The sequence below is a fragment of the Duganella radicis genome (genome assembly GCF_009720825.1).
In the GTDB taxonomy this organism is placed as follows: domain Bacteria; phylum Pseudomonadota; class Gammaproteobacteria; order Burkholderiales; family Burkholderiaceae_D; genus Rugamonas; species Rugamonas radicis.
The window spans coordinates 286624-517309 of the sequence record NZ_WNKY01000001.1 but is presented as its reverse complement, the minus strand read 5'-3'; the positions used below and the strand labels follow the sequence as shown (position 1 = coordinate 517309).

At 63.3% G+C, this 230686-nt stretch carries 177 protein-coding genes and 4 pseudogenes (2 of these 181 running past the window's edge); 92 read left to right on the top strand and 89 right to left on the bottom strand.

Going from position 1 to position 230686, the window contains the following annotated elements; translation table 11 throughout:
* The 16 genes from GM676_RS02065 to phbB all read left to right on the top strand — a co-directional run.
* A protein-coding gene (locus GM676_RS02065) for a DUF6603 domain-containing protein (RefSeq protein WP_155461705.1) crosses the window boundary here: on the top strand, nt 1–454 show its final stretch. Its footprint begins 3002 nt before the window's first position; the window shows 454 of its 3456 coding nt (coding positions 3003–3456); its start codon lies off the left edge, out of view; it ends in the stop codon at nt 452–454.
* Nucleotides 455–467: 13 nt separating this feature from the next.
* Nucleotides 468–3653, top strand: coding sequence for a hypothetical protein (locus GM676_RS02060; RefSeq protein WP_155461704.1), 3186 nt, complete (start codon nt 468–470; stop codon nt 3651–3653).
* Nucleotides 3654–3665: 12 nt separating this feature from the next.
* Nucleotides 3666–8879, top strand: coding sequence for a hypothetical protein (locus GM676_RS02055; protein WP_155461703.1), 5214 nt, complete (start codon nt 3666–3668; stop codon nt 8877–8879).
* Nucleotides 8876–10708 carry a hypothetical protein gene (locus tag GM676_RS02050; protein ID WP_155461702.1) on the top strand — a complete coding sequence of 611 codons (1833 nt, stop codon included), beginning with the start codon at nt 8876–8878 and terminating at the stop codon, nt 10706–10708. The genes GM676_RS02055 and GM676_RS02050 overlap by 4 nt, the downstream gene beginning before the upstream one ends.
* Before the next feature lie 168 nt (nt 10709–10876).
* Complete coding sequence (locus GM676_RS02045; RefSeq protein WP_155461701.1) at nt 10877–13021, top strand: EAL domain-containing protein; 2145 nt, start codon at nt 10877–10879, stop codon at nt 13019–13021.
* A 33-nt stretch (nt 13022–13054) separates the two neighbouring features.
* Nucleotides 13055–13702, top strand: a complete 648-nt coding sequence (locus GM676_RS02040; RefSeq protein ID WP_155461700.1) for an FxDxF family PEP-CTERM protein — start codon at nt 13055–13057, stop codon at nt 13700–13702.
* A 133-nt stretch (nt 13703–13835) separates the two neighbouring features.
* Nucleotides 13836–16760 carry a ligand-binding sensor domain-containing diguanylate cyclase gene (locus tag GM676_RS02035; protein ID WP_155461699.1) on the top strand — a complete coding sequence of 975 codons (2925 nt, stop codon included), beginning with the start codon at nt 13836–13838 and terminating at the stop codon, nt 16758–16760.
* On the top strand, nt 16757–18886 hold the full coding sequence (locus tag GM676_RS02030; RefSeq protein WP_155461698.1) for an EAL domain-containing protein: 2130 nt from the start codon (nt 16757–16759) through the stop codon (nt 18884–18886). The genes GM676_RS02035 and GM676_RS02030 overlap by 4 nt, the downstream gene beginning before the upstream one ends.
* Nucleotides 18887–18926: 40 nt before the next feature.
* Entirely contained in the window at nt 18927–20492 is a 1566-nt protein-coding gene (locus tag GM676_RS02025; protein WP_155461697.1) for a methyl-accepting chemotaxis protein, read from the top strand.
* 81 nt (nt 20493–20573) lie between these two features.
* Nucleotides 20574–21887 (top strand): glycosyl hydrolase, encoded by a 1314-nt coding sequence (locus tag GM676_RS02020; protein ID WP_155461696.1) that lies wholly within the window; start codon nt 20574–20576, stop codon nt 21885–21887.
* A 157-nt stretch (nt 21888–22044) separates the two neighbouring features.
* Nucleotides 22045–23112 carry a sensor histidine kinase gene (locus GM676_RS02015; RefSeq protein ID WP_155461695.1) on the top strand — a complete coding sequence of 356 codons (1068 nt, stop codon included), beginning with the start codon at nt 22045–22047 and terminating at the stop codon, nt 23110–23112.
* A complete protein-coding gene (locus GM676_RS02010) occupies nt 23102–23743 on the top strand; it encodes a response regulator (protein WP_155461694.1) in 642 nt (213 codons plus the stop codon). Before GM676_RS02015 ends, GM676_RS02010 begins: the two co-directional genes overlap by 11 nt.
* A 124-nt stretch (nt 23744–23867) precedes the next feature.
* Nucleotides 23868–24629 (top strand): fumarate/nitrate reduction transcriptional regulator Fnr, encoded by a 762-nt coding sequence (gene fnr, locus GM676_RS02005; protein WP_155461693.1) that lies wholly within the window; start codon nt 23868–23870, stop codon nt 24627–24629.
* 6 nt (nt 24630–24635) lie between these two features.
* Nucleotides 24636–24881, top strand: a complete 246-nt coding sequence (locus GM676_RS02000; RefSeq protein WP_155461692.1) for a TraR/DksA family transcriptional regulator — start codon at nt 24636–24638, stop codon at nt 24879–24881.
* A gap of 14 nt (nt 24882–24895) precedes the next feature.
* Entirely contained in the window at nt 24896–25555 is a 660-nt protein-coding gene (locus GM676_RS01995) for a SagB/ThcOx family dehydrogenase (RefSeq protein ID WP_229262479.1), read from the top strand.
* Between the two features lie 127 nt (nt 25556–25682).
* Nucleotides 25683–26408, top strand: a complete 726-nt coding sequence (gene phbB, locus GM676_RS01990; RefSeq protein WP_155461690.1) for an acetoacetyl-CoA reductase — start codon at nt 25683–25685, stop codon at nt 26406–26408.
* Between the two features lie 12 nt (nt 26409–26420).
* Here phbB and GM676_RS01985 read toward each other — a convergent pair whose 3' ends face one another.
* Together GM676_RS01985 and GM676_RS01980 are read right to left on the bottom strand one after the other, a co-directional pair.
* Complete coding sequence (locus GM676_RS01985; RefSeq protein ID WP_155461689.1) at nt 26421–27476, bottom strand: NAD(P)-dependent alcohol dehydrogenase; 1056 nt, start codon at nt 27474–27476, stop codon at nt 26421–26423.
* A gap of 120 nt (nt 27477–27596) precedes the next feature.
* Nucleotides 27597–28436 (bottom strand): universal stress protein, encoded by an 840-nt coding sequence (locus GM676_RS01980; protein ID WP_155461688.1) that lies wholly within the window; start codon nt 28434–28436, stop codon nt 27597–27599.
* Nucleotides 28437–28654: 218 nt separating this feature from the next.
* Between GM676_RS01980 and GM676_RS01975 the strand changes: the two genes are divergently transcribed.
* Nucleotides 28655–30031: an efflux transporter outer membrane subunit gene (locus GM676_RS01975; RefSeq protein WP_155461687.1), complete on the top strand. Its 1377-nt coding sequence runs from the start codon at nt 28655–28657 to the stop codon at nt 30029–30031.
* Nucleotides 30032–30043: 12 nt separating this feature from the next.
* Here the strand turns inward: GM676_RS01975 and GM676_RS01970 are convergent, their stop codons facing one another.
* The gene (locus GM676_RS01970; protein WP_155461686.1) at nt 30044–31306 is read right to left on the bottom strand and encodes a putative glycoside hydrolase; all 1263 of its coding nucleotides are present in this window, start codon (nt 31304–31306) and stop codon (nt 30044–30046) included.
* A gap of 189 nt (nt 31307–31495) precedes the next feature.
* Between GM676_RS01970 and GM676_RS01965 the strand changes: the two genes are divergently transcribed.
* The 7 genes from GM676_RS01965 (at nt 31496) to GM676_RS01935 (ending at nt 38287) form a co-directional block, all read left to right on the top strand.
* Nucleotides 31496–32857 (top strand): MBL fold metallo-hydrolase RNA specificity domain-containing protein, encoded by a 1362-nt coding sequence (locus GM676_RS01965; protein WP_155461685.1) that lies wholly within the window; start codon nt 31496–31498, stop codon nt 32855–32857.
* Nucleotides 32854–34371 carry a thymidine phosphorylase family protein gene (locus GM676_RS01960; RefSeq protein WP_155461684.1) on the top strand — a complete coding sequence of 506 codons (1518 nt, stop codon included), beginning with the start codon at nt 32854–32856 and terminating at the stop codon, nt 34369–34371. Before GM676_RS01965 ends, GM676_RS01960 begins: the two co-directional genes overlap by 4 nt.
* A 378-nt stretch (nt 34372–34749) precedes the next feature.
* Nucleotides 34750–35166, top strand: a complete 417-nt coding sequence (locus GM676_RS01955; protein ID WP_155461683.1) for a bacteriohemerythrin — start codon at nt 34750–34752, stop codon at nt 35164–35166.
* 81 nt (nt 35167–35247) lie between these two features.
* Nucleotides 35248–36636, top strand: a complete 1389-nt coding sequence (locus GM676_RS01950) for an HAD-IC family P-type ATPase (protein ID WP_155461682.1) — start codon at nt 35248–35250, stop codon at nt 36634–36636.
* Nucleotides 36542–36949, top strand: a complete 408-nt coding sequence (locus GM676_RS32535; protein WP_170304193.1) for an HAD family hydrolase — start codon at nt 36542–36544, stop codon at nt 36947–36949. The genes GM676_RS01950 and GM676_RS32535 overlap by 95 nt, the downstream gene beginning before the upstream one ends.
* Nucleotides 36910–37731, top strand: a complete 822-nt coding sequence (locus GM676_RS31980; protein ID WP_371866069.1) for an HAD-IC family P-type ATPase — start codon at nt 36910–36912, stop codon at nt 37729–37731. The genes GM676_RS32535 and GM676_RS31980 overlap by 40 nt, the downstream gene beginning before the upstream one ends.
* 109 nt (nt 37732–37840) lie before the next feature.
* Nucleotides 37841–38287 (top strand): Hsp20/alpha crystallin family protein, encoded by a 447-nt coding sequence (locus GM676_RS01935; RefSeq protein ID WP_155461679.1) that lies wholly within the window; start codon nt 37841–37843, stop codon nt 38285–38287.
* Nucleotides 38288–38328: 41 nt separating this feature from the next.
* Here GM676_RS01935 and GM676_RS01930 read toward each other — a convergent pair whose 3' ends face one another.
* Together GM676_RS01930 and GM676_RS01925 are read right to left on the bottom strand one after the other, a co-directional pair.
* The gene (locus GM676_RS01930; RefSeq protein WP_155461678.1) at nt 38329–38670 is read right to left on the bottom strand and encodes a hypothetical protein; all 342 of its coding nucleotides are present in this window, start codon (nt 38668–38670) and stop codon (nt 38329–38331) included.
* Nucleotides 38671–38678: 8 nt separating this feature from the next.
* The gene (locus GM676_RS01925; RefSeq protein WP_170304192.1) at nt 38679–39515 is read right to left on the bottom strand and encodes a universal stress protein; all 837 of its coding nucleotides are present in this window, start codon (nt 39513–39515) and stop codon (nt 38679–38681) included.
* Between the two features lie 202 nt (nt 39516–39717).
* Between GM676_RS01925 and GM676_RS01920 the strand changes: the two genes are divergently transcribed.
* The gene (locus tag GM676_RS01920; protein WP_170304191.1) at nt 39718–40911 is read left to right on the top strand and encodes a hypothetical protein; all 1194 of its coding nucleotides are present in this window, start codon (nt 39718–39720) and stop codon (nt 40909–40911) included.
* 25 nt (nt 40912–40936) lie between these two features.
* Here the strand turns inward: GM676_RS01920 and GM676_RS01915 are convergent, their stop codons facing one another.
* Genes GM676_RS01915 through GM676_RS01905 form a run of 3 tightly spaced genes read right to left on the bottom strand, consistent with a single transcriptional unit; the run spans nt 40937 to nt 45253 of the window.
* Nucleotides 40937–43522: an EAL domain-containing protein gene (locus GM676_RS01915; protein WP_170304190.1), complete on the bottom strand. Its 2586-nt coding sequence runs from the start codon at nt 43520–43522 to the stop codon at nt 40937–40939.
* 15 nt (nt 43523–43537) lie between these two features.
* Nucleotides 43538–44386: a universal stress protein gene (locus GM676_RS01910; RefSeq protein ID WP_155461674.1), complete on the bottom strand. Its 849-nt coding sequence runs from the start codon at nt 44384–44386 to the stop codon at nt 43538–43540.
* 24 nt (nt 44387–44410) lie between these two features.
* On the bottom strand, nt 44411–45253 hold the full coding sequence (locus tag GM676_RS01905; protein ID WP_155461673.1) for a universal stress protein: 843 nt from the start codon (nt 45251–45253) through the stop codon (nt 44411–44413).
* Nucleotides 45254–45369: 116 nt separating this feature from the next.
* Here GM676_RS01905 and GM676_RS01900 point away from each other — a divergent pair, with 116 nt between their 5' ends.
* Together GM676_RS01900 and GM676_RS01895 are read left to right on the top strand one after the other, a co-directional pair.
* Nucleotides 45370–47226, top strand: coding sequence for a PHA/PHB synthase family protein (locus GM676_RS01900; protein ID WP_155461672.1), 1857 nt, complete (start codon nt 45370–45372; stop codon nt 47224–47226).
* A gap of 36 nt (nt 47227–47262) precedes the next feature.
* On the top strand, nt 47263–47700 hold the full coding sequence (locus GM676_RS01895; RefSeq protein ID WP_155461671.1) for a universal stress protein: 438 nt from the start codon (nt 47263–47265) through the stop codon (nt 47698–47700).
* 563 nt (nt 47701–48263) lie between these two features.
* Here the strand turns inward: GM676_RS01895 and GM676_RS01890 are convergent.
* Both GM676_RS01890 and GM676_RS01885 read right to left on the bottom strand, forming a co-directional pair.
* Nucleotides 48264–49227, bottom strand: a pseudogene (locus GM676_RS01890) (IS481 family transposase).
* Between the two features lie 305 nt (nt 49228–49532).
* Nucleotides 49533–50252: a cation:proton antiporter domain-containing protein gene (locus GM676_RS01885; protein ID WP_155461670.1), complete on the bottom strand. Its 720-nt coding sequence runs from the start codon at nt 50250–50252 to the stop codon at nt 49533–49535.
* A 20-nt stretch (nt 50253–50272) separates the two neighbouring features.
* On the opposite strand from GM676_RS01885, the gene GM676_RS01880 reads away from it, so the two are divergent.
* Nucleotides 50273–50734 (top strand): glycosyl hydrolase, encoded by a 462-nt coding sequence (locus tag GM676_RS01880; RefSeq protein WP_371866068.1) that lies wholly within the window; start codon nt 50273–50275, stop codon nt 50732–50734.
* A 173-nt stretch (nt 50735–50907) separates the two neighbouring features.
* Nucleotides 50908–51726, top strand: coding sequence for a hypothetical protein (locus tag GM676_RS01875; RefSeq protein WP_155461669.1), 819 nt, complete (start codon nt 50908–50910; stop codon nt 51724–51726).
* An 85-nt stretch (nt 51727–51811) separates the two neighbouring features.
* Here the strand turns inward: GM676_RS01875 and GM676_RS01870 are convergent, their stop codons facing one another.
* Nucleotides 51812–53266: an avidin/streptavidin family protein gene (locus tag GM676_RS01870; protein ID WP_155461668.1), complete on the bottom strand. Its 1455-nt coding sequence runs from the start codon at nt 53264–53266 to the stop codon at nt 51812–51814.
* A 34-nt stretch (nt 53267–53300) separates the two neighbouring features.
* Complete coding sequence (locus tag GM676_RS01865) at nt 53301–55895, bottom strand: ATP-binding protein (protein WP_170304189.1); 2595 nt, start codon at nt 55893–55895, stop codon at nt 53301–53303.
* A 208-nt stretch (nt 55896–56103) separates the two neighbouring features.
* On the opposite strand from GM676_RS01865, the gene GM676_RS01860 reads away from it, so the two are divergent.
* The 19 genes from GM676_RS01860 to GM676_RS01770 all read left to right on the top strand — a co-directional run bounded on the left by GM676_RS01860 (nt 56104) and on the right by GM676_RS01770 (nt 83630).
* Entirely contained in the window at nt 56104–56679 is a 576-nt protein-coding gene (locus GM676_RS01860) for a Pvc16 family protein (protein WP_155461666.1), read from the top strand.
* Between the two features lie 7 nt (nt 56680–56686).
* Nucleotides 56687–57442, top strand: a complete 756-nt coding sequence (locus GM676_RS01855) for a hypothetical protein (protein ID WP_155461665.1) — start codon at nt 56687–56689, stop codon at nt 57440–57442.
* A 17-nt stretch (nt 57443–57459) separates the two neighbouring features.
* Complete coding sequence (locus tag GM676_RS01850; protein WP_155461664.1) at nt 57460–58983, top strand: phage tail sheath family protein; 1524 nt, start codon at nt 57460–57462, stop codon at nt 58981–58983.
* Between the two features lie 37 nt (nt 58984–59020).
* Nucleotides 59021–59479, top strand: a complete 459-nt coding sequence (locus GM676_RS01845) for a phage tail protein (RefSeq protein ID WP_155461663.1) — start codon at nt 59021–59023, stop codon at nt 59477–59479.
* Nucleotides 59480–59489: 10 nt separating this feature from the next.
* Complete coding sequence (locus GM676_RS01840) at nt 59490–59984, top strand: phage tail protein (RefSeq protein ID WP_155461662.1); 495 nt, start codon at nt 59490–59492, stop codon at nt 59982–59984.
* 13 nt (nt 59985–59997) lie between these two features.
* Nucleotides 59998–60162 carry a DUF5908 family protein gene (locus GM676_RS01835; protein WP_155461661.1) on the top strand — a complete coding sequence of 55 codons (165 nt, stop codon included), beginning with the start codon at nt 59998–60000 and terminating at the stop codon, nt 60160–60162.
* A 2-nt stretch (nt 60163–60164) separates the two neighbouring features.
* Entirely contained in the window at nt 60165–60842 is a 678-nt protein-coding gene (locus GM676_RS01830; protein WP_155461660.1) for a CIS tube protein, read from the top strand.
* 33 nt (nt 60843–60875) lie between these two features.
* Nucleotides 60876–62666: a type VI secretion system tip protein VgrG gene (vgrG, locus tag GM676_RS01825; RefSeq protein ID WP_155461659.1), complete on the top strand. Its 1791-nt coding sequence runs from the start codon at nt 60876–60878 to the stop codon at nt 62664–62666.
* A gap of 15 nt (nt 62667–62681) precedes the next feature.
* Entirely contained in the window at nt 62682–62981 is a 300-nt protein-coding gene (locus tag GM676_RS01820; RefSeq protein WP_155461658.1) for a PAAR domain-containing protein, read from the top strand.
* A gap of 1 nt (nt 62982) precedes the next feature.
* Nucleotides 62983–63411: a GPW/gp25 family protein gene (locus tag GM676_RS01815; RefSeq protein ID WP_229262478.1), complete on the top strand. Its 429-nt coding sequence runs from the start codon at nt 62983–62985 to the stop codon at nt 63409–63411.
* A 12-nt stretch (nt 63412–63423) separates the two neighbouring features.
* Nucleotides 63424–67281, top strand: coding sequence for a baseplate J/gp47 family protein (locus GM676_RS01810; protein ID WP_155461657.1), 3858 nt, complete (start codon nt 63424–63426; stop codon nt 67279–67281).
* Nucleotides 67278–68096 carry a hypothetical protein gene (locus GM676_RS01805; RefSeq protein WP_155461656.1) on the top strand — a complete coding sequence of 273 codons (819 nt, stop codon included), beginning with the start codon at nt 67278–67280 and terminating at the stop codon, nt 68094–68096. Before GM676_RS01810 ends, GM676_RS01805 begins: the two co-directional genes overlap by 4 nt.
* Nucleotides 68097–68100: 4 nt before the next feature.
* A complete protein-coding gene (locus tag GM676_RS01800; RefSeq protein WP_155461655.1) occupies nt 68101–68376 on the top strand; it encodes a hypothetical protein in 276 nt (91 codons plus the stop codon).
* Between the two features lie 7 nt (nt 68377–68383).
* Nucleotides 68384–70888 (top strand): hypothetical protein, encoded by a 2505-nt coding sequence (locus GM676_RS01795; protein WP_155461654.1) that lies wholly within the window; start codon nt 68384–68386, stop codon nt 70886–70888.
* Between the two features lie 2 nt (nt 70889–70890).
* Nucleotides 70891–76626, top strand: a complete 5736-nt coding sequence (locus GM676_RS01790; RefSeq protein WP_155461653.1) for a contractile injection system tape measure protein — start codon at nt 70891–70893, stop codon at nt 76624–76626.
* Between the two features lie 22 nt (nt 76627–76648).
* Entirely contained in the window at nt 76649–77992 is a 1344-nt protein-coding gene (locus GM676_RS01785) for an ATP-binding protein (protein ID WP_155461652.1), read from the top strand.
* On the top strand, nt 77989–81315 hold the full coding sequence (locus GM676_RS01780) for a hypothetical protein (protein WP_155461651.1): 3327 nt from the start codon (nt 77989–77991) through the stop codon (nt 81313–81315). The genes GM676_RS01785 and GM676_RS01780 overlap by 4 nt, the downstream gene beginning before the upstream one ends.
* Before the next feature lie 52 nt (nt 81316–81367).
* On the top strand, nt 81368–82372 hold the full coding sequence (locus GM676_RS01775) for an eCIS core domain-containing protein (RefSeq protein WP_371866066.1): 1005 nt from the start codon (nt 81368–81370) through the stop codon (nt 82370–82372).
* A 70-nt stretch (nt 82373–82442) separates the two neighbouring features.
* Nucleotides 82443–83630, top strand: a complete 1188-nt coding sequence (locus GM676_RS01770; protein WP_155461650.1) for a GNAT family N-acetyltransferase — start codon at nt 82443–82445, stop codon at nt 83628–83630.
* Between the two features lie 185 nt (nt 83631–83815).
* On the opposite strand, the gene GM676_RS01765 is transcribed toward GM676_RS01770, so the two are convergent.
* The 3 genes and pseudogenes from GM676_RS01765 to GM676_RS31975 all read right to left on the bottom strand — a co-directional run.
* Nucleotides 83816–84316 carry a hypothetical protein gene (locus GM676_RS01765; RefSeq protein WP_155461649.1) on the bottom strand — a complete coding sequence of 167 codons (501 nt, stop codon included), beginning with the start codon at nt 84314–84316 and terminating at the stop codon, nt 83816–83818.
* A complete protein-coding gene (locus GM676_RS01760) occupies nt 84313–87609 on the bottom strand; it encodes an nSTAND1 domain-containing NTPase (protein WP_155461648.1) in 3297 nt (1098 codons plus the stop codon). The genes GM676_RS01765 and GM676_RS01760 overlap by 4 nt, the downstream gene beginning before the upstream one ends.
* Nucleotides 87610–88018: 409 nt before the next feature.
* Nucleotides 88019–88258 (bottom strand): annotated as a pseudogene (locus GM676_RS31975) (IS21 family transposase); the annotation flags it as partial.
* 248 nt (nt 88259–88506) lie between these two features.
* Between GM676_RS31975 and GM676_RS01755 the strand changes: the two are divergent.
* From GM676_RS01755 to GM676_RS01720, 8 genes are all read left to right on the top strand, one after another.
* On the top strand, nt 88507–89565 hold the full coding sequence (locus tag GM676_RS01755) for a sensor histidine kinase (RefSeq protein ID WP_229262477.1): 1059 nt from the start codon (nt 88507–88509) through the stop codon (nt 89563–89565).
* A gap of 14 nt (nt 89566–89579) precedes the next feature.
* Entirely contained in the window at nt 89580–90320 is a 741-nt protein-coding gene (locus GM676_RS01750) for a LytR/AlgR family response regulator transcription factor (protein WP_155461647.1), read from the top strand.
* Between the two features lie 170 nt (nt 90321–90490).
* A complete protein-coding gene (locus GM676_RS01745) occupies nt 90491–90829 on the top strand; it encodes a hypothetical protein (RefSeq protein ID WP_155461646.1) in 339 nt (112 codons plus the stop codon).
* 113 nt (nt 90830–90942) lie between these two features.
* Nucleotides 90943–91635 carry a TetR/AcrR family transcriptional regulator gene (locus tag GM676_RS01740; RefSeq protein WP_155461645.1) on the top strand — a complete coding sequence of 231 codons (693 nt, stop codon included), beginning with the start codon at nt 90943–90945 and terminating at the stop codon, nt 91633–91635.
* 195 nt (nt 91636–91830) lie between these two features.
* Nucleotides 91831–94182: a glycoside hydrolase family 3 N-terminal domain-containing protein gene (locus GM676_RS01735; protein WP_155461644.1), complete on the top strand. Its 2352-nt coding sequence runs from the start codon at nt 91831–91833 to the stop codon at nt 94180–94182.
* Between the two features lie 79 nt (nt 94183–94261).
* The gene (locus tag GM676_RS01730) at nt 94262–95359 is read left to right on the top strand and encodes a helix-turn-helix transcriptional regulator (protein WP_155461643.1); all 1098 of its coding nucleotides are present in this window, start codon (nt 94262–94264) and stop codon (nt 95357–95359) included.
* Between the two features lie 40 nt (nt 95360–95399).
* Complete coding sequence (locus tag GM676_RS01725) at nt 95400–97079, top strand: GH35 family beta-galactosidase (RefSeq protein ID WP_155461642.1); 1680 nt, start codon at nt 95400–95402, stop codon at nt 97077–97079.
* A gap of 93 nt (nt 97080–97172) precedes the next feature.
* A complete protein-coding gene (locus GM676_RS01720) occupies nt 97173–98171 on the top strand; it encodes a flavin reductase (protein WP_155461641.1) in 999 nt (332 codons plus the stop codon).
* Between the two features lie 37 nt (nt 98172–98208).
* Here the strand turns inward: GM676_RS01720 and GM676_RS01715 are convergent, their stop codons facing one another.
* The 4 genes from GM676_RS01715 to bglX (GM676_RS01700) are packed head-to-tail and all read right to left on the bottom strand — an operon-like array spanning nt 98209 to nt 104562.
* Nucleotides 98209–99618 carry an efflux transporter outer membrane subunit gene (locus GM676_RS01715; protein WP_155461640.1) on the bottom strand — a complete coding sequence of 470 codons (1410 nt, stop codon included), beginning with the start codon at nt 99616–99618 and terminating at the stop codon, nt 98209–98211.
* A 10-nt stretch (nt 99619–99628) separates the two neighbouring features.
* Nucleotides 99629–101164 (bottom strand): DHA2 family efflux MFS transporter permease subunit, encoded by a 1536-nt coding sequence (locus tag GM676_RS01710; RefSeq protein ID WP_371866063.1) that lies wholly within the window; start codon nt 101162–101164, stop codon nt 99629–99631.
* Nucleotides 101161–102267 carry an HlyD family secretion protein gene (locus GM676_RS01705; protein WP_155461638.1) on the bottom strand — a complete coding sequence of 369 codons (1107 nt, stop codon included), beginning with the start codon at nt 102265–102267 and terminating at the stop codon, nt 101161–101163. The genes GM676_RS01710 and GM676_RS01705 overlap by 4 nt, the downstream gene beginning before the upstream one ends.
* Before the next feature lie 24 nt (nt 102268–102291).
* Nucleotides 102292–104562, bottom strand: coding sequence for a beta-glucosidase BglX (bglX, locus tag GM676_RS01700; protein ID WP_155461637.1), 2271 nt, complete (start codon nt 104560–104562; stop codon nt 102292–102294).
* Nucleotides 104563–104914: 352 nt separating this feature from the next.
* On the opposite strand from bglX (GM676_RS01700), the gene GM676_RS01695 reads away from it, so the two are divergent.
* Nucleotides 104915–106621: a family 43 glycosylhydrolase gene (locus tag GM676_RS01695; RefSeq protein WP_155461636.1), complete on the top strand. Its 1707-nt coding sequence runs from the start codon at nt 104915–104917 to the stop codon at nt 106619–106621.
* A gap of 31 nt (nt 106622–106652) precedes the next feature.
* Here the strand turns inward: GM676_RS01695 and GM676_RS01690 are convergent, their stop codons facing one another.
* Nucleotides 106653–109526, bottom strand: coding sequence for a glycosyl hydrolase (locus GM676_RS01690; protein WP_155461635.1), 2874 nt, complete (start codon nt 109524–109526; stop codon nt 106653–106655).
* A gap of 129 nt (nt 109527–109655) precedes the next feature.
* The gene (locus GM676_RS01685; RefSeq protein WP_211923128.1) at nt 109656–110510 is read right to left on the bottom strand and encodes a sugar phosphate isomerase/epimerase family protein; all 855 of its coding nucleotides are present in this window, start codon (nt 110508–110510) and stop codon (nt 109656–109658) included.
* A 142-nt stretch (nt 110511–110652) separates the two neighbouring features.
* On the opposite strand from GM676_RS01685, the gene GM676_RS01680 reads away from it, so the two are divergent.
* The 3 genes from GM676_RS01680 to GM676_RS01670 all read left to right on the top strand — a co-directional run bounded on the left by GM676_RS01680 (nt 110653) and on the right by GM676_RS01670 (nt 117668).
* Nucleotides 110653–112875: a beta-glucosidase family protein gene (locus tag GM676_RS01680; RefSeq protein ID WP_155461634.1), complete on the top strand. Its 2223-nt coding sequence runs from the start codon at nt 110653–110655 to the stop codon at nt 112873–112875.
* 8 nt (nt 112876–112883) lie between these two features.
* The gene (gene bglX, locus GM676_RS01675; protein WP_211923127.1) at nt 112884–115175 is read left to right on the top strand and encodes a beta-glucosidase BglX; all 2292 of its coding nucleotides are present in this window, start codon (nt 112884–112886) and stop codon (nt 115173–115175) included.
* A 168-nt stretch (nt 115176–115343) separates the two neighbouring features.
* A complete protein-coding gene (locus GM676_RS01670) occupies nt 115344–117668 on the top strand; it encodes a TonB-dependent receptor (protein ID WP_155461633.1) in 2325 nt (774 codons plus the stop codon).
* A gap of 96 nt (nt 117669–117764) precedes the next feature.
* Here the strand turns inward: GM676_RS01670 and GM676_RS01665 are convergent, their stop codons facing one another.
* A complete protein-coding gene (locus GM676_RS01665) occupies nt 117765–119450 on the bottom strand; it encodes a DUF5597 domain-containing protein (protein ID WP_155461632.1) in 1686 nt (561 codons plus the stop codon).
* A 359-nt stretch (nt 119451–119809) separates the two neighbouring features.
* Between GM676_RS01665 and GM676_RS01660 the strand changes: the two genes are divergently transcribed.
* Entirely contained in the window at nt 119810–120181 is a 372-nt protein-coding gene (locus GM676_RS01660; protein ID WP_155461631.1) for a hypothetical protein, read from the top strand.
* 118 nt (nt 120182–120299) lie between these two features.
* Here GM676_RS01660 and GM676_RS01655 read toward each other — a convergent pair whose 3' ends face one another.
* The 19 genes from GM676_RS01655 to GM676_RS01570 form a co-directional block, all read right to left on the bottom strand.
* Entirely contained in the window at nt 120300–120455 is a 156-nt protein-coding gene (locus GM676_RS01655) for a hypothetical protein (protein WP_155461630.1), read from the bottom strand.
* Nucleotides 120455–120628: a hypothetical protein gene (locus GM676_RS31505; protein ID WP_170304177.1), complete on the bottom strand. Its 174-nt coding sequence runs from the start codon at nt 120626–120628 to the stop codon at nt 120455–120457. The genes GM676_RS01655 and GM676_RS31505 overlap by 1 nt, the downstream gene beginning before the upstream one ends.
* A gap of 15 nt (nt 120629–120643) precedes the next feature.
* Entirely contained in the window at nt 120644–120823 is a 180-nt protein-coding gene (locus GM676_RS01650) for a hypothetical protein (protein ID WP_155461629.1), read from the bottom strand.
* Nucleotides 120823–121170, bottom strand: coding sequence for a hypothetical protein (locus GM676_RS01645; RefSeq protein WP_155461628.1), 348 nt, complete (start codon nt 121168–121170; stop codon nt 120823–120825). The genes GM676_RS01650 and GM676_RS01645 overlap by 1 nt, the downstream gene beginning before the upstream one ends.
* Nucleotides 121167–121613 carry a hypothetical protein gene (locus GM676_RS01640; protein WP_155461627.1) on the bottom strand — a complete coding sequence of 149 codons (447 nt, stop codon included), beginning with the start codon at nt 121611–121613 and terminating at the stop codon, nt 121167–121169. The genes GM676_RS01645 and GM676_RS01640 overlap by 4 nt, the downstream gene beginning before the upstream one ends.
* Nucleotides 121610–122191: a lytic transglycosylase domain-containing protein gene (locus GM676_RS01635; protein WP_155461626.1), complete on the bottom strand. Its 582-nt coding sequence runs from the start codon at nt 122189–122191 to the stop codon at nt 121610–121612. The genes GM676_RS01640 and GM676_RS01635 overlap by 4 nt, the downstream gene beginning before the upstream one ends.
* Nucleotides 122191–122916 carry a hypothetical protein gene (locus GM676_RS01630; protein WP_155461625.1) on the bottom strand — a complete coding sequence of 242 codons (726 nt, stop codon included), beginning with the start codon at nt 122914–122916 and terminating at the stop codon, nt 122191–122193. The genes GM676_RS01635 and GM676_RS01630 overlap by 1 nt, the downstream gene beginning before the upstream one ends.
* 9 nt (nt 122917–122925) lie before the next feature.
* Complete coding sequence (locus GM676_RS01625; protein WP_155461624.1) at nt 122926–123561, bottom strand: hypothetical protein; 636 nt, start codon at nt 123559–123561, stop codon at nt 122926–122928.
* A gap of 12 nt (nt 123562–123573) precedes the next feature.
* Entirely contained in the window at nt 123574–123864 is a 291-nt protein-coding gene (locus GM676_RS01620; RefSeq protein WP_155461623.1) for a hypothetical protein, read from the bottom strand.
* Nucleotides 123864–124124, bottom strand: coding sequence for a hypothetical protein (locus tag GM676_RS01615; protein ID WP_155461622.1), 261 nt, complete (start codon nt 124122–124124; stop codon nt 123864–123866). The genes GM676_RS01620 and GM676_RS01615 overlap by 1 nt, the downstream gene beginning before the upstream one ends.
* A gap of 12 nt (nt 124125–124136) precedes the next feature.
* On the bottom strand, nt 124137–124961 hold the full coding sequence (locus tag GM676_RS01610; protein ID WP_155461621.1) for a major capsid protein P2: 825 nt from the start codon (nt 124959–124961) through the stop codon (nt 124137–124139).
* Between the two features lie 9 nt (nt 124962–124970).
* Nucleotides 124971–125129, bottom strand: a complete 159-nt coding sequence (locus GM676_RS01605) for a hypothetical protein (protein ID WP_155461620.1) — start codon at nt 125127–125129, stop codon at nt 124971–124973.
* 99 nt (nt 125130–125228) lie between these two features.
* Nucleotides 125229–125849 carry a hypothetical protein gene (locus GM676_RS01600; RefSeq protein WP_155461619.1) on the bottom strand — a complete coding sequence of 207 codons (621 nt, stop codon included), beginning with the start codon at nt 125847–125849 and terminating at the stop codon, nt 125229–125231.
* Complete coding sequence (locus GM676_RS01595; protein WP_155461618.1) at nt 125846–126376, bottom strand: hypothetical protein; 531 nt, start codon at nt 126374–126376, stop codon at nt 125846–125848. Before GM676_RS01595 ends, GM676_RS01600 begins: the two co-directional genes overlap by 4 nt.
* On the bottom strand, nt 126373–126696 hold the full coding sequence (locus tag GM676_RS01590; protein WP_155461617.1) for a hypothetical protein: 324 nt from the start codon (nt 126694–126696) through the stop codon (nt 126373–126375). Before GM676_RS01590 ends, GM676_RS01595 begins: the two co-directional genes overlap by 4 nt.
* Before the next feature lie 4 nt (nt 126697–126700).
* Entirely contained in the window at nt 126701–126880 is a 180-nt protein-coding gene (locus GM676_RS01585) for a hypothetical protein (protein ID WP_155461616.1), read from the bottom strand.
* 6 nt (nt 126881–126886) lie between these two features.
* The gene (locus GM676_RS01580) at nt 126887–127048 is read right to left on the bottom strand and encodes a hypothetical protein (protein ID WP_155461615.1); all 162 of its coding nucleotides are present in this window, start codon (nt 127046–127048) and stop codon (nt 126887–126889) included.
* 2 nt (nt 127049–127050) lie between these two features.
* Nucleotides 127051–128814 carry a replication endonuclease gene (locus GM676_RS01575; RefSeq protein WP_155461614.1) on the bottom strand — a complete coding sequence of 588 codons (1764 nt, stop codon included), beginning with the start codon at nt 128812–128814 and terminating at the stop codon, nt 127051–127053.
* Nucleotides 128814–129062 carry a hypothetical protein gene (locus tag GM676_RS01570; RefSeq protein ID WP_155461613.1) on the bottom strand — a complete coding sequence of 83 codons (249 nt, stop codon included), beginning with the start codon at nt 129060–129062 and terminating at the stop codon, nt 128814–128816. Before GM676_RS01570 ends, GM676_RS01575 begins: the two co-directional genes overlap by 1 nt.
* Before the next feature lie 36 nt (nt 129063–129098).
* Between GM676_RS01570 and GM676_RS01565 the strand changes: the two genes are divergently transcribed.
* Complete coding sequence (locus GM676_RS01565; RefSeq protein ID WP_155461612.1) at nt 129099–129512, top strand: hypothetical protein; 414 nt, start codon at nt 129099–129101, stop codon at nt 129510–129512.
* A gap of 137 nt (nt 129513–129649) precedes the next feature.
* Here the strand turns inward: GM676_RS01565 and GM676_RS01560 are convergent, their stop codons facing one another.
* On the bottom strand, nt 129650–129904 hold the full coding sequence (locus GM676_RS01560) for a hypothetical protein (protein ID WP_155461611.1): 255 nt from the start codon (nt 129902–129904) through the stop codon (nt 129650–129652).
* A 97-nt stretch (nt 129905–130001) separates the two neighbouring features.
* Nucleotides 130002–130250 carry a hypothetical protein gene (locus GM676_RS01555; RefSeq protein WP_155461610.1) on the bottom strand — a complete coding sequence of 83 codons (249 nt, stop codon included), beginning with the start codon at nt 130248–130250 and terminating at the stop codon, nt 130002–130004.
* Between the two features lie 233 nt (nt 130251–130483).
* Here GM676_RS01555 and GM676_RS01550 point away from each other — a divergent pair, with 233 nt between their 5' ends.
* From GM676_RS01550 to GM676_RS32905, 3 genes are all read left to right on the top strand, one after another.
* Nucleotides 130484–130798, top strand: a complete 315-nt coding sequence (locus tag GM676_RS01550) for a helix-turn-helix domain-containing protein (RefSeq protein WP_155461609.1) — start codon at nt 130484–130486, stop codon at nt 130796–130798.
* 94 nt (nt 130799–130892) lie between these two features.
* A complete protein-coding gene (locus GM676_RS01545; protein WP_155461608.1) occupies nt 130893–131228 on the top strand; it encodes a helix-turn-helix domain-containing protein in 336 nt (111 codons plus the stop codon).
* A complete protein-coding gene (locus GM676_RS32905) occupies nt 131195–131488 on the top strand; it encodes a diguanylate cyclase domain-containing protein (RefSeq protein ID WP_371866060.1) in 294 nt (97 codons plus the stop codon). The genes GM676_RS01545 and GM676_RS32905 overlap by 34 nt, the downstream gene beginning before the upstream one ends.
* Here the strand turns inward: GM676_RS32905 and GM676_RS01535 are convergent.
* The 6 genes from GM676_RS01535 to GM676_RS01510 all read right to left on the bottom strand — a co-directional run bounded on the left by GM676_RS01535 (nt 131479) and on the right by GM676_RS01510 (nt 142262).
* A complete protein-coding gene (locus GM676_RS01535; protein ID WP_155461606.1) occupies nt 131479–134082 on the bottom strand; it encodes a glycoside hydrolase family 2 protein in 2604 nt (867 codons plus the stop codon). The two genes, GM676_RS32905 and GM676_RS01535, sit on opposite strands and share 10 nt — an antisense overlap.
* Before the next feature lie 23 nt (nt 134083–134105).
* Nucleotides 134106–136622, bottom strand: coding sequence for a glycosyl hydrolase 115 family protein (locus GM676_RS01530; RefSeq protein WP_155461605.1), 2517 nt, complete (start codon nt 136620–136622; stop codon nt 134106–134108).
* Nucleotides 136619–137206: a PEP-CTERM sorting domain-containing protein gene (locus GM676_RS01525; RefSeq protein ID WP_155461604.1), complete on the bottom strand. Its 588-nt coding sequence runs from the start codon at nt 137204–137206 to the stop codon at nt 136619–136621. The genes GM676_RS01530 and GM676_RS01525 overlap by 4 nt, the downstream gene beginning before the upstream one ends.
* 12 nt (nt 137207–137218) lie before the next feature.
* Nucleotides 137219–139705, bottom strand: coding sequence for a cellulose binding domain-containing protein (locus tag GM676_RS01520; RefSeq protein ID WP_155461603.1), 2487 nt, complete (start codon nt 139703–139705; stop codon nt 137219–137221).
* Between the two features lie 233 nt (nt 139706–139938).
* On the bottom strand, nt 139939–141486 hold the full coding sequence (locus GM676_RS01515) for an alpha-L-fucosidase (protein ID WP_155461602.1): 1548 nt from the start codon (nt 141484–141486) through the stop codon (nt 139939–139941).
* Nucleotides 141487–141626: 140 nt separating this feature from the next.
* Nucleotides 141627–142262: a TetR/AcrR family transcriptional regulator gene (locus GM676_RS01510; protein WP_371866058.1), complete on the bottom strand. Its 636-nt coding sequence runs from the start codon at nt 142260–142262 to the stop codon at nt 141627–141629.
* 122 nt (nt 142263–142384) lie between these two features.
* Between GM676_RS01510 and GM676_RS01505 the strand changes: the two genes are divergently transcribed.
* The 3 genes from GM676_RS01505 (at nt 142385) to GM676_RS01495 (ending at nt 145385) form a co-directional block, all read left to right on the top strand.
* Complete coding sequence (locus GM676_RS01505; protein WP_155461600.1) at nt 142385–143278, top strand: NAD(P)/FAD-dependent oxidoreductase; 894 nt, start codon at nt 142385–142387, stop codon at nt 143276–143278.
* A gap of 22 nt (nt 143279–143300) precedes the next feature.
* On the top strand, nt 143301–144164 hold the full coding sequence (locus GM676_RS01500; protein ID WP_155461599.1) for a class I SAM-dependent methyltransferase: 864 nt from the start codon (nt 143301–143303) through the stop codon (nt 144162–144164).
* Between the two features lie 87 nt (nt 144165–144251).
* Nucleotides 144252–145385 carry a GGDEF domain-containing protein gene (locus tag GM676_RS01495; RefSeq protein WP_155461598.1) on the top strand — a complete coding sequence of 378 codons (1134 nt, stop codon included), beginning with the start codon at nt 144252–144254 and terminating at the stop codon, nt 145383–145385.
* 16 nt (nt 145386–145401) lie between these two features.
* Here GM676_RS01495 and GM676_RS01490 read toward each other — a convergent pair whose 3' ends face one another.
* On the bottom strand, nt 145402–148374 hold the full coding sequence (locus GM676_RS01490) for a bifunctional diguanylate cyclase/phosphodiesterase (protein ID WP_155461597.1): 2973 nt from the start codon (nt 148372–148374) through the stop codon (nt 145402–145404).
* A gap of 231 nt (nt 148375–148605) precedes the next feature.
* Here GM676_RS01490 and GM676_RS01485 point away from each other — a divergent pair, with 231 nt between their 5' ends.
* The 3 genes from GM676_RS01485 to adhP are packed head-to-tail and all read left to right on the top strand — an operon-like array spanning nt 148606 to nt 150885.
* Nucleotides 148606–148827, top strand: a complete 222-nt coding sequence (locus tag GM676_RS01485; RefSeq protein ID WP_155461596.1) for a hypothetical protein — start codon at nt 148606–148608, stop codon at nt 148825–148827.
* Nucleotides 148828–148836: 9 nt separating this feature from the next.
* Nucleotides 148837–149835 carry a DUF6976 family protein gene (locus GM676_RS01480; RefSeq protein ID WP_155461595.1) on the top strand — a complete coding sequence of 333 codons (999 nt, stop codon included), beginning with the start codon at nt 148837–148839 and terminating at the stop codon, nt 149833–149835.
* Nucleotides 149836–149856: 21 nt separating this feature from the next.
* The gene (gene adhP / locus GM676_RS01475; protein ID WP_155461594.1) at nt 149857–150885 is read left to right on the top strand and encodes an alcohol dehydrogenase AdhP; all 1029 of its coding nucleotides are present in this window, start codon (nt 149857–149859) and stop codon (nt 150883–150885) included.
* Between the two features lie 14 nt (nt 150886–150899).
* On the opposite strand, the gene GM676_RS01470 is transcribed toward adhP, so the two are convergent.
* The 10 genes from GM676_RS01470 to GM676_RS01425 form a co-directional block, all read right to left on the bottom strand.
* On the bottom strand, nt 150900–153827 hold the full coding sequence (locus tag GM676_RS01470; protein ID WP_170304188.1) for a ligand-binding sensor domain-containing diguanylate cyclase: 2928 nt from the start codon (nt 153825–153827) through the stop codon (nt 150900–150902).
* 16 nt (nt 153828–153843) lie between these two features.
* Nucleotides 153844–156366 (bottom strand): ATP-binding protein, encoded by a 2523-nt coding sequence (locus GM676_RS01465; RefSeq protein WP_371866057.1) that lies wholly within the window; start codon nt 156364–156366, stop codon nt 153844–153846.
* 8 nt (nt 156367–156374) lie between these two features.
* The gene (locus tag GM676_RS01460; protein ID WP_155461592.1) at nt 156375–157394 is read right to left on the bottom strand and encodes an ABC transporter substrate-binding protein; all 1020 of its coding nucleotides are present in this window, start codon (nt 157392–157394) and stop codon (nt 156375–156377) included.
* On the bottom strand, nt 157375–158601 hold the full coding sequence (locus GM676_RS01455; protein WP_155461591.1) for a hybrid sensor histidine kinase/response regulator: 1227 nt from the start codon (nt 158599–158601) through the stop codon (nt 157375–157377). Before GM676_RS01455 ends, GM676_RS01460 begins: the two co-directional genes overlap by 20 nt.
* Nucleotides 158602–158676: 75 nt before the next feature.
* Entirely contained in the window at nt 158677–161109 is a 2433-nt protein-coding gene (locus GM676_RS01450; RefSeq protein WP_155461590.1) for an EAL domain-containing protein, read from the bottom strand.
* Nucleotides 161106–164276 carry a sensor histidine kinase, YfiR-like protein-associated gene (locus tag GM676_RS01445; protein ID WP_155461589.1) on the bottom strand — a complete coding sequence of 1057 codons (3171 nt, stop codon included), beginning with the start codon at nt 164274–164276 and terminating at the stop codon, nt 161106–161108. The genes GM676_RS01450 and GM676_RS01445 overlap by 4 nt, the downstream gene beginning before the upstream one ends.
* Nucleotides 164273–164872, bottom strand: a complete 600-nt coding sequence (locus tag GM676_RS01440) for a TOL_0243 family YfiR-like periplasmic protein (protein ID WP_155461588.1) — start codon at nt 164870–164872, stop codon at nt 164273–164275. The genes GM676_RS01445 and GM676_RS01440 overlap by 4 nt, the downstream gene beginning before the upstream one ends.
* Nucleotides 164860–166788, bottom strand: coding sequence for a TOL_0244 family TonB-dependent receptor (locus GM676_RS01435; RefSeq protein WP_155461587.1), 1929 nt, complete (start codon nt 166786–166788; stop codon nt 164860–164862). The genes GM676_RS01440 and GM676_RS01435 overlap by 13 nt, the downstream gene beginning before the upstream one ends.
* Nucleotides 166789–166984: 196 nt before the next feature.
* Nucleotides 166985–169906 (bottom strand): ligand-binding sensor domain-containing diguanylate cyclase, encoded by a 2922-nt coding sequence (locus tag GM676_RS01430; RefSeq protein ID WP_170304187.1) that lies wholly within the window; start codon nt 169904–169906, stop codon nt 166985–166987.
* 38 nt (nt 169907–169944) lie between these two features.
* Nucleotides 169945–170544: a DUF642 domain-containing protein gene (locus tag GM676_RS01425; protein ID WP_155461585.1), complete on the bottom strand. Its 600-nt coding sequence runs from the start codon at nt 170542–170544 to the stop codon at nt 169945–169947.
* A gap of 188 nt (nt 170545–170732) precedes the next feature.
* Between GM676_RS01425 and GM676_RS01420 the strand changes: the two genes are divergently transcribed.
* From GM676_RS01420 to GM676_RS01410, 3 genes are all read left to right on the top strand, one after another.
* Nucleotides 170733–172328 (top strand): methyl-accepting chemotaxis protein, encoded by a 1596-nt coding sequence (locus GM676_RS01420; protein WP_211923126.1) that lies wholly within the window; start codon nt 170733–170735, stop codon nt 172326–172328.
* Between the two features lie 58 nt (nt 172329–172386).
* Nucleotides 172387–174357 (top strand): peptidase U32 family protein, encoded by a 1971-nt coding sequence (locus GM676_RS01415; RefSeq protein WP_155461583.1) that lies wholly within the window; start codon nt 172387–172389, stop codon nt 174355–174357.
* A gap of 278 nt (nt 174358–174635) precedes the next feature.
* A complete protein-coding gene (locus GM676_RS01410; RefSeq protein ID WP_229262475.1) occupies nt 174636–177845 on the top strand; it encodes a di-heme oxidoredictase family protein in 3210 nt (1069 codons plus the stop codon).
* Here the strand turns inward: GM676_RS01410 and GM676_RS32720 are convergent.
* The 7 genes from GM676_RS32720 to GM676_RS01375 form a co-directional block, all read right to left on the bottom strand.
* The gene (locus tag GM676_RS32720; RefSeq protein WP_155461582.1) at nt 177745–179436 is read right to left on the bottom strand and encodes a methyl-accepting chemotaxis protein; all 1692 of its coding nucleotides are present in this window, start codon (nt 179434–179436) and stop codon (nt 177745–177747) included. The two genes, GM676_RS01410 and GM676_RS32720, sit on opposite strands and share 101 nt — an antisense overlap.
* 239 nt (nt 179437–179675) lie before the next feature.
* Nucleotides 179676–179990, bottom strand: a complete 315-nt coding sequence (locus tag GM676_RS01400; RefSeq protein WP_155461581.1) for a hypothetical protein — start codon at nt 179988–179990, stop codon at nt 179676–179678.
* Nucleotides 179991–180004: 14 nt separating this feature from the next.
* On the bottom strand, nt 180005–182317 hold the full coding sequence (locus tag GM676_RS01395; RefSeq protein WP_155461580.1) for an RHS repeat-associated core domain-containing protein: 2313 nt from the start codon (nt 182315–182317) through the stop codon (nt 180005–180007).
* On the bottom strand, nt 182314–184710 hold the full coding sequence (locus GM676_RS01390; RefSeq protein WP_155461579.1) for an RHS repeat domain-containing protein: 2397 nt from the start codon (nt 184708–184710) through the stop codon (nt 182314–182316). The genes GM676_RS01395 and GM676_RS01390 overlap by 4 nt, the downstream gene beginning before the upstream one ends.
* Before the next feature lie 244 nt (nt 184711–184954).
* Nucleotides 184955–185170, bottom strand: coding sequence for a pentapeptide MXKDX repeat protein (locus tag GM676_RS01385; RefSeq protein ID WP_155461578.1), 216 nt, complete (start codon nt 185168–185170; stop codon nt 184955–184957).
* Between the two features lie 29 nt (nt 185171–185199).
* On the bottom strand, nt 185200–185931 hold the full coding sequence (locus GM676_RS01380; protein WP_155461577.1) for a molybdopterin-dependent oxidoreductase: 732 nt from the start codon (nt 185929–185931) through the stop codon (nt 185200–185202).
* Between the two features lie 16 nt (nt 185932–185947).
* Complete coding sequence (locus GM676_RS01375) at nt 185948–186583, bottom strand: cytochrome b/b6 domain-containing protein (protein WP_155461576.1); 636 nt, start codon at nt 186581–186583, stop codon at nt 185948–185950.
* Nucleotides 186584–186686: 103 nt separating this feature from the next.
* Between GM676_RS01375 and GM676_RS01370 the strand changes: the two genes are divergently transcribed.
* Both GM676_RS01370 and GM676_RS01365 read left to right on the top strand, forming a co-directional pair.
* Complete coding sequence (locus tag GM676_RS01370; RefSeq protein ID WP_155461575.1) at nt 186687–187259, top strand: sigma-70 family RNA polymerase sigma factor; 573 nt, start codon at nt 186687–186689, stop codon at nt 187257–187259.
* Nucleotides 187256–187903, top strand: a complete 648-nt coding sequence (locus tag GM676_RS01365; RefSeq protein ID WP_155461574.1) for an NrsF family protein — start codon at nt 187256–187258, stop codon at nt 187901–187903. Before GM676_RS01370 ends, GM676_RS01365 begins: the two co-directional genes overlap by 4 nt.
* A gap of 2 nt (nt 187904–187905) precedes the next feature.
* Here the strand turns inward: GM676_RS01365 and GM676_RS31960 are convergent, their stop codons facing one another.
* Together GM676_RS31960 and GM676_RS01355 are read right to left on the bottom strand one after the other, a co-directional pair.
* Nucleotides 187906–189864, bottom strand: a complete 1959-nt coding sequence (locus GM676_RS31960; RefSeq protein WP_155461573.1) for a glycoside hydrolase family 5 protein — start codon at nt 189862–189864, stop codon at nt 187906–187908.
* 12 nt (nt 189865–189876) lie between these two features.
* Nucleotides 189877–192363, bottom strand: coding sequence for a cellulose binding domain-containing protein (locus GM676_RS01355; RefSeq protein ID WP_170304186.1), 2487 nt, complete (start codon nt 192361–192363; stop codon nt 189877–189879).
* 124 nt (nt 192364–192487) lie between these two features.
* Between GM676_RS01355 and GM676_RS01350 the strand changes: the two genes are divergently transcribed.
* Nucleotides 192488–193189: a glycine-rich domain-containing protein gene (locus GM676_RS01350; RefSeq protein WP_155461572.1), complete on the top strand. Its 702-nt coding sequence runs from the start codon at nt 192488–192490 to the stop codon at nt 193187–193189.
* Between the two features lie 129 nt (nt 193190–193318).
* Here the strand turns inward: GM676_RS01350 and GM676_RS01345 are convergent, their stop codons facing one another.
* Nucleotides 193319–193948: a 3-keto-disaccharide hydrolase gene (locus tag GM676_RS01345; RefSeq protein ID WP_170304185.1), complete on the bottom strand. Its 630-nt coding sequence runs from the start codon at nt 193946–193948 to the stop codon at nt 193319–193321.
* A 13-nt stretch (nt 193949–193961) separates the two neighbouring features.
* On the opposite strand from GM676_RS01345, the gene GM676_RS01340 reads away from it, so the two are divergent.
* Nucleotides 193962–194864: an alpha/beta hydrolase gene (locus GM676_RS01340; protein WP_155461570.1), complete on the top strand. Its 903-nt coding sequence runs from the start codon at nt 193962–193964 to the stop codon at nt 194862–194864.
* Here GM676_RS01340 and GM676_RS01335 read toward each other — a convergent pair.
* The 3 genes from GM676_RS01335 to GM676_RS01325 are packed head-to-tail and all read right to left on the bottom strand — an operon-like array spanning nt 194852 to nt 198556.
* Nucleotides 194852–195160: an L-rhamnose mutarotase gene (locus GM676_RS01335; protein WP_211923125.1), complete on the bottom strand. Its 309-nt coding sequence runs from the start codon at nt 195158–195160 to the stop codon at nt 194852–194854. The genes GM676_RS01340 and GM676_RS01335 overlap by 13 nt on opposite strands.
* A 2-nt stretch (nt 195161–195162) precedes the next feature.
* Nucleotides 195163–196458 (bottom strand): L-rhamnose catabolism isomerase, encoded by a 1296-nt coding sequence (gene rhaI, locus GM676_RS01330; RefSeq protein WP_371866055.1) that lies wholly within the window; start codon nt 196456–196458, stop codon nt 195163–195165.
* A gap of 19 nt (nt 196459–196477) precedes the next feature.
* Nucleotides 196478–198556: a bifunctional rhamnulose-1-phosphate aldolase/short-chain dehydrogenase gene (locus GM676_RS01325; protein ID WP_155461569.1), complete on the bottom strand. Its 2079-nt coding sequence runs from the start codon at nt 198554–198556 to the stop codon at nt 196478–196480.
* A 268-nt stretch (nt 198557–198824) separates the two neighbouring features.
* Between GM676_RS01325 and GM676_RS01320 the strand changes: the two genes are divergently transcribed.
* From GM676_RS01320 to GM676_RS01290, 7 genes are read left to right on the top strand one after another with little or no spacing between them, the layout of a single operon-like run.
* On the top strand, nt 198825–199691 hold the full coding sequence (locus tag GM676_RS01320; RefSeq protein WP_155461568.1) for a DeoR/GlpR family DNA-binding transcription regulator: 867 nt from the start codon (nt 198825–198827) through the stop codon (nt 199689–199691).
* A gap of 17 nt (nt 199692–199708) precedes the next feature.
* Nucleotides 199709–200695, top strand: a complete 987-nt coding sequence (gene rhaS / locus GM676_RS01315) for a rhamnose ABC transporter substrate-binding protein (RefSeq protein ID WP_229262474.1) — start codon at nt 199709–199711, stop codon at nt 200693–200695.
* A 12-nt stretch (nt 200696–200707) separates the two neighbouring features.
* Nucleotides 200708–202225, top strand: a complete 1518-nt coding sequence (locus GM676_RS01310) for a sugar ABC transporter ATP-binding protein (RefSeq protein ID WP_155461567.1) — start codon at nt 200708–200710, stop codon at nt 202223–202225.
* A complete protein-coding gene (locus tag GM676_RS01305; protein WP_155461566.1) occupies nt 202222–203205 on the top strand; it encodes an ABC transporter permease in 984 nt (327 codons plus the stop codon). Before GM676_RS01310 ends, GM676_RS01305 begins: the two co-directional genes overlap by 4 nt.
* Nucleotides 203202–204200 (top strand): ABC transporter permease, encoded by a 999-nt coding sequence (locus tag GM676_RS01300; RefSeq protein ID WP_155461565.1) that lies wholly within the window; start codon nt 203202–203204, stop codon nt 204198–204200. Before GM676_RS01305 ends, GM676_RS01300 begins: the two co-directional genes overlap by 4 nt.
* Nucleotides 204197–205558, top strand: coding sequence for an FGGY-family carbohydrate kinase (locus GM676_RS01295; protein ID WP_155461564.1), 1362 nt, complete (start codon nt 204197–204199; stop codon nt 205556–205558). Before GM676_RS01300 ends, GM676_RS01295 begins: the two co-directional genes overlap by 4 nt.
* Nucleotides 205559–205599: 41 nt before the next feature.
* Nucleotides 205600–207258: an FAD-dependent oxidoreductase gene (locus tag GM676_RS01290; RefSeq protein ID WP_155461563.1), complete on the top strand. Its 1659-nt coding sequence runs from the start codon at nt 205600–205602 to the stop codon at nt 207256–207258.
* Here the strand turns inward: GM676_RS01290 and GM676_RS01285 are convergent.
* The 10 genes and pseudogenes from GM676_RS01285 to GM676_RS01240 all read right to left on the bottom strand — a co-directional run bounded on the left by GM676_RS01285 (nt 207255) and on the right by GM676_RS01240 (nt 219219).
* Entirely contained in the window at nt 207255–207503 is a 249-nt protein-coding gene (locus GM676_RS01285; RefSeq protein WP_155461562.1) for an RNA-binding protein, read from the bottom strand. The two genes, GM676_RS01290 and GM676_RS01285, sit on opposite strands and share 4 nt — an antisense overlap.
* 12 nt (nt 207504–207515) lie before the next feature.
* Nucleotides 207516–208159, bottom strand: a pseudogene (locus GM676_RS01280) (SDR family oxidoreductase).
* Nucleotides 208156–209352 (bottom strand): acetate/propionate family kinase, encoded by a 1197-nt coding sequence (locus GM676_RS01275; protein ID WP_155461561.1) that lies wholly within the window; start codon nt 209350–209352, stop codon nt 208156–208158. Before GM676_RS01275 ends, GM676_RS01280 begins: the two are co-directional and overlap by 4 nt.
* A 4-nt stretch (nt 209353–209356) precedes the next feature.
* Nucleotides 209357–210277, bottom strand: a complete 921-nt coding sequence (locus GM676_RS01270; RefSeq protein ID WP_155461560.1) for a phosphate acetyltransferase — start codon at nt 210275–210277, stop codon at nt 209357–209359.
* A gap of 81 nt (nt 210278–210358) precedes the next feature.
* The gene (locus tag GM676_RS01265) at nt 210359–211297 is read right to left on the bottom strand and encodes a hypothetical protein (protein WP_155461559.1); all 939 of its coding nucleotides are present in this window, start codon (nt 211295–211297) and stop codon (nt 210359–210361) included.
* On the bottom strand, nt 211290–212891 hold the full coding sequence (locus GM676_RS01260) for an AAA family ATPase (RefSeq protein ID WP_155461558.1): 1602 nt from the start codon (nt 212889–212891) through the stop codon (nt 211290–211292). The genes GM676_RS01265 and GM676_RS01260 overlap by 8 nt, the downstream gene beginning before the upstream one ends.
* A gap of 131 nt (nt 212892–213022) precedes the next feature.
* The gene (locus tag GM676_RS01255; protein ID WP_155461557.1) at nt 213023–214396 is read right to left on the bottom strand and encodes a DUF2799 domain-containing protein; all 1374 of its coding nucleotides are present in this window, start codon (nt 214394–214396) and stop codon (nt 213023–213025) included.
* Nucleotides 214397–214426: 30 nt separating this feature from the next.
* Nucleotides 214427–216217, bottom strand: a complete 1791-nt coding sequence (locus GM676_RS01250; protein WP_155461556.1) for a sensor domain-containing phosphodiesterase — start codon at nt 216215–216217, stop codon at nt 214427–214429.
* A gap of 2 nt (nt 216218–216219) precedes the next feature.
* Entirely contained in the window at nt 216220–217899 is a 1680-nt protein-coding gene (locus tag GM676_RS01245) for a methyl-accepting chemotaxis protein (RefSeq protein WP_155461555.1), read from the bottom strand.
* Nucleotides 217900–217992: 93 nt separating this feature from the next.
* Complete coding sequence (locus tag GM676_RS01240; RefSeq protein ID WP_155461554.1) at nt 217993–219219, bottom strand: hypothetical protein; 1227 nt, start codon at nt 219217–219219, stop codon at nt 217993–217995.
* 61 nt (nt 219220–219280) lie between these two features.
* Here GM676_RS01240 and GM676_RS01235 point away from each other — a divergent pair, with 61 nt between their 5' ends.
* Nucleotides 219281–219760, top strand: a complete 480-nt coding sequence (locus GM676_RS01235; RefSeq protein ID WP_155461553.1) for a hypothetical protein — start codon at nt 219281–219283, stop codon at nt 219758–219760.
* An 87-nt stretch (nt 219761–219847) separates the two neighbouring features.
* Here GM676_RS01235 and GM676_RS31955 read toward each other — a convergent pair whose 3' ends face one another.
* Nucleotides 219848–220153 carry a hypothetical protein gene (locus GM676_RS31955; protein WP_229262473.1) on the bottom strand — a complete coding sequence of 102 codons (306 nt, stop codon included), beginning with the start codon at nt 220151–220153 and terminating at the stop codon, nt 219848–219850.
* Between the two features lie 111 nt (nt 220154–220264).
* Between GM676_RS31955 and GM676_RS31950 the strand changes: the two are divergent.
* Both GM676_RS31950 and GM676_RS01225 read left to right on the top strand, forming a co-directional pair.
* Nucleotides 220265–220387 (top strand): annotated as a pseudogene (locus GM676_RS31950) (PEPxxWA-CTERM sorting domain-containing protein); the annotation flags it as partial.
* Nucleotides 220387–221169 carry a sterol desaturase family protein gene (locus GM676_RS01225; RefSeq protein ID WP_155461552.1) on the top strand — a complete coding sequence of 261 codons (783 nt, stop codon included), beginning with the start codon at nt 220387–220389 and terminating at the stop codon, nt 221167–221169. The pseudogene GM676_RS31950 and the gene GM676_RS01225, both read left to right, overlap by 1 nt.
* On the opposite strand, the gene fusA is transcribed toward GM676_RS01225, so the two are convergent.
* Entirely contained in the window at nt 221139–223250 is a 2112-nt protein-coding gene (gene fusA, locus GM676_RS01220) for an elongation factor G (protein WP_155461551.1), read from the bottom strand. The genes GM676_RS01225 and fusA overlap by 31 nt on opposite strands.
* Nucleotides 223251–223373: 123 nt before the next feature.
* Here fusA and GM676_RS01215 point away from each other — a divergent pair, with 123 nt between their 5' ends.
* A complete protein-coding gene (locus GM676_RS01215; protein WP_155461550.1) occupies nt 223374–224426 on the top strand; it encodes a phospholipase A in 1053 nt (350 codons plus the stop codon).
* Here the strand turns inward: GM676_RS01215 and GM676_RS01210 are convergent.
* Nucleotides 224423–224620, bottom strand: coding sequence for a hypothetical protein (locus GM676_RS01210; protein ID WP_155461549.1), 198 nt, complete (start codon nt 224618–224620; stop codon nt 224423–224425). The two genes, GM676_RS01215 and GM676_RS01210, sit on opposite strands and share 4 nt — an antisense overlap.
* Nucleotides 224621–224752: 132 nt before the next feature.
* On the opposite strand from GM676_RS01210, the gene GM676_RS01205 reads away from it, so the two are divergent.
* Entirely contained in the window at nt 224753–226465 is a 1713-nt protein-coding gene (locus tag GM676_RS01205; protein WP_155461548.1) for a tetratricopeptide repeat protein, read from the top strand.
* On the opposite strand, the gene GM676_RS01200 is transcribed toward GM676_RS01205, so the two are convergent.
* The 3 genes from GM676_RS01200 to GM676_RS01190 form a co-directional block, all read right to left on the bottom strand.
* The gene (locus GM676_RS01200) at nt 226466–227389 is read right to left on the bottom strand and encodes a class I SAM-dependent methyltransferase (protein WP_155461547.1); all 924 of its coding nucleotides are present in this window, start codon (nt 227387–227389) and stop codon (nt 226466–226468) included. It lies immediately after the preceding gene.
* A 221-nt stretch (nt 227390–227610) separates the two neighbouring features.
* Nucleotides 227611–228294: an ankyrin repeat domain-containing protein gene (locus GM676_RS01195; RefSeq protein ID WP_229262472.1), complete on the bottom strand. Its 684-nt coding sequence runs from the start codon at nt 228292–228294 to the stop codon at nt 227611–227613.
* The gene (locus GM676_RS01190; protein WP_155461546.1) at nt 228291–229070 is read right to left on the bottom strand and encodes a TatD family hydrolase; all 780 of its coding nucleotides are present in this window, start codon (nt 229068–229070) and stop codon (nt 228291–228293) included. Before GM676_RS01190 ends, GM676_RS01195 begins: the two co-directional genes overlap by 4 nt.
* A 112-nt stretch (nt 229071–229182) precedes the next feature.
* Here GM676_RS01190 and GM676_RS01185 point away from each other — a divergent pair, with 112 nt between their 5' ends.
* Nucleotides 229183–230391, top strand: coding sequence for a cation:proton antiporter (locus tag GM676_RS01185; RefSeq protein ID WP_155461545.1), 1209 nt, complete (start codon nt 229183–229185; stop codon nt 230389–230391).
* A gap of 19 nt (nt 230392–230410) precedes the next feature.
* Nucleotides 230411–230686: the 5' portion of a DNA-binding protein gene (locus GM676_RS01180; RefSeq protein ID WP_155461544.1), read on the top strand. The gene runs 258 nt beyond the window's last position; only the first 276 of its 534 coding nucleotides appear in the window; its start codon is at nt 230411–230413; the stop codon falls past the right edge of the window.

The following is a 230686-nucleotide window of genomic DNA, read 5'->3' as shown; positions in this document are numbered from 1 at the left end:
CCTGTCGGACGCCGACCGCTTCGGCGCCCCGGCCTTCGAGCCGATGAACGGCGGCGTGGAGCTGACGCCGGTGGGCCAGACCTCGTTCTCGTCGACCGCCATCAAGCGTTCCAACCGCTACGAACTGCTGACCATCGACAGCACCGGGCCCAAACCGCTGCGCAAGCTGCGCGGCCTGCATCCGCTGCTGTCGCAGCGCCTGCTGTCGGGGGCGGCGGTGTCGCGCTCCACGCTGTCGGCCCACCAGCAGCGCGCGCTGACCCCGTTCAAGGAAAAAGTGGTGGCCAAGGGCGAGGGCTATGCCGTGGCCTCTGCCGCCAACAACGCCCGCCACGGCGCCGCCGAATTCGGCAGCGAAGCCGAGGCGCGCGCCCATCTGGCTGGCCTGTTGCAGGCCAACCCTGCGCTGCACGGCCAGTTGCAGGTGCTGCCATCGTTCGAGCTCGCCGCATGACGGATATCCAGCCATGACCAATGCTTGCTACAGCTTCCTGCCCTGGTACCGGCGCGGCCTCGGCGGCCTGGTGACCGGCGTGCCGCCCGCCGGCGCCCAGCGTCCGACGGTGCAGGTGACCGTGAATGTCGGCGCCGAGCCGGCCGGCGGTGGCGCCGTGCCGGATATGGCGGTGCCGCAAACCCTGTCGTTGTACGGTCCCGGCGACGTCACCGGCATCGATCCGCACGCCGTCATCCGTTGCGAGCCCGGCAAGGGCATCAGCAATGTCGAACCGAATTACCTGGCCAGCATCGAGTTCTACGATGAAGACCTGCCATGGCGCTATTCGCCGGAAGGTCCGACCAACAGCGGCTTGCGGCTGGCGCCCTGGCTGGCGCTGGTGGTGCTGGCCGAGGGCGAATGCAAGGATGGCCGCGACCTGCGCGGGCGGCCGCTACCGTTTGTGGAGGTGGCCGGCTTCGATCCCTTCCCGCCGCGCAGCGAGCTGTGGGCCTGGGCGCATGTGCACGTCAACGCCTCGCTGTCCGGCACCGATGCGGAATTCATTTCGGCCGACATGGCGCAAGTGCTGCCGAGGCTGGACGCCTTGCTGGCCAAGGATGCCGACGCCGCCTATTCGCGGCTGGTCTGCCCGCGCCGGCTGGAGCCCAACACAAGCTACACCGCGCTACTGATCCCGGCCTACGAAACGGGCCGCCTGGCCGGCCTGGGCCATCCGCCGACGACGGCGCCATCGGCCAGCGCCATCGCCTGGGACAGCTATCCCGGGCGGCTCGAAGCGCTGCTGGTACCGTATTACTACCGCTGGCAATTCCGTACCGCCGAGGTGGGCGATTTCGAAACCCTGGTGCGGCGCCTGAAAGCGCGCGTGGTCGACGCCAAGGTCGGCTACCGCGATATCGACGTGCAGCGGCCCGGCTTGCAGTTGCCTGGCATCGCCAGCGAGGAACTGGGCGGCATCCTCAAGCTGGGCGGCGCCTTGCGCGCGCCCGAATCCGCACTCGACCCGGCCCAACTGGCGCTGCGCAAGAAATACGAGGAATGGGATGTGCCGCCGCATGCCTTCCAGGCCGCGTTGGCCGGCCTGATCAATCTGGGCGATGACTACCTGCTCAAGCCGGCGCCGGACGCCCACGCCGCCAGCGGCGCCGAAGTCGGCACCCGCGCCGAGGACGGCACCGAGGAAGAGGTCTCGCCCGACCCGCTGGTGCTGCCGCCGCTGTACGGCCGCTGGCACGCCGCCGTCGACCGCCTGCTGACGCAAGCCGATGGCAGCGCCGTGCCGCATCCGCACAACTGGGTGCACAACCTCAACCTGGACCCGCGCCACCGCGCGGCCGCCGCCGCCGGCACCACCGTCATCCAGAAGGGGCAGGAAACCTATATGGATGCGGCCTGGGGACAGGTCGGCGACGTGCTCAAGGCCAACCGCAAGCTGCGCCACGCGCGCTATGCGATCGAGATTTCAGCCGTGTGGCATGAGCGCCGCTTCGGCAGCGCCGCCAAACGGCCCGAGCGCTACCTGCGGCTGACGCGGCCGGTGCACCGGCGCGTGCTCAGCGGCGCCGCCAGCGTGCGCGCCCAGCTGGAGCGCAGCCGCGTGCGGCCGGCGCTGCTGTCGTACACGGCCAGCCGCCTGCTGCGGCCGGGTGGACGCTTGCTGCGGCTGGCATCGCTCAAACAAGGACTGGACCGCGAGGCGCTGCTCAAGGCCGTCAACGACGGCAGCCTGCGCATCGCCAGCGTCAAGGCGGCGCCGCGCGGGCTGTACACCACGCTGGTGCTGGCCGAGAAATCGCTGCCGCGCGCCATCGAGCGCCAGCAGGTGCCGGCCGGGCGCGCCGACGCCGCGCTTGCCATGGCGCGGCTGCTGTCCGACCGCAAGGCCTCGGCCCAGGCCTTCGGCAAGATCAAGCTGGACGTCATCGGCATCATGGAACCGGGCCAGCGCGATCCGGGACGCGGCAAGAATCCGGAACAGGAAACCCACGACCTGGGCTTGGCCGCCAATGCCTGGTTCGACCTGGTGGGCGCCAGCTATGCGGCCGCCGAGCGCCCCGAGTTGCAAGCCATCGATATCGATGGCGTGGGCAAGGACTTGCACAGCGCCCTCGATCCACGCATCGCGCTGCGCAACCGCACATTGCGCGGGCTGGAGATTCCCCAACGGCTGCTGGACGCCATGCCGGAAGAATTCGACGAAATCTGGGCCCATCCGGTGATCGATACGCCGATGTACCAGCCGCTGCAAAAGGAATCGACCGAATTCCTGATGCCGGGCCTGCATCTGGTGGAGCCGGACAGCATTACCGCCGTCACCACCAACCAGGCCTTCATCGAAGCGTATATGGTCGGCCTGAACCACGAGTTCGCGCGCGAGCTGCTGTGGCGCGAATATCCGACCGACCAGCGCGGCTCGGTGTTCCGCCAGTTCTGGGACGTGCGCGGGCAGGTGGCGCCGCCCGGCGCCGATCCCGACGTGTTCCGCGACAGCCTGCGCGACATTCCCAAGATCCATCAATGGCCGCGCGCCTCCACGCTGGGCAAGCACGACAACCGCGAACCGCCGGGCGAGCAGAAGGAAAACGTGGTGCTGCTGATCCGTGGCGAGCTGCTGAAAAAATATCCCAACATGGTGATCTACGCGCAACGCGCCAAGTGGGGACTGAACGGCAGCAACCAGCCCGATGTGACGCGCGAACGCGAACTGATCGAGGTTGCGGAAGCCCAGATGGACAACCCGCCGCACGATCTGCTGCGCTTCCCGCTGTTTGAAGCCAAGGTCGAGCCCGACGTGTATTTCTTCGGCTTCGACCTCGACGAAGCCGAGGCCAAAGGCCGCGTCTCCGGGCCGCCGACCGCCGACAACGCCGGCTGGTTCTTCGTGCTGAAGGAGCGGCCGGGCGAGCCGCGCTTCGGCTTCGACACCAGCCGCGGCGGCGGGCCGCAAACCGTCAACGACATCATCTGGAGCGATCTGATACCGGCCGGTTCCACCCGCCAGTTCATCGATCCCGCCGTGCCGGCGCCGGTGCTGGCGCCTCTGGGCGGGTCGGACCACGAAAAAGACTTGCAACGCGCCGACGATGTGATCGTCCTGACCGCGCAGGTCTCGGCCGCGCGCTGGGCCTACCTGCTGTACCAGGCGCCGATGATGGTGGCCATCCACGCGGCCGAACTGCTCAAGCGAACCTGACAAGGAGAAGCCATGCCAGATCCCCATGCCGATCCACGCGAAGCGGTGCGCCTGTTGCCGGACCGCGATCCGCTGCTGCTGTTGCCGCTGCGTCTGGAAACCCGCTTCGTCCAGGGGCGGCAAGGCAAGGAATTGTTGGTGCGCGTGTATCCGGACAGCTGTCTGGTCGACAGCCACGACGAGCGCCTGAGCGAGGCCGAACTGGCGTCGGCCAAGCGCTACTGGGCCGAACGCTGGTGCGCGGCCGGGCAGCGCAACGCCCATCTGGCCGCGTGGCGCGAGCTGGTCAACCGCCATGGGGCGGGCCGCGCGCGCCACATCCTGCAAGCCTGGCAGCCGCTCAATCCGGCCGACGAGCCGGTGGTGGCCGGCGATGCCATCGTGCTGGTCATTCCGGTGGCGGCCTTGCCGGCCAAGGCGCAGGAAGTGGCCGACTACTGGAAAGCCGTGTGGCTGGCCGACGGCGCGCCAGCCGGCGTGCAGGCGGCCTACGATCAACTGGCGGCCGCACTGGGCGAGGAGCAGGCGGCGCAGGCCATCGCCGCCTATGTGCCATGGCGCTTCACCGAACGCGGCTCCGCCGGCGGCACCCGCACGCTGGCCGGCATCGCCTGGCTGCAACTGCCGCCCGATCCGGCAACACGGCCGGCCTCGTGGAGCGGTTCGGCGGTGGCCGATCCCATGCCGGGGCGCTTTGTGCTGGTGCTGTCGCGCGGCGCGGTGCGGCGCGAAGTGCTGGGCAATGAGGTGCGCCAGCCGCTGTATGTCAGCTTTGATCCGTCCGGCCTGCTGGGCGGCGGTCCTCCGGCCGCCGACGGCGCCAGCCTCAAGTTCCCGGACGAGACTCGGTGGCTGGCCGATTTCGAGGTGGCGCTCAAGTTCGGCATGGGCTTCCGCGTGCCGCTGGCGGCGGAAGAGGAAGAGGGCTTCGACCGCCTGTACGTGGTGGGCGTGATGATCGAACCCGAGGCCAAGCGCGGCCGGGGGCGGCTGGAAAACTTCCTGACCCACCGCCTGCACTCGCGCGCCGACCTTGAACTGGTGCCGCTGGGCACGCCCACCAACAACACCGAGGAAGAGGGCGCCGGCTTCACCGGCCGCCCCGATCCGGAACGTCTGTTCGATACGCTGATGGGCCCGGGCCTGTTCCAGCCGGCCGGCGATCCGCTCGACAAGAGCGACGGCCAGCGCCTGGCCGAGGCGCTGGGCATCGATCCGGCGCTGATGGCGCGCGTGTTCAATGCCGACGGCAGGGACCAGGCCATCGCCCACGCCATGCGCACCGCGCTGTGGCCCGGCACCATCGGCTATTTCCTGTCGGCGCTGCTGGAGCCGGCGCTGTCGCGCACCACGATTGCCAACACGCGGCGCCACTTTATCGACCAGGTGTGCGGCGGCGGACGGCTGCCGTCGATCCGCATTGGGCGCCAGCCTTACGGCATCCTGCCGGTGACGGCCTTCGACCGTATCGCCTGGCTCAAGCCACGCTCGCGCTGGGGGGCGCGCGAACCCTTGCTGGCCAAACTGCTGCCGCTGCTGCAAACCATGCGCGCGCGCTGGCGCGACTATGCTGACAACGTCAAGCAAGCCGGCGGCGACGGCGATGCCGGCGCGCAGCTGCTGGATGTGCTGGGCCTGAATCCGGTCTCGGCCGAATTCCACTTCCGCTATGCGCAGGGCGACAAGCACCTGCTCAATCTGTTCCGGCTGGTGAGCACCAAATGGGCCGACCTGCCCGAACCCAAGGTGGTGGAAAAACAGGTGATGGATTATCTGGCCGGTCTGGGCGTGGTGCCGGCCGAGGTGCCGCAGATCGCGCGCCTGCTGCTGCATCACCTGCAAGGCGTGCTGGATGGCGGCACGGTGGCGTCCGAGCCGCTGCAAGCCGGCTACCAGACCGAGCATCAGGCCTACATCGGCTGGCTGATCGAGGCGGCCCACAAATCGGTCAGCGCGCTGCGCTTGCAGCAGGGCTTGCCGGGCGGGCAGATTCCGCATGCGCTGCTGTACATCCTGCTGCGGCACGCACTGCTGCTCGCTTACAGCGACGCGGCCGTGGCCACCAAGCTGGCCACCCTGACGCCAGAGGACAAGCCGGAGGTCTGGACCCGCGCCTTGCAGCGCGAGGAGGGACTGCCGCACATTCAGGTCAAGCCCGGCCCGATCCAGGAAAGCCGCTGGGGCCTGCTGTTCAGCCAGTTGCCGGCACAGAGCGTCGCCATGGCCGACTACCTGACCGCCAATATCGGCAAGATCAAGGAAACCGCCGCGCTGGCGGAGCAACTGCGGGCGCTGAAGCTGCTCACGCAATCGAGCCGGACGCAGGCCGACCGCGCCTTGCGCCATCATCTGGATACCTGCTCGCACCGGCTGGACGCGTGGCTGCTGTCCATCCCCAACGCCCAGTTGGCGCGGATGGAACGTTCCGGCATTTATCTGGGCGCCTACGGCTGGCTGGAAAACATCCGTCCCAAGCACGCGGTGCTCAAGCCGGCCGACATCGACGACGCCGACCAGAAACGCCTCGATCCCGAACAGCAGTTGCCGCCGCTGATGACGGATTCCAGCAATGGCGGCCTGATACACGCGCCGTCGATGGACCAGGCGGTCACCGGCGCCATCCTGCGCAGCGCCTACCTGACCGCGCACAACGATGAGGAGCGCGGCGCGCTGGGCGTCAACCTGTCGTCCGAACGGGTGCGCAACGCGCTGGCCCTGATCGACGGCATGCGCAGCGGCCAGAGCCTGAACGCCTTGCTCGGCTACCGCATGGAACGCGGCCTGCACCAACGCTACGCCGAAGCCGAAACCGACGCCTGCATCCTCGACCTGCGCCTGGCCTTCCCGCTGGTGGCGGGCAACCTCAGCGAAACCGCGCCGACGGCCGGCGAGGAGGGGCTGGTGGCGGCCCGCAATGTGCTGGACGGCGTGCGGCTGGTGGCCCACATGCGCCGCACCGGCAAGCGCGAGTATCCGTTCGGACTGGCCCTGCCCAACGCATCGGCCCCGCAGATCAAGGTCATCAGCGAAGAAGCGCAACGGCTGGAGAACCTCAGCGACGCCGTCAGCGACCTCATCATGGCCGAGTCCGTGTACCAGTCGGTGCAGGGCAATTTCGACCGCGCCTCGGCCGCGCTGGATGCTTACGCCAAAGGCGAGCTGCCGCCAGTACCGGATGTGGTGCAGACGCCCAGCACCGGCATCGCCCTGACCAGCCGGGTGGCGGTGCACCTGCATGCCACGCTGGCGGCGGAAGACGGCGCCTCACCGCGTGCCCAGGCCGAGCCGGAACTGAATGCCTGGCTGGCCACCCTCCTGCCGCCGCTGGACCGCGTCGGCTGCCGCGTCGCATGGGACGATCCGGTCAGTGGCCAGCACGAAGACCATCCGCTCACGCTGGCGGCGCTCGGCCTGGCGCCGATCGACCTGGCCTGCCTGTGGCAATCGGCCCAGCCCGATGCGCCGTTCGCCGCCATCGCCAGCCTGGCGGCCGAATATGTGTGGGGCCAGCATGCAGCCGCGTTCCGCGCCGACGCCACGCTGTCGCTTTCCTTCGCCACGCCGCCCGCCGCCGATGCCCTGAGCCTGGTGGAGGCCGGGGCCTTGCTGCATCATGTGGCGGCCGTCGTCAAGCAAGCGCGGCCTTTGCGCCCGACCGATCTGGTGCTGGACCAAGCCGCCACGCTGGACATGACGCGCGGCGTCGACGGCGACGTCTCGGCGCTGAGCGCACCGCTGGCCCAGCTCGGCGTGCTGCGCGCGCAAGCCCAGACCCTCTCGGGTGTCTGCAACACCGCGCTGGCCGATCCGGCGCCGCGCAACGGCGGCGCGCTGGCCGCGCTGGATGGCGTGATCGTCCAGGCCGTGGCGCTGTACGCGCAGGCGGGGCGCTTCGGTATCGAACACAGCAGCCCCGATCGCTTCCGCGACATGCAGCGCCGCTTGCTGGCCACGGTGCAAGGCGACACCGCGCAGCTACGCGACGACTGGCTCCAGCGCCTCGCCCGCTGCGACAGCGCGCTGGCCCAGCTGGCCGGCGCCAGCGCGGACCAGCGCGCCACCATCCTCCGCGCGGCCGATCTGGAATTGCCGGCCAGTGTGCCGGCCGCCGGCGCCGACAGCGCCGCCCTCGAAACCGCCGTCCGCGCACGGCGCGACGCCTTTGCCGCGCTGGCCGCCAACCTGGATGCGCTGACCAAGGTGCGCGGCAGCGGCATCGCCGCCGCCGTGGCCGGGCTGGAAGCGGTGCTGGCCCATCCCGACTTCCGCACCGAACTGGTCGGCACCGACACCTTGCGCAACGAAATCGCCGCCGGCGTGGCGGAGCTGGCGAGCGGCGCGTTTGCGCTGGCGGGCGTGGCGGCGGCGCGCGAGCAGGCCGTCAACAAGGAGCTGGTCAAGCTGGCGGCCAGCGCCGATTCGGCCAAATACGCCGACCTGGCCACGGCCGCCGCGCAGGCCCTGTTTGGCGAGGGTTTCCTGCACCTGCCGCGCTTCCAGTTGGCGGCGCCGGTGCTCGACGCCTTCCAGAGAGCGCTGGCCGACGCCCAAAGCGGCGTGACGCTGAACTACCTCACACAGCAGGCCAAGATCCCGTTCCCGGTCGACGAATGGCTGCACGGCGTGGCGCGCGTGCGGGCGCCGGTGCAGTCGCTGGAAGGCGCCATGCTGTATGGCGAGGCGCTGGGCGTGGCCGAACTCAGCCTGCTGCCGCTGCAATTGCCCTACAAGGAAAACGACAGCTGGCTGGGACTGGAATTCCCCGACACTTACGACATCGACGGTGCGCGCCTGCTGCATACGCTGCACCTGGCGGCGCCGCCCGACGCCAACGGCTATTTCAAGGGTCTGGTGCTGGACGAATGGACCGAGGTGATACCGGGCGCGCGCCGCACCGAGCAGACCGCCGATGCCGACCTGCACAGCGCCAATACCGGCGTGGCCTTCCATTTCGACCGGCCGAACGCGGAAGCGCCGCAATCGTTCCTGCTGGTGACGCCGGCGACATGGGATGGCGCCTGGCATTGGGAAGACATCGTCGGCGCGCTCGATTCGACCTGGGAACTGATGCGCATCCGCGCGGTGGAGCCGGAGCATCTTGCCGACCCGGCCCTGGGCCAGATGCTGCCGGCCACCTACATGGCGGCGGCCTCGCGCGACATCACCATTTCCGCCGTGCTGGCGGCCAATATCCAGGTTGCCAAATACATGAAGGTAGCGCCATGAACGACCGCTTCGTCATCCCCAAGCTCGAAAGCGAGCTCACGCTGCGCAAGTTTCCCACCATGGTGGGCTGGAACCGGCTGGAGGGGCGGCCGCGCACCGACGATCTGAAGGACGCGCTGCGCGCCGAAGTGCACGACGCCCTGTTCATGTGCACGCGCCAATGGCAGATGGGCGAATACAAGGGCGACGACGCCGGCTCGCCGATCGCCGTGGCGTCGCTGGCGTCGGCTGCGCCGCTCACGCGTTATCAGTGCGGGCAGGCGGCGCCGGCCGATCTGCAAGGCGGCATGCCGCTGGAAGCGCGGGTGGAAGCGCGGCCGATTCCGTTCGAGGCGGCGGGGAGGGCGGTGGCGCTCGACTTGCGCTTGCAAATCGGCCGCTACTGGCTCAAGCTGGCGGCCGGGGTGGGCGACTTCGCGGCCGATTACATCCAGCTGTATCCGGTCGACGCGCGCGATCCCGCCGATCCGCGCGACGCCAGCGCCTGCGCCCATGCCGACGTGGTGCAAAGCTTTGCCGCCGCGGCCGGGCGCGCCATGGACGGCTGGAAGCTGCTGCGCCATCTGGACGGCGTTGGCGCCAGGGCCTCGGACGGCGTGAACGCGGCGGCGCAGGCCGACAAGGACCGGCTCGACGCGCTGGCCGAGGTGCTGCTGGCATGGTACGCGCGCCAGTACGTGGCGTCGGCCGCGCCGGAAGAGGACGCGTGGTCGCCGCAGCAACTGGAGTATCGTTTCAGCCTGTCGGGCGCGTCGCAGTCCGGCGAAAAAGTGCTGACCGCCGACAGCTACGCCAGCGGCCATCTGGACTGGTACAGCAGCGACATCGACCGTGACGCCGCCAGCCTGGGCGCACCGGCCGACGTGACGCAACTGGCCAGCGCCGGCGTGCCGGTGCCGATCCAGTTTCCCGGCATGCCCAACACGCGCTGGTGGGCGTTCGAGGACGGCCGCGTCAACCTCGGCGCGCTGGACGTGTCGACCACCGATCTGGGCCGCATGGCCTATCTGGAATTCGCGCTGCTGTATGCCAACGACTGGTATATGCTGCCCCTGACGCTGCCCAGCGGCAGCCTGGCGCAGGTGCGCGGCATCGCCGTCACCACCGTGTTCAACGAGCGCTACTGGGTGCGCCCGACCGGCAGCGGCATCGATGACGACTGGCGGCGCTGGACCCTGTTCACCAACAGCATCCGCGGCAGCGAGCGCGCAATCGCCGACACCGGGCTGCTGCTGGCGCCGGTCAGTCCCAAGATCCAGCAGGGCGCGCCGCTGGACGAAGTCCTGCTGACGCGCGACGAAATGGCCAATCTGGTGTGGGGCATAGAACGCAACGTGCCGCTGCCGGATGGCCGGGTGCGGCCGGGCGCCGAGGCGGCGCGCGAACTGCGGCGCTATTTCGAACAACTGGCCGGCGCCGTGCCACCGGCAGCGGTGATGCCGGCGGCGTCCTTGCGCTATCAGGTCATGTCATCGGTGGCCGAGCACTGGATACCGTTCCTGTCCGCGCGAAAGAAGGATTCCAATCGCGAAACGCTGCTGCAACGCGGCTCCATGCTGCGCCATATCGAAGGCGACGCCGCCAAGCCGCGCCGTATCACGCCCCGCACGCCGACCTTGCGCGAAGGACTCGACCAGCAACAGCCATACTTCATTGACGACGAAACCGTGCCGCGCGCCGGGGTCGTGGTCAAGCGGGCGTTCCGGCGCGCGCGCGGCCACTTCGGCAAGACCTATGTATGGCTGGGCATGCACAAGCAAAACGGGCGCGGCGAAGGACAAAGCGGTCTGGCGTACGATCAACTGCTGCCCCAGGAGTACCAGCGCTAAATATCAGGAAATCCCTACGGCGAGATCAGCATGGCCCGATGGTTGCCTGCCGGCCCCGGACTGATAATATAAAAATGCTACTTACATTGCAATTTTTATAAATCAGATGAGGGGAAAAATGCTTATCCGTGCACTGCTCTCTGGTGCTGGCCTGGCCTGCACGGGTTCATGATCGCCCCGGCTTTGCTCCGGCAGGCGGCGCACCGCCCCGCGCTGTGGGCCATCACCATCCGCGACAGCTTTATCGTCCTGCTGCCGATCACCTTCCTGGGCGTGACCGCGACCCTGCTCAACAATCTGCCGTTTCCGGCGGTGCGTGGTCTGCTGTCCGTGCTGCTCGGCGCCGGCTGGCCGCAGGCGATGCAAGGCGTGATCGACGCCAGCTACGGCGTATTCGGACTGGCGCTGGCGGTGGTGCTGAGCATCCGCCTGGCGCGCCGGCTGGCCAGCAAGGACAGCGCTGACGAATTGCCGCAGGCGTGGGTCGGCATCGCGGCGCTGGTCAACTTCATGCTGTGCGTGGCGATGGCCGGCACCCCCTCGCTTGCGGATCTGGGCCGCCACTCCATGCTGCTCGGCATCGTGATCGGCATCATCACGCCAGAACTGCTGCGACCGCTGGTGGCGATATTCCACGTGGTGCCCGACTACGACAGTGAAGCGACGTTTTACTACGCCGTGCGCATGACGCCGCCGCTGGTGGCGCTCAGCTTGCTCGTCATGCTGGGCGCCGGCGCCACCAGCATGCTACCGGCGCCGGGCGCGCGCTGGCTGGCCGCGTTGCCGGCCTGGCTGCCTGGCTGGGCGGACACCGACTGGCTGTTCAGCATCATCGCCTTGCTGATCAACCATGTGCTGTGGCTGCTGGGCATTCACGGCAACACCGTGCTGGATGAGCTGGCGCCGGTGCTGTTCGCGCCCAGCTTCAACCATCACCTGGCATTGCGCCCGCTGCTGGACGCCTTTGGCCTGCTGGGCGGCTCGGGCGCCACGCTGGGCTTGGCGCTGGCGCTGTTCATCGTGGCGCGCGAGGGGCCGATGCGGCGCCTGGCGCTGGTCGCGCTGCTGCCGTGCTGGTTCAACATCAACGAGCTGCTGATCTTCGGCCTGCCGATCGCGCTCAACCCGATTTTCGTGTGGCCGTTCCTGCTGGCGCCGCTGGCGTTGACCTTGCTGGCGCTGACGGCGGTGCACGCCGGCTGGCTGCCGCTGCACGACCTCGCCGTGCCGTGGAGCACGCCCGCGCTGCTGTCGGGCTATCTGGTCAGCGGTTCGTGGCGCGGGGTGGCCTTGCAGTTGCTGGGCCTGCTGATCAGCACGCTGATCTATCTGCCGTTTGTCCGCCGCGCCGAGGCGCGGAGGGTGCGCGCCCAGGGCGAGACGTTCGACGCCGCCATCAACGCCATCGCGACGCAGGGGCTGCCGTATATACGCACGGTGCCGCGCCACAGCAAGGCCGGGCTGGTGCTGCGCGGCTTGCTGGCCACGCTGGAGCGCGATATCGGCAGCGCCGCCATGACGCTGGTGTTCCAGCCCAAGCATGACCGTCACGGCGCCGCGGTGGGGGTCGAGGCGCTGCTGCGCTGGCGCCACGGCCGCCACGGGCCGATCCGCGCCGACGTCGCCGTCACGCTGGCCGAGGAGGGCGCGCTGATCGTCAGCCTGGGCGCGTGGGTGCTGGAACAGGCGTGCGCGCGCAAGGCGCACTGGAACACGCTGGGGCTGTCGCACATCACCATGGCCATCAACGTCTCGCCGCTGCAACTGGACGATCCGGAGTTGCCGGCGCTGCTCGAGCGCTGCCTGCGGCAGTACAAGCTGTCGCCGGGCGAGATCGAACTGGAGATCACGGAGAGCCAGGCGATCGCGGCGCATCCGGTGGTGGATCGCAACCTGACCCGGATTGTCGCCATGGGGGTGACGCTGGCGATGGACGACTTCGGCATGGGCTATTCCTCGCTGCTGCACATGCGCCGCTTCCCGGTGCACGCCATCAAGATCGACGGCTCGCTCACGCGCGACGTGCTGTCCAACCCCACCAGCCGCGACATTATCCACACCATCGCCGCGCTGGGGTGCTCGCGCCAGCTGGAGGTGGTGGCCGAGTTCGTGGAAAGCGCCGAGCAGCGCGACACGCTGGCCGCGCTGGGCTGCGACGTGTTCCAGGGCTATCTGTACAGCCAGCCCCTGCCGGCCGACAGCTGCGCCCGATACCTGCTGGGGCAAGCACCCTCCTTAGCGCCGGATCAGGAAATCCCTACGGGAAGATCATCCCCGGCTGACATTCCTCGCAGTCAACGATCATTAAAATAATGACATTAGTAACCACATAACAGGGAGAAAAGCATGAAACAAGCAATTTCCGCCATCGCGCTGGCAGCCGCCACGTTCACCTGCGCCCACGCCGCATCGATTGACGGCCTGGTCAACACCGGTATCGGCGCGGCCGGCACGCAGGACACGCACTACGCCCTGAGCGTCGTTTCGGGCAACACGGTATTGCCGAACGATCACGCCTATATCAGCGCGGACAACGTGTGGCCGGTCGCCAAGGCATGGACCGCCAACACCGACAGCTCCAAATGGATCACGCCGACCAGCAATGTCGGCGCCTGGCTCGACCCGGTGGTCGACGGCGTCTACGACTACCGCCTGAGTTTTGACCTGAGCGGCTACGATGCCTCGACCGCCGCCTTCACCGGCCGCTACGCGGCGGACAATTCGGTGGTCGTGCTGCTCAATGGCCAGCAAATCGCCAGCGGCCACAAGTTCGACACCTGGCTGAGCTTTGGCGCCAGCAGCGGCTTTGTCAGCGGCGTCAACACCCTCGATTTCGTGGTCACCAACGGCCATCAGACGGACAACAACCCAACCGGCCTGCGCGCTGAATTCCTGAGCTCGACCGTGGCGGCGGTGCCGGAACCGACCACCTACGCCATGCTGCTGGCCGGACTGGGTTTGCTGGCGTTCGCGGCGAAACGCCGCAAGGCCTGATGTTGTAGTGCCTTTGCCTCCTGCCTTTCCCGGGCAGGCAAGGGCGGCTCCGGCCGCCCTTTTTTTCGCAAGATCGCACCGATCGTCCAAGTGCCGGCCGCCCGTGGCCGCACCTCAGCCCTTTCCGTCTCCGATGAAAATCCCTCGTCCCGTGCTGGTGCTGCTCGTCGTGCTGCCGACCATCATCCGGCCAGAACACGCGCTGGCGCAACAGCTGCCGCTACGCTACCTGGGCCAGCAGGACGGACTGGCCAATCTGTCGGTCGGCGTGCTGGCCCAGGACCAGGAGGGTTACCTCTGGGTGGGAACGGACAATGGCCTGTTTCGCTACAACGGCGCCGAATTTCAGCGCTTTGGCAAGGACGAGGGCATGACGACGACGACCGTCACCGCCGTGTTGCCAGACCGTCGGCGGCGCTTGTGGGTGGGCACCGAAGATGGTTTTTATTTCCACGACGGCCACCGGCTGGTGGAACTGCTGTACCAGGGCCAGACCTTGCCGATTCCGGTTGACTCGCCGCTGGCGGCCATGCCGGAAGGCGGCGTCGCGTTGATCAGTCACCGGCAACTGTTTCACGCGCTTGTGGTCGAGGGCCAACTGGTGGTCCGCCCCTATTTCCCCGCTGATCTGGTCCAGCGTCAGCCGTTGCTGAAAGAACTCGGCGCCGTCATGGCGCAACCCGACGGGCAACTGTGGCTGGGCTGCGGCGCGTCGCTTTGCAGCAGCGCCCCGCACGGCCTGCAAGTGTGGGATGCCGGCGCCGGGGTTCCGGCCGATCAGTGGCGCAATTTGACGCGCGCCGCCGACGGTAGCTTGTGGGCGCGCGGCAAGCACCATGTGATCGTGCTTGAACCCGGCGGCAAACGCTTCATCGACCGCACGCCGCCCGGTGGGCTGATGCGCAAGGCCAACCCGGCCACGGCCATGGCGGAGGACGCCGATCACCGCATGCTGATCACGACCGACACCGGCGTGGCGCGCTGGGACGCCGGCCGCTGGCATTTCTTCGACGGCGCCAATGGACTGAAGCCGGGGGTGTTGGCGATTCTGGTCGACCGTGACCATGGCGTCTGGCTGGGCAGCGCCGGACGGGGCCTGATGCACTGGATCGGCTACGACCACTGGGAAAACTGGACGACGGCGCAAGGCCTGCCGGACGATCAGGTATTTGCTTTCCTGCGCGATGGCGCCGGCAACTTGCGGATCGGCACGCGTTCCGGGCTGGCCATGCTGGGGGCGGGCGCCCCGCGCCGGGCGATGCCGGTTCCGGGCTACCGGCCCGAGCAGTGGGGCACGATGGCGGTCGACCTTCGGGGGCATTTGTGGAACGCCAGCTACGTCGGCTCGCTAATGCGGGAAGAGCGCCGCGGCGGCGGCGTGACCCAGGTCGCCAAGTTGCCGATGATCTTCAAGCTGCTGGCGGACCGCCAGGGCCGGATGTGGATCAGCACCTGGGATGGCCTGTTTGTCATCGAACATCCCGAATCCGGCGCGGCGCCCCAGCGTCCCGGCGGCTTGCCGGCAGAAGCCGATTTGCTGTCGGCGACGACACGGCGCAGCTGTCAGAGCGCCGACGGCATCCTATGGTTTCTCACCGATGACACGCTATGGCGCCTGCGCGGCGACCGTTGGGACAGCTATGGCCTGCGGGCGCCACGCGATCCCGCGTTTGACATGATGGCTTGCGCGGCCGACGGTTCGCTGTGGCTGGGGCAGGGCGCTGGCGGGCTATGGCGCGCGCATGTGGCCGGGTCCGGGCTGGTCAAGCAGGCCCAGCAGATTCCGCTGCTGCGCGACAAGGCCGTGTTCACCATCCACGAAGATCGCCGCGGCTGGCTGTGGCTGGGCACCGATGCCGGGCTGCTGGTCTGGAACCGCGCTCAGTGGCGCCTGTTTGGCAGCGGCGACGGCCTGGTGTGGAATGACCTCAACGCCAGGCCCCTTTACGAGGAGGCTGACGGCTCGCTGTGGCTGCCCACCTCCAACGGCGCATCGCACGTGACCCGGCCCGAGCGCCTGTTCGCGCCGCACCGCCTGTCCGCCAGCGTGGAGGCGGTGGAGCGCGCCGGCGTTGCGCTCGGCGTGCGCGACGGCGAGGCATTGCCGTGGTCGGCCGACGCCTTGCTCGTCACCATCGCCAGTCTCCATTATGAGCACCGGGCCGCCCTGCGTTTTCGCTACCGGCTGCTCGGCCTGGAGCGGGACTGGTCAAGCACCAGCGTGCCGCGGCTGCGCTATGCGGCGCTGCCGCCCGGAGAGTATCGCCTGCAATATGCGGTGGTCAATCTGGCGACAGAGAGCGCGTCGCCGGCGCGCGAATGGCGTTTCACCATCTTGCCCCCGTGGTGGCGCAGCAACTGGTTCCTGCTGGTATGCGCCGTGGGCGCGCTGGCCCTGTTGCGCGGCTTGTACCGCTACCGGGTGCGCGGCCTGCACGCGCGTAACGCGCGGATGGAAGAGATGGTGCGCGCCCGCACGCGTGAACTCGAATTGTCTCAGGAAGCCTTGCGTGAACGGGCGCTGCGCGATGGCCTGACCAAGGCCTGGAACCGGGTCGCGCTGCTGGAGATGATGGAGCAGCGCATGCAGAAGTCGCGGCGCGATGGCGGCACGTTCCTGCTATGCCTGCTGGACCTTGACCATTTCAAGCGCATCAACGATACCCATGGCCATCTGGCCGGCGATGCCGTCCTGTGCGAACTGGTGCGCCGCCTGCACGCCTGCGTGCGGCCTTACGACCTGGTGGGACGCTATGGCGGCGAGGAGTTTCTGGTCCTGCTGGCCGATCTCAACCAGAGCGATGGCGCGCCGCGGCTCGAGGCCATGCGCCGCGCCATCGAGGCGGCGCCGTTCGGTATCGGCGACGGCCACACGCTGGCGGTGACCGCGAGTTTTGGCGTCGCCGCATTCAACCCGGCGGCCCCGGCGGCGGGACTGGAACTGGTGCGACAGGCCGACGTGGCCCTCTACCGGGCCAAGCAGCGTGGCCGCAACCGCATCGAATACGCCGCGCCGGACCATGGAGCAGGGGCGCTTCGCCCTGGCGAACCGGCATGAAGATAACAATGCTCAGGCCGCTGGCGTCGCGGCTGACGCTATGGGTCGTCACCATCCGCGACAGTTTCATCGTGCTGCTGCCGATCACCTTTCTCGGCATGACCGCAGTCCTGCTCAACAATCTGCCTTTTGCGGCCGTGCGTGATCTGCTGGGCGCGGTGCTGGGCAGCGGATGGCCGCAGGCAATACCGTACCTGATCGGCGCCAGCAATGGCGTGTTTGGCCTGGCGCTGGCGGTGGTGATCAGCATGCGCCTGGGACGCAGCCTGGCCGGGGCTGAATCGGCCGACGAGTTGCCGCATGCCTGGGTCGGCATCGCGGCGCTGGTCAACTTCATGTTGTGCGTGGGGGTGAGCGGCCATCCGGCGCTGGCGGACCTGGGGCGCGGCTCCATGCTGCTCGGCATCGTGATCGGCATCGTCACGCCGGAGTTGTTGCGGCCGCTGATGGCGATGCTTCCGGCGGTCCCGGATGACGACTGCGAACCCACTTTCTACTACGCCGTGCGCATGACGCCGCCGCTGGTGATACTTGGCATGGCGATCATGCTGGCGGCCATGGCCATCAGCGCGATCCCGCCGCCGGACATGCGCTGGCTGACGGCGCTGCCGGCCACATTGGCCAACCGCCTCGGCGCCAACTGGCTGTGCGGCACGGTCACGGTGTTGGTCAGCCACGCGCTGTGGCTGCTCGGCATCCATGGCAACGCGATACTGTACCTGCACGCGCAGGCGCTGTTCGGCACCGACTATCAGCAGGCGCTGGCGTTGCGACCACTGATCAATGCCTTTGGCCAGCTGGGCGGCTCGGGCGCCACGCTGGGGCTGGTGCTGGCGTTGTGGATCGAGGCGCGCAAGGGGCCGATGCGGCGCCTGGCCCTGGTCGCGGCTTTGCCATGCCTGTGCAACATCAACGAGCTGCTGATCTTCGGCCTGCCGATCGCGCTCAACCCGATTTTCGTGTGGCCGTTCCTGCTGGCGCCGCTGGCGTTGACCTTGCTGGCACTGGCGGCGCTGCACGCCGGCTGGTTGCCGCTGCACGACCTCGCCGTGCCGTGGACCACGCCGGTGCTGCTGTCGGGCTACCTGATCAGCGATTCCTGGCGCGGGGTGGCGCTACAGTTGCTGGGTCTGGTGATCAGCACGCTGATCTATCTGCCGTTTGTCCGCCGCGCCGAGGCGCGGCGGGTGCGCGCGCAGGGCGAGACGTTCGACGCCGCGATCGAAGCCATCGCGGCGCGGGGAACGCCCTACCTGCGCGCGTTGCCACGCGACAGCAGGCCGGGGCTGGTGGTGCGCGGCTTGCTGGCCACGCTCGAGCGCGATATCGGCAGCGCCGCCATGACGCTGGTGTTCCAGCCCAAGCATGACCGCCACGGCGCCGCGGTGGGAGTCGAGGCGCTGCTGCGCTGGCGCCACGGCCGTCACGGGCCGATCCGCGCCGACGTCGCCGTCACGCTGGCCGAGGAGGGCGCGCTGATCGCCAGCCTGGGCGCCTGGGTGCTGGAACAGGCCTGCGCGCGCAAGGCGCACTGGAACACGCTGGGGCTGTCGCACATCACCATGGCCATCAACGTCTCGCCGCTGCAACTGGACGATCCGCAACTGCCGGCGTTGCTGGAGCGCTGCCTGCGGCAGTACAAGCTGTCGCCGGGAGAGATCGAACTGGAGATCACCGAAAGCCAGGCGATCGCGGCGCATCCGGTGGTGGACCGCAACCTGACCCGGATCGTCGCCCTGGGGGTGACGCTGGCGATGGACGACTTCGGCATGGGCTATTCCTCGTTGCTGCACATGCGCCGCTTCCCGGTGCATGCCATCAAGATCGACGGCTCGCTCACGCGCGATGTGCTGTCCAACCCCACCAGCCGCGACATCATCCACACCATCGCCGCGCTGGGGGGCTCGCGCCAGCTGGCGGTGGTGGCCGAGTTCGTGGAAAGCGCCGAGCAGCGCGACGCGCTGGCCGCGCTGGGCTGCGACGTGTTCCAGGGCTATCTGTACAGCCAGCCCCTGCCGGCCGACAGCTGCGCCCGATACCTGCTGGGGCAAGCACGCTCTATAGCGTCGGATCAGGAAATCCTTACAACAAGATCATCCATGGATGACATTCCCCGTAGTCAATAGTCATTAAAATAATGTTATCCCCCTATCAACCAAAGCACCCATGTCATACAAGAATGTGAAAATTGGCTTTCGGCTGGCGTTGGCCTTCGGTGTGCTGGTAGGGCTGATGCTGCTGCTTGCGGCCCTGACCATCAGCCGCACCAGAGCGATCGCGGAGACCATCGTCCGTGAAAGCGAGATCCGCAAGCAAATGCTGGAACCGCTCTACATCGCGCGCGAGGCGTTGGACCAGACCGGCATCGCGGCCCGCAACGCATTTATTTATGAGGATGAGGCGGCGGCTCAGCGCGAACTGGACATCCTGCAAAAGCAAAAGCAGGTTTATCTGGACGCGCTTGCCAAGGGAAAGCCGTACTTGCAAGGCACGGCCGGCTTCGACAAGGTCAGTGACGGCCTGTTGGCGATGGCCCGGGAACTCGACCGTCCCGCCCAGTACCGCCAGCAACGGCAGATGGAGGGCTATGGCAAATTCCTGGTCGACGAATGCAGCCCGCTGCGGCGCCGCATCGTTGCCGACATCGCCGAGGTGCTGGTCAAGATCGAAGCGCAAATGGACCAGGCCACGGCCGAGGCGCAGGCCGTCGTCTCGCGTTCGACCACGATGATCGCCGCGATCGCGCTGGGCATTCTGCTGCTGAGCGTCGGCCTGGCAGTGCTGGTGACCAGAAGCATCGTGCGGCCGATGCGCCAGGCGGTCGCCTTCGCGCAGGCCGTGGCGACCGGCGACCTCACGCGCGAGGTGGCGATTGACACCAGGGACGAAACAGGGGACCTGATGAGATCGCTCCAGGAGATGCAGCACAGCTTCGCCGACATCGTCCGCCAGGTGCGCACCGGCGCCGAAACCATCTCCCTGGCTTCCGACGAGGTGAGTGCGGGCAACCGGCATTTATCGGTGCGCTCGGAGCAGGCGGCGGGCTCGCTTCAGGAGACGGCCACCTCCATGGATGAGCTGAGCGCCACCGTCCGTCAGAACGCCGAGAACGCCCGTGCCGCCACGGCGCTGGCCGGCACCGCCACCGATGTGGCCGCGCGCAGCGGCGCGACCATCAACAATGTGGTGGAGACCATGTCGGAAATTGACGCGGCGTCCAGGCAGATCACCGAGATCATCGCGGTGATCGACGGGATCGCGTTCCAGACCAACATCCTGGCGCTCAACGCGGCGGTGGAGGCGGCGCGCGCGGGCGAGCAGGGGCGGGGCTTCGCCGTGGTCGCCGCGGAGGTGCGCAGTCTGGCGCAACGCTCGGCGACCGCCGCGCGCGAAATCACCTCCCTGATCGCCTCCTCGGCCGACAAAGTCCAGCAGGGCTCGCAACTGGTCAACGCGGCCGGCGTTACCATGCGCGAGCTGGTCGAGCGGGTGCGGCAGGTCAGCGAGATCATCACCACCATCAGCGTGGCCAGTCAGGAGCAGGCCGGCGGTATCGCACTCGTGAATACGGCGATCAGCGAGGTCGACGCGCTGACCCAGCAGAACGCCGCCCTGGTGGAACAGGCCGGCGCGGCGGCGCAGTCGATGCAACAGGAAGCGGCCTCGCTGGCCAGGCAGGTCAATGTGTTCAAGATCCATCCCGCGACTAAACAAGGCTCGCAACACAGCTAAACTTGGCGGCATTTCAGCACGCCGCGCGAGCGTTGCGGTCCGCGCGGCTACACTTCGTCTCAAATAATGACAGGAGACGATATGAAAGTTCTTGCATGGACGCTGTTGCCGGCGCTGACTCTGCTGGCAGCCTGTGGCGGTGGTTCGGGAGCATCCGCGACGTCTGCACCGGCCACGGCCACCACCAGCACCGTGATCCCCACCGCGACGCCACCGGCGGAAACCTGCGAAGTCAACGGCAAAAGCTGGACGCTGTGCGCGACCGATGGCGGTGGCTGGGCCTTCGAGGGCGGCAATTATTGTGTTGCGCGCAGTTTCTGTCCGGCCAACCGCACCAGCCTGCCAACCATCGCCGGACGCGCCGCGCCGGTGGACCCGAACGCCGGCGCCCGCACCAGATCGCTCTACACCTATCTGCGCAGCATCTGGGGCAACAGCATCATCGCCGGCCAGAGCGACCTGACCTGGAAAGACTCGGTCGATATGGCCGAACGGGTCCACGCCGACACCGGCAAGTATCCAGCCCTGATGGGTTACGATTTCATGAACTACGGCATGACCGCCAGCTGGGCCGAGGGGCTGCATCAGACCGAGGAGGCCATCGCCTACGCGGCCAAGGGCGGCCTGGTGGAATTCAGCTGGCACTGGCGCGACCCGGCGCTGCTGAAAACCGCACAGGTCAACAATGCCAATTTTTACGCCCACGATAGCGATCCCGCCAACAACACCAGCTTCATGATTCCCGTCTCGAAAGGCGCGCTCGACAAAACCAGTCCGGCCTTTCAGCAAATCAATGACGGGATCGATCTGATCGCCGTCCAGCTCAAGCGCCTGTCCGACGCCGGCGTCACCGTGCTCTGGCGGCCGTTGCACGAAGCTTCGGGCTATAAAGGCGACGGCTGGTTCTGGTGGGGCCGCGCGCGCGGCGACGGCGTTCCGCAGGCCTACGCCAACATTCTGCTGTGGCGCCATCTGTACGACCGGCTGGTCAACGTTCATGGCATCCACAACCTGATCTGGGTATGGAACGGCCAGGACCCGGCGTGGTACCCGGGCGATGATGTGGTCGATGTCAGCAGCCTCGATATCTACGACAATGCCGACAACAAGACCTACCAGTCGCAACTGGCCAGCTACCAGCAGACGCAGCGGTCCAGCGCGGAAAAGAAACTGATCGCGCTCAGTGAAAACAGCTACATACCGGACCCCGACAAGATCACGGCCGACGGCGCGTGGTGGCTGTGGTTCATGACCTGGAGCGACGGCGGCGGGGCGGCCGGCGTCTCCGATCCCAACAATTTCTGGACCGGCGAGTATTACAACACCAACGCCCACAAGGTGAAGGTGTACAACCATCCGAAGGTGATCACACTGGATAAGTTGCCGAAGTTCTGAAGTACGCTGCGCTTGCGGCAGGGCGCTCGTCTCGAGCCACCTGAGTTGCCACTGCCTGACTGCTTTTGTATCGTTTTTGCACTTCAAGGTATTTGGGCTTGGACAAAACGGGATGCACTTGTATAAAATACATTGAAACATTCTTACTTCTGCGGCCATGCACCTTGAACCTGGCATAGACTGGTTATTGCGGTACGCGACCGATGCCATGATCATTGCGGATCAGGACGGCATCATCGTTCTCTCCAATCCTCCAGCCGAACGCATGTTTGGATTCCCCGCCGGGGAACTGACTGGGCACACAGTTGAGGAACTGATCCCGGATCGTTTGCGCGGTCCCCATGCCGGTTTGCGTCAGCAGTATGCCTGTCAGCCACGCGCACGCGGCATGGGTGAAGGCCGCGAGCTGTTCGGCAAGCGCCGCGGTGGCGATGAGTTTCCGGTCGAGGTCAGCCTGTCACCACTCCATACCAAAGCCGGCGTCCCGCACGTGATGGCGGTCATTCATGACATCACGCTGCGTGTGCGTGCAGAGCAGGCGTTGCTCCGCTCGCAGTCGGAGCTAAGGCAATTGTCTGCGCATCAGGATCAGGTCAAGGAGCAGGAACGTAAGCGCATCGCCCAGGAGATCCACGATGAACTGGGCGCACTGCTTACCGGTATCAAAGCACATATTTCGGTGTCGATGGAACGGCAGGCAAGGGCAGGTGGCCAGCCCGATCCGCTGCTGGCGGAGGCGATCTCCCTCAGCGACGCCGCGATCCAGACCGTGCGCAAGGTGATCACCGATTTGCGCCCCAGCGTGTTAGACCAGTTGGGCATCTGGGCAGCGCTGGAATGGTATGTCGGCCAGATCCGGGAGCGATCCGGACTGGTTTGCACCTGTACCATCACCCCTCAAGTGCAGGATGTGGTCCTGGACCCCCAGCGCAGCACCATGGTGTTCCGCGTCGTGCAGGAAGCGCTCACCAATGTCATACGCCATGCGCAGGCTGCACATATCGCGGTTTCGGCCCAACTGGCGGGCCAGGCGTTGCAAGTCTGCGTGCGGGACGACGGCAAGGGCATAGACACCGAACGCTTGTTGAACCGTGACAGCTGGGGGTTGCTGGGCATGTATGAGCGCAGCCGTTATTTCGGCGGAGACTTGCGCATCACCGGCACGCAGGGCAATGGCACCATGGTGATGCTGCTGCTGCCGCTGGAGGCCGGGCATGGCCAATAATCCGATCCGGGTTTTGCTGGTGGACGACCATGTTGTGGTGCGCAACGGCGTGCGTCTGATGCTGGGCTGCGAGGACGATATCCTCATCGCGGGTGAGGCGGCAAATAGCCAGGAGGCGCTGCGCCTGGTGCAGGCGCAGGAATTCGATGTCGCGCTGCTGGACGTCGCCATGCCAGGGCGGAATGGCTTGGAGCTACAGCGCCTGATACGTAATGTCAGCAAGCCGCCGGCCATTCTTTTTCTCAGCACTTATGCGGAGGAGGTCTATGCCATGCGTGCCCTCAAGCTGGGCGCGGCCGGCTACCTCACCAAAGACAGTCCTGCGCCGGTGCTGGTTGCCGCTGTGCGCAAGGCGGCATCGGGTGGCAAGTATCTGACGCCCGGATTGGCCGAGAAGATCGCCATTGCCATGGGCGGCAGCCATGGCGCTTCGCATGCGGCCTTGTCTGACCGTGAGCTGGAGGTCATGAAAATGATCGCCGATGGTAACAGCCTGGTGCACATCGCCGCCAACCTGCATCTGAGCCCGAATACGGTCACCACTTACCGTAGCCGGATTCTGCAGAAACTGGACTTGTCCAGCAACGCCGAGCTGACACGCTATGCAATGGAAAACGGCCTGTTACCTTGACCCGGCGTAGTCGATCCCCTATAGCTTCTTGTCCAGATTCATCTACCGGGTTTGACGCCATTCCCTGATGGCAGGCGCTCGTCGCCGCTGCGATACTGGTTCTGTCAGCGTAGGAGAAGCGGCCATGCACACAACGATAGCCATACAGCCGGTCACAGAGAACACCGCTCCAGTTTCGACGGCGGTGAATTGCGCCCGTTGCGGGATGCAGAAATTCTGCCTGCCGACCAATCTGAAGCCGGAGGACGTACAGCGTCTGGACCGCATCATCATGCGTCGTCGTCGCATAGAGCGCGGAACCAATCTGTACCGCATGAACGATGCCTTCAGCCGGATTTATGCGATACGCTTCGGGCACTTCAAGACTTACCAGGTGAACCCTCGCGGGGAACAGCAGATCAACGGTTTCCAGATGCCAGGTGAGCTGTTGGGGCTGGACGCAATCGGCGCGGAGCGGCATCAGTGCGGCGCGGTGGCGCTGGAAGACAGCGAGGTCTGCGAAATCCCGTTCGACAAGCTGGAAGGTCTGCTGGGTGATATTCCCGAGCTGCTGCGGCATTTTCATCGGTTGATCGGCCAGGAGATCACGCGCGAACAAAACGCCATGCTACTGCTGGCCACCATGCGGGCCGAACAGCGCGTGGCGATCTTCCTGACCAATCTCGGCGCCCGTCTTGCAGCGCGCGGCTACGCCGAGCACCGTTTTCAGCTGCGCATGATGCGGGAAGAGGTGGGAAATTACCTGGGGCTGACAGTTGAAAGCGTCAGCCGGCTGATATCGCGCTTTCGCCACAGCGGCCTGTTGCGGGTGGCGAATCGCGAAGTCGAGATACTCGATCCGGTGCGCATGCGGGAGATCGCGGCGGGCGTCAGGCTGGATGCCTGAAGATCCATGCAGGAGGCCCAGACATACGCTGCGCTGCTGCGCCGACGGCGGGACGACCTGCTGGATGAGCTGGCCGGCATCGAGGCCACCTTGCGCCGGCTGGAACAAGGACGTTTTGGCGTGTGCGAATGTTGTGGCCAAGCTATCAGCCGGGACCGTCTGATGCAGTTTCCCGCCACCAGCTGGTGCAGCGCCTGCAAGCGGGATTACGAACAGCGCCGCGGCATTCACCACACGGATGACGCGACATGATAGGAGCGATGGAGATGCCGAACGAGAATATGCCCACCTTGCAGCTGGTCGCCCCCCAAGCCTTGGCGCTGGACGCGGATTTTTCCCCGCTGAGTGTGGCGCTGCACAAGATTCTGCGGCGACGCCGCTCCAGCCGGGAGTTTGGCGCCGGCGATCTGTCACTCCACAGGCTGTCGCGCCTGTTGTGGGCGGCGTTTGGCATCAACCGTCCCGAGCAGGGATTGCGCACGGCGCCCTCGGCCGCCAACCAGCAGGAGATCGATATCTATCTGGCGCTGCGCACGGGATTGTATCGCTTCGATGCGAAACAACTGGCGTTGCACCCGGTCCGCGGCGCGGACCTGCGTGCCGCGACCGGCGGTCAGGATTACGTTGCCGAGGCTCCGCTCGATCTGATCTATGTGGCGACCTTTCATAACGACGGCGTTCCCGCTCGCACCGAACAACAGTTTTATGCCGCCCTGGACACGGGCTTTATCAGCCAGAATGTCTATCTGTTTTGCGCGGCCGAGGGCCTGGCCACGGTGGTGCGCGGCTGGGTGGACCGCGCCGCGCTCGCCGGGTTGATGGGCCTGGCGCCAAATCAGCAAGTGATCGCGGCGCAGTCGGTCGGACATGCGCCGGTATGGCCGCCAACCGACCCCGAGATCTGTCCACCCGAGGACATCGACTGAATGGCGCAGACCAGCGTCATGTCGAGTGTGCCGACAAACCCATGCCTGATCGGCTTGGCGGGCGCTTATGTGGTTATGCGCAGGAATGCCTGGCTGCGGAGCCGGGTGGCAACTTAAGGGGGGAATCATGGAACGTATCGCACTTGTCACCGGCGGCACGCGCGGTATCGGCGCCGCCATTGCGCGCCGGCTGGCGCGTGACGGCTACAAGGTGGCCGCGATCTATCACGGCAATGGCGCGGCGGCGGAGGCATTTCGACAGGAAACCGGGATCCGCGTTTATCGCTGGGACGTCTCGGACTTCGATGCCTGCGGCGCAGGCGCGGCGGCGGTGGCTCGCGATCTGGGCGGCGATATCGATATCCTTGTCAACAACGCCGGCATCACCCGCGATGTCATGCTGCATAAAATGTCACCGACCCAGTGGAACGAAGTGATCGCCAGCGATCTGACCTCGTGCTTCAACATGTGCCGTGCGGTTATCGCGGCGATGCGCGACAAGGGATATGGCAGGATTGTGAACATTTCCTCGGTCAACGGCCAGCGCGGGCAACTGGGGCAGACCAACTACGCCGCCGCCAAGGCGGGCATGCTGGGCCTGACCAAAGCGCTGGCGCTGGAGTCGGCGGCCAGGGGCATCACTGTGAATGCGGTGGCGCCAGGCTACATCGCCACCGATATGGTGGCGGCCATGCCGGACGAGGTGCTGCAGAAAATCAGGGCCCAGATTCCGGTCGCGCGCCTGGGCCGGCCGGATGAAGTGGCACGCATCGTCCAGTTCCTGGTGAGCGAGGAGGCCGGCTTCATCACGGGGTCTACCTTTAGCGCCAACGGCGGTCAGTACATGGGCTGACCGCCCGGTTCGCTATGGCGTGATGGCGACCTTCAGCACACCGTCACGCTGGTTGGCGAACAAATCGTAAGCCTGTTCGATTTCGTCCAGGCGGAAACGATGCGTCACCAGCGGTTCCAGATCGACGCGCTGTGAGGCGACGATGTTCAGTAGACGCCGCATTCTCTCCTTGCCGCCAGGGCACAGCGTGGTGACGATCCTATGGTCGCCCAGGCCGGCCGCGAGGGCGTCGATCGGCAATCCCAACTTGCCGGAATAGACGCCCAGACTGGATAACACCCCCCCTGGCTTGATCGAGCGCAGGCAGCTTTCAAAGGTCTGTTGTGTACCCAATGCCTCGATCGCGACGTCGGCGCCGCGGCCGCCGGTCAGCTCCAGAATCTCGGCTACCGGATCGACCTGTTGGTAGTCGAGGCTGATATCGGCGCCCAGCCGTTTGGCGGTGGCCAGCCGCTCCGGCACCGAGTCGACCACGATGATCTGGCTGGCCCCCTTGAGGCGCGCGCCGGCCGTGGCGCATAGCCCGATCGGCCCCTGGGCATAGACCACCACCGTGTCGCCGATGCGGATGTCGCCGGACTCGGCACCGCCGAAACCGGTGCTCATGATGTCGGGGCACATCAATACCTGTTCGTCGCTCAGGCCGTCCGGGATGGGCGCCAGGTTGGCCATGGCATGCGGCACGCGCAGGTACTCGGCCTGGCAACCGTCGATGGTATTGCCGAATTTCCAGCCGCCGGTGGCGTGCCCGCCGCACTGCGACTGGTGGCCATCGAGGCAGGAATGACATTGACCGCAGGGGGTGATGGCGCCCACGATCACGCGCTGGCCGATGGTGTAACCGGTCACGCCGGCGCCCAGCTCGGCGATCACGCCCACCGGTTCATGGCCGACGATGCGCCCCGGCTCAACCGGGTATTCGCCTTTGAGTATGTGGACATCGGTGCCGCAGATGGTGGTGGTGGTGATCTTGACCAGCGCCTCGCCGGCGCCGATGACGGGAACCGGCCGCTCGTCGAGGACGATTTTGCCGGGCCGGACAAATACCGCTGCTTTCATCATACGCATGGTGCACTCCTCTTGGGTTAGTCTAACGATTTCGGCCCGACCGGCCAGGGAAGGGCCGCGCCGGATGGCCAGGGTGTCGATGAGGGCCGCGCGCGCTTCCGGCGCGATCGCTCCAGCCGATCAGTGCGCCATCAGAACCGGAAGCGTCATGCCGCGCAATACATCGCGGGTGGCGCCGCCCAGCAGGATCTCGCGCAAGCGTGTATGCCCGTAGCAGCCCATCACCAGTAGGTCGGCATCGAGATCGCCGGCCAGCGCCATCAGTGCATGGCCAGCGCCGTCCGGTGTATCCTGCTGCCGCAGCTCGACCTTGATGCCGTGCCGCGCCAGGTACAAGGACATGTCGGCGCCGGCCAGCGCACCGTGCGCGCCATACACTTGGTCGCCATTGAACACCGCCAAGGTCACCAGTTCCGCGCGTCGCAGCAAGGGCAGGGCGGCGCTGAGGGCACGCGCCGCTTCCAGGCTGCCGTCCCAGGCCAGCAGCGGGCGCCGGCCGACTCGCCGGGCCTCGCCATCGCACGGCACCACCAGCACCGGTTTGCCGCAATGCAGGATCACATATTGCAGGGTGGTGTCCGGACCGGGCGACGGGCGCGCGCGGTCGACGGCCCGGGGCAGCACCAGCAAATCGGCATAGCGCGCGTGCATGATCAAGCCCAGGTCGGCAGCGCCGTCGATGCGGCGTGTTTCAAACGAGTTGACGCCGAGGCGCTCGACACGCTGCGCGAAGGTGGCGAGCGCCTGGTCGGCGCGGGCGGTCAGCGGCGTCAGGTCGGCAGGCAGCACCACCAGGCCCGGCGCGGCGGCATTGCACTGATAAATTACCTGGTCGACGCCACTCATGGCGACCCCGACGAGATGGGCTTGTTCGGCAATGGCGATCTGGGCCGCCACTTCGGTGGGGACGGGTTGGGCATCGCAACAGTCGGCCAGGACCAGAATGGTTTTGTAGGACATGACAGCTCCTTGAAGTGATCAGAAAGCCGTTCCATCGTAGGAGATAGCGCAAGGTTTTGCTTGATCCAAATCAAATTCCCGGCAAGTAGGCGCCGCGGCGGCAGAGCAAAATCCGGAAGCACAAATTTTACGGGGATTTTGATGCGGATCAAACCCGACCAGTGACAACAGCGGCGCTGCAACATATCGTGAACTGAGTTCAACTTCGGGAGAGTGACGTGAGGTCCAGACGTTATGGTGTGGTGCTGGGGGCGTTGCTGTCAGCTTGCCAATCCTGGGGCGTCCATCCGCTGGAAGGTTCGTTGATTCCGGTGCTGCCGGGCGTGCCGATTCCGGACCGCTGGTCGCGGACTGAGAACACGGCCGATCACGATCCAGGCAGTTTATCGGCGTGGTGGCAACACTTCGGTGACGCCACCCTGTCCGCGCTGATCGATCGTGCCGTCCGGGAAAGCACGGACATGGCGGTGGCCGAAGCCCATTTGCAGCAGGCGCGCGCGCTGCGCGATCTGGCTGGCGCCAATCTGTCCGGCTATGTCAACGCCGGCGTGGTGGCGCGGAGCGCAAGACCATCCTATGCGGCGACGCTCAACACTTATCAGGCCGGACTGGACGCCAGCTGGGAGCCGGACTTGTTCGGCGCGCGGCGTCAGGCCTGGTCGGCCGGCGAAGCCGAGCTGCTGGCGCGGACCTTGACCCTGGCCGACACACGGGTCAGTATCAGTGCCGAGGTGGCTTTGGCATATATCCAACTGCGCGGCGTCCAACAACGTCAGGCGGCGGCGCGCTCCAATCAGATGCGTTTGCACGTGCTGCGCGATCTGGCCGCTCCTGGCGCGGAGCTGGACCGCGAGCGGGTGCGCGCCGCCCTCGCGCTATCCGGCGCCGATCTGGCGGAGCTGACGCTGAGCCGCGCGCAACTGGAGCACAGCCTGGCGGCGCTGTGCGGCATGGCGCCGCAGGCGCTGGCATTGGAGTTGGCGTTCCATGTACCTGTCCCCCAGGCCGCGTACGGACTGGCCCTGAGCCTTCCCGCGGACACGTTGCGTCAGCGGCCGGATGTGCGCTCCGCCGCGGCGCGGGTCGAGGCTGCCGTGGCCAGGCTGGGAGAGGCCGACGCGGCCCGCAAGCCGCTGGTGCGCCTCGAGGGGTCAATCGGCTTGCACGGTATCGGTGTTGGCGGCGCGGGAGGTGTGTTGCGCGGACTGCTGGGCAGCGTCAGTGGTGTTGCGTTTGACGGCGGTGCGGCACGCGCCCAGGTCGCGGCGCAACAAGGCAGCGTGCTGGAAAGTTACGCCTATTATCGCGGCGCGGTGTTGTTGGCGCTACGCGAGGTTGAAGACGCGCTGGTGAGCGTGCAGGCGGCGCGTGATCGCCTGTCGGCCTTACGCGAAGCGGTTGACGCGGCGCAGAGCGCGGCCGGGCTGGCACGGCGCGATTATCAGAGCGGCGAAAGAGACATGGAACTCGCGCTGGCCACCCAGCAGGTGTTGTTCCACAGCGAGGATGAACTGGCCCGGGCCGCTGTGGCTGACAGCGCGGCGTATGTGCGGCTGTACAAGGCGCTGGGCGGTGGTTGGCAACCCGAGCATTGACTTCGCCGGCAATCAACGGGGGGATAGACCATCGGCGGTATAGATATTGCGTGGGTTCCATAGCATCCAGCCGTCGCTGCCGGCCTGTTCGGCTCCTCTGATCTGGGCGCGGATTTCATCGGCATCGAACAGGCGGCGATCAAAGGCATAATCGCGGAAGGCCTGCAGCCAAGGGCGCAGGCGGAGTGGCGAAATATGGGCACGTTCCAGCGCATGCCGCAATGTCAGGTAGACGATCTCGTAAGGATGCCGGATCGGATCGGCATAGCCGGGAATGCCGTATTTATACCCGGACGGATAGAGCAAGGGCGAGAGATAATCGACGGTCTCCACCAGTTGCAGAAGATCCTGTCCTATGCCGGTGTCGCTCTCGTTCCAGGCCACGTAGCCAAAGATGTCGGCGCCGATGAACACATTGTACGGAGCGAGCCGGGCCCGCGCCGCGGCCAGGAAGCCGGTAATGGCGGCGCTCCGGTTTGCGGCGGTGCCGGGGACGGAGAATTGCAAGCCCTGCGCGTCCGGGAAGCGGACATAGTCGAATTGTATTTCGTCGAATCCCAGCGCCGCCGCCTCGGCCGCCAGCGCCAGCGAGTAGCTCCAGGCCTCCCGGCGTGACGGGTCTATCCAGGCTTGTTGTTCACGGTCACGGAATAACTGGCCTTTTGTTACCTTAACCGCCCATTCCGGGTGACAGTTGGCCAGAGGATGGTCCTTGAAGACCACGATACGGCCGATCAAATAGATGCCATGGCTTTTCAGATACGCGATTACCGCGCTCATGTCGCGCACCGTGGTCTGGCTGCGGGCACCGCACGAGATCGCGCCCGCCACGCCTGAGGGGTACGGTATCAGCCCGCGGTCGCCCTTCACGTCGATCACCAGCGCATTCAATTCCGTGATATCGACCAGCTTGACGGCGGCATCGCGCAGGCCGGCGTCGCCGACGCCATACACCGACAGGTACAAGCCTTTGGGACGCAATGGCGATAAACGCAGCACCAGATGGGACAGGTCGTCTTGCGTCACCGCGGCGGCGCGGCCGTAGCCGATGGCGCGTGCGGCGACCTTTTGCGGCGCCGACGCGAACTGGAAACTGCCGTCTTCGGCGGCGACTGCGATTTGTGTGCCGCCCGCGACAGTCGCGGTAACGATGGCGCCGCGGACGGGTTGACCGTTGATCGCGTCCAGCACATGGCCGTCCAGTGCTTGCGCCGACCGGGCGCGGAACATCCCGGCCGCCAGGATTGATATCGATACCCAGATCAAGGTACGCATGCGCTTGCTCCTCGGTTGTGGCAGCAGTCATGCTACCGAGGAAGTAATGAAATTTGTTTGATTCAGGTCAATAAGGAACGATCTTGGCTGGATTAGGGCCAGTGCGATCAACTTGATCTAAATCAAGGGCAGCATTACCCGACCGCGACTAGCATGCACTTGAGTTCATCGCCAAGTGCCGAGGCTATCATGCAATTGCAATTCTTAGGAGCAACTGGAACGGTCACTGGTTCCAAATACCTGCTGAGCAGTGAGGGCGAGTGCATCCTGGTGGACTGCGGGTTATTTCAAGGTTACAAGCAGCTGCGTCTGCGCAACTGGGAGGAACTCCCGGTTGCGCCAGGCGATATCGGCGCAGTCGTGCTGACGCATGCCCACCTGGATCACAGCGGCTATTTGCCGGTACTGGTCAGGGATGGATTCCGCGGCAAGATACTTTGTAGTGAAGCCACCTATGATCTGTGCAGGATATTGTTGCCTGACAGCGGGCGATTGCTGGAAGAGGAAGCCATACACGCCAACCGCAAAGGCTATTCGAAACATGCGCCAGCGCTGCCGCTCTATACCGAAGCGGACGCGGTGCGGGCACTGGCCCATTTTTCACCGGTGCCGTACGACCAGCCGTTCAGCGTCCGCGGCAAACTGACCGGACAACTGGCGCTGGCCGGCCATATCCTCGGCGCCGCCATCGTTACCATCAATGACGGCAGCCGCAGCATCACTTTCTCCGGCGACCTGGGGCGGGAGCACGACGCGATTATGGTTGCCCCGCATCACATCAACAGCAGCGATTATCTGGTGGTGGAATCCACCTACGGCGACCGTCTGCACGGCCCGATCGATCCAGCGATTCAGTTGGGGGATACCATCCGCAGAACTGCCGCGCGTGGCGGCGTGACCGTGATCCCGGCGTTCGCGGTGGGGCGCGCCCAGTCGGTCCTGTACGCTATTCATCAGCTCAAGCAACAAGGGCAATTACCGCCCATACTGCCGGTTTATCTGAACAGTCCGATGGCGACCGATGCCACCGCCTTATATCGCAAGCATCGTTCATTGCACAGGCTGGACCAGCGCCAGTGCGAGGCCATGTGCCGCGCGGCGCATATCGTCAACAGCGTGGAGGAATCGATCGCGCTCAATCAGCGTCAAATGCCGATGGTGATCATTGCCGCCAGCGGCATGGCCACCGGCGGCAGGGTGCTGCACCACCTGAAGGCCTTCGCCGGCGACGCGCGCAATACCATCCAGTTTGTCGGATTCCAGGCTGGCGGTACGCGCGGCGCCGCGATGCTGGCCGGCGTGAGGGAAATAAAAGTCCATGGCGAATATGTGCCGCTGCGCGCCAGCGTCTGCCAGATCGACAATTTGTCGGCGCACGCGGACGCCAGGGAGATCATGCACTGGCTGGGGCATTTTGAGCGGCCTCCGCGGCGCACCTTCGTCACGCATGGTGAGCCGGCGGCGGCGGACGCCCTGCGTCATCGCATCCAGGAAGAGTTGCACTGGGATTGCCGCGTACCCGAATATCTGGAACTGCAGGAGCTGACATGACCGCCGCGCCCGGCCCCGCCGGGTTGTTGCTACGCCGGCTGGGGATCGACACCTATCAGGAGCCGGTGGCCTACCTGCGCAGCGACTGCCCGGTTTGCAAATCGGAGGGGTTCGAGTCGCGCTCTCGCATCGAGATATGGCGCGGCGACGCTCACATCGTCGCCACCCTGAATGTGGTCCATGATGAACTGATCGACAAGAACCAGCTCGGCCTGTCCGAGGCGGCATGGCGCGCGTTGGGCGGCGAGGAGGGGGCGGCGCTGCGCGTGGGGCACGCCCGCCCGCTGCTGTCGCTATCGTCGGTACGGGCCAAGATATACGGCAGGCCGCTCGGCGCGGAGGCCGCGGCCGCCATCATGCGCGACGTGGCCGAGGGCCGCTATTCCGACATCGAAATGGCTGCACTGATCACCGCTTGTTCGGGAGATCGGGTGGACCTCGCCGAAACCATTGCCCTGACCGAAGCCATGGTGGCCGTGGGACAACGTCTGGATTGGCCGCGCGATATGGTGCTCGACAAGCATTGCGTGGGCGGCTTGCCAGGCAACCGCACCAGCCTGCTGGTGGTGCCGATAGTGGCGGCCTGCGGACTCACCATTCCCAAAACGTCGTCGCGCGCGATCACCTCACCGGCCGGCACGGCCGATGCAATGGGGACGCTGGCGCCGGTGGAGCTGGACATTCCCGCCATGCGCCGTGTGGTGGAGCGCGAGGGCGGTTGCATCGTCTGGGGCGGCGCCGTCTCCTTGAGCCCGGCGGACGATTTGCTGATACGGGTGGAGCGCCCGCTCGGCCTGGACAGCGACGGTCTGCTGGTGGCGTCCGTTCTGTCAAAAAAAGTGGCGGCCGGTTCCAACCATGTGCTGATCGACATGCCGGTCGGCCGCACCGCCAAGGTACGGTCTGAGCAGGCCGCGCATGCGCTGACGCGGCGCTTTCGCGGCGTCGGCGAGGCACTCGGTATCGCCGTTGACGTCATGCTGAGCGATGGTTCGCAACCGGTGGGGCGCGGCATCGGGCCGGCGCTGGAGGCGCGTGACGCGCTGGCGGTGCTGCGAGGGGCCGCCGACGCGCCGGCCGATTTGCGCCAACGCGCGATACAGCTGGCAGCGCGCCTGCTGGAACTGGGCGGCAAGGCAGCGCCCGGGCATGGACTGTCGCTGGCCGCCAGTACGCTGGACAGTGGCGCGGCCTGGCGCAAGCTGCGAGCGATCTGCACGGCGCAAGGCGGCATGCGCGAACCGCCGCGTGCCGATTACACCCAGGTGGTGGCGGCCCTGCACGGCGGCCGGCTGATTGCCATCGACAACCGCCGGCTGGCGCGGCTGGCCAAACTGGCCGGCGCGCCGAAGGCGCCAGCCGCCGGACTGGAACTGCACCGGCCGCTTGGCAGTCAGCTGGAGGCGGGCGAGCCTTTGCTGACGCTGCACGCCGAATCGCCGGGGGAACTGGCGTATGCGGCGGCGTACGCGGCGGCGCAGGACACGCTGTTCACGATACAGGAGGCGGGATGAATCCACTGTCGCTGGCCTCGCCCGGCGGCGAAACCTGCGCAGCCGCGCGGGGCGCACGCCAAGGGACGGGCAATGGGCGAGCTGCCGCCGCGTCATGTTCCGGATGGGGAAAGCTGTCCGCGACTGTCGTCCTCCATCGCCGGTCGCGACGTGGTGCTGGTGGCCGGCCAGGACGTCAGCTCGCGAGAGCGAGCGCTGGGCGGCGCGCGTGGCGGCCGACGCCCCTTGCCCGTCTGCGGTGTCGCGGAAGGTGCGCCACGGCGACCGCGCGGCGGCGATCTCGCGCGATGGTGAAGATTTGATCTGGGTCAAATACCTGGCGGCTCGAAGTCCATCATAATCGGCTTGCTTTCGCATATCGACGAGTGGGGAGGGAAGATGGACGCGAGCGGATGGCGCGCCGACATGGCGTTGGACATACCACTGTTTGATGAGGCTCACCGGGCGTTAACGGAACAAGTCAGGCAACTGCTGGACGCGCCCGACAGCGAGTTCGAGGCGGGCATGGCGGCGTTGACCGCCGCCCTTGAGGAGGACTTCCGTCTGGAGGAATCGTTGATGGAAGCGATCGATTATCCGGCGCTCCGTTCGCACCGCGAACAGCACGCGCGGGTGCTCGCCACCTTGCACGGACTGCCACCCGGCGACCTCCGCGCCGGACGCACGGCGGCCAGCCTGATCATGCCCTGGTTCGAGTTGCATCTCGCCACCGCCGACACGGCGTTGGCGATCGCGCTGCGGGTCGCGGCTGAGAGGGGGCCGGGGCGCGCGCGCCCGCAGCCGCGTCGCGGCTAAAGCAGGGGGGCGCGTGGAGCCGTCTGCCGTCATCCCGCTGACCTGGTGGCAACAGGCTCATTCGCCCGCGGGAGCAGAGACATGTCCGATCTGAAAGGGCTATCCGGCGAAGAAGCCCGACGCCGGCTGGTGCTGGAGGGCGCCAACCGCGTCCCCCAGCCGCGCGGCCGCCTCGGCCAGATTGTTCTGCGCACCCTGAGCGAGCCGATGATCCTGTTATTGCTGATTGCCTGCGGCTTGTACCTGTCCATCGGTGAGCCGCACGAGGGCCTGGTTTTGGGTTTGATGGTGTGCGTGACGATAACTGTGACTCTGCGGCAGCAACAGAAATCCGAACATGCCCTGCGGGCGTTGCGTGACCTCAGCAGTCCGCGCGCGCTGGTGCTGCGGGACGGCAGACCGGTGCGGATCGATGGCGGCGAGGTCGTCCGCGGCGATGTACTGATGGTCGCGGAAGGCGAGCGCGTCGCCGCGGACGCGGTTCTGCTACGGGGCCAGAATCTCAAGGTCGATGAATCGCTGTTGACGGGCGAATCCTGGCCTGTCAACAAAGCCGTATCCGGCGGCGAGATTCCTGGCGCCGTGGCGCGAGGCGAAGCACTGCCTTTTCTCTGGTCCGGTACCCTGGTCGTGCAGGGCGAGGGAGTCGCCGAGGTGACGGCGACCGGTCGACAAACCGAGCTGGGCAAGCTTGGGGCCAGCCTGACCGAACTGGATGTCCAGGACACCCCGCTTCAGCGCGGCAATACCAGAACCATCCGCGTGTGGGCGCTGGTCGCGCTGGCCACCAGCCTGCTGGTGACGGTGCTGTATGGCGCGATGCACGGCGCGTGGCTGTCCGCGCTGTTGGCGGGCATTGCTGTTTCGATGGCGCTGCTGCCGGAGGAACTGCCGGTGATCATGACCATTTTTCCAGCCATCGGCGCCTGGCGCCTGGCGCGGACCAATGTACTGACGCGCCGCCTGGCCGCGATCGAAGCACTGGGCTGCGTATCGGTCCTATGCGTCGACAAGACCGGCACCTTGACCGAAAATCGCATGCGTGTCGAACAACTCCATGCTGCCGGCGTAACACTGCGTCTGGACCGGGAGGAAGCAGTGGCGGGCGCCCCGTTCGAGCAATTGATCCGCTTTGCCTCCCTGGCCAGCAAGCAGCGCGCTTACGATCCGATGGAAACCGCCTTGCACGCCATGGCCGGCGGCATACGGGAGGATGAACCGCTCAGGGAATACCCGCTGTCGGCCGAGCGCAGCGCGATGTCGCAGGTGTGGGCGGATGATGCCGGCGATGCGTCGGTGGTGGCCTGCAAAGGTGCGCCGGAAGCCGTCGCGGACTTGTGTCAAATGAGCGGACCGGCGCGGCATGCAATTGGCCATGGATGCGATGGCGGCGCAGGGCCTGCGCGTAATCGGCGTGGCGGGCGCCCGCCACGCCGGTCGCACGCTGCCCGATGCGCAGACAGGTTTTGATTTTCATTTCATCGGCCTCATCGCGCTGTCCGACCCGTTGCGTCCCGAGGTGCCGCAGGCCGTGCGGGAATGCCGGGAAGCGGGGATACGGCTGATCATGATCACGGGCGACTACCCGGCGACCGCGCTGAGCATCGCGGCGCAGGCCGGCCTGCCCGCGGTGGAAGTGCTGAACGGCGATGAAGTGGATCGGCTGGATGAGGCGGCTTGCGCCGCCGGCTCTCCGCGGTCAGCGTCTGTGCCCGCATACGTCCCGCGCAAAAGCTGCGTATCGTGCAGGCTCTCAAAGCCGATGCGCAAGTCGTGGGCATGACGGGGGATGGCGTGAATGACGCTCCGGCCCTGAAGGCGGCCGACGTCGGCATCGCCATGGGCAGGCGCGGCAGTGAAGTGGCGCGCGAGGCGGCCGCGTTGGTGCTGCTGGACGATCACTTTATTTCCATCGTCCAGGGCGTGCGGTTGGGGCGCCGCATATTCGCCAATATGCGGAGCGCGATGCGTTATGTCCTGGCGATGCACGTGCCGATCGCCGGCCTGGCGCTGCTGCCGGCCCTGCTGGACTGGCCGGTGCTGCTGTATCCCATGCATATCGCGTTCATTGAACTGATCATCGATCCGGCTTGTTCGCTGGCCTTCGAAAACCAGGCTTCCGGGCGCGATGCCATGCGCTTGCCGCCACGTCGTAGCGATGAGCGCCTGCTGGACCGGTCCACCATGATCAGCGCGCTGGCGCAGGGTACGCTGACGCTGCTGCTGACCGCTTTTGCTTATCGCTGGGCGTTGACCGCGCTGCCGGAAGCGGCCGCGCGGGCGGCAGGCTTTGTCATATTGGTGCTGGCCAATCTGGGCCTGATTTTTTCCAATCTGACACCTCGCCCCGGTGCCGCATCCGGATTCGGCGGCGGGAACCCCATTCCGCTGCTGATGAGCGCTTCGGTGCTGCTGCTGTTGGCGTTGGTGCTGTATGTGCCACCAGTGGCGCGGGCGTTCCGCTTCGCGGCGCTTACGGCGCCGGAGCTCGGCGTCGTGGCCGCAATCGGACTGTGCTGCGTGGCGGGAACGGCCGCCGTGAAAAGGCTGGTGGCCAGCCGATAAATCGACGGGGAATTTGACCTGGATCATGCAGAAATCCGAGCCAAATCAATACCATCAATACGCACATCCATCCGGATGCTGTCATTGACATTCAAAAGTGAGGTATACCATGGCTAATAATCTGACCCGTTTCGATCCATTCACGGACATCGCCCGTTTTGAGCCATTCAATGGGCTTGAGGACTGGTTCCGCGACTTCAACTTGCGCCCGGCCCTGCGGGACTGGAAGCTCGAGCCCCGCATCAAGATCGACGTTACGGAGGGCGATACGACGTATTCCGTCAAGGCCGAAATCCCCGGCGTGAAGAAAGAAGACATCAAGGTCGACGTCCAGGGCAATGAAGTGTCGATTTCTGCCGAGCTGAAACACGAGAGCGAAGAAAAGCTCGGCAAACAGTTGCGCAGCGAGTGCTTCCGTGGCGCCCAGCGTCGCAGCTTCACGCTGGCACACGATATCGACGACGCGAATGTCGTCGCGCGCTATGCCGACGGCGTTCTGTCGCTGACCTTGCCTAAAAAAGCTGGCAAGGCCGGCAGGCAAATCGCCATCAATTAAAGCACGGCATCGGCCCGGCTGGCGCCAGCGGCCGGGCCGTTTTAATCGATGAGAGCGGTCAGCATCGGGCTGCGATGCTTGAGATCGGCAAAATGGCGATCGCAGCGATGCACCGCCGCCATGGCCCGGACGACCAGATAACACGCGAGTATCAGCAGGCTCGCCGACAGTATCAGCAGAGGTAGCAAGATCGCCATCACTTCTTCGAAGCGGTAGTTGCGCGAGGTTGCGAGCAGCAGACTTAAAGCCGAGAGCGGCAAAGCAAACACGGCAATCCCGGTCCTGAGCAGCGACAGCGCGGTGCGCTTCTCGGCCAGCAGCAGCTCCAGCGCTTCCGGTAAGGCGGCATCCTCCTGGCTAACAGTCGGTATCGGGGAGCGCATGGTCGGACTCAATTCGCCATCAACAGGGGGACTTCGGCGCGGGCAATCAAGCCGCGGGTGGTGCTGCCCAAGACCAGGTCATGGATACGGCTATGGCCAAAGGCGCCGGCCACGATCAGGTGCACTCCCGCCTCGGCCGCCAGGGAGGTCAGCGCCAGGTCGGGGTCTTCATCGGTATCGCGCCGCAGCAGCTCGACATTGCGGTGCAGGCGCGACAGATACACCGCCAGATCCACCCCGGGATCGCCGCCCACGTCAATGCGTTCCTGTGTCGCGTTGCAAACCGCGACGTAGACTTTTGAGGCGCGGGCGATCAACGGCATCGCGAAGGCGATGGCGCGGCTGGCCGCCTGGCTGCCATTCCAGGCGAGCATGATCTTGTCGAAGCGCACATCGGCCGGCATGTTGGCGGGTACCAGCAATACCGGCCGTGCCGCCTTGGTCAGCAGCGTGTCGGGCAGCCTGGCTGGCAGCAGCATGCCATAGTCCAGCAGATCCGCTTTCCCGGCGACCAGCAAATCGCAGTAACGCGATTGCAGCAGCAGCGCGTCGGCCGCCGAGGTATCCATCAGGCGCGCCTCGAAAGAGGGCACACCATGCGCCTGACATTGCGCTTCAAACTGGCGCAGTTGCTGCTGCGCCTCCTGCCGCAGATCGTCGATGTCGGCCGCCGCCATCACCGCCATGGGCGCACCGGCCGCCATCAGGTAATTCAGCTCGACGACGCCGGTGGTGGCCGTGCCGATCAGATGGGCCTCCATCTGGCCGGCAAGCCTGGCGGCGACGCGCATGGTGGCGCAGACGCTTTCTCCACTGGCAAGATGAACAACAATGGTTTTGTACATGGTGAACTCCGTTTGTTTAGATCCCTGGAGGTATGCTATGCATCCAGGTCGCGCGTTTGTATGATCTAAATCAAACTTTCCCGACCCTTCCCTATTGTGCGGCTGACTTGTCGCAAGAACAGCGGATTTGATCTGGGTCATGGCCTGCGCGATCGCCCGGACGGTACATTCGGTAGCACAACAGTCAACGGGGGCGGCAGCCATGCAATCGGCACTACCAGGCTCGACGCTCGCCAACAGGGAGCGAGCGATAGCGGACAAATACCGCCACCTGCGGCCGGTCTATTTCCCCTATCCGGGGGTACACGCCTTCCGCAAGGATTTCGTCCCCGAGGGTGGGCCGGGAAACCAGGCGACGTGGCCGGGCCATGGCCTGCAATTTGCGGTGAGCATGCCGTGCGCGGTGAGCGGCCCGGATATCGGCCGCTATCATGCAGCCTTGTTGACTGAGATCGCGGACCAGGGGACGCGGTGGGGCGGGGGCGCGGCGGTCACGCAGTGGGACTTCGGTCGTACGCCACAGTTGTTGGGCGACGCCCAGGTGGCGGGCCTGGTCGATGGTCTGCGGCGACATTTCGACGTCCGCCCCGACTGCCGCGGTATGTACCGCCTGGCAGTGACCCGTCACTTCAGCGCCGGGCGGCTGCGCAACCTGCGCTGCATCGGTTTCAATGAGCTGTCCATCGAGAGCGGCACGCGGGAGGACCGCCGACGCGACGCGCAGTGGTTGGCCCGTGCGAGAGAGGCGGGCTACCGGACGGTGCAGTTGGCTATCCATCAGCCCGCCGCATATCGCAATGAATTCATACTGGCAAGACGCCTGCAGAATCTCGTACGGCTGGCGCCGGATCGCATCGCCCTGCGAGGCCGCTGGCTGCGCAAACTGCACCTCCAGGTGCTGGAGGACGGCGGCTACAGACATGCCGGTGTGGACTTGTTTGTACGCGACCAGAACACGGCAGACCTGACCCGTCTGCTGGTCAGCCAGCAGCGTTATCCGCAAGGCGATTGTCGTTTTGCCGGACCGAATCTGCTGGCTGTCGGGGCGGGGGCGATCAACGCCATCGGCGCCAGCCTCAGCCAGCACGCCAGGGCGGCGGCCGACTATTGCTGGCGCATCGAAACCCGGGCGTCGCCAATCGCCGGCGGCATAACGCTGAGCCGCGACCAGCTGTTGCGGCGGATGGCGATGCAGACGCTGCTGTGCGAGTTCGAGTTGCCCACCGCCATGATGGAGACGCTGTTCGGCATCGACTTCGCCGGGTACTTTGCCGCTCAGGCAAAGGTCTTGCGCAGCATGCGCGATGACGGCATGCTGGCGTGGGAAGATGGCTGGCTGTCCCTGCTGCCGGCGGGGTGGCCGCTGGCGCGCAGCATTTGCGGCGTGTTTGCCTAGCGGGCCGCGGCCGCGGTCGGGCAAACTACGCCGCGCCGATTTGCGCGCCGGTGACGAGTCCGTCCCTTAGCAGGCTGGCCAGCGCCGCCGCGTTCAAAGGCTGGCTGAAGTAGTAGCCCTGCGCATGGTCGCAATGCAGGCCGCGTAAAAACTCGCATTGCGCCAGTGTCTCCACGCCTTCGGCCACCACGCTCAATCCCATGCTGTGCGCCACGGCGACAACCGCCCCCGCGATGGCGGCGTCATCCGCGTCATAGGGAATGTCGCGCACAAACGAGCGGTCTATTTTCAATGCATGGATGGGGAAGCGCTTCAGGTAGGACAAGCTCGAATAGCCGGTGCCGAAGTCGTCGATCGCCAGTCTCACCCCCATGTCGCTCAGGCGCTGCAGCGCTTGCGCCGCGCTGTCTGGCCGCTCCATCAGCACGGTTTCGGTGATTTCCAGTTCCAGGCAGCCGGCGTGACAACCGGTGTCGGCCAGGACCCGGGATACCATGTCGTCCAGGCCGGGTTGGCGGAACTGACGCGCGGACAGGTTGACGGCGATGCGCACGTCAGGCAAACCGGCCTGACGCCACGCGACCAGTTGGGAGCACGCGGTCCGCAGCACCCACTCGCCGATGGGCACGATCAACCCGGTTTCCTCCGCAATCGGGATGAACACGTCGGGCATGACCAGCCGCTGTTGCTCCGGATGCCAGCGCAACAGCACCTCCACGCCGACGATGCGGCCGCTTACCAGCTCGACCTGCGGTTGATACGTCAGTTGCAGCTCGTCCCGCTCAACCGCGTGACGCAGACCGCTTTCCAGCGTCAGTCTATGCAGCGTGCTGGCATTCATTTCGCTATTGTAGAACTGGTAGTCGCCGCGGCCCATGGATTTGGCCTGATACATGGCGGCATCGGCATTCTTCAGCAGGGTCTTCGCGTCCTCCCCGTCCTTGGGATAGATGCTGATGCCGATGCTGCTGGCCGGCGCCAGTTCGTGACCGTGTATCAGCATCGGTTCAAACAGCACCGCCAGGATCTGTTGCGCCATGGTGGCGGCAATCCGCTCTTGCGGCAGATCGGCCAGCAGCACCACGAATTCATCTCCCCCCAGGCGTGCCACCGTATCCACGGCCCGTACCGCTTGCCGCAGGCGACGTCCCACCTCGACGATGACGCGGTCCCCGGCATCATGGCCCAAACTGTCGTTAATGGTTTTGAAGCGGTCCAGGTCCAGAAATAGCAGGGCGATATGGTGTTGGTGGCGCCGGGCCTGGGCTATCGCCTGGCCTATATGGTCCAGCAGCAACATCCGATTCGCCAGACCTGTGAGGGCGTCGTGGCTGGCGACGTGCATCAGTTCATCCTCGAATTGCTTGCGCTGGGAGATATCTTCGATTACCGCCACCAGGCTGGGCTGATCAGCACCGGGACGCATGGCCGACAGTGTGACCTTGACCCAGACGTCACTGCCGTCCTTGCATAGATAGCGTTTTTCCCGGCTAGAGCTCTGCAGATCGCCGGCAACTACGCCGCGCATCAGCGGCGCGTCGATTTCCCAGTCTTCCGGTGTGACCAGGTCGGACAAATTCAGTTGCAGCATTTCAGCTTCACTGTAGCCAACGATGTCGAGCAGCTTGCGATTGACCCGCAACCAGTTGCCATCGCAGGAGACCTGGGCCAGCCCGACCGCGGCCTGACCGAACGCGGCACGGAAGCGTGCTTCGCTGTCGCGCAGTTCGGCCCGCGCCTGCATGGGCTCGGTGATGTCCTCGGCGATCAGCAGCAACCGATGCTGGTTGTCGAGCAGGGTACGCGACAGGCAGCAGCGCAGATGGCGCAAAGGCTCCGGCAGGCCGACCGTCACCTTGCCGCGGTAAGTCCGCTGGCGCAGGCCCTCGGCAATGTGCTGGCGCAGCGTCGGATCGGCCACCAGCTCCCGGTAACAGATCTGCGCCGATCTGTCGCCCTGCACCCCCAACATCAGCAGCATGGACTGGTTGACGGTGCGCACGGTTTCATCATCGTCGATCACCATCACGCCGGATGGCATGCTGCTGATAATTTGCTCGGAATAGTTCTTCAGCCCCAGCAGCTCCTGGCGGCCGGCCTGGATATAGGTATCGAGCGCCAGACCCATGTCAAAGTTGACAATCTTGAACAGCGCGGCATAGGTGGGCAAAAAGTCCTGCGGGCGATCCCGCAACAGATCGCGCAGTAGCGGTCCGAGGTCGGCAAGATACTTGCGATAGGCGCCGATGTACCACACCGGCGCCAGTCCGATGCGTTGGTGCACCAATCCCACGCGCAGCCGGTTGCGCACGTATTCCTCGCCATAGTCGCCGGCGGTCAACTCATGGAAATAGGCGCTTTGCAAATGACGCAGGCGCGTGATCGCGCGGTCGTCGCCGAGCAGCTGCCGCAAGGCCGGCACATTCAGCAAGTGCTGATAAAACCCTTCGATCACTGATTGCATGCGTGATCGCAGCAGGGGATGAATCTGGCGCAGGAGCGCAAGGTCGGCCGGCCCGATTTCCAGGTATTGCATGCGCTGCCGCAGGTCGTCGGGGGCCGGCATCATATTGCGGGTGGCCTGGTCTATGTCGAAAAGGTTGATCGCCATCATATGCTGTGCTATTCAGTGTGAAATCAGTACCGGTAATCGCATGTTGTTGAGGATGGTTTGGGTAGCCCCGCCCAGCAGCACTTCGCGCGCGCGGCGGTGGCCATAGCCGCCCATGACCAGCAAATCACAATGCAATGCGGACGCCACGCACAACAAGGCGTCGCCGGTGTTGACACGGGTGTACTCGCACATCACCTCCACCCGCACGCCGTGGCGGGAGAGGAACAAGGCCATGTCGGCGCCCGGGGCCATTCCGTCGCATGCCGTCTGTACCTCGGGATTGAGCACCAGCAGCGTGACCATGCCGGCCTGCTTCAGCAGCGGCAGGGCGTCGCGTGCCGCGCGTGCGGCCGCGCGGCTGCCATCCCAGGCCAGCAGCGGATGGTGCAGGGGGGCGCATGACGGATTGTCCTCGCCGGCCTGATTGGGGACCAGCAGCAGCGGACGTCCACTATGCAGCAACAGATTCCCTGGCAAGTCACGGATCACGCCGGGAGCGGCCTGACGGGGCGTGCCCTGACTCAGAATCAGAAGATCGTGGCAGGGCGCCAGCAACATAAAGGCGTCTTCGGGATCGTCGGTGAGCAGCTTCATGTCGAAAGCTCGCAGCCCCGCTTTTGCGCTATATGACGCGAACGCGGTCAGACTGTCGTGCGCATACGTGCACCATAACCTTAGTTCGTCTTCGACCCGCGGCCACACGCGGTCCGGATCGCCCATTGCGGCGAAGCGGGACAAGCCGGTGCAGGCCAATGCGGTCAGATGCGCGTCGCATGTCAGCGCAAGCTGTATGGCAAAGGTCATGCGTGCGGGGGCGCCCGGCGATTGGTCGGCATGGACCAGAATTGTTTTATAGGACATTTTGACGGATCGGTCAGGGGGCGATCAATGCGACATCAGCACAGGCAAGGTCATTGATCGCAGCACATGGCGGGTGACGCCGCCCAGCAGGATTTCGCGCCAGCGCTGATGACCGTAAGCGCCCATCACCAGCAGATCGGCGCCGATGTCTGCCGCCAGTGATAGCAAGGCGCCGCCGACATCGTCGCCCGGCACCGTGGTCTGCCGCATGACTTCGACATTGACGCCGTGCCGCGTCAGATACAGCGCGATGTCGGCTCCGGGCTCGCCGCCGTGCAGGCTGTTGTGGCGATCCGAGTTGAATACCGCTACCGTGACTCGCGCGCTGCGCTGCAACAGCGGCAACGCATCGGTCAGGGCCCGGGTCGCGGCGCGGCTACCATCCCAGGCGATCAGGGCGTGGCGGTCCAGACGCGGGAAGGTGCCGGCGTAAGGCACAATCAACAGGGGCCGGCCACCATGCAAGGCGAGCATTTCCGGCAGTTGCGGGCCGCTGCCGAATCCGCTGGTTTCCGGCGCCGCCTGACTGAGGACAATCAGGTCCGCATAACGGGCTTGCAACGCCAGCCCGGTCCCCGCCTCATCGTCGCTATACCGCGCCTCATGGCTGATATCGAAGCCGCGTGCCTGCGCTTCGAAACGCTCCAGTGCTTGTTGGGTGCCTTGTTTCAGCTGATCCAGTTCGCGCTGCGACAACGGACCGCCATCGGCCACGCTGCGATTCCGATAATACGCCATGGTTATCCCGGTCAGCCCGGCGCCGATCAGATGCGCCTCCTGCGTGCGCGTCAGGCGAGCGGCCAATTCGATGCGTGCCGGGGCGAGCGGCGATTGGTCGACATGGACGAGGATGGTTTTGTAGGACATGGAAGCCTCCGGGTTCGTGGTCGCTATGCGGACCGGGATGAGGTTAGCAAACACAATCTCGAAATTTAATGATCCAGATCAAATCCGCGCTGGTTCGCTGACGTCGCATATTGCGCATGATCGCGAAGGGATTTGATCTGCATCAAATACCGGAACAGGGCAGGGTCACCATAATCGACGCAACGTTTATCCGGGAGTTCCATGTGAAAGCCGCACCATTATCCGCATCAGACGCCTCGCCCTCGTTCATCGCGCCGGCTCCGCCGCACAACCGGCAGGTGCTGGATATTTTCCTGCGGAGCCAGATTGCGCGGCTGACGCTGGGCATTTCGCCGGCGGCAATGTGGCTGGCCTTTCAGGACTGGTGGCAGCATCTGGCCGTATCTCCCGGAAAATGCACCGAGTTGGCGGGCGATGGTTACAGGAGCCTGTTCGACGCCACTCCGGCCACCGTGGTCGAAGCGGACGGGCGCTTTGCCGGCGCCGGCTGGCGCGGATGGCCGTTCTGCCATTATGTACAAGGGTTCAAGCGACTGGAACGCCTGTGGGAACAGGCCACCAGCGAGGTGGCCGGCGTCGCACCGCATCATGCCCAGGTGGTAGCCTTTACAGCGCGCCAGCTGCTCGATATGTGGGCGCCATCGAACTTCCTGTGGACCAATCCCGAGGTGCTGCGCGCGGCGGTCGAGAGCCATGGCGGCAGTCTGATCGACGGCATGCTGAATTGGCGTAACGACCTGTGTCGCCAGTGGGCACCGCCAGGCTCGGTACTGTCGGAACCGCCCGGGCAGCGTTATGTGCCGGGCATCGATGTGGCTTGCACGCCAGGGGAGGTGATCTACCGAAACGACTTGATCGAGTTGCTTCAGTATGCGCCGCAGACCGACAAGGTGTGCCGAGAGCCTGTGCTGATCGTGCCGTCATGGATTATGAAGTACTACATCCTCGATCTGTCTCGGCACAATTCTCTGGTGCAATACCTGGTGCGGCACGGGCATACCGTGCTGATGATTTCCTGGCGTAATCCGGGAGCCCAGGATCGCGCGCTGGGCATGGAGGATTATCTCTGGCACGGATTGTTTGCGGCGCTGGGGCAGGCCAGCCAAGTGAGCGGGGGCGCCCCCGTGCATGCCGCAGGCTACTGCTTGGGCGGTACGCTGTTATCGATCGCCGCCGCCGCCATCGCTTCGGGAGAATATCCGGCATGCGTCAAGCTGGCTTCGCTGACCTTGCTGGCGGCGCAAACCGATTTCAGCGAACCAGGCGAGCTGGGACTGTTTATCGACGACAGCGAGCTGGCTTTCCTCGACGCACTGATGTGGGATCAGGGCTACCTCGACGGCAAGCAAATGGCCGCCTCGTTTCAACTGCTGCATGCGCGCGACCTGGTGTGGTCCCGCATGATGCGCGAATACCTCCTCGGCGAACGCAGCGCGCCCAATGATCTGCTGGCCTGGAATGCGGACACCACCCGGCTGCCGTTCCGCATGCACAGCGAGTATCTGCACGGCCTGTTCCTGCGCAACGATCTGGCGGAAGGGCGCTATCTGGCAGGCGGCAAACCGGTGGCCTTATCGGATATCCGTACGCCGATGTTCGTGGTGGCGACCGAACGCGACCACGTCTCGCCATGGCAATCCGTCTACAAGATTAATCTGCTGTGTGGCGCGCCGATCGAATTTGTTCTGGCGTCGGGGGGGCACAACGCCGGCATCGTTTCCGAGCCCGGGCACGCGCACAGGAGTTATCGCAGCCTTCCGGCCAGGTCGCCCTCATCGGGGTATCGCAGTCCGCAGGAATGGCTCGATAGCGCCGAACGCAGTGACGGCTCCTGGTGGCGACACTGGCAACAATGGCTGTCGCGTCATTCGGAGCAGGTACTGATCGGACCGCCATCCATGGGACAAGGCCGGACATTGGGGCCGGCGCCAGGACTGTATGTGACGTCAGGCGGCGCCGACGTCCGGCATTGATCGCAAACGTCTTTTTCCAACAACAAGGAGGTCATCATGTTCAAGCATATCCTGTTTCCCACCGATGGCGAGGCGCCGTCGGTGGCTGCCATCGGCCCCTGTATCGCCTTTGCCAAAGACAGTGGCGCGCGGCTGAGCGTACTGCATGTGCGCATGCCATTCCATTTTCTGAGCGCGCATCCGGCCATGGTGTCCGACACCCCCAAGGAATACGCCCAGCATAGTCAGCAACGCGCCAGCGCCTGCCTGGAGCAGGTCGCGGCCGCCTGTCGCGCGCAAGGGGTCGCGTGTGACACGCTGTCGGTCGAACACGAACTGCCGAATCAGGCCATCATCGACGCCGTGCGCGAACACGGCTGTGATCTGGTGGCGATGGCCTCGCACGGACGCAAGGGTATGGAAGCCTTATTCCTGGGCAGCGAGACGCAAAAGGTACTCAGCCGCAGCCCGGTTCCAGTGCTGGTATTGCGCTAAATCGGGATCAACGCTTCCTTTCACGGGAAGCGTGCGAGCAAGTACATCGCCGTTCAGGAAATAGCGGTGCGCCAGACCGGCGACTGCACGCAGGCCCGCGAGGATCTGCAGCAGATTGGCCGCGCGGGGAGCGTCATGGGGAAACGCGTCTATGGTTTGCCCAAGGCACCACAGAGCATTAGCCGTGCCTCGACAACTGGGCGTTTTCGAAACGGATGGTTCTGACTGAGTGAATTCTGAATCGCTTGCGGCGTTTGGTAGCGCTCCAACATAAAGTCTATGGCATTCCTTGAGGAATTTAGCGGATGCGTACGACAGAAGCACTGCTCTTGCTGAAAATAAAGGGGACGACTTTACGTCGACGCGGAAAATGAATCGTTTTGGATTCGACGTAATTCGGTGTACACGGAGAATCGCCGATTTCGATCGACGAGATGCTATGACACGGGGAACAGCGACAAAAAAGAGGGGCGGCCGGGATTCGTATTTTTTACGCCAAAGTTAAGTTAAGTCGATGATTTATAGGGAGAAATCGACTTTATAATTTGTGCGATTCACAGACATCATTTCAATTTTCGCAGCTGCAGTTCGGCCCGGTAGTTCTGCTCCTGGATGCGCTCTTTTGAAGCATCAAATTTGGCGCTGACTTCCTCCCAGATCAGCGTCTTGTCCGAGAGTTCGGTGAGGCGCTCGACCGGCGTCTTGCCATCAAGGGAGCTGTGCGGCCTATCCCAGTTGTAGTATTGCTGCCATTCCGCCAGCAAGTCAGGAAGTGACGGGTCTTTGATGTCGACCGTGGAATAGAACTCGTCCAGGTCTGTCCTTTGAGACCGCTCTACTTTGCCGTTAAGGTGGGGCGATGCTGGCTTGATTGGCCGAAATTTGATTCCCCATTCCAGTAGGCGCTTCTGGAATTCCCTGGCGAAGAATTCACGACCATGATCGGTTTGAATTCGTTGGATAGCAAACGGCATTTCTTCAATCACTGCATCCAAAAAATCCATCGTGTTGCTCGCCGTCCTGCGGCGATAGAGACGTAGCACCTTGTAGCGAGAGCAGTCGTCAATGGCTGTGTACTGGTAAATGCCTGGTGCGATCTTGCAGACGTCCATCTGAACGCGGTCGCCGGGTATTGGCCGGCTGTACCTGTTGACCTTTTCCCTGTACGCGCGCTTGTGATTCAGTATCGGCTTGCCGAGGCGCTCGAGGACCTTATGGATCGTCGCAGTCGATAACGAGATCCCGTGCAGGCGCCGCAGCTCATTTTGAATCCGTCGATGCCCCAATTTGCGTTTGCGCAGGTCTGCAATCAGCCTCTCATGCTCTGGCAGCACTTTCTTGGCAGGTGAGGACTTGGGGGCGGCGGCTTTCCTCTTGTAGACCCGCCTCTCCATGTTCTTGATACCGTGACCACCACTTACGTAATGTCGGCCGGGAGATACCGCAACGCAGGCAAACAACGCCCGCGTTGCCGAGTTCTGCGTACAGCTGAACCCATCGTAGCCGCTTCCTGATATCCTCGTTCATGAGGCCATTTTAGTTGAAATGATCTCCGTGAATCACACACCTTAGCCCTTATAGTCAATTGAACAAGATTAAGCTTGACTGCATGATTTCACCTTGTCAACGGATAATTCATGTTGCGCTTTGTTCGCTGACAATCGTCGTAACCTGGTATAGAGTGCTGGCAGTTCCTTTTGCGCCTGCTGAGCTGCGGCACGGCCCATGATTTCCAACGTTGGAAATTGGCCTCTGCGCGTCGAGCACCGACCTTCTTCACAAGCCCCAAATGACAGACGATGAAACATCCCAGTCGGCATAACGCGAGACTATTATTCCGCCGCATTCCCGCCGGCCGATAGCTCTGCCCAATCCAATTCTTGAACAAGCACGCGAAAGGCCTGATCACCGATGATCTCCAACTTCCGAAGTTCTATGGCCTTATGCCGAGCCTGCGCCAGCGCGGATCTTATCAACGGCCCACCGGGAACCTCATTAAGCGGGTGAAAACGATCGCCACCGTCATTCAGATCAACGATCGCCTGATACTCCTTGCGCAATAGCTTCGCATGCAGAGAATCGTCGTCCTGGATGAAGTCAATCAGGGCCTGGTACATTTGCGCTCGACCAAGTCGTACTTCACTCACCACTGCGTCATCTTCATCCAGCTTCAACATGCGAATAATCGGCTTCATGGTGAGGCCCTGGATTACCAGCGTCCCAAATACGACCGAGAATGCGCTGAGCAATATCAAGTCCCGGCAGGGGAAGGCTGAGCCGTCTGGTAGGGTTTCCGGGATCGCGAAGGCGGCCGCCAAGGTGACGATGCCGCGCATCCCAGCCCATGACACGACAACACTACCGCCCCAGGTTCGCTTCGCTCGTTTGTCAGCTGGGCGCCCCGGTTCCTGACGCTTGGCAATTGCACTGTAGGTCATGACCCAAAGAAAGCGGGTCGCTATCACAACGACTAAAACGGATACTGCAACAGTGATAGATTCTACGCGCCCAGGGCCGTTATCAAGCCGCTCCCAGATCGGCCGCAGCTGCATGCCTATCAAGACAAAGGCCAGTGCCGCAGGCCTACGCCAACATTCTGCTGTGGCGCCATCTGTACGACCGGCTGGTCAACGTCCACCGCATCCACAACCTGATCTGGGTGTGGAACGGCCAGGACCCGGCGTGGTACCCGGGCGATGATGTGGTCGATGTCAGCAGCCTCGATATCTACGACAATGCCGACAACAAGACCTACAAGTCACAACTGGCCAGCTACCAGCAGACGCAGCAGTCCAGCGCGGAAAAGAAACTGATCGCGCTCAGCGAAAACAGCTATATACCGGACCCCGACAAGATCGCCGCCGACGGCGCGTGGTGGCTGTGGTTCATGACCTGGAGCGACGGCGGCGGAGCGGCCGGTGTCTCCGACCCCAACAATTTCTGGACCGGCGAGTATTACAACACCAACGCCCACAAGGTGAGGGTGTACAACCATCCGAAGGTGATCACGCTGGATAAGTTGCCGAAGTTCTGACATCGGCCAGGCACATGGACTGTGCTTGCAATAGCCGGCGTTGTTGGGAATTTAACTCAGCCAGAGAGATATTTTTCCCTTTGTTATCAATGGCTTGACTTCATGAACTGCCTCCGGAAGCTTACCGTAAGGTAAAGATTTTGTTGCCATAATAGAGTTCTCCTCACCAACGTTTGTCATTTGACAACCCAGAGGAGAACATCATTAATCATCCCGCCCTTTCATTGATACTGCGGCCGGAGACCGCGCCGTCGAGCGTGCCGCCATGCCCGGACGAGGCCGTCCGCGCCGCTTTGAAACTTGTCATTTGCAGCAAACAATTTGCCAAGGCACATCGTTGTAGCGCATTGTTGAGCTATCTGATCGAGCGTGCCCTGAACCGCGAAGACGGTACCTCGCCTCCGGAGCAGGAGATCGGTGTCGCCGTTTTCGGACGCGATCGTAATAGCTATTACCCCGGCGACGATCCCATCGTCCGCGTGCAAGCCGGGCGCCTGCGCCTGAGACTGGCGGCCTACTACGCGGACGAAGGCAGCGCCGATCCCCTGCGCATCACCGTCCCGCTCGGCAGCTACCTGGTGCGCATCGCCCTGGCCGAGGTCAAGCCGGACAGGCCGGCCGTCGAGGCGGCCCCCATCCTGATGTTCAGCCCGCTTACCTGCTTGAGCGGCGAGGTACCCGCCAGCAGCTTCACCGCGGGCTTGAATGATGAACTGGGATACCGGCTCTATCGCGACTTCGCTTCGTTTCGCCTGGCCGGCCAGGACAGCCTGGCGCGCGAGGCGGGCCGTCAGCCCACCGTCCACGTGCTCGAGGGGACAGTGCGGCAAGACGCGGCGCGGCTGCGGGTGTCGCTGCACTTGCGTCATGTCGAAGAGGGCACGGTGATGTGGTACGAGCAGTTCGACAATGCCGGCGACGGTTCGATCGCCAGCCAGGAACAGATGGCCGAGCGCTGCGTGCAGGCGCTGCGGCGGCACATGCTGGGCTGAGGCGCGCGGCGCGATCAGATAGGTGGGCCGGCAGTTGATTGACCACCGGGTCGTATTCGGCAGGTTTTTTGCATGGCAGAGCGCCTCAGCGCCGGGCCAGGCCTACTTGCATGCCCGCGTAATCGAAAATGCAATACAGCGTTTCGAGGAACATCGACCCGACCAACAGCATCCCATCGGGCATGCCGTCGAGCACCTCGATGCCCAATTCCCAGTATTCGTCGTTGAGCTTGAGGAAATACTGATCAGGATGCAAGTCATATGTTTGCTGGCCGAGCGACAGGGAGATCACCGGATAGTCAGCCAAGGCCTGTGCCGATGCCACATAGGTGGGAAGGCGACCATTGTTGGTGACGGCATTGCGCAGGGTGTCGATCAGCGCGGCTGGTCCCTTGAAATAGGACGAGCCGGTGTCCAGCGCGAACTGGGTGATGCCGGCCTGTACCGCTTTCCCATCGACCTTGAAAGCTTGAAGCGCGACCGACCACAGGTAGCCGAGGCCGGAGTCACCGGGGTTTTGCAGCGCCAGCCATTGCAGTGTCGCGCGCTGGTATTTGTCCGGATCGACCGCGCCAAAGACGCATTCGCCCACGCGGTCGTGCGGGTCGCACCAGAAAGCGGCCACGGGATAGGCGATCTTTTTGTCCTTGATTAATTGCAGCATCAGCGCTTCGGCCTGACTGGCGCTGCGATAGGGTGAGGGAATGGCAATGCCGCCGTCGCAATCGAGCTGTTGGAACGCACAGCCGGTGTAATGGATGGCCGCCTCGAAGTTCATGGGTTCGACGGTGAGCCCGGTACGGTATTGTTCGCCGTCGAAGTGCTTGAGCGTGAAGTTGTCGGCGCCCATCAGCACGGTCATCTTGCCCCAGGGGCCGAAGTTGACTTCTTTGGGCTGGGCATCGATTTCCCGGTAAGTCCCGGAGTTGCGCGGGTTGAAGCGCTGGTGGGCCAGGCAGGCATTCGAGGTGCATTGTATGGAGGTGACCCAGGTGTTCTGCGTACCCGAGTCGAGCATGAAGCGCAACGTCTGAGCCGGGGTGCCGATGCCGGTCCGCGCCGTCCACGGGGTGGCGCCATTGTTGGACAGGGCGCCGCGCGTGAGCGCGAACACAACGTGCGGCGCGCGCATGTCAGCCGGCACCTGCGGCGTGCGGGTGAAAGCAGTGACGGCGACCGCGGTGGCGCCCCAATCATCGGCAGGCATGGTATTCGATTGCAGCAGGTAAGTGGTGTTCATGACGAGCTGGCCTTCGATGATCTGCAACTGGCCGGCGAAAGCGGAGACCCAGTTCGCGTCTTTGGGACCGCCGTCCAGGTCGCGCCACGAGACGGCGAAGGCAACGGTCTGGCTATTGTCATTGCCGGGTTGCTGGTCCGGCCTGGTGTCGGTCAGGCCCGTGACCCGGTACCTGCCGTTGGCGCCGGTGCTGGATGCGTAAGTGCCGCCGAAAATTCCACTGTCCGGATCGACCTCGGTGATGTCCATCACCGAGCCGAAATTGTTCGTCCATTTGCCCTTGATATCGATGTAATTCATGGGTAGCCCTCCTTGGTATAGGTGTAAAACGCGCTCACGGTCCGAGCGCGGCCCTGTCTTGCGCGTAGCGGGCGAGGCTGTCCGTGGCCCGCGCCGTGAAACCCGGTTGTTCTTGTGCCCGACTGATTTCAATCGCCTGGCGGTAGGCGTCTTCAACCTCCTCCGGGGGCGCACCTTGGTCGGCCAGCAGTTCGGCGCGCAGGCGGTGCAGCTCTGGAACGTAGCAGTGCTCCGTGCATTCGTGCGCCACGGCCAGGCCCCGGTCGACGCTTGCCAGCGCTTGTTCCGGCTGGCCGGCGCGGATCAAGGCTTCGGCCAGCATCACGCAGTACAGCGAGTGGGTGGTCCTGCCGCCGTCCTTGCAGATCCATTTGGTGTAGCCTTCTTCCATCTGCCGGATCGCCGCCGTCGCGTCGCCTGTCATGGCGGACAGCCATCCCTCATACACCATGGCCAGGCCCAGGTAGATGGGAAAATGGTATTCACGGCACACTTGCAGCAGGCGGTCGGTATGGGCGCGCATCGCCACCAGATCTTGCAGGTGGTAGTCGATGGTGGCCGCGCCGTAGAGCGCGATGGCGAGCGTGAAGTGGTGGGCCAATTGCTCGGCCCGCGCCATCAGCTGCGCGCGGTACTGCAGCGCCTGTTCCGGCGCGCCGAGCAGGCAGGCGCAGAAGCCCAGGAATATGAGCGTGAGCACGCCGGGGTCCTGGCCGAAGTCGACAATGTAGTCGCGCTCCTGCACGCATAGCTGGCTTGCTTCGGTGAGGGCCTCCATGGCAGCGGGCAGCCGGCCCATCCAGAACAAGGTGTTCGCCAGCGCGAAGTTGGCGTGCAACAGCAAGTCGGCATTGCGCGACTGCTCCGCCAGCGCGTGGACCTCCCTGGCCATGAGCAAGGCTTGCGGTAATTCGAGGCGGATGAGGTGGATGGTCCACAGACCGAACAGGATAGGGGCAAGCCGGTGCTGCAGCTGCGGACTGTTGCACAACTCGCGGGCACGGTAGGACGCCGCCGTCACTTCCGGCGAGTCCCAACCGCTGATGGCGCGGTACAAGGCGCTCAGCGCCACCTGGGCATCCAGTTCGAGGTGATCGCGCGTATCGTCGGGCGGCAGTTTCGCCAGCAATTCCATGGTATGCAGCAGTTGCAGCCTGGCCTCATCGTAGGCGCCCAGGCGCATGGCCAGCCCGCTGGCGCGGATCAGGCATGCCGCCGCCTGTCCGGGCTCGTCGGCGAGATCGTAATGGCGCGCCAGGTGCAGCAGTGCGGCGTCGCGCTGGTCGCGGTAGAGATTTTCCAGCAGGCGGGCCACCTCGCCATGCAGAAGCATGCGCTGGCGTTCGGGCAGCTCCTTGTACAGGTACTGCTGGAACAGCACGTGCGAAAAGCTGAATTGGGAGAGCCAGTTCTTGCCGACCTTCTCGGTCAGTCCTTCCTTGACCAGGCGATGCCGCTTGTCCAGTTCCTGGGACAGGCATTTGAGGACGTCGCGCTCGCTCATGTCTTGCAATTGAGCGACGATTTGCGCGGTAAAGTTCAGCCCTTCGATGCTGCTGGCGACCAGCACGTCGCGCATCGGCTCCGCCACGCGCCCGATGCGTTCTTCGATCACGCCTTCGAGGCGGGGCGGCAGGACGGCCCAGTCGAGTTGCTCGCCCTGGATCCAGCAGCCATCGGCATCGGTGCGCAGATTGCCGTTTTCCTTGAACGATTGGAGCAATTCCACGGTAAATAGCGGGTGTCCGTTGGTATGGGAAAAAAGCCGAAGGCGGAACTGCTCGTCCAGCCGGTTCGCTTGCGCATCGATCAGGGTGTCGATGAAACCGCGTCGCGCCTGTTGGTCGATCGCTTCCAGGTCAATCACGATATCGCCGTACAGGCGCTTGATTTCATTGAGCGCAGGGATCAGGGGATGGCGCGCGTCGCCGCGGTTGACCGCCAGGTCGTTGCCGCGGTAGGTGCCCAGCAGCAGGACCGGGCTGTCGCGCAGCTTGACGCTCAGATGGGAGAACAGATTGATCGAAGCCGCGTCTGTCCAGTGCATGTCGTCGAGTATGACGATCAGCGGGGTCTGGCGCGATACATTGGCGAGCAGGTCGGTAAATTGCTGGTAGATCTTTTGCGAGTTCAGTTCGCTTGGAAGTGCGCTCTGCTGCGCCCCCGACGCGCTATCCAGCAGGGCCAGCGCGCCGGTTTCCTTGACAATCGACTGGCCGATCCTGGAGAGCAGGGAAGCGCCTGGAACGAAGGCGGCGATGATGTCGGGGGCGAAGTCGAGCAGTATTTTTGCCGAACTGCGGGCCACCTTTCCCAGCCTTGTCGCGTTGTTGTCGGACAGCGCGTTTTGCTTGCTGCTTGCCATGCCGGCCAGCAGCCCCAGGATTTCCATGAATGGCAGATAGGCCTCGCCCATCCCCGTTTGCGCATTGCTGCGCCCCAGGACCACGGTCACGGACTCATGCCGCAGCTGCACCTGGCGCACGAATTCCTCGAGCAGCGCGCTCTTGCCCGACCCGGCTTCGCCGGCGATGAAAGCGGTCCGTCCGGCGCCGGCCATCGTTTCCTGCTGCAGGGCGTGCAGTGTGCCCAGTTCCGCCTCGCGCCCGACGAAAAGACCATCGCTCATCCACCCCTCCATCCCGGTTCGTTCGACGGTCTGCGCCACTGAAGCGGCCAACCCATGCCATGTAGACAGCATAGGGAGGCTTGGCTGGCGCGTGAAGTAACAGCACGTAACGTCCAGCTGCGTAACTGCCCGTGTAACGGTAAAGATACTTTTGACCAACCGGCAGCGGGGCTAAGGTGGCTACCTGGCACAGCAAGGGGAGGGCGATATGATCGGCGCGGCAATCGGGCATCTTGCCTTTCAATTGAACCAGCAATTCAAGAGCAATTTCCAGTTAGTCGAGGACGTGGTCGTGGTGTCCAACCTGATCGAACTCGACGGTAGCGTGGCGCCAAACGCCACCAATAAGCTGGTGTTAACACTGATGAACATCGAAAAAGACACGCTGCCTTTCCGTGCCAATGCGGAGGCGCGCGGCCGTGACGAGCGGGTCTTGCAATACAGCGCGCCGCTGTTCGTGAACCTGTATCTGATGATGTCGGCCAATTTCGGCGCCGGCAATTACAGCGAGGCGCTCAAGTACATTTCGCATGCGATCGCCTTTTTTCAGCAGCACCCGGTGTTCGACCAGCACAACAGTCCAGGACTGGACGAGCGCATCGAGCGCCTCGCGCTGGACATCGAAAACCTGCCGATTGCCGAACTGAACAATCTGTGGAGTCTGCTGGGCGGCCGCTATCTGCCGTCGATGTATTACAAGGTGCGCATGATGACGATCGACGCCAGGGCGCTCACCGGCCAGGTGCCGGTGATCACCGACCAGCGCCACGGCGTGGCAAGGTGAGCCGGCCATGTCTCGCTACCTTCGCCTGTTCACGCTGGTGATCAGCCATGAATACCTGGCCGATATGCCAGGCAATATGCGCTTCGTGCCCAGCGCCGCTTGCGCGGCGTTGATGGAGCGCGAAGGCCTGCTGCTGCGCCATACGCCGCACGGCGCCGAGCTGTGGCGCGAGGAGCGGGCGCTGCCGGCGTCGGACGCATTGCTGCCGCTGGCCTTCGCGGTGTTCAGTTGCGATCCGCAGTTGCAGTATTGCACCGACTGGCCGGTGGCGCCGCCGCTGCGCTATGTCAGCAACGGTGGAGACGAGTTGCTGCGGGCCGAAACCCTGGCCGGTTCGGGCGCCGCGCGCCAGCCGCTGTTGTCGGTCGAGATCGATCACCGGCAGGGGGCGCGCGGCGACACCGGGCATAAGACCTACCGTATCGCGCTGGCGTCGAAAAAAATCCACTGGAAGTATTTTTTCACCGGCAACCTGGCGGGCAAAAAACTCAGCATCGTCGACCTCGATGCGCCTGACGGCGACCGGGGCATCGGCTTTGCGGCGTCGGCCATGCCGGCCACCGAAGACGGGACCGCGTACACATCGGAAGGGCCGCTTCCGATGCAAAGACTACCGCAGCAACGCTTGCAGTTGCGGGAAGAGGGGGGCGCAGGGAAGGTGCTGATCAGGCGTTTACCTAACGCCAACATGGAAAAGCTAGGCAAAGAGCGAGGGCGCGACGGCCGCTCCATGATCGTCGCGGAAATCTACATTCATCAATAATTTTCAAAGGAAACACTATGGCTGGCGCGTATAAAACCCCGGGTGTCTATATCGTTGAGAAAAATGCTTTCCCGAATTCGGTGGTGGAAGTCGCCACTGCGGTTCCGGCATTTGTCGGCTATACCCGGATAGCCGACAACAAGGGCACGAGCTTGCACCGCAAACCGTGGCGCATCACGTCGCTGACGGAATTTATCAATTACTTCGGCGGCGCCCCGGACGACAAGTTCACCATCGTGCCCAAGAAGGATGGCGACACGCCGGGCGACTTCAAGATCGGCAGCGACGAGTACTTCCTGCAGCGCGAGAACGACAAGCCCGACACCTTCCGCTACTACCTCTACCACAGCATGCAGCTGTTCTTCCAAAACGGTGGCGGTGCCTGCTACATCGTCTCGGTCGGCACCTTCAGCGCCACCGGCGCCGAGAAGCCGGCCCTGCAGGATGGCATCGACTTGCTGCGCAAGGAACAGGAGCCGACGATGGTCGTGGTGCCGGACGCGATGTCGCTGTCCGAAGGCGACTGCATCGCCCTGCAGCAGTACAGCCTGATGCATTGCGGCTCGCAAATGAAGAACCGCTTTGCCATCCTCGACGTGCATGACGGCTACCGCGAGCGCACCGATCCCGCAGGCGACCCGGTGGTGGCCTTCCGCGGCGACCTGGGCACGAACTTCCTCAATTTCTCGGCCGCCTACTACCCGTGGCTCAACACCTCGATCGTGCAGACCACCGACACCGGCTTTGGCAATTTTGTCGACCTGAAGGCGGTCAAGGATCTGCTGCTGCAGGCGGCCGGGCCGAACGCGCCGGCCGACTTCCAGCAAATCCTCGCGCAAGTGGGCGATCCGGATCGCGACCGCACGCTCAAGACCTATCTGTCGGACGACGAGCTGCACAAGATTCTGTTCTCGGTCAGCCCCGTCTACGCCAATATCCTGCTGGCGATCAAGCGCAAGCTGAACCTGCTGCCGCCGGCCGCCGCCATGGCGGGCGTCTACACCATGGTCGACAATGCGCGCGGCGTGTGGAAGGCGCCGGCCAACGTCAGCCTGGCCTCGGTCATTTCGCCGGCCGTCAACATCACCCACGACGAGCAGGAAGACTTGAACGTCACCACCGCCGGCAAGTCGATCAACGCCATCCGCACCTTCATCGGCGAGGGCACCCTGGTGTGGGGCGCGCGTACCCTGGACGGCAATAGCCTGGACTGGCGCTACATCAACGTGCGCCGCACCATGATCATGATCGAGGAATCGCTGCGCCTGGCCACCAAGGCCTATGTGTTCGAGCCGAACGTGAGCGGCACCTGGGTCACGATCAAGGGCATGGCCGACAATTTCCTGACCAGCGTCTGGAAGCGCGGCGGCCTGGCCGGCGCCAGCGCCGAAGATGCGTTCAACGTCAGCGTCGGCCTGGGCGCGACCATGACGCCGGAGGACATCCTCGAAGGCATCCTGCGTGTGACGATCCTGGTCGCGCTGAGCCGCCCGGCGGAATTCATCGAGATCACCTTCCAGCAGCAAATGCAGAAGTCCTGACCCGTTTTTCACTCACTAATTCATTGAGGAGTTTGTTATGGCAGATGATGGATCGAAACAATCGGAGACCGTATGGCCGATGCCGAAGTTCTTCTTCAGCGTCACATGGGGCGGCAATGAAATCGCCTTCCAGGAGGTCTCGGGACTGGATGTCCAGTCCGAGGAAATCAAGTATCGCCACGGGAACAGCAAGCAATTCTCGGTGATCAAGATGCCGGGCATGAAGAAGTACGGCAATGTCACCATGAAAAAAGGCGTGTTCAAGGGCGACAACAAGTTCTGGGACTGGCTCAAGCAGATCGAGATGAACACGATCAAGCGCGTGCCCGTCATCATCAGCTTGCTTGACCAGGCTGGCTCCGCCGTCATGGTCTGGACGTTGACGAACGCCTGGCCGACCAAGATCTCGGGCACCGATCTGAAGTCCGAGGGCAATGAAGTGGCGATCGAGACCATTGAGATCGTGCACGAAGGTCTGACGATTGAAACGAAGTAAGGGCTGAGCCATGAAAGATCAAGCCTCCAGCGACTATTTCGAGAACGAATATCTAGAGCGCGGCTATCCGCCGCCAGCGTTCTATTTTGCCGTCAGCATCGGCAACGGCAGCAAGATCGACGACACCGCGTTTTCCGAGGTGTCGGGGATCAGCACCGAGTTCGAGACCGAAGCGGTGGTCGAGGGCGGCGAGAACCGCTTTGTCCACCAGTTGCCCAAGCAGGTCAAGCATGGGCAACTGGAGCTCAAGCGGGGCATCGCCAGAATGAGTTCGCCGCTGGCGGCATGGTGCAAGAGCACGCTCGAGGGCGAGTTCGCCACGATGATCGCGCTGCAAACGGTCATCGTCAAGCTCACCGGCGCGAATGGCCAGGTGCTGCGCGTGTGGCAGTTCAACGACGCCTATCCGCTCAAGTGGAGCGTCGACCCGTTTAGTTCCACCAAAAACGAAGTCGCCGTTGAGAAGATCAGCCTGGCGTACTCCTATTCTCAGCGCAGGGCATAAACCGGAGATCGCGATGTCGATAGAAATCAGGGAGTTGGTGATCAAGAGCACCATCGTCGACCGTCCCGCCGAGGGCGGCAAGAACATCGTGCCGTTTACCCAGGCCCAGCGCGAAGCCCTGCTGCGCGAATGCCGCCAGCTGGTGACGAGCCTGCTGCGCGAGCGCGGGGAGCGCTAGTCATGGCCGGCGAGAAAGCACTGCTCAAAATTTCCGGCTGCTCGGTGTCGAAGAGCGGCAAGATCAGTGTCGACGGATCGCGTCCGGTGTTCAAGGCGCTGATCAATCCGTCGGGCTACGACCATGAGTGCTCGGTCCGTTATAGCAAGAACGAGAGCCTGGGGCAGTCCGGCGACGAGGCCAAGTTCCATGCCGTTCAGCCGGAAAAGCTGAGCCTCAAGGCCCTGGTGCTCGATGGCACGGGCGCCGTCCCGGGCAGCAAGCTGCCTGTCAAGCAGCAAGTCGAGAGTCTGCGCAACACGGTCTACGCGTATGTGGGGACCAAGCACGAGACGCCCATCGTGCAGGTGGTGTGGGGCAGCCTGATGTTCTACGGCCGGGCCGAGAGCTTGAAATTCGAGTACACCCTGTTCGCGCCAAACGGCGAACCGCTGCGTGCCAAGACCTCGCTCAGTTTCGTCGAATACCAAAGCGCGGCCGAAGAGGTCAAGCAAAAGAGCGCCAGCTCGCCGGACCTGACCCACCTGGTGCTGGTCAAGGCGGGCGACACTTTGCCCCTGCTGTGCGAGCGCATCTATCGCGATCCGCTGTATCACCTGGAGGTGGCGCGCGTCAACGGCTTGACCTTGCCGCGCCAGTTGGAGCCGGGCATGAGCTTGCGCTTTCCGCCGCTGTTCTGAAGCGCGTTTTTAACTGACTACCGAAAGCACCTCATGGCCACCTCACCGATGACCGGCAGCGACGGCGTCCTCAGCTTCACCATCACCTGTGATGGTGCGCCGCTGCCCGATATCGTCCAAGTGGTGTCGATCGAGACGAATCACAGCACCAACCGCATTCCGTCGGCCACGATCACCGTGCTCGACGGCGATATGCCGAACGCGGCCTTTCCGGTGGCCGACCAGGGCAACTTCAAGCCGGGCACCGAGGTCGTCATCAGCGCCGGCTATGGCTTGACCGTCAAGCCCATCTACACCGGCGTGGTGGTGCGCCACAGCGTCAAGATCACCGGTGAGAACTATGCGCGCCTGATCATCGAGTGCCGCGACAAGGCGCTGGCCATGACGGTCGGGCGCAAGAATGCGAACTATGTCGACAAGACCGACCATCAAATCATCGCGGCCCTGATCGGCGCCCACGCGGGCCTGAGCGGCGCCGTCGACAGCACCAGCGTCACCTACAAGGAACTGGTGCAGTACTACGTGAGCGACTGGGATTACATGCTCGCGCGCGCCGAAGTGAACGGCATGCTGGTGACGGTCGACGCCGGCAAGATCACGGTGGCCGCGCCCGTGGCCAGCGGCTCGCCCGTGCTGACGGTCACCTACGGCGCCGACTTGATGGAGTTCCAGGCCGAGCTCGACGCGCGCTGGCAACTGGCCTCGGTCACCGCCACCAGCTGGGACCTGGCGACCCTGGCCGTGGTGCAGAAGACCGCCAAGCCGCAGGCCCTGACGGGCCAGGGCGACCTGAGCTCGGCCACCCTGGCCGGCGTGCTGGGCGCCGGTGACTTCGGCCTGCAAACGGCCGCGTCCCTCGACAGCGCGGCCCTGGCGGCCTGGACCGGCGCCCAGCAAACCAAGGCGGCGCTGGCGCGCATCCGCGGGCGCATGAAGTTCCAGGGCAGCGCGCTGGCCAAGCCCGGCGTGCTGCTGACCCTGGCCGGCGTGGGCGCGCATTTCAACGGCAACGTCATCGCCAGCAACGTGGTTCATCGCCTGGAGCAGGGCAACTGGACCACCGAGGTCGAGTTCGGCATGCCCAGTTACTGGTTCGCCGACGAGCACCAGCTGCATGCGCCCGAGGCGGCGGGCTGGACCGCCGGCATCGCCGGCCTGCACATCGGCCTGGTCATGAAGCTTGATGCCGATCCCGAAGGCCAGTACAAGATCCAGGTGTCGCTGCCCCTGATGAAGGCGGCCACGGCCGGCGTGTGGGCGCGCCTGTCGACCTTTTACGGCTCGGCCGGCTTCGGCGCCTTCGTCGTGCCGGAAGTCGGCGACGAAGTCATCCTGGGATTCTTCAACAACGATCCTTCTTGCCCGGTCATCCTGGGCAGCTTATACAGCAGCAAGCATGTGCCGCCCTACGAATTGACGGCTGAGAATAATTTCAAGGCGCTGGTCACGCGCAGCAAGCTCAAGATGGAATTCGACGACGAGAAAAAAGTCATCACCTTCATCACGCCGGCCAGCAACAAGGTCGTGATCAGTGACGATGCCAAGTCGATCTTGCTGCAAGACCAGAACGGCAACAAGGTCGAGCTCAGTCCCGGCGGCATCCTGCTCGACAGCCCCAAGGACGTCACCATCAAGGCGGCCGGCAAGGTGGCCATCTCGGCCGTGCAGAACGTCGAGGTGGCGGCCCAGACCGACGTCAAGGTGAGCGCACTGAACATCAACAATAACGCCAACGTCGGCTTTGTCGCCAAGGGCGCCGCCACGGCCGAATTGTCGGCAACCGGCCAGACCACCGTCAAGGGTGCGCTGGTCATGATCAACTGAAACAGGACGACGCCGATGCCACCCGCAGCCCGTATCACCGATATGCACGTGTGCCCCATGGTCACGCCGGGGTTGCCGCCGATTCCCCACGTGGGCGGCCCGATTTCCGGGCCTTGCGTGCCGACCGTGCTGATCGGCGCCTTGCCGGCGGCCGTGGTGGGCGACATGTGCGTGTGCGTCGGCCCGCCGGATTCGATCGTCAAGGGCAGCGCCACCGTCATGATCGGCGGCAAGCCCGCCGCGCGCATGGGCGACACCACCGCGCACGGCGGCAGCGTGGTGCTGGGCCTGCCGACCGTCATGGTGGGCGGCTAGCATGCCGGGGCGACCGATGGAGGCCGATATTTCCTTCCTGGGCACGGGCTGGAGTTTCCCGCCCGAATTCTCGATCCGCGCGGGAGTGCGCATGGTCAGCGCTGAGGAAGACATCCGCCAGAGCTTGCACATCGTGCTGGGCACGGCCGCCGGCGAGCGCGTCATGCGGCCGGCTTTCGGCGCCGGCCTCAAACAGCAGGTCTACGAGAGCATCAACGAGACGACCGTGACGATCCTGAAGGATGCGATCGGGCGCGCGATCCTGTTTTTTGAGCCGCGCGTGGTGGTCGAGGCGATCTCCGCCGATACCACGCTGGCCCCGGAAGGACGCCTCAATTTCTCGATCGACTACACCATCATCAGCACCAACACCCGTCACAACATCGTCTATCCCTTCTACTGCCTGGAGGGTAGCGATGTCCAACTCTAAGCGGTGGCCGTGATGACGGAGAAATTTCGACTGATCGTCAGCGACGGGCGCGACCAGCAGCATCGGCGTCCGCCTGCGCTGTGCGGCAATTATTTCCAGCCGGACGAAATGACGTTCGAGCAGCTGCTCGCGCTGGCCACCGAGTATGCGCGCGTGGTCCGGTTCTATAAGCTGAACATGGCGCCGGAAGGTCATTGGCAGCAGTTTTTCAGCGCCGACGAAACCATCTTCATGGCCTCGGTACTGGCCATCGACACCAGCGCCATGCTGAACGGCTTCGAGCAGCGCCTGCTGGCCGCGCCCGACTACAGCGCCTGGTTCGGGATCGACGCGCTGCGCGGCTTGCACGGCAGCTACCGCGACCGCCTCGATTCGCCGCTGCTGGTGGCGCGCACGCTGGATGTGTGGATGAGCACGGTCAGCACCTTGCCCGGAGAGGGCGGGCGCGAAGTGCGGCAACTGCTCGAAGGCATACTGAGCGGATTGAAGCGCGAAATGCGGATACTGCTCAAGCACGCGCCGGCCTCCTTCATCGGCGCGCAGCAAGTCTTCGGGCCGCAATTCATGGCGCTGACCGATGTGCCGCAGGTCACGCAAGGCGGTGCGGACGAGGCGGAGCCGACGCCCTTCGGTCCCAGCGACATCCGCCACAATTTCCATACGTTCACGCAAGCGGTGCGGATGCTGCAAAACGGCATACGCGCCATGCTGCCCGCTTCGCTGCTGAGCGAGTCGCACGATCCGGGCGCCAGCCTCCTGATCGGCTTCGTGCGCCTGTTCCAGCAATTGCAACAGCGCCTGAACCGTTTCGGCGACAAGCGCATCGACTTTTACTTTGAGCGCGTGCTCGGCATGCGTGCCCAGGAGCAGAAGGCCGACAGCGCCTTCCTGGTGATCCGGCCGACGGCCTCGGCGCGCCAGATCCACATCGACGCCGGCACCGAGTTCATTGCCGGTGTGGACGACGCGCAGCGCGACATTATCTATGCCACCGAATGCGCCGCCACGCTCAACGACGCCCATGTGGAGGCCCTGCACACCTTGTATTTCGAACGCCAGCGCAATGCCGTGCCCGGCGCCAAGGGCAGGGTGGCATACAGCACCACCGGCTGCTACGCGCGCGAGGTCGAATTGCTGCGCCTGGACGGCGATGAGAGCGAGCACCAGAAGCTCACGCCGGTGCCCTTGCTGGGGGCGCCAAAGCCGGGCGAGGCGCAGCACGGCGGCGCACCGGCGCGCTTCGGTTTCGCCCTGGCTTCGCGGGTATTGCTCATGCGCGAGGGTGAGCGCAGCGTGCGCGTGCTGTTCCAATACCGCGATCCGGTGGCCGCGTCCGAAGCGGACGGGTTGGCGACCGGGCCGGCACCTGGCCCGGACCAGGACATGGCGGCCAGGTCCGTATCTGCGGCGCGCCGCCATCCGATCGAAGACAGCCTGCGCGCTGTCGTCACCAAATTGCAGCAGGACCACCGCAGCGACGAGCGGCCGGCCAGCGCGGTGCGCGCGAGCGACGTGTTCGTCAAACTGTTTCGCGCCATGTTTCGCGTGGCCTTGACCACGGCCGACGGCTGGCACCAGGTGAGCGAATACCGTCCCGAATACCAGGGCTTGAACGCCAGCCTGGACAAAGACTGCCTGTCGATCCAATTCGTGCTGCCGGCCGGCGCGCCGCCCATCACCAGCTACCAGCCCGCGCTGCATGGCGGGGGATACGACACCGAGCTGCCGGTGCTGCGCTTCGAGATGACGCAAAATGAATACAGCTACCCCTACGACATTTTGTCGCAATGGTTTTTGCAGGACATCCGAATCGAGGTCGAGGTGCGCGCCGTGCGCCAGCTGCTGCTGCATAACCAGATCGGCCAGCTGAGCGCCTCGTCGCCGTTCATGCCCTTCGGTCCCTTGCCGGCGCTGGGCTCCTACCTCATCGTGGGCTGCGAGGAAATTCTGTACAAGCAGTTGCGCGATGTGTCGATCGACATCGAATGGAACGACCTGCCGCCGGGTCTGGGCGGATTCGCGGGCCACTATCGCGCTTACGATGCGCCCCTCAAAAGCGGCGATGTGCGCGCCAGCCTGGCCGTGCTGGCCGACGGCAAATGGGTCAGGGCAGGGGGCGAGGCCAGCCTGTTTCGCTACGAGGTCCAATCGGACGGCAGCCCGAGCAACCTGACCAGCAGCGAGAGCTGCGTCAGCTTTCAGCCGACCGTGCAATTCTACAAACCGCTGGCGGGCTTTCCCCGGGAAGGCGAGCCGGGTTTTCGCTACAGTTCGGCGAGCATGAATGGCTTGTTCAAGCTCACGCTGGAAAGTCCCGATGGCGCGTTCGGCCACCAGGCCTATCCGGCGCTGCTCTCGCGCGTGCTGACCCATAACGCCCGCGTGAAGAAGCCGCAGCTGATGGCCCCGCTGCCCAATCCGCCCTACACGCCACAGATCGGGCGCATCGCGCTGAACTACAAGGCGGTGGCGACCATCGACTTTGAAAGGAAGCGCACCGCCAGCAAGCCGGCCCAGCTCGACAGCTTCATTCATTTGCATCCGATGGGCCACCAGACCATGTACCTGGGCGACACCCGGACCATCCCGCAGATCCCCATCTACGAGGCCGCAGGTTATCTGTTCATCGGCATCGAAGGCAAGCAGTTGCGCGGCACCCTGTCGTTGTATTTCTACCTTCGTGAGGATTCACTGCCCGACAAGCGGCACGCCGACAGCGGCCTGGCCTGGTCTTACCTGAGCGGCAACCGCTGGCGCCGGATCGACGCCAACCAGATCCTCGACGACTCAACCAAGGGCTTCATGACCAGCGGCATCGTACTGATCAGGTTGCCGGAAGAGATCGACACCGGGAACACGGTCATGCCCGCCGGTAAATTCTGGCTGCGCGTGTCCGCCGACCGGGGCGTGGCCAATTTTTGCAGCTTGTATGCGGTCTACGCCCAGGCCATCAAGGTCACCTGGCAGCCCGATCAAGGGAAAAAGGCGGAGCCGGTGTTGCCGGGCAAGCGCATCACGAAAAGCCGCAGCAATATCGCCGGCGTCGACAGCATCCACCAGATTCGCCGCTCGTTCGACGGCAAAGCCGCCGAAAGCGCATTGCAGTTCCGCGTGCGCGCCAGCGAGCGCCTGCGCCACAAGAACCGGGCACTCACGGCCGCCGACTTCGAGCTGCTGATCCTCGAGCAGTTCCCGCAAGTGTACAAGGTCAAGTGCTTTCCGAATATGGTCTCGGCCGACGATCCCGCGCGGCGTCTGCGCCCCGGCCATATCCTGATCGTCGCCATTCCCCATCTGAACGGCAACGGCCACATCAACCAGCGGCCCACGCTGAGCGGCCACCTGATCGGCGAGATCGCGCAGTACGTGCGGCGCTACGCCTCGCCCGACACCATCATCAGCGTCGAGAATCCGGTCTACGAGCTGATCCAGGTGCGCTGCACCGTCAAACTGCGCTCGCAGCTCAGCAGCGGCCATTTGAGCGAGCGCATCAACCAGGCCCTGTGCGACTACCTTTCGCCGTGGAACGCGAGCGGCATTTCCCAGCATTTCGGCTGGACGCTGCGTCAGCACGACGTGGTCTCGTTCTTGCTCGAACTCGACGTGGTGGAGGAAGTGAGCGGTGTGTCGCTGCTGCAAATCGCCCCGGTGGGCGAACCGGCCGAGCTGCTCTATGCGATGCGCGACAACGCCAAGCATGCGACTGAAAAAACCATCTATCCGAGCTATCCCTGGAGCATCGCCGTGCCCATGCACCAGCATTGGATCGTCGTGGACGGCAAGGCGACCATCAACCATCCGAAGCCGATCGGTATCGACGAATTGCGCGTCGGATCGACCTTCATTATTCCACGAGGAGAACCAACATGACCCGACGCCGCCGCAGCATGCTCAAGGAGCGCTTCGCGCAGGGAAAAATGCCGACCGAAGTCGATTTCGGCGACCTCATCGAATCGATGCTCAATATGCTCGACGAGGGTTTCGAGAAGACCCCGGAAGCCGGCTTCAAGGTGGCCCAGGTGCAGGACGGAAAGCTGCTCAGCTTTTACCGCGACATCAGCACGGGCAACGTGCTGTGGTCGGCCGGGCTGGACAAGGGAAGCAATCACCTCAGCTTTCAAGACGAGAAGAACCAGGCGCTGCTGACGCTGGCCAGCCAGACCAGCGCGGACGGAATACAGCGCGCGGCCGTGGGCATCCGCCAGTGCGATCCGCAGCACGAGCTCGACGTGGCCGGCACTGTTGCCTGCCACGCGCGGGTCGGGCGCCGCGGCGAGCTGGCCGTGCCGGCCGACGGCAACTGGTACGACGCCACCGAGTACATGACCGGCTGCCAGGCCTGGGAAGTGGTCGCGGGAGTGGGCGCCAAGGACAGCGACGGGCGCTACGCGCTCCTGCACGCATTCGCGCTGAACGCCTTCGGCAGGAACGGCAGCATCACGCATCACCAGTCCCATTTCGGCAACAGGTGCAGCCGCATCGAATTGCGCTGGTTCCGCAATCCCGACGACAGGTTGTTTGAATTTAAATTGCAGATGCGGGTCGGTTGCACTTACGGAGAGGACGTCTGGATCCGGTATCACATGACGCAACTGTGGCAAGACACGCTCATGCTCGAGAGCGCGAACAAGCCGCTGCGCCAGCCCAGTCCGCAGTATGACGCCAAGGGCAAGGTCAGGAGCTAAGCCCATGAAAACCACTGCACGGCGCGACATCGCCCTCGAATTGAGCCCGGAACAGTGCAGCCTGATCGTCGAAGGCCTGGCGGAACGGCCGTTCCGGCAAGTGTTCGAGCTGATCGGTCAACTGCACGCTGGCGCCCACGCTGGCGGCGCCAGTGCGCGCCTGACCTTCAGCCCGGCACAGCTGCGGCTGATCCTTGACACCCTGGGCGGCATGCCGTTTTCCCGCGTGAACCGCCTGTTGCAAAGCATGCAGCAGCAAATGCGCATGGACCAATACTGACACCGTGATGATTTCGAACCACATCAAACGCCAGCTGAGCGATCCTGACGGCCTCGATTTCGACGGCCTCAGGCGCAATGGCATCGATCTGCTCCAGTCTTTGTCAGGCAAGAAGTGGACCGATTACAACCTGCACGATCCGGGCGTGACCCTGCTCGAGTTGCTGTGCTATGGCTTGACCGACCTGGTCTACCGCACCGATTTCGACGTCGCCGACTTCCTCACGGACGCCTCCGGCGCGATCGACTTTGAAGCCCAGGCCCTGTTCCCGCCCCAAGCGATCTTTCCCAACCAGCCGGTAACGGACATCGATTTCTGTAAGCTCATCTACGACCGATTGCCCGAGGTCGATGATGTGTGGATCAACGCCGGCAGCACGGGCGGGCGCCCCAACGGCCTGTTCTCGGTGTTCGTCAAGCCGCGTGAATCGCTGTTTCACGCCAGGGAGGTCAGCGACGAAGACTTGCGGCAATCGGTGCTGGCATTGTTGTCGCAAAACCGCAATCTGGGACGCGACGTGGAAGAGGTGCGCATCGTCGCCTCCAGGCCTTACATGCTGGCCGGCGAGATCGAGATCGACGACAGCCGGCCCGCCGCCGAAATCTACGCCGATCTGTATTTCCAGTGCGCGAAAATGATTTCGTCGGGCGGCCGCATCTCGCGCTTCGAGGAGATGCGCGCCAAAGGGATGCGCTGGGAGGATATGCTCGAAGGACCGCTGACCGGCCACGGCTATATCGAGGACGGCCACTTCTCGGTGCCCAATTATGAGATCGACTCCATCAAGCTGATCGCGTTGGCGCACCATGTGCCGGGCGTGAAACAGGTCAAGAAATTGTGCCTGATGACCCGCAAGGGCAAGGAGATCCCGTGGATACGGCTGGCCCAGACCGAGGCCGTGTGCCCGGTGCTCGAGTTCCCCGAGGATCCCGCCCTGGCCCAGGAATTGCGCCTGGTGCATGGCAAGGCGCCCGGCCGGTTGCCGGAAGGCGCGCGCGAGGACGATCCGAAAATGCACGGCCGGCATGCGGTGCAGTTTCACGAGCAGGTGCGCCTGTACATCAAGAAGTTCGAATTCGAGCATGAGGCCTTTCGCAGCGGTGACGGCAACCTGGCGCGCCTGCTGGACCTGCCGCGGGGACAATACCGTCCGCTCGACGCGTATGGCTCGATCGGCGAGCACACGCCGGCCATTTACGGCATCAACCACTATGGCGTGCCCAAGTCCGAACCGGCGCACGTGCATGCGCGCGCCCTGCAGCTTAAAGCCTATCTCTATCCGTTCGAGCAGATGATGGCCAATTACCTGGCGTCGCTGCAAGGCATCAAGCGGCTCTATTCGGTCGACGCGACGCTCGACAAATCCTATTTCGCCAAATTTCTGGGAAATGAAGAAATTCCCAAGGTGGAGATGTTGTACGTCGACGGTATCGCCAAGGCCGATATCGACGCCGTGTTGCGCGAGCAGGACCCGTTTGCCCAGCGCCGCAACCGTGTGCTCGATAGCCTGCTGGCGATGTACGGTGAAGTGTTCCCCGACAACGCGCTGCGCCGCTACGACCTGTACCACGCGGACGGGCTTGATCTGCACCTCATCGAGTGCAAGATCGGACTGCTGCGCCATTTGTGCGCGCTGAGCGCCAGGCGCGGCAGCGCCATGGACCTGCAGCAGCCTTATGGCGACGGCAACAACTACCCGGCGATCATGCATCGGGTGCAGCTGTTGTCCGGCGCGGACCCGCGCGCGCTCGGACGCTCTCTCACCGGCGATATCCTCCACGGTGAAGTCAAATACATCAGCGACGCGCGCTACCTGGAAACGCTCGCGCAACAAGAGGACTATCCCCAGCAGCTATCCTACGAACAGACGGAATTGCTTGCCACCGGCGCCGATGTGCCGCCAGGCGATGCGGCGCCCATGCCGCTGCCGCACGGGGCCGTCGCGCCGACGCTGATGCTCGCTGGCATACATAGCGAGAATTACCGGTTCTACGCCACCGAAGACGGACAAGGCTGGCTGTGTCTGAACGCGGCCGACGCGCAGTGCTGGCCGATCATGCGCCTGCCGCTCGACGCCATGGTCGCGGCCGGGCAGTCCATGCGAGGCCAGCTGATCGACTTGAACCGGCGTTGCGAGGGCTTCCATTTGCTCGAACATGTGCTGCTGCGCCCGCGTGCTGCGGATGCCACCCGTGCGGTGCCGGAAGAATTCTATGCGCACCGGGTCAGCGTGATCCTGCCTGCCTTTACCGCCCGGTTTGCCGATCCGGGATGCCGCGCCTGGATCGAGGAATTGATCGCGCAGAATTTACCGGCACACATACTGCCGCAATTTTACTGGCTCAATTTTCCGTTGCTGGCGCAATTTGAGCAACGTCAGGCCAACTGGCTGGGGCTGCTGCGCGAAGCGAGCATGGGCCGGCCCGCCGACGGTCTCGACGAGGCCGCAGGCCAGTTGATTGAATTTCTCAACAAAAATGCGCCGTATCACACCAACCGGGTATGGGTATGAGCATGAGCGACCTGGACCTGATCCACGCACTGACCTTCGAGATGGCGTTTGACGCCAAGCCGGCCGAGAGCGCGGAGCTGGCCGACTGGATCCAGGCCGACATGCTGCCGGTGATCGAGCAAGTGCTGGACCTGTATCGGGGCAAGCGGAGCCGGCGCATCGAGCGGCTCGAGATCGACCTCGGCACGGTGCCGGCCGCGCAGGCGCGTAGCGAACTGCCGCGGCGCTTGTTCGTGCAACTATCGAGCGCTCTGGAAGATACCCCGGCCCAGGCTGGTACCGCGGCCAGCACCCGGGACACGCCAGGGCCGGCCGCGGATATGCTGGCTTTTTTGCGGCATGGGACCATGCCCTGGGCGCGGGATGCGCATGCGGCACACACACAATTGCTGCGGCAAGTGATCGATACGCGGCAAGCCCACGAGGTGCTCAGCGTGGCGTTGCGCGAAGCGCCCATGCTGACCCGATTGATACGCCAATTCGACTCCCAGGAGTTGTTCGCGGCAGCGGGGGCGCTGTGTCATGCATGGACCGAGACCGAACGCGCCGCCACCCTGGCCTGGGCCGAGGATGAACTGCGGCGCCGCCGGCAAGCCGGGAGCGAGACCGAATCGTTCTGGCGCTGGTTCCTGCCGCAATGTACCCAAGCTGCCAGCCCCGACATGTTGCGGACACGATGGGAGCGGGCCTGCCGCGGCGAGCCAGAGGCTGAACCGTACACCACGCCGCAGGCGGCAGCGGTGCCATCGCCGCAGTCCATTGCGGGCTTCGGCGCGGACGCCATGTCCGTCATCGAGCAAGGCCTGGAAAACGCTGACGCCGTCTTGCTGGCGCCGTACTGGGATCGCATCCTGGCCAGCGCGCCGCAGTGCATACGAAATGCGCATCCAAGGCTGTGGCAGCGTTGGTTGAATGCGTTTGATGCCGATACCCTGGTCGACATTCTCGGCGTGATGCAAGCTGACTTCGCCTGGCTGATCGAATGCCTCGCGACGGTCGTGCCGCGCGCGCGGCTCAATGCGCTATTGCGGCCGGCGATGCCCCGCTGGTTCGCTGAGCCGGCGGATAGTCTCGCACCTGACGCGGTGCTGGCATGGGTCAAGGACGCGGTGCCGGAGCATGCCGCGCGCATCCTCGCCTTGTTCGCGACGCCCGATTCCGAGGATGGGCCCGATACGGACAACGTAGCGCCCGTCGCGGACAGCATCGCGATCCGGCAGCCCGATGCATCGATGCCATCGATCGCGTTTGATCAGATCATGCACTGGCCGCCGGCGCAGCGCGATGCGGTGCTGGCCCGGGCCGGCAAGGCTAGCGCCCCCACCGTAGGCAGCGCCGGTTTCACGCCTGCGGAAATGCATAGCATCGAGCAGGGTCTCGAAACGGCGGATTTCGCATTGCTGGCGCCGTACTGGGACCGTGTGCTGTCAAGCGCGCCGCAGTTGCTGCGGACCATCCACCCGCGGCGGTGGGAACATTGGCTGCGGAATTTTGACGACGAAGTCCTGACCGACATACTCGGCGTCCTGCAGGCCGATTGCGCCGGCTTGATCGAGCGACTCGCGACGGTTGTGCCTCGGCCGCGCCTCAATGCGGTGTTGCACCCGGCCTTGCCGCATTGGCTGGCCGCGCCTGCCGGTAGTCTTGCGCCGCAAGCGGTGCTGGCGTTGATCACGCAGTCACTGCCCGAACAGTCCGACCGTATTCTTGCTTTCCTGGCGGCGGAAAAGGTAGAACAGGATCTGCACAGCCGCGAAAAAGTGGTCGATGCGAGCGCCGACAGGTATCGGCGGTCCGATGCTAAGGAGCCATTCATGCAAGGCGGGCCGGCGCCGGCCGATTCTCATTCTCTGGCCAGCGCCCTGGCACCGCTGCCGGACGCCGGTTTGCCTGGCCTGCTCGCCGACTTGGACGAAGCGGGGCGTGGCCTGCGCTCAAGTCCATCGTCGCGTAGCCATGAGCAGTTGCGCAAGGAGCTGGCCAAGCCGCAGGTGCTCGCCCAGTTGGTTCCGCGACTCGATGTGCAACAGCGCCTGATGACGGCGCGGGTTCTATTCAACAAGTGGCCGGAGCCGCAGCGCTGCGCTGTGCTGACCTGGGCCGTGGATAAGCACGACCGCCTGCGTGAAGCCGGGGCAGATGAAACTTCCTTTTGGGTATGGCTGCTGTCTCGGCACGCCGAACCGGCTACCCTCGACGCCGTGGTGCGAAGCTACACCACCACCGTCGAGCGGGAGACGCACGCCGCACCAAGCCCGGCAGGCGCGCTTACCGCTTCGCCCGCCATGCTGGCCGCCGGCAAGGCGCAAGAGCCGGCGGCCGACCGCGCTGCCGGCGGCAAGCAGGGCGCCGTCGACAGCAAACACTTCCGTGAGCCGCTGCGCGTGCTCGGTCCTATCTTTGCCCGTGCCGAGATCATCACCATCAGCAAGTGCCTCAATGCCGGCGAGTTTCAATTGTTGGCGCCGTATTGGGACCGTCTGCTGGTTCTGGCGCCACATTGGCTGCGCAGCGAGTATCCACGGCTGGCGCGCACCTGGCTGGCCGGGTTCAGCGATGAGGTAAGGATCGATATTCTGTCAGTGGTGCAAGCCGAGTGCTGCGCGCTGATTGAAAGACTCGCCAGTGTCTTGCCGCGCGAGCAGTTTCATGCGGCATTGCGGCCCTCGCTGGCGCGCTGGTTCGACCTTGGCCTGGACCAGCTGACGCCGCAAGCGATCATGGAAGACGTGCTGCGCACGACGCCTGGCCAGAGCGCCGGACTCCAGGCCTTGCTCGGTGCCCAAGTGCCATCGGCAGTGGCAGGCGGTACGAAGGACACCGCCCCGATGTCGCTGGAAGAACTGCTCGAGCGCGGCGATGCGGAGCAATGGCGGCGCAATTGGCCATCGATCGTCATTGCACAGCGCGCCCAACTGCGCCGCCACTGGCAGCAGTTGTCGAAGGAAAAGCGCTACCAGGCCATCGCCGGCATCACGACCCGCTTGAACCTTGCGCAGCAGCTTGACCTGGCGGTGATGCTACAGCCGGGATTGGCGCCGCTCATGGCGGAGTTGTTGCGGGTGCTTGGCGAACGCAGCGAGCGTCACGACGTGCTGCACACCGCCTTGCAATTGCTGCTCCATGCCGAGGTGGCCAGCATCGTTCCCGAGCGGCTCATGCAGTACCTGCTGGAAAAGCATCGCTCGCTTCGCGCTGATCTGCCCAGCGACCCGACGCGCCACATCGCTGCCGCCTTGCATGCCATTGGTCCCGCTCCTGGCCCGCGCCCGCCCGAGGGGCAGGCCGCAGCCCTGGCATCGGCGACACTGTCGGAAGCTGCCTTGCGCGCCTATCTGGGCGACCGCCAGGCCCAGGAGGCGCGGTTCAGCACGCTCAATTCGGCCCAACTGCATGGGCTGGTGCAAGCCTGGGCGGGGTTTCAACAGGCCGGAGAGGGCACAAACGCCTTTCTTTCGGCGGTCGAGGAGCGGGCGTTGTGTGCCGCAACGCCCCATGCGTTTTTTGGCAAGGTGCTTCAACAAGCCATGCTCGGCGAACCCATCGACCTGGACCAGATCGGTGCCGACTGCGGCGCCGGCGTGACAGCGTCTTTTGTGCAGCCCATCCCAAGCGAGGAGCTCGCTGTCCGTCATGTCGAGCGGGATCCATCCGCCGCGCCCGCGCATCGCGAGGCGTCACCCTTGTCGCCCATGCTATGCCAAGCCTTGCCGCAGCGTCTGGCAGACGCGATGCTGCGCGCGGACCTGTCGACGCTCGACGCGCTGTGGGCCGACCTTGTCAGGTACCACCCGGACCTGCTGCGCCAGGCTGCGCAGCGCTACCTCGGCCGCGCAGAAGCGCGGAGGCACCTGATCGATCGCACCGACAGCGGCAAGATGCATGAGCTACTGGGATGCCTGTCGGGGTGGACGGCGCGGCTGGCGGCGCCCCTGCTCGACCTCGCTGCCCGGTTCGGCATCATGCTGCCCATTCCTCTGGCGCCTGACGCGTTTGCGCAGCACGTTTTGCGCTTCGCCTTCACGCAAGTGATGGAACGGCCGACATCGACTGAACCTGCCGAGTGGGTATCGGACTTGCTGCGCTCGCTGTTGCCGGCCTCACCGCAGCGCTCCGATGTGGTGTTCACGCCGGTGGCGCACGCCTGGTACGAATTGCTGCGCGGCGAAGATACGCCGCTCAAGGCGGCGTTCGAGCGCGCCTTGTTTGGTAACGTGTATCTGGACGTGGCGCGGCAGCGTTTGCGCGGCGGGGCAGGGGATAGCATCGACGCCGCGCTGCCGGAAGCGCTGCAACAGATGTTGACGATGGAATTGTGCGACAGCCATCCGGCGCTGACCGACCAATTGCTGACCGATGACGATTTTATCGATGCGAACGCGGCTGTCTTTAGCGCTGGGGAATGGCAAGCGTTGGCGCGGGCGCAATTGCCGCGTCAAGAGCCAAAGCAGCAGTTGGCGTTCTGGCGCGCAGTTGCCGCGCAGTTGCCCGCACCGGCAAGCGATAGAAGCGCAGATGAAGAGGAGGTGCAAGCGGCATTTCGCGCAGCATTTGGCGTCCTCGGGAAGCCGGCAAGGCAAGCGGCCGATGCGTCCAGCCTGGTTTTCAGCCCAGACCAGGCACCGTGCTTGCCTGCCAGCGCGGAGACCATCGCCATCTTGCTGATGCGCGAGCGCGCACCGGATCAGGCCGTCAAAGCGAGCATCACTTTGCTGATGCAGCGCTTGCTGGCCGATGCCAACGCCGACACCGACGCGCACGTAGCATTGCACAGCGCGCTATCTCACCATCGGGTGCTTGACCGGTTGCTGGATATTGTGCCTGGGCCGACGTTGGCGCGCCTGCTTTGTACACTGCGGCCCCGGCTTGCGTGCGCGCTGCCGGCGGTGCTGCGTGCTCTCAGCGACATCTTGCCGACTACCTTGCCGCCTGTCCCCGCTATGCTGGACGGCGCAATCTGGCGCGCCGTCTTCGACACCATCTTCATCGGCGCCGCACCCGCCAGCGCTGGCGACATGTTCAGCGCTTTGGTCGCGCGACTGGCCGGCGACCATGCGCAGGAAGGACCTGCATGGCAACAGAAGATCGATGCGCTCCGGCTGGCCCCCGCACCCGGCGCGGCACAGGCCACGCCAGCCGAAGCGATGGCGCAGTTGCTGCGCCCCCTGACGGGACCACAAGCGCAGCAGGCGGCGGCCCGGACAACGCCCGTCGACCAGGCGCCGGCGCCATTTACGGGCGACGCCAACCTGCGCAACGCCGGGCTGGTGATCATTGCGCCCTACATCGAGCGCCTGTTCGCCTTGCTTGACATCACCAAGGACGGTGTATTCGTCAGCGAAGAAACACGCCAGCGCGGCGTCCACATTTTGCAGTTCGCGATTACCGCCGAAGAGACGACGCCGGAATATCTGCTGGTGCTCAACAAGCTGCTGTGCGGCATACCCGCCGCCGTGCCGGTGGTACCGGGCATCAGCATGACTGAAAAGGAGAAGAGCACCATCGAGCAAATGCTCAAAGGCGTGATTGCCCACTGGAGCGCCATTGGCGCGAGCTCCATCGAAGGCCTGCGCGAGACCTTCCTGCAGCGCGAAGGCTGCTTGTACTACGAGGAGGAAGCCTGGCATCTCAAGATTCCGCAGCGCACCTTCGACATGCTGCTCGACCGGCTGCCATGGAGCTACAAGATGATTAAATTTTCCTGGATGACGGCGCCGCTGAACGTCACCTGGCGATGAATACCTACTTCACCTACACACCATGAATAACGACATCGCAGCTTGCCTCGAACGCGAAGTGCTCTGGTTCACCCAGGTCTGCAACGCCCGCTTCGAAGCATACTTCAAGGAAGACCGCTCGGCGCCCGACTTCGCGGCCCTGTATCCGCCTCCGCGGCTCGAAGGCGACACCAGCCCGTACGCCGCGCTGGTACGCGAACACAATATGAATTTTTCGGAACGCGTCGTGCTGATGCTGGCCTTCATGCCGCACCTGCGCCCGCAAGTGCTGGATTGGTTCTTGCTGCAGAATTCGGCGCTGCAACGCGGCTACAGCGAAATCGGCGGCTGGCGCGGCAAGGTGCACTCGGGCTTTTTGCCGACGTGCGAGACCGCTGCCTTCCTGCTCGCGGGAACCGATCTGGCGCTGCGCTTCGAGGTGGCCAAGCTGTTCAAGGACGAGCATTTTTTCACCCGCAGCGGCATGCTCAAGTTCGACCACCAGGCCAGCGGCGAGCCGCACTTCGGTTCGGCGCTCATGCTGAGCAACGAGTACTTGCAGCGCCTGTCCGATGGCGAGGTCCACAAACCCGATTTCAGTGCCCACTTTCCGGCCAAGCTGATGCAGACGAAACTGAACTGGTCCGATCTGGTGCTCAACGCCGAGGTGATGGAGGAGGTCGATCATATCGTCACCTGGCTGCGCCAGCCCGGCCGCATCCTGCAATCATGGGGGCTGGACAAGTCAGTCAAGCCGGGCTACCGCACCTTGTTCTACGGGCCGCCCGGCACCGGCAAGACCCTGACGGCTAGCCTGATCGGCAAGGCCGTGGGGGCCGATGTTTACCGCATCGACTTGTCGATGGTGGTGTCGAAGTACATCGGCGAAACGGAAAAGAATCTGGCCAATGTCTTCGACCAGGCGCAAAACAAGAATTGGATACTGTTTTTCGATGAGGCCGACGCGCTGTTTGGCAAGCGCACCCAGGCCAGCAGCTCGAACGACCGCCACGCGAACCAGGAAATCTCCTACCTGTTGCAAAGGGTGGAGGACTTTCCTGGCGTGGTGATCCTGGCCACCAACCTGAAAGCCAATATTGACCAGGCATTCTCGCGCCGCTTCCAGAGCGAGGTGTACTTCGCCATGCCCGATGTGGAGCAGCGGCGCCGGCTGTGGCAAGGCTTGTTTTGCCAGCCTGAGCGCTTGGGCGGCGACGTCGATTTCCGGCACATCGCTGAAAAATACGAGCTGGCTGGTGGCGCCCTGTTGAACGTGGCGCAGTACGCGGCCATCCGCGCAGTCAAGCACGGGCGCAACTACATCGTCCAGGACGATTTGATCATGGGCATCGGTAGAGAACTGATGAAGGATGGGAAAACATTGTGAAACCACATTTCAACACGCAAGCCATGCGGACGATGGGCCAATGGGCACTGGTGGCCTGCATCGCCCTCGCGCCCGCCACCGGTCTTGGAGAGAGCGGGGCCGCGTCCGCGCCGACCGCGTCCGTGAGCGCACCGGTCGCCAAAACCGCACAGACCTACACCCTGGTCGGCTACGACCGCAGCATCCGGAAGGAGCATTTCGCCGGCCTGGGCAAACCGACCGTCTTGCGCATGCAACAGCAGCTCGAAGTCATCTACCGCAATTTGGCGGACTGGCAGCATGATTTTGCGCTACGCGAGCGCCCCTTGAACGATGGTATCGTCGGCAGCGTCACGCTATCCTGGTTGCAGCGATACGCCTACAACTTCAAGTTCAACGTCGGGGCGGAGGTCGGCAAGGATTTTCCCGCGCACATGGAGCGCATGGCCGCGTTCGCCGTCGCACATCCAGCCGAGCTCGAGGTCTTGCTCGACAAGCAGTTCGAGGCGTGGGATAACGCCAATCCCGCAGCCATCAAGGCGCAGGATTTTGCGGTGCGCCGCCAGGCCGACGCGGCGCCCTTGATTGAACTGGTTAATCGCTACCGCGCCAGCCGCACGGCGCCGCAGCCGGCCAGGTCCGGACCGGCGGACAGCGACGGCGCCGCCATGTATGTCTTACGGCAGGAAGATCTGGACGCACTGGGCAGCAAGGTCAGTGTGGGCAAGATACTGGCCGGCTTCAAGGACAAGCCTTACGCGTCCAAGGAAACGCTGAAGGTGGCGCTCGAGCAAACCTTCAAGGACCGCCCCCATATGCTGGTCGCGCTGTGGCCGGTCATCGACAAGAGCCTGCGCCCCTTTAACGGTTATTTGCTCAATGCGGCCAGCCGTGCCAGCCTAAAAAAGGATGGCATGGACGATAGCACGCTCGATGAACTGGCCGCTTTCGGTACGGTGTACCTGAAATCACGCGAGGCCTTCGACACCTACTTTGCCGACAAGATCGGTTCCGGCGAGCTCACCATCACAGATGACAGCTTGCCGCAACTGGCAACGGCCACCAAGGTGTTCGACAACTTTCATCTCGATCAACAGGCGCTCGACTCCATCGAGAAGCAGCTGAGCGGGAGTGCTCGCTATGTCGGCGTGCCGGGCGCCGTGGTCAAGATGCTCGAACAGATCAAGGGCGTCGACTATCCCGACCTGGAGATCTTCCATAGCGCGGTCAAATCGAAAATCGCGTTTGGACTGGGCATGTGCAAACTCAATACGCCGGTCAATAACGACTACATGAGGTCGCTCACCATTTCAAATGACGAACTCGCTTCTTTGCAGAAGGAGCTGGAGGCACTGCGGCCATCCCTGGCCGACGCCGGCGGTGTCGCGGTGCCGGAGCTCGGCAAGCAGTTCGAGCAAATCGCTGCGCTCAGAAACCTCCCCCGGCGCTGTGAAATAGACGAGAAAGATTCCGCCGACGAGATCGTCAAGCGGCTCTTTGACACTTACCTGATGGTAGCCATCGACAGCGCGGCCCGCAAGCAGATGCCGGCCGACATTGCGCCGATCCAGATCAAGGGCGGCAACTGCGGCTGCGCATTGGACGACCTGTCCGGTGTGGTGTATGGCTTCTATCCTTACTGGGACCAAAAGAAGGGCGGACAGACGATCAATTTCCGCGCGCTCAATCGGGTGGCTTACTACGGCCTGACGGTCGACAACACGGGTGAATTCTACTTGGGCAGCAATAGCTTCGACGTCCATGACGGCAGCGCCAAACCCAATGAATTCGTTCGCGTCGCCCGTCAACATAATTCCAAGGTCGATTGGCTGATTCAGAAAGACGACTGGCGTGGCGCATGGCTCGCCTTGAATTCCCAAAGCAAAAAGGCGATGCTCAAACGGATAGGGGACAATATCATCGACTTGCTCAACGCACCGCTGAGCAATCCCGGCGCCAAGGTGGCGAGTTTGATCGCCTTTGCCGGGGCGACGCATCCGCGCCGAGGCGATGGCGTGACCCTGTATTTCCCCAACTACCCGGAGGACGAGGAATCGACCGCGCTGTTCAACGAGTTCTATCTGAGGCTGCGCGCCGAGATGAACAAGCACGACCTGTGGCTCAATATCCTGGTGACGCAAAATACCCTGGCCAGTGGTAAAAATGGGATGGGCGGCGCTTTCGGACTGGCCAATCTGATCCACTTGCGCAAGCTGCGAACCGCTGCCGAGCAGGGTGGCCGCCCTGGTGCGCAAGACAACGGCGAGTATCTGCTGGTGCTATTGAACGAACCCAGCTCCGACGCCAAGAAGACCCTGCGGCTCGATATGGAAAACGACTCGATGCTGCATGGCGCCGATCGTGCTGATTTCCTGCGCAGCATACTGCCTGTCATACACTTTGACGACCGCAACTGGCAACAGCTCGAAGACGATATCGTCTACGCGCGCGATAACTTCGGCGGCATGGGATTCTGGGCGCCCGACTTCGATAATCTGGCGCTGCCGGTCACCGATGCCAGCCAGTCGTGCCTGAAATCGCAGCAGATCTTCGTGTGTCTGTTGAAAAACTACCGCGACCAAAATTTGCATGACGGCTTGCCTGGAGCGATAGAAGTATTCGCCTGCGTCCACCGGTGGTTGCTGCAATCGCTGATGCTGTTTTTGATGATAACGGGAATTGTCCTGATCGTCCTTTTCTTCAAGTTCTGCAAGGTCCAGGAGTTCATCAAGGTTCGCTTTCTGTGGGTGCAGTTGCTGATCGTTTTGCCGGCGCTGCTGGCTTTCATCCTGCTGTTGCTGTACGACCCTTACATGCAAAGTCTGTCGGAAGGAAACATGCCGTTCTTCTTTTCGGCCGGCATCATCATGATCGGCGTCGGCGTGGGTTACCGTTTCTGGCGCGCTCAGCGTCAAGTGCCGCAGCGCGAACGGGGCATGCCGCAGCGCCAGGGCATGGGCTTTCCTATCCTGGTGTGGACGATCGAAAGCGACCAGCGCGGTTTCCAATGGCTGATCGACAATCGTGGCAGCGGTTACGCGATCATCAAGAAGGTCGAGATTCTGCTCGATGGCAATCCCGTCGCCGATGCCAAGACTGCGCTGGAATCTGTCATGGAGTCCGACAACAATGTGCTGTGGAAGAGCGTGCCGCTGGTGGGGCAAAAACTCGATCCCGGCAAGCAGCTCGTCGGCTTGAGCATTCCCAATGGCGAAGCGGCCAAGGCCTTCGCGCAAAAACTCAAGGCGCACGATCTGGCGGTGAAGATTACATACAGCGGTCCGAATAACGAGCATTGGACAAGTGATGGTTCGGGGATCATGTCGGTCGCCGGTTTGTCGTAGCAAGCGCTTTGTTCGAGTTTCATTCCTTCCATTTTGAGAAAGAGAGTTTACCGTGAAAATACGTTCGACCAGCCGGTCCCCATCGACCGAGGAACGCCGCAGCGCCGCCGATGCGGGCACTGCCGCACAATTGAGGAAAACACCGGCCGCTGCCATGCCAGATGCACGCGCCGCTTCGTTGGCGCAGTTGCAGCGCCAGCAGATGGTAAGCAATTCGAGCATGGCGGCGCAGCTCAAGGAACGCGCCGACCTGATGGCTGGCCGCGGCAACGACCCGGCCGTGCAGCGTGTCGAGGATGAAGAGCTGTTGCAGGGGAAATTCGAACCGGTGCAGCGCATGGAGGAGGACGAACTCTTGCAAGGAAAATTTGCCGCGCAACTGAAGGAAAAATCCAACAATACAGGCATGCCGAACCAGCTTAAAGCCGGCATCGAATCGCTGTCGGGCATGAGCATGGACCACGTCAAGGTGCACTACAACTCGGACAAGCCAGCGCAGCTGAACGCACACGCCTATGCCCAGGGCAGCGAGATCCATATGGCGCCCGGACAGGAACAGCATCTCCCGCATGAAGCCTGGCATGTGGTGCAGCAGATGCAGGGGAGGGTGCAGCCCACTACTGCGGTGGGCGGGATGCAGGTCAATGACAATTCGGCGCTGGAAAACGAAGCGACATACATGGGCAATCAGGCTCTGCAACGCAAGGTGGACCCTGCCCCGAATTTGTCTGTTGCTGCCACTTCGGCCGGCACGGCGCCAATTCAAAGGCAGTTGATCGGCACCGTTAATGTTTTTGTTGATGGCGCGGGATACCCGGTGTGGACGCAGGAGGATGAAACCTGGCATATGACGATGAAGGATACGAAGAGGTGGCATATCACAAAGAGCGATCGAAGCATGAGCTATTGGTTTATCGTCGACGCGGGAACAGTGACGTCAACCAAGCCGACCAAAAAGGAGTACGGCGGTCACAAAGAAAAACATGCCCCCTCGACGACGCGCTGCCGGAAGTCAAGAAATTTGTTAAGGAGAATATCTCAGCGATCATCAAAGTGACGGACCCGCTGCAATGACTTGATCCTCATCGGACCCGAGACCATCACCCTCCGAGAACGGGAGTTCACCCATGCAAACACGTTTGACCAATCGCTCAACTTCGGGTGGGGACCGTCGGGGCGCCGGTAAGCCGAGGCTTGGCGCGCAACCGGGGGAAACGCCGGCCGGGGCCGTCGCCGATGAGCGCGTGGCGTCGCTGACGCAGCGTCAGCTCCAGCAGATGGCCAGCCATTCCGTCCAGGTCGGGCAACTCAAGGCGCGCGCCGACATGATGGATGGCCGACATGCCGGCTCGCTGAAGGAAACATCGTCGACGGCGCAACTGAAGCCCGTTCTGGGGCGAGTCAGTTGGGGGGTGACACATGCGGTTAAAGAGGTCAACGGCAGCATCTACGGCAACGGTACTTACGAAGAAGGCGAAATCGGACCGTGGGGTGAGCTCAAGCTTGGCGATATCGTTACTGTGGATGACGCCGATCTTTTCATGTCCCGCAGGGGCGCCAATCAAGAGATCGACGAAATCAGAATTGCGGATGGACGGGGACAACCGCGGGTAGAGTGGATCAGGGTCCTGCGGATCAAAGGTGTCGATGTCACTGCCTTAAATGTCTTCGTCCGGCGCGCAACGGTCGAGATCGGAGAGCACATCGAGGATCCGGAATCGCAGTGGGCCAAGGTAACGGTCAGGGATGTTCATTGGGACGATGCCGCCATGCTGAAGGGGGTGGCGAGGATCGGCCGTGAATACGAAGAAGCGACCGCCGGGCGCATCCCGGAAAAGGGCAGGAATATTTGCTCGACTGCGGAAATGAATCAGGATGATGAGGGAGCCGAGGTTGCGAGGGAGCTTCCCAAATATCGCGATTTGACGGGCGACGGAGTCGACCACCGTACCAGGGTCGCCGAGGTTCAGGGCAATACCTTAATCGGCGTCATGCAAATCACGGTGCGGGAAGAAGAACGGACACAGTTTTTGTACATCAAGTGGCTATTGGGGAGTAGAAGCGTCAGCGGTGGGGGCGTGGCATTGGTGCGAAGCGCGCTCGAATATGCGATCAGGAAGCACATCATGGCAGTGAAGGTGGAAAGCGCGATGTCCGCTGTGAGCTGGTACCAGAAACGGGGCTTTTCAAAAACTGGCAATGCGCAGCACATGAACGATGCAGGCGAGGATCCGCTGCCAACGGGCGAAACTGAAGAGACCATCGATTGTGGATGTGCCGAGATGGAGCTCCAATTCCGATGGGGCCGGGAATAAAAGCGGTGACGGCCAGCGCGTACCATGCTGCGCAATTGTGACAAACATCCGCTGCGGCCATGAGATGCAGGGAAGGGTTCAGCCGACGATCAGCAATGTGGGCAAGTCTATACATGGATACGAGAAGGGCGCAGCAGTGAAACTTTGCTTTGCCCTTCGTTCTGTCTATCGTGCTTGCATGCGGCTCAATGGCCGCCGGTGCCGATGGCAGAGTTCTTGATCTCCGGATCTGTGGTGGCGATCAACTGCCGAACTGGGTATCGCGTTGAGTCTCCATTTAAGGGATCCGTTTGGGTGAAAATCAAGATCAGTCCGCGCGTCGTATCTTTGCTCACATTGATCGTCAAGCTCCCATCCGCATCGATGGCGTAATAGCTCTTGAGCTGATCGGGCTCCCCCAAGGTCTTCGCCACACCGCAGTACAGCGAGGCGGTCCGGTCGAGCTGCGCGGGGGATAGATCCGTACTTGCAAGTATTTGATCCTCGCTTGGTTGGATCAGCTTGACCAGTCCGGCATTGCAGCCCTGGTTATGGGCGTTCAAATCTTTTTTGGAAACAGATTTCCATTTGGACTTTAGCGGCCCTTCGTAATACAACACGGATTCTATGCCGATGTCCGGCGTGACGGGGACGACATAATAGGTGGCGATTTTTTGCGTCTCTGGCATTGCTTCTGCTGTCGTCATGGTGTAGCTCCTTGTTTGAACTGCGTTAGAAACTGTATCGACCGCGGGCGATAACCTCCTGCTGTCAGCTGGTGCAACTCGGTCCGGGCAACGGCCGCGCCGCCGGCGCAAACGCGTGCCGCGAGCCACGCCTCGAGGACGATGCCGGCTTGGCCAGAGTCGATGGCCGGTTGCAAGGTCTCGCGGGTGGAGGCGCACTGTTCCGCGACAGACGGCGCTGCTGTGGCGCCAGCCGGTCCGCGCATGAGCAGCAATCCCGCATGCGCCTGCAATTCGCGTCCCTGCCACAGATAGGGTTGACGTGCCATCAAAGTGCCCAATTCCCGCAATGCGGCGCTGGCGCCATCGTGCGCGGCCGGCCAATCGTTTCTGGCCGCCGCCCACTCGGCGTCGGCCAATCCGACTTGCACAATGGCGAATTGCCGCATTTGCAAATTGGCCTGCTTGGTATTGTTCTGCGCCGCCAATTGCCGGCGCAGTAGGGCCGCGCGCTGATCGACGGACACGCCCGCTTCGACCTTGGCCAGCAAGAGGGCGCTCTCGGCAAGCAGGCGTTCGGCTTGCCAATACACGTTGTTGACGCCGTTCACCGTGGCCTTTTCCAACCAGAGCACCGCGGCCTGTCTGGCTTGTACCGTGTCGGCGCCACGGCCCAGGGCGTGCAAGGCTTCGGCACGCCGCAGTTCCAGCACACCCAAGTCGCGCAGCCGTACCGACTCGCCGGGACGCTCCGTCATCAGCCGCAACTGCACCGCGTGCGCAGCGTCATATAGCGCCAACGCCTGCGTCGGCTGGCCTTGAATGTGCGCCAATTGTCCCAGCCAGGTGCGTGCGCTCGCGATCGCATCGAGCGCCTCGACGTCGCCAGGATGGTCGGCCAGCACCGCCAGCTTCAGCGCCAGCGAGGCCTCGAAGCCGCGCCGCGCTTCATCCCAGGCGGCGCGTTTCATGGCGATCGAACTGAGGCTGCTGAGCGCATAACCGAGCTCGGCCCTGGCCTGCGGATTCCCCGGCGCTGCGCGTAACCATTGTTCGCTCGCCTCGCGATAGCGCGCCATCTGCTTGCTCGCCTCGTCCATCCGGCCGGCGTCATAGGCAATTTGACCGAGCCAAAACGCGCTCGCGCCCAGCGTCTTGTAATACTCGCCGGGATCGACGCCCGGGGCCTTGCCCATGGATACCAACAAATCATAGGCGCGCACCAAGGCGACTGTCGCCGTCTCAATATGGTTCTTGCCCCTGGTGCTATTGACTTCACCGATGACCACGAGTGCCTTCGCTCGCTGCAAGGTGTCGACCGCGAGCTCGTCGCGCGAGTCCGTGGGGCTGAGCAATTTCAATCCCTGTTCGCCGATGCTGTTCAACAAATCGAGTTTGCCGACCGGGCGCAACTGATCGGCCAACTCGCCGAACATGAAGGTGGCCAGGCGACGGCTTTGCAATTCGCGCGCGGACACGGTTTTTGCGAGCTGGGCGTTGCGCACGGCGGCCACGCCGGCCACCACGGCCAAGGCGACCGCACCGGCCGAGGCGGCCCAGCGCCAGCGCGTCTGCGACTTGATCCTGGCAAGCGAGCGGGCCACGAAATCCTGTTCCTCGCCGCTAAACAGATGCGGCACTGCCGCCACCGCGCTGCCCGACTGCCACAACAAGGTCCCGCGCGGCAGCAACAAGGCATTGGCGCGCAGCCCCTCCTGCCAGCGCCGCACCCACGGCGCCAGTTCCTCGCGCGCCGCCAGCGTGACGCGGTGCTGGGCCACCCAGGCAGTCACCCGGGGCCACCGGCGCAGCAGCGCTTCATGCGCTACCCGGAAGCCGATCACGCCCGCCACCCGGTCGGCCACCAGCAGGCGCGCCTCGACCAATGCATGCACCAGGGCGCGCTCGTTGTCGTCGGTCAGACTCGCTCCGGTCACCGAACGGCTGGTCGGCGAGGCGTCTTCGATGGACAGGGCCACCAGGCGCGGCAGCAGGCGCGCCAGCGCGTTTTGCTGGGCGCCGGGCAAATCCGCCAGGATCGCTTCGGCCCGGCTGCCAATGGCGCCTTCCAGGCCGCCAAGTTCATCGTAGGCGGCCCAGGTCAATTCATTGCCAGGCTCGCGCTTGAGATAGAGCGCTTGCAGCGTGTATTGCAGCAGCGGCAAGGCGTCGCCCGCTTGCATGGCGTCGGCGCACAAGCGATCATCAAGTCGGTTCAGGCCGCTCGCGTCGTATCCATAGCTCAAATTGGCGGCGCGCGCGGGCAGGCGGATCATTTGCGTGATCGCGTCCGCATCGGGCGGCGCCAAATCCATGTGGGCACCGTGTTCCTTGTCGTGCATAAGCAAGCGATGGCAGGCAAGGCTGGGATAGAAATCGTTACGGCACACCGCCAGCACGAGCATCAGGCGGCTGCGCACCAGGCGCTCCACGCAATTGAGAAAGGCGAGCACGTCAATCCCAGCAGCTGCCTGGAACAATCCTTCAAGGCGGTCGAGCACCAGCAGCGGCGGGCCCGCATCATGTTGCGGGCGCAAGCCGGCCTGCAACTGGCGCAGCAGTTCATCGGATTGGCCGCGCAATACTTCGGTCAGCGAAGCGACGCTGTGGCCCGACAATATGGGCGTCCCAGCGACTTCCCAGTCGAGTAGGGCACGCGCCAGTGCTTGCCATGGCCCGGTTTCGTCGAGCGCGCCAAGGTCCATGGTCGTCACGGCGCAGGCACGCAGCCGGGCGCTGCCTGTTGCTGAACCCGCCAGCATGGCAGGCACCAGGCCGGCGCGCACCAAGGATGTCTTGCCGGAACCGCTAGGACCCAGTAAGACGACCAGCGGGTGTCCGCGTTCCCATTGGCCCTCCAGGTGGGCGTGCAATTTCTTCACGGCGGCGTCGCGTCCGAAGTAGACGCTGGCATGTTCCGTATCGAAGGGCTCGAGCCCGCAAAATGGTGACTTCCCGCGCCAAGCACCGTTCAGGCTGCGCGGCCCCTGGTCGGACAAGACGCGGATCGGTGCGATGACGCGGTAGCCTTGCTTGCGGATTGTTTCGATATAACGTGGTGTGCTGGCGCTGTCCTGCAAAGCGCGCCGTAGTCCGGCGATGACTTTGTGCACCGGGTTATCACTGTACGTCTGACCTGGCCAGCAGGCTTCAAGCAGGGCGTCCGCAGTGAGCACCTCGTTCGAGTGGCGGCAAAATTCGACCAGCACGGCCATCGGCCGGGGTTCAAGCACCACGACCGTGTCGCCGCGCTCGATGCGATGCGCGGCCACGTCGACGACCCAATCGCCGAGCAAGAAACGCCCGCTGTCCAAGGTGCTGTCGCCGCTAGGTAACGGCTGGGGGAAGGGATGGGATTTCAAAAAGTGCCCTTTACACGAGTGAGGCCAAGCCGACAGCCGACTGAAACATACGCGGCGTAGCCTGCTATGTCCAAAGCAAATATGGCATGCGTGAAATTTTATGTCAACTTGTCAATCTTAACAACAAGTGTAGAAATGGCGGTCATATTTTCAAATTGCTAAAACAGGCATGACAACTTTGCTGCAACACCAGTTCTTCGCAAACCGGCGCGCCGCCGTCAGATGGACATTGTGGGTATCGATATCGAAACAGTACAACCCTCTGGGATGAAAAGCGCGCTGGTAATCGCTGCGCGCAGTATCAGCACCAGTTACCGGGACGTCGTGACGCCAGAGATGCCCGGTCGATTTGCCCCTCCCTCCATGTCCTGGCGAACGCCGCGACCCTGTCGTAAGCCCCCTCAAACCCCAATTCTTTTAGGTCCTCGTGGATCTGCTTTAGCGTGCGTCGCTGCTTGCGCGATCGTGCCGCTTCAGTCTTGAGCATTGCCGAAAGTTGGAAAGCGTATTGGTCGATGGCGCGGTTGGAGCGCCGCTCAGCGTAGGCTGGCTCTATGGTTTCCGAGCGCAGATAGCGCCGAACGGTGTTTCGCGAGATGCCTAAACTAAACGCCTGGCGATCTCTCGTAATGGAGTCGATTATTTGAAGAACGGTGTTGGAATTTATCCCCGTACCTTCAACCAATAAACAGTAGCACAAAAGGAGGGCCGGCCAACGGTTGCACAAATTCTACATGTCTCCGTAGCTGATTACTTGACCGCATTCAGATATCAAGTCGGCGATAACCCAGGACTGCATCGTCCGTTCGGACGATCCTTGCTCTGGCCTTCCCACGCCATACTTGGGCGATGGAATTCAACGACAAAAAAACGATTGTTCGTATGTGGTGCATCTATGTCTGCGGCTGGGCTGCCTACCTGCTTCTGGTTGGCTTGGCACTGCAGCTTGATGAGTTGCGGCAGGGGAGGTTCGACACGCGCGTCGTGATGGCACTGCTTAAAAGCACGCCGAACGCAATGCTCCTGGCTCTGCTGTGGCCTCTAAGCGGCTATCTTGAAAGCATGCGCCTGGCGTTGTGGAGGATATTTCTCATTCACCTCTGCTGTGCGCTCTTTTACTCTGTAACGTGCTACCTGTTGATATGGTTCCTGCTCGGCCTGAGGCAAGAGCCAGCATGGTATGTCTGGCCAGCCCTTTACGCCATGATGACGTATTTTGTGATTGCCGCCATGTTTCATATGGTCCGTGCTGACAATGCACGCAGGCGCCAGACTAGCGCCGCACAATTGGCGCAAAACCTCGCGGTTGAATCCGAGATGAATGCGCTACGCAACAAACTCAACCCCCATTTTTTGTTCAATACCCTGCATTCGATTATCGCGCTGACTCGTAAGAGCCCAGGCGCTGCGGAAGCAGCCCTGTTCCAGTTTTCAACCATGCTGCGCTATATCCTCGATACCGAAAAAAGGGGCTGTGATCAAGTCACGCTCAACGATGAGTTGGGTTTCGTGCGGGACTACCTTGAGCTTGAGAGTTTGCGACTAGGCCCTCGGCTGCAAGTCGAGTGGGACCTGGATGACGATATCAACGGATGCACACTGCCGGCCTTGTTATTGCAACCATTGGTGGAAAACAGTATCAAGCACGCATTCAATCCACATAGCCGACCAGGAAAAATAGTGATCAGGACCAGCGTTGATGAGCTGACTCAGACACTGTATGTGCGGGTGGCGGACAATGGGCCAGGCACTGACCCGGTGGCCCTCGGACAGTCGAACGGACTGGGTATTCGTACTTTGGCCAGGCGCCTTGAACTCGAATATGGCGCGCGCGGCACCCTTGCCATCAAGACCGCTCCCCGCGAGGGCTTTATGGTCACGATATCAATGCCTTTGGCATTTTCCTGATTCAGGAGGTTCAATTGCGTTATAGAAATGTGTTCATTGCCGAAGACGAACCCTTGGCGCGAGAGGTGTTACGTGATTCAATTTACACGCACGCAGGACTGCGGCTGATAGGCGAGGCCGCTGACGGTGCAACTGCACTGTCGCAAATAAACGCGCTCCGTCCGGATATCGTCTTCATGGATATTCAGATGCCGGAGATGACGGGAGTGGAGGTCTTGTCGCGCCTGGACTATGCGCCGGATATCGTCTTCACCACGGCATACGACCGCTATGCCGTGGCCGCTTTTGAGCTCAACGCAGTAGACTATTTGCTCAAGCCTTTTACGCGCGCACGTTTTGATGCAGCCGTGGCGCGGCTAATGGAGTACAGCCGCTCTGACAACGAGGTGAGTATAGACCTCGGTCAAGTTATGACACGAACGCCGCATCAGCTCAAGCGGATTTTTGTGCGCGATCGCGGCCAGATATTCGCGCTCGCACTCGACGAGATTGAGTACATCAAGACCGACTCCAAATACACGGCCATCGTCGCGCGTGGACAAACTTTCCTGGTGCGGGCAGGAATTATCGAGATTGAGGCGCAACTGGATTTAACGCGATTTTTTCGCGTTCACCGCTCCGCGCTGATCAATCTTGATTTCATCGACTCAATGAAAACTGATGACCGCTCAAAGCTGGTGATACGTATGCGGGACGGAAGCAGCCTGACTGCCAGTCGCGAGACCGCCAAGGTCTTGCGCGACATGGCGTTTTGATTCCGTATTGTTGCGCTTTTGCTCACCCCAATAATTAAATCTACGATGCCGTATACTTTGTAAAAGATCTGGCGTATAGTGACTCTACGCTGATTCGAAGCTGGAGCTAACCGGCGGTGTTGAATCGGGCGATGACCGCTTCTGTTATTTTTCGTCTGGAAGGACATTTCATGAAATTTCGTAACATTTCGCTCGCTGCCTTGCTGTCCGTGATCACCGCGATGGCGGCTGCCCAGGCGCCTGCGCCAGCGCCGGTGGCCGCGCAATCGAGTGCAAGCTGCGTCAAGCAAAAACTGAGTTCCGAATCGCTCGTATCGGAGTTGCTCGATGAGCCTGCAGCTCGGGAAGTCCTGTATAAACATATCCCGGAGTTGCGCGGTAACGACCAGTTCGATATGGCACGTTCCATGCCACTGCGCGCGATCCAACCATATTCCGAAGAGACGTTCACCGACAAAGTCCTGGACGCCATTGACGCCGATCTGGCCAAACTGCCGATCTGTAAATAATCTCAATCGTCTCCAGTGCCGTCTAGTGCACTTTCACAGGACGCGGTCTGAGGCAGCGTCCTTTTTTTGCTATCATCATGCCCGGACTTTTTTTGCAATCGGATGCCTCATTCATGACCAAAGCCCAGTTGTCTCCAAATCAGCGCGACCAAGCCACCCCGGCAGAGCCAGCCGTCGAGCGGACTAAGCTGCGAGGACGGCCTCCGAAGGATCAGGCTGGGGCGATTGACGCCGATATTCTCAAGGCGGCCATTGCGCTGTTCGACGAATTGGGCTTTGACGGTGCGGCAATGGAGGCTATCGCAGCGCGTGCCGGCATTTCCAAGCGCACGCTCTATATGCGCTATTCAGATAAAAAGGCAATATTAAAGGACGTTATTACGTCCATAGTCGCCAGCGCCCGCCAACCCGATCCTCCCGCATTTCCGAACATGCGCGCTTGTCTGAGTTTTCACGTCGAGAATTGCTTCATGATTTGCGATGACCCGGGCATGCGCGTGCTGATGGCAATGGGGGAAAAGTCCTCGGCGACGATCCGCGAATTATCCTCTTACGGAGAGGAAATCACGCAGGACCTGGGGGTGCGTCACATCGTGCAGACCATCGTCGATACGTCGGCAAAGCTCGGCATAACGGTGCACGAGCCCGCGTTTTATGCCGCATCATTGCTCGACCTGACGATGGCGCATTCCAAGCGTTATCGTGCGCTGGGAGCGCTCGTGGACTCCCCCAAGGTCGCGACTACCCGCATCGTCAAGCTGCTGCTTGCAGGCATTCAGAGCGATTGCGCTGCCCCCGATCGATAAGCAGGCTATCAGGCTGCGCCGGTCGGCGCTCTAATCCACCACGTTTCAACTGTTGCCATCCCGACGATAGGGCGGGCGGCATGCTGTCGCCATTACGTGACAAATGCATGTTGTCCTGAGGCTTTGCGTATTGCAAAAATTAAACTGCTGTGTATACTTATTCCAGCTTTAAAACAATTATCAGGAGATTCAACAATGAAGATGACTCGGCGAACGCTGTTGGCCACCACGGGTCTGGCACTGGCATTACCGGCGCTGGGCGCCTCGCTGCCCGTCTACAGGCGCTCCGGCGCTCCCATCTCCGAACGCGTACGCGATCTGCTCGGGCGCATGACCTTGGATGAGAAGGTGGCCCAGCTTTGCTGCATGTGGATGACCAAGGTCAGCATTGTTGAACGGGAGACCTTTGCTTTTTCTCCGGAAAAAGCTGCCCGGGTGATCCCACATGGCATCGGGCAAATTGCCCGGCCATCGGATCTGGCCGGCAGTGGTCGCTTCCAGACCAAGTCATTCCGCGAGCCAGAGGACGCAGTTGCGTTCGTGAACGCCGTTCAGCGTTTCGCGATCGAGCAGACCAGGCTGGGTATTCCCGTACTGTTTCATGAGGAAACCGCGCACGGACTGGCCGTGAAGGGGGGCACCTCGTTTCCGATTCCGCCTGCGTTGGGCAGCACCTGGGATCCCGTTTTGGTGGAGCAGTGCTTCGCCATTGCCGGGCGGCAGGCGCGTCGCCGTGGCGTCACGGTCGGCCTGAGTCCTGTACTTGACTTGCTGCGCGACCCACGCTGGGGACGTAGCGAGGAGTTCTTTGGCGAGGACCCATACCACGTCGGCCAGATGGGGGCGGCGGCGGTAAGGGGATTGCAAGGAACCGCGCGGCCGATTGGGCCGGACAAGGTATTCGCCACACTCAAGCATTTTGTGCACGGCATGCCGCAGAATGGCCTGAATATCGGACCGTCCGATATGTCGGAACGTACGCTGCGCGATAGCTATCTGCCGCCGTTCAAGGCCGCGATCGACGCCAAGGCTGCGATCGTCATGCCGTCGTATAACGAGGTAGGCGGTGTTCCATCGCACGCCAATACCCAGCTGTTGCAGCAGACCGGGCGTGGTCTGCTTGGCTTCCAAGGCGCTTATTTCAGCGACTACAGCGCTGTTGGCGAGATAGCGGAACTGCATGGCATGGCGGGGGATGCCGAGGGCGCCGCCGTGCTGGCGATGCGGGCCGGGGTGGATGCGGATCTGCCAGAGGGCAGCTCTTACCAGAAGCTGGCCAAGCTGGTGCAGGCTGGCCGTGTGCCGCAAGCAAGTGTCGATGCTGCCGTCGGGCGTATTCTTGCGCTCAAGTTCGAAGCCGGCCTGTTCGAACATCCGTATGCCGATCCGCAGCGTGCAGCCGATGTGCTGAACGATCCTCAGGCGGTGACACTGGCGCGCACCGCCGCGCAAAAGGCCGTCGTGCTGCTCAAGAATGATGGGGTCTTGCCGCTGGATGCGGCGGCCGGCACCCGCATCGCGCTGATCGGGCCAAATTCGGTGAAACCGATGTTAGGCGGCTATTCCGGGTGGCCCAAGGCGGCGGTCGGGGTACTGGAAGGGCTGCGGCAGGCCGGCGCCAACGTGACCATCGAGCAGTCCGACGGTGTCTGGATCACGCCACCGCTAGCGGAAGGTGTACGCCCCGAAGCGCCGGTAATACGTCAGGTTCCTGCGGCCGATAACCGTGCCCGCATCGCGGCGGCAGTCGAGGTTGCGCGACGCTCGGACTTGGTGGTGCTGGTCGTGGGCGATAACGAACAGGTGACGCGCGAGGCGGTCGCCGCTGTTCTGCCCGGTGACCGCAATTCGCTCAACCTCTACGGCGACCAGGACGCGCTGGTGGAAGCCATATTCGGCTGCGGCAAGCCGGTCGTCGGCGTGCTGTTGAATGGACGTCCGCTCACCGTCAACCGCCTGGCGGAGAAGGCCAACGCGCTGATCGAAGGATGGTATCTGGGGGAGCAGGGCGGCAATGCTGTCGCTGACGTCCTGTTCGGCAAGGTTAATCCTGGTGGCAAACTTGCGGTGAGCTTCCCGCGCTCGGTCGGCGAACTACCGGCGTTCTACAACCGCCATCCGTCCGCAGACAGGGTGCCATATGTCGAGGGCAAGCGTACGCCGTTGTATCCGTTCGGTTATGGCCTGAGCTTCACGACCTTCGAGCTGTCGGCGCCACGTCTTGCGAAAGACCGCATCGGTAGTGGCGAAGGCTTTTCGGTGGAGGTTGAGGTGGTCAACACAGGCAAGCGCGACGGCGACGAGGTGGTGCAGGTCTATGTGCGCGACCTCGTCAGTTCTGTCCCGCGCCCCGTGCTGGAGCTGAAAGCCTTCCGCCGCATCGCGCTGCCCGTCGGCGGCCGCACCACAGTGCGCTTTGACCTCGGCCCGGACGCGCTGGCATTTTGGGACGCCGCCATGAAATGGGTGGTCGAGCCGGGAACCTTCGTGATTAGTGCTGGCAACAGCTCTGATCGTCTCAAATCGGTGAAGCTGGTCGTTGTCTGACACTCTTGCTTGGAGGTTTCGGATCATGGGCTCATTAGTTACCCCTTTTGCGCAAGTTCCCGTGGAGCGCCCGGAGTTGATGAACGAGGCGATTCATGCGATTTATCAGTCCGTGCTGGAGGCCGAGCCTTGGCGCTCCAGCATGGCATTGATCTCGGAATATATGGGCTGCACCAGTACCACGATCGTGGTCCGCCCCAGTTCTTCCACTGACTTGGGGTATCTGGTGTGCCACCCCACGAACGGAAAAGAGTTCGAGACCGCCTACAAGACCAAGTGGCATCTCTTCGATCCTTTTGTCAATTTGCCCCATGAACGGGTGGTCCTCATTTCCGATGTCATGACCGACCGCGTGTGGCAGGACAGCAGCTTTTTCCAGGATTACCTGAGGTTCGGCATGCCGGCCGATGCCGACCACGGCATGGGTGTGGACATGGTTACCAGCGCTGGCACCGTGTCCCGGCTGCGCCTGTACCGCTACCCCGAGTTGCCGCCATTTAGTCAGGAGGACAAGCGGCGGTTGAGCATGCTCGTGCCGCACATCAAGCAGGCGCTGACGCTGACCGCCCAAATGACGCGAAATGAAGCGGTACGCGAGATTTACGAGGAGGGGCTGGACCGATTGAACATTGGTGTGCTGGTGCTCGATGAGCACGCCCAGCTGCTCCGGGCGAATCCGGTTGCCTGCCACCTGCTGGCGGCGGGCGACGGGCTACGTCTGGTGGGGCGTGAACTGGAGACTTGCACGCCGGCGGAAACACGGGAGTTGCGACGGCTGCTAACCGATGCAGGTACGGTCGCCGCGATGTCTCTGAGCCGTCCATCGGGCCGCCGCAAGATGGCGGCGGTGGTGCGCAGGATACCGATGGTCGAAGAGTCGGACGGCCGGTGCCGGCCGACGCATGCCATCTTCTTGCGCGATCCCGATGCGCAAGCCCGACCGGCACAGGAGATTGCTCGGCAGTTGTTCGATTTTACCCCGGCGGAAGCGAATTTCTCCATCGAGCTGGTCAACGGCCTGAGTCTTGACGATGCCGCGGTCAAGCTCGGGATACGCCGTAACACGGCACGTGCACACCTGCGGGCGATTTTCATGAAGGCCGGCGTCACGCGCCAGAGCGAACTCGTCAGGGTGCTGCTGAACGCTGTGCTTGGCCTGGAAGTCGCGCGGGACTAGGTATCCATTTCATACACTTTCAATTACCAAAGATAAAAAAATGTTGAAACAATTCGTGGGAACTGTGGCGCTAGCTGCGGTATGCATACACGCGGCTGCCGCATCCCTGCCAAGGCTGGAGCAACGCGGCGCGTCTATGCAATTGATCGTCGACGATAAGCCTTACCTGATACTGGGTGGCGAACTTCATAATTCGAGCGCATCGTCGGCGGAGTATATGGCCCCGATCTGGCCGCGCCTGAAGCAAATGAACCTGAACACGGTGCTCAGCACCGTCAATTGGGACATGATCGAGCCGGAAGAAGGCCGTTTCAATTTTAGTTCCCTCGACAGGCAGCTCGATAGCGCGCGCGCCCAAGGCATGCGCCTGGCGGTAATCTGGTTCGGCGCCTATAAAAACGCGCGCTCGACCTACGCACCCGGGTGGGTGCGGCGGGATACGACACGTTTTCCGCGTGTGAGCATGAATCGCGGCAAGCCGGAATTCATGAGTTATGAAGGGGCGATGCCCATGGCGGTGCTGACGCCGTTATCACCACAGCTGCAAACCGCTGAACGGCGCGCTTTCGCAGCCTTCCTCGCGCACCTGAAAGCGGTTGACCCACAACATACCGTCATCCTGATTCAAGTCGATAATGAAGTGGGCATGCTGGGTGACAGCCGCGATCGCTCGAAGCTCGCACAGGAAGCGTGGGATGCGCAGGTTCCAAGGGCGCTGATGAACTACCTCGAACGCCATCGTAGCACTCTGCGTCCAGAGTTGTTGGCCATCTGGAACCGCCAACAGTTCCGCCGCAGTGGCACCTGGGAGCAGGTCTTTGGCAAGGACGCGCAGGCGGAGGAAGTCTTTATGGCTTGGGCGTATGCCAGCTATGTCGAAAGCGTCGCCCAGGCCGGCAAGAAGGAATTGGCACTGCCGATGTATGCCAACGCCTGGCTGGGACCGCAGCCAGGCCAGCCGCAGGCGGGGGATTACCCGAGCGGAGGGCCGGTGGCGCGCATGATGGACGTGTGGAAGGCCGCTGCACCTTCGATCAGCATGCTGTCGCCGGACATCTACGTAGACGACGTCAAGGGCGCCTTGGCCGATTTCGACCGTGCCGACAACCCGGTCTTTGTTCCTGAAGCCCGATTCAAGACCGTGAATATCTTCCGGGCGATTGGTACACACAAGGCACTGGGCTGGTCAATCTTTGGCGTCGAGGACTTATTCCCCGGTAAGCAACTGACGCAGGTATACGAGGTCCTTGGTTCCATGACCGATATTATTCTTGGTGCGCAAGAACGCGGCATGCTGCACACCGTGTTGCTTGATCGCGACGATCCGGTACCGGCATCGCTGGCTGGCTACTCGATGAGCATTAGAGGGATGACGGCGCAGATCAAGAAAATGATGTTCGACGCTGGCGTGGCGGCCCCGACTGGAGCCTCTGCCACAGGCGGCGGGGCGGCCGCCCCTGCGCCGGCCAAGAAGGATCCGACCTCGTTTGGTTTCGTCATTGCCGGTGGCCCTGGTGAATTCTTTCTCGTTGGCCAGGACTTTATGGTGGACTTCGGGCGCAACGGTAAGCTCGCAGAGATTGATTTTGTGGAAGAGGGGCGATTCACGGATGGGCGCTGGATTCCGGGACGCCGCCTCAATGGTGACGAGCTGGTCATGCTGCTGCCCGCCCAGAGCATAGGCCTGATCCGCGTGAAACTACTGGAACCGGGACGTTGATGTTACTGTGCCGCCGGCCCATCTAGTCCGCTTTAACGATGACAGCGGCAATCGGGTCTTCATAATGCATGGACCTAGTTGACGAGGACATCCATGAACACCTATGACGCCGCGATGCGCTTGGTCGGCTTGCCGGCCACACCTACCAGCCGTGGGCAGGAACTGCAAGATCCCTTGACTTGCTTTCCAAGCTCGGTCGTACTGGTCACCTGCGGACAGGGCACCGACGGCATCGGCGTATTGGCGCGCAGTTTCGCCATATTGTCGCCCGCATCAGCGCTGGTGGCGTGGACCATTGAACGCCACGTCGCCGGCGCGTCTGCAGTGGAACAGGCCGCGCGGTGGGAGGCCCATGCCTTGGCCTATGATCAGGCTGAACTGGCCAGGCGGATTGCCGCCGCGTCCGGCCACGGCTTGGCCGACATCTCGTTGCGTGCTGGCGCGAACGACATTCGCGTGCTGGAAGGGAGCGCGGTCACTTTGTCGTGCGAGCGCGTTACCTCTTTTGCTTGTGAAGATAGCCTGATTGTTATTGGCCGCGTCAGCGGCTTTGTCCGCAGCGACTTCCCTCCTTTGATCCGGCACGACAATGCCGATGCAATCAGTATCAACATTGGTGGACATCCGTTAGGTTTACCGGCTGAGACCACGGCGACGTCGCTCAGTTATCTATTGGGATCGGCGTTCTTCTATCTATATGGCCAGATGCGGGATGTCGGCGGGCGGCTTGGGTACAACAATATCGAGATGTTCGTTATTACAGCGCTGGGCGAACGTGGCGGGCGCACGCGCCTGGAGATTGAAACGCTGCTGGCTTACAGTGCGCACCCCACCGGCCTGCAGGCCATGGACGATCTGGAAGCGCGCGGCCTGATCGAATCCCATGACGCAGTCAACGGCGTACTGTCCGACTTGAGTTACGATCTGACTCCTGCCGGGCGCGCAGTCTTCGAACAAGCGTGGCAGGCCGGCCTGCGCGTCGAGACGGAGATGGCGAGTTTGCTTGGCGTCCCCGAAACAGTGGCGTTGCGCGCATTGTTGTATCGGTTCGTCGGAAAAATCGACCGGTATGCTCCTGCCGCGTGGCTCTGACAGCGATGGACCGGCCTTGCGACCGGACATCACTTTTCTACTGCGTCCAGCCCAGGCCTAACGCTTTGTGCAAGGAGACGAAGTCGTTGGTAAGCGCGGCTTCGGCCAGCGCAAGGCGTTGCTCGGCATTGATTCTGGTACGTTCGGCATCCAGCAGGTCCATCGTGGTGGCGGTACCTCCACGCTGGCGCGCACGCGTTAGCTCAGCGGCGTGCCCGGCAGCCTGCGTGGCCCGTGCCAGCGTAGCTACCGTAACCCGGCGCTGGCGGAAGCGCGACAGTGCGTCCTCCGTATCGCGCAGCGCCGCCAGTACGGTTGCACGATAACGCGCCTCGGCTTCATCGCGCGCGCCCTTTGCCTTATCAAGGTTTGCGGCGTTGCGGCCAAAGTCGAGGAAGTTCCAGCTCAGCTGTGGTGCGCCCAGAGCGACAAAGTCGTCAAGGTGCGTCAGATCGGACAAATGCGTCCCGCCGATGCCGATCAATCCCATGAGATTCAGGCGCGGGAAGCGGGCGGCGTCGGCTTGTCCGATTTGCGCGGTTCGCGCAGCCAGCGTGCGTTCGGCGGCGCGGATATCGGGACGGTTTCGTAGCAGCGCGGCAGGGTCGCCCACCGCCACTGCGGCCGGTGGCAGCGGCACCGGTACCGGTTGGGCTAGCTCCCTGTCCAGCCCCCCCGGCGGTACCCCCAGCAAGACGGCCAAAGCGTTGTGGTAGCTCTCAAGCTCAGCCACTAACGGCCCGTTGTCGGCGCGTGTCGATTCCAGCTGTTCCTGGAATCGCGCCAGATCGAGCTCGGTTGCTGTGCCTGCTTCGCGCCGGCGCTGGGTCAGGTCGAGCATCCGCAGCTGGTGCGCAATGGCCTCCTGATTCAGCGCCTGGCGCCGCTGGCAGCTGCGCAGATTGACGTAGACCTGTACCACTTCGGCCGCCAGGCTGACCTGCATGTCGGCCAGATTTGCTTCGGCTGCTTGCGCTGAGGCGGCGGCGGCTTCAACAGCGCGGCGCTGGCCGCCGAACAGGTCGATTTCCCAGCTAGCGTCAAATCCCAGATTGTATAAGTCCAGGCGCGATGGCAACTGTGGACTGTCTGCGCCGCCGTCTTCCAGCGACGGCAGGCGCGCGTGGGCGTATAGTAGTTTGGCGCCGCCGCGTGGCGACTGGTTCGCGTGTTCATTGTGAAGTACTGCTCGCGCTTGCCGGAGGCGTGCTTGTGTTCCAGCGAGTCCAGGATTCGCCACGAATGCCCGCTCCACCAAACCGACAAGAACAGGATCGTTTAAGCCGATCCACCACGTCGACGCCTGTAACGCCGTGCCGTGGCCGGCGGCGCGGACAAATGAATTGGGCAGCGGCATTGCGGGGGCGCCCGCATAGTCGGGGCCGACGGTGCTACAGCCGGCAGCGAGACCGCCCGCAAAAAATGACAACAAAATTCTTTGATACATCCAGTGCTCCTTAATGGGTGGCCAGGGGGGCGTGCTTGTCCAGCGGACGCAGGAAATAGACCAGCGGTAGCGTGCAAATCACACCCATTGACAGTATCCAGAACAGGTCGATATAAGTCATGCTCAGCGCCTGCATCTGGATTGTTCCAGAGAGTGCGCGCAGCGCTTGCTCCGTTCCGCCTACTGCCTGCGCCTGTGCCGCGAGGTAGTCGTGCAGGCCGGTGCTGTTCGCGTTCAGGGTTTCTTCCAGTCGGCGGTTGTGGAGCCACATGCGCTGGTCCTGCACGGCGGCGATGCCTGCCAGCGCCAGAGATCCGCCCAGATTCCGGGCAGCGTTGAACAGACCTGCGGCGTCGCTCGCGTATTCGGATGGGACCGACTGGATTGCTGCCTGGTTCAAGTACAGCATGGCGAAGATGGTGCCGACGCCACGGATCAGCTGCGAGTACAGGAACTCCGGTCCGGTGGACTGTGCTGTCAGGAATGTGTCCATGTAGGCACTTCCACCCAGCAGCACCAAGCCGAAAGCGACGGCCAGGCGAATGTCGATGTAGCGGATCAGGAGCGGTACCAGGGGCATCAGCATCAGGCTCGGTATGCCTGATAAGACCACGACACCGCCGGCCTGCTGGGCGTTGTAATTGGCAATGTAGGCGAGAAACTGCGGAATGACGTAAGAAGTCCCGTAGATCACCATCCCAACCATCGTTCCCATGATGACCACCGAACCGAATTGCCGGTCCAGCAGAATACGCAGGCGAATGACTGGCTGCCTGGCCGTGAATTGTCCTGCCATCATCGCCAGGAAACCCGCCAGCGACAGGGCCGTTAGCCAGAGGATATGGCGCGACTCAAACCATTGTTCGCGTTCACCTTCTTCCAACACTATTGTCAGGCCTCCAAGAAAGGCGGCCAGCCCTACGATACCGAGCCAGTCAGCTTTGGCAAGCTGATCCATCTGGGGTTTCCGGTGCGGCAACCCGATCCAAAGCAGCGCCATCAGCGCAAGGCAGATCGGCACGTTGAGGAAAAAGGCGTAGTGCCAGCTCAGGTTCTCCGTCAGCCAGCCACCAATGACGGGGCCAATGACCGGGCCAAGGATGGCGGTGGCGCCGAACATGGCCGTGCCTACTGGCTGCTGATGACGCGGTAGCCGCGTGGCGATGATGGTCTGGGCGGTGGGGATCATGGCGCCACCGGTGAGGCCCTGGCCGACGCGACCGATCACCATCATGGTCAGCGATGTCGATAAGCCGCACAGCACGGAGAACCCAGTGAACAACGCCGCCACCAGCAGCAGGAAGGTGCGCAGGCCCAGCAGGCGCTCAAGCCAGCCGCAAAGCGGAATGATGACGATTTCCGCCACCAGATAACCTGTTGCGATCCATGTTCCTTCCGTGCCGCTTGCGCCGATCTCGCCCTGAATCGTCGGCAGCGACGAATTGACAATCGAGATGTCCAGCGTTGCCATCAGCGCGCCTAGCGTACCGGCGGCCACGGCCAGCCACGCGCCAGCGTCCGCACGTGGGGCCGGCGTCGCCGTCACTGGCGGTCCTCAGCGGTCGCGATCTCTACTTTTGCCGACAGACCGGCCACCAGCACCTGGCGAGCGTTAGCGTCGGCATCGAGCGCGATGCGTACCGGAACGCGCTGTACGATCTTGGTGAAGTTGCCGGTGGCATTTTGTGGCGGGAGCAGCGAGAACTGCGCGCCGGTGCCCGGCGCGATACTCTCGACATGGCCGTGAAAGACCTGATCGGGCAGGGCATCAATGGTAATCTCTGCGTCCTGGCCCACGCGCATGCGGCGCATTTGCGTTTCCTTGAAGTTGGCTACGATGTAAAGGCTATTCGACGGCACCAGCGACATCAGGCGTGTGCCTGGCTGGACAAACTGGCCTTCACGAGCGGTCCGGTCTCCGATGCGACCGGCGGCCGCTGCGACCAGCGTGGTCGATGCTACGTTGACCTTTGCTGCCTTGAGCTGTGCCTCGGCGCTAGCCGCCTGCGCTTCGGCCTGACGGACCTGCGCCCGCAGCGATGCGACGCGTTTTTCTACGTTGGCGAGCGCGGCCCGCTGGATGCCAACTTGCTGCGCGCTCTGCTGTGCCTGGTTGCGTCGTGTGGCCAATTGTTCCGACGTTTCGGCGCCGATCTCCGCCAGCGGCTCGTAGCGACGGGCCTCTGCGGCGGTGAAGGCGGCACTCGTTTGCGCCGTCTGTAACTGGATGCGGGCCTGTTCGACCACCGATGCCTGCTCGTCGATCTGTGCACGCACTGCGTCCGCATTGGCCCGGGCGATGGCGATTTGCGCTTGGTACTGGTCGGCCTGGGCACGGTAGTCACGCGGATCGATGCGCACCAGCGGCTGCCCCGCCTGGACATGTTGGTTATCCTTTACCAGCACCTCCAATACATAGCCGCTGAGTTTCGGGGCGATGGTGACCGTGTCAGATTGCAGGAAGGCGTCGTTCGTTTCCTCGTGATAGCGGCCGACCAGGAGATGGTAGGCCAGCCAGGCAGTGCCGGCGAGCGCCATGATAGCTGCGGCGCCGATCAGGCCGGGCTTGGCGCGGCGCTTGCTCGATGATTTTTCTGGTGCGGGCGCTTGCTTGCTTGCGGGGGCGTGGATGAAATGCGGCTCGGTCATGAAAATCTTTCGTGCGTCAGTGGTTTATTGCTGTTCGAAGGTGGTCGTCAGCGTCGCCTTGGCGTCTGTGCCTACCCATACGTCAAAAGTACTGGCCTCATTGACCTGGCTGCGCGTAGCCGCGCTCCAATATCCGAGTTCGCCAGGGCCCAGCGTGAAGCGCACCGTTTTCTTCTCCGCCGGACGCAAAGTCACACGTTCGAAACCCTTTAGTTCGCGTGCGGGCCGCGACGCGCTACCGTAGCGTTGGTGGATATACAGCTGGACCACTTGGTCCGCCGTAACGGCGCCCGTGTTTTCAATGACGGCGGTCGCTTCCAGTGAATCGCCGGCGCGCAAGACTGATTTGCTCAGGCGGAGGTCGGTGACGGAGAACGAGGAATAGCTCAGGCCATAGCCGAACGGGAACAACGGACTGCTGGGCTCATTCCAATAGCGACGGTCCTGCTCGGATGGATCCTGGGTCAGGTTGTGCCCGTAGTACAGCGGGATTTGTCCCACATTGCGCGGCCAGGTGAACGGCAGCTTGCCGCCTGGGCTGGCGTCTCCGAACAGCAGGTTGGCCGCAGCGGCACCGCCCTGCGCGCCGGGATACCAAAGCTCAAGGATCGCCGGTACGTGCGTGCTGGCCCAAGTGAGGTCAAGCGGGCGGCCATTCATCAGCAACAGCACCACCGGCTTTCCCGAGGCCACGACCCGCTCCATCAGCCGTTGCTGGTCGCCCGGCAGTGCCAACGTGGAACGCGATGCCGATTCGCCGATCATGTCCTGTTTCTCGCCCAGGGCAAGAACTACCACATCGGCACTATTTGCCAGTGCGACGGCCTTGTCGAATTCGTCGGCCGCGCGCGCCGCATCCCAGGTCGGCGGGGTTTTTTCCTTGAAAATGGAGGCAAACGGTGACGGCGTGGTCCGTTTCAGCTGCACGCCGGGCGCGATGTCGAATGCGACGTTGTTGGCCAGCTTGGCGCGCAGCCCTTGGGCGACGGTGACAGTGTCTTTCAGGTCATGCGCGAAAACCCACGGCCCCAGGGTATCCTGGCGCGCATCGGCCAGGGGACCGATGAGGGCGACGCGGCGATATGTCGCCCGGTCGAGCGGCAGGAGTTTGCCCTCGTTGCGCAACAAGACCGCCGAGCGCTCCGCAGCGGTCCGCGCCTCTGCCTGATAGGCGGAAGCCTGTGCCGCTATCGCGCGCCCCTTGGTCTGGTCGATGTAGGGCTGTTCGAACAGCCCAAGTTCAATCTTGGTCGCGAGGATGGGGCGCACGGCGATATCGACCTCCGCTGCACTAATGGTTCCCTGGTCCACAGCTTCGCGCAGGTGGGCGTAGGCGTTGACGTAACTGGCCATCTCCATGTTGACACCTGCCTTGAAGGCGCGCACGGCGGCTTCCCGCTTGTCGCCGGCAAAGCCGTGTGGTTCAAGGTCGTTCACGGCGTTGTTGTCGCTGACCACGAACCCGCCGAACTGCCACTCGTCGCGCAGCACGTCGCGCAACAGCCAGCGGTTGCCGGTGGCGGGAACATCGTTCAAGTCCATGTAAGCACTCATGATCGAGCCAACACCGGCCTTTACGGCGGCGCGGAACGGCGGTAGATAGACATTGTGTAGCTGCGCATCTGACAGATTGGCGGCATCGTGATCCCGGCCGCCCTCGCTGGCCCCGTAGCCGGCGAAATGCTTGACGGTTGCCAGCAGGCGGCCCGGTGTTCCGAGGCGTGGTCCCTGGAAGCCGCGCACCTGGGCTTCGGCCATGATGGCATTCAGGTACGCGTCCTCGCCGGCACCTTCCACGATGCGCCCCCAGCGTGGGTCGCGCGCGACATCGACCATCGGCGCGAAAGTCCAGGCGATGCCGTCCGCGCGCGCCTCGGTGGCGGCGATCGCCGATACGCGCTCGACCAAGCCACGATCCCAGGATGCGGCCAATGCGATCGGCACCGGGAAGATGGTTTTGTAGCCGTGCACCACATCACTGCCAAACAACAGGGGAATGCCCCATCGCGATCCTTCCACGGCGAGGTGCTGCAGGCGGTTGATTTCCGCCGGGTCGGTGACGAACAGCACCGAACCAAGTTTGCCTGCGCGTACCATGTCATCCAGCTTGGACGATCGCCGGAACTGGAACAGCTGATTCAGCTGGCCCAGTTTTTCATCGAGGTTCATCTTGCGCAGGAGGACTTCCGTGCGCGCCAGCGTGGCCGGGGAAAAAATGGCGGGAGACGTTGGTTCGGGGGCCGGCGAACTCGCTGGTGTGGATGCTGCAATGGCTGAAAATGCAAAGGCGACCATGCCGCACGCCGCCCGGATTAATGGGCGGACAGCAGGAACGGGAACACGGCGAAATACACGATGAATTGGCATAAAAGAGTTTCCTTGGATCTAAGCGTGATGCATTGCCGGCAGGGTCACCACCAGAGGCCGTAGCTGGCGACGACCACGAAGTAGATTGAGAAAACAAGCGCATCAAGGGAGGAGAAAAGGTTCATCAGAAGGGTAAATCGTGGATGGCGAGCGGATCGGTTGGTTGGCATGCCATGTTGCCGCTGAAAGGGCGGCGCCACATCGTCCGTTCAGACGGTCCGCCGCCTGCCGTTACAGCCCATACTTGCGTTGGGATCATTCTTTATGTGGGTATACCGAAATGTTAAAAGTCAAAAAAACCTTGCTCGTCGCCGGTCTCGGACTGGTTGTCGCGTCATCCGCATGTTTTCCGGCCAACGCAGCGGACCGCTTTGCCACGTATGCCAATCCGGTGGATTTGCCATATCGCTACCAGTTCCGCTCACTCCGCGAGGCCGCCGATCCTACTATGGTGTGGTTCAAGGACCGTTACTGGCTGTTCGCCTCCCACTCCAAGGGCTATTGGTGGTCGTTCGATCTGCTCAAATGGGAGTTCGTTGAGCCAACCGGCTTTCCCGTCAATCGTTATGCCCCGACGGCACTGGTCATGAACAATCGGCTTTACATGACGGCAAGCGAGAACACGCCCGACATCTGGACCACGGACGATCCATTGACGGGCAGCTGGAGCAAGGCCGCCGACATCCGGCCTGGCTACAACGATCCTTGCCTGTTCCTTGACGACGACGGCCGGTTGTACATGTACGAAGGGCTGAGCGGTAAAGATGTCCTGCGGGTATATGAGCTTGACCCGGTGACCTTCCAGCCACTGCGCAAGGCCGATGTACCGGCGTCGCGGAACAAGGCGCAACGCGGTTGGGAGGTCGTTGGTGACAATAATGAGATCGACAGTGCGGAGAGTTTCGTTGAAGGCGCATGGATGACGAAATACCAGGGGAAGTACTACCTGCAATACGCGTCGCCCGGAACGGAATACAAGACCTACGCCGATGGCGTGCTGACTTCCAACTCGCCGATGGGGCCGTTCAAGTACGAGCCCTACAGTCCGTTCTCGTTCAAGCCGACCGGATTTGCCGCTGGCGCGGGGCATAGCAGCACCTTCCAAGGGGCTGACGGCCAGTGGTGGCACATCGGCACAATGACGATCTCCAAGCGATTCAAATTCGAACGACGCCTGGGCCTGTTCCCAGCTTCGTTCTCGGAGGGGGGCGCATTGATGGCTGATACCTATTTGGGCGACTATCCGCGCTACATCGGTGGCAAGCGTGAGTTGACCGGCTGGATGTTGCTCTCACGGCACAAGCCAGTGACAGTGTCGTCGACGCTGGAAGGATACCCGGCGGAGAATGCGAGCGACGAGGATATCCGTACAGTGTGGTCCGCCCAGACCGGAGAATCGACGGAATGGCTGCAAATGGATCTACGGGGGCTCAAGACTGTCGAGGCTGTACAGCTTAATTTCGCCGACCAGGACAGCGCTGGCCGCGGCATTAGCCGCGACGTGTACCGCTATGTATTGGAAGGCTCGGACGACGGCGCGAGTTGGCGTATCTTGATCGATCAGTCGACGGGCGGGCGCGATGCGCCGCATGATTACCGCGTACTGGCCAAGCCCGAGTTGGTGCGCTACATTCGGATTAAAAATGTCCATACACCTGATAACGGCAAGTTTTCCTTGTACGACTTGCGGGTGTTCGGTCATGGCCAAGGCCAGCGACCCGTCGCGGTAGGTCAGGTCACGGCGACTCGTCAACAGGACGACGCGCGTCGCGCCTCAATATCGTGGAAGCCCGTTAAGAACACGGACTTCTACATTGTCCGGCTGGGGGTAGAGCCCGACCTGATGAACCAGAATTTTCAGGTCTACGATGGCGCATCGACGGTGACCGTTGGCAGTCTGAACAGTGGGCAGAAGTATTATGTCGCGGTTGATGCTGTCAATGAGCAGGGCATCACGAGGGGCAAGACGCAGCTTGTGCTACCTTGAAGGAAAGGCGCCGGCATTTGCCGGCGCCTTTTTAGGCTGCGGTCCTCGCGTGCTTCAGCACCAGTCTAACGGGACCAAGCAAACCAGCGGGTTGCGGTTTAAGGTTTTTGAGCCCGGGTTTTTTCAGGTCGATCATGGCATTATTCGGGCTGTTAAAAATCCCGATTTGCAGCTGATTCCGCCCTGGGCGCAGCATCGTCGTGATATTGGCCTCGAACGGCGGGGCGAACAGCGTCAACTGCTGCTTGCCGGCGGTGGTCACAATGGCCATATCGTGCACGGCACCCAGGTCCAGCATCACTTTACTGCCGACCTTCAACCAATCGGCGGGAACCGTTACGTCAACGCGATAAGTGCCCTGCCCGGAACAGTCGGCCAAGCCGTCTATGGCACGCCAGTCGCGCAGCTGGTCGAGCGTCAGGCTATGTTGTACGGCTCTGCCATTCTGCCCGTGTCCGTCGATTTGCAGTGTCCACGGCCCTGCGCTGAGGTCGATCCGGTCGGCTGGCAGCCAGGCAGGCGGCGGCGCCAGGCGGCGGTCGGTGAAGACAATCAGTGCGGCACCACCAGCCTCGATGTCGACAGTGATTTCCGTTCGACCGTCTTTGATACGTGCATGCAATCCCGTCCGCTCGCCATTGGCGGGATTCCAGCGTTCCGGGTAGCCTGCTGCACGGGTGGTGAAACTGATGGTCTCGGCTTGGTCCTTCGCGTTGTGCAGGAAGTATGCGGAGCGGCCGTCCAGCGTTTTCTCGATGAACAGGCACGATGCGCTGGTAAACGCCAGATTGTCCGGAATTCTGGCCTGGCGTAGCACGGCTGCCAGCGACTCGGACTTGGCGGTGCGCGCACCTGCATGCAGCGCGGCCTGCACGGACTCGCGGACCAGCGCGTCCTGCGCCGCATGGTCACGATAACCGGCCGCATGCGTTGGTGGCTGGTCGGTGAAAAAGATTGGTAAGCCTGCTTGAGCGAATCGCGCCAACTGCGTTGCCGACGGCGCATGCAGGCTCGGGCGCGCAGGCAGGATTAGCGCGCCGTAGCGAGCACCGCCGGGTGTGACCAGCGCACCATTGACCACGCGGCTGTGCGCAATACTGTCGTCGTTGATGCGGTCGTAGTCGTAGCCATTGTCCAGTAAATGCGCGATTAACTCCTCGGTTGACTTGGGTTCGATACCGTGGAAATACGTGCTATCACCCAGGTAGACGGCCAACGGCACGACATTGTCGCTGTTCTGCATAATGCCTTGGACTCCGCTGATATAGGTATTGAGGCTACCGATCGCGTTCCATAGCGGATTCGCTTCGTTGATCATGCTTGTGAAGCCCGGCAGGAAGGGACTCGGAGCGAACGGATACCAGCCGGGCCAGGCCTCTCGGTGCAGCGCGTACGGAAAACCATGCACGACGATGGCATTGACTCCGCTCACAAACAGGAGATTGACGCGCGCCTGCCACTGCGCCGGCGTTATTTCGAACGACTGCAAAGGCCAGCACAGGCTTTCGCAACTCACCCGCTTGCGGCCGTACAGGTTGGATGCTGCGCGCGCCATACGCAGGAAATGCGTGTTGCCAGTGCCTTCCAGATCCTCGGTTTCCGGTATGTCGGCAAGTCCATAAATCTTTAACAGGTCGCCTGGAGCGCCATGTGCCTGGACGCGGGCGGACAATCCGTTGCTATGATTCCAGTCCACAAACGGACGGTAGAAATTCTCAATAATCAGTTCCGACAAGGTGAGCCGGTAGTCGGACCGGATGCGGTCCCCTGCGGAGCCAGCGTCGAAATAGGGCAGCGATACGTGCGGGTTCCACGATTCCATCCAGCCTGGCTGCAGCAGATGCGGAAGGTACGGTGTCAGGTCGTAGCCGCGCCGTGCCTTGAACTCGGCCAACAGCTCTTCCGACCAATACAAGTCAGGCATTAGCTCCAGGCTGTCAACAAAGGTGGCGCGTAGTGCCTTTGCCGGCTTGCCATGCCGTGCCAGCGGAGCGCCGACGCGCAGCGCATGCGCGTCGAATGCGGCGCGTTTAAAATGGTCTAGCACCAATTGCGGACCTTCTCCGACGCCGGCCAGCACCGGGCTATCGACCACGAACTGCTTGAACGCGATGATTTGCCAGTGTCCAGCGCTGGGCGGTACCCAGTTCAGCACGCCATCTGGACCTAATCTATCGGTGACGACAATACCCTCAACCTGATCGGCCTTGCCGGCAGCCTTGACCACCGACGAACGGAAATTTTTGTCATTTTCCAGTACCGGTGCCGTACTCTTGATGGCGACCACGGCAACGAGCTTTTGCCGCGCCGCGATGCGGTCGCGCCAATCTGCGGCGCGAGGATCCTTGGCGCGGGCGTCGAGCGGAGAGAGCGCCCCCATTTTCTGTGTGCGCACGGGGAGGTTGATGCGTATCGGTGTGCTCAACGGTGCTTGAACGCTGGTCACCGCTGGCGTGAGTTCAAGCAATGCCAGCTCTGGCGTGATGGCAAAGCCGCCCCCGGATGGCCACGCTGAGCCGAACGTCAGGTCGATCTGCAAGCCTTGTTGCAGGGCTTCGTCGGTGCACGCATCGACATGCGCGTAAAAGGCTGGGTTGGCGTAGTCATTGACTTGTACGCGCTCCTGCTTGCTCAGATGCGGAATCCCCGGATTAAAGGCTTGAATTTCGGCACCGCCAAATCCGGCCGCGTTCAGGACCTTAAGCTCCCGACGCAACTCTTCATCGACCACGGCGCCGCCCGGCCACCACCAGCGTACCCACGGCCGCGCATGAGCGGACTGCTGAGAAAGCAGTTGCGGGAAAGTCTTGCGGGTGCTGACGGCATTGGCAATGCCAAGTGGCAACGTCGCCGCGCCAGCCAGAGCTGTTATTGATGAAAGAAAATATCGGCGGGTCAAACTCATCTAGGGTGTCTCCGGTGGGTTGCACGGCTGTCGTGAACCATTCGACGCACTCACAGCAGCCGCTGGTGCATTGTGAGCGCGCGCTGGCCCGCGAGCATCGTCCGTTCAGACGGGGATGGCTAGTCCCCGCTATCGCCTGTTCAGATTCGTCACGGCTGACCGCAGGCCCGTCAGTGAGGTGCGCACCGCATCTAGTTGCCCCATGCCGTCGGGGTACTCTTCCTGCTCGACGATGAGCCATTGGGTACCGCCGACTTGATGCGCAGCGCTGACCAGTCCCTTCCAGTCCGTGCCGTCTTGGCCGATCAGCGGCTTTCCTGCCGCGCCTACGGGTAGTTTAGCCTTTAAGTGCATGCTGACAGAGCGGCCCGGGTAGCGTTGCACGTAGGTGACGGGGTTCTTGCCTGCGAATACCGTCCAACCCACGTCTTGCTGCAGTATCACCTCAGCCGGAGTGTTCTGCGCAATGAGATCCCACGGCGTGCTGCCCATCGTGCCGGCCATTTCCTGCGCGTGGTTATGGTATCCGATGCGCATGCCTTGGGTAGCCAGCGTCGCAGACAGGGTAGTCAGTTCCCTGCCTAGTTCCGTAACCAGCTCCGGCGTGGTGCCACGTCGGTCCGCCGAGATCACCAGATTGTTACAGCCGAGCGTACGGTAAAACGCTGTAGTCGCTTCGAAGTGTTGCGGCGCCAGTTGCCTGATATCGACATGAGCGCCGGCGCACGCCAAGCCACTGCGATCGAGTAGTGCCCTGAGGGCCACCGGATTCTGTCGGTAGGGGCCGAACTGGCCGGCGAATTCAACACCTTGAAATCCCATCTGTGCAAGCTTGATCAGCACCCCATCGAAGTCCCGTCGCAGTTCGTCTTTGACGGACCATAGTTGCACGCCCAGGCGCGGCGCTACTGGTAGCGTTTCCCCTCTCGCGCTCGGGCCAAACAAGGCCAGCAGAAGGGGCAGGATGGCTCGTTTTGTTTTCACACTTCCTCCATGTCGGCATCGATATCGGTTGTTGGATTGAATTGTGAAAGCGGTGAGGGCGTCATGCACCGTCCAAATGGACGATGACCGTCGGGAATAAACGACGGACTATGATGGAGGAGATATTACCGAAAGGATATGTATGAAACGGGAAGTGATTGCTTGCCAGCAACGGCCAAGACGGAACCGCTTAGTTGTCGCAGCTTGTCTGCTAGCATTATATTCGGTGGGGATGGCGGCGTTGCCTGTCATGGCGCAGAGTGCCTCCGAGGCCTGGGCGGACTCGGTTCTGAAACAGATGACGCTGGACGAAAAGTTCGATCTGGTGCGCGGCACTAACCCATTTGCGGCAAAGCCCAAGCTGGGTGCCGACGTTGCGAAGGGAGCCGGTTACGTGAAGGGCGTGCCGCGCCTGGGGGTGCCGTTCCTGACGGAGAGTGACGCCAGCGTCGGTATTGCCAACATGATGGGCGGGCTTCGGCCTGGCGACGTGGCGACCGCGTTGCCGTCAACTGCCTTGCTGGCAGCCACGTGGGACCCCAGCCTGGTCGAGCGCGGCAGCGCCATGATCGGAGCAGAGGCCCGTGACAAGGGCTTTAACGTGCTGCTTGCAGGCGGCGTCAATCTGGTGCGTGAACCGAGGAACGGCCGCAATTTTGAATATTTTGGTGAGGATCCGCTGCTGGCCGGAACGCTGGCAGGCCATGCCATTCGTGGCGTTCAGTCGAATCATGTGATGTCGACCATCAAGCACTTCGCTTTGAACACACAGGAGACTGGCCGCACTATCCTCTCGGCGGACATGGAGGAGGGCGCGTTTCGCGAGAGCGATCTGCTGGCATTCGAGATCGGCATCGAGATCGGCCAGCCGGGCTCGGTGATGTGTGCTTACAACAAGGTCAACGGCGTGTTTGGTTGCGAAAATGCGTTCTTGCTCAACGATGTCCTGCGCCGCGATTGGGGCTACAAGGGTTTTGTCATGTCCGACTGGGGAGCCGTACACGGTCCGTCCATGCCCCAGGGACTTGATCAGGAATCGGGTACCACGCCTGGCGATGCCGGCCATTTCGGGGCGCGGCTGCGCGCCGCGCTGGCCGCCGGCACGGTCAAACAAGAGGACCTGGACCAGTCGGTACGCCGCATCCTGTACTCGATTCATGCTGTAGGCCTGGCTGACCGTCCGCCAGCGCAGAAAGCGATTGACTACGAGGCGAACGGGCGCATTGCCCAGGAGGTGGCGGAGGCCGGCATTGTACTGCTCAAGAACGAACGCAAGTTGCTGCCCATTGCTAGCTCCGTCCGTCGCATCCTCGTTGTCGGTGGCCATGCCGATGTCGGTGTGCTCGCTGGCGGCGGTGGCTCTTCGCAGGTCAACCCGGTCGGCGGGGCTGTGCTGAAGGTGCCAGCAGCATTCGGCAAAAAGCTGTACAGCAATTCGTCGCCGGTGGCTGCCCTGCGCAAGGCCGTGCCGCAGGCAACCATTTCATTTGACGATGGCAGTGATCCGCGCCGGGCCGCCGAAGCTGCAGGCAAGGCCGATCTGGTCATCGTGATTGGCGAGCAGTTCACGACCGAGACGATGGACGTGAAGAACCTGAGTTTGCCGGACAATCAGGACGGGCTGATCGCGGCTGTTGCGAGCGCCAACCCTGCCACGGTGGTGGTGCTGGTGACCGGCGGTCCGGTCCTGATGCCTTGGCTGGACAAGGCCGGCGCCGTACTGGAAGCCTGGTACCCGGGCCAGCGCGGCGGTGAGGCGATTGCGCGCATATTGACGGGGGCGGTCAATCCGTCCGGCCGGCTGGCGATGACATTCCCGGCCAGCGAAGAGCAACTGCCGAATCCCACCATCCCCGGCTACGACATGGCGGGCGAGACCGTGCAGCGCGACCTGTATGGTTTGCCGAAAGACATGAAGCCGTTTTCCGTGACCTATCCGGAAGGTGCTAACGCCGGCTATCGCTGGTTCGACAAAACCGGGGCGAAACCGCTGTTCCCGTTTGGCCACGGTCTGAGTTACACACGCTTCACTTACAAGAACCTGCGCATGGCTGAGGGCACGCGTCCACGCTTGTCGTTTGCCATTGCGAATGTCGGTAAGCGTCCCGGCGCTGACGTTGCCCAAGTATATGCTCGTGTCAACGGCGTCAAGCGCCTGATCGGCTGGAGTCGTGTGGATCTCAAACCGGGCGAGAGCCGGCAGGTGTCGGTCGAGGTCGACCCGCGCGTCATGGCCAGCTTCGACTTGGCGGCGAACAACTGGCATGTTGCTGCCGGGACGTACGACATCGAGGTCGGCGCCAGCGTCAACCAGCCAGTCCTGAAGGCGAAACTGCGCCTCAACGAACAACGGATCAAACCCTGACTATGACTATGGACAATCTGAACGACACTTCCCCATCCAGCCACGCGCGCCGGAATTTTCTGGCGGGCTCCCTGGCGATGACCACCATCGGCTTCAGTCTGCCTGCCTTCGCTGCCGCGCGGATGACAGCCGAAGATCCCTACATTGAGCGTTTGCTCAAACGCATGACGATCGAGGAAAAGGCCGGCCAGTTGACGATGAACGGTGCCCAGGGCTTGGGGCGCCTCGTCAATCCCGACACGGGGCCGGAGCCGGGTCTGCAGAGCACACTCGATGAGATCGCGCAAGGTCGCCTGACGGGCCTGTTCAATGCCGACGACGTGAAGCTGGGGCACGCCATGCAAAAAATCGCGGTTGAGAAGTCGCGGCTGGGTATTCCGCTGATCTTCGCCGCTGACATCATCCACGGCTTGAAGACGGCGTTCCCGGTCCCCCTGGGGGAGTCGGCGAGTTTTGATGCCGACCTGTGCTCCCGCACTGCACGCGCGACGGCGATTGAGGCCACGGCATTTGGCGTGCACTGGACGTTTGCGCCAGCGGTCGATATCGCGCGCGACCAACGCTGGGGGCGTGTCGTTGAAGGCGCCGGTGAAGATCCTTGGCTGGGCAGCCTCCTTGCTGTGGCGCGCGTGCGCGGCTTTCAGGGCAACGATCTGCGCGCAAACGACTCGCTGTTGGCATGCCCCAAGCATTTCGCCGGCTATGGCGCCGTCCAGGGTGGCATGGACTACAACACGGCAGACATTCCAGAGACCACGCTGCGCGAAGTGCATCTGCCGCCGTTCAAGGCCGCCTTTGACGCTGGGGCATTGTCGACGATGGCAAGCTTCAACGATACGGGGGGAGTGCCGTCCACGGGCAATCGGCATCTGCTGACCGGCATCCTGCGCGGCGAATGGGGATTCCGCGGTCTCGTCGTGTCGGATTTTAATTCTGAAAAAGAATTGGTTGAACACGGTTATGCCGCCGACGATGCCGATGCTGTGTATAAGGCGGTCATGGCTGGCTGCGACATGTCGATCCAGGGCGGCCTGTATCTCAAGCATATTCCGGCATTGGTCAAATCGGGACGGCTGAAGGTGGCGGTGGTGGATGAGGCGGTACGGCGCGTGTTGCGCGTGAAGAAAGCGCTGGGTCTGTTCGAGAATCCGTATCGCTCGCTCGACCCGGCACGCATGGCCACGGATATTCGCCGGCCCGAGGCCATTGCCCTGGCCCGCGAGGCAGGACGCAAGGCCATTGTTCTGCTGAAAAATGACCGTGGCCTGTTGCCTTTGCCTAAGTCCGGCAAGTCGATCGCATTGATCGGCCCGTTCGTTACTGACAAGAACAATGCGCTGGGGCCGTGGATGGTCTTCCCCGACATGAAGTCGGCCGTGACGCTGGAACAAGGTGTGCGTGCCGCGCTGGGCGCAAATGCCAACGTGACTGTGGTACAGGGAAGCGGCATAGAACGCCCGCTCGATGGCGGAATCGACGCTGCCGTAGCAGCGGCCCGCGCAGCCGAGGTGGTGGTGGTGTACGTCGGCGAAGCGACCAATATGTCGGGCGAGGGAGCTTCCCGGGTGGATATTACTATCCCCAAGGTGCAGATCGACCTGATTGACGCGGTGGCCGCTGTGGGCAAGCCGATGGTGATACTGCTCAAACATGGGCGCGCGCTGGAATTGCCGAACTCGGTCAAGAATGCGCAAGCCATTGTCTGCACCTGGTTCCTTGGTTCGGAATCGGGTAACGCCATCGCTGACGTGTTGTTCGGTGACTTTGCACCACAAGGCCGCCTGCCCATCAGCTTTCCGCGCCGCGCGGGGCAGCAGCCGTTTTACTACAACCACCGGGTCACCGGCAGGCCTAGCTTGACCGAAGGGCCACCGATCGGGGCGCGATACCGGGAAGTGTCCACCAGCGCGCTGTTTCCTTTCGGGCACGGGCTTGGGTACTCGACTGTTACCTACAGCGCGACTGAAATTGACCAGCCCCGTATTTCCAAGAGTGGCAGGGTGGTGGTCAAGGCGCGCGTGACCAATACCGGGACGCGCAAGCATCATGAAGTCGCCCAACTGTACCTGCGAATCAAGGTCGCTGAAATCGTGCAGCCGCTGCGCGCGTTGAAAGGTATCCGGCACCTCGACCTGAATCCCGGTGAGAGCGCGGCCATCGAATTTGTGCTCACCGCGCAAGACCTTGCCTATGTCCATGCGGACGCCAAGACACGCGCGGACGCTGGTGAGTACGAGGTGGTGATTGCGCCTGATTCGACCGCAGGCAAGCCTGTGTCCTTCGTCCTGTCTGGCACGTAAGCCAATCTGCTTTCGGCACTGTGGTTTTTTGGTTCATTCCGGCGGAGTGAACCGTTTTACCGTCTGAATGGACGATGCCTGCCACGTCGTGCAGGTTCAGGATGGTGGTGCAGTTGGCAACAATAAGAACATCTGCATCAGCAAACATACGGATTTTTTGGAGACAAGATGAAAAGTAACGATGCTGCAATCAAATTGACGCTTTGCGCGACGGCGCTGGCGCTGGCGTTTCCGGTTATGGCCCAGCAGGCGTCCAGTCAGGACGATGGCAAGATCCCCGAAGTCATTGTGACCGCGAACAAGCGCAAGGAAAGCATCCAGTCGGTGGCCATGTCGGTCGATGCGGTGAGTGGCGACATGCTGCAAAAAATGAATATTCAGCAGTTCCAGGACGTTGAGAAGCTGGTGCCGGGCCTGGTGCTGGATCCGGGCGACGGGCGCGGCCAGACGGTGACCCTGCGCGGGATTAGCTTCAATCCGGACACGGGAACCAGCCCGTCGGTGCAGATCTACTGGAACGAGACGCCGATCTCGGCATCGAATGCCTTCCGCGCCATGTTCGATATCGGCCGTATCGAAGTGCTGCACGGGCCGCAAGGGACGCTGCGCGGACAGACCTCGCCGGCGGGCTCGATCACCATCGCCACGCAGCGCCCGGACACCAGCGCTGTCAGTGGCCGCGTGAGCCAGACCTTCGGCTCCGATCATATGCGCAACTCGCAGGCCGCCGTCAACGTTCCGCTGATTCCCAACGAGCTGGCTTTGCGGGTCGCAGGCATGTACAACTACAGCGAGAATGGCGTGCACAATATCGTCAATGGCGCCACCGACAGTGATCGTGGAAAGGGGGGGCGCATCTCGGTGCTGTACCAACCGAACAAGTCGCTGGAGGTGTTGTTGGTGCACCAGGTACTGACCTCCAATGTTGTCAATGATCCGATGAATATTGGCCAACCATTTGACGGACAGCCCGGGCCGGTGCTTGGCTACGGCGACCGTGCCGCCGTTGTCGACGGTCCTTACCGGTTCTATAACCATACCAAGCTGACGTCTCTGAACGTCGGTTGGGAATTCGCCGGCCATAAACTCAGCTATATCGGCGGCTTCCAGCGCAGTGCGGAAACCGATGACCGCGACACTGACGTTAGCAACATCATTCCCGGTTGGTCCAACCAGCAGTTTGTAAAATTCTCGACCCAGCAGCGCACGCACGAACTGCGGTTCGAGTCGACCGGGGCACGGCGCTGGAACTACATGGTCGGCGCCTATTATTCCCATACAGACGGGCCCGCTGAATTCACGCAAAAATTCCCGTACTACTACCCGACGCCTTTCACGCCGCCGTTGGAAGTGACCCTGAAAGGAACCACAGCAGACGGCAGCTACGGTAAGGGAACTGCGCTGTTTACCGACCACACGCTGGCGTTGACCGATGCCGACCAGCTGGAGCTGGGCGTGCGGCTGCAAAAAAATAAAGGGTATAGCCAGCAGTATCTCGAGGTTTTTGGCCAGAAGCAGCAAGGCTTGCCGGACGACCGTGCGCATACCGACACCAAAGCCTGGACCGGATCGGCCAGCTATCGCCACAACTTCAACAAAAATGTTATGGCCTACGTCAGCGCAGGAACCGGCTATCGCGAGGGCGGTACGACGGCCTTTGTCACCACGCCAGGGCTGTCTCCGGATCTGATCACTTATCGTCCGGAGAAATCGCGGTCGATCGAACTGGGTGTCAAGTCCACTCTGCTCGAACGTCGCTTGGTACTCAACGCTGATATTTTCCAGCAAAATCTGAAAAACTTTATCGGCCGCATGAACGAGCTGTCAGTTCGCGCTGCCGCCAAACCCGGGGAGCCGGCAGGTCCGGGCGCTGGCGGTAGCTACCCGGGCGACGCGAGCGGCACGATTAACCTCAACACCAATGGCGATTTGATTAGCCGTGGTATTGAAGCCAATGCCGTTTTACGCATTTTGCCGAACTGGCGTGCTCAGGCCTCCTTCAGCTATGTCGATTCCCACTATGACAACGCAGAGCTGTACTGTAACGACTCGAACAATGATGGCGTGCCAGATCGTCTCGGCAATAGTGTTCAGCCGGGGCGCCAGGTGTCGGTCTGCCGCAGCAACGGTGCGCTGACCGACGAGTTTGGCACCCAGAACGGCAAGTTCAACATGACGCTGCAGTCGGAATATACGCACGATATCGGCAATCTCGAAGCATTCGCTCGTGGCCTTGTGCGTTATACGCCGGCGCGCTACAACCAGCCAAACGATCAGCACATCGCTTCGTTTACGCCAGTAGACCTGTTCTTCGGGGTGCGCAATCAGAACCAGGATTGGGATGTGACCTTCTGGGTGCAGAACGTGTTCAACCGTTCGCCCAAGCCATTTCATGCTCCCGGCGTCGCATCGAACGGGCTGGTCGGCGGCTATAACCTTACCGGTATTCCACCAGAGCGCAAGCTTGGCATGACGGTGCGTTACGACTTCTGACCGCGTAGGAATTGCCAATTAAAAAGCCAGGACTGAGGTCCTGGCTTTTTTACACTTGCTTGCGACACAGTGCCGCAAGCTCGTGCAGGTGAAGAGCTAAAAAATATAGGCGCCGAGTTTCACTTTAAGGATCACCGGGCGGTTGGTGAAGTTGAGGCCATAGTCAGTCTGATCACCGTTCCAGACTCGCGACATGACCCATTTGCCGTTGACGAAGCGACCTTCCTCGACACGCTCGAAGATCGCGGCGCGGTCCTTGACGTTTTTGCTGACGCTAAACGTGAGGCGCGCATTTTGGCCCGTCACCAAGTACTCGTTGGCGCTGAGCTTGGCCAACGCGACGCCACCGCCAGGAACGTCCGAGCCCTTCGGTAAATCATCCTTCTTGCGCAGCCAGTAGGCTTCGCCCATCTCCCATTGCCGGTAGCTGACCTTGGCCGCCCAGACTGGGCCGAGGTCGATGTCCTGGGCGCTGTGGTCATCCGGCTCCGAAACACCGTACACTTCGGATTCAAAGCTTAGCCGCGCCCATTCGCGGGCCATAGGCGCAAACAGGCTATAGACGCGGCTGAATGGCTTCACCGCTTCAGGTCCCCAATCCTTCGCACCCAGCGGATAGTTGCTGTAGCCGGTGTAGTCGAAGCCGAAGGGATCGAAGCCGATAGCGCCTTGACCCAGCACGGTGAAGATGTAGCGTGCGTAGATGTCCTTGCTGCCGCTTTCGGCGATGTAGAGCGCATTGTCGGGACGGCGGTAGTGCTTGAGCTGGGCCTCATAAGCATCCGATTCGGGCACGTATATGTCAGGTGAGAGGAAGTCGATGTGCGGCGCCGCAACCTTGTAAATGTCGATGACGTTCCAGGTCGGACCGCCGCTGCCGTAGAACAGGCCGGGTACCGATTTCTTGGTCGTGTCCGGATCTCGCGGCGATGCGTTGACGTAGGTTGGCAGCGGGTAGATGGCCTTGCCGGCAGCTGCCACCTGGTCGATATAGGAAGCGATGGACCAGGCGTGGAAGAATTCGTCGGCGTCAGCGCCAAATACTTGTTCCCACGTGCCGGGCTGCTTGTTCAGACGGGTTAGCAGTGCTTGTGGGACGGGCTGTTGGAATAGGGCATTCGCGGTGGGAGAATAGTCGCGAACGCTACCGAAGACACCTGGTTCATTTTCAGGCTGCATCAGTATGACAGTATGGCGCTGGCCGTCGACTTCCTTGAGGTGCTTCATCAAGGCGGAATAGGCAGCGATGTCCGCATTCAGCGTGGTTTTGGCGTGCGGCGATAAGGCGTTGGAAGTCTTGCCGTCCTTTTTGATCAGGCGCGGAAAGCGCCGGTTGTCCAGCTTTACCCATGCAGGGGTGTAGTTGGGATTCGTGTTTTTCCAGGTGCCAAACCATAGCAGACAGAGGCGGACGTCGTTCTGACGTGCCTGGCGAATGAGTTCGTCCACCCATTTGAAATCGAACTTCCCTTCCTCAGGCTCAATCTGTTCCCAGGCGACTGGCATCGCCAGCGTATTGGCTTTCATGTCGCGGATAGCTGACCAGACGCTCGGCAGCACATCGACATAGTTGCTTGAGTTGTTGGCCTGGCCGCCAAGAATGAGGTAGGGCGCGCCATCGACCATCAGGGCGAATTTGCCGTTTTTATGGACGATATGCGGTAGGGGGGACGGCGCCGTGCGCACGGGGGCTGCGCTGGTTTGCGCTATAGGCACAACTGCAAATGATGCCGCGATAGCCAACGTGAGGCAGCGCAAACGCTGGCGTGGAATAAGGGTCATGATTTTCCCGGACGTAAGTAGACACGCACGTATTGATACGTGCGGTCTCATCAATGAAAGAGGTCGGCCGACCCACGGTACAACTGGCCTCTATCATAAAATAAATTTACTGCATCGTATACTTATTCGAGCGCTTCGAGGCCAAGCAGCAGGCGGAACACGCGTTAGAGCGCTTCGGCTTACTGTGAGTGTTTGGAAATTTTTTCCAGATCCACATAATTTGACATAATATAAATTATGCGAAAGTCGGCCTTGCAGTAAAACGTAACAATATACCCATATAGCCTCCTATTCGGCGTTTTGATTTTGACAAGCCCACGTTATCGTGGGCTTTCTTTTTATCTTATCAAGGAGTTAATTTGCGTTACCCAAATTTAAGATACGGCAGTCCCTCCGAACTGGCTTACTACATCACCACCGACCACGGCACCGTCCGCGACGTTGCCCGCCGCCTGCGTCGCGATGAACGCACGGTAAAGGACTGGGCCAGCGGCAAAACACGCGTGCCATGGTGGGTTCCGGAAATCATGCGCCTGCAACGCATGGAATCGGATCAGCAACTGCGCCAGATGGGCATCAGACCACAGCGCGGGCTTGGCGTCGTCACGCACGAAGGCCAGCTTGAACTACGCCGGCCGGCAGAAAAGAAAACGCCGCAGATAACCGATCTGCGGCGTGATGAATTTAACCCAGTCGACCGGGTTATGCTGGCTGCGTTGCCTTCGCGCTGAGCGCCTTGATCGCATACAGCACCGCCAGCAACATGGCGACTTCTTTGATGTGAATTTTCATGCTTACTTTTTGCGCTTTTTAAAGCGGCCGTTCGCGTTGCGCGGTGGAGTCTTGCGCTTAGTCTTTGCCATTTTTCACCTCCTGCTGTTCCAGCTTTTGCAATCGCAGTTCAACCCCTGCGGCCCAGCGTAAGGCACCCAAACCCTGTGCCAGTACGCCCGAGCCGATCAGACCGACCACGCCCAAAATTACCTGCGCCCAATCGACGTTCATTACTTGGCCACGTCCTGCGCTGGCGTACCCTTTTCAGGCACCACGGCGGCCACCGCGCCGGCCACGACGGTCAGGCCGTCAATCACGGCAGCATGCTGCGGCAGGAAGGCTTTCAGCGCTTGCAGGATGCCCGCCACGCCCGCCCAGGTGGATGCTTCTTTGAGTCGTTTCATCATGTTCCCCTTGTTTTAGAAAAGTATGTTGTTACTGCTATCTTTGACCGTGATGGATTGGCCCGCCACGAAGTCACGGATTTTTGGAAAGCGCGACAGGATGAAGGCCGCGATCAGCAGGCCGCCCAGCACGGTCAGCGCCTCGCGTCCCACTTCGACCGGTGCCGGGATCAGTTTTGACAGGTTTGCAGCCATCACCAGCCCTCGCCCGGCAGCACGCCGAAGTCGCCATCGATCCGGTGCATCACGCTGGCCTGATTCCAGTTTGGATTGCCAGTAATGAGCTGGCCGGCCGCGTTGATATAGCTGTCGATAAGGCGGGCCGGCGCATTGATCGCGTCTTTCAGGTCAACGTCCTCTGCTGTCGGCTTGAACACCTGCCCTACGTTTTCTATTGCATGGGCCGCTTCTGTGTAGATTTCCTTGACGGTTCCTTTCGCGCTGTCGCGCAGGCCCGCCAACCCCTTCTTCGCGTACCAGCCCACAGCCAGCACCACAGCGCCGGCAATCCCGATTGCGATCAGATCACCCTTGATGCTCATGCCAGCCCCGCAATGTCGTTCCAGTCGTATCCGCGCGATCCGCCGCTATCCCAGTCCAGCACCGGCATGGTGGAGCCGGCGCCCGGCAATTCATAGCCGCCCATCGACGGCAGGTCTACCGCATCGCCCGCCTGTAGCTGGTAGTAGAAGCTCAGCGGGTCGCCGCCGTTGATCGGCTTGCCGTCGCTGGAGGTGAGCTGGCCGAATACGTTCTTGCCGATGGCCGCGCTACCGGCCGCCAAGTCCGTAAAGCCCTTGCCGAGCAGCCGCGTCCACATGTCAGCGTTGACGTTGGCCGACTGCTGCCGGCCGGCGGCAACCTGCTGCGGCGTCAGCACCTTGACGGTGCCGCCCGGATTGACCGAACTGGCCTTCGCCTGTTTCTGCACCACGAGGAACACGGCCGCGCCGATGGCGACCGCCAAAAGTACATTGTTACTCATGCGTAGTTACCCCCTGCTTTCGCCAGAATGGTCGTGTAGTAGTCCACGGTTTCGGCCGGCGCGACGGCCAGCCCCTTGCGGGTCACGTTGCCGATGCCCCAGTTGTATGCGGCCAGCGCTTCGGCCCACGTATCCACGCGGGCTTTCAGCTTGGCCAGATAGCGCGCCGCGCCGGGGATAGCCAGCGCCGGATCAAGCGCAGCATCTGCACTCCCCAGCTCCTCGGCCGCCGTCGCCGGCATGAACTGGGCGATGCCCATCGCGCCCACGGCCGAGCGCTTCGCGCCGCTGATGATGTTCGGGCTGTAGCGGCTTTCCTTCCACAGCAGCCACGCCAGAATGGCCACCGGCACGCCGTAGGCGCTGGCCGCCGCCGTGATCGCGTCCTGATATGGTCCCGAGCCGATAGGCCAGTCGCTGATTTTGCTGTTCATGTCTTCCAGTCCATCCATAATGAAATTCGATTCGTCGTCGCCGGCCGTTCCGCCGGCCTCGTCATCGCCCTGGCTGCGAGGCCATGCGTAGTAGATGACCGCGCCGGCCAGCACCAGCGCCGCCGCCACGGTCACGGCACGCATCAGATGACTTCCTCGCGGAAATCGAAAGTGATGTCGCCCGCGCCGCCGGTCGTGTTGCCCGGGCGGTAGATCAACGCGTATCCCGGGGGGATCACCACCGGCTCTTGGAACACCACGTCGCGCGGCGTGCCGTTCACATTGTCAAAGTGCATGGCCAGCGGATTGCCGAAGGCCGCCACCGAGGCGAGCTGTGCGGCATCCAGCACGGCCGACGACACCGCGCCGCCGCCTTTTTTGTTCAGCGCTTTCGTGTTGCCGGCAGGCGTGTAGAGAGCAAGGAACAAGGTCAGGTAAGTGCCGCTGACACTGCTGCACTTGACCGACTTCACGACGACGTTTTTGGTGTTGCCGGCCGGGTTGGCCAGCGCCGCGATATTGTGCGTGCCGGCGTTGGCAATCGCGCTGGCCGACCCCATGAAGCAGTTGAGGTTGTTCGTCCAGTTCATGCCGCCATCGGCCACGCTGACGGTCCCCGGAATGGTCTGGTCGCGGAAGTCGTACGCGCCGGCCAGCAGTACCCCGGTGTTGGCGTTGCCGCTCCGGTCTTGCACCGTCAGGCGCGTGAAGTCCACGCCCCACACGCCCTGACCCGGCAGCAGATCGATGTAGCCGCCCTTGCTGGTGACGACGCGAATCGCCCCGGTGCCGGACTTGTACTTGATGAAGCTGCCCTGCACGTCGATCTGCATGCCGCCGTTGCCGCTGAGCTTGAAATCGTATTGCATGTGTTCCCCTTACTTTCGCATCGTGGCCAGCGCCATCACGGCGGCCACGGCCAGCACGGCGAAGATGATTTTTTGCTGCGCGCCGCTGGTGCCCTTGGCGTCCGCATAGGCCGACTGCGTGGCGGCCTGTGCGTCCGCCGTGGCCACCTGCGCCGTCTTGAACGCCGACAGGATGGAATCGGTCGCCGTGTTCCACGCCGCGCCGACCTGTTTCGTCGCCTCGGTGAACGCCGACTTCGCGCCGTTCAGCGCGTCCGACTGGATCGCGGCCGCATTGCCGTAGGCGTTGGCCACCTGCTTGGTGGCGTCGGAATACGACGCCCGCGTGCTGGTCAGCGCGTCGGACGACAATTCCGCGGCCACCTTGAAGGCGTCCAGGCTGTTGTTGTTGACGCCGTTGGCGTACACCGTGGCCGCGTCGAATACGTTGTCCGCGTAGTCGTACGCGCCCTTCGTCGCCGCCGCCATGCCGGCAATCGCGCCGCCGTCCAGCAGGTTGACCACGCTGGTCGAGTTGTCCACCTTGGTGCTGTTGTCCGACAGGTCATAGTTCTTCGTGTCGCTTGTGATGACCTGTCGATTGTCGTAATTGTTGTTGGTGGTGCTGTTGGTGCTTGAGCTGTTACCACCGCCGAAGAGGCCCATATTCGTCCCTTGTTACTTGTGTTTGAGATACAGGAACAGCGCCAGCCCCACGACAATGACGGTGACGGGGCTGCTCAGCAGTCCCGCCACGCCATTGACCACATGGCCCACCGACTGGGGGACCGTTGGCGCGTCCGTCTTGCTGGTCGCCACCGTGCCGCCGCCGATACTCACTGCGAAGCCCGAGTTGTCGAACACTGCGGTTGAGCGGTTGGATGCGCCCGACGACACCGGCTCCTGCTTGGCAATGCTGCCAAGCGCCATGAACCCCGCGCTCCACGGGTCGGTAGGAACCGCCGCCATTATTTCGCCACCATCACGATGGCACCGACGATCAGCACCAGCAACAGCAGGTTGTTGTTGCCGCCCTTGGTGGAGTTCACTTGGGCGACAACCTGCGAGTTCGTCTGACCGAGCTGATACAGGTTGCCGTTGGCGTCCATGCCGTAGGCCTGCGCCGGGTCATAGCCGAGCTGAGGCCGGTTCAGCGTGCGATCCACCCACACATCAATGGCGTTGCCCAGACGGGCATTGAGCCATGCGTTATCTGCGGTTTCATCCATGCCGCCCTCCCTTTAGAACGCGCCCAGCGGTTCCAGCAGTTCGGACTCGATGGTGATGGTTTCGCCGGCCGAGAAGGTGGCCAGCACTTCCATGGTCTGCGCGTTGCGGGTGTTCAGCACTTGCGACTGGATGTCGTCAATGATGAAGTCCACCATGTACAGGCCGGCCTGTGGCACCTTGCGGTATTCGCCTTGATTGAAGTCGTTCAGCGCCTTGATCGAGTCTTCGATCACGATGCCGTTTTTCTTGATCAGCATCGCGGTCATGTTGGACGAGTACACCGCGATGCGCTTCAACAGCGAACCGCCGTCCTGCGGCGACAGGTGCGGCACCGACAGCGAGAAGGTGCCGGCCGCGCCGATGGTGATCGTGGAGCTGTGGATTTTGGCGATCAGGCCGCGCGTGGCCGCCTGTGCCGGGTCCATCTGCGGCGCATTCACTTCCGCGAAGCCGGCCAGCGTCGGCGCGGTGGCGCCTGCGACGTTGATTTCCAGCTTGAGATTGCTGATGCCCTGCGTGGTGTCCAGGCAACCCAGATTCTGGCCCAGCTCGGTCTTGGCGCGGATTTCCGCGAAGTCCAGCGTCAGGAAGCTGGCGTTGGCGGTGATGCCGCGATACTGGTTGCGGGTGTCGGTGCGCGGACCGGTGCTGTCCCAGATGATTTTGCCGTTGGCTTTCAGCTGGATGCCGGTAACCATGGACTTGGTGAAGGTGGTGCCGCCCAGCTGCAAGATGATGCGCTCGACGGTGAAGCCCAGCAGGTTGGACAGATCGCAGGTGGCCAGACCGGTGGCCACGACGTTGTTGAACGGCAGGAGTTTGATACGTGCGCCCATGGTGCCTCCTTACGCCAGTGCGTCGGTCAGCACAGGCACCTTGCGGGCCACGATCACGCCGCCCACGGCCAGCGCGGCGGTTTTGACCAGCGGATTGCCCACGAACTTGTAGGCGGCGAAGCAGATGCCGAGCGCCATGCCCAGCTTCATCATTTCGGTTTGCGTCATTTTGGGTGTCCTAAAGAAAAAAAGAGTGAATTCGTTGCGACGGACTCACTCTCTTCCTTAGGCGCGCAGAGCGCCAATTTCGTGCCTTAGGCACTGTGCCTAAGGCACCCTGACGCGGCCCATGACAATTTTTTTCGTCCGCACGTCTTTGTGGAAGTATTGCAACGGCTCCAGCCCCTTGATGTCGTCTATTGTTACGCCCAGCACCTTGGCCATGGTCTTTTGATCCTCCTCATAGTTGAGGAAGCCGCAATGAATCTCTGTGCAGTTCGACCAGAACGCCTTGTCCACCTGCGCCGGCCGCTGGCTGGCACCGATCACGCGCAGCCCCTTGTGGCGGCCGACCGACGACACCATTTTCCAGCCGGCCGGCGCGAACGATGGCGAGGTAACAAAGGACAGTTCCTCGACCACCAGCCTCACATCTCCGGCGTGCACGGCCGCCTTGCAGAACATGTCGAACTGCTGCTTGCGCACGGCGTCATCGAACGACGGCTGAAAGGCGGCGCGGAACTGCGCGCCCTTCATCGCGCCGATGACCGGTTGCAGATTTTCGGTGGCCATGTCCACGAACGCGCTGTATTCCCGCATGTAGTCCCAGATCAGCAGCCGCTTGTCCGATTTCTTGAGGGCGTAGTTCTTGATGTAGACGCCCTTCCCGCTCCCGGTCGCGCCGATGACGGCGATGACTTCCGCCTTGTTCGCCTGATTGGTGATCATGCTCCGCTCAGCTCCGCAGGCGTGCCCAGCGTTTCCACGGCTTTGCCGGCCTCTGGCGGCGCTTCCGGCGCGCGGTAGGCGATATCCCCCGGTTTCGCTGCCGGCCCAGCTGGGAGCGGTTTGGCGGGCTGCTGTGGCGCTTCGGCGCGCGCCGCGATGTCGGCCTTGACGGCCTGCACCGTCGCCCATGCGATGGGGCCGCATACGAGCGCGGCGGCGATTTCCTCGCGGTAGTTGCCGCCGAAGTCTTTCAGGTCGATGCCATGCTTGGCCAGCAGGGGGCCGACCGTCTCCGCGATGGCGGCCTGCGCCTCGTCCGTGTAGACCGCCAGCAGGGACGGATACAGCTTGCCCAGCACCGGCAGCGCGGTCCCCAGCACCAGCAGCACGCCGCGCTTGTTCTCGTCCGCCACGCTGAGCAATACCTGTTGTTCTTCCGCCGCCTGCACCGCTTCCGGCGCGGTGGCGGCGATCTGGGCGTCTACCGCCCCGGCCTGCATCATGAGTGCGTCCAGTTCGTTGCTCATGCGACCCCCTTAGCGAAGTAGCCCAGCGGATCGAACGGCGCGGCTTTTTTGGGCTTCGCTGGCGGGTCGCCAGCAGGCTGCTGGGCGGGTGCCTTAGGCACAGTGCCAGACGGCTGCTCGGCGGGCGCTGGCGGCGTCTCCGCTGGCGGCAGCTTGGCCAGCCAGCGGCCGGCCGCCGCCGTGCCTTTTTTGGCGAACGACGACACGTCGCACTCGTCGCACCCCATGGTTAAAGTTCCGGCCTCGTTCTGTTTGAGGACGGTCAGGTGGCCGCAGCAATCGCAAGGAATGCGGCCCAGCTTGGTCTTGACTGCGGCCATGGTCTTACAGCCCTTTCACTTCGGTTTGATCGAACTCGTACACCTCGCCGTCGTCGTCCAAGCGGACGCTTACCTTGCTCTTGGTGTCGGTGTCCAGCACGGCCTCCACCACGTGGCCAGCCTTGCCGTGCGCTTCCAGCTTCTCATTGTCGATTTTCACCGACTGCATGACTTGATAACCCATCTCTTGTTACTCCTTTTCGTTGATTTTCGACCGCAGATCAATTACCTCAGCGCGCAGGCGGTCTATCTCCGCGCCGTATTCCAGAAGCGCCGACTGAATATCTGCCGGCACGTACATTTTTGCCATGGCGCTGAGCTTGCCCAGCGCCGCCTTCATCAAACCGTGCATTGTTACTCCCTTAGGTAGTGTTTCCGGCACTCGTCGGTGCCGAAGTAAGCGAAATCGAAATTGGCATACCACTCCGTATCGTCGTGCGGCTCGACCGGCGTGGGCCGGGCGGCGAAAAGCACCCAGTCCGGCGTCTTCTCTGCGGCATGCTCCGTACAGTTATTGACACGAGTCCAAGGGGCGGCTTGCGCCGCCGCGCCTGTGGTTCGTTTCCATTCGTAGCGAGTGCTGGCGTAGACGATATCTGGCGCCGTGCGGCAGTAGACGCCGGCCGGCATGGCGCGCATTGTCAGGCCATAGCGCCCTTCCCGCTCGGCCACAGGCGCGGCGATGGCGATGGCGTAGCGGCGGCCCATGTTCACGCCACCCTGCGCCCGGATGTATCGCGCAAAGCTGGCCGTGCTAGTCGCGGTGACCTCGCCTGTTTCTTCGTCCACCTCCTCCACGCGCTGGCAGGCTTCCCACGCCTCGCGGATGTGGTCCGGGGCGTGTTCCACTTGTTCCGCACCGACCCGGCGCAATTCGCGCCAGATCGTCACGGGCGGCTGTCCAATCGGCTGGAACTGGCGAATCCCCCATGTGGACGCCCACGCCTCGACGCGCTGGGCTGGCTTCACGATCTCATCGCCCACAAGGTCGGCCGGGATCACGTTGCCGTCGTTGTCCAGCTGGTCGCCAACATGCTCGCCGTCGATGTTTTTACCAACGTACTTGGCGATGTAGCCTGCCGCCGTTCCTTTTTCGGCCTCTATGCGGACGATCTTGATGCGGTTGCGCTTCGCTCCGGGTTCTTCGCCGTCCTCGGCCAACGCGTAATCACGCATGATCGATTGCAGACGGCGCGCCTTGTGCTTCGGCACGAACAGCAACATATGCCAGTGCGGGCATCCATCGTGATGGGGCTCAGCAATCCGGAAGCCGTAGGGACGGATTCCGTAGCGGTGCAACGCCGAACGGATGCACGCCCACACGTTCACCAAGTATGCTTGCGCCTCGCGCGCCGTGGCATCGTTGTAGTTCGGGTTCGTTGTTCCGGACGCGGCCAGCACGGCATGAAATTTTGACGGGCAGGTGAGCGTCACGAACACGCCCGCGTGTTCCAGATCGTTTGCAATCTCTTCGCAGCCGCGCATGCGCAGCATCAGCTCTGCGCGGCGTATCGACTTGTTGGCGACGCTCTTGAGCGCCAGTTCGGCCAGCGCGTATTCATGGCCAAGTTCGTTCGTCATGGTGACGCTGGCGAGCGTCCTGGCATTGCGGCGCTTCGCTCCTGCATGCCTCGCCACGGTTTCGTTGCTGGCGTAGGCACCATTGCGGATACTGACAAAGCCCAGCCGCATGGCGGCATGCTCAAAGGCGCGGCCGTGGACCCGGCGCAGGCCGCGACGCCACCACGCCGGATCTACGCACCGGAGCATGAATTGGCGGTCGTTCTCGATCTGCGGCGGCTGTAGGCCGCGATTCGTCACCATCCACGCCAGACGGGCGCGCAGGGCTTTCGGATCGTGGATCATCGCCGCCACGCTGGCGCACTCGCCCGCGCTACGCTCAGCCAGTATGACCAGCTGGGCATCCGTGGCATCGATAGGCAGCGGTGCGTTTGTCACCTCGTCCAGAATGGCCGACAGACGCGAGTAGCGGGCCGGCATCTCACCCAGCACCTTGCCAGCGCGGGCTTCCGTCAACTGCTGGTAGGCACGCTTGCCCCAGCGCTGAGGCAAGCCTTTGATGGTGCGCTGGCCGCGCTCTTGCTGTACGGTCGGCATCAGTGGGCGCGGACCACGTAAAAGCGCTCTGCGCACTGCGCGACGATCTGGGCATCGCGCTCCAGCGTGCTTGCCGCCGCCCAGATGGCGGTGCGTTCTTCAGGCGTGAAGCTGTCCAGATGGTCATCCGCGCGTTCTTTCGACATGCCGGCGATCATCAGGACGGCAGCGCGCACCGCCCGCGAGGTGAGCGGCCACAACGACACGCGGGCCAGTTCCATGCGGTGTTCCTTGGTGATGGCGTTCATGCTGCTACACTCCTCATTTTATTAACAGGAGGAAAAATGGAAGATGCCGCACCGGCCGCCGAAAATGCCAAACCAGAGGCGTTGCCACCACCAAAACCTGAGCCCTCTCCGGAAGAGAAAGCAGCAGCAGAATCAGCCGCGATGGTGCAGGCTCTTATGACAGCACTCCCGGTCTTAGCGCCTGCATACGTGCAAATGAAGTCCCAAGAGCTTGACGCGATAAAGGAAAACAACGCGAAGCAAGCCGCGTTGTGGGAAAAGGCCTTAACCCTTGAATCAGTATTCATTGGCCTAGTCCTTTTTGGAGGATTCTTCGCCACCGCTATGCTGGCTTACGTCAACCAAGTCGCCAGCGCCGAAAAGGTCGCTTTTGCCCTGTTTGGCTTTATCGGTGGCCGGGGCTTTCTGCATATTCGCGGCCTGATTAATTCCGCGACAAAGCGCGACTGAGAAGCCCGGCCGTGTTGCCGCTACAACGAGCATCCCAGCCATGAATGCCAAAAGCGCGGCCGGGTTTTGGCACGCGACATACGCCACAGCCTTGGCCACCTCACCTTCCGTCGTCTTGAAATCCGAATCACCCATAGTCAGCGCTTCCTCAACAGCTGTGATTGAATGAGCTTGGCCAGCACGGCGCTGATGCCCTCGCCTTTCTTTTCCAGCACGGCCTGTAAGCCGGCGTCCACGTCGGCCGGCAGGTGGATCGTGCGCACCACCACGTTGTTGCGGGCGCGGTAGGCGGCCTGTTTTTCGGCCTTGCTGGCGTACAGCTTGGGGCGCGGTTTCGGCAACGGCCTCACGCCGGGGATTTCCGCTGTGATGTGGTCTTTGGCGTCGCGCATGGTCAGCCTTTCAGCCAGCCGAGGGCTGACAGGATGGGACCGGACATCATCACCAAGCAGCCGGCGACAATCTGCAATGCGTCCATGATCGCGGCCTTCATTCGACCACCTTGCGCAGATACTTTGCGACGTAGACAGCTACTTCGTTCTGGTTGCGGTGATCTATCGTTACCGCCTCTTTTGCCAGCGCCGACCGCGCGGCGGCTAGCTTCTCGCCGTTTTCCTTGGTGCAGCGGAAGCAGTAATTCTCGTTGCACTGGTCCTCGTAAATAGCGAGCGCGGCACGCACGGCCTCGTATTCCGAATGAGTTAACGTAAGAATTTTGTAATCTTGTGTAACAGACATTGCGGCCTCCTCAGGCGGTTTTGCGTAGCTTGTTACTCCTCAGGCGAAGGTCGGATAGGCAGCGCGGAGCGCGATTTGCCTGAGGAGGGCGACATTTGTTGCCCATCCGACATGCGCAATGTATGTCAGGCATATCTTGACTGTCAAGTCATTCCTGACGGTTGCGCGTTGCCTGACACTTGACTATCCTTCGTTTACTGCGTTTAAACGCATCCACAGCCCTGAGGAGAGCTATGAAAACCACCATCGAATACCTGGAGTCCGTCCGGGCCAAACTTGATTTGCCTTCCGACTACGCCATTTCCAAAGCTCTGGGCGTGACGCGTGAATCCGTCAGCGGATGGCGTAACGGTAAATCGCCGTTCGGTATCGAAACCGCTATGAAGATCGGGGAGATTTTGGGCGAGGACGGCCATGCGATCTATGCGCACGGCCAGATTGAGCGAGCCAAAAAGCCGGAAATTGCCGACTTTTGGAAGGACATTTCGGAAAAATTTTCCGCGTCTTTTCGTAACCTCCTATTGGGCTACGGCCCGCATGTAGCCTAGTTCTACGTGCGCCAATAGGCAGTAAAAGGCCGACTTAGCAGTCTATAAATTATGCGAAGATTGTGTGGCGACTACTTCGTCACTGGAGTTCGGTATGCCAAAACCCGAGACCACCACCATGTCGATGCAAGAGCTGGACCGGCTCAAAACGGTCCAAGCCGTCGTCGCCGGCCAGATCAAGGCCAGCGCTGCTGCCGCACGACTTAACATCACGCGGCGCCAGATTAATCGGCTCATTCAACGATACCTTGACGCTGGTGCCGCCGGCTTGGTTTCGCGCAAGCTCGGCAAGCCAAGCAACTTCCAATTGGCGCCCGGTATCGCCGCCAGCGCGCTGGCCATTATCCGCGAGCGCTACCAGGACTTCGGGCCGACGCTGGCCATGGTTATCTGGCCGTGGACTTTTTCTTCGCGCTGTTCGGTTTCGTGATCGGCTACGCATATGACGACCGCTGGCGCAGCATATCGGGCGTCAAGCGGCGCCTGATCCGCCTGCACCCGATGATCATCGTGGGCAGGCTGATCGATCCGTCGACGGGCCTGTACAACCGCCGCCATTTCCAGGACTACATGGCCAGTCTGCAGCCGCCTGCCGATGACACCGTCGGCGCCCTGTTTCTGCTTGACGTCGACCACTTCAAGCACGTCAACGATACCTACGGCCACGCCGCCGGACATGGTCAAAAATAGGTGGCGGGCGTGCCCCGGATGCCGATTTCGGCAACGCCGCAGGTGGCGCCTGCGACGGCGGTCAAGCGCAAGCGCAGCCGGCGTCCGGTGACGTTGTCAACCGCGATCTCCAGCGTAGCGGCCGTGGCCTGCGCCTGTGCCAGTGGTCGCCAGATGCCGCCCATGTCCTGCGTTTCGGCACTGAAGTCGCAGCGCCCGCCCGGCGCGAACTGTACGCTCAGGCGGCGGTAATTCAGGATCCGCTCGGGATCGACCACGATCCACGGCTCGCCGTCGCCGGCCGCCGGCGCCCACCACGAGCCAGCATCGCCATCATTGGCCAGCGAGGAGGCATGGCCGCCAGCACTGGAGCTGGATTGGGTCGGATTCTTCAGGCCGAAGGCCTGTTCCGGCCCCACTTCCACCTTGCGCGCCACATACGGCCGCTCCGGCGCCAGCGGAGTGACGCCTTCCACGTAGCGCGGGCCGTCCAGCGTCGCCACCGTCAGCACGCCATCGGCCAGACCGGGCGAGGTGGCGCGGATACGCGTCACGCCACGCTGCCAGCTGCGCATGGCGATGGCCGCCTTGCCATCGCGGATGGCGATGTCGCCGTCCGGTGTGAACTGGATGTTCCGCCCGGTCGGCAGTTCGCCCGGGCCTGCTTCCAGTGACAGACGCACCGGTGGGCTGTCGCTGAGCTGAGCGCCGCTGGCATCGACCACGGTCACCACCAGTTGCACGTCGTCGGTGCCGTCGGCGTGGCGGATCGCCGGGCTGCTGGCGGTCACGCGTAGCGCTGCCGGCTTGCCCGGCTGCGGCCAGGCCGGCGGTGCGATGCCGCGGTAGGCGTTGCGGTACCAGTACCAGCTGCGCTTGGGCAGACGGAAATAATCGACCAGACCCATCGAGCCGAACTTGCCGGCGATCGAGCCGTGATCGTAGCCAGCCCAGATCACCTCCCCCGACCGCCACGGGAAACGCCAGCTCGACGGCTCGCCGCGCCTGGCGCCCGGCGTGTGCTCAATGTCGCCCCAGCCCGGATCGTACGCGCCCGGGCGGTCGGAAATGGCTGAGTTGTACTCGGCCACAAAGTTCGGGATGCCGGGATTGGGGAACAGCACCGCGCCGTCGCCGTTGTAGCCGGCGATGTCGCCAATGCGGTCGATCTCGCCGCGCTGGGCGCCGTCCACCGCCGCGAGCCGGGTCGGATCGAGACGGTGCGACAAGGCCACCTCATCCGCCAGCAGCTTGCGCACTTGCGGCAAGGTGCTCTGGTCGGTGAAGAACACCTCGTTGTCCATGCCCCACGCCACCACTGACGGCCGGTTGCGGTTGATGCGGATCAGTTCCGCCAGCTGCTGTTTGACGCTCTCCTCAAACGCGGCCTGATGTTCCGCTTCGGGCGGATAGGCTGAGCGGCCCCAAGGGCTGGCCATGCCGGCCGTGCCCCAGAACGGCGCTTCCGGCAAGAACATCATACCGAGGCGGTCAGTGGTTTCGGCAAAGTGCGGATCGTGCGGATAATGCGAGCCGCGGATGAAGTCGAAACCGGCATCCTTCATCATTTGCACGTCGCGCTCGATGGCGGCGTTGGTCACGGCGTCGCCCCATCCGGCCTGGTCCTGGTGCACATTGGCGCCACGGAAGTAACGGTGCTGGCCGTTGAGGAAAAAGCCCTTGTCCGCAGTCCATTCGATGGTGCGGAAACCGAATTCCGTCTCGTAGCGGTCGCGCTGCCGCCCCGCCACCTCCAGCGTGGTGACGGCGCGGTACAGCGTTGGCGTCTCCGGACTCCACAGGTTCAGGCCCGACAGGTGCGGCGATTCCTGCACGACCTCCTGGGTTTGACCTGGCGGCAGCTGGACGGTCGCGTCTGGCAACTTGGCGACGATGGCACCGCGCGCGTCGGCGATGCGCGTGCGCACCTTGACCAGCTCGGCCCGGTTGCCGCCGTTGCGCACTTCGGTCGCTACCCGTACGGCGCCATCGCGGCCCTTGAGTCCGGGCGTCGTGACAAAGGTGCCGGTCCACGGGATGTGCACATCGTCGGTGGTCACCAGCCAGACGTCGCGGTAGAGGCCGCCGCTGAAGATATGCTCGCCGGCGCGCGGCGCCAGCGTCGGGTCCCACAGGTTGTCGACCCGGACCGCGATGCTGTTGCGTCCTGGCCGCAGCGCGCTGGTGATATCAACCGGGAAGCCGGTATAGCCGCCCCGATGGCGCGCGGCCTTGGCGCCGTTGACATACACCTCGGCGGTCTGGAACGCGCCTTCGAATTCAAGCGTCCAGCGGCGCCCCGCAGGCACAGCCGGCAGCACCAGGTCCTTGCGATACCAGCCATGGCCGACGTACACCTCGGGCGCCAGGAAGTACGGCGTGCTGAAGCTGTGCGGCAAGCCCACCGCCTGCCAGTCACGGTCGTCAAAGTCCACTTTCTCGGCGCCGCCGATGTCGCCCAGGTGGAAGTGCCAGCCGGCGTTGAAGTTCTGCCGCTGCCGCGCCGCGGTCTCGCTGGCGTTGGCGGCGCTGGTGGCGGCCACGCCAGCCACCACGGCCAGCGCCAGCAGGATGCTGGCCGCATAGCGAGCCAGCACAGTCGTTGTTAATCGCATTGTTGCTCCACGTATCAGGGTTGTCATTTGGCGGCCGCCGGTAGCGAGATCCGGTCAATGACCACACCTGGATCGACAGCTTGGATCTTCAGCTCGTGCTTGCCCGGCGACAGCGCTGGCAGCGGTATCCGCGCCCGGACAAAGTTGTTTTGCACACCTTCCTGGCGGATGCTGCCGGACTCGTCTTCTTGACCGCCCGAGCCTGGCACCTCGACCAGCACGGGCGCCTGTCGATCGACCATCACGCCGACGCGCAGTTTCCGGCCAGGGTAGAGACGGAAAGTCGGCATGAAGTCGATCAGGACCTCGCCGCTGGCGGCCGATGAGCCGACCTCAAACTGCAACGCCAGCGTGGGCGCCTTGCTGTCGCCCGCCTCCCACGACGAGCTGAGGCCGGCCGGTTTGAGTGCCACCGCGCGGCCTGTATGCCCCAGGCCGGCGATCGGCGTCCAGCGCGCGACGCCGCTCCCGGATTGCAGGACCATCTCGGCCGCCGCCCGCCAGATACGCCCCTCGTCAAGCGACGATGCCGGGCTGGCGGCCTGGCGTGGCTGCTCGCCCCAAGGCCAGCGCACCTGGCTGTTCCAGGCGCCGGGATTTTGTGCCGTAACCAGTCCCGGCATCATGCCCTTCCACTTGCCGTTGGCGACCGTATCGTTGTAGGCGGCCACCTGCTGTTCCAGGAAAATGCGCTGACGCGCAATCTCGGCGGCATGGGCTTCGGGCTGCTCATTCAGCTGGACGGCACGATCCGCCATGAAGATGACGCCGGTGGCGCCCAGCACCCGCGCCGGGAAGCCGATCATTTCAAAGTAGGCATCGCGCATGGCGGTTGGTATCGCGGCGGCCAGCGCCGTCTCCCGGGCCAGCAGACGCGCATAACTGCCGCTCAGCTCGACGGCCTGATCCCTCGGCAGCGACAGCGCCCACGAACGTATCATCAGCTCCGGCTTGCGGATGGTGCCCAGCCGGTAGAATTCCGTCAGCAGATCGGCCACGGCCGGCGCCAGCGTCTCGCCGAAGTGTTCGGCCGCAAAGGCGCGCAGGAAACGTGGCTGCGAGTCCGGTCCGGAGGCGGTCGGCTTCCAGGCAAACCGGGCAAAATAGTCCATGCCGATTTCCATCGGTTTGATATCGCCCACGTTGATGACCCACATGGTGCGCGCTTCGTTCTCCCACGCCTTGTGCAGTTCCTGCCACATCAGCGCCGGCGCGGTCGAATTAATCCACAGATAGGAGTGCGGGCCGCCGTAGTAGGACAAATGCCAGTACACGCCGGCACCGCCGCTGCGCTGGCGCTCCTCAGGCGAGCTCAGACGGCGGAGGTAGCCGAAATTGTCGTCGGTCCACATCAGCGTGACATCCTCGGGCAGGGCCAGCCCGGCATCGTAGATCGGCAACACTTCCTTGTACGGCACGAAAGCCTGCGCCACCGTGCCCCATTTGGGCGTGACGTGCTGCCTGATCAGGCTGCGCTGATCCTGGATCACCTGCTTCATCACTTTCAGCTTGCCCGGCATATCGCCGGGCGGCGTTTGCATGCCTTGATCGTGAATGCCGCGGATGCCGAGCGTCCAGACCGCCTCCATACCGCCACGCGCGCTGGCCTGCTCTTCCCAAGTCTTGAAAATGGCGTCGCGGTTGGTCAGGTAATTCCACGGCCCCCGCTCCTTCTGATTCCAATGCACATTGTTGTAGAGCATGGGTTCGCAATGCGAGGCACCGGCCACGATGCCGTACTTGTCGGCCAACACAATGTTTTCGCGCACCGAATGGAATTCGCGGCTGACCTCGTGCATGGCAGGCCAGATGTAGTTCAGGCGCAGGCGCAACATGAGTTCGAAGACCTTCTCGTAGGTTTTCGGCCCGATGCCGCCGGCCTCAGGTTCGAAGGTCTGTTTGGCCCAGGCGTGCATGCCCCAGTCTTCGTCATTGATGAAGATGCCGCGGTAGCGTACCTCCGGCATCGTAACCTCCGGCCCCGGCGAACGGATCGCCAGAACGGACCGCGATCGCACCGGCACATCGCCCCACCAGTACCAGGGCGACACGCCAATCTGTTCCGACAGCTGCAGCAGTCCATACGCGGCGCCGCGCCGGTCGCTGCCGACGATCACCAGGGCGCGCTCCACGTCCGGGAACGGGCGCTCGACCATCTGGGTCACGGTGGCTTCCCAGCGGCCGCGGATCTGGTCCAGCGCCTTCAGCTTGCCCTCGGCCGCCAGTTGGTCGATCAGCCGGCTTTGCCCCAGCGTGCCGGCGATGAGTAGTTGGCGCCCTCCCTCCGCCCTGGCCAGCACGGCCGGACGCTTGCCGCTGACCCGCGCCACATCGCCGGCAAACATGCGCGCGGCAAATTGCACCAGCGGGTCGTCGCCGGCATCGACCGCAACGGCGGCAACGCTGGTCCCGCGCACCAGGCTGAACGCACCTGGTTCCGCAGATGCGGCGCTGGTGATCTCCAGCGCCCGCGCCACTGGCAACGCCGCCAGCCAGGCGAACAGCGCCACCGTGGCGCCAAGGCGGAGGTGGCGGTTCATGATGCGGCGCGACGGCGGTACAACAGGCCAATCACCGCCAGACCCAGTCCCAGCATCGGCAGGCTGCCGGGTTCCGGCACCGCGCTGGCCAGGGTGAAGTCATCCATCACGAACCAGCCCTTGTCGCGCGTGACCGTCAGGCGCGAGACACCGGCGAAGTTTGCCGCCACCCAGCTGTAGCTGCCATTGATGGCGACGTTGCCGGTGCTGCCGATGACGTGATTACCGGCGTCATAGGCGGTGATGTTGATCCAGGTCGCCTTGGCGCCGTTGGTGGCCGGCGTGGCGAACCAGGCGCCGCTGAAACCGAAGGCGTTGGCGCTGCCGACGCTCAGGTTGTTGACGCCGAAGCCGTTGGTCAGGAACTGGTGGCCCGAGTGCGCCGCGTTGCTGTAGCCGGCCACGCTGTCCACGCCCAGGTACCAGCTGCTGTTCCAGGTCAGGTCGGCGTAAGGGTTGTTTTTGGACATGCTCGACAGCTTGCCGCCGGCGTCCAGGTCGTCAAAAGTGACCACGGCGGCGTGGCTGTGGGCTGCCAGCATCAATGCAGCGGCGGCGAGGAAGGCGTTGAATGTGTTTTTCATGAGAAGTCCCGATTAGTTGCAGACGTCACCGCTGACGGTGGGGATGGCCGAGCCGGCCACGACCATGCCAAAGCTGGCGGTGGCGCCTGGCGCGATAAAGGCGTTCCAGCCCACGTCCGAGGCCGAGTAATGCGGGCTGCTGCCGGTCAGGTTGGCATTCCACAGGCTTTGCACCACCGAGTTGTCGGTATAGCTCCAGTTGACCGACCAGCCATTGATCGGCGCCGCGCCGTTGTTCTTGATGCTGACATTGGCGATATAGCCGCCCTGCCACGCGGTCGCGATATCGTAACGGCATTCGTTGGGCGGGCCAGTGCGTACTGGCGGTCCGGCGGTCACCGGCGTGGCGATCACTTCGCCCTGCCCGGTCGGCTTGCCGTAAGCGACGCCACGGCCGTTGGTGCTCATGTAGACCTGGCCGTAGATATTCATGTCGCCGGTCACGATATGCGAGGCGGCGGCGCCGCCGTACTGGTGGGCGTCGTCGTTCAGGCGCACCCAGCTGGCGCCGCCATCGGTCGAACGCATCATGCCGGACACGCTGCCGACCGTGCCGAACATATAGATAGTCGGGTAGTTGCTGTCTGGCGCGGCCTTGCCAAAGCCGACCGCGGTGCACTGGTTGACGGTGCCGATCTTGTTGAAGGTGGCGCCACCGTCGGTCGAGCGTGTCAGGCCGCGGCTGTTCAGGCACACCCACAGGTCGCCCTCATGCCCCGGCGCCACGCGGATCACGTCCGAGCCGCTGGATGGCAGCGTGCCCTTCAGTGCAAACGAGGCGCCGCCATCGGTACTGGCCATCAGCTTGCCGGTGGTGTCGTAGGCATAGAATTTGTTCGGGTTGACCGGATCCGCCACCACGCGCGCATTGGTGACGCCAAGGCCGCCGACCGCGCTCCAGCTGGCGCCGTTGTTGGTCGAGCGGTAGGTAGTGGCCGAGTTAGCCGGGCTGTGCAGCAGCACCAGACCGTTGGCCGACAGCGCGACATTACCCTGCGTGCCGTTGAGCACTGGCGCCTTGGCCCAGTTGGCGCCGCTGTCGCTGGTGGTGTACAGCGCGCTGCCCACGCGCGCCCGGTAACGGTTGTCCTGCGCCGCGACGGCCAGGCCGGTGGTGGTGCCCATGTGCGGCTTGTGCTCCACGCCGTATTGCGAGGGATCGGTGTTGACGAAGCCGTCGAAGTCGCCGATCACCGTCACCAGCGTGCCGTCGGTCAGGCTCTGGATGTCGTATGCGCCGCTTTCCTCCATGCCGCGCACCATGAAGCCCCATTTGCCGGTGGTGGCGTCAATGTCGGTGGTGCGGAACACGCCGTTGCCCGAGGTGACCCACACGGTTTTGGGATTGAAGGGATCGAATTCCACCGAGCCGGCCCACTGGATCATGTAGCCGTTGTCGATCCAGGGAATGCCCATCGGATCCAGTTCAAAGCCGCGCCGCACCACATTGGTCCAGTGGCGGCCGGCGTCGGTGCTGGTGAAGATTTGGTCGCCGTAGCTCTTGCCCTGGGTCCAGTAAGTATTGGTGGTGGTCAGCACCAGGCGCTTGGGATTGGTCGGGTCCATTGCGATGCCGGCGTACGGGTGGGCATATTCGATGGTCGGGGTGATGTTGGTCCAGTTGCCGCCCACCGCGTCGTATTCCCACACTTGGCCGGCATCCATCGGCTCGCCGTCGGCCGAATGTGGGCCAGCGCCGTTGGCGTAGGTGATGTACAGCAGGCCGTCCGGCGACAGCACGGCGCGTTGCGGCATCAGGCCGGTTGGGCCGCCCTCGACCGGCACGAAGCTTTCGCCGCCGTCATAGCTGAAATACAGGTTGGGGCCAACCGAGTCGAAGCGCGAGATGCCGATGAACATGCGCTGGGCCGCGCCGCCGTCCACGCTGGTTGCATCAAGCAGCACGAAACTGATGCCGTTGCCGTTGGGCGTGGTGGCCACCTCCAGCCCGGGCAGCCGGTTCCAGCTGGCGCCGGCATCGACGCTGCGGAACAGGCCGTTGTCGCGGCTGCCGGCGTACAGCACATCGCTGTTGCCCGGATCGACCTGCAGCTTTTCGCCGTTGCCACGGCCCATGCCATTGCCGTGGATGTGGAATTGGCTGGTGACCTCGGTCTGGGCGAAGGTCTTGCCGTAGTCGCTGGAGCGCAGCACCACCGATTTGGCGCCGCTGTTATAGCTGGTGCCGGCCAGCATGTAGACCTTGGCGGCGCTGCGCGGATCGACCGCCAGCGACTCGATGCCCATCAGGCCGTTGTCGGCTTCGCTGATCCAGTCGGTCAGCGGAATCCAGCGGGTGTTTTGCGCGTCCCAGCGGTAGGCGCCGCCGACGTCGGTGCGGGCGTAAATGATGCCACGCTCGGTCTTGCTGGCGATCAGGCCGGAGACATAGCCGCCGCCGCCCATCGCCACCGTATCCCAGTGATAGTTTTCCGCGCCTGCGGCGGATGGCAGTCCCAGCGCCGCCACCAGCAGCGCCAACATCGGTTTGATTTTCATGGTTCCCCGCGTCTTTCTCATTATGTGCCCGCGCACAGGCGCGCGTGCGACCATTCTCGGAAGTCGGGGTGCGGCGGTCAATTATGAAATTGAGCAGAGCGCAAAACAATATTTCGGCGAGGGCGCATGCTCAGCGCGTCGGCCCAATGTCACTATATCGCTGTCGCCACAAAACTTGACCACGGAAAGTTTGGTGCTGCCGTTGTCGAGGAAAATCAACTCGCCGGCTCGCATCAGCGTGGCGCCAGTTGGGCTTGGTCGACCATGATTTTCAGTGCCGCAGCGTGTTCCATCCGCAGCTGCGGCGGCAGCGCGACCACCAGCGCATCGTCGCGCTGGGTCCATTTCAACGCCACCTTGTTCCCCAACAAATACACAGCGCGGATCGGCGTGGCGATGTGGCCTGCCCGCTTGCCCAGCGACTGGATCGTCACCTGCCGGTCCGGGACACCCAGCGTGATGGCGTACACCGCGTCGCCCTTGGCGGTGAAGCGGATATCCTGAGGGGTGTATGCCGTGCCCTCCTTCATCGCACCGGTGGCGGCCTCGGTCGGTCCTTCGCCAAACACTTTCCATGGACGGGTGCCGTAGATCGCCTCGCCGTTAACGCCGATCCAGACCGCCATCTCGTCCAGGAACTTGCGTGACTCCGGCGGCAAGCTGCCATCCGGATACTGCACCACGTTCAGCAGCAAGTTGCCGTTCTTGCTGACGATGTCGGCTAGCATGTGGATGATCTCGGTGGTCGATTTGTACTTGTAGCCATCGCTATAAAACCAGTCGCCGATGGAGGTATCGGTTTGCCACGGCAAGGGATTGATGCCTTTTAACACGCCCCGCTCCACATCCTGCACGCCCGCCTCGGCAATGAATTCACCGCCGTCCTTGTGGTTATACACCGCGTTCAACTTGCCGCCGTGGGCGGCCATGTTGGCGTTGTAATAGTTCGCCAGCAGAGTGCGGCCGACCACGCCGAACGGAATACCGCCATCGGAATACAACAAATCGGGGTGATAGGTGTCGAGCAGATCGCTCACACGCCTGAACCATTCACGATGCCATGCCTGATCGGTGGTGTACCAGTTGTCGCCATAAATTGACATCGACAGATAGGCCTCGTTACCGGAATGATAGAGCTCCTGGTTGGCCGGGTTGGCGCCGTCATACGGCACGCCGGCCATGGGCCCGCTCTTGTCATGGCCATGGCTGGAGGCGAACCAACCAAAGCTCGCGCCCAGATGCTCGGACACCCCGAACGGCAAGCCGGCTTTCTGCGCGGCCCGCTGCCAGGCGCCGACGATATCGCGGTGCGGTCCCATGTTGACGGCGTTCCAGCTGTGGTAGCGCGAATTCCACAAATCGAAATTGTCGTGGTGGACTCCCATGCTGACGAAATACTTGGCGCCAGCCTTCGCGTACAACGCCATCAGCGCATCGGGATCGAAGCGTTCGGCCTTCCACAAGGGAATGATGTCCTTGTAACCGAACTTGGATGGATGGCCGTACTGTTTCAGGTGCTGCTGATACTGGGGCGTATCCTCGAGATACATATTGCGGGCGTACCAATCGCCTGCGCGCGGCACGGCTTGCGGCCCCCAGTGCGACCAGATGCCGAATTTGGCGTCGCGGAACCAGTCCGGGGTGCGGTATTGCTTCAGCGATGCGGGGGTGGCGTTGAACTGGCCGGGCTGTTGCGGCGGGGTGTAATCATCCCCGTGCGATTGCCCCAGGCTGCAAGCCAACAGGCCAAACATCCCCCATCGCGCGATGCCGATAGTCATAGAATTGTCTCCATTATTTTTTCGAGATGCGCAAGCGGGGGATTCTAACGGAGGGGATGCCACTGTGCCTCGGCTTGAGGAATTTTGTTCTGCGACTGGTAAATTTCGTAACCTCATCCGCATGGATTCAGGTTAGCGCACTATACCGAGCCACCGTGCGCGGCGAGGAACATGGCGACGGCCGAGCGGCAATAGGATTCGATTTCATTGTCGTCCCCTGCTCTCGCCTTATCAAAGCGCGCGATAATCAGCAGATCGGAACCTTTGAACAGCGCGGCAAACAGGCGGGCGGACTGGAGCGGATCGGGAACGTTCAGCACCGCCTTTGCGTGCAACCGGCGTAGCAGGGCCTCGATTTGGGCGATGACATGGGCGGGCCCGGCTTCGTAATGGCGCTTGCTTAACAACGCTTGATTCGTCTTGTCGGCCATGACCATGGTTTCGACACCGCTGACGTCCGGGTTCAACAGGGTGCGCAGCAAGGATGATCCCACCGCCATGAGCTGATCTTCGGCCGAACCCTCGACACCTTCAAAAAGCGCCTGTGGCGCGAACTGGTGGCAGCGGGCCGAGACGGCCGCGCCGAACAGCGCCTCCTTATTCTCAAAATGCCGATAGATGCTGAGCTTGGATATCTTCGCCCGCTGGGCGACCTTGTCCATTGTGGTCGCTTGAAAACCCAATTCCACAAAGAGTTCGTAGGCGGCGTCGATGATCGTCTGACCCAGCGCCTCGTTGGCTGGCCGGCCGCGCCGGCCCTGATTATTTTCGGTCACGATAATTCCAGTACTTGACAGTATTCATATTCAAGAATTAGGATACCACACAGTATTTAAAATTCGCAAGCCGATGCACCAAGCTTGGTGTCCCTTCCATCCACAACACGGAGTTCATTGCCATGAATGACGTCATCATCATCGGCGGCAGCTTTGCCGGCCTCGCCGCTGCTCTGCAACTCGGCCGCGCCCGCCGCCAGGTCACCGTGCTCGATACCGGCCGGCCGCGCAACCGCTTCGCCGGCCATTCGCACGGTCTGCTCGGCCACGATCACAAGCCGCCGCTGGACATCCTGGCCGAGGCGCGGCAGCAGCTGGCACGCTATCCAACGATCAAGCTGGTCAACGCGCGCGCCGAGAGCGTGTCCGGTGCAATCGACGATTTCTCGGTCGTCACCGACGATAACGAGTGCCTGCAGGCGCGCCGCCTGATCCTGAGCTACGGCGTTACCGACCAGATGCCTGATGTTCCGGGCTTTGCCGAAAGCTGGGGCACGTCCATCGTGCCCTGCCCGTATTGCGACGGCTTTGAGGTCGCCGGCCAGCACTGGGGCCTGCTCTGGACCGGTCCGCAATCGCACCAGTCCGCCAAACTGTTCGGGGATTGGACCGACAAGTTGACTGTCTTCGCCGACGGCCACGACATTCCGCCCGATATCCAGGCCGATCTCGGGCGCCGCAAGGTCGCCATTATCGACGGCAGGATCGTCGAGATCGCCCATCATCAGGGCCATCTCGCCACCGTCAATCTCGAAAACGGCCGCCATGTCGCGGTCGACATCCTGTTCGCCCAGCCGCGCAACAAGCCATCCGCAAGCCTGCATGCGTCACTGGGCCTGGCCACGGTGGATACGCCCACCGGCACCGTCCTCCAGGTCGACGAGCGCCGCCAGACCAGCATGCCCGGCATCTACGCCGCCGGCGACCTGACGACGCCCTTCCTGCCCTCGGTCACCCAGGCATCATCGCAGGGCGCGATGGCAGGTATCTTCGCCCAGCAATCGATGCTGGTTTGAGCGGTCGGAACAAGGAGATGTCATGACGGAGCAACATGCCTATCAGGTCGCCGACTGGAACGGCCAGAGCGGGGAGCGCTGGGTCGCCAACCAGGCCCGGCTCGACGCCATGGTGGCGGTGTTCGGCCAGGCCGCGATCGAAGCCGCCGCGCCATCCGCAGGCGAGCGCGTGCTGGATGTCGGCTGCGGCGCCGGATCGTCGAGCCTGGCTCTTGCCGCGCGCGTCGGCGCGGGCGGCCACGTGCTGGGCGTGGACATATCCGAAGCGCTGATCGAGCGGGCGCGTGCGCTCGCGCCACAGGATGCGCCGGTTCTGTTCCAGCTGGCCGACGCCGGCAGCGCGGAGCTGCCCGAGGGCGCGTTCGACATCCTGTTCTCGCGTTTCGGGGTCATGTTCTTCGACGATCCGACGGCGGCCTTCACCCATATGCGACGCGCGCTCCGGCCGGGCGGGCGGGTCGCTTTCGTCTGCTGGCGCGGCATGGCCGAGAACGATTGGGTGCGCCTGCCGATGGGCGCGATCAAGGGCATCCTCCCGCCGAGCGCGCCGCCCGGCCCCGAAGCGCCCGGGCCGTTTTCGTTCGGCGACCGCAGCCGGGTAGCGCGCATCCTGACGGCGGCCGGCTTCACCGATATCGTAATCGCGCCCTTCGACGCTTCCGTCCCGTTCGGCGAGGGCGCGACACGGGAGGCTGCGATCGACGACGCGGTGAGGATGGCGCTGGAGGTCGGTCCGCTGTCGCGCGCGCTCGCTGATCAGCCCGACGACATCCGCGCCCGCGCCTCGGTCGCGGCGCGGGCCGCCTTCGCGGGCCTCCCCGGCGAACGGTCGGTGATGATCGACGGCGCGGCGTGGATCGTCATGGCACGGAATCCGGCCAGCTGACGGGGATTGGGGAAAATTTGACTGAGATCAAGTTTTTCTCCCCAAAGCGGTTGTTACAATTGGTGAGAATCTATTTGAAAGTCACCAATGAAACTGCGTGCCCCGTCACCGGCCGATGCCGCCGCCATCCTGCGCCGCGCCGTCCGGCGCTATAGACCACCCGGCGCGGCGGCCATGCCGCCGCAGGCCGAGCGCGAGATGCTGGCGCGGCACGACGGCGACGTCGCGCGCTGGCTGCCGCCGCTGGGCGCCCTGTTCGGCGCGCTGGTGGTGCTGTTCGGCATCTGGGACGCGCTGCTCGACCGTTCCCATTATCTGCTCAGCCTGACTTTACGCCTGACCCTGGTGCTGGCCGGCGCCCCCGCCCTGTGGAACACGCACTGGCATCCCGGCCTGCGCTGCCTGCTTCTGTACTGGAGCCATTGCGGCGCGGTGGTGCTGGCCTGCTTCGTGCTGGATGGTGGCGTGCTGTACGGCATGGCCGGCATGACCGCCTGCGTGGCCATGGCGGCCGTCATGACCTTGCGCCCGCGCATCCTGCTCTCGCTGTTCAGTCTGCCGTTCGCGCTGTACCTCGCGCTGGGCGCCTGGCGGCTGCCGCCGTTCACCTATCTGAGCGGCCTGATGCAATATCTGCTGGCGATGGCGCTGGCCACGGCGGTCATGCTGATCATCCGCTCCTTCCACCGGCGCGCCTTCCTGCTGGAGCGGGAATTGCTGCACAGCGCGCGCCACGACGGCCTGACCGGCGCCTGCAACCGCGCCTATCTGGACCAGATGGGCGAGCGCGAGCTGACGCTGGCCTTGCGCCACGGACGGCCGCTGGCGGTGGCCATGCTGGACATCGACCACTTCAAGCGGGTCAACGACAACTACGGCCACGACGTCGGCGACCAGGTCCTGCGGGCGCTGGCGCGCACCTGCCAGGACACCCTGCGCGGCGTCGACCATTTCGGCCGCTATGGCGGCGAGGAGTTCGTGTGCATTTTGCCGGAAACCGCGCGGGCCGAGGCGCTGGCCTGCGCCGAGCGCCTGCGCCTGGCCCTGGCGGCGCTGGCGATCGAGACCCCGGCCGGCCCCTTGCGCTTCACCGTCAGCGTCGGCGTGGCGCTGGCCAGCGCGGACCAGCCCGGCTGGCCGGCGCTGCTCAAGCGGGCCGACACCGCGCTGTACCGCGCCAAGAACAGCGGGCGCGACCAGGTGGCGCTGGCGGGCGCGTGAGCGCCGGCCAGGGCTGTCAGCAATCGGCCCCGGCCGCCCGCGGCAGCGCGAGCGGCAGTTGCGGACCGGCCAGCAGGCGCTCGAACTGCGCGGCCGGCTGCGGCCGGCCACTCAGATATCCCTGGACCTGGTCGCAGTCGTGCCGCCGCAGGAACTCCAGCTGCGCCATGGTTTCCACCCCTTCCGCGACCACCTGCATGCCAAGGCCGTGGGCCAGGTTGATGATCGCGACGGCGATGGTCGAACTGTCCTTGTCGTGCAGCAGTTCGCGCACAAAGCTCTGGTCTATCTTCAGCTGCGTGATGGGGAAGCGGCGCAGGTAGTTCAGCGAGGAATAGCCGGTGCCGAAGTCGTCGAGCGCCAGCTGGATGCCGGCCGCGCGCAACTGCTCCAGCGTGCGGGAGGCCGCCTCCGGCTGGCGCACCAGCAGCGATTCGGTCAGTTCCAGTTGCAGCCAGCGCGGGCCGACGCCGGCCTCGCGCAGCATGGCGCGGATGTCGCCGGCCAGCGTCGGCAGGGCGAACTGGCGGGCCGACAGGTTGACCGCCAACGGCACCATACGCAGTCCGCGCCGCTGCCAGCCGGCCAGCTGGCGGCAGCTCTGCCGCAGCACCCAGGCGCCGATCGGCAGGATCAGGCCGGTTTCCTCGGCGATCGGGATGAACTCGGCCGGACTGACCGCCCCCAGCGTCGGATGCTGCCAGCGCAGCAGTACCTCGGCGCCGGCCAGCGCGCCGTCCTCCAGGCTGAACTTGGGCTGGTAATGCAGCAGCAGTTGGCCGGCCTCGAGCGCCTGGCACAGGGCCGATTCCAGTTGCAGCCGGCGGCTGCTGCCGCGGGTGAAGTCGCGCGCGTAAAAGCACAGCGCGCTGTTGCCGTCGGCCTTGGCGCGGTACATGGCGGCGTCGGCGTTGCGCAGCAGCGCGGTCAGGTCCTCGCCGTCGTGCGGGAACATCGCCAGGCCGACGCTGCTGGCCGGATAGATCGACTGCCCGCCGGCCTGCAACGGCATCGCCAGCGCTGACTGCAACTCCTGCGCCAGCTGCGCCGCCTGCCGCTCGTCGGCGACCGGCGCCACCACCACGAACTCGTCGCCGCCCAGCCGGGCCACGGTGTCGCCCGGCCGGATGTGCGCCGTCAGGCGCTCGGCGATCTGGCGCAGCAGGCAGTCGCCGGCGCCATGGCCCAAGCTGTCGTTGACCAGCTTGAATCGGTCGAGGTCGAACAGCATCAGCGCCACCCGGCCGGCCGCGCGCCGCGCGGCGACGATCGCGCATTCCACGCGGTCTGCCAGCAGCACCCGGTTGGGCAGGCCGGTCAGGGCGTCGTGGGTGGCCTGGTGGATCAGCTGGGTTTCCATCCGCTTGCGCGCGCTGATGTCGGTCAGCACCCCGACCATATGGCTGACCTCGCCCTCGGCGTTCAACACCGGCGCGATCGCCAGCTCGCTCCAGAACGGCGCGCCGTCGCGGCGGCAGGTGCGCAGTTCGGCCCGGGCCGGGCGCGCCTCGGCCAGCGCCTGCCGCAGCGCGGCCAGGGCGTCCTGCCCGACGTCGCCGGCGTGCAGGAACAGCGCGTCGCGCCCCAGCGCCTCGTGCGCGGCGTAGCCGGTGATGCGCTCGAACGCGCTGTTGACATACACCAGCGGCGCGCCATCCTGGCGGCTGTCGCTGACCATGATGCCGTCGCTGCTGGCGTCGATCGCCCGCCGCATCAGGTGCAGGTCGCTCTCGCGCGCCTTGCGCGCGCGCTCGCCGCGCTGGCTGACGATGCCGTAGGCCAGGTCGGCCGCCAGCTCGGCCAGCAATTCCAGCTCGGCCGCGTCGAACGCCTGCGGGTTGACGCTGAACAGGCTGAGCACGCCCAGCGCCGCGTCGCCCGCCAGCAGCGGCAGGCTGGCGATCGCGCGCACCCCGCTGTCGGCCAGGCTGGGCGAGCGCGCCCCGTCCGCCAGACGCTCGACCACCGGTCGGCGGCCATGCAGGGCGCGCAGCGCCGGACCGGTCCAGTCGTCGTCGCATCCGTCGCCGGCCGCCGCGAAACCGCGCCGGGCCAGCGTCGCCAGCCCGTCGCCGGCCGGCGCCGCGATCCACAGCATGGGGTAGCCGCCCGATTCCGACAACATGTCGCACATCGATTCGAGCAAATCCTCCTCGCTGGCCGCGCGCACCAGCAGCGCGTTGCAGCGGCTGAGCACGCGCAGCGTGCGGTTGACCCGTTGCAGCTCGGCCTCGGCCAGTTTTTTGTCGGTGACGTCCTCCTTGATGGCGACGAAATTACAGACACGCCCTCTGGCGTCAAACACAGGTGCGATCACTTCCATTTCCCAATATAGTTCGCCGTTCTTGCGGCGGTTAAGCAACTCCCCCTGCCAGATGCCACCCGCCAGGATGGTGTTCCACAAGGTCGCGTAGACCGTCTGCGGCGTCTGGCCAGAGCCCACGAAGCGCGCCATCTGCCCCACCACTTCCCGTTCCGCATAACCGGAGGTGGCGCAAAAGCGCGGGTTGACGTATTCGATGCAGCCATGCACGTCGGTGATGACCACCGCCGCCGGGCTTTGCTCGACCACCCGCGACAGCTTGCGCACCTGGCTTTCGGCCGTCAGGCGCTCGGTGACGTCGGTGGCCATGCCGTCCACCCTCACCGGCCGGCCATCGGCGTCGCGCGAGACCTTGCCGGACAATTGCAGCCAGCGCCGCGCGCCGTCGGCGCGGACGATGCGGATCTCGATCAGCGGCGTGTGGCCGTCCAGCACCCGGTAAAACCAGCGCAACAGGGGACGCCGGTCCTCCCGCTGGACCACCCGGTGCCACACGGTGCCGATGGCGGCCGGCCGCAGCGCCTCGCCCAGCAGCACCTCGGCGATCGGACTCAGATAGAAGATGCGCCGGTCCGACAGGCGCACCGACCAGATCGCGGCGGACAGCGAGGCCACGATCCCGCTCAGGCGTGGTTCGTCATCGTCCTGCTTGGCAAGGCTGAGCATGGGACTCCCGGTCGAGATGCGATACGGCACAGGCTAATGCGGTTGATCAATAAATAAATTGATGCAAGTCAAAATTTCCGGACGTCATGCCGGACCTGTTTCCTTGTAGCCACAAACGCCGTCTAGCCCGAAGCAAAGGTGCCGTTTTTGATTTACATCAAAGGTTTTGCGGTTGTCCTTACTTAGCATCAACACCGACCGCCATGTACATTTTTTTTAGAGAGGCCCCCCATGCTGGAAAAAAGTAACAGGAAGTGGAAAGACCTGGTCACGGGCAAGCTGGAGTTCCGGACCGACAATTTCGGATTGCAAATGTTCCTCAAACGCTCGGTGACGCGTTTCGCCACGCCCCAGGCGCCGGGCGAACTGGAGAAAACGGTGGAGGAGCTCTACAACTTCTTTGTCAAATACGAGCGCATCCTGACCAAAGAGATCGCCCTCATTTCGAAATAAAAGGACCCCATGAAAACCCATACTCTGTTGACGGTGGCCGAAGCGGCCGCGCTGATCGACGCCGGAAAGGTGCTGGCCCTGGCCGGCGACGAAGCCCTGCTGGCGCAACTGCCGAAAGGCCACTGGATCGGTGGCACCATTCCCTATTTCATCGCCGACCAGGGCGGCACCGAGACCCGCGAGCGCCTGTACGCGAGCGAGCTGACGCAGGCCAAGCCGTCCGCCATCGCGCTCAAGACCTACACGCTGGACACCATCGCCCGGATCGCCAGCGACGCGCCCGACAATGGCTACACCATCGTCATCCTGCCGGCCGGCAGCGCCATCCACACCGAATACGCCAACCACGGCCGCGACTACGCCGACATGTTCATCAAGCCCATCGTCGGTTGGATCGCCGGCGTCCACTTGGACGACCTGGGCAGGGTCGCGCCCAAGGTGGTCAACGGCGTCGCTGGCGGCCTGCTGAGCGAGGCGGCGGTGGCGCTGCATGTGACCCTGCCGGCCGAGCGCATGGCCGAGATCCGCATCCTCAACCTGTTCCGGCAAGATCCGGAAGGCGACGTCATCACGTTCGCCGAGGCCGGCTTCAGCGCCAGCGCCTGCCTGGTCAACGGCAAGCCGGCCATGCTGGCCGACTATATCGCCGCGCGCGGGCTCGACCTCAAGTTGCCGCTGGTGGCCGACTACCACGGCGCGTCCATCAACACCTCGTTCCAGGGCGTGGACGCCGACGGCCGCACCGTCCGCTTCTACGCGCCGGTGTTCCCCGGCATCGAATATCGCCAGGCGGCGCCGCTCGGCGATTATGTCCAGGCGTTCGAGATGCTGGCCGGCGGCGCCCACGGCGAGGTGGAATTCAGTTGCAACTGCGTCCTGAATTACCTGTACGGCGAGCTGCGCGGCCGGCGCACCGGCGACCTGTACGGGCCGGCGACCTTCGGCGAGGTGGCCTACCAGCTGCTGAACCAGACGCTGGTGTACCTGGACGTGCACACCCCATCCTGAATTTTCTCACTGGAGTCAAGCATGAGCGACATGATGAAAGCCGCGGTGGTGCGGGCGTTCGGCCAGCCACTGCGAATCGAGGAGTTGCCGGTGCCGCGGCCCGGCGCCGGGCAGATCCTGGTCAAGATCGAGGCCTGCGGCGTGTGCCACACCGACTTGCACGCCGCCGACGGCGACTGGCCGGTCAAGCCCAATCCGCCCTTCATCCCGGGGCACGAGGGGGTGGGCTATGTGGCGGCGGTGGGCGCCGGCGTCAAGCACGTCAAAAGCGGCGACCGGGTCGGCATTCCCTGGCTGTACTCGGCCTGCGGACACTGCCCGCATTGCCTGGGCGGCTGGGAAACCCTGTGCGAGTCGCAGCAAAACACCGGCTATTCGGTCAACGGCGGCTTCGCCGAATACGCGCTGGCTGACGCCGGCTACGTCGGCCACCTGCCGCCGGCGCTCGGCTTCGTCGACGTCGCGCCCATCCTGTGCGCCGGCGTCACCGTCTACAAGGGCCTGAAGATGACCGACACCAAGCCGGGCGACTGGGTCGCCATCTCCGGCATCGGCGGGCTCGGTCACATGGCGGTGCAGTACGCGCGGGCGATGGGCCTGAACGTGGTGGCGATCGATGTCGACGACGGCAAGCTGACGCTGGCGCGGCGGCTGGGCGCCGCCCTGGTCATCAACGCCCGCGCGGCCGACCCGGCGGCCGTGATCAGGAAGGAGATCGGCGGCGCCCACGGCGTGCTGGTGACGGCGGTCTCGCCCCATGCCTTCTCCCAGGCGCTGGGCATGGTGCGGCGCGGCGGCACCATCTCCCTGAACGGCCTGCCGCCGGGCGACTTCCCCCTGCCGATCTTCGACATGGTGTTGAACGGCATCACGGTGCGCGGCTCGATTGTCGGCACCCGGCTGGACCTGCAGGAATCGCTGGCGTTCGCCGCCGAGGGCAAGGTCCGCGCCACCGTCTCGACCGACCGCCTGGAGAACGTCAACCAGGTGTTCGAGCGCATGCGCCGCGGCGCGATCGAGGGCCGGGTGGTGCTCGACCTGGGGGCGTGAGCCGGGCGGACGCCTCACGGCGGCGCGGCGTACTCGATGCGGTTGCGGCCCAGTTCCTTGGCGCGGTACAGCGCCTGGTCGGCGCGCCGGATCAACTCCAGCCCGGCCGCCGGCCGCGCCGGGTCGAACTCGGCCACGCCAAAGCTGGAGGTCACCGTCAGCGCGCCCTGCTCGCCGATGTCGAACGGCACCGACGCCACCGCCATCCGCATCGCCTCGACGCGCGCGGCGCCATTCGCCTGCGTCAGGTCGGGCAGCAGCACCAGGAATTCCTCGCCGCCATAGCGTCCCACCAGATCGTAGGGGCGCACGCACGCGTTCAGGCGCCGCACCAGCTCGCGCAGCACGGCGTCGCCGGCCAGGTGGCCATGGGTGTCGTTGATGCGCTTGAAATGATCGAGGTCCAGCAGGCACAACAGGAAGCGGCCGCCGTCGCGCTGCGCCTTCTGTATGGCCTGGTCCATCATTTCCAGCATGGCCGCGCGGTTCCAGGCTTTGGTCAGGCCGTCGCGCAGCGCCCGCTCGCGCAAGGCTTCCTGCGACAATTCCAGCTCGCGCGTGCGCGCCTCCAGTTCCTTGCCGCGTTCCTCCAGTTCACCGGTGCGCTCGCGCACCAGGCTTTCCATCTGCGCATTGCGCTGCTGGAGTCCACGCACGCGCCGGCGATACAGCAGCAACAGCGTGGCCGCCCCCAGCACGCCGCACAGCGCAAAGAACCACATGCTCAGCCACCAGGGCGGCACGATGGTGAAGCGCAGCTCGCCCGCCTCCGACTCGCTTTGCGTATCCAGATTGCTGACCGAGTATTGCAGGCGGTAGCTGCCGGGCGGCAGCGCCGCGTAGCGCAGTTGCGGCACGCTGGTGGTGGTCCACTCCTGCTCCAGCCCCGCCATGCGGTAGCGGAAACGCAAGGCGTTGCGGTGCTGATAGCTCAGGCTGGCCATGTGCAGGTTCAGGGCCGAGGTCGACCACGGCAGTTTGCCGCCGTCGCGCAGGTGCAGCGATTCACCGTCGCGCTCGGTCGCCTCGACGATCGCCGACAGGGGCGACGGGGCGAACAGGCGCTCCGGCCGCAGCACGTGCGAGACGCCGTTGGTGCTGGTGATCCACATCGTGCCGTCGGCTTCCTCGAACAGCTGGCGCGAGTTGAGGTCATTCCACACCAGCCCGTCGCTGCTGTCGAACTGGCGCCACTGCCGGCGGTTCCACACCACCAGTCCGACGTCGGTGCTGACCCACAGCCAGCCCCTGCGGTCCGCATGGAGCGACTGGATGGCGTGGTCGCGCAGCAGCGGCGAGCGCACCTGGTGCCTGACCAGCCCGGACGGTCCCAGCTGCGCCTGCCACAAGGTGCCGCTCTGCCCCAGCCACAGACTGCCGTCGTCCACGCACGCCATGGCGTCGAATTCGCCGCTTTCCTCGGTACTCAGGTCATGGCCGGTCCATTCTGTACCGCGCAGGCGCCACAGCATGCGCGGCCGCAGGAACCAGAGCGTGCCGTCGGGACTCTGGCAGCTGCGCCGGGTCATTTCGCTGACCAGCCCGCTGCCCGCGGGCAGGCCCGGCGCCACGCGCGGTGCGCCGGGGACGCGGGTATCGTCGATCACATACAAGCCTTCCGCCGTGCTGATCCACAAGCGCCCCTGGCGGTCGGCCAGCAGCTGGAAAATCATCGGCAAGGTCGCCACCTGGGTCACTTTGCCGCTGGCGAGATCCTCGCGCATCAGCGAACCGACGTAGCTGCTGGTCCACAGCTGTCCCTGAAGATCCGTGACCATGCTGTTCCACTGCTCGGCGCGGTAGCCGGGCACCGGCACGGCGCGGGTCGCGTCCGGGGTGGTCAACATGACCAGCCCGGAGCGCGTGCCGATCCGCAGCCGGCCCGCACCGTCGCGCCGCACTGCAAACACTTTGTCGTCCGGCAGTCCCTGGCCCGTGCCCCAGTTTTCCCAGTTGTCGTACCCCATCCAGCGCGCCAGGCCATGGCCGCCGGTGCCCAGCCACAGCCCCTGGTCGCGGTCGACCAGCATGGCGGTCACGCCGCTGCCTATCTTCAGACCGTTACCCGGGCCGAACATTTCCCAGCGCCCGACACCCCAGCGCGCCAGACCGGAGTCGATGCTGACCAGCACGCGATGATCGCCGTCCTCCACCAGGCTGGTGCCCATGGTGGCCTTGCGCATCACATCGCCGGGCGGGGTGCGATCGACGAACTGTTGCGCGCCAGCGGGCAGCACGATCACATGGCGCTTGCCGCGCACCCACAACGTGCCATCGGCGGCGCGCAACATATTCTGCCATTCGTCGGCCGGCACGCCGGCACGCGTGCCGAACTCGGTGACGCCGCGGCTATCCTGCACACAAAGCGCCGCGCCACAGCTCAGCCACAACCGCCCGCCGGCCTCTGGCAGAAAGGTCCGGACCTCGTACAATGACGGCATGCGCCGGATTTGCTCCTTGGAGAACAAGCGGTGCACGGCAAACTGTCCGCCGGATTCGGTGATCCGCAGGAGTTCGATACCGCTTTGCACCAGCACGCTGCCGTCCGCCGCCAGCGCCAGGGACTGGCTGGTATCGGGTGCCGCGCCCCGATCCCCCTCGAACGGCACCCGCTGGAAGCGCCCGCCGGCCTGCACGTACAAATGCTCGCGCGTGCCGACCCACAGGCGCTGCTCGCGGTCGAACATCAGCGCCACAATCTCTGTGTCCATCAGGCCGTCTTTGTGCGCATAGCGGCGGAACTCCGCGCCGTTGTAGCGGAACACGCCGTTGCTGGTGCCGACCCAGAGGTAGCCGGTGGCGTCCTGCACCAGGGTGTTGACGGAAAGATTACCCAAGCCATCCTGCTGGGTGAGATATTGGATCGGCAATTGCTGGGCAAATGCGCCGGCCGCAGTCATCCACATCAGCCATGCCGCCAGTGCGGCAGAGACACACCACATGAATACTCCCAGGAAATTAGTCGGTGGTCGACATTGTGCACTTGGCCAGCGCCGCCCGCAACTCGCGGATTTTGGGCGGCTTGCTGAGGACCTGATCGACATTCACCGGGCCGTCGTCGGTGTCCGGGATAAGACGCTGACCCCAGCCGGTCAGCAGGATGACCGGCGTGGCCGGCGCGATGTGTTTCACGGTCTCGGCCACCTTGCGGCCATCGACATACGGCATGCCCAGATCGGTGATGACGACTTCGTAGCCCTGTCCGGCGTCCTCGGCTTCGCGGAAGCGGTCGATGCCGGCCTGGCCGCTGTCGGCCTGTGTCACCCGGTGGCCGTCCGCCCCCAGAATGTTGCCCAGCGACGCCAGCAAGGTCGGATCGTCGTCGACGATCAGGATCTTCAGGCTGCCGGCCGGCCGCAACGCGGTGATGTGGTCGGTTACCGCGTCGGTCCGCGGCGCCACCGGGAAGTACATTTTGACGGCGGTTCCTTTGTGCGGTTCCGATTCGATCGCCAGCCGCGCGCCGTGCCGTTCGGTCATGCCGTACACGGTGGCCAGTCCCAGCCCGGTGCCGCGCTCGCCCTTGGTGGTGAAGAACGGCTCCATGCAGCGCCGCTGCGTGGCCTCGTCCATGCCGGCGCCGTTGTCGCTCACCTCGATCAGCACGTGCGCGCCCTCGGCGCCGTCCAGCTGCGCGACATGGCGCGTGCGCAGCGTGACCACGCCGCCCTCCGGCATGGCGTCCACCGCGTTGAACACCAGGTTGGTCAGGGCTTCGCGGATTTCGCCTTCCACGCCCAGAATCATCGGCAAGTCCGCGCCCAGGTCCTGCCGCATCTCGATCACAATGCCGCGCTGTTGCGGCATGTCCGACCAGCGCGCGCGCGTGAGGTCGACCACGTGCTGCATGATCTGGTTGACGTTGACCGTGCTCAGGGTCAGCTGCGGCGCCCGCTGGCGGTAGAATTCGCGCATGCGCGCCACGGTGGCCGCCACGTCGTCGATGGCGCGTTCCATCACTTGCAGGCTGGCCCGGCCGCGCTCGCTCAGGCCGGGCTCGGTCTCCAGCAGCGATTCCGCATACAGGCCGATCGGCGCGATGGCGTTGTTGATGTCGTGCGCAATGCCGCTGGCCATCTGGCCCAGCGCCCGCAGGCGTTCCTGCCTGGTCACCTGGGCCTGGCTTTGATGCAGGTCGTCGTAGGCCTGCTGCAAGGTGCTGTACAGGCGCGCCTGATTGGCCGCCAGCGCCACGTGCTCGCTCAGCTGGCGCAGGAACTCGCAGTCGCTGCTGGAAAAGCCTTGCGCCTGGCGGCGCGCCACCACCAGCACGCCGAACACGGTGCTTTCGGCCAGCAAGGGCGCCAGCACCATGCACGCCAGGCCGCCCTTGGCCAGCCGCCGCGGGAACGGGAAGTCGACCGTGGCGATCTCCGGCTCATACACCAGTTCCCCGGCCACGCAGCGCGACAGGCCGTTCTGGTCGATGGCGACGTGCGCCGCCTCACCCATGGCCAGCGCCATCGACAGTTCATAGCTGCGCACGCCGACGCCGCTGACCACCAGCTCGCCATCCTGATACATCAGGATGGCGCCGAAATCCACCGGCAACTGGTCTTCCAGGCTGCGGATGACGACCTGGAAGATGCTGCGCAAGTCCTGCCGCTCGCCGATGGAACGGGTGATCTGGTGCAGCAGGCTCATACGGGCCAGCTGCGCCCTCACCCTGGCTTCGGCCGCCTGCCGTTCGGCCACCTCGGCCTGTAGCGCCTGGTTCGCTTGCAGCAGCTCATTGCGCGAGACGGTGGTTTGCCGCAGCCGCTGGACCATGTGATCGAAGGACCGCGCCAGGCTGCCGATCTCATCGTCGGAGCGCAGCTCCAGCGCAAAGTCGAGACTGCCGCCGCCCACCACCTCGGTGGCGCGGTGCAGGCGCGACAGCGGCGCCGTCACGCTGCGGATGGTCAATCCCATCGCCACCAGCACCACCAGCAATATCAGTCCGCCCAGCGCGGCGCTGGCCGTCATGGCGTCGTTTTGCGCGGCCAGGATGCGCTCGCGGTTCAAGCGCGACAGCGCCTCGGCGTCCGACATCATGTTTTGCGCGCGATTCATGATCAGGCCGGTGAGCCGCGCTTCCAGTTCCTGAAGGATGGCTTCCCGGCCCGGCGCGCGCTCGCCTTCCGCCTGCAACCCTTGCAGCTCGCCGAACAGGCCGCCGATCGATTGCGCGCGCTCGCGCAAGTCGGCCAGCAGTTCCAGTTCCGCCGCGTCGTCGAAGCTGCCGTTGGAGGCGATCAGCTGTTGCAGCGAGGCGTGCCGCATCAGCCATTGCAGGCGGCTGCGCTCGCCGTGGTGCTGCACGTATTCCAGCGACAGGTAGCGCAGGCCGGCGGCGGCGCGCAGCACTTCGCCGGTGACGGCGGCCTTGGCGACTTCGGCCCGCATCTGCAAGGTGGTGCGCGCGAAAATGACCGCCATCACCGCCAGCAGCACGATGCAGATCAGTTGCGCGAACTTGAGGCGGGTGGCGATTTTCACGCGTGTTCCTAGTAGATGACGGTGACTTCGGCGGGATCGACCGCCTTCATCGCGTCGAGGTAAATATAGTCGAGGAAATTCGGCACGCCGCGCGCGCTGCTCAGGCCTTGTTTGATGGCCCAGCGCGACTGGTCTTCCAGCACCAGCAGCAGGCTCTGGTCCAGCTCCAGCCCGAAATGATGCGACGGCCACGCCGCCAGCATCGCCGCCCTGCCCTCCGGCGTCAGCTGTTTCAGAAAGGCCGAGGCCTCGGCCGGATGCTCACGGCAATAGCGCTCGCCCTGCGCCAGCGCCCGCAACAGGCGGATCGCGGTCTGCGGATGCTGCCGCAGGTAGGCGGTGGGCGCCACCATGTTGTAGATGCTCTCGTAGATCTCCTTGCCGGAAAAGCGCAAGGCCTGCGCGCCCAGCCGCTGCTCGATCAGGCTGAGGAAAGGGTCCCAGGCGCTGACCGCGTCCACCTCGCCGGCCTCCAGCGCCGCCAGCAGGCGGTCCGGCGCGTAGTTACGCAGTTGCACGTCGTCGCTGTCGAGACGCAGCCGGTTGAGGAAGACTTCCAGCGCGAAGTGGCCGGAGGTGGTCAGGGTGACGCCGATCAGCTTGCCCTTGAGATCGGCCGCGCGCCGGATGCCATGGTCGCGCCGCGCCACCACGCCATGGTCCTGGCTGGTGCGGAAGATGGTGCCCACCACCTGCACCGGCGTGCCGCTCAGCGCCGCGAAGGCGATCGGGATGTCGGCCACGGTGGCAATATCGGCCTGGTTGGACAGCACCGCGCCCAGCGCCTGCTTGCCGCTGCTGTGCGGCTGAAGCCGGACCTGTAGCTGGTGCGCGCTGAAATAGCCCTGGTCGCGCGCCGCCACCACCGGGCAGGCGCCAAGGTAGTCGGTGTTGGTGGCGATGATGAGCGACTCGGTGGCCGCCGGCGCGCCCGCCGGCCGCAAGCCCAGCCACAAGCCGATGGCGATGCCCGCCAGCAGGGCCGCGCCGGCGGCCAGCCAGATCGCCTTACGGCCGGAGCGATGCATGGCGGCTCCCGTGGGTGTTGGCGGCCGGCGCGGCGGCCCCGTGCAGCGGCAAGTCGATGCGGAAGGTACTGCCGACGCCAGGCTCGCTTTCGACTTCGATGGTGCCGCGCATGGCCTCCACCAGCCGCTGGGTGATGGTCAGGCCCAGTCCGGTGCCCTCTTCCTTGTTGTCCTCGCGCCCGGCGCGGCTGAACGGCAGGAAGATGCTGGCCAGTTGCGCCGGGCTCAGGCCTTGCCCGCTGTCGCTGACGGCAACCGAGCAGTGGCCCTCGTGCTGCATGCAGCGCACGCTGACCTTGCCATGCTCGCGGTTGTACTTGACGGCATTGGACAGCAGGTTGACCAGGATCTGCTTGAGCCGCATCTCGTCGGCGGCCAGCTCCAGCCGCGTCTCCGGCAGCGGCGCCAGCGTGACCTGCCGGGCCTGCGCCAGCGGCCCCACGATCACGTAGGCTTCGCGCAGCGCCGCGTCCAGCGCCACCGGGGCGATGGTGAGCGGGATCTTGCCCGCTTCGATCTTGGCCAGGTCGAGTATCTCGTTCACCAGCGATAGCAGGTGCCGCCCCGACTGCACAATGTTTTGCGCGAAGCGCTGGCTGTCGCCCTGGCCCTTGGGGAATTTGTCGCTGGCGAGGATTTGCGCAAAGCCGAGAATGCTGTTGAGCGGCGTGCGCAGCTCGTGGCTCATGCTGGACAGGAAGGTGGATTTTTCCTGGTTGGCCCGCTCGGCCTCCTTGCGCGCGGCGTCCAGCACGGTGTTCAGGAAGCCCAGCTCTTCCACGCGTTCGCGCAGGGCCGCCTCCAGCTTGACGTTCTGCACCCGCAGGCGGCGCGATTCGATGGCGCGGTCCAGGATGGGCAGCAGGGTGGCGGCCTTGAACGGCTTGACTACATAGTCCATCACGCCAATCTTCATGGCCTTGACGGCGGTGTCGACCGTGCCTTCGCCGGTCATGATGATGCAGGCAATATGGGGGTCCAGGGCGCGCGCGGCTTCGATCAGCGCCAGGCCGTCGATGCCCGGCATCACCAGATCGGTCAGCAGCACGTCGAAATTGCCGGTGCGCAGCGTGGCCAGCGCCGCCTCGCCGGTGGCGCAGCCGATGGCGTCAAACCTGTGTTGGCCCAGGATGTCGCACAAGGCCTTGAGGTGCGACAGCTGGTCATCCACCACCACAATGCGCGCAGCTGAGACAGGTTCTGACATTTGCGCTCCCCTCAGGCAAGGTCAGCAATATTAAACATTATGCCAGCTATCTCCATGGGCAATTGTCACCAATTTTCACCGGTTTTTTGGCGGCGGTGGGCACAGAATCGCCTGCACCGGGGTGTGCGTCAGCGTCTCCAGCGCCGCTTGCGGGCTGTCGGCGCGCAGCAGCTGGTATCCCGCCGCCTGCAAGGCGCGCTTGAGCTCGGCCACCATGTCGGCGTCATTGTCGACCAGCAGCACACTGCGCTGCTGTCCAGGCGCGAGCGGCAGCGCGATACCCTGGCCGGCGCTCAGCATGGCGGCGAAGGCCGCCGCCGACACCGGCGGACTGAAGTAATAACCCTGGATCAGGTCGCATCCCTTGCTGCGCAACAGTTCCAGCTGTTCCGCCGTCTCCACCCCTTCGGCGATCACCAGCATGCGCAGGTTGTGCGACATGGCGATGATGGCCGAGGCGATGGCGGCGTCGTCCGGATTGGTGGTGATGTCGGTGACGAAGGCGCGGTCGATCTTGACGCTGTTGAAGGGGAAGCGCTTGAGGTGCGCCAGCGAGGAATAGCCGGTGCCGAAATCGTCCAGCGACAGGTGCAGGCCGAGCGCGCGCAGCTGGTGCATGGTTTGCCCGGCGCCGGCCGGATCGCGCATCACCAGCGATTCCGTCAGTTCAAGCTCGACCAGGTCGCTGCCGAGCCGGTGGGCGGCCAGCTGGCTGGCGACCTGGGCGGCCAGATCGCCCTGACCGAACTGCGCGGCCGACAGGTTGAGCGCCACCGGCACCACCGGCACCCCGGCCGTCTGCCAAGCGGCCTGCTGGGCGCAGACGCTGGCGATCACCCAGGCGCCGATTGCCAGGATCAGGCCGCTTTCCTCGGCCAGCGGAATGAACTGCGCCGGCGAGACCATGCCCCGCTCCGGATGAATCCAGCGGATCAGCGCTTCGGCGCCGGCGATGCGGCCGCTGCCCAGGTCGATCTTGGGCTGGTAGTACAGCACGAATTGCTGCTCCTCGCAGGCGCGCCGCAGCAGGCTCTCCAGCTCCAGCTTGGCCATCATCGCCGCGTTCTGCTCGGGTGAATAGAATGACAGCCGCTCGCCGCCGCTCTTGGCCTGGCGCAGCGCGGCCTCGGCATGCGCCAGCATGGTGTCGGCGTCGGCGCCGTCGCGCGGGTAGCTGGCGATGCCGCCATGCACCGTCAGGTGGATCTCGCGGTCGTGCAGCGTGATCGGCGGCCCGATCAGCGCGGCCGCGTGCTCGATCAGCGGCAGCAGATTCTCGTTGGCGCCGCACGTCCCGGCGATCACATACACGTCGTTGGCCAGGCGCGCCACCGTGCACGGCCGGTCCAGGCCATCGACCAGGCGCTGCCCGACAATGCGCAGCACCTGGTCGCCGGCGCGCGAACCCAGCGCATCGTTGAGGCGCTTGAAGCGGTCCAGGTCGATCATGAAGACAAACGCATGGCTGCCGTCGTGCTTGCATGACTGGATGATCTGGCCCAGGCGGTCGTGGAACAGCGCGTGGTTGGGCAGGCCGGTGGCGGCGTCGTAATACGACAGGTAGTTGACCCGCTCCTCCTGCGCGATGTATTCCATGGCGAACGAGATGTCGGCGGCCAGGTCCTCCAGCAGCGCCAGTTCCTCGGCATCGAAATAGCCGGCGTCGCGCGCGTACAGCACCATCACGCCGGCCGCCCGCGTGCCCAGCATCAGCGGCAGCGCGGTGAGCGACAGGAAGCCATGGCCGCGCGCGTCGGCGCAGGGGGCGCCGCCCTGGCCGGGGGCGCTCAGGTCGTTGCAGCAGGCGGCATGGCCGTACGCCAGCGCGCGGCGCGGGGCGCTGAGCTCGTCGTCCGGCTCCTGCGCCATCGCCGCCAGCACCTGCTCCAGCCGCTCCGCGCTGGCGCCGCGCCAGGCGGCGGGACGCAGGCGGTTGCCGTCGCGCAGGGCGATCCAGACGGTGTCGAAGCCGCCCGCCTCGGCGGCGATGCGGCAGGCCTCGTCGTACAGGGCGGCGCGGTCGCGAATGCGGATGACGGCCGCGTTGATGCCGCTGAGGACGCTCTTGATGCGGCTGAGGCGGGCGATTTTCAGCTGGTGCGATTCCAGCTCCCGCACGTAATGGGTCAGCCGGTTGGCGTGCACCAGCGACATGTGGGTGCGCACGCGCGCCCGCACCAGCGCCGGCGACACCGGCTTGACGATGTAGTCGACCGCGCCGCAGGCAAAGCCGGCCGCCTCGTCGCCGACCTCGCTCATGGCGGTGACGAAGATGACCGGGATGTCGCTGGTGTCCGGCTGCGCCTTGAGCTGGCGGCACACGGCGTAGCCATCCATGTCCGGCATCTGCACGTCCAGCAGGATCAGCGCCGGGTGATGCTTGCGCGCCGCCGCCAGGCCTTCGGCGCCGTTGCGGGCGAAGGCCAGCGCATGCTCCGGCGCCAGGATGGCGCGCAATGTGGCCAGGTTGCCGGGTTCGTCGTCGATGATCAGGATCGGGGCGGTCATTGCGCACCTGCCGGTCGGTCGCGCAGGGAGGCGATCAGCGCGCGCACCGCCGCTTCGGCGCCGCGGAAGTCGAAGCCATCCAGGCGCGCCCGCACGGTGTCCAGCGCGCCGCCCGGCAGCCGGGCCGACAGCGCGGCCAGCAGGGAGGTGGCGGCGTCCGGGTTGTCATGGTCGAGGCAGGCCAGCAGCGCGTCCAGCAATTGCGGCACCGATTGCGCCGCCAGCGCGGCCGGCACCGGCGGCGATGTGCCCTGCCCGGCCGCCTGGGCGGCCAGTGACGCGGCCGATGCCAGCACCGTGGCCAGCGCCGCGCGCAAGGCTTCGATCAGCCCGGCGGCGTCGCCCCCATGCACAGCGGCCTGTTGCAGCGCCGCCGCCAGCCGGGTCACCTCCGGCAAGGCCAGATTGCCGGCCACGCCTTTGAGTTGATGGCTGGCGGCGTCGAGGCCGGCGGGGCCGCGCGCCGCCAGTTCGGCCGCCAGGCGGTCGGCAATGTCGCCAAAGTCGGCGGCGAAGCGGTCCAGGATGGCGCTGTACTGGCGCGGCTCCTTCCAGACCGCCAGCGCGCGCGCCAGATCGATGCCGGGCAGCTCGGCCGGCATGGCGCTGGCGCCCACAGCGGCAGCAGCAGTGGCTCCGCCGGGCGCAACGGGAGCGACGAACGCGGCTGTGGCGGCAGGCGCGGTGGTGGCGGCTGCATCGGTGCGCGCGGCGGTGGCGGTGTGCGCGGCGTCGGCGGACGCGGTAGCGGCGACCTCGGTGGGCGCGGCAGCGGCTCCGGTCCCCGCCTGATTCGGCGCCGGGCCGCCGCGCGCCAGGTTCCACACCACGTCCATCAGCTCATCGACGTTAAACGGCTTGGCCACAAACGCGTCCATGCCTGCCTCGCGCGCCTCGTCCTGCTGGCTCTTGAAGGCGCCGGCCGTCAGCGCCACGATCGGCAGGCCGGCAAACGCCGGCATCTGGCGCAGCAGACGGGTCGCCTCGTAGCCGTCCAGCACCGGCATCTGCACATCCATCAGCACAAGGTCCACCGCGTCCGGATGCTGCACCAGCCAGTCCACCGCCTCGCGGCCATTGCTGGCCAGGCTGACGGTGGCGCCCTCGGCGGTGAGGATGCGCATGGCGACCTCGCGATTGATGTCGCTGTCATCGGTGACCAGCACCCGCACCCCGGCCACGCGCGCGCTGGCGGTGCGCTCCGGCAGCTTGTCGCCGTCGCCGCCGCGCCGCTGCTGCGCCCGCGCCAACGCGTTGTACAGGCAGGAGCTGGTGACCGGCTTGGTCAGCACGCCATCCACCAGCTCAATGTCCGGATGACGCAGCAACTCGTCGCGGGCATAGGCGGTCACCATCATCAGCATGGGCTGCTGCTCGGCGGGATAAGACTGGCGGATGGCCTGCGCCAGCTGCATGCCGTCCATGCCCGGCATCTGCCAGTCCAGCAGCAAGGCGTCGAAATGGCTGCCCGTCTGGTGGCGCTCATGCAGCCTGGAGATGGCCTGTTCGCCGGACTCGGCCTGGCTGGCACTCCAGCCCAGCCCGCGCGCCATGAGGGCGATATTCTCGCGCGAGATGTCGCTGTCATCGACCACCAGCACATCGAGATTGGTCAGCGCCGCCGGTTCCACCTGGCCGGCCGCCACGCAGTCGAACGGAATGGTGAACCAGAATTCGCTGCCGCGTCCCGGCACGCTGTTCACGCCGATCTGGCCGCCCATGTGCTCGACCAGGTAGCGGCAGATGGTCAGGCCCAGCCCGGAGCCGCCGTAGCGCCGCGTGGTCGAGCTGTCGGCTTGGCTGAAGGCCGAGAAGATGTGCTGCTGCTTGTCGGCCGGGATGCCGATGCCGGTATCGGTGACGGCAAAGCGCAGCACCGCATGGTTGTCGCTGTGCTCCAGCAGGGTCAGGCCGATGCCGACCGCGCCGCGCGCGGTGAACTTGATGGCGTTGCCGGTGAGGTTGATCAGCACCTGTTCCAGCCGCAGCGCGTCGCCCACCAGTTGGCCCACGTGCGGCGGCGGCGCGATGGTCAGCTCCAGTTCCTTGTCGCCGGCGCTGGCCGCCATGATGCTGGCCAGATTGTCGAGCACGTCCGACAGATCGAACGGCACCCGCTCGATCTCCAGCCGCCCGGCCTCGATCTTGGACAGGTCCAGGATATCGTTGATGATGGCCTGTAGCGAGCGGCCGGCGTTGCGGATCTTGCGCACCAGGTCGGCGGCGTCGGCGTCCAGCTGGCGCTGCTCCAGCAGATAGGCCAGGCCGAGGATGCCATTCATCGGCGTGCGGATTTCGTGGCTCATATTGGCCAGGAATTCGGCCTTGGCGCGGTTGGCGGCCTCGGCCTCCTCGGTGCGCGCCTCCAGCGCGGCATTGGCCACCCGCAGCTCGCCGGTGCGCGCCGCCACGCGCGCCTCCAGCCCCGTGTTCAGCGCGCGCACCTCGGTCTCGGCGGCGGCGCGCTCGGTGATCTCGTGCTCCAGCGTTTGCAGCATGCCGTTGAAGGCGTCGGCCAGCTGGCCCACTTCGTCCTCGCTGTCTTTCGGCGCGCGCAGCCGGTAGTTACGCTCGCGCACGATCTGGCGGGCGATATCGCTGACCCGGGTGATCGGCCCCGAGATCCAGCGCTCCAGCAGCGACGACAGGCCCAGCCCCAGCAACAGGCTGCCCAGCAGCACCGCCGCCAGGATGGCCAGATAGCCGCGCAGCCATGCGCCCAGGTCGTAGCGCTCGCGCAGGTAGACCGTGCCGCGCACGCCTTCGGCATCGGTGATGCGGCGGAACACGGTGAGGTCGCCGGTGCCGAAGCTGGCGCCATCGCCCGGCTTCAGCGAGGCCGGGGCGGCCGGCGACTTCGCGTCGCGCCGGTAGCTGGCGAACAGCTGGCCGCTGGCCGTGTAGATGGCCCCGGTCAGAATATTGGCGTTGGCGCGCAGCAGCGCCAGGTTTTCATTGGCCACCTTGGCGTCGTCAAACTCGATCGCCAGCACGCTGCCCTGGCCGAGGATGGCGGCGATCGAGGTCAGCTCGCGCACCGTGGTGTCGCGGTTGTCGCCGAGGTCGTGGTACAGCAGGCTGATCCCGGCCAGCGCCAGCGCGCACAGATTGGTCGCCAGCACCAGCAACAGCAGCTTGTGGCGCACCGAGCGTATCCGCAGCTTCATGGCTTCTCCCCTTCGATTTTATGCGCCACGGCCAGCAACCGGGCGCTGATCTTCAGGCCGTTGCGCTCGGCGTGCGCCAGCGAGACGTCAAAGCGAATCCGGTTGTCGATCTGCACAAAGCTGATGGCGCTGCCGGCGGCCAGCGTGCCGGCCCCGTCCGTGATGGCCAGCACGCCGGCGCCGGGCGCCGCCTCCAGCGTGCGTTTCAGGCGCCCGCCGTCCAGCGCGCCGATGTACAGCACCTGGACGCCGCCGGCAGCGTCGCCGGCGCGCAAGGTACGCACGCTGACCGCGCGGCCCTTGATCTGGCGCGTCTGGCGCAATTGGTTCAGCTCGGCGGCAACCTGCTCGGCCTCCACCACCGCGATCGTCAGCGGCGCGGTGGGACTGGCGAAGGCCTCCGCCGGCCACTCGATGTGCTCGGCGAAGCGGTAGATGTACGCCGCCTTGACCTGGGCTTCCACCGTGCCCACGCCGGCCTCGCCTGCCGCCGGCCGCTGCGGCGCCGTCAGCAGCGCGCATCCCAGCAGCAACGCCTTGGCGCGCCGCCGCATCCCCATCCATCCGGTGCCGATCGCCACGTTCAGAATCGCCACGTCAGTTTCAACAGCGCGCCGCGTTCGATCACGCTGCGGTTCGGCAGCGCGCCAAACTCGGGATGCGAACGGTGCAGCAGATTGCGCCCGATCAGCGCCACCTCCAGGTTGGGCTGCGGCTGCCACATCCACTGGCCATCCATCTCGTAATAGGCCGGCACGACCGGATGCGGCAGCGCGCTGACGTAGCGCAGCGTCAGCTCCAGCGTGCTGCGGTCGCTCAGGTCGTGCGAGGTGCGCAGCAGCCAGTGGCGGCTGGGATCATTCGGCTGCAAGCCGAACACGGGCATGGCGTCGCGCACGCCGGGCAGCAGGCGCTGTTGCACCCGCTGCACCACCAGGCCGGCATTGAGCCGCCAGGCCGGCGTTGCCAGCCAGCGCCCCCACAGTTCGATGCCGCGGGTGCTGCCCTCGGCGCCGTTATCGAAAACGTATAGCGCCGGCGCCGTCCTCGGCTGCGGCTCCAACGTGCGCAGCTGGCTGTAGCGGCTGTAATACGCCGTGGCCGACCAGGACAGGCTGGCGATCGGCTGGGCGCGATATCCCAGCTCCAGCACCCGCGCCACCTCGGATTCGAAGCCGGGACTGGCGCCCACCACATACACGCGCCGGCCGCCCATCTGCACCGGCGCGCCCGGCGAATACAGGTCACGGTCGAAGCGCGATGGCGCCCGCACCGTGCGCGCCAGGCTGCTCCACAGCAGTTGGCCGGGGTCGGGCGTCCACGCCAGCCGCAGGCTGGGCAGATACTCGGCGCCGGTATAGTCGTTGTGCTCGACCTTGGCGCCGGCGGTCAGCTTGAGATCCGGCGTGACCGCGTATTCCTCCTGGGCGAACAGATTGGCCCAGCGCAGGTTCACATCGTCCGGCAGGAAAGCCACCCCGGCCAGGCTGTCCACCTTGTCCCGGCTCTGGCGATAGCCGCCGCCCCAGGTCAGCACGTTGCTGGCATTGAGACGCAGGTCGTGCTGGGCCTCAATGTCCAGCGTCGACAGGCGCTCGGCAAACTGGCCGGGCTGGTTGCGCTCGGTGTGGTCGAGGATGAGCTGCAAGCGCAGATTGGACTCGGGTGACAGCTTGCGGATGTAGCGGCCCTGGAGATTGACGCCGGAGATATGCACCGGCAAGGCGGCAAACTGGCCCAGCTGGCCCTGGTAGCCGTCGCCGAACAGGCTCAGGCTGCTCTCCCCCAAGGCCCAGTCGGCGCGGAAACCGGCCTGCGAGCGGTGCATGCCGGTACGGGTGTTGCGGCCGCTGTCGGTGACGGTGTCGTCCAGCTGCTGGTATTTGCCATACACGCGATAAGTGCCGCCGCCGGCCAGCGCGCCGCCATAACGCGCCGCGCCGTTCTGGTCGCGGCTGGCGCCGGCATAGCTGAGCAGGCCACCCTGGGTGTCGGCCGACGAGCGGGTGATGACGTTGATGACGCCGTTGACCGCGTTGGCGCCCCAGATGGTGGCGCCGGGACCGCTGATCACCTCGATGCGCTCGACGTCTTCCAGCACCACGTCCTGGGCATCCCAGAACACGCCGGAGAACAAGGGACTGTAGATGCTGCGGCCGTCGATCAGCACCAGCAGTTTGTTGGCGAACGGGCTGTTGAAGCCGCGCGCGCTGATGGCCCAATTGCGCGCGTCGACCTGGGCCACCTGGAGATTGGGCGCCAGCCGCAGCGCCTCGGGCAGCGACTGGGCGCCGCTGCGGCGGATGTCGCTGGCGCTGATGATGAAGACCGATGCGGCGGCGCTGCCGAGCCTTTCCTGCTGGCGCGACACCGAGGTCACGATCACGTCGCTCAGCTGTTCCAGCGACATGTCGGCGATGGAATCCGGCTCCACCACCCTGGCGTGCGCCGGCACAGCGGCCAGCGTGGTTGCAACCAATAGTCCTACAGAATAGCTGGCGGTTCTGGCCATAAAGCCCTCGTGGTTGCCTGCTGTTCACCGCCGCTGGCGGCGGTGGCATTTGTCCTGAACAGGCGCGAACTGGCTATCGCGGCCCGGAGGATGGGAAAATTATAGCCACATCCGGGACACTTCCCTTATGGAATTTAACAGTTTGTGCAAGATTGCAGCTTGATATGTATGAAACGCAACAACCTGCCCCGCTCGCCTAATCCGCTTCCTCCGCCGCGGCGTACTCCACCCGGTTGCGGCCCAGTTCCTTGGCGCGGTACAGCGCCAGATCGGCGCGCCGCACCAGCTCCAGCCCGGCGGCCGGATGGGCCGGATCGAACTCGGCCACGCCAAAGCTGGCGGTGACGGCCAGCAGGCCCTGCTCTCCAAGGTCGAACGGCGTGGCCGCCACCGCCATGCGCATCGCCTCCACCCGCGCCGCGCCGTTGGTCCGGCCCAGGTCGGGCAGCAGCACCAGGAATTCTTCGCCGCCATAGCGCCCCACCAGATCGTAGGGCCGCACAGATTCGCTCAGGCGCCGCACCAGGTCGCGCAGCACGGCGTCGCCGGCGAGGTGGCCGTAGGTGTCGTTGATGCGCTTGAAGTGGTCGAGGTCGAGCAGACATAACAGGAAAGTGCCGCCGTCGCGCCGCGACTTCAGCGCGGCCTGTTCCAGCATTTCCAGCATCGCGACACGGTTCCACGCCTTGGTCAGGCCATCGCGCAGGGCCCGCTCGCGCAAGGCTTCCTGCGACAACTCCAGCTCCCGGGTGCGCGTCTCCAGCGCCCTGGTCCGGTCGCGCACCACGGTTTCCATGTGCGCGTTGCGCGCATGCAGCCCGCGCACCCGGTAGCGGTACAGCAGCAGCAAGGCCAGTACCGCCAGCAGACCGCACAACAGGAAGAACCAGCGGCTCAGCCACCACGGCGGCAGGATGGTGAAGCGCAGTTCGCGCACCTCGGACTCGCTTTGGGTGTCCAGGTTGAGCACCGCGTACTGCAATCGATAGGCGCCCGGCGGCAAGGCGGCATAGCGCAGCTGCGGGATGGCGGTGGTGCTCCATTCCTGCTCCAGGCCGGCCAGCCGGTAGCGGAAGCGCAAGGCGTTGCGGTGCTCGTAGCTGAGGCTGGCCATCTGCATGGTCAGCGCGCCGGCCGACCAGGGCAGCTCATCGCCGTCGCGCACATGCAGCGGCTTGCCGTCGCGTTCCACGTTCTCGACAATGGCCGACAACGGATACGGCGCGAACAGGCGCTCCGGCCGGATCACGTGCGAGGCGCCGTTGGTGCTGGCCAGCCAGATGGTGCCGTCGTCTTCTTCGTACAGCGGACGGGCATTCAGGTCGTTCCAGACCAGGCCGTCGCTATCGTCGAACTGGCGCCACTGCTGGCGGTTCCAGATCAGCAGGCCGACATCGGTGCTCACCCAAAGCCAGCCATGGCGATCCTCGTGCAGCGCCACCACCAGCCTGTCGCGCAGCAGCGGCGACGGCTGCTCGCGCTTGACCAGGCCGCTGGCGCCCACCTGCGCATGCCACACCGACGCGCCCTGGCCCAGCCACACGCCGCCGCCTTTGGCGCAGGTCATCACCTCCAGATCGGATTCGTTTTTCTGGCGCGCCAGGTAGTCCGTCCATTGCCCGTCGCGCAGGCGCCACAGGCGGGCGGCGGTCAGGAACCACAGGCTGCCATCGGTGCCTTGGCAACTGCGGCGCGTGACCTCGCGCGCCAGGTCGCTGCCGGCCGGCAGCCCCGGCGCGACCTGCGGCGCCTGTGCCGAACGGGTGTCCTCAATGACGTACAGGCCTTGCGCGGTGCTGACCCACAGCCGGCCCTCGCGATCAACCAGCAGATTGAAGATCATCGGCAGCGACGCGACCTGGGTCACGGCGCCGCTGTGGCCATCCTCGCGCATCAGCGAACCGACGTAACTGGCGGTCCACAGCTGGCCGTGGGTATCGATCACCATGCTGTTCCATTGCTCCGCCCGATAGCCGGGCAGCGGTACGGCGCGCGTGGCTTGCGGCGTCGGCATCATGACCAATCCCGAGCGTGTGCCGATCCGCAAGCGGCCGGCTGCGTCGCGCAGGAAGGCGAACACCTTGTCGTCGGGCAGGCCTTGGCCGGTGCCCCAGTTTTCCCAGTTGTCATAGCCCATCCAGCGCACCAGGCCGTGCCCGCCCGTGCCCAGCCACAGGCCGTGGTCGCGGTCGACCAGCATGGCCGTCACGCCGCTGCCGATCTTGAGGCCGTTGTCCGCGCCGAACACCTCCCAGCGCCCGCCGCGCCAACGCGCCAGGCCTTGATCGACGCTGACCAGCACGCGGTGATCGGCGTCTTCCACCAGGCTGGTTTCGATGGTGGCCTTGCGCATCAGCTCGCCCGGCGGGGTACGGTCGATGAAGCGCCGGCTGCCGGGCTCCAGCACGATCACATGGTGCCGGCCGCGCGCCCACAGCGTGCCGTCGGCGGTGCGGCGGATGTTGCGCCAGACGTCCTCGGGCACGCCATCGCCGGCGCCCAGCATGGTCAGGCCGCGCGCGTCATGCACGCACAGCGTCTTGCCGCAGCCCATCCAGAGGCTGCCGTCGGCATCGGCCATCAGGCTTTCGATCTCGTGCAATGCGCGCGTGGCTGCGCGTTGCGGGTCGCTGAAGAACCGGCGCGCGGCAAAGCCGCCCTCCTTCTCGAACACCTGGAACAATTCGCGTCCGCTCAGCAAAATGATGCCGCCGTCCGTGCCCTCCACCAGCGACTGGCTGGAATCGGCCCACAAGCCCTGATCGCCAAACCGCACCGGCTGGAAGCGGCCTTGCGTGCCCACATACAGTTGTTCGCGGGTGCCGGCCCACAGCCGCTGGCGGCGATCGACCATCAACGCCAGGACCGCCGTATCGGCCAGGCCCTCGGCCGGCCCATGGCGCCGGAATGCCGCGCCGTTGTAGCGGAACAAGCCGTTCTCGGTGCCGACCCACAGATAGCCGGTGGCATCCTGCACCAGCGCGTTGACGGAAAGATTGCCCAGCCCGTCGCGCTGGGTGAGGTATTCGACGGGTAACTGCTGCGCGGAGACGCCGGCCGGCGTCATCCACGTCAGCAGCGCTGCCAGAGCGGCAGCGATGAAGAGTCTGATGCGCATCTCACTCCCATGCCGCCAGCGGCATGTCTGCATGCGGATTAGCGGCGGCGACGCGCCACCATGGTCATGCCCAGCATGGCGGCCAGGCCGGTCAGCAGCATGGCGTAGCCGTCCGGCTCGGGAACGGCGCTGATCGCCACGTTGTCCAGGAAGGCGCCGCGGTTGTCGCCGCCGCGGTTGTGGAAGCTGAACTGATAGACCGCAGAAACCGTCGGCTTGAAGTCGATGGTGTAGGTGGTCAGGGCGTCGGCCTGGTGCATGAGGTAGGGTTTGCTCACATTGCCAAAGGTCACGTCGACGGTATCGTCGCCCCAGTTGCGCTGGTTGCCCGCCAGGCCGAAGCTCAGGGTGTAAGTGTAGCCGGCGGTCAGGCTGATGCTGTTGCTCAGCAGGCCGGCCTGGTTGGTCGAGCCGTCCAGGTCGACATAGTGGCCGTGGCCCGGCAATTCATTGTGGACAAAGCCCTGGCCGTCCAGGTCGACGGTGCCGTTGCTGACGGTCCAGCCGTGCACGAACTGGGTGACGTTGTTGGTGGTCTTGTCGGCATCGAAGTTATCGTTGAACACGATCACCGCCGCCTGCGACGATGCCGCCATCAGCACCAGCGCGCTGGCGCTGAAAAATTTACGTAAAAACATATATCCCTCTTTTTTTAGATTAATATATAACAACTAGAGTTTCACTTTAACAAGAAAATGACTACTTGGCGACCTGATTTATGGGTCAGGATTTCCCTACAATCAAAAGCGGTGGCGCCCTATCGGCAGCCGCGGATCGTCTGTATAGACTGCATGGTATTCGGTACCCCGTCCCCCTTGGAGGCAGCATGGCCCGTCCTTTTGATCTGAAGACCCGTTTTTTCCTGATGCTGGCCGCCTTTGGCACCGGCTTTATCCTGTATGGCGCCTGGTCCGTGAAGGTGTTGCGCGACGTGCGCGTCAACGGTCCGATTTACGAGCGCATCGTGGAAAGCAAAGACCTGGTGGCGGACGTCCTGCCGCCGCCGGAATACATCATCGAGTCTTATCTGGTGGTGCATGAGCTGCTGGCCAGCGACAATCCCGGCGAACGGCAGCAATTGCTGGCGCGCCTGCAAGTGCTGAAGCAGGAGTTCGAAACCCGTCACCAGTATTGGCGCGGGCGCCAGCTGGAGCCGGCCTTGCAGGAGGCCCTCCTGCAACAGTCCGCCACCGCCGCGCGGGCTTTTTATCAGATCGCCGAGCGCGACTTCGTGCCGGCCTTGCAGCGCGGCGACCATGACGCCGCCGCGCAGGCCGCCCAGCGCATGCGCGTACATTACCAGCAGCACCGGCAAGCCATCGACCGCGTGGTGGAGCTGGCCAACGCCCGCTCTTCCGCCGATGAAGCCACCGCCACCGCGTCCATGCTGGCCGCCAGCTGGCAAATGCTGGCGCTGTTCGTGCTGGCGCTCGCCTTCAGCGCGGTGGTGGCCGCCAACATCCTGCGCACGCTGTTTCGCCAGCTGGGCGGTGAACCGTCCACGGCGGCGGCGCTGGCCGGGCGCATCGCGGCCGGCAATCTGGCGGTGGGCATCCACCTGCGCCCCAACGACAGCGGCAGCCTGCTGCACGCCATGCAAGACATGCGCAACGACCTGATACGGATTGTGTCGCGCACCCGCGACGCCACCGAGGCGATTTCCAGCGCCTCGGCGCAAATCGCCAGCGGCCATCAGGATCTGGCCAGCCGCACCTCCGACCAGGCCGGTTCGCTGGAACAGACCACGGCCACCATGCGCGAGCTGACCGATACGGTGGCGCAGAACGCCGGCCGCGCGCAGCAAGCCCATGAGCTGGCCGACAGCGCCGCCGCCACCGCCCAGCGCGGCGGCCAGGTGATGCAGGAGATGACGCAGACCATGGCGGCCATCGACAGCACCGCGCGCCGGATCGAAGACATCATCGGCGTCATTGACGGCATCGCCTTCCAGACCAATATCCTGGCGCTGAATGCCGCCGTGGAAGCCGCTCGCGCCGGCGAACAGGGGCGCGGCTTCGCGGTGGTGGCGTCCGAGGTGCGCAATCTGGCCCAGCGTTCGGCCGGCGCCGCCCGGGAAATCAAGGGGCTGATCGGCGACTCCATGTCGCAAGTCAACGCCGGCAATCAGCTGGTCGAGCAGGCCGGCAGCACCATGCAGGAGGTGGTGCACAGCATCGAGCAAGTCGCGGCCATCACAGGGGAAATCACCCAGGCCAGCTACGCGCAGAGCAATGACATCACCGAAATGCATCAGGCCCTGCGAAAAATGGATGCCGACACCCAGCAAAACGCCACCCTGGTCGAGCAAACCGCGGCGGCGGCGTCGTCGATGCGCAGCCAGGCGGCCCAGCTGGTGGAGGTGGTCAGCGTCTTCAAGCTGCATGAAGGGGCCGACCCGGCGCGCCTGCCAGCATTGAGTTAAGTGACTTAAGGCCTTGATTTTGCTATAATTCCCGCCTTCATAAGTAAGGAATCAAGCCATGTCTCTGCTAGCCCACCAGCTTGAACTGCTGTCGCCCGCCAAAACCGCCGAAATCGGCCGCGAGGCCATTCTGCACGGCGCCGACGCCGTCTACATCGGCGGCCCGGCCTTTGGCGCGCGCCATAACGCCAGCAATTCGATCGAGGAAATCTCCAGTCTGGTGGAGTTTGCGCACCGCTACCGCTCGCGCATTTTTGTCACGCTCAACACCATCCTGCATGACGCCGAACTGGACGCCGCCCGCAAGCAGATCTGGCAGCTGTACGACGCCGGCGTCGACGCGCTGATCGTGCAGGACATGGGCTTGCTGGAAATGGACCTGCCGCCGATCCAGCTGCACGCCAGCACCCAGTGCGACATCCGCACCATGGAGAAGGCCAAATTCCTGGGCAACGTCGGCTTCTCGCAGCTGGTGCTGGCGCGCGAGCTGACCATCGAGCAGATCAGGAAGATCCACGCCGAAGTCGACACGCCGCTGGAATACTTCATCCACGGCGCGCTGTGCGTGGCGTACTCGGGTCAGTGCTACATCTCGCACGCCGACACCGGTCGCAGTGCCAACCGCGGCGACTGCTCGCAGGCCTGCCGCCTGCCGTACACGCTGAGCGACAACAAGGGCCGCGTGGTGGCGTACGAAAAACACCTGCTGTCGATGAAGGACAACGACCAGAGCGCCAACCTGGAAGCGCTGGTGGACGCCGGCATCCGCTCGTTCAAGATCGAGGGCCGCTACAAGGACATGGGCTATGTGAAGAACATCACGGCCCATTACCGCCTGCTGCTGGACGAGATCATGGAGCGCCGCACGGAATTCACGCGCGCCGCCAGCGGCCACACCAGCATCCTGTTCACGCCGGACGTCGACAAGACCTTCCACCGCGGCCACACGGATTATTTCGCCAACGGCCGCCTGGATAACATCGGCGCCTTCGACAGCCCGAAATACGTGGGCGTGGAACTGGGCACGGTGCTGCGCATCGGCCCCGATCACATCGACCTCAACACCAACGCGCCGATGGCCAATGGCGACGGCCTGAACTATCTGCACAAGCGCGAAACCTTCGGCATCCAGGCCAACACCGTGAAGAAGCTGGGCGAGGATGAAGACGGCCAGCAATGGCGTGTGTTCCCCAACGAGCAGATCAGCGCCCTGCCCGGCCTCAAGATCGGCATGACCATCATGCGCAACCGCGATCACCATTGGGAAGGCGCGCTGAACAAGAAGTCGTCCGAGCGCAAGGTCGGCCTGCACCTGACCCTGAGCGAACACGCCGACGGCCTGCGCCTGTCGCTGTGCGACGAAGACGGCCTGACGAGCGACACCGACGCCGCCATCGCCTTCCAGCCGGCGCAGCAGGCCGAACAGGCGGAAGCGGGCCTGCGCGCCAGCCTGGCCAAGCTGGGCAACACCATGTTCTCGGCCGAGAGCGTGACGCTGGACCTGTCCAGGCCATGGTTCGTGCCGTCGGCCGCCATCAACGCGCTGCGCCGCGAAGCCATCGAACGGCACGAGGCCGTGCGCCTGACCGCCTGGGATCGTCCGCAACGCAAGGCCGCGGCCGAACCGCCGGCCATCTTCCCGGATACCCAACTCAGCTACCTGGCCAACGTCTACAATGAGAAAGCACGCGCCTTCTATCACAAGCACGGCGTGCAGCTGATCGCCGCCGCCTACGAGGCGCACGAGGAAGCGGGCGAAGTGCCGCTGATGATCACCAAGCATTGCCTGCGCTTCTCGTTCAATCTGTGCCCGAAACAGGCCAAGGGCGTGCAAGGCGTGCAAGGCCAGGTCCGTGCCGAACCGATGACGCTGGTCAGCGGCGAGGAAACCTATACCCTGCGCTTTGACTGCAAGCCATGCGAGATGCACGTGGTCGGCGCCATGAAGCCGGGCATCCTGAAATCGCCGCCACCGTCGAACATTCCTTACAGCCCGATCACCTTCCACAAGCAGCGCCCGCGCGCATGAATTGTTTTCATGCACCCGGCCATGCGCCGGGTGTCGCGTTCATATACCTCTAAAGATGTTTTGTTCTGTTGTCCAAATGGCTTGACGGACAATACAACGCAAGCTATCTTCACGCCCATTGCTGCACGGCAATTCATCTAACTGAATCAGTCGTGCGCGGTGAGAACTTTTTCTGCTGCACAATGCGCGGCGCCACGGTGATACACCGCCGGCAACCTTTCATTCCAGCCAAAAGCCAAGGGGATAGCATGAAAAATTTGCGGTATCGACAGCGGTCGATGGAAACGTTTCACAAGATGGGCGGCGCGGGGGTGCCGCTCGTCCTGAGCCTGCTGCTGGCCGCGTGCGGCGGCGGTAGCGACAGCACGCCGGCCACCCAGCAGCGCGCCGCCAGCGCCATGAAGATGGGCGTCACCGCGTCGGGCTCGACCGAGCCGGAAGTCGCGTTGACGCCGGTGGCCGCCACGTCCAGCGGTTCCGAACGGGGCGATTTGTCGGCCGCCGCCGCCATCGACCACAACCCCGGCACGCGCTGGGGCAGCCTGTTCAGCGACGATCAGTACCTGACGCTGGACTTCGGCGTCTCCAGGCCGATCAACCGCGTCCACATCGAGTGGGAGAACGCCCACGCCATCCAGTACCTGTTACAAGTCTCGGAAGACAACGCCAGCTGGACCACGATCAAAACGGTGGACAACAGCCAGGGCGGCACCGAGGACTGGACCGGGCTCGGCGCGCAAGGCCGCTACCTGCGCATGAAGGGCGTGAAGCGCTCGACCAACTACGGCTATTCCATCTTCGAGATCCAGGCCTATTCCGGCGGCGCCAGCGTCACCGAACCGACCGATCCGACCACACCCACCACGCCGGACCCGGTGCCGGTCGATACCACCAAACCGGGCGTGACGCTCAAACCGGTGGGCGCTTCGGCATCGCCGGTGGAAGGCGGCAACGTGGCCGCCAACGCCATCGATGGCAAGACCAGCACGCGCTGGGCCAGCGCCTTCGACGACGGCGCGTGGATTCAGTTCGACTTTGGCGTGAAAACCCAGGTCGGCTACATGAAGCTGCTGTGGGAGAACGCCTACGCCAAACAATACAACCTGCTGGTGTCGGACGACGGCCAGAACTGGACGCAGATCCGCGCCATCACCAACGGCCAGGGCGGCACCGAAGAGTTCTACAATCTGGGCGTGAACGCGCGTTACATCCGCCTGCAAGGCGTGCAGCGCTCCGGCCAGTACGGCTACTCGCTGTTTGAAGTGGAGTTCAAGACCCCGGGCAGCGACAACACGCTGGGCAGCTCGGCCACCTCGGCCTTCAAATTCCCCGCCAGCGGCGCCGGCTGGGCGCCCTTGCCTGCCGCCGCCGAACCGATCGAGTCGCTGCAATTCACGCTGGCCGACGGCACGCTGGTCACCCGCTTCGGCGCGCGCGGCCTGGCACGCCACGGGCGCGAACGTGGCGAGGAATGGAATGAGATCGGCTACGGCCCCAACGAGACGGTCGATCCGGTCACCGGCTTGCCGGTCGACAAAGGCCCGGGCAATTACCTGACCTTTGTGCCGCAGTACTTCAAGAACCGCACCTGGGGTGTGGAGATCATCGACAACAGCAAGGTAGCCGGCGTGGCCAAGCCGCAGCTGATCGTCAACCAGTACACCACGGTCGATTTCCTCAACGGCGGCGTGGCCTTCTTCCGCGCCATCGACCGGCCGGGCGTGACCGGCTACGGCTGGATGGCGCCGGGCCAGCTGGTGGACGACAGCGTCAAGGTCTGCAAACCGGTCGCCTACCCGGCCAACAACAAGCTGGCCAGCACCAATGGCATCAACGGCGCCTGCACCTTGCTGGTCAAGGAGTATCCGGGCATGAACGCGCTGGACGCCAACGGCTTCCCTGTCGCCGGCAAGAACATCAACGCCCGCCCGCTGGTCCAGGGCGATGTGATCGAGGTGTCGCCGTCGATGTTCTCGACCACCGACTCCATGCTGTCCAAGGGCGACAACGGCGGCATCCGTTACTACTCGTATGAGTGGGTGTACGTGGTTAGCCAGGGCATCAAGCCGTGGTACGGCGTGCAACCGCGCCTGAACTCCGTGCCGCTGCCGGCCGAGACGCTGTCCGGCGGCATCGGTTCTGTGGGCTACAACTACTCGGACAATGCGCTGTTCATGTTCCAGCAGCCGCAGACCAACATTGGCATGCAGAATATGCAGCGCTTTGTCGAGGGACGCCGCCTGTTCCACACCAACTTCACCACCGGCGATCACAATGAGCCGGGCAATGACCGCTACGATGCGGCGGTGGGCTTGCAGGGTGCGCACTTCAACCAGTCGTCGTGCTTCGCCTGCCACGTCAACAATGGCCGCAGCGTGGCGCCGGCCGCCTTGAATCAGAAGCTGGATTCGATGTCGGTGCGGGTGGCCATCACCAATGCGTCCGGCCAGCAATTACCGCATCCGGTGTACGGCTCCACGGTACAGATGAACGCCATGTCGTCCAGCGGCACCCCGCAGAACTGGGGCACGGGCGTAACGGTGTCCGGCTTCGAGGCCACCACCAGAAAACTGGCGGACGGCACCACGGTGGAACTGCGCAAGCCAAAGCTGGCGTTTGAAGGTCCGGTACCGGATACCGTCTCGCTGCGCGCTGCCCAGCCTATCATCGGCGCCGGCCTGCTGGAAGCGGTGGCGGAAGCCGATATCCTGGCACGCGCCACCGGCACGCCGGATGTCGATGGCGTGAAAGGTGTGGCCAACTACGTGTTCGATCCGGAATCCGGCGCGGTGCGCCTGGGCCGCTTCGGCTGGAAGGCATCCAAGGCGACACTGCGCCAGCAAGCCGCATCGGCCCTGTTGCAGGATATGTCGGTGACCTCGCCGGTGTACCGCAACCGCTCGTGCAATAGCGATCCTGCCGGTTGCTCATCGGCCGCCGCGCAGAAAGGCATCACCGAGGCCGACCTGCAATCGCTGGCGCGCTATCTGGCGCTGGTGGCGGTGCCGGCGCAACGCAGCCTGGCCAGCGGCTTCCCGAAAGGCGTGGCGCCGATCGATGAGCTGAACGTCGATCCGGCCAAGGTGGCGGCGGGCGCCAAGGTGTTCACCGGCATGCGCTGCGCTGCCTGCCACACGGCGGAAATGAAGACCGGCGGCGGCCACCTGTTCGCGGAACTGCGCAACCAGACCATCCGTCCGTACTCCGACCTGCTGTTGCACGACATGGGCACGGGACTGGCCGACAAGTTCGTCGAAGGCCAGGCCAAGGGCAATATGTGGCGTACCGCGCCGCTGTGGGGCCTGGGCTACACCGAGAAAGTGATGGGCAACAGCGCCAAGGTGGGCTACCTGCACGATGGCCGTGCACGCAACCTGACGGAAGCCATCATGTGGCACGATGGCGAAGCCGCCAAGTCGCGCCAGCGCTTCGAGGCGCTGTCGAAAACGGACCGCGAGGCGTTGCTGGCGTTCCTGAAATCGCTGTAATGCCGGATGCCGGGCGTGCAATGCGCCCGGCATCTCCCGCCAGCACAAATCTGCCGACCACGTTGGCCAGCGAGGCAGCCTGATTCTGCAAGGATTCCGCTGCCGCCGCCGATTGCTCCACCAGTGACGCGTTCTGCTGTGTCACGCCATCCATTTCCACGATCGCCTGGTTAACCTGCTCAATGCCGGAGCTCTGTTCGCGGCTGGCGGCGGCGATGTCGGAAATGAGCGCGCTGACGCGGCTTACGCTGTCGACTACTTCCTTCATCGTGCTGCCGGCATGGTCGACCAGCTGTGTGCCGGAATCCACCTTGCTGACGGAGTCGTCGATCAGCGCCTTGATTTCCCTGGCCGCCGCCGCGCTGCGATGGGCGAGACTGCGTACTTCATTGGCCACCACGGCAAAGCCGCGTCCCTGTTCCCCGGCGCGAGCCGCCTCCACCGCGGCGTTCAAAGCGAGAATGTTGGTCTGGAAGGCGATGCCGTCGATGACGCCGATGATGTCGGCGATCTTCTTGGACGAGGCGTTGATCTCCTCCATCGTCCGCACCACATTGGCGATGGCTGCGCCGCCCTTGCTGGCGACCTGCGAGGCCATGGCCGCGAGGCTGTCAGCCTGGCGCGCGTTATCATCGTTCTGCTTCACTGTGCTGGTCAGTTCTTCCATGGACGACGCGGTTTGTTCCAGCGCGCCGGCCTGCTGCTCGGTGCGCCCCGACAGATCCAGATTACCGGCGGCGATTTCCTGCGAGGCAGTACTGATGGCGTCAGTGCCGCTGCGCACCTGGCCGACGATGGACTGCAAACATTGATTCATCTCTTTGAGGACCGCCAGCAGGGTACCCGTTTCGTCGCTGCTGTCGACCACGATCTCGCTGGACAGATCGCCGCTCGCCACCGTCTGCGCGATGGCGACCGCGCGCCCGATCGGCACCACGATGCTGCGGGTGATCAGCACCGAGACAGCGCCACCCGCCAGTACCGCGACCACGCCGATACCGATCATCAGATTACGTGCCTGCGTGTACCCGGCATCGGCGGCGGCGGTTTCTTCCTGATTCTGCCGGTGTTCGGTCGCCACCAGTGCCGCCAGCGCCGTTTGCCATTTATCGTGAACAACGCGCAGTTCACCGATCAGGAGCGCCGTGGCTTCGGCGTTCTTGTTTTCCAGGCACAGCGCCTCGATGCGCGCGATCAACGGCGCGGCCACGGTGGCCTGCGACTGGATTTCCGCCATCAGGACGCGCTCATCGTCCTCCATGCCGTGGGCGGTAAACGTATCGCGCAGTTTGCGCTCGGTAGCCTCGTAGCGTTGCGACTGCGCGCGCATGCGCTCGACGTACTCGCGCATCTGCGCCGGATCTTCCAGCAAGATGATGTTGCGCAGCGCGAGCATGCGGTCTTCCACATTCAGGCGCATGTCCTGCGCCAGCTCGGCTTCCACGTCATTGCCCTGCGTGATCTCGACCATGGAATGGCGGATCGCCGACATGCGGTTGACGCCCACCGCCGCGACCACCATCAACAGCACCAACAGCACGCCAAACGCCGTGGCGAGGCGTGTCCCTATTTTTAGATTCGCGAAATGCATGCACAGCCTCCTGATGGGAATAATTCTACGTTAGTCCCATCAGGAAAATTTCATCCTTTCCAAAAGGATAGGATTGATACCGCATGATCGTTTATTCCTCAAAAACGGCATTCTCTACGGCTGCGAAGCGTCTAGGAGGATGGTGGCGATTCATAATGTTTTTTCCGTCGACCTCATCATCCAGCCTATTTGAAATCCCTCAGCTCGGGTACTTGCGGAGGCGTTCATAGCCACGTTTGCTAAAAACCCAAATCGGGTGACAACGAGTCGCCACCGAAATAGCTGTCGATGACCTTGCCATTCTGAACGAAATTTATCATCCAGGTAAGCTCGCCCTCACGCGAGGGCATCAAACGATCAATTTCATGTCCCAGCTGCGCTCGTTCTTCTGACGTGAAAGTTGAAGTGGTGTCGTACGGTATCGACACCAATAAAAACTGGAAATCGTCTTGGAATTCGAATCCTAAATTGTGCCGGACCGACGGCAGTCGATCAATGATTTTCTGAGCGATTACCTCGGCGAGCGCTGACGAAATTAAACGTTGCTGTTCCATATCCAATGCCCCGATCACATACAACCCATTGATCTGGCTTGCGCTTTTGCGCGTTCCAACCCCACTCGCAAACCTTCGATTTGGGTGAGATGTCCAACATAAGTTCCCTTGCCCGCAAGATCCCCGCCGGGGTTGGTGTCATATGCGCGATTGTAGAGATCATGGGTGGGATTTGCCAATTGCCGCTCCTTCGAAGCCAGCTTCTGTTCTATTTCTCTGATTTTCTTCCTAATTTCTTCGCAAGGATCTTTTTTGTCTGGCGGACACTCATCACGGCTTCTCGCCTGGGCCGCAGTCTCTCGTCCCCGCCCCCTGCCAGCGCCGTCATTGGCCATGGCATTCGGGCTGGAACCCGCTCCTGACGCGGGGCTGTATCCCGGCGCCGGTAGCGGTGGCGCGGGAATCGCAAAGGCCTGTAACCCGTTGGGGTCAATGTGCGATAGAGGGTTACCGCCAACATAACCATACGTATTAATACCGCCTTCGATGCCAATCGGATCGGACTGGATGTACCGCCCGGTCTGCGGATCATAGTCCCGGAAGTAGTTGTAGTGTAGCGCAGTCTCGGAATCAAAATACTGGCCGGGGAAACGCATATTGAAGCCAACCCTCGCCCCGGACAAAGTTTCGTTAGGCTGGGTCATGCCAAACGGATCAGTATCGATCCAGTTCCACACCACGTTGTTGGAAGCCGAGTCAGTGATGACTCTTGGCGTCGCCAGGTGATCGTTGTAGACATAATAGATCGCAGGAGACGGTGTTCCCGATGACTTCAGCACCACGACAGGCTCGCCGTCAAGCCAGATCGTTTCCTGGAGTGGCGCGCCCGACACGTCATACTCACCAATTAACCTACCCGCCTCATCAAAGATAAACTCGTTGCTGCCAGAAGGCACCGCGCCACCATGCTTGCTCACACGCTGGCCTAGCCCGTTGTACAAGTAATTCGTGGTAAGACCCGCTTTGGTTGCGCTCTTGAGCCGTCCGCGATCACTGTAGACAAAATTCGTCGTTCCATCGGAGGTGAGATTGCCGGCGTTATCGATGGCGTTCGTTTTGGCCGGCAATGGCCCGGTGGTGGCGTTCAGCCGGTTGCTGGTGGTACTGATTGCATTGGTAAAGGTCGTGCCGCCGATCGACAGGCCGACGCGGTTACCGCTCGCGTCGTAGCCGTAGCTCTGGCTGCTGGCAGCGGTCACAAAACTCGTCAAGCGCCCCAGTCCGTCGTAACCGAAGGTTTGGTCATAGCTGGCGGCGGTCGCGCTGCCACTGTGCGTATATCCGGTGATGCGATTGGCGGCATCGTAATTGACTGTCCGGATAAGGCCCTGCGGGGACAGCGCTGGATTCCCCAGCGGGTAACTCTGCAAACGCCCGTCAAGATCAAAGCTGCGGCTGTACAGGTTAGGCATGGTGGCGGTACTGTTCCCCCACGACCAGCTCTGCGCGGCCCCAAATGGCGCATAAGTGATTTGATCCAACAGAATGGTAAAGACGCCAGCATCGGTCCCGCCATTGCCATCGGGCGGGTTAAGCACAAGCTGGCTAATGCGTCCGTTCGCATCATAGGCATAGTTCACGCGACTACCGCTCGGATAAGTCATGCTAAGCAACTGGCCATTGCTCGCGTAGGCATAGCTTATCTGGCGAGTGACGGTGGCCGCAGGGTTGACTGTCGTTTGCACCTTGCTTAGCAAGCGTCCGTTCTGATCATAGCTATAACCGGTCTGCCCGGACTCGTCCGTCATCCTGGTCAGGCGGCCGACGGCGTACGCCGCGCCCGAAGGCCCGCCATCGTACTCGAAAACAATCGGCGTGCCGCTCGTGTAGCTGATGCTGGTTACACGATTCAGGGCGTCATAGGTGTATGTGCTCACCTTCCCGCGCGCATCGGTGCTGGTTAGCAAATTGCCGGCCGCATCGAAGGTCCTGCCGCTGGTACCGGTATCCGGACTAATCAGAGTAGTCTGGTTGCCGAGACCATCGCTGACATAGGTCGTCGTCAAGTTGCGCGGATCGATCACGGTACTTGATTGACCCAGTCCGTCGTAAGTGAAATTACTGGTCGGCCGCGCTACGCCCGCTACCGGTGCAGGTTGTATCAACTGCTTCACCCGCAGCAGTGGATCGTAGTTGGTTGTGGTGACATTCCCTAGCGCGTCCGTCACTTGGGTGGGATTACCCATGTTGTCGTACTGATAGGTGTAGGTCGTGTTTTGCGTTGTTTGCGCCGAAGCCGTGGCGAGAGTGAGGTTACCCAGCACTGGCGTGTGTGACAGACTAACGATTAGGGCACTTGCAATGGCCCGTTTGATATGGCGGTTCATTGCATACCTCCGGTACGGCTTTTCAGTTGCCCCAAAACGTTGAAGACCTGAGCCACTTTGCGAGCGAGTATCCCGTTTGCGTCCGCAGCCTGCACTGCCTTCTGGTTGCCTTTCGCGTCCAGCGTGTAAGTGATGCTGTTGCCAAGGCTATCCGTGACCTGGGTCAGCCTGTGGGCGGCATCGTAGATGTAACTGAGCTGCGAACCATTGGGCAGCGTCACCTTGGTCAGCTGCCCTACTCCGTCGTATTCAAAGCTGGTGCTCTCGCTGCCCGTTGTACGGCTGGCCAGCCATCCGCGCGGTGTGTAGGAAAAATCAGTCGCCAGTCCATTGGGATCGACAATCCGCCCCACCCTGCCTGCGGGATCATGGTTCGAGTAGGTTGTCGTATGGCCCAGCGCATCGGTTTCCGAGGTCAGATTCCCTTGCGCGTCATAGGTAAAGGTAGTGGTGTCATCCACATCAGTGCGCGGACCTTTGACCGTCAACATTTGACTCAGTGCGTTGTACGTATAGGACCAGACCTGCGCTACCCCGGCTGCGGTGGCGCTCATGCCGGAAGCACCGGTGGCATCCGTTGTCGGTTGGATGACCTTGCTCAGCACATTTGCATTGTCATCGTATGTGTAGGTGGTAATGCGTTTCGGTTCAGCTATCCTGGCCGGCAGACGCCAGCGGGTATCCCAGACCGTGGTGGTGGTGATGGCACTGGTGGTGCCAAATGCGCTTACCTTGGTAAGCGGCAGGTTGCGGGCCAGATCATAGGTGTACTTAGTGACATTCCCGTTGAAGTCGGTATAGGTCGCGAGGTTGCCATTGGCGTCATACGTCATGCTCAATGGAACGGTGGAAGCACCATCTGCTGATGGCTGTCTAATTTCAGCGGCTTTACGGAACGTCGCCGGCTTTTTGATGAAGTAGGTGCGGACAGCGCCCAGCGGATCTGTCACGGTATTGAAGGTGCTCCCGCTGGTGTAAGAAACCGTGTATTTCTCGGCTCCCAACGCGTGCTCTGTCGAAATTGCCGTGCCGTCGACGTTGTAGCGGAAAGTCGCAAAACGGCTCTCGTTCTCATCCACGATGCCCGTCAACGCAAACGGTAACGAGACGCCGTAGTTAATGTTCGCCGATTCGTTGTAGAGATATCGCTTCACTTTACCGCCGGGGTAGGTAACCGACGACAAGGTTCGCGCGACGCCATAGTCGTAGATGTAGACCTGCCCAGCGGGATCCGTCATCGTGTGCAGCAGACCATTGGCATCATAAGTGAAACTCAAGGTCCGGCCAAAAGCATCGGTCACCCTCAACAAATATCCGGCATCCGGCGCAATCGTAGCGGGCGTGCTCAGGTCGCTGTAAACGAATGTCTTGACACGGCCGTTACGATTCCTGATCTCCATCAGCAGGCCGAGCATATTGTACTTTTCCACTGCGTCCGAGAGGCCATTCACGACAGTCCATCCCACCTGCTCGCCGTTGTCCGTCCAGGCAGCAATACGGTCATTGACGTCCGCCGCCGGCAGCAATGAATTGGAGGTGTTGAAATACAGCGGTGCGCCTCCGGGCCGGCGCACCATTACCGCTTTATCGGCAGTAATCGAAATATAGGGATAGCAATAAGCTCCGCCTATCCCGCCCATACCGCTAAGGCAGTTCGCTCCTCGGCTGGCATATGGTGATGCAGTCTGCTGAATATTGCCGGCAGCCATCTGATAGCTGAATTCCCAGCGGTTAGTATCGCTGCGATAAATGCGGCTGAAACTCAAACTCCCTGTCGGATCCAGATAGTCGGTTTCGACTTGCCGCTTGGCGGCAGTACTGATTTCGATGGGATTGCCCGCCGTGGGATTGGTGCTATCTTCCTCGCCAGGAGAGTTGGAACTGCACTCGCAAGCGTCTGAGTCGAGTGGCGGCGGCGACGAAACAGGTTTATCTGCTGCCACGCAGACTCCGGGCATGGCTTTATCCGCGTATTTCGTAAATCCGGACGGACATTCATAGGTAACAAAACTTCCGATCGCCATTTGGGCTGGAGTCAGCACTGTAGTAGGCGTAGGAGGATCGTCAGGCGTGGCGGCGTAATACATTATTCCCGTCCACCACCAACTGGCGGCGCTGTCGCTATAGGATTCGCTGACGTATGCCCCGGAGCAATTGATGGCGTGTCCGCCACAGTAAGCTTTCGCCGTCAAGCTCGCGGCCTCCGCTCCGGTTTTGACGTTTCGCTGAAGGGGCGTTACAAGATAATATTTTCTTGCCAACACATAAGTATCCGCAACCGCATCATTCCCAAGACAAAGCAGCAACGGAAGCAAAACAGGTATTCTGTTTATAAGGGCGTTTCGTACGGTGGCTGAGGCGACGAAGTTTGAGTTTGGTTGGTTGGCTGTCATGATAAAGGATGGTTATCTGTAGAGGAAATCCTTAAAAATTCCCCCATGGAAATTTCACTCATCCTATCATGTTGCGATGCGGAAAAACTATCGAATTGTCACATGCCTCTACCAGGATACCCTTTGCCCAGCAGTGTATTTCGCAGCGATTTTTTGCTTGACCTGTTCACTGTGCTTCAACATGAAAACCCCGATAAATTGAGGTCAACTTATCGGGGGCGGTTTTCTGTATGGCTGTTTGCGCTTACTTCTTCATCTCGTCTTTTTTCATCTCGTCTTTTTTCATTTCATCCTTCTTCATCGCGTCCTTCTTCATTTCGTCCTTCTTCATGGCGTCCTTCTTCGCCGGTTTCTTCATGGCGTCCTTGCTCATTTCTTCTTTCTTCATGCCGTCCTGCGCGTAGGCCACGCTCGACATGGACAGAACAGCGGCGATCAGTGCGATGGTAATCTTTTTCATGATGGTTCTTTCATAAAGTGAGTGAAGGTTCAGCTTCCGCCGAACCAGTTATACCCCTGGTCTTCCCAGTAGCCGCCAGAGTAGGTATTGGTGACAAAAATGGCTTGTACGTGCTTGGGATTCTTGTATCCGAGCTTGGTCGGTATGCGCAGCTTCATGGGGAAGCCGTATTTCGGCGGCAAGGGCTGGCCGTCATAGCTCAAGGCCATGATGGTTTGCGGATGCAGCGCGGTCGCCATGTCGATGCTGGTGAAATAGTCGTCGGCGCATTTGAAGCCGACATATTTGGCAGTCAGGTCGGCGCCGACGCGGCGCAGGAAATGCGCAAACGGCGCCCCGCTCCACTGGCCGATGGCGCTCCAGCCTTCCACACAGATGTGGCGCGTGATCTGCGACTGCTGCGGCAAGGCGCGCAACTGCGCCAGCGTCCACGGCTTGCGGTCGGCGATCAGGCCACTCAGCTCCAGCCGCCATGCCTCGCCATCGACCTCACGAATTTCTTCTTCGCCGTAGTAGGCGTTGAACGGGAACGGCCGCGTGATCATGCTGGCCGGGTATGTGGGCGCCAGCCGCGCCGGGTCGAACAACCAGGCCTGCGCGCGGTCGTTGAGACGCGATATCGCGGTCAAGGCACGGTCAACGCTCTCCTCGTTATCGACGGCGCAACCGGTCAACAAACTCAGGCCGCCGAGCGTCAGGCCGTTACGCAGGAAGATGCGGCGGGAAGGCAGGATGAGGTCAGGTTTTTCAGATATTTTCATGGTGGTGTCCTGTTCATTAACGGCCACGCAGCATGGCCAGCAAGGTGCGCGGCACCAGCGCCACCATCACCACGTGCACCACGACGAAGGCGCACAGCCCTGCCATGGCAAAGAAGTGCACGCGGCGCGCGCCTTCATAGCCACCCAGCAGCTCGCGCAGCAACGGAAACTGCACTGACTTCCACAACACCAGTCCTGACAGCACCAGCAACACGCTGTCGAGCATCACGAATACGTAGGCCAGCCGCTGCACGCTGTTGTAGTGACGCGGATCGGCGTGGGACAGCTTGCCGCGCAAAGCCGCGCCCATATCCAGCAGCAGCTGGCGTGGGGCGATGGGGAAAAACTGTCGGCGCAAGCGGCCGGACAGCAGGTTAATGAGCAAGTACAGCAAGCCGTTGGCCATCAACAGCCACATGGCCGCGAAATGCCATTGCAGCGCGCCGCCCAGCCATCCGCCCAGCGTGATCTCGCGCGGTATGGTAAAGCCGAGGAAGCCAGTGGCGTTGTAGATGCGCCAACCGCTGGTCACCAGCAGCACGACGGCGATGGCATTCAGCCAGTGGGCGCAACGCAGCCATGCCGAATGGACCGGTTTTGACTTGTCGGCGCCAGTCGGCTTATCATGCTGACGCGGATTTGAGTGTTTCATTGCGTGTTACCTGTTTGTGTGGACAGTGACAGGTAATTCGCTGCAACAGCAAACAAGGTTACAGCGGCAGATAAATTTTTTTAAACTGTCACCAAACACGTCAATGGAACGAATAACAGAGCAGAATCCGCTGCGCCACACCGAATTGCGCCTGCACGCGTTGTTCTTGCAGGGGCTGGAGGGCGATGCGCCGGCTTACCGCGGCTTCCTGCAAGCGACCACGCCCTACCTGCGCGCCTTCCTGCGCCGCCGGCTGAGCGCATGGCCGGACCAGGTGGAGGATCTGGTGCAGGAGTCGCTGCTGGCGATACATAACCAGCGGCTTAGTTACGACACCGGTTTGCCGGTGACGGCATGGATTTACGCCATCGCGCGATATAAACTGATCGACTGGCTGCGGCGTCATGCGCGCCAGGACAGCCTGCACCAGCCTATCGATGACGAGGACGCACTGTTCGCCAGCACCGACCAGGAGGCCGGCGATGCGCAGCGCGACGTCATGAAGTTACTGGCCACGCTGCCGGACAAGCAGCGCGACGCCATCGTCCACACCAAGCTCGATGGCCTGTCGGTGCGCGAGGCCGCACAGCTGTTGGACATGTCCGAAGCGGCAGTAAAAGTATCGGTCCATCGCGGCTTGAAAACCCTGGCCGCAACCCTGCGAGAAATAAAATGAAAACTGATGACTTGATCGATATGCTGTCCACCGGCCCGGATGCCGGCGCCGCCACCCGCCCGCAGGCGGCGCGCGCGCTGCTGCTGCCCGTGCTGGGCGGGCTGCTGGCCAGCGGCGCGCTGATGGTGGTGTTGCTGGGTGTGCGTCGCAATCTGCTGGAGGAGCTGACGTGGCCGGCGTTCTGGGGCAAGCTGGTATTCTCGTTGGCCCTCGCCGCCGCCGGCTGGCTGGCGGCCAAGCGCCTGTCCGCGCCCGGCGCCCGCACCGGCGTGCTGCCATTCTATCTGGGCGTGCCGGTGCTGGCCGTATGGATCGCGGCCGGCGTGGCGTTGTCGAACGCCGCGCCGGAGGCGCGCGCAGACCTTTTCTGGGGCGCCACCTGGCGCTATTGCCCTTTGCTGATCGCCTTGATTTCGCTGCCGATGTTGGCGGCGGTACTGAACGTGATGCGCAAGCGCGCTCCGACCCGGCCGCGCCTTGCGGGAGCGGCGGCGGGCCTTGCCGCTGGCGCCGCCGCCGCTGTGGTCTACTGTCTGCACTGCCCCGAACTCAGCATCGTGTTCGTCGGCTTCTGGTACCTGATCGGCATGCTGATTCCGACCGCGCTTGGCGCGCTGGTCGGACCGCGTGTGCTGGCCTGGTAAGCTTACTTGGCAGCGTTGACGATGGCGCTGATCACCGCGGGATAAACCTGCGCGCCGGTGGAACGGTTGAACAGGCCCGATTGGTGATTGGCCGTCGGGCCATTATCCCAGTACACCGGCACCATGCCGTGCTGGTACGCCGACTTGGTGATGTACTGGTCCCAGTACTGGCGGTATTTGCCGGCCGCATCGTACTCGGTGCGCACGCTGGCCGCGAATTCGCCCAGGACAACCGCCACACCTTTGTCGATGAAGCGCGTTTTCATTTTCTGGAACTGCGCGTCCACATAGGCTTCGTTGGCCCAGGTTTCGGTCGCCGTGGAATCGGTGGCGATCGAACCCCATTGCCAGATCTTGCTGTCGGTGTTCAGGGTGAAGTTGTACGGATCGTAGAAGTGCACCTCCATCATCATGCGTTTGCTGGCGGAGTCGCTCGGCACGGTGTTGGTGGCGTAGGTGTAGTCGATGTTGGTGTTGTAGCCCTGGACGATCAGGTGGCGCTGGGCGTTGTTGCTGCCGGTGCCGCGCACGGTGTTGACGAAGACCTGATTGAAGCCGTTTTGCACGGCGATGTTTTCCGCCGTCGGCGCGCTGTACACATTGGTCACCATCACCTCGTTGGTGCCGGCGAACAGCAGATAGTCATCGTAGTATTTGAAGGTGTTGGCGATCTGCGTCCAGAACTTGGCCAGGCGCGCATTGGCCGCCGATTGCGCGGCGTAGGTCGGTTGCAGCCAGCCGCCGTCCCAGTGGACGTTGATGATGACGTACAGGCCGGCACTACGGGCCTCGTCCACCACCTCCTTCACGCGCGCCATCCAGCTGGCGCTGATGTTGTAGTTGGCGTCAGCGTACTGGCTCCACGACAGCGGAATGCGGACGGTCTTGAAGCCGGCCGCTTTCACGGCGTTGAACAAGGCCTGGTTGGCGGGCGGATTGCCCCACGCGGTTTCACCGCCGATGGCTTCCAGCGAATTCCCCAGATTCCAGCCCGGCGACATTTGCGCCGACAGCTGCACGCTGGTCAGGCTGCGGATCACGCCCACGCGCACCGCCGTGGCCGAGCCGGAGCTGGAGCCGCCGGTAGCGGTGGTGAATTTCACCCAATACCAATATGGCACGCCGACGGCCGGCGTGGTGTCGGTGTAGGTGGTCGCGCTGGCGCTCGGAATGGCGATGCGGCTGCGGCCAGTGGCGTCGCTGTCGGTGTCGCGGTAGATTTGCAGGCCGGTGACGGCGCCGCTGACGGTCCAGTTCAATTTGATGTTGTCGGACGAGCCGGTAGCGCTCAGGCAGACGGTGGCGCCGCCACCGGTGCCGCAGTTTTGCGCCTGGGCCGCACCGCAGGCCACTGCCAGCAACGCGGCCGGCAGCAGCGCCGCCTTCGCGCCGCGGCGGCGCGCGGCAAACGCCACTACCCCCAGCCCCGCCAGCAGCATCAGGACCGTGCCCGGCTCCGGTACCGCGCTCTGGACGGTAAAGTCATCCATCACGAACCAGCCATCGTCACGCGCGATGTTGAGGCGCGATACGTTGGCAAAGTTGGCGGACACCCACTGGTAGCCGGCGCCGATGTTGACGTTGCCGGTGCTGCCAATCACGTGGTCGGCGGCGTCGTAGGCGGTGATGTTGATCCAGCTGGCAACCGCGCCGTTGGTGTTGGGCGCGGCGAACCATGCGCCCTTGAAGTTGAAGGCGCTGGTGCCGCTGACCGACAGATTGTCCACGCCGTAGCCATTGGTGAGGAAGGACACGCCGGAGTGCGCGCCATTGTCGTAGCCTTCAATCGTGCTGTCGCCGTAGTACCAGTCTTCGGCCCAGTTCAGGCCCGCGTAGGGACTGGCCAACGCGGCGAAGTCGCCATCCGCGTGCAGGTCTTCGAAATCCACCGGCGCCGCTTGCGCCTGGGTTGCCAGCAGCAGGCTTGCGCCGGCAAATAAACCGATCAGGAATTTTTTCATGGTCTCCCCTTATTAATTGCACGCGTCGCCGGTGACGACCGGTATGGCCGAACCGCTGACCGTCATGCCGAATTCCACCGTATTGCCCGGATAGATGTCGTGGTTCCAGGTCTGGTTAGGTGTCGCTGTATAGGTCGGGCTGCTGCCTGTAACGGCGGCGTTCCAGTACCCTTGCACCACTGAGTTGTCTGTATAGGTCCAGCTGACCGACCAGCCGTTGATCACTGTGTTGCGATTGTTGGTGATGCGTACCGCCGCGTTGTAACCACCGCTCCACGAAGCCGTCACCACGTAGCTGCACTGGTTGACCGGTTGTGGCGTGACCGGCGGGCCGGCGGTCACCGGCGTGACGAGCACGTCGCCGTTGTCGTCCGCGCTGCCGTAGGCGATGCCGCGGCCCGCGGTACTCATGTACACGCGGCCGTAGACATTCAGGTCGCCGTTGATCATGTGGGCGTTGCCGCTGCCGCCGTACACGTGGGCATCGTCGTTGATGCGCACCCAGGTCGCGCCGGCATCGGTGGAGCGCAGGACACCGCGCGTGCCGCCGACGGTGCCCAGCAGGTAGATGGTCGGATATGCCGCATCAGGCGCGGCCTTGCCGAAACCGACGGCGGTACATTGGTTCACGCTGGCGATCTTGGTGAAGGTGGCGCCGGAATCGGTGGAACGGGTCAAGCCGCCGCCGTTCAGGCACACCCACACGTCCCCTTCCCGGCCAGGCGCCAGCCGGATGATGCTGGAACCGCCGCTGCCCGGATTGCCGGCCGCCGCGAAACTGGCGCCGCCGTCCACGCTGGCCAGCAGGCCGCCGCCATCGTAGGCGTAGAACTTGTTCGGGTTGACCGGGTCCGCCACCGGACGCGCATTGTTGACGCCCAGACCGGCGATGGCAGTCCAGCTGCCGCCAAAGTTGGTCGAGCGGTAGCTGGTGCTGGAATTGGCGGGGCTGTGCAGCAGCACGGCGCCATCCGCCGACAAGGCCAGTTGTCCTTGCGAGCCGTTGAACGACGCCGACTTGTTCCAGCTTGCGCCGCCGTTGGTGGAGTAGTACAGCGACGAGCCAGCGCGCGCCATGATGCGGCCATCCTGCGGCGCGATCGCCAGGCCGCTGGTGGTGCCCATGCCAGGGCTGTGCTGGACGCCATATTGCGCCGGATCGGTGTTGATAAAGCCGTCGAAGTCGCCGATGGTGGACACCAGCGGGCCTTCCGGCACGGTCTCGAAGTTGAACGGCACGGTTTCTTCCAGGCCGGCCACGTTGAAGTTCCAGGTGGTGGTTGGCGCATCGATATCGCTGGTTTTAAACAGGCCGTTGCCGGAGCCTACCCACACCTTCTTGGTGTCGAACGGATCGAACTCGATCGAGCCTGCCCAGTGGATCGACTGTCCGCCGCTGATCCAGTTGGCGCCGCCGTTATCGAGCGCGAAGCCGCGCGCCACCACATCGGTCCAGCTGCGGCCGGCGTCGAGCGAGGTCAGGATATGGTCACCGTAGCCGCTGCCCTGCGGCAGCCAGGTATTGATGGTGGATGCCACCAGATGCTTGGGATTGGCCGGGTCGACGCTGATGCCGCCAAACGGGCGCGCCAGGCCGGCCGGGGTGATATTGACCCAGTTGCCGCCGACCGCGTTGTATTCCCAGATCTGGCCATTGTCCATTGGTTCGCCATCGGCCGGATGCGGGCCGGCGCCGTTGGCGTAGGTGACATACAGTTTGCCCTTGGATGAAATGGCGGCGCGTTGCGGCATCAGGCTACCGGTCGGCCCGCCTTTCACCGCCGTGAAAGTGGCGCCGGCGTCGGCGCTGAAGTACAGGTTGGGCGCGTTCGAGGCGAAGCGCGACACGCCGACGAAGATGCGCTTGGCCACGCCGCCGCTCACGCTGGACGGATCGGGCAGCACAAAACTGATGCCGTTGTCGTTCGGCGTGGTGGTGATGTCCAGCGAGGCCAGACGGTTCCAGGTCGCCCCCGAATCCACGCTCTTGAACAGGCCATTGCGGCGCGTGCCCACGTACAGCACATTGCTGGAGCCGGGATCGACTTGCAGCCGCTCGCCATTCTGGCGTCCCATGCCGTTGCCATGGGTCTTGAATTGCGTGCTCACGTCGGTCACGGTGAAGGTCTTGCCGTAGTCGGTCGAACGCAGGATGGCGGTCTTGCCGCTGCTGAAGTAGCTGGTGCCGGCCAGCAGATAGATATTGGCGGCGTTGCGCGGATCGATCGCCAGCGACTCGATGCCGAGCAGGCCGATGTCGGCCTCGCCAATCCAGTCGGTCAGGGCGATCCAGCGGGCGGCGTTCTGATCCCAACGATAGGCGCCGCCGACGTCGGTGCGGGCATACACCATGCCGCGTTCGGATTTGCTTGGGATGATGCCGGTCACATAGCCACCTCCCCCGATGGCCACCGAGTCCCAGTGGTAGTTTTCCGCCGTACAGGCGAGCGGTGTCGTCAGCGCTGCAAGCAACAGCGCCAGGCTATGTTTGACCTTCATTTTTTGTCTCCGTCGATTTATAGTTATTACGCATTGCTGCGCGCGAAACCATTCTGCAACTGGTTTCATGTCGCCGCAATTATGAAATCCACCAAATCCGGGAACGAAATTTGGCAAATCACACATGAACATCGCCACCACCATCGCCTGTTTTGGCTTCGCCGGCCTGTCCGCTTTCCTGTGGCAGCGCCAGCGCCGTGCGCGCCGTGAGGCCTATATCCGGGACTTCATCCTGCCGCATGGCCTGTTTGACAAGCTGCGCGCGCGCCATCCGCAGCTGAGCCTGAAAGACTGCCAGTTGGTGGCGCAAGGCTTGCGGCAGTTCTTCCTCGCCCATCTGAAAAGTGGGCGCAAGTATGTCTCCATGCCGTCGCAGGTGGCGGACGACTTGTGGCATGAGTTCATTCTCTATACAAGGAACTACGATCAGTTCTGCCGGCGCGCGTTCGGCCGCTTCCTGCATCACACGCCGGCGGCGGTGCTGAGCCCAGGACAGCAAGGCAACGCCGGCATACGGCGGACCTGGTTTCACGCCTGCCATGAGGAGAACATCAATCCGCACAAGCCCGCGCGCTTGCCCTTGTTATTTGCGCTGGATGGCAAGCTGGATATCCCGAATGGATTCACTTATGTCCCGGATTGCAGCGGCTTCCAGCGCAAGGATGACGGCGGCGCGGCGCCGTATTGCGGCGCCGACCTGGGAAGCGTGTCCAGTGGCTGCGGTGGCGGTGCGGATATCAGCGGCTGTGGAGGGAGCGACGGCGGCGGGGATGGCGGCGGCGGCGATGGCGGCAGTTGCGGTGGCGGTGGTTGCGGCGGAGACTGATGCGATCATAAAAATGATTAGATCGCGCAGGCGGTTGACACCTTCCGCCTGTATCCCGATACTAGCCCTGCACTCCTTCCCCGCCGGTCTACACTCTCCCTCGTCTCTTCGGCCGGCGGGATTTTCTACTTAATCCAGCGGCGTCAACTCCACATGACGCAGTTCGTAAGGCGTTCCTTCCAGCTGAAAGCCGATCCGTCCCGATGCAGGCGATACATGCGACACCCGGTTTTGCGGCACGCCGTTCAAGCTCACTTCCACCACGCCATCACGGCTGACGATATCGCACTCGTTCCATTCGCCCGCGGGCTTCTCGCTATCCGGCGCCGTACGGGCCTTGATGCGCGTCTCGGCCCCTGGTGCGCTGGTCAGCGGCTCGGCGAAACTGCCGGCCGCCATCGGCAGCAGATCGCCGGCATTGCCAAATTTGGTTTGCACCTGCAAACTGACAGGCCACACGCGGTCGAACGTGCCGGGACTGATGTGCAGCAGCACGCCGCCGTTACCCGGCTTGCCGGTCCAGCGCCATTCCACGTGCAGCTTGTAGTTGCGATAGTTCTCCTGTGTCGCGATGAAGCCGGACGGCTTGCCGGTCGATGCGATCACGCCATCCGGCAGCACGCGGAAGGCGTCCGCAATCGCGGCCGCCGGTGTGGTTTGCAATTCCCAGCCGCTGAAATCGCGGCCATTAAACAGCGCTACGGCGCCCGCGCTTTGCGCGAACACGGTTAAGATCAGGGCGCCCAACAACTTGTTCACTAAACTCTCCTCCATGAAAAAAATACTGCTTGTTTTAATGCTGGGCGCCGCCGGATACGCCTCCGCCGCCGCCAATATGATCCCGCTTTGGCCGGAAGGCGTGCCGGGCCAGCGCAACATCGGCCCCGAAAAGGTTGGCGACGGCTACACCTCCAACGTCAGCGAGCCGGCGCTGACCATGATCGGCCCGGCGGTCGACCATCCTAACGGCACAGCGGTGATCATTTGCCCCGGCGGCGGCTACGTGCGCATGGCGACCGCGCGCGAAGGCGATCAGTATGCGACCTGGCTCAGTACCCTGGGCGTGACCAGCTTTGTGCTCAAGTATCGCATGCAGGAGTATGGACATCCAGCGCCATTGCAAGATGTGCTGCGCGCGGTGCGCATGCTGCGCTCGCGGGCGGCGGAATTTGGTATCCGCCCGGACCGCATCGGCGTGATGGGCAGCTCGGCCGGCGGCCACCTCGCGGCCAGCGCCGGTACACTTTTCGATAACCCCGCTGGCCGTACTGGCGCGGCGCTGGACAACGTCAGCGCCCGGCCGGACTTCCTGATGCTGATGTACCCGGTGATTACCATGCAGGACCCGGCCGCGCACGCCGGCTCGCGCAAGGCATTGCTGGGCGCTGCGCCGTCGGCGGAGACATTAAATTTGATGTCGCTGGAAAAACAGGTGACGCCGGCCACACCGCCGACGCTGCTGATTCATACGCAGGCCGATACCGCCGTCCCGGTGGAGAACAGCATCCTGTTCTATCAGGCCCTGACCAGGAACAAAGTCCCGGCCGAGATGTATTTGCTGGAACACGGCGGCCACGGCATGGGCATGCGCGATGGCCTTGGCACCTCGTCGCTATGGCCGCGCCGCGCGGAAGAATGGCTGCGCGATCGCGGCCTGCTGAATCAGGCGAAGTGAAACATCTGCTGTAACGGCCACTCGCGTGGCCGGTTGCCCGGTTCGACTTCCATCAGGTCCGCCATGTAATCCCACCAGCGTTGCATGACAGGCTTTAACGGCAGATCCTCGATCTTATGATCCGGCCACAGCTTGAAGACTGCGAACAGCTGCAAGCTCTCCTCATCCAGAAAGATCGAATAATCGTAGATGCCCGCGTCGCGCAGCGCCTTGCCCAGATCAGGCCACAACTCATCGTGCCGCCGCTTGTACTCGGCGGCGGCACCTGGCTTGAGCTGCATGCGGAAAGCGCGCATGGTCACACAATGCCGCTGCTGCTGGCGCCAGCCCTGGCCGGACGCGCTTCCGCCGCCCGGTCGCGATAACCGCTGCCGCGGTAGAACGCCACCGGATCGATGGCGCCGCCGGCACGCAGCCGTGCCATCGCCAGGATGGCACTGACATCGGTGCGGTAGGCGTGCTTGAGCGCCTGCGCCGATTGCAGCGCATCATTGGCTTCCTGATGCTGGCGCAAGGCCGCGCGATCGACCAATTGCGCCTGCACGAAAGCGCGTTGCACTTCCACTGCGCTGTTCATCAGGCTTTCGATCGGATCGGTGACATTGTGCGACTGGTCCAGCATGTAGGCTGGCTTGAAGGCCGCGCCGTCACGCTCCGCCGCATCGGCCAGCTCGTTAAACACCAGGAACAGCTGGAAGGGATTGATGCTGCCCGAATCCAGATCGTCATCACCGTACTTGCTGTCGTTGAAGTGGAAGCCACCCAGCTTGCCGAATTGCGCCAGCCGCGCCACGATCATCTCGATATTGGTGTTTGGCGCGTGGTGGCCCAGATCGACCAGGCAGCGCGCCTTGTCGCCCAGCGTCTGCGCGCAGGCAAAGCTGGTGCCCCAGTCGGCGATGGTGGTGGCGTAGAACGCCGGTTCAAACAGCTTATGCTCGATGAACATCAGCCAATCCGCCGGCAAGGCCGCGTAAATTTCGCGCATGCTGCCCAGGTAGCGCTCCAGCGCACCGCGCAGATTGTGCTGGCCGGGGAAGTTGGCGCCGTCGCCCACCCACACCGTCAGCGCCTTCGACCCGAGCACGCGTCCCAGCTCGATGCATTCGATATTGTGCCGCACCGCCTGCGCCCGGGTGTCGGCATTGATGGCGGTCAGGCTGCCGAATTTATAGGTATGCTCCTGCCCTGCCTGATCCTGAAAGGTGTTGGAGTTCACCGCGTCGAAATACAGGCCATGGCTTTCCGCCTGCTGGCGCAACGCGGCCGGATCGGTGGTCTTATCCCAAGGGAAGTGCAGCGACACGCCCGGCGTGACGCGCGTCAGTTGATGGATAACCGCGCAGTCGTCCAGTTTTTCAAACACGTTGCGCGGCTCGCCACGCCCCGGGAAGCGCGCAAAGCGCGTGCCGCCGGTACCGACGCCCCAGCTGGGCAAAGCCACGGCAAAGCCCTGCGCGGCGGCGGTCAGCTTTTCGATATCCACGCCGCGCCGGGCCAGCATGCCGCCCAGCGCTTCGTAGTCCGCATTCAGTCCGGCGCGCAGCTGAGCGTTATGCTCGGCCAGGCGGCCGCTGTCGATGATGGTGCTCACATTGTCTCCTTGATTCTTCTTAGCGCGTGAATGCGCCCGCGTTGCCGGCGTCCACGTTCAGGATATTACCAGTGCTTTTGGCAGCCTTGTCGCTGGCGAGGAAGTACACCGCCTCGGCGATATCCTCCGGCAGCACGCTCAGTTTCAGCATGCTGCGATCACGGTAAAAGGCTTCCACGTCATCGGCGTCGATCTTGTTCGATTGCGCGCGCTCCTGCTTCCATTTGCCGTCCCAGATGCGCGAACCACGGATCACCGCATCGGGATTGACCACGTTGACGCGGATACGGTGCGGCGCGCCTTCCAGCGCAACGCAGCGCGCCAGATGGATCTCGGCCGCTTTGGCGGTGCAGTAGGCCGACGCGCCGGCCGACGCCACCAGGCCATTTTTACTCGCCACGAACACCATGCTGCCGCCCAACTTTTGCTGCTTCATGATGCGGAAGGCTTCGCGGCTAGCGAGGAAGTAGCCTTTGACCAGAATGTCCTGATTGCGCTGCCAGACGTCCATGGTGGTGTCTTCCAGCGGCGCCGACGAGGCGATGCCCGCGTTGGACACCAGCAGATCCAGCCCGCCGAAGCGCAGCGACGCGGCTTTCAGCACATTTTCCACCTCGGTTTCACTGGTGATGTTGGCCACCACGCTGCCCACATTGTCCTTGCCGCCGGCCTTGGCCAGCTCCTTGTGCGCCTGCTCCAGCGCCTCCTGATCGATATCGGTCAGCATCACGCATGCGCCCTCTTGCAGCAGCTGCTTCGCCACCGCTTGGCCGATGCCGCCGGCACCGCCGGTCACCAGCGCGATACGGCCGGCCAGGCTCTTAGGCTTGGGCATGCGTTGCAGCTTGGCTTCTTCCAGCAGCCAGTATTCGATATCGAAAGCCTCCTGCTCCGGCAGGCCGACGTAGCTATCCACGCCGTTCGCGCCGCGCATCACGTTGACGGCGTTGACGTAAAATTCACCGGCGATACGCGCCGTCGCCTTGTCCTTGGCGAAGGACAGCATGCCGACGCCCGGAATCAGGTATATGATCGGATTCGCGTCGCGCACGGCCGGGCTGTTGGCGCGCTTGCAGCGGTCGTAGTAAGCCTTGTAGTCGGCACGGTAGGCCTCCAGCGCGTCATCCAGACCGGCCACCAGCTTGTCGAAATCGCCGTCATAGTTGATCACGAAGGGGCGGATTTTGGTGCGCAGGAAATGATCCGGGCAGGAGGTGCCCAACGCCGCCAGCGGCTGCAAATCGCGGCTGCACACAAACTCCAGCACCGCCGCACTGTCGTCGAAGTGACCGAGCTTGTATTCGTCGCGGCTGATTTTCCCGCGCAGTACCGGCATCAGCTTCGCTGCCAGCGCGCTGCGTTCTTCCGCCGGCAGCGGCGCAATGGCGGCGCCGCCGAACACCGGCTGCCTGACGTTCGCCGCCAGCCATTCCTCGGCGCGCTTGATGATGGCCAGCGTGGTTTCATAGCAGGACTTGGCGGTATCGCCCCAGGTGAACAAGCCATGGCCTTCGAGGATGATGCCTTTCAGGTGAGGCTGCGATTGCGACAGCGCTTCCAGCTTCAGGCCCAGGTCATAGCCGGGACGCTGCCATGGCAGCCAACCCAGCTCCCCCTCAAAAATCTTTTGCGTCAGCGCCTGGCTGCTGGCGCAGGCGGCGATCGCGATCACCGAATCCGGGTGCATATGGTCGACGTGCTTGCGGGCGATGTAAGCATGCAACGGCGTGTCGATGCTGGCGGCGCGCGGATTCAGGTTGAAGGTGCAGTGCGGCAGATAAGCCACCATCTCGTCTTCATGCGCCAGCCCGCGATAGCGGCCCTTCAGCGCTTGCAGCTTTTCCATGTAGAGCGTGGAGAAGCCGTCGATCTTGATGCTGCCCAGGTCACCGCCGGAGCCCTTCACCCACAGCACCTCCACCTGCGCACCGGTGAGCGGATCTTCCATCATCACCTTGGCCGAGGTATTCCCGCCGCCGAAATTGGTAATGCGCAGATCCGATCCAAGCAGATTGGAACGGTATAGCAGCAGCTCAGGCTCGCTCATGCTGGCGGCTGCGGCGTCGTCCCACAAGGAAGTGATCGGGGGTTCTTTCATTGCTGGTCTCCGTAGTTGTGTTTTACTCTGTTCAGTAGAAACCGGCGCGCCAAGGGTGTCAATGCAGAAGCAATCAAGATGATGAGCAAGAATCAAATAATCAAGCCGATGATCAGATTGTGTTCAAAAATGAAAACGCTCATCGAAACAATCACCGAATTGATCGATCAGTGATTGACGAGCGATTTGGAAGTGTTTAGCCTTTGTCACTAATAAACGGGCACACCGCAGCAATGGCGGTAGTAGCCCAGAATAAAAGGAGACTTAAATGGTAAATCACAAGCGTCGCAAGCGTTTGCTGAAACTGCTTGCCGAACATAATACGGCCAGTGTGCCGCAACTGGTCGATTGGCTGAACGCTTCGCCCGCCACCGTGCGGCGCGATATCAGCTGGCTGGCCGCCCGCAGCCTGCTCACCCGGACGCGCGGCGGCGCCGCCAATCTTGAGCAGAAAAAGCGCGGCTTCACGCTCACCAGCGAAACCTTCCAGAACAATATCCAGTGCCGCGCCGAGCACAAACGCGCCATCGCCCGCTACGCGGCAGGCATGTGCAACGAGGGTGAAACCATCATCATCAACGGCGGCACCACCACCTTCATGATGGCCGAATTCCTGACCGACCATCACCTCAAGATCCTCACCAACTCCTTCCTGATGGCCGAGCGCCTGCTGGTCTCCAGCGAGAACGAGATCATCGTCCCCGGCGGAAAGGTGTACCGCGAGCAGAACGTCATCCTCAGCCCCTTCGACAACGACATCACCCAGCATCACTACGCCGCCAAGATGTTCATGAGCGTCTACGGCCTGTCGCTGCTTGGCCTGATGGAGGCCGACCCGCTGTTGATCCAGGCCGAGAAGCGCCTGATCTCGCAAGCCGAGGAATTGATCGTGCTGGCCGACAGTTCCAAGTTCGCCAAGAAGGCGGGCCTGATCCTGTGCGGCTTGAACCGCGTTTCGACCGTGATCACCGACACCGAAGCATCCGATTCGGCCGTGCAGCTGCTGGAACAATCCGGCGTGCGCGTGGTGACTGTGGAGCGCGAAGCGCTGCCGGTGCAAATGGCGCCGTCGGCCTTCAACGCACCGTATGGCTATGAAGCCGTGGGCATGTTCCAGCCGGAGGCGACACATTGAAGCTCAGGAAGATCGTATTGGCGGCCGTTGCCGCCGGCCTGCTTACGGCCATCGCGGGCTGCAAAGAGAAAGCGCCTGACCACATCCGCATCGCCATGGTGGTGAAAAACCTCGGCAACGGCTTCTTCGACGCCGCCCACACCGGCGCCAACGACGCCGCCAAGGAATTGAAGAATGTGGAGATCATCTACACCGGCCCCACCACGCCCAGCGCCGAAGGCCAGATTGAGATCATCAATTCGCTGATCAGCCAAAAGGTCAACGCCATCGTCATCTCGGCCAACGACCCGAATGCGCTGGTGCCGATCACGAAGAAAGCCATGGCGCGCGGCATCAAGGTGATTTCCTTCGACAGCGGGCTGGCGCCGGAAGGCCGTTTGATGCAGCTGAATCCTTCCAACGCGGAGCTGATCGGCGAGAAGCAGATTCAGATGGCGGCTGACGCGGCCGGCGGCGCAGGCGAAATCGCCATCCTGTCCGCATCGGCGCAAGCCACCAACCAGAATATCTGGATCGGCGTGATGAAGAAAACGCTGGAGAAGCCGGAGTACGCCAAACTGAAACTGGTGGCTACGGTCTACGGCGACGACCAGTCGGACAAGAGCTACCGCGAAGCGATAGGCCTGTTGCGCAGCAACCCGCATCTGAAGGTGATCATTTCGCCCACCACGGTGGGCATCAACGCCGCCAGCAAGGCCGTGGTGGATGAGCATTTGGTGGGCAAGGTGTTCGTCACCGGACTGGGGCTGCCGTCGGAGATGGCGGGTCACGTGAAGAGCGGCGCGGTACGCGAGTTCGCGATCTGGAATCCGATCGATCTTGGCTATGCGGCGACCTATGCGGCATATGACTTCGTGCAGAAGCAACCGACGGCGCGCCCGGGCGGCAGCATCTCCGCAGGCCGGATGGGCAGCATCGCCATCGATGCCAATGGCGAGGGTTCAATGGCGCCGCCATTCACCTACGACAAGAGCAACGTCGATAAATTCTCCAAGATCTTCTGAGCCGGGCTTTTTATGACCTCCAATACAAGCCCGGTCCTGCAACTGACCGGAATATGCAAGCGTTTTGCGGGCATCGTCGCGCTTAATCAGGTTGCGCTGACGGTGCGCGCCGGCGAAGTGATGGCGCTGATCGGCGAGAACGGCGCAGGCAAATCCACGCTGGTGAAAACGCTGACTGGCATTTATCAACCGGACGAAGGCAGCATCACGCTGGCAGGCCAGCCGGTGGCTTTCGCCAACGCGCAGGACGCCATGCGGGCCGGGATCACGGCCGTGCATCAGGAAACCGTAATGTTTGACGAGTTGACTGTGGCGGAGAATATCTACGTCGGCCGCCAGCCAGTACGTGGCGCGCGCATTGACTGGAAGCTGATTGAAGCCGAGGCGGAAAAGCTGTTCGCCCGGCTGGAAGTATCGCTGCCTGTACGCGCCCGGGTGAAGGATCTGAGCGTGGCGCAGCGCCATTTTGTGGAGATTGCGCGCGCCCTGTCGCAGGATGCGCGCGTCGTCATCCTCGACGAGCCAACCGCCTCGCTGTCGCAACGCGAGATTCAGGAGCTGTACCGCATCATCGGCCAGTTGCGTGCCGCCGGCACGGCGGTGATTTTCATCTCGCACAAGTTTGACGAGATTTTCACTGTGGCGGACCGCTACACCGTGCTGCGCGACGGCCAGTTCATCGCCGAGGGCGCGCTGGCCGATATCACGGAGCCGGAACTGGTGGCGCTGATGGTTGGCCGTTCGGTCAAGGAAGCCTATCCCAAGGCCGACGTCACGCCCGGCGAAGTCGTGCTGGAAGTGCGTAACCTCAGCCACCCCACCGAATTTGACGACGTCAGCTTCTCGCTGCGCCAAGGCGAGATACTGGGCTTTTACGGTTTGGTCGGCGCCGGCCGCTCCGAAGTGATGCAAGCCCTGTTTGGCCTCACGCCCGGCGTGCGCGGCTCGGTGAGCATCAATGGCAAGCCCGCCGCCATCGGCTCGGCTGCCGATGCCATCGCGCACGGCATCGCCTACGTGCCGGAAGACCGCCAGCACCAGGGCGCCCATTTGACGCTGCCGATCCTGCACAACATCACACTGCCGATCCTGTCACGGGTCGGCTTCTTCCTGCGCGGACGGCGCGCACAGGAGACGGCCATTGCGCGCCACTACGCCGAACAGCTGGAATTGAAAGCGGCACACCTGACGCAGAACGTCTCCGAGCTTTCCGGTGGCAATCAGCAGAAGGTCGTGCTGGGCAAATGGCTGGCGACCGATCCCAAAGTGATTATTCTCGACGAGCCGACCAAAGGCATCGACATCGGCTCCAAGGCCGCGGTGCACCGCTTTATCAGCGAGCTGGTAGCCAAGGGTCTGTCGGTGATCCTGGTGTCGTCCGAGCTGCCGGAAGTGATGGGCCTTGCGGACCGCATCATCGTCATGCATCAGGGCCGGATTGAGAGCGAATACCTGCGCGGCGCGGCAACGCCGGAAATGATTGTGGCCGCAGCTTCCAGCTGCGCGCTGCCTGTGGAGGAATGCGCATGAAGGCACTGTTGAAAATGCGTGAAACCCAGCTGGCGCTGTGCATCGTGGCGCTGATTGTGCTGGTGGGCGCACGCGCCCCGGTGTTCATCACGCCGGGCAGCCTGGCCAACCTGCTGACCGACAGCACGTTGCTCATCATGCTGGCGCTGGCGCAAATGCTGGTCATCGTCACGCGTGGCGTGGATTTGTCGATGGCTTCCACGCTGGCGCTATCGGGCATGATGTCCGCCCTGCTTGCGGCGCGCTTCCCCGAGCTGCCGCTGGTGCTGGTGGTTCTGGCGGCGCTGGCTATCGGCTTGCTGCTTGGCCTGGTCAACGGCTACCTGATTGGCTACCTCGATCTGCCGCCCATCGTCGTCACGCTGGGCACCATGAGCGTGTATCGCGGCATGGTGTTTGTGCTGTCCGGCGGTGCGTGGGTGTCCTCGCACCAGATGCCGGCCGACTTCATCGCATTCCCGCTGGCGCGGCTGCTGGGCATCACGCACCTGGTGTGGATCGCGGCGTTGACCGTGCTGGCGGCATGGTACGTGGCGCGTTATAGCCGCTTTGGCCGCGACCTGTACGCCATCGGCAACCAGCCATCGTCGGCGCGCTACGTCGGCATTCCGATTGCGAAACGGCTGATGTGGACTTACGGCCTGTCGGGCGCCATGGCCGGCTTGTGCGGCTACCTGTGGGTGGCACGCTACGCCGTGGCCTACACCGAAATCGCCTACGGCTTCGAATTCACCGTGATCGCGGCCTGCGTCATCGGTGGCATCAGCATCGCCGGCGGTTGCGGCAGCGTGGCTGGCGCGGTGCTGGGCGGCTTGTTCCTCGCCGTGATCGGTAACGCGCTGCCGGTGGTGAAAGTATCGCCGTTCTGGCAAAGCGCGCTGACCGGCATCGTGATCCTGACCGCGGTGCTGATCAACGCCCGCAACGGCAAACAAGGCGGCCGGCAAATCCTGCCGCTGCATGGAAGGAGTGCAGCATGAACACCATGGCGCATAGCGGCTCGCGCTACATCATCGCCGATCGTCCCGGCTTCCGCATCCGCACCGCGCTGGGACGCCGCGAAAGCCTGCTGGCCTTCCTGCTACTGGCGGCCTTTGTGGCGAACGGCATACTGCTGCCCAACTTCCTCGATCTGGATAACCTTGCGGACGGCACCTTCAACTTCAGCGAGAAGGCATTGATCGCGCTGCCGATGGCATTGCTGATCATCTGCCGCGAAATCGACATCTCCGTCTCCGGCATCCTGGCGCTGGCCTCGGTCGCCATGGGCTGGGCCAATGCCAACGGCGCACCGCCGGAAGCGTTGCTGCCGATCGCGCTTGCCACCGGCACCGCCTGTGGCTTGCTGAACGGCGTGATGGTCACGCGCTTTGGATTGCCGTCCATCGTCGTCACCATCGGCACCGTTTCGCTGTTCCGCGGACTGGCCAGCGTGGTGCTGGGCGATAAAGCCTACACCGGCTATCCGCAATTGATGGCCGACTGGGGCCAGGGCTACTTCTTCGACACCATCCCGCGCGAATTTATCATCCTGCTGGCATTCGCCGCCTTGTTCGCGGTGATGCTGCATGCAACGAGCTGGGGACGCCGCATCTACGCCATCGGTAACAACCCGGTTGCCGCGCGCTTCTCCGGCATCGCCGTGGACCGCTACCGCCTCGCCCTGTTCATGCTGACCGGTGCCATGGCCGGCCTGGCGGGCTACCTGCTGACGGGGCGCATCGGCAGCACCCGACCCAACATCGCCATGGGCTGGGAGCTGGAAATCATCACCATGGTCATTCTCGGTGGCGTCAGCATCGCCGGTGGCGCGGGCACCATCGCCGGCGTGATGCTGGCCGTGCTCACGCTGGGCACCGTGACTTATGGTCTGTCGCTGGCGAATATCCCCGGCATCTACATGACCATCGTGATCGGCATCTTGCTGCTGGCGACCATCGCCCTGCCACGACTGCTGCGCGGACGGAAGAAATGAGCGCCACCATCATTCTCGATATCGGCAAGACCAATGCCAAGCTGGTGCTGCTCGACGACGCCGGCGCGGTGCTGGCCGAGCAACGCAGTCCCAATACCATCGTGCGCGAAGGGTTGTATCCTCACCACGACACGGAGCGCATCTGGGAATGGATGCTGGAGGGGATGCGCGCTTTCGCACGGCAAGCGCAAGTCAGCGCCATCGTCCCCGTCACGCATGGCGCCACCGCCGCCTTGGTGGATGACGAAGGTCTGGTACTGCCGGTGTTGGACTACGAATACGCGCTGCCGGTATCGCAGCAGGCACATTACGCAGTGGAGCGTCCGCCCTATTCCGCCACCCATTCACCGATGCTGCCGGCGGGCTTGAACCTTGGCCGCCAATTGGTGTGGCAATCGCAAGCCTTCCCCAAGCAGTTCCGCCGCGCGCGCCACATCCTGATGTATCCGCAGTACTGGGCCTGGCGGCTGTGCGGCGTGGCAGCCAGCGAAGTCACCTCGCTGGGCTGTCATACCGATTTGTGGCAGCCGGCGCGCAAACAGTATTCGTCGCTGGTGGAACGCATGGGCTGGAACCGGCTGTTCCCATCGCTGCGGCCTGCGTGGACACCGCTGCACACCATCAAGCCGGAGCTGGCGCTGCGTACCGGATTGCCGGCCGGCTGCCGCATCATCTGCGGTATCCATGACAGCAACGCCTCGCTGCTGCGCCACCTGACCGCGACGCCGCAGCCCGCCGTGCTCTCCACCGGCACCTGGGTGATCGCCGCCGCCCCCGGCATGCCGCTGGATGGCTTGCGCGAACAATCCGACATGCTCGCCAACAGCAATGCCTTCGGCGAGGCGGTGCCTTGCATGCGTTTCATGGGCGGGCGCGAATTCGCCGAGCTGGCGGGCAGCGACGCCGAACCATGCGGCATCGCCGATCTGCAAACCCTGATCGGGCAAGCCACCATGGCGCTGCCCAGCTTTGCCGGCGCCAGCGGTCCGTTTGCCGCACGCACCGGCAGCATCGACGGGCCACTGCCGGCCAACAGCAAGCAGCGTTACGCCCTGGCCACGCTGTACTGCGTGCTGATGAGCGACTACTGCCTCGATGCGCTGGGCGTCAACGCCGATGGCGCGGACATCGCCATCGAGGGCAGTTTCACCGGTAACCAGTGGTTCGGACCTTTGCTGGCCGCATTGCGCCCACAACAAACCGTGTACAACACAGACGACAGCAGCGGCACCGCATGCGGCGGCTGGATGCTGCATCACTGGGGCCGCTCGCCGTCCACCAGCAAACATGTCGCCCAGGCGCTGATGCTGGCGGGATGGGAGGAATACAAACAACGCTGGCTAAACGTCTTACTTTAGAATCTGGCGAACGGAGAAAAAATCGCGCTAGACTATGGCGCATGGCCATCTACGACACCTTCAAGACCCGCACCGCCCAGGCGCTGCCCAAGCTGACGTCCGCAGAAATCAAACGCATCCAGCGCTTCGGCGCACTGGTACATTTCAAGGACGGTGAACGCCTGTTCGAGGCAGGGCTGACCTACTTCGGCATGTATGTGGTGCTGAAAGGCGGTATTTGCATCAGCCGTTACGACGGCTTGGGGAATACTTCCATCATCACCGAACATGGTCCCGGGGAATTTGCCGGCGAAATCAGCCAACTGGCCGGCGCACCGACGCTGGTCAACGGCCACGCCATCGGTGAGGTCGAAGCACTGTTGCTGAGCGTGGAATCACTGCGCGCGCTGATCGTCGCCGAGGCGGAGCTGGGCGAACGCATCGTCCGCGCCTTCATCCTGCGCCGTGTGGAGCAGATCGAGAGCAAGGACGGCGGCCTGGTACTGGTGGCCACGCCGGGCCATCCGCGCATGCACGCCTTGCAGGGCTGGTTGTCCAGCAACGGCTTGCCGCACCGGGTGCTCGATCCGCGCGGTGACGAACAGGCGCGCGCACTATGCGAACACTATCAACCACAACCCGGGGACTGGCCGCTGGCAGTGTGTCCCAACGGCGACGTCAAGAAAAATCCTTCCGTGGTCGATCTGGGCCGCTGCCTTGGCACCTTGCCGGAACTCAGCCCGGACGATATATGGGACGTGATCGTGGTCGGCGCCGGCCCTGCCGGTCTGGCGACCGCGGTATATGCGGCATCGGAAGGCTTGTCGGTGCTGGTACTGGAAACGCGTGCCTATGGCGGCCAAGCCGCTGCCAGTGCGCGCATCGAAAACTACCTCGGATTCCCGACCGGCATATCGGGTGGCGCGCTGGCCGGCCGCGCGTTCGTGCAGTCGCAAAAATTTGGCGTCAAGATGGCGATTCCGGCGCCGGCCGGGCGCCTGCTGTGCGACACTTATCCGCTACAGGTGGAAATGTGCGGCAGCCTGACGCACCTGCAAGGGCGCAGCATCGTACTGTCCTGCGGCGCGCGCTATCGCCGTCCTTCGCTCGCCAATCTCAAGCAATTTGAAGGCAAAGGCGTGTACTACTGGGCTTCGCCGCTGGAGGCCGGACTTTGTTCGAGCGAGGAAGTGATATTGGTCGGCGGCGGCAATTCCGCCGGACAGGCGGCGGTGTATCTGTCCGCCCACGCGGCCAAGGTGCATATCCTGATCCGCAAGGACAGCCTGGCCTCCACCATGTCCAGCTATCTGATCGAGCGCATTGAGGCGACGCCGAATATCGAATTGCATGTGGAATCCGAAATCATCGCGCTGGAAGGCTCGGACGAGGAAGGCTTGCAGCAAGTGCGTGTGCGCGACAACCGCGGCATGCTGGAAAAAGACTATGACATTTGCCGGGTGTTCCTGTTCATCGGCGCAGATCCGAACACCGGCTGGCTGGGCGACTGCGGTGTGCAGGTCGACGATAAAGGCTTTATCCTGACAGGTTACGACGTTCCCGGAGCGCCAGCCGCGCGGGCGGCACTGGAGACCAGCGTGCCAGGCGTGTTTGCCATCGGCGACGTGCGCGCCAATTCCACCAAGCGGGTAGCGGCTGCGGTGGGCGAAGGCGCGGCGGTGGTATCGCAGATCCACGCCTTCCTGGCCCGCCCCCGCTAGTCGTCCCGGTGATGCAGCGGTATCGACAGGTGCAGCGCTTTACCGCGATGGAACACGCCGCGTAGCTGGTTGCAGACGTTCCAGACCCGCTCGTACGGGTCCGCCACCTCCACCAGCGCCCACGGATTGTCGTCCTGGCCCTCCCTCACCATCTCCACATGAACGACGTGCAGGTAGGTGGCAAGTTCCTGCTTCACGCTTTCCTCGCAATCGTCAGCGTGCAAGCCTCTCAGTATCAGCTGCATCCGGCGCTCCTTTCAGGCGATGATATTCAAGCCGCCGTCCACATAAACGATGCTGCCGGTTAGCCGCCTGGCGTACGGCGACGCCAGATAGGCGCAGGTATTGCCGACATCGACGATGTCCACCAATTCGCCCAGCGGCGCGCGGCTTCCAGTGCCGCCTTCACCGGCCCCATCACGTTATAGTTGGGGACCACTTTATCGGCGCCGTGGTAGCTCATGGCGAACATGCTGCCGCCGTCCCTCATCAAGGGCGCGGCCAGTTTGGCCATGCGGATGAAGGAGTGGCAAGATACATCCATCGCTTGCAGGAAGCCGTCCAGCGAACAGTCCAGCAACCCGCCTTGCAGGTCGGCCTTTGGCGCGAAGGCGATCGAATGCACCAGGATATCCAGACTGCCCTGCCCCGCCAGCTCGGCGAAGACGGCTTCCAGTTGGCCGGGCTGCGTAACATCCAGTGGCAGCAGGCGCGCATCGATTTGTTCGGCCAGCGGGGCAACGTGTGGCCGCGCCTTCTCGTTCAGGTAAGTCAGGACCACCTCCGCTCCGAGTTTGCGGAAGGCCAGCGCGCAGCCCCAGGCGATGGAATGCTCATTCGCCACGCCAACCACCAACGCGCGCTTGCCGGACAAAATGGGATACACCGTTTCCGTGTTCATGACGCCTCCACCAGTTCCAGCGCATGACGCGCGATCATCAATTCCTCGTTGGCGGGCACCACCCACACCGCGACCTTGCTGCCAGCGGCGCTGATGCGCGTCACGCCGCGCGGGCCGGTGGCGGCATTGGCCGCATCGTCCAGCTGCACGCCCAGCCAGGCGGCATCGCGGCAAACCTGGGCCCGCAAGGACACGCTGTTTTCGCCTATGCCACCGGAGAACACCAGTGCATCCAGGCCGCCCAGCGCCGCCGCCAGCGAGCCGAGTTCACGGCCAATGCGGTACACCATCAGATCGATCGCCGCCCTGGCACGCGGATCGGCGCTCTGTTCCAGCGTGCGCATGTCCGACGAAATTCCGGATACGCCCAGCAGGCCGGACTCCTGATACATCAAGCGCTGCACCGCCGCCACATCCATGCCCAGTTGCTGCATAAGGTACAGCACCACGCCCGGGTCGAGCGCCCCGCAGCGCGTGCCCATCGGCAGGCCGTCGACCGCCGTGAAGCCCATGGTGCTGGCCACGCTGCGGCCGGCGTCCATCGCACACATGCTGGCGCCATTGCCCAGATGCGCCGCCACCACGCGCGCATGCGCCAGCCCGGCGTCGGCCCGCGGCAGCACGCTGGCAATGTATTCATACGACAGACCATGAAAACCATAACGCCGCACGCCCAGTTCCGTGATCCTTGCCGGCAGCGCAAACTCCTGCGCCTCGCGCGGCTGGCCGACGTGAAAGGCCGTATCGAAACAGCCGATTTGCGGCACATGCGGCGCCATCGCCAGCACCGACCGCACCGGCGCCAGATTATGCGGCAGATGCAAAGGCGCCAGTGGCACCAGCTTCTCCAGCGCGTCCACCAATGCCGCGTCCAGACGCTGCGGGCCGCTGTACGCCACACCGCCATGCACGATGCGGTGGCCAACCGCCACCACGCGATGCCCATCCAGATGCGTCTGCGCGAAATCGACCAGGAAGCGCATGCCGCCTTCATGATCGAGCGGACCGTCGCGCCACTGGCGTTCGCCCACGGTGCCGCCCTGCGCATCCTGCGCGACAAAGCGCGCCACGCCGCTGTAAAGGTTCTCGATCTTGCCGCGCAAAGTCAGGGCCAACGACGGTCCGCTGAACATCGAGAACTTGATGCTCGACGAGCCGGCATTGATCACAATGATGCAGTCGTTGGCCTGCATGCTTTCACCTCCCGGCGCTATGCGCCACCAGCACAGCTACCGCACACGACGCCAACCGTGCCTGTACAGTATCCGCACGGCTGGTCAGGATCACCGGTACACGCGCCCCAAGCACAATGCCTGCCGCGCTGGCGCCTGCCATGAACGTCAGGCTCTTGGCCAGCATATTGCCGGCCTCCAGATCCGGCGCCACCAGCACATTGGCCTGCCCGGCCACCGGCGACACCAGATGCTTGATCGCTGCGGCGCCGGGATCGATGGCGTTATCCATCGCCAGCGGGCCGTCGATCAGCGCGCCGGTAATCTGGCCGCGGTCCGCCATCTTGCACAAGGCCGCCGCCTCGATGGTCGATGGCATTTTCTCGCTGACCGTTTCCACCGCCGCCAGAATCGCCACCTTCACCGGATCGAATCGCAGCACATGCGCCAGATCGATCGCGTTCTGCACGATATCGACCTTGTCGCTCAATGTGGGCGTGATATTGACGGCGGCGTCGGTGATGATGAGCGGTTCGGTGCGGCCCGGGACATCCATCACAAAACAGTGGCTGAGACGTCGCGAGGTGCGCAGCCCGGTGGCGGTGGCGACCACGGCGCCCATCAATTCATCGGTATGCAAGCTGCCCTTCATCAGCGCGGACGCCTGGCCTTCGCGCACCAGCGCCACGGCGCGCGCGGCGGAGGCGTGGGAATGTTCAGTGTCGATTAAAGGGAATGCCGAGATATCCAGCCGCGCCTCCTCGGCAACCTGGCGGATGCGTTCCTGCGGTCCAACCAGTATCGGCTTGATGATGCCAAGACTGGCCGCATCGAGCGCGCCTTCCAGCGCATTGCGGTCGCAAGGATGAGCCACGGCCACCGTCGCCGGCCCCGCTTGCCGCGCCGCGGCAATCAATCTGTCGTAATGCGGATGCAGTACTTCCATGCGAACTCCTTAGTAGACGGCACGGAAATAATAGCAACTCATGCAAATAAATCAATCGTTTTTTTGTGCGACGCCACAAAGCTATTTAATGGTTTTGGCGACATCCAGAAGGAACAGTCCTATCGCGCGCTTCGCCGCATCGGCCTCGCTGAAGCCTGTCAGGTATGCCACTCGGTCCACCGACTTCATCAGCGATGGCGCCATATCCATGAACTTGTTGTATCGATTCACCAGATCGAGCAGCTCAAAGTTGTACCACTCATAGCGCTTGTTCAGCTTAAAAAACTTCACCATCTTTTTTGATTCCGGACACACCCCATCAAAGGAAAACGAAAAATCCGCAGGTGAGGAAATGCGGTTCGTTATTGTCAACGACTTCCACGAAGTCGCAAACGCCAGCGCTGGCGTATCGTTGAACGGATGGGCAAGCCGGTCAAGCAGCGGATTTTTTGCCAGTTTGATGCGGCTATTGCATTGTTCACAGCTGGGGATCAGGTTGTAGAGCGAAATCGCCAGATAGGGATAAACACTCTTCGGATAAAAATGATCCAAGGGCGGCCGCATTTTCAGGCTTTTGTCCGTCATGTGGTAATTCACATGATGCATCTGGCAGTATGGGCATATGCGCTGACGGTGCGCCTTGACCAAGCCGTATGCGCCTGTCGGGCCGGCTTTCTTGCTCAGCTTACCGTAATTGAAGAGTCGCTCCACCAATGCACACAACGCCTCCATTTTTTTGTTTTTTGCCTTGCCACGGGGACGCGGATTACAGTATGCGGCGAACTTCTGGAAATCAGGATGCGCCTCGATGATGCCGATCTGCGTCTCCAGTTCGCTGGGCGTCCCGCCATACAAAGTGTCCCGGTTGGCGCGTAGGTGATCGATAAACGGCTGCGCCCAAGGCAGCTTGGTTGCGGCGACATCAAAGTTGGCCTCGGCTTCGACCTCGTCGAACTTCGCATTACGCGCAGCGACATAGTCGTCCTTGTATTGTTGAGACAGACGCGCCAGCTTAAGCATGCTCTTTGCTCCTGCGATCCCTGATGACTTCGTTCACGTAGTTTTTCAGATCAGGGTCCGCCAACGCCTCGACAATCTGCCTGACTTCCTGGTTTGCTTTTGCCTTCGGCTCGCGCAGGAACTTGGCTAACTTCTCGATTTTTTCGGCCGTGTAAGCACCGGCGAAATCGTCGATATGATAGACGTCGGTCAGTACCGCCTTGGGTCCCAATCCAAAGCCGTTGTTGACCTCAAGCCACTGGACATCGAACAGCGTCCGGGGCGGAGCATCAGCCGCGACAATCAAGGAGTGGGTCGAGATCATGAGGTGAATTTTCCTGCCCAACAAATTACACTTCTCGACGTAATTCAGGAGCTTGCTGATATAACTTCCCTGCCACGACGGATGAAGGAACATTTCGCCTTCGTCGATTAACAGGAAGACTGGTGTGTTCACGTCGGCGGCGGTGAGCTGTTTGAGGCCCGATCCAATCGCGGCGAACAAAAACAGGAATGCAAATTCGCCGGAACTCAAGGTATTTGCGGTGAATTGCATAAAATCGTAATTCACTACAAAGCGCGCGAGTTCGCCAGATTTATCGGTTTCCGCAATTGCCTCCGCCAGTTTGCCCGGTGTAACCTTGCGTTTGAATCGATACGCTCCGACGTCTCCGCCCAGACGACGGCCGAGGCGCTGGATGAAGTCAAGCACTTGCGCGCCGTTGAATTTGATGCGCGCATCCACAGCCACAGTTTCGCGACACAGTTCAACAAATGGTTTCCATCTCGGCACCGGCGGCGACGGAGCACGGACTTCAGATATCAGCCGCGCTAATCTGCGAATAAAGATATCGATTTTTTTCCCGTAACGTGCGTTATTAATAATAAGGATGAGGTTCGCCAGCGTGGCAACCGAATCCTCCTTAGGCATGGCCTGCATCCATTCACGTACGGCTGCGACGATAGCCTCCCGGGAAGGATACTTGCTGTCGAATTCCTTCAACAAATCATCAACCAACACGTGCGCTTCATTCTCGTCGCTGATCCAGCCGCGTACTTCAATCTTTGCGTCGCGCAAAAACTTTGGCTGTTCGATGATGTGATGAAGATTCTGGCATAGCGCCAGTCCGTCAAAGGCGAGGCCTTCAGTGAACTTGGGACAGACGTCGATGATGCCAGGCCTGGAAAGCGTTGCCTTCAGCCGTGCATTCTCAAAGGGCGAGCTGGAATAGAAAATCGAAGTGAGAGCTGGCGCTTGCCTGACAATTTCAATGTCAACACTATCGGGGCTGACACGCCAACCGCTTAGCGCTTCGCCTGGATGAAGGTAGCACTTCCCGCCCTCGCTGTACAAGACGCCAAGCCGCTGTCCCTTTTCGCTCTGCGAAAAAGTCTGGCAAACCTGCATCATAAGTTCCGTCTTACCGCATCCATTCTCGCCAAAAAGGGTCGTGAATGACGCCACGCGTTTCTCCGTCAGTGGCCGATTCGCCCTGTCGGTGACGACCAGCACCTGCTCTGCGCGATGATTGAGATCGTATCGGTGACTAAGATTGATGACGCCGGTATTTGAACCTTTTTTTAAAAAGATGGCGTGGATTTCGCAGCTGGACAAGAAGTATCTCCGGAGTTGGTCGCTCCGTCACTATAAATGTCTACTGCTGGTTGCACAATCATTTCGGTTTGCGCCACAGGCCAAACCCAGCGCTACTCGCGTACCGCTTCGGTATCGGCGACTTTCGAGTTCTAATAAATCTCGCGCCGCAGGCGCTGCATCTGCTGGTCATGGCGATCGACCCATCGGCGGGCATCATCCAGCTGGCGCTCCAGTCGTTGCAGGTACTCGGCCAGTTCGCGCCGCTCCTGTTCGCGGCGTTTGTCCTGTTTGGCCGTTTCGTCGTTGACGGGACGGTCTTTCGCTTCCTGGCTGGCGCGGATCTCGCGCTCCAGTCGTCCCAGACGCCCACGTGCATCGCGCACGCGGTTGGCCAGGTCATTGGCCTCAGCCACCGCCTGGCGGTGCTTGGCCGCCGCCACTTCAAAATCCTGACCACTGACGTAGGCGTGCTTCATCTGGTTTTGTAAAGCCGGCGCGCACACTTCCACCGCCATGCCGCTGTTGGCGCGGCCGCGCTCGAAGGCATTCTCCGGCGTGCAGTAGCGCGCATTCTCCGCCCGCCATGCATTGGTATACGCGTCCTGCGTGCCGGGAATGACGAACACGCCGTCGCGACTCGCATTGCTGATCCGCTGCTCCAGCATGAAGGGATGGCCGTAGCCGTCGGCCGCGCCGGTGTCGCGCCAGTAGGTCAGCAGGCGCGCTTCCCACGCTTCGCGATATTCCTTCTCGTAGACTTTCAGGCCTTTGGCTTTGGCCTCGCGCCCGCGCGTGCCGAACTCCTTGCCGCTGGTGGCGTCCTGCGTGCCGAGATTGCGCCAGTAGTTGACGATTTCCGCGTTCCACGCGGTGCGGTACGAATCTTCCTGCACCTCGACGCCGGCGCTGCGCGCGGCCGCCGCCCGGTGACGGAATTCGCTGTCCGGAATGCCGCCGCGGGCATCGCTGTAGCCTGCGTCCGACCAGAAGGTGCGATTGCCGGCGCGCCAACCGTTGGTGTAAGCCTGTTCGTCAAACCGCAGTTGGGCGGCGGAAGCCTTGCCGCGACTGGCTTCCTTCTGCGTCAGCGGCTGGCCGGCGGCGCCTTCGCGCTGGCCGATATCGCGCCAGTAATCGGAATTCCCGGCCGTCCATCCGGCGTCGTAGGCGGATGGGTTGAGCGGCGTCTTGTGGTCGCGCACATCCTCGCTGGCGGCGTGACGATCATACTGCGCATGCGATCCCGCATTGCCGTCCGTGCGGCCAAGGTTGAACCACAGGTCCCGGTTCCCCTGGGTCCAGCCGGCGGTATAGCGCGCGGCGGCGTCGGCGACGGCCGGCTTGTCGGCGTGGTCGTCGCAGAAGTCCTTGCGTTCGGCATAGTTGGCCGGCTCGCCCGTCACGCCGTCCTTGTGACCGATGGCGGTCCAGTCGCCGACTTTGCAATCGGCGACGCGCTGCATGTGGGACTGGCAACCGGCCAGCAACAGGATGAGGGGAATCAGGCGCAATGAGGTTTTCATGGCCTGAATTATAGTGCCAAATTGCTATCCTCAGGCGGCAATCGCCATGTGGCTGTCCCTGTACTGAATGGCGTGATCGAGGAAGGCGGCTGCGCTGAGCGGCTTGGCGAAGTGATAGCCCTGCGCCAGGTCGCAGCCCCAGTCGCGGATCAGGCCCAGCGACCGTTCGGTCTCCACGCCCTCCGCCACCACCTGGTAATCCAGCTCGCGCGCAAGGCCGATCAGCGAGCGCACGATGCGCTGGTCGCGCGGATTGGCGTCCACGTTGCGGATCAGCGATTGGTCGACCTTGACCACGCTGGCCGGCACCTTCTGCAAATACGCGAAGTTGCTGTAGCCGGTGCCGAAATCGTCCAGCGCCAGGCTCATGCCCAGATCGCGGATGCCGTTCAGCGCTTTCAGGATGCCAGCACCTTCCATCCAGACGCCTTCCGTACACTCGATTTCGACATAACGCGGGTCGACGCCAAACTCGCGGCAGGTCGCCGCCAGGCGCTCGACGATGTCCGGCTCTTCAAAATTGTAAGCCGACAGGTTGATCGCCACCTTGATCGGATGGCCCGCCGCATGCCATTCGGCGATCTGCTTGATGGCGGTGCGGATCACCCAATGGCTCAACGGTCCGATCAAGGCAGTCTTCTCGATCAGCGGGATGAACTCCGCCGGCGAGACCGGTCCCAGTTCCGCATGCGTCCAGCGCAGCAAGGCTTCGGCGGCCAGGCAGGCGCCGTTGCTCAGCTCATGCTTGGGTTGATAGACCAGTTCAAAGTGGCCGCTGGCGATGGCGTGGCGCACGTCGTTCAGCAGGCGGAAGGCACGTTTCTGCTTTTCGTCCTCCGCATTGCTGTAATGGCTCCAGCGCTGCTGGTTGACCAGCGACTGATTGACGGCGGCAGCCGCCTTGCGCGGCGCGTCCTTGGCGGAGTTGGTGCACAGCTCAAATGGCACGATGCCGCCAAAGCTGGGCAGCACCATCGGAATATTCAGGCTGTTGAACGGCGCTTGCAGTTCCGGCTCAAGCGTGTGCAGGTAATCGATGAAGCGTTCGGTGTCCTCATCGTTCGAGAGCACCGCAAAGCGCGCGTCGGTCAGGTGATACACCTGCGCCCTGCCCTCGAACAGTCGCAGCAAACGCGCGCCGACTTCGCGCACCAGTTCATCGTAGACCGGCACGCCCAGCACGCGGATGATTTCGAAGGCCTTGGCGGCATCCGGCATGTCGATGTCGGTCAGCACGCGGCGCTGGCCGCTGTTGTCGCGGGCCTGCGCGGTCAGGTCTTCGAACAGCTGGTATTTGTTCGGCATGCCGCTGACCGAATCGACGTGGCCGACCGCGCGGCCCAGCGTGATGTGAGACATGACCATGCCGGCCAGCGTGGTGAGTTTGTCCTTTTCGGCGGCAGTCAGGCTGCGTGGCTGGGTGTCGATCACGCACAGCGCGCCGATGGCATAGCCTTCTTGCGTGATCAGCGGCGCGCCGGCGTAAAAACGCACGGCTTGCGGGCCGGTGACCATGGAGTTGTTGACGAAACGCTCGTCCAGCAGCGTGTCCTCCACCATCAGCACACTGGCCTGCTGAATGGTGTAGGTGCAGAAGGTCTGGTCACGCTGCGTGTTCGGCGGGCAGAAGCCGACGGTGGACTTGAGCCACTGGCGGTCGCTGTCCAGCAGCGAAATGTAGGCGCCGGCCACGCCGTACATATCCATCGTCAGGCGCGTGATGGCGTCGAAGTATTCACTGGTGTTGGTATTCAGGATGCCCAATTGGTGCAGCGCTTGCAGGCGCTCGGGCTCGGAATTCTTCAGCATGATGTCCCGCATGCTCACGCTCCCGCGGGCGCCGGCAGCAGACCTGCCGTGGCGCGCGCGCTGCCCGTGGCGCCGCTGTGGGCGCCGGCAGCGGCGGCGGCCCGCCCATGCCAACCATCGCGCTGGGTCTTGAACACGCTGACGGCATGATTCAGCTGCGCCGCCTGATCCTGCAACACCTCAACCTCGCCGGCCGCGTGTTCGACCAGCGCGGCATTCTGCTGCGTCACCTGATCCATCTGCGAAATCGCGCGGTTGACTTCCTCGATGCCCTGGCGCTGCTCATCGCTGGCCAGCGTAATCGCTCCCACCATATCACTCACCTGCTTGACGCTGTTGACAATGTCGCGCATTGTACTACCAGCGTGCTCCACCAACTCGGTGCCGGCGTGGATCTTGGCCACCGATTCATCGATCAGCGCCTTCACCTCGCGTGCCGCCGTCGAACTACGCTGCGCCAGGCTGCGCACCTCGGTCGCCACCACGGCAAAGCCACGGCCTTGCTCACCGGCGCGCGCCGCTTCCACCGCCGCGTTCAAGGCCAGGATATTGGTCTGGAATGCGATACCGTCAATCACGCTGATGATCTCTTCGATCTTGCGCGAGGACTCGTCGATCGCGTTCATGGTCTGCACCACTTCGCCGACAATCTCGCCGCCCTTGCTGGCGATATCGGACGCGTTCTGCGCCAGCGAATTGGCGTCGCGCGCGCTGTCGGCATTCTGCTTGACGGTGGCGGTCAATTCCTCCATCGCCGATGCGGTCTCCTCCAGCGAGCTGGCCTGATCCTCGGTGCGGCTGGACAGATGCTGGTTCTGCTCGGAGATCTGGTCGCTGATGCTGCCCACGGCGGCGGCGGCATCATGCACCTCGGTCACCGTATGGCGCAGATTGCGACTCATCTTGACCAGCACCGCCATGATGCTGTCCTGGTGCTGGCCGCGCAGCGCGATCTCGTGATACAGCTCCCCGCGGTCAACCGCATTGGCCAGCGCCTTCACCTCCGCCGGCTCCGCCCCCAGAGCGCGCAGCAGATACTGCGTCACGCGCCAGGCCACCACCACGCCGATGGCGATGGCAATCGCCACCGCCACCAGGGCCAGCGACTGGAAATTGTGCGCACCGTGCCGCGCCAGCGCCGATTCGGCCTCGGTCATGTCTTCTTCCTGATCGATAAAGCCGTTGATGCTGGCCAGCCAATCGACGAAAGCCGGCTTGGCCGACTCCAGCATCATCTTGCGCGCGCCTTCGATATCGCCGGCGCGGCGCGCATCGATAATCTTTTTGATCAGCGGCGTGGTACGGGCCTCGCTTTGCTTGATCTTCTCCAGCCAACTGCGTTCCTCGGTGGTGATTTTGGCCTTGGCGTCGCTGAACAGGGCGTCCAGCGGCCGGGCCGATTGCTGGTAATCGTTATCCAGCTTGTCGATCAAAGCCATCACGCCGGACAGCTCGCCATCGCTGACCAGCGTCACATCGCGCAGCGCGATCGCGCGGTCGTGCACGCTGCCGCGGAAATTGATGGCGTAGCGCTGCTTGACGTTGTTGACCTCACTGATGTGCTGAAGGCTGTTGTCGATGCCGTTCACCTTGAACACGCTGAGCACCGATAACACCAGCATCATCGCCAAAATAATGCCAAAGCCGATCCCTAGTCGCGCGGCCACGCTGATTTCTTTTTTATTGACTTCCATTCCAGCTCCTCTGGCAGATTATGAAACTGGATGAAACTTTACTACTTGAAGCCAGTAAAAACACCTCTCTAACGGGGGATGCCGTGTCGGCATTTAAAAGCGCCAGCGCAGCGAGATTGTCAGGCTGCGCTCCTTTTGTACCTGCGGCTCGCCGATCAACACACGCGCCGAGCGATCGCTGCGCACCAGCAGCGCTTCCGTCATCAGCGACAGATTCCCGGCCAGCGGCCAGTCGTAAGCCAGCGCCACGCCATAACCGGTTTCATTGTTGGGGTCCGAGGGGAGGATGTCATGCTCGCTGGTGCTGAAGCGGTCGTAGCGCAGCGCCGCCGTGCCGGGGCCGAGCGGATGACTGGCCAGCGCGAACCACGACTGGAAGTCCAGTCCCACGCCGTTCCACCCCATCAAGGTATCGCCGCGCATGGACTGCATCGCCAGTTCCCACTGGCCGTAAGGGCGCCACACCGCGCTGATGTGGTCGAAACGTGTGCGCCAGCCGTACTGGCCGTCCTTCACTACCCGAGGGTCGGTCAGGTTATCGTAGTGCAGCGCCGCCAGCTCAAGCCGCGTGCCGAAGTTCATGTTCGCGCCGACGTAGTAGCCAAGCTTGCCATCGATCTCGCGGAACGGATGAATCTCGCGCCACTGCTTGAGCAGGATGCCCGAAGGCGGCCGGTACACCGGCAAATCGGCCAGTTTGGCGCTTTCGAAGCGGCCGGCGATGCGGTCGCTGATCGACCAGCCGCGCCAGGCCAGCAGTGTGCCGGTGGGGTCATTGCCGGTATAGACGGCGGCCAGTACACCCACATCATAAGGCGCCCCACTGTACCGTCCCAGCCGGCGCGCACTCCATTCCACGCCGTTGGTGCGCAGCTCCTCGCCGATCCAGCTGTTGATGGCGGAACTGGAGATGGTGTGCTTCGGCACCCAGCCGACGCTGTCGTAATCGATTTCCACGCTGGTCGGCGCGAAGAAGAAGCCGGCCCGCACGCGGGTTTTCCACGCGCCGTCCGGCACCGGACTCCATGTCAGGAAAGCTTCGCGCACATCGACCACGCCACGGTGCTGCTGGTCGGCGCTCAATTCCAGCGTGCCGCTGATGCTGTCGCTCAGGTCGGCGTCGCCGCGCAGCACCGCCTGGCCGATGCTCAGGCGCGGGGAGTTTTCGTCATAACGGGTCTTGGCCAGGCCGCTGTCCAGGAAACTGCGGCCGGCGTCGGAATCGACCGCGCGGATATCGAGCAGGCCGCGCCATTCAGCGGCGCCAGCGTTGACGGCGTTGACGGCCAGCGCCAGCAAAATCGGGGTGGGTAGCTTCATGCCTGAATCATACACGGCTATAATCCAACGTCCTCAACCTAGACGAAGAAAGAAGCTTCGGATGAAGAAAAGTTTGCGTACCGCCGGTGCGGCGTTGCTGGCCTGCCTGTCCGGTGTGGCCATGGCTGAGACCATCGAGCCCGCGCCCTTGAATGAAGTGTGGCTGAATGGCGGCTTCTACACCTGGCACTTCCAGCGCGACAAAGACCTGAACGGCGCCAACGGCGGCCTCGGCGCCGAATGGCGTTTCAACACCGTGGCCTCGGTCACCGCCGGACGCTTCTACAACAGCGACCGCGCCTACTCCAATTATGTGGGCGCCTTCTACCAACCCTGGAAGGTCGGTCCGGTGCGCATCGGCGCGGTGGTCGGCGCCTTTGACGGCTACCCTAAAATGCGCAATGGCGGCTGGTTCCCCGCCGCCATCCCCACCCTCAGCTACGAATACGAACGCGTGGGCGTCAACGTCGCCATCATCCCAACCTACAAGGACCGGCTGTACGGCGGCATCTCCATCCAGCTCAAACTGAAAGCGTTCTAAATCAAAACAAATGATTTTCAATGGAAAAAATACTTATTAAAATATGTTCACTTTGTGACAATATCTTTTTGGAAAGTTATTCTTTTGTCACTTTTCCTTTGGAGTCCACATGCGCATTAAATCGCTTCTGCTGTCCCTGTCCGCAGCCGCCGCACTGGCCGCCGGCGCCGCCCAGGCCCAGCCGGCGGCAACTTCATCGCATCGGACGGCGCCTTCCAGGAATCGCCACTGACCCAGACCGTCAACGGCCTGGTCGCCGGCCAGCAATACAATCTGACCTTCTACTGGGCCGGCGCACAGCAGCAAGGCTTTGACGGCGCCAACACCGAGCAGTGGAAAGTCTCGCTGGGCGGCGAAACCCATGCCACCGGCGTACTGAGCAACGACAGCCATGGCTTCACCGGCTGGCAGAAAGAAACGTTCACCTTCACCGCCACCGGCGCCAGCGAAGTGCTGAGCTTCCTGGCAGTCGGCACGCCAGCCGGCGTACCGCCATTCTCGCTGCTGGATGGCGTATCGCTGACCGCCGCCGTACCGGAACCGGAAACCTGGGCCATGCTGGGCCTGGGCCTGGGCCTGATCGGTTTCACCGCTCGCCGCCGCAAGGCTGACGCCAAAGCAGCGTAATGCAGTACGTCCTCGCCCATCTGTCCCACCTGCCGCTCGACATCGCGCGGCTGGCCGTCTGGCTGGTGCTGCTGTCGCTGATCTTCGTTCCGCTGGAACGCTGGCTGGCGGTGCGGCACACCAAACTGACAGGACGGATGCTGGCGCTGGACCTTGGACTATATCTGTTGAACGGACTGCTGCCAGCGGCGATACTCGCCGCACTGATGTCGCTGCTGGCGGTGGCCGTGCAGGCCGTGATTCCGGCGGCCATACCCGCCACGCTGGGCGCGTTGCCGCTGGTCGTCAAGCTGCCGCTGTCCGTCTTGATCGCCGAATTGGGATTTTATTGGGGCCACCGCCTGAGCCACCAGATTCCCTGGCTGTGGCGCTACCACTCGGTGCATCACCAGCCCGAGCACCTGTACTTCCTGGTCAATACCCACGCCCATCCGGTCGACATCATCGTCACCCGCATGTTTGGTCTGGTGCCGCTTTATATCCTGGGCCTGGCCGGCGCCAGCATGGGCGGCGCGGCCACGCCGGCGCTGGTGATCGTGATCGGCACCGTGTGGGGATTCTTCATTCACTCGAATCTGCGCGTGCGGCTCGGCCCATTGGAATGGCTGATCGCCACGCCGGGTTTCCATCACTGGCACCACACCAGCGCCGAGCCATTCAACCGCAACTTCGCGCCGACCTTGCCGCTGGTCGACAAGCTGTTCGGCACCCTGCACCTGCCGCCAAACTGGCCGGCAGGTTACGGATTGAATCAGCCGCGAACCTTGGATACCGCGATCTGATCCAGGATGTGCTTCGGTACTTCCGCGTAGTGCTTGAACTCCATGGTGTAGGTCGCGCGGCCCTGCGTCAGTGAACGCAGGGTGGTCGAGTAGCCGAACATCTCGGCCAGCGGCACCGAGGCGCGGATGATCTTGCCGCCGCCGCCCGGGATCTCGTCCATGCCCTGCACCATGCCGCGGCGCGCCGTCAGGTCGCCCATGGCGTTGCCCATGAACTCTTCCGGCGTTTCGACTTCCACCTGCATCACCGGTTCCAGCAGCACCGGGCCCGCGCGTCTCATGCCTTCCTTGAAGGCCATCGAGCCGGCCATGCGGAAGGCGTTCTCGTTCGAGTCCACGTCGTGGTACGAACCGAAGGTCAGCGTGGCGCGCACGTCGACCACCGGATATCCCGCCAGCACGCCGCTGCGCAAAGTCTCCTGGATGCCCTTGTCGACCGCCGGGATAAATTCGCGCGGCACCACGCCGCCCTTGATGGCGTCGACAAATTCATAGCCCTTGCCGCCGGCCTCCATCGGTTCCAGCGTCAGCACCACGTGGCCATACTGACCGCGGCCGCCGGACTGTTTGACGAATTTGCCTTCCACATCGGTGGCGGTCCTGGTGATGGTTTCGCGGTACGCCACCTGCGGCTTGCCGACCGTCGCCTCCACGCCGAATTCGCGCTTCATGCGGTCCACCAGAATCTCCAGATGCAGCTCGCCCATGCCGGACATGATGGTCTGGCCGGATTCCTCGTCCGTATGCACGCGGAACGACGGGTCTTCCTGCGCCAGGCGATTCAGGGCGATGCCCATCTTCTCCTGATCGGCCTTGGTCTTCGGCTCCACCGCCTGCGAAATCACCGGCTCGGGGAAGATCATCTTTTCCAGCACGATCACGTGGTCCGGCGAGCTGAGAGTATCGCCGGTGGTCACCCCCTTCAGGCCCACCGCCGCCGCGATATCGCCGGCATACACTTCCTTGATCTCCTTGCGCTCGTTGGCGTGCATTTGCAGGATGCGGCCCAGGCGCTCCTTCTGCGCCTTGGTCGGGTTGTACACCGTGTCGCCGGAATTCACCACGCCGGAATACACGCGGAAGAAGGTCAGCTGGCCGACAAACGGATCGGTCATGATCTTGAACGCCAGCGCCGAGAACGGGTCGCTGTCGGTCGGATGTCGCTCGATCGGCTGGTCGTCTTCATCGTGACCGGCGATGGCCGGCACGTCCACCGGCGACGGCAGATACTCGATCACCGCGTCCAGCATGGCCTGCACGCCGCGATTCTTGAAGGCGCTGCCGGCCAGCATCGGCACGATCTCGTTGCGGATGGTGCGCAGGCGCAGGCCGGTCTTGATCTCTTCCTCCGTCAGCACGCCGCCGTCCAGGTATTTTTCCAGCAGCTCGGGCGTGCCCTCGGCGGCGGCTTCCACCATCTTGTCGCGCCACTCCTGCGCCACGGCTTGCAGATTGGCCGGGATATCCTCGTAGGTGAACTTGACGCCCAGCGTCTCGTCATCCCAGTTAATCGCGCGCATTTTGACCAGGTCGATCACGCCATGGAAATTATCCTCGGCGCCCAGCGGCACTTGAATCGGCACCGCCACGCCTTTCAGGCGATTGGCAATCTGCTCGCGCACGCGGAAGAAGTCCGCGCCCACGCGGTCCATCTTGTTGATGAAGGCGATGCGCGGCACATGGTATTTATTCGCCTGGCGCCACACGGTTTCCGACTGCGGCTGCACGCCGCCGACAGCGTCGTACACCATCACGGCGCCATCCAGCACGCGCATCGAGCGTTCGACTTCAATCGTGAAGTCGACGTGGCCCGGCGTGTCGATGATGTTGATGCGATGCTCGGCAAAATTCCCCGCCATGCCTTTCCAGAAGGCGGTGGTGGCGGCCGAGGTGATGGTGATCCCGCGTTCCTGCTCCTGCTCCATCCAGTCCATGGTGGCGGCGCCGTTGTGCACTTCGCCGATCTTATGGTTAACACCGGTATAAAACAGAATGCGTTCCGTGGTCGTGGTCTTGCCAGCGTCGATGTGGGCGCTGATGCCGATGTTGCGGTAACGCTCGATGGGGGTCTTGCGGGTCATCACAATCTCCTTAGTGTGCGACATGATTAACGGCAACTAATGTAACCTCTTGCCTAACTCTACCTATTTGGGACTGATGGTATGCAATTGCAAGCGAAAAACATTCTCTTCCTATCCTTGGGCATGGCCCCGGCTCTGGCTTTAGCCCAGGCCTCCGACCTGGAACTGCGGCTGGAGCGCTGCGCCGTGCTGGGCGACGCCAGCGCGCGCCTTGCCTGCTACGATGTCCTGGCCAAGACCACGCCGGCGGTGCAGGCGGCCGGCGACAATGCCATTGCCGCCCCGGCCGGCGGCAGCGAGCCGGTCCGCACCCAGCCGGCGGCGCCGCCGCCCGCGCCGAAAATTCCGGCCAAGGTCGCGGCGCTGACCACCATTCCGCCCGAGGACACCGTCTCGCGCATGGTGCAGGAATGGGAACTGGACCGCTCCGCCAAGCGCGGCGTGTTCAACTTCCGCCCGCACAAGGATACCTATCTGCTGCTGGCCAATTACAGCACCAGCTCCAATGATGCGCCTTTTCGGGACTTTACGCCCGCCGGCATTAAATCCAAGCACGTGGAATTGACCTACCAACTCAGCTTCAAGATGAAGCTGATCGAACAGTTGATGAGCACGCCCGTCGACCTGTGGTTCGGCTACACCCAGAACAGCTTCTGGCAAGCCTACAACCGCGCGGCCTCCAGCCCCTTCCGTGAAACCAACTACCAGCCGGAGCTGATGCTGACCACGCCGCTGAACCTGGACCTTGGCGTGCTGGACATGCGCTACCTGACGCTGGCGCTGAACCACCAGTCCAACGGCCAGACCTCCACGCTGTCGCGCAGCTGGAACCGGATTTATGCGGAGGTGGGTGCGGAGAAAGGCAAGTTCGGCGTCTCGTTCCGCCTGTGGAAGCGGCTCGATAACGCCCGCTCGGACAACGACAACATCGACATCACCGACTTCCTCGGCCATGGCGACCTGACCGCGACCTACCGCTTCGACGGCCACGAGCTGTCGGTGATGGGACGGCGCAATTTCAGCACCCGCCACGGCGCGCTGAAGGTGGGCTGGGCCTTCCCGCTGGCCGCCAATCTGAAAGGCTATGTGCAAGGCTTCAGCGGCTACGGCCAAAGCCTGATCGACTACAACTACTCGCAGAAATCCGTGGGCGCCGGATTCCTGGTCGACTTTTAACGGGGGCTGCCGCCCAGGATGCGCGCTGGCAGCATGACGATGGCGCGCAACAGCTCAAACAGGCCTTCAACGCCGATGCCGATCAGGCGGAACGGCAAGGTAATCAGCCACAGCAGCGGATACAGCACCAGCGCCAGCAAGGCCAGCGGCCAACAGAGGAACAGCAAGCCTAGCCACAGAATAAAACTCAGCATGAGACGCTCCCGATACGATTGAATTATTGTCTATAATGTCACTTTAATGGAGTGGCGGGCCGGGTGCAATCAGCGTGCGACCAGCTGCATATAACGGCGATTAATCGCCGCTTTTCGGGGACAAACGGAAAAATGAAGCTGAAACCTTGGTACGCGGCACTGCTGCTTGGCAGCGCCAGCCTGATGAATGCACACGCCCAGCAAGCGGCGCCGTCGGTGGTGGTGGCCGGCCAGCGCAACGCCTCCGAATGGTTCCGCGTCGAGAGCCAGCACTTCGTGGTCTATTCCAACACCAGCAATGACGCCGTGGCCGTGCTGCTCAACCAGCTGGAGCGGCTGGACTTCATGCTGCGGATTTACACCCAGCCCTTCCTCAAGGCCAGCGGCGCCGAAGCCAAGCTGACCTTCTACTACCATGACGGCGCGGTGGCGCTGAACGCGCTGGCCATCGACCAGCCCGCCAACGCCATCGGCCTGTACAGCAGTTGCACCTCGGGCGTGCAAGGCTTCGGCGTGCAGCTCGATCCCAGCGAGGAAGGCCTGTCCTATCTGTACGAGGCCTACACCCGCCACTTCATCTACCGCTACACCGACATCCGCGCGCCGATCTCCTTCATCGACGGCCTGGCCCACTACTTCGCCAGCGCGCGCTTTACCGATAAGCAGATGTCGATCGGTAAAACGCCGCTCACCGTCGGCCGCTACCTGGCCTTCCTCGACGGCGGCCGGCGCTACAGCCTCGACTACAAGGACGTGCTGGAGCAGAACGACTCGCGCGGCGTGAACTACGCCTCCACCGCCGGCATCAAGCTGGAGTTCGCGGCCAAATCGTGGGCGCTGACGCATTACATGCTGTCCAGCGAAGACAACCGCAAGCGCATGGTCAATTACCTGAGCGCGGTGTACCGCGACGTGCCGATCACGCAAGCGTTCGAGCAGGCCTACGGCATCAAGGTCGGCGACCTCAGCAACACGCTGTGGCGCTACCGGCTGCCGGGGATGAAGGTGCTGCTGGTGGATGTGCCGGAGCTGCCGATCGCGAGCATGGAGTTCAAGGCCTTGCCGCAATCGTCGGGTGAGTTCGTGCTGGCCGAGGCCGCGCTCAAGTCCTGCCCGGACCGCAAGCAAGGCGAAGCGCTGCTGCGGCGGACCGCCAGCGCGGCGGCGCGATACCCGTCCAACGATTACGCCCAGCGCGTGCTGAGCCGCGCGCAGGTGGACTGGGGCAATCCGCAGGACGCCTTGCCTTACCTGGGCGCCGCCGCGCAAAAACCCGATGCGGAGGCCGCCTATCTGCTTGGCCAGGCCAATCTGCGCCTGGCGCGGCTGGATGCGGCGCGCGGCAATCTGCAACGCGCGCTGGAGCTTGATCCCAAGTCGGCAGAGGCGGCTTACGCGCTCTACCAGACCGGCCTGCAATCGGGCGCCGCGCCGGACGACGCCACGCTGCAATCGGCGGTCTCCGCCTTCAAGAGCGCGCACGAAGTCAACACGCTGGCGCGCTCGGCCGCGCTGGCCTATGCCTATGCGGGCGACACCGCGCGCGCCCGCAACGCCCTCAAGCTGATGGCGCATAACATCCGTGAACCTGAGCTGGCGGCGTGGGCGAAAACCTGGCTGGCCAAGCTGAACGCAGGCGTGGGTCAGGCCGACGTGTTGGCCGAAATGCGCGTGCAGCCGAAGGCCGGCAAGGCATTCCGGGAATGGACAATCGCAAACGCGGTCGTCATGCAGGATGTGGAGCGCAACGCCGGCTTGCAGGATGCGCGCGGGCGGATCGTGCAGGAAAGCCTGAATCCGGCCAATCCGGATCAGGCTTTGCAGTCGGCGCCTACCACCCGATGATCAGGCGTAGGCCGGCATGCGCGCTGCTTCTTGCAGCGTGGCTTCGTACAGGATCTCTGCTTTCAGCGAGGCTTGCAGCGAAGGGATGGAGCCGCCGGCGCGGTACTGGAAGCTCACTTGCAGCACATCGCCCTCGCGCGCCTTGACCGGCGTGGCCAGCGGCAGGGTCATGTAGTGATTCAGCCAGTCGATGGTGGTCGAACGCTCCTGCACCACGGCCAGGATATTCTTGGTGACGAAGCGCATGGCGTTGATCTCGCCGTTCTTCTCCACCACGAACTTGCCTTGCCAGGTGTAGATCAGGTCATTCGGCTGGTTGAAGTCGATGATGCTGTAGACGGCCGGCTGCGCCATCTCCACCGTGCCGGGATAAATCACCGTGGTTTCCTGGAACTGCACGATCGGCGCGTAGAAACCTTCGAAATCGTACTCCTGCTGGAGCGGCTGCACGGCCATGATCACGGCCTCCGGCATGAACACCGGCAGCGGGCCGCCGAAGCGTTCGGCATAGCGGCGCTTGAAGGATTCGATCACCTCCACCTGCTTTTCGCGCAGCATGCCGACGTGGATCATCTCGCAGATGACGACGTCGACCGGCTCCGGCGGCAGGTACTCGAAGGCATCGGCGTGGACCACTTCCACCTTGTCGCCGTTGGGATTCTTGGCGAGGAACTTGCGGGCCTCCTTCACCATATCGGGATTGAACTCGACGCAATACACCTTGGACGCCTTGGCGGCCGCGAACCACGACAGCACACCGGTACCGCCCCCCAGCTCCAGCACCTTCGCGCCCGGCTTGACGGCGTAATCGATGGCCGACTTAAAGCCGTGCATGCGGTTCTGATCCATCAGCATATTGTGATGGTAATGGACTGGAATAAACTGCCCCAGATAACAGCTTTCAATTTCGCGTTCGTTCAGCATGGTGGTCCTTGGTGAGTGCTCTGGAGCCATTATCATCAAGATTGCCACCTCACCATGCACCGAACTGGACAATAAACACCCGCCAATTCCACTTGAAGATATTAAAGCCTGCTTTAGTATGAATTATCGGATTAAAGATTTCTTTAATATGTCACGGATATCCGGCACCAATGTGAGCAGCCGCGCGGCTATCCGCGTTACATCGAGCTGCTGTCGCGCGACTAGCGTTTTTGCACGGCAAGGAAGGCGTTGATGGTTTTGGCGATCCAGGGTTTGTCGGCTTTGAGGGCGAATTCGGCGGCGGTGAGGTGGAAGCCGCCGTCTTTCAAGGTGGCGTCGGCGCCCTCTTTCAGCAGCAACGCGACCACGTCTTCCTGGCCTTCGCGGGCGGCGATCATCAACGGGGTCATGCCGGAAGGGGTCTCGGCGTCGATGTAGGCGTGCTTGTCCAGCAGGATGGTGGTGATTTCCACGCTGCCTGCGGCGGCGGCGTAATGTAATGCCGCCCAGCCTTTCTGATTCACTTGTGCGCCACGCTTGAGCATCTCCAGCACGGCGGTTTTATTTTTGCGGAAGGCCGCCATCATCAACGCGGTGTTGCCGTTCGGCGCCTTGGCTTCCAGGTCGATGCCCGGCTGGTCCATCAGCAGGCGCGCCACGTTCAGCGATTCGTAACGCATGGCGACGATCAGGCCGGTCTCGCCATTCGGATCGCGCGCGTTCGGATTAACGCCGCGCATCAGCGCGGTCGCCACGCGGCTGGTGGCATCCAGCTGGGCGGCGCGGAAGAAGTCGACTTCGTCGTCGCTTTGTACGGGGTCGGCGGCCAGCACCGGCCCCAACGCACAAGCCAGCGCCGTGGCGGCCAGCGCACGCAATACCAGGCGGCGTCCGTTGACCATCATGCCGGCACGCTGAACAGTTTGCGGAAGTTGGCGGTGGTCTGCGCCGCCACTTCTTCCACCGGCACGCCCTTCAGCTTGGCGATGTATTCGCCCACGTGCGCCACAAAGCCCGGCTCATTCATCTTGCCGCGATACGGCACCGGCGCCAGGTACGGCGAATCGGTCTCGATCAGGATCCGCTCCAGCGGCAGCTCCAGCGCCACCGCCTGCAATTCCTTGGCGCTTTTAAACGTCACGATGCCAGAGAAGGAAATGTAAAAGCCCATCTCGATGGCGGCGCGCGCCACCTCCAGCGATTCGGTAAAGCAGTGCATCACGCCCGCCACGCCGCCCGCCTCCGTACCCGCGCCCTCTTCGCGCATGATACGTATCGTGTCCTCGCTGGCGTTGCGGGTATGGATGATCAAGGGCTTGCGCGTCATGCGCGAGGCTTTGATGTGGGTGCGGAAGCGCTCGCGCTGCCATTCCAGATCGCCTTGCAGACGGAAGTAATCCAGCCCGGTCTCGCCGATGGCGATGATCTTGGGATCGTCGGCCAGCTCCACCAGCTGCGCCACCGACGGCTCCGGCGTGTCCTCATAATCCGGATGCACGCCCACCGAGGCGTAGATGTGCGGATACTGGTGCGCCAGCGCCAGCACCTGCGGGAAATCCGGCAGGTCGACCGACACGCACAGCGCATGGGTCACCTTGTTGTGTTCCATCTGGGCCAGGATATCCGGCATGCGCGCCGCCAGCTCAGGGAAGTTGATATGGCAATGGGAATCGATATACATGCCGCGATTGTACCCGATACCACACTCCCCAAGAAATCGCTTTCAAATTTGCCAATTCTTGGTTAGGATGCAAGCACATTACGTAATTACATTACAAAAACGAAGGGGACTTATGAGTACAACAGAAATCTTCCTCCTGGCGATGTTGCTGATCTTCACGGCGCCGTATCTGGTCTGGCGCTTCTTCAAAACCGAATATTTCGCGCCACTGGTGGTGGTCCAGATCATTATGGGTATCGTACTGGGACCGGGCGTGATGGGCGCCCTGTTCCCGGACTACCACAAATTCGTCTTCAACCCTGATGTGACCAAGACCCTGAACGGCGTCGCCCAGTGGGGTGTCATGCTATTCGTAATGCTGGCCGGCGTTGAACTGGACCTGAAAAAAGTCTGGCAGTACCGCCGCGAGAGCGCGACCACCGCCGGCCTGTCGCTGGGCGTGCCGCTGGTATTCGGCTGCGCCGCCGCCGTGCTGTTGATGAACTACCAAGGCTGGATGGGTGCCAAGGCCGCTAACTGGCAATTCATGCTCGGCACCGGCATGGCCTGCGCCGTGACCGCGCTGCCGGTACTGGTGCTGTTGCTGGAGAAACTCGACATCCTGCGCCAGCCCATGGGCCAGCGCATCATGCGTTACGCCAGCCTGGACGACGTCGCCATCTGGGGCGTGCTGGCGCTGATCATGCTGGATTGGGAACGCGTGGGCCGCCAGGCGGGCTTCCTGGTCGCATTCACCCTGCTGACGTTTGCTTTCCGCAAGCTGATGGCGCGCCTGAACGCGGAAGACCGCTGGTACGTCGCCCTGATCTGGCTGATCGCCTGCGCCTTTGGCGCGGACTGGGCTGGCCTGCACTTCATGGTCGGCGCCTTCCTGGCCGGCGTGGTGATGGATGCCGAATGGTTTGGCATCGAGAATCTGGATCGCCTGTTCAACAGCGTGCTGCTGGTGCTGATGCCGGTGTTCTTCCTCAGTACCGGCCTGCGTACCAAGTGGGACATGGGTGGCTACTCGGTGTTCTTCGTGGCCGGCCTGCTGCTGGTGGCCTCGGTCGGCGGCAAACTGGCTGGCGCCCACATCGCCGGCAAAATGCTGAATTGGAAGAGCGGCGAGGCCTCGATTATCGGCTGGCTGCTGCAATCCAAGGGCTTGATCGAAATCGTGTTCGCCAACATCCTGCTGGACAAACAGATTATCACCAACGAGACGTTCACCGCCCTGTTGCTGATGGCCGCCGGCAGCACCATGTTGACGATTCCTATCGTGCACCCTAAACTCAACCGTGCACAGAATCGCGGACTGGTGGGTCAAGCCAGCTCCTGAGTTTTAAGAGGAAAAAGTCATGGCGCGTACCGGATTAACCAAATCACAAGTCAGAACCACGCGGGATCAGTTACTGGCCGAGGGACGCTATCCGTCCGTTGATGCGGTCCGCCATGCCTTGGGCGATACCGGCTCCAAGTCCACCATCCACAAGCACCTGAAGGAGCTGGCGGAAGACGACAGCAGCACCGGCACCAGGCGCGAAGACACGGCACGCAGCCTGCAAACGCTGGTCGAACAACTGGCCGACAAGCTGCACGACGACGCCGAGCGCCGCTTTAACGCCCTGCTGGAA

Bases quoted from the DNA above. Each gene is read 5' to 3' on its own strand.
- GM676_RS02060 (WP_155461704.1), top strand. From the start codon at position 468: ATGACCAATGCTTGCTACAGCTTCCTGCCCTGGTACCGGCGCGGCCTC.
- GM676_RS02055 (WP_155461703.1), top strand. From the start codon at position 3,666: ATGCCAGATCCCCATGCCGATCCACGCGAAGCGGTGCGCCTGTTGCCG.
- GM676_RS02050 (WP_155461702.1), top strand. From the start codon at position 8,876: ATGAACGACCGCTTCGTCATCCCCAAGCTCGAAAGCGAGCTCACGCTG.
- GM676_RS02045 (WP_155461701.1), top strand. From the start codon at position 10,877: ATGATCGCCCCGGCTTTGCTCCGGCAGGCGGCGCACCGCCCCGCGCTG.
- GM676_RS02040 (WP_155461700.1), top strand. From the start codon at position 13,055: ATGAAACAAGCAATTTCCGCCATCGCGCTGGCAGCCGCCACGTTCACC.
- GM676_RS02035 (WP_155461699.1), top strand. From the start codon at position 13,836: ATGAAAATCCCTCGTCCCGTGCTGGTGCTGCTCGTCGTGCTGCCGACC.
- GM676_RS02030 (WP_155461698.1), top strand. From the start codon at position 16,757: ATGAAGATAACAATGCTCAGGCCGCTGGCGTCGCGGCTGACGCTATGG.
- GM676_RS02025 (WP_155461697.1), top strand. From the start codon at position 18,927: ATGTCATACAAGAATGTGAAAATTGGCTTTCGGCTGGCGTTGGCCTTC.
- GM676_RS02020 (WP_155461696.1), top strand. From the start codon at position 20,574: ATGAAAGTTCTTGCATGGACGCTGTTGCCGGCGCTGACTCTGCTGGCA.
- GM676_RS02015 (WP_155461695.1), top strand. From the start codon at position 22,045: ATGCACCTTGAACCTGGCATAGACTGGTTATTGCGGTACGCGACCGAT.
- GM676_RS02010 (WP_155461694.1), top strand. From the start codon at position 23,102: ATGGCCAATAATCCGATCCGGGTTTTGCTGGTGGACGACCATGTTGTG.
- fnr (WP_155461693.1), top strand. From the start codon at position 23,868: ATGCACACAACGATAGCCATACAGCCGGTCACAGAGAACACCGCTCCA.
- GM676_RS02000 (WP_155461692.1), top strand. From the start codon at position 24,636: ATGCAGGAGGCCCAGACATACGCTGCGCTGCTGCGCCGACGGCGGGAC.
- GM676_RS01995 (WP_229262479.1), top strand. From the start codon at position 24,896: ATGCCGAACGAGAATATGCCCACCTTGCAGCTGGTCGCCCCCCAAGCC.
- phbB (WP_155461690.1), top strand. From the start codon at position 25,683: ATGGAACGTATCGCACTTGTCACCGGCGGCACGCGCGGTATCGGCGCC.
- GM676_RS01985 (WP_155461689.1), bottom strand. From the start codon at position 27,476: ATGCGTATGATGAAAGCAGCGGTATTTGTCCGGCCCGGCAAAATCGTC.
- GM676_RS01980 (WP_155461688.1), bottom strand. From the start codon at position 28,436: ATGTCCTACAAAACCATTCTGGTCCTGGCCGACTGTTGCGATGCCCAA.
- GM676_RS01970 (WP_155461686.1), bottom strand. From the start codon at position 31,306: ATGCGTACCTTGATCTGGGTATCGATATCAATCCTGGCGGCCGGGATG.
- GM676_RS01965 (WP_155461685.1), top strand. From the start codon at position 31,496: ATGCAATTGCAATTCTTAGGAGCAACTGGAACGGTCACTGGTTCCAAA.
- GM676_RS01960 (WP_155461684.1), top strand. From the start codon at position 32,854: ATGACCGCCGCGCCCGGCCCCGCCGGGTTGTTGCTACGCCGGCTGGGG.
- GM676_RS01955 (WP_155461683.1), top strand. From the start codon at position 34,750: ATGGACGCGAGCGGATGGCGCGCCGACATGGCGTTGGACATACCACTG.
- GM676_RS01950 (WP_155461682.1), top strand. From the start codon at position 35,248: ATGTCCGATCTGAAAGGGCTATCCGGCGAAGAAGCCCGACGCCGGCTG.
- GM676_RS32535 (WP_170304193.1), top strand. From the start codon at position 36,542: ATGGATGCGATGGCGGCGCAGGGCCTGCGCGTAATCGGCGTGGCGGGC.
- GM676_RS01935 (WP_155461679.1), top strand. From the start codon at position 37,841: ATGGCTAATAATCTGACCCGTTTCGATCCATTCACGGACATCGCCCGT.
- GM676_RS01930 (WP_155461678.1), bottom strand. From the start codon at position 38,670: ATGCGCTCCCCGATACCGACTGTTAGCCAGGAGGATGCCGCCTTACCG.
- GM676_RS01925 (WP_170304192.1), bottom strand. From the start codon at position 39,515: ATGTACAAAACCATTGTTGTTCATCTTGCCAGTGGAGAAAGCGTCTGC.
- GM676_RS01920 (WP_170304191.1), top strand. From the start codon at position 39,718: ATGCAATCGGCACTACCAGGCTCGACGCTCGCCAACAGGGAGCGAGCG.
- GM676_RS01915 (WP_170304190.1), bottom strand. From the start codon at position 43,522: ATGGCGATCAACCTTTTCGACATAGACCAGGCCACCCGCAATATGATG.
- GM676_RS01910 (WP_155461674.1), bottom strand. From the start codon at position 44,386: ATGTCCTATAAAACAATTCTGGTCCATGCCGACCAATCGCCGGGCGCC.
- GM676_RS01905 (WP_155461673.1), bottom strand. From the start codon at position 45,253: ATGTCCTACAAAACCATCCTCGTCCATGTCGACCAATCGCCGCTCGCC.
- GM676_RS01900 (WP_155461672.1), top strand. From the start codon at position 45,370: ATGATCGCGAAGGGATTTGATCTGCATCAAATACCGGAACAGGGCAGG.
- GM676_RS01895 (WP_155461671.1), top strand. From the start codon at position 47,263: ATGTTCAAGCATATCCTGTTTCCCACCGATGGCGAGGCGCCGTCGGTG.
- GM676_RS01885 (WP_155461670.1), bottom strand. From the start codon at position 50,252: ATGCAGCTGCGGCCGATCTGGGAGCGGCTTGATAACGGCCCTGGGCGC.
- GM676_RS01870 (WP_155461668.1), bottom strand. From the start codon at position 53,266: ATGAATTACATCGATATCAAGGGCAAATGGACGAACAATTTCGGCTCG.
- GM676_RS01865 (WP_170304189.1), bottom strand. From the start codon at position 55,895: ATGAGCGATGGTCTTTTCGTCGGGCGCGAGGCGGAACTGGGCACACTG.
- GM676_RS01860 (WP_155461666.1), top strand. From the start codon at position 56,104: ATGATCGGCGCGGCAATCGGGCATCTTGCCTTTCAATTGAACCAGCAA.
- GM676_RS01855 (WP_155461665.1), top strand. From the start codon at position 56,687: ATGTCTCGCTACCTTCGCCTGTTCACGCTGGTGATCAGCCATGAATAC.
- GM676_RS01850 (WP_155461664.1), top strand. From the start codon at position 57,460: ATGGCTGGCGCGTATAAAACCCCGGGTGTCTATATCGTTGAGAAAAAT.
- GM676_RS01845 (WP_155461663.1), top strand. From the start codon at position 59,021: ATGGCAGATGATGGATCGAAACAATCGGAGACCGTATGGCCGATGCCG.
- GM676_RS01840 (WP_155461662.1), top strand. From the start codon at position 59,490: ATGAAAGATCAAGCCTCCAGCGACTATTTCGAGAACGAATATCTAGAG.
- GM676_RS01835 (WP_155461661.1), top strand. From the start codon at position 59,998: ATGTCGATAGAAATCAGGGAGTTGGTGATCAAGAGCACCATCGTCGAC.
- GM676_RS01830 (WP_155461660.1), top strand. From the start codon at position 60,165: ATGGCCGGCGAGAAAGCACTGCTCAAAATTTCCGGCTGCTCGGTGTCG.
- vgrG (WP_155461659.1), top strand. From the start codon at position 60,876: ATGGCCACCTCACCGATGACCGGCAGCGACGGCGTCCTCAGCTTCACC.
- GM676_RS01820 (WP_155461658.1), top strand. From the start codon at position 62,682: ATGCCACCCGCAGCCCGTATCACCGATATGCACGTGTGCCCCATGGTC.
- GM676_RS01815 (WP_229262478.1), top strand. From the start codon at position 62,983: ATGCCGGGGCGACCGATGGAGGCCGATATTTCCTTCCTGGGCACGGGC.
- GM676_RS01810 (WP_155461657.1), top strand. From the start codon at position 63,424: ATGACGGAGAAATTTCGACTGATCGTCAGCGACGGGCGCGACCAGCAG.
- GM676_RS01805 (WP_155461656.1), top strand. From the start codon at position 67,278: ATGACCCGACGCCGCCGCAGCATGCTCAAGGAGCGCTTCGCGCAGGGA.
- GM676_RS01800 (WP_155461655.1), top strand. From the start codon at position 68,101: ATGAAAACCACTGCACGGCGCGACATCGCCCTCGAATTGAGCCCGGAA.
- GM676_RS01795 (WP_155461654.1), top strand. From the start codon at position 68,384: ATGATTTCGAACCACATCAAACGCCAGCTGAGCGATCCTGACGGCCTC.
- GM676_RS01790 (WP_155461653.1), top strand. From the start codon at position 70,891: ATGAGCGACCTGGACCTGATCCACGCACTGACCTTCGAGATGGCGTTT.
- GM676_RS01785 (WP_155461652.1), top strand. From the start codon at position 76,649: ATGAATAACGACATCGCAGCTTGCCTCGAACGCGAAGTGCTCTGGTTC.
- GM676_RS01770 (WP_155461650.1), top strand. From the start codon at position 82,443: ATGCAAACACGTTTGACCAATCGCTCAACTTCGGGTGGGGACCGTCGG.
- GM676_RS01765 (WP_155461649.1), bottom strand. From the start codon at position 84,316: ATGACGACAGCAGAAGCAATGCCAGAGACGCAAAAAATCGCCACCTAT.
- GM676_RS01755 (WP_229262477.1), top strand. From the start codon at position 88,507: ATGGAATTCAACGACAAAAAAACGATTGTTCGTATGTGGTGCATCTAT.
- GM676_RS01745 (WP_155461646.1), top strand. From the start codon at position 90,491: ATGAAATTTCGTAACATTTCGCTCGCTGCCTTGCTGTCCGTGATCACC.
- GM676_RS01740 (WP_155461645.1), top strand. From the start codon at position 90,943: ATGACCAAAGCCCAGTTGTCTCCAAATCAGCGCGACCAAGCCACCCCG.
- GM676_RS01735 (WP_155461644.1), top strand. From the start codon at position 91,831: ATGAAGATGACTCGGCGAACGCTGTTGGCCACCACGGGTCTGGCACTG.
- GM676_RS01730 (WP_155461643.1), top strand. From the start codon at position 94,262: ATGAACGAGGCGATTCATGCGATTTATCAGTCCGTGCTGGAGGCCGAG.
- GM676_RS01725 (WP_155461642.1), top strand. From the start codon at position 95,400: ATGTTGAAACAATTCGTGGGAACTGTGGCGCTAGCTGCGGTATGCATA.
- GM676_RS01720 (WP_155461641.1), top strand. From the start codon at position 97,173: ATGAACACCTATGACGCCGCGATGCGCTTGGTCGGCTTGCCGGCCACA.
- GM676_RS01715 (WP_155461640.1), bottom strand. From the start codon at position 99,618: ATGTATCAAAGAATTTTGTTGTCATTTTTTGCGGGCGGTCTCGCTGCC.
- GM676_RS01705 (WP_155461638.1), bottom strand. From the start codon at position 102,267: ATGACCGAGCCGCATTTCATCCACGCCCCCGCAAGCAAGCAAGCGCCC.
- bglX (WP_155461637.1), bottom strand. From the start codon at position 104,562: ATGGTCGCCTTTGCATTTTCAGCCATTGCAGCATCCACACCAGCGAGT.
- GM676_RS01695 (WP_155461636.1), top strand. From the start codon at position 104,915: ATGTTAAAAGTCAAAAAAACCTTGCTCGTCGCCGGTCTCGGACTGGTT.
- GM676_RS01690 (WP_155461635.1), bottom strand. From the start codon at position 109,526: ATGAGTTTGACCCGCCGATATTTTCTTTCATCAATAACAGCTCTGGCT.
- GM676_RS01680 (WP_155461634.1), top strand. From the start codon at position 110,653: ATGAAACGGGAAGTGATTGCTTGCCAGCAACGGCCAAGACGGAACCGC.
- bglX (WP_211923127.1), top strand. From the start codon at position 112,884: ATGGACAATCTGAACGACACTTCCCCATCCAGCCACGCGCGCCGGAAT.
- GM676_RS01670 (WP_155461633.1), top strand. From the start codon at position 115,344: ATGAAAAGTAACGATGCTGCAATCAAATTGACGCTTTGCGCGACGGCG.
- GM676_RS01665 (WP_155461632.1), bottom strand. From the start codon at position 119,450: ATGACCCTTATTCCACGCCAGCGTTTGCGCTGCCTCACGTTGGCTATC.
- GM676_RS01655 (WP_155461630.1), bottom strand. From the start codon at position 120,455: ATGAACGTCGATTGGGCGCAGGTAATTTTGGGCGTGGTCGGTCTGATC.
- GM676_RS31505 (WP_170304177.1), bottom strand. From the start codon at position 120,628: ATGAAACGACTCAAAGAAGCATCCACCTGGGCGGGCGTGGCGGGCATC.
- GM676_RS01650 (WP_155461629.1), bottom strand. From the start codon at position 120,823: ATGGCTGCAAACCTGTCAAAACTGATCCCGGCACCGGTCGAAGTGGGA.
- GM676_RS01645 (WP_155461628.1), bottom strand. From the start codon at position 121,170: ATGAGCATCAAGGGTGATCTGATCGCAATCGGGATTGCCGGCGCTGTG.
- GM676_RS01640 (WP_155461627.1), bottom strand. From the start codon at position 121,613: ATGAGTAACAATGTACTTTTGGCGGTCGCCATCGGCGCGGCCGTGTTC.
- GM676_RS01635 (WP_155461626.1), bottom strand. From the start codon at position 122,191: ATGCGTGCCGTGACCGTGGCGGCGGCGCTGGTGCTGGCCGGCGCGGTC.
- GM676_RS01630 (WP_155461625.1), bottom strand. From the start codon at position 122,916: ATGCAATACGATTTCAAGCTCAGCGGCAACGGCGGCATGCAGATCGAC.
- GM676_RS01625 (WP_155461624.1), bottom strand. From the start codon at position 123,561: ATGGGCCTCTTCGGCGGTGGTAACAGCTCAAGCACCAACAGCACCACC.
- GM676_RS01620 (WP_155461623.1), bottom strand. From the start codon at position 123,864: ATGGCGGCGGTTCCTACCGACCCGTGGAGCGCGGGGTTCATGGCGCTT.
- GM676_RS01615 (WP_155461622.1), bottom strand. From the start codon at position 124,124: ATGGATGAAACCGCAGATAACGCATGGCTCAATGCCCGTCTGGGCAAC.
- GM676_RS01610 (WP_155461621.1), bottom strand. From the start codon at position 124,961: ATGGGCGCACGTATCAAACTCCTGCCGTTCAACAACGTCGTGGCCACC.
- GM676_RS01605 (WP_155461620.1), bottom strand. From the start codon at position 125,129: ATGACGCAAACCGAAATGATGAAGCTGGGCATGGCGCTCGGCATCTGC.
- GM676_RS01600 (WP_155461619.1), bottom strand. From the start codon at position 125,849: ATGATCACCAATCAGGCGAACAAGGCGGAAGTCATCGCCGTCATCGGC.
- GM676_RS01595 (WP_155461618.1), bottom strand. From the start codon at position 126,376: ATGAGCAACGAACTGGACGCACTCATGATGCAGGCCGGGGCGGTAGAC.
- GM676_RS01590 (WP_155461617.1), bottom strand. From the start codon at position 126,696: ATGGCCGCAGTCAAGACCAAGCTGGGCCGCATTCCTTGCGATTGCTGC.
- GM676_RS01585 (WP_155461616.1), bottom strand. From the start codon at position 126,880: ATGGGTTATCAAGTCATGCAGTCGGTGAAAATCGACAATGAGAAGCTG.
- GM676_RS01580 (WP_155461615.1), bottom strand. From the start codon at position 127,048: ATGCACGGTTTGATGAAGGCGGCGCTGGGCAAGCTCAGCGCCATGGCA.
- GM676_RS01575 (WP_155461614.1), bottom strand. From the start codon at position 128,814: ATGCCGACCGTACAGCAAGAGCGCGGCCAGCGCACCATCAAAGGCTTG.
- GM676_RS01570 (WP_155461613.1), bottom strand. From the start codon at position 129,062: ATGAACGCCATCACCAAGGAACACCGCATGGAACTGGCCCGCGTGTCG.
- GM676_RS01565 (WP_155461612.1), top strand. From the start codon at position 129,099: ATGGAAGATGCCGCACCGGCCGCCGAAAATGCCAAACCAGAGGCGTTG.
- GM676_RS01560 (WP_155461611.1), bottom strand. From the start codon at position 129,904: ATGCGCGACGCCAAAGACCACATCACAGCGGAAATCCCCGGCGTGAGG.
- GM676_RS01555 (WP_155461610.1), bottom strand. From the start codon at position 130,250: ATGTCTGTTACACAAGATTACAAAATTCTTACGTTAACTCATTCGGAA.
- GM676_RS01550 (WP_155461609.1), top strand. From the start codon at position 130,484: ATGAAAACCACCATCGAATACCTGGAGTCCGTCCGGGCCAAACTTGAT.
- GM676_RS01545 (WP_155461608.1), top strand. From the start codon at position 130,893: ATGCCAAAACCCGAGACCACCACCATGTCGATGCAAGAGCTGGACCGG.
- GM676_RS01535 (WP_155461606.1), bottom strand. From the start codon at position 134,082: ATGCGATTAACAACGACTGTGCTGGCTCGCTATGCGGCCAGCATCCTG.
- GM676_RS01530 (WP_155461605.1), bottom strand. From the start codon at position 136,622: ATGAACCGCCACCTCCGCCTTGGCGCCACGGTGGCGCTGTTCGCCTGG.
- GM676_RS01525 (WP_155461604.1), bottom strand. From the start codon at position 137,206: ATGAAAAACACATTCAACGCCTTCCTCGCCGCCGCTGCATTGATGCTG.
- GM676_RS01520 (WP_155461603.1), bottom strand. From the start codon at position 139,705: ATGAAAATCAAACCGATGTTGGCGCTGCTGGTGGCGGCGCTGGGACTG.
- GM676_RS01515 (WP_155461602.1), bottom strand. From the start codon at position 141,486: ATGACTATCGGCATCGCGCGATGGGGGATGTTTGGCCTGTTGGCTTGC.
- GM676_RS01505 (WP_155461600.1), top strand. From the start codon at position 142,385: ATGAATGACGTCATCATCATCGGCGGCAGCTTTGCCGGCCTCGCCGCT.
- GM676_RS01500 (WP_155461599.1), top strand. From the start codon at position 143,301: ATGACGGAGCAACATGCCTATCAGGTCGCCGACTGGAACGGCCAGAGC.
- GM676_RS01495 (WP_155461598.1), top strand. From the start codon at position 144,252: ATGAAACTGCGTGCCCCGTCACCGGCCGATGCCGCCGCCATCCTGCGC.
- GM676_RS01490 (WP_155461597.1), bottom strand. From the start codon at position 148,374: ATGCTCAGCCTTGCCAAGCAGGACGATGACGAACCACGCCTGAGCGGG.
- GM676_RS01485 (WP_155461596.1), top strand. From the start codon at position 148,606: ATGCTGGAAAAAAGTAACAGGAAGTGGAAAGACCTGGTCACGGGCAAG.
- GM676_RS01480 (WP_155461595.1), top strand. From the start codon at position 148,837: ATGAAAACCCATACTCTGTTGACGGTGGCCGAAGCGGCCGCGCTGATC.
- adhP (WP_155461594.1), top strand. From the start codon at position 149,857: ATGAGCGACATGATGAAAGCCGCGGTGGTGCGGGCGTTCGGCCAGCCA.
- GM676_RS01470 (WP_170304188.1), bottom strand. From the start codon at position 153,827: ATGTGGTGTGTCTCTGCCGCACTGGCGGCATGGCTGATGTGGATGACT.
- GM676_RS01460 (WP_155461592.1), bottom strand. From the start codon at position 157,394: ATGCATCGCTCCGGCCGTAAGGCGATCTGGCTGGCCGCCGGCGCGGCC.
- GM676_RS01455 (WP_155461591.1), bottom strand. From the start codon at position 158,601: ATGTCAGAACCTGTCTCAGCTGCGCGCATTGTGGTGGTGGATGACCAG.
- GM676_RS01450 (WP_155461590.1), bottom strand. From the start codon at position 161,109: ATGACCGCCCCGATCCTGATCATCGACGACGAACCCGGCAACCTGGCC.
- GM676_RS01445 (WP_155461589.1), bottom strand. From the start codon at position 164,276: ATGAAGCTGCGGATACGCTCGGTGCGCCACAAGCTGCTGTTGCTGGTG.
- GM676_RS01435 (WP_155461587.1), bottom strand. From the start codon at position 166,788: ATGGCCAGAACCGCCAGCTATTCTGTAGGACTATTGGTTGCAACCACG.
- GM676_RS01430 (WP_170304187.1), bottom strand. From the start codon at position 169,906: ATGCGCATCAGACTCTTCATCGCTGCCGCTCTGGCAGCGCTGCTGACG.
- GM676_RS01425 (WP_155461585.1), bottom strand. From the start codon at position 170,544: ATGTTTTTACGTAAATTTTTCAGCGCCAGCGCGCTGGTGCTGATGGCG.
- GM676_RS01420 (WP_211923126.1), top strand. From the start codon at position 170,733: ATGGCCCGTCCTTTTGATCTGAAGACCCGTTTTTTCCTGATGCTGGCC.
- GM676_RS01415 (WP_155461583.1), top strand. From the start codon at position 172,387: ATGTCTCTGCTAGCCCACCAGCTTGAACTGCTGTCGCCCGCCAAAACC.
- GM676_RS01410 (WP_229262475.1), top strand. From the start codon at position 174,636: ATGGAAACGTTTCACAAGATGGGCGGCGCGGGGGTGCCGCTCGTCCTG.
- GM676_RS32720 (WP_155461582.1), bottom strand. From the start codon at position 179,436: ATGCATTTCGCGAATCTAAAAATAGGGACACGCCTCGCCACGGCGTTT.
- GM676_RS01400 (WP_155461581.1), bottom strand. From the start codon at position 179,990: ATGGAACAGCAACGTTTAATTTCGTCAGCGCTCGCCGAGGTAATCGCT.
- GM676_RS01395 (WP_155461580.1), bottom strand. From the start codon at position 182,317: ATGAACCGCCATATCAAACGGGCCATTGCAAGTGCCCTAATCGTTAGT.
- GM676_RS01390 (WP_155461579.1), bottom strand. From the start codon at position 184,710: ATGACAGCCAACCAACCAAACTCAAACTTCGTCGCCTCAGCCACCGTA.
- GM676_RS01385 (WP_155461578.1), bottom strand. From the start codon at position 185,170: ATGAAAAAGATTACCATCGCACTGATCGCCGCTGTTCTGTCCATGTCG.
- GM676_RS01380 (WP_155461577.1), bottom strand. From the start codon at position 185,931: ATGAAAATATCTGAAAAACCTGACCTCATCCTGCCTTCCCGCCGCATC.
- GM676_RS01375 (WP_155461576.1), bottom strand. From the start codon at position 186,583: ATGAAACACTCAAATCCGCGTCAGCATGATAAGCCGACTGGCGCCGAC.
- GM676_RS01370 (WP_155461575.1), top strand. From the start codon at position 186,687: ATGGAACGAATAACAGAGCAGAATCCGCTGCGCCACACCGAATTGCGC.
- GM676_RS01365 (WP_155461574.1), top strand. From the start codon at position 187,256: ATGAAAACTGATGACTTGATCGATATGCTGTCCACCGGCCCGGATGCC.
- GM676_RS31960 (WP_155461573.1), bottom strand. From the start codon at position 189,864: ATGAAAAAATTCCTGATCGGTTTATTTGCCGGCGCAAGCCTGCTGCTG.
- GM676_RS01355 (WP_170304186.1), bottom strand. From the start codon at position 192,363: ATGAAGGTCAAACATAGCCTGGCGCTGTTGCTTGCAGCGCTGACGACA.
- GM676_RS01350 (WP_155461572.1), top strand. From the start codon at position 192,488: ATGAACATCGCCACCACCATCGCCTGTTTTGGCTTCGCCGGCCTGTCC.
- GM676_RS01340 (WP_155461570.1), top strand. From the start codon at position 193,962: ATGAAAAAAATACTGCTTGTTTTAATGCTGGGCGCCGCCGGATACGCC.
- GM676_RS01335 (WP_211923125.1), bottom strand. From the start codon at position 195,160: ATGCGCGCTTTCCGCATGCAGCTCAAGCCAGGTGCCGCCGCCGAGTAC.
- GM676_RS01325 (WP_155461569.1), bottom strand. From the start codon at position 198,556: ATGAAAGAACCCCCGATCACTTCCTTGTGGGACGACGCCGCAGCCGCC.
- GM676_RS01320 (WP_155461568.1), top strand. From the start codon at position 198,825: ATGGTAAATCACAAGCGTCGCAAGCGTTTGCTGAAACTGCTTGCCGAA.
- GM676_RS01310 (WP_155461567.1), top strand. From the start codon at position 200,708: ATGACCTCCAATACAAGCCCGGTCCTGCAACTGACCGGAATATGCAAG.
- GM676_RS01305 (WP_155461566.1), top strand. From the start codon at position 202,222: ATGAAGGCACTGTTGAAAATGCGTGAAACCCAGCTGGCGCTGTGCATC.
- GM676_RS01300 (WP_155461565.1), top strand. From the start codon at position 203,202: ATGAACACCATGGCGCATAGCGGCTCGCGCTACATCATCGCCGATCGT.
- GM676_RS01295 (WP_155461564.1), top strand. From the start codon at position 204,197: ATGAGCGCCACCATCATTCTCGATATCGGCAAGACCAATGCCAAGCTG.
- GM676_RS01290 (WP_155461563.1), top strand. From the start codon at position 205,600: ATGGCCATCTACGACACCTTCAAGACCCGCACCGCCCAGGCGCTGCCC.
- GM676_RS01285 (WP_155461562.1), bottom strand. From the start codon at position 207,503: ATGCAGCTGATACTGAGAGGCTTGCACGCTGACGATTGCGAGGAAAGC.
- GM676_RS01275 (WP_155461561.1), bottom strand. From the start codon at position 209,352: ATGCAGGCCAACGACTGCATCATTGTGATCAATGCCGGCTCGTCGAGC.
- GM676_RS01270 (WP_155461560.1), bottom strand. From the start codon at position 210,277: ATGGAAGTACTGCATCCGCATTACGACAGATTGATTGCCGCGGCGCGG.
- GM676_RS01265 (WP_155461559.1), bottom strand. From the start codon at position 211,297: ATGCTTAAGCTGGCGCGTCTGTCTCAACAATACAAGGACGACTATGTC.
- GM676_RS01255 (WP_155461557.1), bottom strand. From the start codon at position 214,396: ATGAAAACCTCATTGCGCCTGATTCCCCTCATCCTGTTGCTGGCCGGT.
- GM676_RS01250 (WP_155461556.1), bottom strand. From the start codon at position 216,217: ATGCGGGACATCATGCTGAAGAATTCCGAGCCCGAGCGCCTGCAAGCG.
- GM676_RS01245 (WP_155461555.1), bottom strand. From the start codon at position 217,899: ATGGAAGTCAATAAAAAAGAAATCAGCGTGGCCGCGCGACTAGGGATC.
- GM676_RS01240 (WP_155461554.1), bottom strand. From the start codon at position 219,219: ATGAAGCTACCCACCCCGATTTTGCTGGCGCTGGCCGTCAACGCCGTC.
- GM676_RS01235 (WP_155461553.1), top strand. From the start codon at position 219,281: ATGAAGAAAAGTTTGCGTACCGCCGGTGCGGCGTTGCTGGCCTGCCTG.
- GM676_RS31955 (WP_229262473.1), bottom strand. From the start codon at position 220,153: ATGGCTGTCGTTGCTCAGTACGCCGGTGGCATGGGTTTCGCCGCCCAG.
- GM676_RS01225 (WP_155461552.1), top strand. From the start codon at position 220,387: ATGCAGTACGTCCTCGCCCATCTGTCCCACCTGCCGCTCGACATCGCG.
- fusA (WP_155461551.1), bottom strand. From the start codon at position 223,250: ATGACCCGCAAGACCCCCATCGAGCGTTACCGCAACATCGGCATCAGC.
- GM676_RS01215 (WP_155461550.1), top strand. From the start codon at position 223,374: ATGGCCCCGGCTCTGGCTTTAGCCCAGGCCTCCGACCTGGAACTGCGG.
- GM676_RS01210 (WP_155461549.1), bottom strand. From the start codon at position 224,620: ATGCTGAGTTTTATTCTGTGGCTAGGCTTGCTGTTCCTCTGTTGGCCG.
- GM676_RS01205 (WP_155461548.1), top strand. From the start codon at position 224,753: ATGAAGCTGAAACCTTGGTACGCGGCACTGCTGCTTGGCAGCGCCAGC.
- GM676_RS01200 (WP_155461547.1), bottom strand. From the start codon at position 227,389: ATGCTGAACGAACGCGAAATTGAAAGCTGTTATCTGGGGCAGTTTATT.
- GM676_RS01195 (WP_229262472.1), bottom strand. From the start codon at position 228,294: ATGATGGTCAACGGACGCCGCCTGGTATTGCGTGCGCTGGCCGCCACG.
- GM676_RS01190 (WP_155461546.1), bottom strand. From the start codon at position 229,070: ATGTATATCGATTCCCATTGCCATATCAACTTCCCTGAGCTGGCGGCG.
- GM676_RS01185 (WP_155461545.1), top strand. From the start codon at position 229,183: ATGAGTACAACAGAAATCTTCCTCCTGGCGATGTTGCTGATCTTCACG.